Origin of the sequence: Bacteroides caccae (assembly GCF_002222615.2) — a bacterium.
Classification (GTDB): Bacteria; Bacteroidota; Bacteroidia; order Bacteroidales; family Bacteroidaceae; genus Bacteroides; species Bacteroides caccae.
Genome location: NZ_CP022412.2, coordinates 2,306,861 through 2,537,546, shown reverse-complemented (window position 1 = coordinate 2,537,546; position 230,686 = coordinate 2,306,861). Strand labels below are relative to the sequence as shown.

Genomic DNA, 230,686 nt, shown 5'->3' with positions numbered 1-230,686 from the left:
TCATTGTTGGCATTTCAGGTATCAGAACCTATTGTACAAATCACAAACTCAGGAATATTCAATATAGATCCGTTACAAACCTCCCAAATGGACGTCCACATCAGCGTACCTTTTACTAATAAATGGGATATAGAATGCGATTTAACCCACGATCAATCTCTGATTGAACAGTATAATTCAAACAATAAGGTTAATTTCACCTTACTACCGAGTGAATCGTACACAGCTCCGGATAAAATTTCTTTACCGGAAGGAGTTAATGAAACAACAGCCTCCTACCAACTCAAAGATAATCTACTTCCGGGTAACTATATATTGCCCATAACTATTGGAAGCATTGAAGCGACACAGAACGGCACTCCGAATAATTCATTAGTTATAGACAAGGAAAGTAGCACTTTATTCCGTATCGTTAAAGAAGGGAAGAAAATAGATAAGTCAAAATGGGAAATTATTGCTTGCAATTCCGAAGCAGCAGCCAATCCGGTGAAAAACCTAATTGACGACGATGAAACGACTTTCTGGCACTGTAAAACTAAGTCTGAAGCCAATTGGTGCGAACCTCCTTATGAAATTACCATTGATATGAAAGACCCGGTCACAATTGCTCAAATTGATTTAGTAAACCGTGGAGAAGCTAGTAGAGCTAATAATATCAAATGGGTGGAATTTTATGCCAGCAACAATAATAGTAATTGGGAAAAAATCGGTGCTTCTGACTTCAATGATGAATTTATTAGAGAAACATTTCGATACTATGTCAAATCGACCACAGCTCGTTATTTGAAACTAGTCATTCCTGAAGGCCATGGAAATGCGTGTCCCCCCGCAGCAATTCGTGAATTAACAGTCTTCGGGTATTGAGCTAAAAACTCCTACTAATTAAAAGAGACGACCTGAAAAAGAAATGTACCCCAAAAGTTTATCAAAAAACAATTGGGGTACACTTCAATTACTCCGAAATAGTTTTAGAATCCTGTCCAGTTTTTTATTTTAGATATCCTATAGGATGATTCATCATTGGTACCTGGCTTTCCTTCAATTTCAACACCTTCTTCAATTGATTGATATCCATCGAAGCGCGAGGTACAGTAGCCAACCTTGCAGCGGAACAAAAGATTGAAATATTCTGGGAAACGATTCCTGCATCCATAGCACCCATCAACTGAGTATGTGCATTCTTAGTATCTCCAAAACGAGAAAGATCACTAACCAAAACTAAAGATACCGGAGCTGATATTACAAATGCCTGTCCACCTGCCACTGCTCCACGATAATCGCCTTCAGCTATCAGATTCAACTGATGATTTTTTGCATCATATAAATAGCTACCTTCCGGCAATACCACATATACATCCACATCCTGCTTATTCAAAGCCGACGGAGCAGTCCGTTTTCCAGAATCGCTCCGATTAATACCGTTAGCAGCCCACAACAAATCCGACAAATCAGATAAATTCAATGCTTTCGAAGCAAATTCACGAGTAGAATGACGTTCGGACAATGCTTTCATCACCGTACCAGTACGGTTCAAATTAGGTTTTGGTAACTTAATCACTTTATCAGCAGCAAATGCAGCTACCGAGAATACTAAACAAGCTAACAACAGTTGTACTTTTCTCATAATTGTGATATTTAAAAGTTGATGAACAAATATAGACAAAAAAGGTCTGCATTCATTTTTGAATACAGACCTTTTAAGAGTTATTATGAGGTTTGATTATTTATCGCCGAAATAACGGTTATACAGACCTTCAAAACCTTTACCGTGACGAGCTTCGTCCTTGCACATTTCATGTACAGTGTCATGGATAGCATCCAAATTTAAAGCTTTTGCACGAGTTGCGATACGTTTTTTGTCTTCGCATGCACCTTGTTCAGCATCTTTACGTTTCTGCAGGTTTGTTTTGGTATCCCAAACACAGTCACCCAGCAATTCAGCAAATTTAGCGGCATGTTCAGCTTCTTCCCAAGCGTAACGTTTGAAAGCTTCAGCTACTTCAGGATAACCTTCGCGGTCTGCCTGACGACTCATAGCCAAATACATTCCAACCTCAGTACATTCGCCCATGAAGTGATTGTTCAGGTCCTTAATCATTTCTTCGTCGCAACCTTTTGCAACACCGATAACGTGCTCATCAGCAAAAGTCAATGCGCCACCTTCTACTTCAACAACTTCTACAAACTTGCTGGCAGGAGCTTTACACAAAGGACATTTCTCAGGAGCTGCGTCACCTTCATAAACGTAACCGCAAACAGTACATCTAAATTTTTTCATTTTCTTCTCAATTTTAAATTAATTAGTCAATACGTGTTTCTTTATCTTTTATCAAGCAATTCTTACATATACCTTTATAATAATAATGCACTTCCGACACCTGATGTCCGTCCATTTCCAGACTCTCTACTTTTTTCACCGCTTCCGGACATTGCAGGTCATAAATGTGTCCGCAACGTTTACAAAGAAAATGGGAATGAACGGAAGTATCTGCATCAAAATTAGTATTTTTCTCATCAATTGTAAGCATTTGAGCCGCTCCTTGCTCCGAAAACAGTTTCAAGGTATTGTAAACTGTAGTCTTTGAAAGCGTAGGCATCGAAGGAGATAATGCTGTATAAATATCATCAGCTGACGGATGAATAGGATGCTCCATCAAATATTGCATAATTGCAATACGTTGCATCGAAGGCTTTATATTATGGTCTAATAATCGTTCGTATGGTTTCATCATTTATCCCTTTCTTTCCAAACTTGTATTCATTACAATTATAAATCCAATGCAAAGATAAAGAGTTATTTGGAATAAACAAATAAAATATGAGAAAAATCTAATGAAAAACATTACTTTTGTTGTACTATAATAAAAGAATAAGTTTAAACAACAGTATTATAGTACATAGAAAAGACCTCATTGAGAGGATTCACCATAGAAAAGATAAATATTCAAAACTATTTTCCTATTTTTGCACTCATTATATATAAAAAGGTATAAGATGAACTACGGATTCGTGAAAGTAGCAGCAGCCGTGCCACACGTGAAAGTGGCCGACTGTAAATTCAATGTAGAGAGAATAGAAAGCCTGATTGCAGTAGCCGAAGGAAAGGGAGTGCAAATCATCATTTTCCCGGAAATGAGTATTACTGGATATACTTGCGGCGATTTGTTCGGTCAACAGCTTTTGCTGGAAGAAGCAGAAATGGGATTAATGCAAATTCTGAATAACACGCGCCAATTGGACATTATTTCTATTGTTGGTATGCCGGTAGTTGTCAATTCGACGGTTATTAACAGCGCAGTAGTTATCCAGAAAGGAAAAGTACTAGGCGTTACCGCCAAAACTTATCTCCCTAACTATAAAGAGTTCTATGAGCAACGTTGGTTCACCTCCGCGATTCAACTAACAACAGACAATGTACGCCTATGCGGACAAATTGTTCCCATAGGAGCTAATTTGCTTTTTGAAACTTCAGATACTACTTTCGGAATTGAAATTTGTGAAGATCTATGGTCCACGATTCCTCCCAGCTCATCGCTAGCTTTACAAGGGGCGGAAATCCTATTCAATATGTCGGCAGACAATGAAGGTATCGGAAAACACAATTATCTGTGTTCTCTCATCAGTCAACAGTCTGCACGCTGTATCGCAGGATATGTCTTTTCATCTTGCGGTTTCGGAGAGTCTACTACTGATGTAGTCTTTGCCGGAAATGGATTGATTTACGAAAATGGAAGTCTGCTTGCACGCAGTGAGCGATTCAGCATGGAAGAACAGCTTATTATCAGCGAGATTGATGTAGAACGTATACGCGCAGAACGTAGAATCAACACAACTTTCGCGGCTAATCAAGCTAAATTAAGAGACAAGAGAGCAGTCTCTGTTGCCACAGAATTTGTAAACAGTAAAGAACTAACCCTCACCCGAAGTTTCCATCCACATCCATTTGTACCACAAGGGAAAGAACTAAACGAACACTGTGAAGACATTTTCGCTATTCAGGTAGCGGGATTGGCACAACGGCTTGTCCACACAGGAGCCAAGACTGCCGTAGTAGGAATTTCCGGTGGATTGGATTCAACGCTTGCACTACTTGTCTGCGTGAAAACGTTTGATAAACTAGGATTATCCAGAAAAGGAATTCTTGGAATCACAATGCCCGGTTTCGGAACGACTGACCGCACCTACCATAATGCTATCAACCTGATGAAATCATTAGGAATATCTATTCGTGAAATTAGTATTAAAGACGCTTGTATTCAACATTTCAAGGATATAGACCATGATATAAATGTGCATGATGTCACTTACGAAAATTCACAGGCACGCGAACGTACACAAATCTTAATGGACGTGGCCAATCAAACCTGGGGAATGGTAATAGGTACAGGAGATTTATCAGAACTTGCTTTAGGATGGGCAACATATAATGGCGATCACATGTCTATGTATGGCGTTAACGCAAGCGTCCCCAAAACACTCGTAAAATATCTGGTACAGTGGGTGGCAGAAAATGGTGTGGACGAAGATTCAAAAACCACATTGCTTGATATAGTGGATACTCCTATCAGTCCGGAACTGATTCCGGCAGACGAAAACGGAGAAATCAAACAAAAGACGGAAGACCTAGTCGGTCCTTACGAACTACACGACTTCTTCCTTTATTATTTCCTACGTTTCGGTTTCCGCCCTTCAAAGATTTATTATCTGGCAAACATCGCATTCAAAGGTAATTATGATGAAGAGACAATCAAGAAATGGCTGGCTATCTTTTTCCGCCGCTTCTTCAATCAACAATTCAAACGTTCCTGCTTGCCTGATGGCCCTAAAGTAGGCAGTATTTCTATCAGTCCGAGAGGGGATTGGCGAATGCCGAGCGACGCAAATTCAGCCATGTGGCTTAAAGAAATAGAAGGTTTATAGGCATCCTATCAATAGGCTTGTGCCACCCCATTGGCACAACTGTGCCAACGGCATGGCATAGTTGTGCCAATGCGATGGCACGGTTGTGACAGCACGGTAGTACAAACAGGGTACTAGTACGATCCTCCAACAGTCATCACTTCTCTTTTTATTCGTTCAATATCAGCTTCCCTGATTCTTCTAATAATGTTTTTATAAATACGATGAAAGCCAAAGCCTCCGTCAGTCATTTCACGAATTGCATCTTCTTTAGAGACATTCTGGAATATAATACGGTAAAGAGCACACACGACTCCTGTACGGTCAGAGCCATGATGACAATGAATGACAATGGGCGATTTACGATTCTTTATGATGCGCAATGCAGTTATCAGCTGTTCCTCATCTACCGAGTGCGCTTTCATCTTTACTCGATGAAGTTTCACAGTCGTTCCTGTTGCCTCATCATTGTCACTATGTCTATTACGAAGATTAAGAGACTCTCCAATACCATATTTTTCGAGAGCTTTAAAGTCCGAGTGTGAAGGTTGTTCGGAACGATATACACCTGAATCTATCTTATATAAATTATTCAGTTTACTATCGGGAAGAGTAATCTTCTCTGCTTTCAGGTTTTGACTAAAAAGAGAAAGAGAAAAGATTACTCCCCAAAGTAGGCTTAACAGGATTCGTTTCTGCATAAGTCTGTGTATTTAAGAAATCAGAGTACCCCTTTGCTGGAAGGAAGTTCAAAATGATAGATATCTCTCTTAATTGCCATTTTCAAGGCACGTGCAAGGGCTTTAAAAATTCCCTCTATTTTATGATGCTCATTCTGCCCTTCTGCTTTGACATTCAGATTCATTTTTGCAGCGTCGCTCAATGACTTGAAAAAATGAAGAAACATTTCCGTTGGCATCTCTCCTATTTTCTCGCGCTTAAACTCAGCATCCCATACTAACCAAGGGCGACCACCGAAGTCCAGACAAACTTGACAAAGACAATCATCCATAGGCAGTGCATAGCCATAGCGCTCAATCCCACGCTTACTACCTAAAGCCTGATTAATACACTCCCCTAAAGCAATAGCAGTATCTTCGATAGTATGATGTTCGTCTACCTCCAAATCTCCTTTTACACGAATCGTTAAATCCATACCGGAGTGTTTTCCAATCTGTTCGAGCATGTGATCGAAAAAGCCAAGCCCGGTGGAAATATCGCAAATGCCGCTTCCATCAAGGTTCAAGGCAACATAAATATCCGTTTCTTTCGTTGTACGACGAACCTCTGCTTTTCGTTCACCGGCAAAAAGGAACTCGGCTATCTGATCCCAGTCTGTTGTTGCAAGAGCACAAACATTTTCCAGTCCTTTTTCTTTCAAGCTTTCTGTTGAGTCCTGCAAATAAATGGCACGACATCCCAAATTCTTGGCAAGTTCCACGTCAGTGGGACGGTCACCAATCACAAAACTTCCGGCAAGATCGTAGTCAGGATTATCAATATACTTTGTCAGCATTCCGGTACGCGGTTTACGGGTCGGTGCATTATCCTCGGGAAAACTACGGTCAATCAAAATATCATCAAACGCAATCCCCTCTCCTGCCAATGTTTTCAACATCAAATTATGAGCAGGCCAAAATGTTTCTTCCGGGAAAGATGAAGTGCCCAGTCCATCCTGATTAGTAACCATTACAAACTCGAAATCGAGTTTACTGCGGACAAAGCCCAGATTACGGAATACTTTCGGGTAAAATTCTAGTTTTTCCAACGAATCGAGCTGATAATCAACAGGCGGTTCAATGACCAATGTACCATCTCTATCTATAAATAATACTTTCTTCTTCGTGTCCATTATCCTTCATATTTTCTAAGAGCAGCCAATAACGTATTGTTCTCTATCCGAGTGCCCACTGTTACACGCAAACAGTTACAGCAAAGTGAAACCGAATGGCGATTGCGCACGATGATACCTTCACCTACAAGATAATTGTATATTTTCACCGCATCCGTCACTTTAACCAGAAAAAAGTTCGCATCAGACGGGAACAGTTTGATGGTACAAGGTAATTTCTCAAATTCTTCTTCCAGATAATCACGTTCTTCCTTCAACGTTTTAACCCAACGTTCTATTTCATAATGTTTATGCAACATAGAAATAGCTTGTTGCTGGGTCAGTTGATTGACATTATAGGGATATTTGATTTTGCTCAGGATACCGATTATTTCGACTGACGCAAATGCCATTCCCAAACGAATGGCAGCACATCCCCATGCTTTGGAGAATGTCTGGAATACAACAAGATTCGGGTACTTATCCAATTCTTCCAAAAAAGAAGGTGCATCGGAGAAATCACTATATGCCTCATCCAGTATTACCAATCCTTCAAACTCGCGAAGGAGTGTTTCTATTTCAGACCGAATCAAATCATTTCCTGTCGGATTATTCGGTGAACAAAGGAAAATCAGCTTGGTATGTTCATCGGCAGCTGCCAATAATTTATTTGCCGAAAACTGAAAGTTATCATCCAACAGCACTTTCCGGTATTCCACATCGTTCACATCGGCACACACCTGATACATTCCGTAAGTAGGGTCGATAGCGACCACATTATCTTTACCCGGTTCGCAGAATGCACGAAATACCAAATCAATAGCCTCATCACTGCCATTTCCCAGAAAAATATGTTCGGGAGACACTTTCTTTATTTTCGACAGCAGTGTTTTCAGTTCACACTGCATAGGGTCCGGATAACGGTTATGAGGTGTATTGTACGGATTCTCGTTTGCATCCAAAAAGACAGAAGCCGTATAACCTTTATATTCATCACGAGCCGAAGAGTAAGGTTTCAACTTCCAAATGTTCGGGCGGGTTAGTTCTTGTAACGTTTTCATCAGCAATACTCTTTTAGTTTTCAGTTATTACTTATTAATTGCTTTAAGGCGGATAGTGACGGCATTCTTATGTGCGTCCAAATGTTCATTGGCGGCCATTTCTTCGATAGCCGGACCGATGGTCTTTATCCCTTCCGGAAGGATTTCCTGGAATGTAATCTTGCGGATAAAGCTATCCAGACTTACACCGCTATATGCTTTCGCGTATCCATTAGTCGGCAAGGTATGATTGGTGCCGGAAGCATAATCGCCCGCACTTTCAGGAGTCAAAGCACCTAAGAAGACAGAACCGGCATTAGTGACCCGTTCGGCTACTTCCATATAGTTTTCCGTTTCCACAATCAAGTGTTCGGGAGCATAAGCATTCGTGAGTTCCAATGCTTCATCGATATTTCTAACCAGAATTAGTTTACTGTTTTCCAACGATCTGGAGGCAATTTCACGACGAGGCAATTCAGCTAATTGACGTTCTACTTCAGCCATAACTTCCGTTTGCAGTTTCTCGGAAGTTGTAATCAGCATAGCCTGGCTATCCACTCCATGTTCTGCCTGAGACAATAAATCCGCAGCTACAAAAGCCGGATTTGCCGATGCATCAGCCAAAACCTCTACTTCCGATGGACCCGCAGGCATATCAATAGCTACATCACTCAAGCTGACCAATTGTTTGGCAGCTGTCACATATTGGTTTCCGGGACCGAAGATCTTATATACTTTAGGTACGCTTTCTGTTCCATAGGCCATAGCAGCGATAGCTTGCACACCACCTGCTTTGAAAATCTTGCTCACTCCCGCCAGTTGGGCAGCAAAAAGAATAGCCGGGTGAATATTTCCTTCTTTATCAGGAGGAGTACAAAGTACGATCTCTTTGCATCCTGCAATTTTTGCGGGAACAGCCAACATCAATACGGTTGAGAAAAGCGGGGCAGTTCCCCCCGGGATATAAAGCCCGACTTTCTCAATCCCCACTGCTTTCTGCCAACAGGTTACACCGTTCATCGTTTCCACCTTCTTTCCGACAAAGCGTTGAGCTGAGTGAAATGTTTCGATATTCTGTTTAGCCAAAGAGATAGCGGCTTTCAATTTATCACTCACCAATGTTTCGGCTACCCGTATTTCTTCAGGAGTAACAGCAAGTGAGGACAAGGTTACTTTATCAAAGGTTGCTTCATATTCGAGTACAGCTTTATCACCTTCTGCCCTTACCTTGTCTATAATGGAACGAACTGTGTCAAACAGACTTTCCGTATTCAGTGCCGGACGTTTCAAGAGTTCCGTCCACTGGTCTTTTGTAGGGTATTTAATTAATTTCATTCTTCAGCATAGATTATTTATTTCCACGTATTTTACACGATCATCTTTTCAATCGGCAATACCAGAATACCTTCTGCGCCCAAAGCTTTCAACTTTCCGATAATCTCCCAAAAACGTTTCTCGTCCAATACTGTATGAACCGAACACCAGCCTTCCTGCGCTAATGGCATGACAGTAGGACTTTTCATACCCGGCAAGACGGCAATAATTTCTTCCAGTTTATCCTTCGGAGCATTCATCAATACGTATTTCTTATCTTCTGCTGTTTTCACCGCATTCATGCGGAACAGTAATTCATTCAACACTTCTTTCTTCTCATCGCTCATATTCTTGTTACCAATCAGTAGAGCTTCAGATTTCATGACCACCTCCACTTCTTTCAAACGGTTGCTGACCAAAGTAGAGCCGGAACTTACAATATCAAAAATAGCATCAGCCAGTCCAATGCCCGGAGATACCTCTACGGAACCGGTAATAACGTGAATTTCTGCATTCACGCCCTTTTCCTTCAGGAAATTACGAAGAATAACAGGATAAGAAGTGGCAATTTTCTTTCCATTAAACCATGATAATCCCGGATATTCCAAATCTTTCGGCATAGCTAGTGACAAACGGCATTTGCTGAATCCCAAGCGTTTAATGATTTCAGCATCTTCTTCTTTTTCCATAAATTCATTTTCACCGACAACACCCAAATCGGCTACACCGGTAGCTACTGTTTGTGGAATATCATCATCACGAAGGAATAATACTTCAATAGGAAAATTGGAAGACTGCACCAACAAGGTACGTTTAGTAGTACTCAACTTGATATCCGACTCTTCTAAAAGTGCCATTGTCTCTTCAAAAAGACGTCCTTTGGCCTGTACTGCAATTCTTAACATGATCTTATTTAATTATTTATTATTAATTACTATTCGAATTAAGGGAATAAAAAAAAGGCTTACCGTATTCGGCAAGCCTTTGTTATCGTTATATAGAGTATACACAATATCATCTATGCCCACCGAGTTATTCGTTAGGAAAATGATGATGATGATGTGTAGCTGTATATTTCATATTTCTTTTATTAACTGCGACAAAAGTAAAGCATTTGTTTCATACTTCCAAACATTTATCACAAAAACTTGAGTTTTTATTTCAAATTAAAGGTAGAATTTCTTCCGGCTCTACATCACAGTGCAAAAAATGCATTTCGCTTTTCGCCTTTTCCTGTGAGAAAGTAAAGTAGGTACAAACTGCCTCCGTACATACTTCATTATCCTTATTATATAGCTTAGCTTCGATGATAACAATGTTTCTTTTTATTTCCTTGATAGCAGCCCGCAGTACAACGTGAGAATCTTTCGTATCGACAGACTTCCGGTAACGAGTTTCCATTTTAGAAGTTACTCCTGTTGTCTGCAATTTACGCAACACAACCCAAGCACAAATTTCATCTAATAAAACAGCTTGAATACCGCCGTGCAAAGTGTCAATCCAACCCTGATATTCAGGACGCGGTTTCCAGATACTCACGATTTCGTCACCGTCTTCATAAAATTCCATTCTTACTCCGGCTTCGTTATTGGGAGCACAACCAAAACAATTGTATCCTTCCAAACCTTTCCAAGGATTTATTATCTTCTTCATAATTCTCTCCATTATTTAGTTTTACTTCCCAAATATAGGCAAAATATGAAAAAGACGAATCATTTCCATAGATTTACTTTCGGATACAGCGGATAGAAAAAGCCTTTCTTTCAACAGCTGATGTGGCCGTTTCCATAGTATTTGCATTGCTTTTCAAAAAAAAGACAGATTCAGCCATTTCCGTATTTGTATCATCCAGTGTCCAATATCCTAAAAACTTGCCTTCTAAAACACTTAGATCCGGATAAGAATACATTCCTACAGGAAGTCCGTTAAAACCTGAATCATTGTTAACGGGCAACACTTCTGCCCCGTCTATAGATACCCATTCACCCGATTTCAATAAAGAAACATCCCCTTTCAGGTAAGAATTTAAGATATTCCAGTCCTCCCAATTTGGAATATTCCAATGGAGTGGCAAGAAATCAGGAGATAATGCTACACTAGCGGTATAAAGGTAATTATTTGTACAGGATAGCAAATACCCGACAGCATTTTCAGTAACTTCATTCAATTTCGGAATTTCATCACCATTCGCAAACAAAGCTGCTTCCAGATTATTCCGCATCCAATACTGTGTTCCGATTTTCACCAACGGATAATTATGAATTACTCCTCCACGTACATCACGAGCCACATCATCTAATGCTAATACCTGTAACACATCATCTGCCTCTGTTATTGACAAAGTAACTTTTCCGTTTGCCAATACATAAATATTATTATAAACAGGCAAAGTCCCGGCAATATAAGTCAACGAATGCTCATCTATATTCCACGACACTTTACCACCATGCACCTTACCAGCTTGCCCTAGAAGTTGAACTACCACTCCTTGAGATAAATCAGCAGTAGCATCATTCTTCATCGGATAAGCAACTATTGCCTGAGAAGAAAAGTACGGAGTCACCAGATATTCCTTACATATTTCAGCCACCTGTTTTCCTGCGTTCAAGACTTTATATACATTCGATTTTGCAAACGTCAATTTCGACACATCTATATATTTATGAAGATTTTCCGATTCGGCATGATCAGTTTCATCACCTTTCCAATCGCTAATTTCTCCACTAACTTTGTTCATCAAAATATCCTCAGCAGCTACAAAAGTTATTTCCAGCTCTCTTTGTTTGCCTTCCTGCAAATTCAGAGTTGAAGGTAACAAGCTAATATACTGTTTGCCTTCAACTTCCAGCGTCACATACTGATATCCGGCCATAACCTCTTGCGGTATCAAGATAAGTTCTTTCCCTATCAACTTCTTTTCAGCCTCTATCTGCCATACTCCGGCCGGGATAATAACATTTTCTTCCAAATAATCGGAATAAGACTGCTTCTGAAAATCATATATTGCTTTTGTATAAAAGCCACTAACCGAAAGGTGGGGATCAGCTGCCAATAAATCTTCCACATTGCCACCTTCACCCGGCACGATCGCTATCTTCAGACGAAAAAACTTATGATTATAAGTCAAAGGAATGGCATCTATGCTTGCAGAAACACCGTCTCGGATAGCAACCAAAAAATCTGAACGAGAATAATCAGCAGCAACCTCTTGATTTGTTTCTACTGACACCGACATCGTGCTCTCTCCTATCGCCACTCCCTCTTGCCGATAAGGATAATAGCTCACTAAATTAAGGGTCACTCCGTCATCCGGATAATATACCAACTCATCCGACAGAAACTCGCCTCCGGAAGAACGAACAAAATGAAGATTATCTACATAGCGTTCCTCCTGCATTGTAGTGGAACCCGCAAGTGCGAATAAACCGACTCCTTCTCCTTCTTCAAAACTATTACCGACAATACGAGTATTAATCAATTCATGTATGTCAGTTACAAACTTCAATGGAATATTTCCATCAGCAATTATCGCTTCATTTTCTTCCGAAATGTGGTTCACACAAGCAGTCAGCAAGATAGAGAAAATAGCAAAAGAACCTATGTTCTTGGGTAAATAATGAAATACTTTCATCTTATTTTTTTATTAATTTCCCATTAGAAATCTCTGATAGAACAGAAAGAATGACATAAGAGAAAGTATTTGCTCGCGGTTATGAGATACTATACAACACATCTGTTGCAACTGTAGAATCTTGATTCCAGCACTTCATTTTGAAATGCAAGGGACGAAAGTATACATTATAATTCAGATAGAGAATATTTTTATTTGGAAAGTTTTATATTTTTATTTAAATACTAAATAATCAATAACTTACAAAAAACTGATATATATCAGAGATTTCCTACTTCACCTTATTATATTAGCAATCTGATGATTCTCAAAAAGAATAACCGACCTCTACCCCTGCAATATGCTTACCTCGCGAAGATTCATATTGATAACAATAAAAAGCATCAAGAGACCAGCGCTTAGTTAAATCAATCTCTATTCCGGGACGATACCTTAAACGAGCTGTCCGCCAAAAAGGTGCATCATCCAAACTTTGATAAATTTCAATAGAGAAATAAGGTGAAACAATTCCTTTTTGGGGAGCATATCCCAACTTCAGCCGGGAACGTAAACGAGTTTCTGATTCTCCACGATCAAAAGTCTGCTGAAACCTTTCCCGCAAAGACATTTTGAGCCATTGATAACGAAAACTGGCCGTAGCTCCAATACGATAACGGTGTCTGAACTTCCACCCTATTTCACCTAAGTTCCGATAATGCGTTTCATAACCAATCTCAAATTTCAAAAACGAAAAGGCACGGTAATCACCTCCGACAGAAATTCCCCAACGGTCAATCGCACTCATATCATCTTCCGTTCTCAATTCCAAATTACCGGAAACAGCAAAGCGGGAGTCAATCTTATGATTTACTTTGAATTTAGTCCAGGTTGTGAAATCATTATCTTGTGCGATCATGGCAGAAGTTGTACCAACAACCAACAACACAAACAATAAAACTCTAATAATTATAAATTTGCTACTCATTGATTTTCGGGTTAAAGTTGCAAAGATAACAAATTATCCTCGGCAAAGAAAAACCATGATACTGAAATAATCCTGAAATAGCATTAGAATGTTCTTTTCAAATATACCATGTCCGTCAACAGTTTGCCTTCTTCATAAATCGGATGGTCGTAATTGTCGGTAAAGAAATTCTCTACACGGTGGGAAATGGTAAAACCGCAATGTTCGTAGAAAGATATGGTAGAAGACACATCTCCTGTACCAACCAACATTTCAGTACACTTGTCCAGATAATGCTCGAATAGAAATTCAATTAAACGTTTCCCGTATCCCTGACGTTGAAAAAAAGGAACAGTAGCAATATTCTTGATTTCATAAATGCCTTCCCCTTCACGGGTTACTACACAGGCTGCTTTCAATCCGTTGTCATACAGAACGAACATATCGCCACGTTCCAAATACCGGTCTACCATACTTTCTTGTTCATCAGCCAAGAGTAACAATTCGAGGAATTCTTTCTTATCTGAAATTACTTTCTTTATCTCCATGTTTTTAAATATTGAATAGCTCTCCTCGCAAAGATATAAAAATATCACAGTGCAAACAAAAACACCATATAAATAAGTATATCTTTACAATATGAAAAATCAAAAGCAAAAACAACCTTGTACTATGTGAAAAATACCATTAAATAAGAGTACCGAAAAATTACGGAATGGAATTTTTTACGATGCATAATGACAGATGAGGAGTTTACAAATACATTAGGTATGAGTGTACAGGGAATATTCATACAACCGCCTATTATTAATCATTTTTTCTATGTTCCAAAATCGTATTCATATTCTCCAAGGCCCACCCTACTAATCCTTCAATATGAGGAATCAGAGTCCCTCCCGTATCCGTCAAGTTATACTCTACACGAGGAGGTACTTCCGCATACACTTTCCGCTCCACCAATCCATCGGATTCGAGTGTACGAAGAGTGACCGTCAACATTCTCTGAGAAACATCTCCTATTGTCTTATGAATGTCGCTAAAACGCATAGTACCATTGGCATTCAAAGTGATAAGCACCAGCATCGACCACTTATCTCCCAAGCGGCTGAGCACATCTCTAACTGGACAATTTCCTGTCGGGTGGAAGTTTTTCATCTTTTAACGTTTTGTATTTAACTGAATTACAACAATAGTTACTTCCATGTAACTTCCTTATTCAGAGGTGCGTTCTTGCTTTTCTCAACAAAGGAAGATACATTTGCATCACAAAAGTAATAAACTTACTAATAATAACTATTGTTTCATTTAAATAATTATGATTATGGCAAAGAAAGTAGCAGTTTTAGCAGTAAATCCGGTAAATGGTTGTGGATTATTCCAATACCTGGAAGCATTTTTTGAAAATGGCATTTCATATAAAGTATTTGCCGTATCGGATACGAAGGAGATTAAAACAAATTCAGGAATCAGTCTGACAACAGATGATGTGATTGCTAATTTGAAAGGACATGAGGATGAGTTTGACGCATTTGTTTTCTCATGCGGAGACGCTGTACCTGTATTTCAGCAGAATGCAGACAAACCTTATAATATAGATCTAATGGAAGTTATCAAAACTTTCGGAGATAAGGGCAAAATAATGATCGGACATTGTGCCGGTGCAATGATGTTTGACTTCACAGGGATAACGAAAGGTAAGAAAGTGGCTGTTCATCCGTTAGCCAAACCGGCTATCCAAAACGGAATAGCTACCGATGAAAAATCAGAGATTGACGGTAACTTCTTTACTGCACAGGATGAAAATACTATTTGGACAATGTTACCACAAGTTATTGAAGCACTGAAATAAAGCCAAATGACAGGAATATATAACAATAAATGTAAACAAACAAATTAACTCAACGCAGTCTGTTTATAGAGAAGCGCGTTCCTTTAAAAGAAACAATGCATTTCTCGGTGTGCAACAGGTCGTTCCTTTTAAAGGAATGACCTGTTGATTTAAAAAGCAAAAACGCTTCATATACGATGCTATAAATCAATAAGATAGAATTATCCGTGACCGATACAGGAATGGGCATTGCTCCTGATAAAGTTAACCAAGTGTTCGACCGTTTTGTAAAGCTGAATACTTTCTCGAAAGGCACAGGCTTAAAGCTGTCTATTTGCAGAAGTATCATCGAGCATCTTGGCGGTACTATCGGAGTGGAATCCGAACAGGGAAAAGGTTCGCGTTTTTGGTTTACGCACCCCATACAAAGCAAAGTCCCATATTCAATAATTCAAAATGCTGTTAGAAGCCTGCGTCTAAACATATTAATCTTACGTACTTAGACACAAGGAAACAGTTAAAAGTTCCGAATATATAATCATTTTGCCATTTTCAGATTAGGAAGTAGGTATTTTCAGATTGTTTTTACTACTTTTGTCCTTGCAAGATCAATCTATAAATAACAATATCACAAACAAGACTTTTTTTCATGGATATAAAAAAACGCTTATTGTTGCTACTTTTATGTTTCATATCTATTGTACCCAGTATAGCACAAAGAGATCATATTGACATTTCAAATTATATCTTATGTATTAACTCTTATGCAGAATCTTCCCCTTGGAGTAACCGCATGATTTCTACGGTAACGGAATATGTACAGAAAGACCCGCAACTGGCTTTATATGCGGAACACATGAATATGTTAATGATTGAAAATGACTCCACACTGGCAGAATTCAAACTGTCGATTTCTCAAAAATATAAAAGACACCGTCCCCGTTTACTTATTTTGTTGGGAAATCCCGCCTTATTGATGCGCGATGAATACAGAGAACTGTGGGGAGACATTCCTATCGTATTATGCTCGGAAGAAAACTATCTGGGTCCGCAGGAGACTTACACCAAGAAACAAGCCATTGCAACAGCCGACCGCACTCCTCTCACTCAATTGGCCGACCCATATAATATGGTTCTCTTATATTCAAATCTTTATCTGGATGAGAATATACAACTAATATGCCATATCGTTCCCGAAATAAAGAAATTCATATTTATCGGTGACGCGCGGCAAATTAACCAAACCAACAATTTAGATATCCGCAATAAACTGAAAAAAACGCATCCGAATGTAGAGTATCAGTTTATAACCCCACAAGACATGACAACGAACCAACTATTGGATTCATTGTATTTCGTTGATCCAAAAACAACAGGAGTTTTATTTTCTTCCTGGTTCTATAAAACGACATTTGCAGGCAACACCTCGTTAGTCTCCAATGCCCACAAACTGATAGGGACAACAGCCGCCCCCATATTCACTCTCAATATGGCGGACATCACCGAAGAAAACGGCGGAATGATAGGTGGCTATACCTACAATCAAAAGCACTTCAACCAACAATTAATCCATACCATTGCTGAAATACTCGCAGGCAAACAAGCACGCGATATTCCATTTTACATACCGACAGACGGCGCCCCTATTATCAATTATAAAATCTTACTCCGTAAGGGATTTTCTCCTTCCATGTGTCCACCGGATACACATTTCCTGAACAAGCCACTATCATTTTGGAAACAAAATGAGTACTTTATTATAGGGACACTATGTTTTGTTGTATTACTAGCATTTCTACTATTTTACCGTATTCACAGCCTGAACATAATAAAGAACGCACAACGAAAAGAAATAGACGCCATGACGGATTTTAAGAATCTGATAAATAATATGCCTATTCTTTATATGCAGGAAGAATTAATCACCGATGAAAAAGGGACTCCCGTAGAACTGATTTACCGAAATGTAAATAGCCATTTTGAGAAGAACTTCTATCGCAAGGAAGAAGTGATAGGTAAGAAAGCAAGTGAGATATTCCCTGAATCCATGCCCGAGTTTTTGCATTTCATCCAAATAGCATTAGCAGAAAACAAAGCAATAACATTCCCTTATTATTTCAGGAAAATAGATGCCTTTTACGATATAGTACTCCGGGGAAATCCGCATAACAAAATGATAGACGTCTTTTGCCTGGACAGTACCGAACTACACAGAGCACAACAAAAATTAAGTACGATTAACAACAAACTTGCCATGTCACTCGATGTAGCCAATATCGTGCCGTGGAAATGGGACTTAACGAGCCGAACAATTCTTTGTGATATCAATAAACCGATAGAACTCAGTACCCAGGGAAAGGGTATAGCCGAGGAGCAACTGGCAGTGCCCGATATTCAATATTTCTCTAAAATATTTAAAGAAGACCGGAAACGGGTGGAACAAGCCTACAAAGATTTGATAGAGGGACGTTCAGAAAAAGTAAAAGAAGAATATCGCGTAATCAACACTCACAAAGGCTTTCACAGGATAGAATGGGTGGAAGCACAAGCTGCTGTCGAAACCCGGGATGAAAACGGCAAGCCACTGACCTTGGTGGGGTCTTCACTCATCATCACCGAACGAAAGAAAATGGAACAGGAGCTGATCAACGCCAAAAACCGTGCTGAAGAATCCAACCGCCTGAAATCCGCTTTTCTTGCAAATATGAGCCACGAAATCCGTACTCCTCTGAATGCCATAGTCGGCTTCTCCGGAATATTGGCCTCGACCGAAGAGGAAGAAGAAAAACAAGAATATGTGAGTATCATTGAAAACAATAATACTTTATTACTGCAACTCATTAGCGACATCCTTGATTTGTCAAAAATAGAAGCAGGCACATTGGATTTACATTACTCCAATGTCGAAATCAATGACTTAATGAGAGAGTTGGAAAACAGTTGCCAGTTGAAATTAAAGTCAGACAACGTAAAACTGGAATTTGTAGCTCCCGAAGAACCTTGTTTTGCAAACATAGAGAAGAACAGGTTATCGCAGTTAATTATCAACTTCGTCACAAATGCTATTAAGTTCACTAGCCAAGGCAGTATCCGATTTGGCTATGAACGGCAAAACAATGAACTTTATTTCTATGTGACCGACACCGGCTGTGGTATTCCCCAAGATAAGCTGGATAGCATCTTCGGACGTTTTGTCAAACTAAATTCTTTTGCACAAGGCACAGGATTAGGACTTTCAATCTGCCGTACACTCATCAACCACATGGGTGGAAAAATCGGTGTAGAATCCGAAGAAGGAAAGGGGTCTACATTTTGGTTCACATTACCCTATAAGCAGATAGAAGCCATAGAAAAAGCTCCTCAAAAAAAAATTCAAAGTATTACAATCGCAAAAGATAAACTAATAATTCTAATTGCAGAAGACAATGAAAGTAATTACAAACTGTTCGAGTCGATACTAAAATATGATTACCACTTAATACATGCCTGGGACGGACAAGAAGCCGTAAATATGTTCAAGGAATACGATCCGCAAATTGTATTAATGGATATCAATATGCCTGTCATGGACGGCTACGAAGCAACCAAAGAAATACGTAAATATTCGGCCAAGGTACCGATTATTGCCATTACAGCCTTTGCATATGCTTCGGACGAACAACGGGTAATGGCAAGCGGATTTGACGGCTATATGCCCAAACCTATCAATGCACGGTTGCTTAAGGCACAGCTTATGGATATCATGCAGAAACGCATTATCTTATTGTAAAAGCAAGGCTTAATAATTCAGCCACACCTTGAAAGCCGCTATCTTGTCTTTGCTGACTATGATTTTATCTTTAAATGGTGGCAGGACGTGTACAACCGCCTTACCTAAAAAATAGGGTTCGATACGCTGAATGGCATCTACCGAAACAAGTGTCTGACGATTGGTCCGAAAGAAGACATCAGGATTCAATTGTTCGCAGAGTTTATCCAAAGCAAAGTCCAGAACATATTCTCTATTATTCTTGGTAACTACAAAAGTGAGCTTGTTCTCCGAATAGAAATAGGCAACATCACTTACCGCCAAAGTAAAAAGTTTATTACCGGAAGAAATAAGAAATCGGGTGCGATATTTTTTATTCTCTACCACCGGAAGCTTCTGCGTATCAGACAAACTGTCCAACACCTCCAGTATACGGCTCTCCCGATTAAAATCACGGATATATTTCTCTGTGAGACTCTCGAAACGTTCGATAGTCTGCAATAAACGTTCCTGATGAATCGGTTTCAGCAAATAGTCAATGCTATTCACCGCAAAAGCACGGACAGCGTACTCGTCATAAGCGGTGGTAAAAACAATCATACTATCCGGCCGAGCTTGTTCAATCAACATAAATGAATTGCCGTCCGTCAACTGAATATCCAAAAATAAAAGTTCCGGATGAGGATTCACATGAAACCATTCAACGGATTCTTCGATAGTACCGGGCAGAATCATCACCTCCCAATCCGGGCGAAGCGACTGTATCATCTCATGTAGCAAACGTGCCGCCGGCACTTCATCTTCTATTATTGCAGCTTTTATCTTATTCATGAAAGCAAGGGAATTTTTACGGTAAATTTATCAGATTCATTTTCTATCACAATATCCTGATTACAAAGGAGCTTATAACGGGCGGAAAGATTTTTCAGCCCCATTCCCGAAACGACTCCGCATTTTTTGGGCCGAATCGGATTACAGATTATCAGAGTCGGAGGTTCTTCTACATTACACAGCTCGATAACCATTGGTTTCCCCGAATGGATCACATTATGCTTGATTACATTTTCGACCAATAGCTGAAGCGTCAAAGGCGGCATCTTCATCTCTTTCCACTCATCCGGCACATTGTTGTGGACATAAATGCAATCACCCAAACGAACTTGATGAAGAAAAATATATGAATCAAGAAAACCAAGCTCATCCTGCAACGTCACCAATCGCTGATTCTGACACTGGAGAGTATAACGATATACGTCGGAAAGATGTTGTGTGAAGAGTTCTGCATTTTTAGGATTATATCTGATTTCTGAAATCAACGTATTCAAACTATTAAACAGAAAATGGGGGTTTAGCTGGTTTTGAAGAGCTGTATAGCGTGCTATGTTATTTTCTTCCTGCAAAGCAGCCGCCTGTTTCTGCAATTTGAGGGTATGCTGCATAGAACGGTTGGCAAGCAGCAAACCTAAAATCACCAGTTCCACCAACCAAACTAATATCAAGATACGCCACCCGCCATTAGGAAAAACAAAAGGATGTGAAGCACCGACCAAGAATTTGGCAGTTACCAACAATCCATAATTGAGCAGAAAAAACATCAACATCACCATTGTATAAATAAAAATCAGTTTCCAACGACGATGAATATTCACCGAATACTGATTATCTACCCACGTAGTCAGCCGAATAGTAGAATATCCGAGCAAATTGAACGCAAGAATAAAAAACAGAAACATTCCTACCGAATATAACGCATCCGATACTCTATCGGAAAGTTCCGCATAGTTGGCTAGCAGGAAAAAAGAGAAAACGCCTAGCCCTGAAAACAGCGCACTATATGATATACGGTTCAATTTTATATTCATACGATTCTTTTCACACAAAGTTACTGCTTTTTAGCGATAATCATAACTATGGAGCGCTTTTATTAATTCCGAATAATGTCCTTGTGCAGCAGCTTTTGCCTGTACATAGTTCACCTGCGAAGTCTGCCGATAGGTTTGCGCATCAATCACTTCCACCACCGAAACTTTTCCTTCATTGTAGCGTTCTACTGCTTTTGCCTCATTTTCTTCTGCTTTAGCCAGCGAACTTTCACTCAAACGAACACGTTCAATAGCCTGTGACAATGCCTTACGCGCTACACTCACTTCTAATTCCACCCGGTCTACGACTTTATTTAGATTATCTTCCGCCATTCCGATACGAAAGGAAGAAACACGCTTCTCGCTTCTCCGTTTTCCCCATTCAAAAATAGGAACGGACACTTTAGCATAAACAGCGTAGTTTGGGTCTAAATCTTTCTTGAAATTGTATCCGGGAGATGAATAGCTACCTTCTACTCCCACATAGAATTGAGGTTTGAATTGCGAATCATTCAGTTTTTTTGTGCTCTCAGCAATACGAATTTTGTCATAAGCCATTTGTATTTCCGGACGTCCCATCCCGGTAGATAACCACAGAGAATCGCTGACAACTACTATCGGTATCTGCGCATCCAACTCCGTAGGCTGTTCCAGCCGGACACCAATCATTGAGTTTAATGCCATTCTGCCTGTTTCAAAATTACTTTGCGCCTGAAGTAATTGATATTCCGCTTCATTTAACTTCACTTCTGCCATTAACAGGTCCTGTGGGTCAACGAGTCCTACTTCTACCCTTTCTTTTATTGTTTTAACCAAGGCTGCTATCGAATTACGAAAGTCTTCGGCGACATCAACAATTTCCTGCCGAGCAACGGCACTCCAATACTGAATATCCGTTTGGTAACAAACAGCATCATTCAGTGCTTTCGCCTGATTACCGGCCAAGGCCTGCTGATGTTGCGCCATACGGATGGACTCCAGTACACGCCCTCCCGTATAAACCGGTTGTAAAATAGACAGAGAACCTCCATAGTTTAAATTCTTTCCTTCCACTGTTTTCGACAACCCTATGGAAGGAATATCCAAAGTTAGTTCCATAGGATTTCCGGTGTATTGAAAACTGGCAGCACCGGAAAGTTTCGGTTTCAAATCGGCACGTGCAGATTTCTCTACTTCCATACTGGCAGCGATATTCTTTTCCGCTGCTTTCAAATCGTGATTATAGTCCAATGCCATAGTCCGATATTTCTCCAGCAATGTGCTTTGTTGTGCAAGAACCGGCAAAGACAAAAAGACGAAAGTACAAAACAACAGGCTAAATATTCCTTTTCTCATCTTCATTTTCCTTTTACTTTATAAAACATGGAATATAAGGCGGGGGTGACAAAAAGCGTTAATCCCGTAGCAAATGTCAATCCGAAAATTATAGTAACAGCCATTCCCCCGAAAGCAACATCAAACAACAATGGCACCATACCGAAAATCGTTGTTGTAGCAGCCATTAACACAGGACGGGTTCGGGAAACAGTAGCCTCAACAATGGATGTATATAAATCAATTCCACTCCGATGTTGAACATTTATCTCATCAATCAGCACAATTACATTTTTGATTATCATCCCAAGCAAACCTAACCAGCCGGCTATCGGAAAGAATCCAAAATCAAACCCTGTCAGCAACATACCAACAGCAATTCCTATCAAAGACAAAGGCAGAATGCAAAGAATGATAACCGGCTCGCGGAAATTGCCGAACAAGGCCACCAAAATGACTATCAATGCAAGAAATGCCAACGGAAAATATTTCGCAATAGCCTGCATCGCCTCCCCTTGATCTTTATATTGAGAATCCCAAAAGAAGGTGTATCCTTCCGGTAAGTGGATTTTCTCTATTTCTTTCCGTATTTCTCCATGTACCTCGGACATGGTGTAGCCCGGTTTCACCCCACACATGGCAGCCATTGAAAGTTGCCGGTTATATGTCCGTACCTGAGGAAATTCCCAACCTCTTTCTATTCGTTCCGTGACCTGCGAAAGCGGAGCCGATCTTTCTCCATTCCAAATTGAGAAATCTCCCAATGCATTGACATCAGTAATATCCACATCACCTGATTTCAACAAAACAGGTACCTTTTTCTCATCATCCCGGTAGATACCAACAGGCAGACCGTCATTGATTGATTTCACTGACTGCATCATCGAAGCCTTGGTGATACCTAATGCACCCGCCTTCACAGGATCATAAACCGGGCGAATTACCAACGACATATTTCCCCATTCATTACGTGCATCCGCTACTTTGGGATTTCGTCGCATCACTTCAATAGCTTGTCCCACCAATGAATCAAGTACAGCAGGGTCCGGGCCAAGAAAACGGGCTTCAATGACGGCCTCCGTCAAAGGACTCAATTCAAACTTATTCACTTTAATCAGAGGTTCGGGATATTTCAGCGAAATCGAATCTTGTAACCGGGTATGCAACTGACGGGAAAGTTCTGACGTTTTACATTTTACCAATATTTGTGCATAATTGGACTGAGGTCCAAAAGATACATTAGACAAGTAATAACGTGGCGGAGTTCTTCCTATATAAGTAGATACTATTTCCGTTTCCTCCTGCCCACGGATATATTCCGACATTTCCATTATCTGACGGTCCGTTTCTTCTATTTTTGTCCCTTCGGGTAACCATACATCCAATGTGAAGTACTGTTTATCCAACGCCGGCATAAACACCTTGGGAATAAACTTGAAACTCCAAGCCGCTAGCAACATCATCACAACCATGCATCCTATTGTTGCATACCGATGACAAATCACCCACCTCAATGCTGCACGAAACTTATCATAATATTTACCTTCAAAAAGAGCATCCTTTAGTTCGTCGGGTCTTGGCCGACGAACAAACTCCTGAATGAAGAAAGGAGTCTGCGTCAGCGCAAAGACCCAACTGAACATCAGCGAAACGCCGATAACTACAACTAAGGATGACAACAACTCACCGGTTATATGCGGTGAATAATATATAGGTAAAAAAGTTAAAATTGCGATAATTGTTGCCGCTAATAACGGTAATGCAGTTGAGGAACAAGCTCGCATTATGGCCACTCGCTTGCGCATCCCCCGTTGCATATTGACTAATGCCGAATCGGATACTACAATGGCATTATCCACCAGCATTCCCATTGCAATAATAATTGCAGCCAGTGACATACGCTGCAAAGCTATCCCTTGAGCCAACATCACAATCAGCGTTGCAAAAATGGAAAAGACCAGACCACTACCTATCAGGATACCATTTTTGAATCCGATAAAAAACAACAGAATGGCAACTACCGTCACAACGGAAATTATCAAATTCCAGATAAAACCTTGATTTGCCACAGCCGACTCGTAACCTTGGTCGTAAATTGTCTGTAACTCAAAGCCTTCGGGCATTGTCTCCGAAAATTGCTCAATTTTACCTTTTACAGCTTCCGCCATATTTACGACATTCCCAGTCGGTACGGTAGATATGGCAATACCCACCGCGGGACTCCCATTAATCCGCATTTTATTGCTCGGAGGCGTCTGATAACTTTCCTTAATCTCTGCAATATCCGCCAATCGAAAATGCTCTCCCGTACGTGATACGATAGTCAAATTCCGGATATCATCCAAAGAATAAAAATTTCCGGTAGATTCAATCCGTATTCTGTTTACACCCGCATCAATACCTCCTGCATCTACTACTCTGTTTTGGGCCTCGAAAGCACGGGAAATATCCGAAGGAGTAATACCGCTTCGCGCCATGACGGAAGGGGTGAGAATAACATCAATCGTCGGAGGTTGTACACCATAAATTTCGACCTTGGCTACGTCCTTTACTTTCAACAGTTCGTTTTTAATGAGTTTTGCCTGATCTTCCAGTTCCCGATACGAATATCCTTCACCAGTCAACCCATAAAAGACACCCAACACATCGCCAAAGTCATCGTTTACTACGGACGGACCTGCGTCAGCCGGTAGCTTAGATTGTACATCATTAACCTTCCGACGGAGTTTATCCCACAGTTGCTGCATTTCATCCGCACGAATTTCCTTCTTCACATAAACCGTTATCTTGGAAAGTCCTGCCCGGTTTTCTGTTTTAAGATAATACAATTCACCTAAAGACTGTATAGATTCTTCCAGCACATCAGTCACTTGTGATTGTACCTCGGAAGGAGAAGCACCCGGATATGGAGTTAATACCAATGCCTGTTTTATAGTGAACGGAGCATCTTCCAGCTTTCCCATTTTGACATAGGAAAGTAGTCCTCCTCCTAAGACTAATAGTAAGAGCAGAATAGTCACCGACCTTTTCTGCAAGAAATATTTCACAAACTTCATACTTCCAAATTTACTTTTGAGCAGTGACCGGCATTCCTTGTTTCTGAGCCATGATTTCTACAGATGTTCCTTCTGAAAGGAAACGCAATTTACTGACAGCTACCGTTTCTCCAGCCTGTAATCCACCTTTCACTTCCACTTTCCCATTCGGAAGTAATTCACCTAAAACAATCTTTCTTTTCGAGACTTTTCCGGCAGCATTATCTACCGTCCAGACATAATCTCCTTCAGTAGGACGATGATTGAGAGCAGTTTGCGGTATGGTTATCATGGATGTCGTTGAAGAAGAAGGAAGATCAAGCAAAACCTTTCCGGAAACGCCCGCCGGCCATTCACCCTGTTTATTGGGTAATAATGCCGTCATCAGGAAAGACAGGTTATTCCGGGTAGTACTTTTGGAAATTTCTACCACTTTCGCCGGATATACAACATCAGAACCTATATCAAAGCGCACACTTACTTCTTTGATTTCTCCGGCCTGAAGTGCAATATCCTGTGTGACATAAGCTTCTATCTTTAATTGAGTAATATCAATAAAGGAGATGACAGGTTGAGTCGCTTTCACATCCTGATATTTCTCGATATACACTTCCCCGACATATCCGTCAAAAGGTGCAATCAACTGCGTATCATGTAACTCATTTGTCGCTGTCTCAAAAGCAGTCTTAGCAGAAGTATAATCCGCACGTGCTTTTTCATAAGCGCTGGCAGATAAATTATTTTTCTCATACAACACTCTTATCCGTTCAAATTCCGCTTTTGCCTGATTATAGATAGCCTCTGCACGTTCTTTACGGATACGGAAATCACGAGAGTCTATTTCAGCAATGATATCCCCACGCTGATAATAGTTACCGGCATATACCTCAAAACGGTCAATAGGACCGCCTACCCGAAAAGATAGTTCCGTCTCCTTGAATGGTTTCGAAATAAACGAAAACTCACGTTCCGAGGAAGGAACCGACATTTCTACTTCTGCCACTTTTATCCGTATTGATTCATCAGTCCTCTTTTCTCCTGTTCCGCACGATGCAAACAGGCAGATAAAAAGCATACACATTGAATAATTAGTCGTTGTCATTCTATTCTACATTAGTTATATTATCAACGGTACGAAAATAGAGGAAACAAAGAAAAGCGCCCAACTTTAAATTTCCGAAACCGAAAAAGGAAAGGCTCAAACGGAAAAAGAAAAGATGAAAATCTGAGCCTTTTATACTACTTATGTGTTTCCTTACTATCTTTGCAGCTCAAACAAATATTACTAATCTCATTTATGACCGAAGAAAAAATACATAACGACCGTTCCGGTAGCTGGTGGGCATTAAGTCCATTGTTCGTGTTCCTCTGCCTCTATCTGGTAACTTCCATTCTCGTCAACGACTTCTACAAGGTACCTATCACTGTCGCTTTTCTTGTTTCTTCCTGCTACGCGATTGCTATCACGCGCGGCTTGAAACTGGACCAGCGGATTTACCAATTCTCCGTAGGAGCTGCCAATAAGAATATCCTCCTGATGATATGGATATTCATTCTCGCCGGTGCCTTTGCGCAAAGTGCCAAACAAATGGGTGCTATTGATGCCACCGTCAACCTGACTCTGCATATTCTTCCCGACAATCTGCTGCTAGCAGGAATATTTATAGCCGCCTGCTTCATCTCCCTATCCATAGGAACCAGTGTAGGAACAATCGTTGCCCTCACTCCTGTTGCCGTAGGACTAGCCGAAAAGACAGAGATTGCTCTCCCATTCATGGTGGCAGTTGTTGTCGGAGGGTCTTTTTTCGGAGATAATTTATCGTTTATCTCCGACACTACAATCGCCTCAACAAAAACTCAGGAATGTGTGATGCGTGATAAGTTCAGGGTAAATTCCCTGATTGTCGTCCCGGCAGCTATTATCGTGCTGGGTATTTATATTTTCCAGGGATTGTCCATCACTGCTCCCACCCAAGTACAGACTATCGAATGGATAAAAGTTATACCTTATATAATAGTATTGGGAACAGCCGTTGCCGGAATGAACGTTATGCTCGTATTAATCATAGGTATCCTGACAAGTGGTATTATCGGTATTACTACCGGAAGTTTTGATGTGTTCGACTGGTTCGGAGCTATGGGAACAGGCATTACGGGCATGGGCGAACTGATAATCATTACTTTACTGGCCGGAGGAATGCTTGAAACAATCCGCTACAATGGTGGTATTAACTTTATTATCCGGAAACTAACCCTCCACGTCAACGGAAAGCGGGGAGCGGAACTAAGTATTGCCGCTTTAGTAAGTATCGCCAACTTATGTACCGCCAACAACACAATAGCCATCATTACAACAGGACCGATAGCCAAAGACATTGCGCAGAAATTCCACCTTGACCGGCGAAAGACTGCAAGTATCCTCGACACTTTCTCCTGTCTGATACAAGGAATTATCCCATACGGGGCACAAATGCTGATTGCTGCCGGATTAGCCAATATCTCTCCTATCAGTATCATCGGCAATCTTTATTATCCGTTTACAATGGGAGCTTGCGCCCTGCTCGCTATCTTATTCCGTTATCCGAAACGGTATTCATAAAGAAAAAGAACAGAAATATTTGTCAATCAAAAGAAAAGCCGTATCTTTGCGCCCGCTATTACGAGTTAGTAGCATAATTCAAATCATTAATTAAAAACAATTATTAAAAATGGCAACTAGAATCAGATTGCAGAGACACGGACGTAAAAGTTACGCGTTCTATTCAATTGTAATTGCAGACAGCAGAGCACCACGTGATGGTAAATTTATTGAGAAGATTGGTACTTACAACCCTAACACCAATCCTGCTACAGTAGATTTGAATTTCGACGCTGCATTGGCTTGGGTACTGAAAGGTGCACAACCAAGTGACACTGTACGTAACATCCTTTCTCGCGAAGGTGTATACATGAAGAAACATCTTCTTGGCGGTGTAGCAAAAGGTGCATTTGGAGAAGCAGAAGCAGAAGCTAAATTCGAAGCTTGGAAAAGCAACAAACAGTCAGGTCTGGCTACTTTGAAAGCTAAACAAGATGAAGCTAAGAAAGCTGAAGCCAAAGCACGCCTGGAAGCAGAAAAGAAAATCAACGAAGTGAAAGCAAAAGCACTCGCTGAAAAGAAAGCTGCTGAAGCTGCTGAAAAAGCTGCTGCTGAAGCACCTGTAGAAGAAACTGCTGCTCCGGCAGAAGAAGCTCCTGCAACAGAAGCTGCTGCTGAATAAATTCGGCAGATTCCGAACAAGAAACAAGGAAAAGCTATAAATCCTCTCCGGTTCGCCGGAGGGGATTTTTTTGTTCCAACACGAGAGAAACTGAGGTTTTATACAGAGACCTGATAATCTACAAATAGCAAATTCTATGTTACGTCATGTGAAATTATCCTCTTTATGCTATAAAACATAGTAAATTATTTCTCCTATTTAGAATAAAATTCCTTTCTTTGCATCAGCATAGTTCAGCACAGTTATCAATAATTAATAAGGATGAGACGAACTGATAAGAAAGCAACATTCGGCCAACACTCGAGCAAAGTCACACAATTGGCAGACACGCTCAGCCAGGCAATCTCCATGAAAGAATTTCGTGAGGGAGATTCCTTGCCTTCTATCAATCAGTTAAGTGCACAATATGGAGTATCACGGGATACTGTTTTTAAGGCCTTTCTGGATTTACGCGAACGGGGTCTGATAGACTCTACACCGGGAAAAGGATACTATGTGACCAGTCAGGTAACCAATATTCTATTATTACTTGACGAATATACTCCTTTCAAAGAGGCCTTATACAATAGTTTCATAAAACATTTGCCTATCAACTATAAAGTAGACTTGTTATTCCACCAATACAATGAACGGCTTTTCAATACTATCATCCGTGAATCCATAGGGAAGTATAAAAAATATATAGTGATGAACTTCGATAACGAAAAGTTCAGCACAGCTCTGAATAAAATCAATCCTTCCAGGTTATTACTCCTTGATTTCGGAAAATTTGAGAAAGATAAATACTCGTATATCTGTCAGGATTTCGATGATTCATTCTATCTAGCATTATTTACACTAAAAGAAAGAATGCAGAAATATCTTCAAATCGTTTTCCTGTTTTCTAAAGGTTTGAAACACCCTCAGAGTAGTAAGGAGTATTTCACACGTTTCTGTGAAAAAGAAGGCTTCTTGCATGAAATACAGGAAGATATCGAGAACCTGACGGTCCGCAAAGGGACTGTATACATTGCTATCAAACAGCAAGATGTAGTAAAGGTAGTAAAACAAGGAAGATTGGCAGGACTGAAATGCGGAAAAGATTTCGGTCTGTTAGCATATAATGATATTCCTTCATACGAGGTCATCGACGAAGGAATTACTTCATTAAGTATTGACTGGGAAATGGTGGGAAATGAAGCGGCAAACTTCGTACTCAACAATGTCCCGATACAAAAGTACATGCCTACTGAAGTGCGACTTCGAAAGTCACTCTGATTTTTTTTGCCGCACAATCAGCACAGCTCAGCACAGATGTTATTTACTAAATAAAAAAATTAAGAAACCATGAAAAAGTATCCGAAAATCGGGATTCGTCCCACTATCGACGGTCGCCAGGGTGGCGTTCGTGAAAGCCTTGAAGAAAAGACAATGAACTTGGCTAAAGCAGTAGCCGAATTAATTAGCAGTAATCTGAAAAACGGTGACGGAAGCCCTGTGGAATGCGTGATTGCCGATAGCACTATCGGCCGTGTTGCTGAAAGTGCAGCCTGTGCTGAAAAGTTCGAAAGAGAAGGTGTAGGTTCTACTATTACCGTAACTTCTTGCTGGTGCTACGGTGCGGAAACTATGGATATGAACCCTCATTACCCGAAAGCTGTATGGGGATTCAATGGAACAGAGCGTCCGGGAGCAGTATATCTTGCAGCAGTATTGGCAGGACACGCACAAAAAGGACTTCCTGCATTCGGCATTTATGGACATGACGTACAGGATTTGGACGATAACAGCATTCCCGAAGATGTAGCGGAAAAAATTCTTCGTTTTGCACGCGCCGCACAGGCAGTAGCTACAATGAGAGGAAAATCTTACCTGTCAATGGGTAGCGTATCTATGGGTATTGCCGGTTCTATCGTTAATCCTGATTTCTTCCAGGAATACCTGGGAATGCGTAATGAGTCTGTCGACCTGACAGAAATCATCCGCCGCATGGAAGAAGGTATCTATGACCACGAAGAATATGAAAAAGCAATGGCATGGACAGAAAAGCATTGCAAAGTAAACGAAGGCGATGACTTCAAAAATCGTCCCGAAAAACGTAAAAACCGCGAAGAGAAAGATAAAGACTGGGAATTTATCGTGAAGATGATGATTATCATGCGCGACCTGATGACCGGTAATCCTAAACTGAAAGAAATGGGCTTCAAAGAAGAAGCATTAGGCCACAATGCTATTGCAGCCGGTTTCCAAGGACAACGCCAATGGACTGACTTCTATCCTAATGGCGACTATCCCGAAGCTCTGCTGAATACTTCCTTCGACTGGAACGGTATCCGCGAAGCATTCGTGGTAGCTACCGAGAACGATGCCTGCAACGGTGTGGCAATGCTGTTCGGACACTTACTGACCAACCGTGCTCAAATATTCTCTGATGTACGTACTTACTGGAGCCCCGAAGCTGTGAAACGTGTAACCGGCAAAGAACTGACAGGGCTGGCCGCCAACGGTATTATCCACCTTATCAACTCCGGAGCAACAACGCTAGACGGTTCGGGACAATCATTGGATGCAGAAGGAAATCCGGTAATGAAAGAACCTTGGAACCTGACTGACGCAGATGTAGAAAACTGCCTTAAAGCAACGACCTGGTATCCGGCAGACCGTGATTACTTCCGTGGCGGCGGTTTTTCATCTAATTTCTTGTCAAAAGGTGGTATGCCTGTAACTATGATGCGTCTGAACCTAATTAAAGGCCTCGGTCCCGTTCTTCAAATTGCAGAAGGTTGGACTGTCGAGATCGACCCGGAAATCCACCAAAAACTGAATATGCGTACAGATCCTACATGGCCTACTACTTGGTTTGTTCCCCGTTTATGCGACAAACCGGCTTTCAAGGATGTGTATTCTGTAATGAATAACTGGGGAGCCAACCATGGAGCAATCAGCTACGGTCACATTGGTCAAGACCTGATTACTCTTGCTTCGATGCTTCGAATTCCGGTATGCATGCACAATGTAGAAGAAGACGAAATGTTCCGCCCGGCTGCATGGAATGCCTTCGGTATGGATAAAGAAGGAGCAGACTATAGAGCTTGTGCAACCTACGGTCCTATCTACAAATAATTTTCAGGCACGGATTACGCTGTTGCTTTCATATTTCTAAAAGTCGTGTAATCCGTGCCCGCAATGACAATCCCCTGCAAGGAAACCTTACCGGGGGAGTATGTCCCTAAATACCCATTTTTCTAACCTATTTTGAGTTACTATTATTAATAAATAATTTATCTTTGCAATCATGATAACTAACGAACATATCGAACAGTTCATTGAACAAGCACATCGCTACGGTGATGCAAAACTTATGCTTTGCAGTAGCGGAAACCTTTCCTGGCGGATTGGTGAAGAAGCACTAATTTCCGGTACAGGTTCTTGGGTTCCTACCCTTGGCAAGGAAAAAGTCTCTATCTGCAATATAGCAAGCGGAACACCGACTAATGGTGTAAAACCTTCTATGGAAAGTACTTTCCATTTGGGTATTCTCCGCGAACGCCCGGATGTAAATGTGGTACTTCACTTCCAGTCGGAGTATGCCACGGCTATCTCCTGCATGAAAAACAAGCCGACTAATTTTAATGTAACAGCAGAAATTCCCTGCCATGTAGGTTCAGAAATACCTGTGATTCCATATTATCGTCCCGGCTCACCCGAACTGGCCAAAGCAGTAGTTGAAGCCATGTTGGAACACAACTCCGTCTTATTGACCAACCACGGACAAGTTGTCTGCGGAAAAGACTTTAATCAAGTGTACGAACGAGCTACCTTCTTCGAAATGGCTTGCCGTATTATTGTTCAGTCCGGAGGCGATTATTCAGTATTGACACCGGCAGAAATAGAAGATTTGGAAATCTATGTATTAGGAAAGAAAACAAAATAGTATCCGTACATACCATACCATGAAAGACAACATTAAAAACACATACTTAGCAGCAGACTTTGGAGGAGGTAGCGGACGAATTATCGCCGGCTCCCTTCTCCATGGAAAGCTGGAACTGGAAGAAGTTCACCGCTTCTCCAACCGTCAGGTAAAATTAGGAAATCATGTCTACTGGGATTTTCCTGCCCTATTCGAAGACATGAAAACCGGCCTGAAGCTGGCTGCCCAAAAAGGATATACCGTCAAGGGAATTGGTATCGACACGTGGGGCGTAGATTTCGGATTGATTGATAAAAATGGAAATTTGCTAAGTAACCCTATCTGTTACCGGGATGCAAGAACAGACGGAATGCCGGCAAAGGTATTCAAGGTTCTGGATGAACAGCAACACTATACTACTACTGGAATACAGGTCATGGCTATCAACACGCTATTCCAACTTTATAGTATGAAACAGAACCGGGATCCCCAATTAGAGATTGCCCACCAACTTCTGTTCATGCCCGACCTTTTCAGTTACTTCCTGACCGGAATAGCCAATAATGAATATTGCATCGCTTCCACTTCGGAATTACTTGACGCAAAACGACGAAACTGGTCACAAGAAACAATTCGTGCATTAGAACTTCCCGAGCATCTGTTTGGTGAAATTATCCAACCGGGAACTATCAGAGGAACTTTAAAAGAGGATATTGCACGGGAAACCGGACTGGGTGCAGTAGATGTAATAGCCGTAGGTTCTCATGACACAGCCAGTGCCGTTGCAGCCGTTCCGGCGACAGAAACTCCTATCGCTTTTCTAAGTTCCGGTACGTGGTCGCTTTTGGGCGTTGAAGTCAATGAACCGATATTGACAGAAGAAGCACGGAAAGCCGAATTCACCAATGAAGGAGGTGTTGGAGGCCGCATCCGCTTCCTGCAAAACATCACAGGACTATGGATTCTACAACGCTTGATGAGTGAATGGAAAGCACGTGGAGAAGAACAACATTATGATACAATCATACCACAAGCTGCCGAAGTGGAAACTGATACAATCATCCCTGTTGACGCTCCGGAATTCATGAATCCGGAAAATATGGAGACAGCTCTTATGAATTATTGCCGGGATCACTCTCTGCACATTCCTCAAAGCAAAGCGGAAACCGTTAAATGTGTACTCCAATCATTAGCATTCAAATACCAACAGGCAGTAGAAAAGCTTAACCATTGTCTCCCCTCCCCGATCCGCCAATTAAACATCATTGGAGGAGGTTCGCAGAATAAATTACTCAACCAGCTTACAGCCGATGCACTCAATATCCCTGTTTACGCTGGTCCTGTCGAGGCTACTGCCATAGGTAATATTCTGACACAAGCAATGGCTAAGGGAGAAATTTCCGACCTCCGGGAATTAAGAGAGATTGTAAGCCGAAGTGTCACACCTCAAGTATATTATCCTAAAAAATAAAAAGTATATGGAAACACCTAAAACCGGTTATCAGGTCCAATCTTACAGCGTCCCAGTCAAAAGATATTGTCAGACTCTTGACTTACGCGATTCTCCGGAATTGATTGCCGAATATCGGAAAAGACATAGTCAAGCGGAGGCATGGCCTGAAATCCTTGCAGGTATCCGGGAAGTAGGCATCCTCGAAATGGAAATCTATATTCTTGGCACACGCTTGTTTATGATTGTCGAAACTCCCGTTGACTTCGACTGGGACACAGCAATGGCACGCCTGAATACTCTTCCCCGCCAACAGGAATGGGAGGAATACATGGCTATCTTCCAACAAGCCGCTCCCGGAATGAGTTCCGCGGAAAAATGGAAACCAATGGAGAGAATGTTCCATTTATATAATACCTAAAAATATCCCAAAAGAACCATGAAACACATCAAACAGTCCATCCTGTCAAAAGATGGCATCAATTATCTTATCCCTTTTATTCTCATCACTTCTTGTTTTGCGTTATGGGGATTTGCAAACGATATCACCAACCCAATGGTAAAGGCATTTTCCAAAATCTTCCGGATGAGTGCTACCGACGGAGCGTTAGTACAAGTCGCTTTTTATGGAGGCTACTTTGCCATGGCTTTTCCGGCTGCCATGTTCATCCGCAAATATTCTTATAAAGCAGGTGTTCTGCTAGGTCTTGGTCTGTATGCTTTTGGAGCATTCCTATTCTTCCCTGCTAAAATGACAGGAGAATATTACCCGTTTCTGATAGCTTACTTTATCTTGACTTGCGGACTCTCATTTCTGGAGACAAGCTGTAATCCATACATTCTTTCTATGGGAACAGAAGATACTGCCACAAGACGTTTGAATCTTGCCCAATCTTTCAACCCAATGGGTTCATTGCTCGGAATGTATGTAGCCATGCAATTCATTCAAGCCAAATTACATCCAATGGGTACTGAAGAACGTGCTTTACTCAATGAGAGTGAATTTCAGGCAATCAAAGAGAGCGATCTTGCAGTGCTAATCGCCCCTTATCTTATCATCGGTCTGATTATCGTAGCTATGCTTCTCTTGATACGATTCGTAAAAATGCCAAAGAACGGAGATCAGAACCATAAAATAGACTTCTTCCCGACATTAAAACGTATTTTCACCCAAACACGTTATCGCGAAGGTGTGATTGCTCAGTTTTTTTATGTAGGTGCACAAATCATGTGCTGGACTTTTATAATCCAATATGGTACCCGCCTGTTTATGTCACCGGAATTCGGCATGGACGAAAAGAGTGCGGAAGTGCTTTCGCAGCAATACAATATCATAGCAATGATTATTTTCTGTATCAGCCGTTTCATTTGTACTTTCATTCTGCGTTATCTGAATGCAGGAAAATTATTAATGATTCTGGCTATTTTCGGAGGAATTTTCACCTTAGGTACTATCTTCCTTCAAAATATTTATGGACTCTATTGCCTGGTAGCCGTATCCGCCTGCATGTCTCTAATGTTCCCCACTATTTACGGTATTGCCTTAAAAGGTCTTGGAGATGACGCAAAATTCGGAGCAGCCGGACTTATTATGGCTATTCTCGGAGGTTCTATTCTTCCTCCATTGCAAGCAAGCATTATTGATATGAAAGAAATCGGTTGGTTGCCGGCAGTCAACGTTTCATTCATTCTACCTTTTATCTGTTTCCTTGTGATTATCGGTTACGGCTATCGTACAGTGAAAAGAAACTGGTAGAAAACATACTCGACAATAGTGAGGCTACCTCAAAAAGAATGAACTGCCTCCAATAGTTTTGTGTCTAACTATTGGGGGCAGTTCACTTACACATTCACCTACCACCTCCCCCTACGGGGACTCCTCCTTCCCGAAGGAGGAGAATGGAGGATACTATCGACTATAAGCTAGCAAATCATTATTTTACTAATTCACCTTACCAACAAATTTGAAGAAGAACCTTTAAGAAGGAGATTATCTCTCCTTCTTGTAATTTTCCAATCCAGTTTGCAGAAACTCGATATACTTGGGAATATCTTCATCATAAGCATACGACTTGTTCAACGGTTTTCCCTGATTATCCAGCAATACGTAGAAAGGCTGTGCATTGGCACCGAACTTCACACGTTGCAGATAACTCCATTTGTCACCGACAGTACGCAAGGTACGTTCTGTTCCGTTCTCGACAATCTTCACAGGTTCGGTCAGCGGAGTTTTATTATCTACATAGAGAGTTATCAATACATAATCGTTATTAATTAAGTCGCTCACCTTCGGGTCAGTCCAAACAGCAGCCTCCATTTTACGACAATTGACACAACCGTATCCGGTAAAGTCGAGCATTACAGGCTTACCATTCAAACGTGCATACTCCATTCCTAAATCATAATCGTCAAATTTGGCATGTACTTCATTCTTATACAAATTGAAATCCTGCGTCTGCATAGGCGGAGCAAACGCACTGACAGCTTTCAACGGTGCTCCCCATAGACCAGGAACCATATATACCGCAAATGCCAAAGAAACAAGTGCCATGAAGAAGCGGGTAACACCTACCTTATTATCATCATCATCATGCGGGAACTTGATCTTACCCAACAGATAAAATCCAAGTAAAGCAAAAATAACAATCCATAAAGCAAGGAAAGTTTCACGATCAAGCAGTCTCCAGCCATAAGCCAAATCGGCAACCGATAAGAATTTAAGTGCAAATGCAAGTTCAAGGAAGCCCAGTGTTACCTTGATCACATTCATCCAACCTCCCGATTTCGGCATAGATTTCAGCCACGATGGAAATAAAGCGAAAAGAGTAAACGGCAACGCCAAAGCAATGGCGAATCCCAGCATTCCAATTGCCGGAGCTACTATACTTCCCGTTGTGGAAACCTGTACCAACAAAAATCCGATAATCGGACCTGTACAAGAGAAAGACACCAACGAAAGTGTAAATGCCATTAGGAAAATACTCAGTAATCCCGTAGTCGATTCCGCTTTACTATCTACCGCATTACTCCACTTCGAAGGCAATGTAATCTCAAATGCTCCGAAGAACGAAGCGGCAAACACTACCAACATCAGGAAGAAGAGAATATTGAAAATTGCATTAGTAGATAAGGCATTCAAGGCACTGGCACCGAAGATCAATGTTATAGCCAAGCCTAATGCCACATAAATCACAACAATAGACGCACCATAAGTCCACGCATCACGAATCCCTTTCTTCTTGTCCTTACTACGTTTCAGGAAGAAGCTGACCGTCATAGGAATAATCGGCCATACACACGGAGTAAACAAAGCTAATAGTCCGCCTAAGAAACCTGTCACAAAAATATAAATCCAGGACATATCTCCCTGCGTATGTTCTTCACCTAACGCTTGCAGTTCACTAATGACCGGTTTCCAGAGCTCACCGGATGCAACGGCAGGTTGAATCCCCGTAGATGCATCTGTTGTAGTGGCAGGAACCAGTTCCATCATAGCTACAGTATCCTTAGAAACAACAGGAGCCGCCTCTTCTTTTTTCTCAACTTCCTTTTTTTCCGGTTGTTCCGCTTTAGCTGCAGCAGCATTAGCTGTCTTCGCTACTCCGGAAAACTTAAACGGCACTTCAGTAGGAGGAAGACAACTTTCATCGTCACAAGCTCCATACTCCAGATAACCTTCTATTTCATAAGCTCCACCTGTGAGCTTCACCTTCTGAATGAATTTAGCCGTATTCTCAAAATAACGCACCTTCATTTCAAACAACTTGTCGAAAGTGGCGACCTCTTTGCCAACCGGTTTCAGTTTTCCCAGTAGCTCTATGCCAGACGTTTTATCAACATTAAACGTTGCAGAAATAGGTCCGCCATCTCCAAGTTCGGTAGAATACACATGCCACCCTTTATCAATGGCAGCGGTAAATACAATCTCCGCTTCCGTGTCAGAAAGAGTATTGAACTCAGTCTTGAACTTTACCGGATCTTTGATCTGCGCTTGCAAAACACATACAACAAAGCTTAAAAGCAGTGAAGAAATTAACTTTTTCATTTTCAATAATTAGGGGATTATAATTCATAATCTACACACGCACGGCTTTCCTTTGTCTCAGCCAAAATCCTTCCGGCTGCCACATGGTCGGGATGCGTCGCATAGTACTTCACATCTTCCAGCGTATCAAATTCACTATACAGCGCTATGTTCCACGTTTCTCCGGGATTCATATTCAATCCGACTTCGACCTTACGGATCACCGGAATTTTAGCCGGAAGCGCTTCTATTGCCTCCTTAAATTTATTCATGACTACAAGTTTCTCCTCTGCTGAAACTTCGTCTTTTAACTTAAATAATACAATGTGTTTTACCATTACGTTGTTATTTTAATGAATTGTTTCTATATTTGCCTGGTCAATGCACTGCATAAACAATGCAAATTTACTCTATTTGGTTTAAATATACACTTAAAGAGATGTTAATTATAGGAATAGCAGGCGGAACAGGCTCCGGAAAAACCACCGTCGTACGAAAAATTGTAGAAAGCCTTCCTGCAGGGGAGGTAGTATTGTTACCTCAGGATTCATACTACAAAGACAGTAGTCACGTCCCGGTGGAAGAACGCCAGAACATTAACTTCGATCATCCGGATGCCTTTGAGTGGAGTTTGCTCTCCAAACATGTCATGATGCTGAAAGAAGGAAAAAGCATCGAACAACCAACCTATTCCTATCTGACTTGTACCCGCCAGCCCGAAACAATTCATATTGAACCTCGCGAAGTAGTTATCATTGAAGGGATTCTTGCTTTATGCGATAAGAAACTACGCAACATAATGGATCTCAAAATATTTGTAGATGCCGACCCGGATGAACGCCTGATACGTGTTATTCAAAGAGACGTTATCGAACGGGGACGTACAGCAGAAGCTGTAATGGAACGTTACACACGCGTTCTCAAGCCCATGCACCTGCAATTTATCGAACCTTGCAAGCGCTATGCCGATCTTATCGTACCCGAAGGCGGAAGCAATAAAGTAGCCATTGATATACTGACAATGTACATCAAGAAGCACTTAAGGGGTTGAGAATGGTAAGTTGAAAATGAAAAGTAAAACGTCAAATATGAACGCCAAAAACCTGATTATCCCTCTACTCCTTGTGTTGTTCTGCTGCATGTTAGGTTGCCGAAATAAACAACATAACAAGGTGAATGAAAATGTACGCGATCTTTCGCAGATAAAAGATAGCGGAGAATTGGTTGTATTGACGCTTTACAGTTCAACTTCATATTTCAACTATCGTGGACAGGAAATGGGTTTTCAATATGAACTTAGTGAGCAATTCGCCAAAAGTATGGGATTGAAGCTCAGGATTGAAGTTGCCAACAGTGTGGATGAATTAATCCGCAAGTTATTGGCTGGCGAAGGAGATATGATTGCCTACAACCTGCCTATCACAAAAGAATGGAAAGACAGTATCCTCTATTGCGGGGAAGATATCATTACTCATCAAGTGATTGTGCAACAGGGAAAAAGCAAGTCTCTGAAAGATGTAACCGAGCTGGTAGGAAAAGACATATATGTTAAACCGGGGAAATATTACGACCGGCTTGTCAATCTGAATAATGAACTGGGAGGAGGTATTCATATCCACAAAGTTACCAGTGACAGTATTACTGTGGAAGACCTGATCACGCAAGTAGCACAAGGTAAAATTCCCTATACGGTAGCCGACAATGACTTAGCGAAACTGAACAAGACCTACTATCCTAATCTGAATATCGATTTGTCCGTCAGTTTCGACCAACGTTCTTCATGGGCTGTACGAAAAGACAGTCCCGAACTGGCAGCCGCAGCTACAAAATGGCATCAGGAGAACATGACTTCTCCGGCTTATACAGCAAGTATGAAACGTTATTTTGAAAACAGTAAAATGATGCCCCACTCTCCTATCCTTTCCTTAAAAGAAGGAAAAATATCCCATTATGACGATTTGTTCAGAAAATACTCCAAAGAAATCGGCTGGGATTGGCGTATGCTTGCATCATTAGCTTATACGGAATCCAATTTTGACACAACAGCTGTTTCATGGGCAGGAGCCAAAGGCTTAATGCAACTAATGCCTGCCACCGCCCGGGCTATGGGAGTACCTCCGGGAAAGGAACAGAATCCGGAAGAAAGCGTAAAGGCAGCTATCAAGTATATTGCCGCTACCGACCGCAGTTTCAGTATGATTCCCGATAAAGAAGAACGCCTCAATTTTATCCTCGCTTCTTACAATGCCGGTTTAGGACATATCTATGACGCCATGGCATTGGCAGAGAAATACGGAAAGAACAAACTGGTGTGGAAAGATAATGTAGAAAATTTCATCCTGCTTAAAAGCAATGAAGAATACTTCACTGATCCTGTCTGTAAAAACGGGTATTTCCGTGGTATAGAAACTTATAACTTCGTTCGTGACATTGTGTCACGGTACGAATCTTATAAGAAGAAAATTAAAGCCTAATACTTTTTGTAAGTCAACAGACTGATTCCGACAATAGCCAGGACTGATAAAGGTAATGCAAACAATATCGGGTCAATCACCGGGAACGGATATGTTTCTATCAGTACATCCCGTCCGAACAACGCCTTGCAGATACCCAATGCAGCCGATTCTTTCTGATGTAGAAATACCAGAGCAAAAAGACTTCCAAGAGTTCCTACCCAAAGACTCGCTATTACCCCTTGTTTCGTCGCCCGCTTCCAATAGAGCGCACAGAAATAGGCAGGGAGGAAAGCTGCCGCACAGATTCCCATAAAAATAGAAGTTCCACGGGCAATAATATCATGGGGCAACATATAGCAAATAATATAGCTGACCAAGATAGAGAATAACACTCCCAAACGAATCACATTCGTGAGTTTGCCACGGGAGCGAGGCTTATACGTACCATAAATATCCGAGCCGACCGACGCACCCATTGTATGAAACTGTGAACTCAACGTCGACATACTTGCCGAAAGGATGCACAGCATAAATAGTGCGGCAAACCAATCGGGCATTGCCTTATTAATAAAATATGGAATAATCTTATCAATATCCTGTACGACTTCCGTAGCAATCGCCCCTTCTGTTTTCAGAAAGAAAAGATTACTCAATGCTCCGGCATGATAAATAGCACCTACGGTTATAATCAAAAAGAAACAACCGATAAACACACCACGGTTCAACTGCTTGCTACTTTCCACCGTCATGAAACGGACTACTAGCTGCGGTTGCGCCAGACATCCGATTCCAACACCCAGAATAAGAGAAGTAACCAACGAATACCATTGTGGAGAACCCGTGACAGGCATCGCAGTCCACCCCTGATGTCCCAATGCCTTAAACTTTTCCGGAACCAGAGGAGCAATAGCAGTCAGTTCCTTATTAGCCTCCGTAAAGTTCATATCAAGCACCTGATACAAAGAGAAAAGCAGGAACAACATACAAGCAAACATAATGACTGCCTGCAAAGCGTCCGTATACATCACTCCCTTCATTCCTCCGGCAATCACATAAGCGGCAATCACCAGCGTGAAGATCAATAAAGAGATATTGAAGTCAATCTGAAAGATCTGTTCGATAAATACGGCTCCGCCCTTCATCACAACTGCGGCATAAAGCGGCATCCCTATAAAAATCACAGCAGCAATAAAGACTTGGATATTACGTGAGCGAAAATGACGTCCTAACAATTGCGGGAAAGTACTGACATTCAGTTTAGCCCCCATACGCCGGGTGCGCAAACCAAAAAAGATAAAAGCAATAACAACCCCGATAAACATATTGAGGAAACAGAGCCACTGGATACCCATACCAAAAGCGGCAGCCACTCCCCCGAAGCCCACAATAGCAGATGCGGAAATAAACGTGGCACCATAAGAAAGTGCCATAACGATAGGATTCATCTGACGCCCGCCTACCAGATAGTCACTGGTACTCGTTGTCTTTTTATACCCTAAAAAACCAAGATAAGCAAGTGATAGCAGATAGCCTATCACAATCAAACTGAGTGTAAATGTATTCATCGTGTTTCGTCTTTTTCGTCGTCCTTATTCCAGTATTTCAGCCCGAACCAGGCAGCAAAAATCACACATACTACCGAAAGCAGGTAAGGCAGAATTATAAAAGGGTCGTCTATTCCAAACATTTGCGTATCAGATTTTAATTAATTCAGACGCAAATGTAAGGAAATTATTGAAAAGACAAAACTTTTGTTTACTAATACTGATTATAATGTATCTTTTTCTCGTCAAATTTCTGTTTCGGATTCTCTTTGGTAGCGGGATAACCGAACGGAATGACACAAAGCGGAAGGATATTCTCAGGCAGACCGGTATATTTACGCACCACCTGCATACGGTCTTCATAAGGATAAGCGGCTGTCCACACAGCACCAAGTCCCAGACTTTCGGCAGCCAAAAGGATGTTTTGGGCAGCAGCAGAGCAGTCCAGATACCAATAGGAAGATTTCACGGAATCACCGCAAACAATAATTGCATTACGAGCCTGCGTCAACATCTTGGCATACGGAAGTGCGGCAGCCATTGAATCCAGTTTGGCACGGTCGGACACAACGACAAATTCCCACGGACGGACGTCTTTACCCGAAGGGGCAGCCATTCCGGCACGAAGCAACAAATCAATCTTCTCTTTCTCCACTCCCTTATTCAGATAAGTGCGTACGCTTTTACGCTCAAAGATATTATCCAATGCAGCATTTCCGGTTCCGGACGTTCCTTTTTCTTCTTTTGCAGAAGAACATGAGCTCATTGCAACTATTGCCATGAAGAGGCATAAGAAAGAGAAAATCTTTTTCATTGTGACACTGTTTTAAAATAGGTTTAACTTATTTTTCTGTGCTTCTTCCAGTGAAACGGTTTCACGGCGCAGTAATCCGCTCTTTTCACGAAGTGCCTCATATTCCGCCTCCAGTTCATTTACCAATTCAGCCTTTAATTGCGGATTCAATAAACGGGAAGCGACACTTGCATTCTGGGAAGCATCTTTAAGGTGCACCACCGGAGCGTGATAGACCGGAGCAATTTTCAGCGCCGTGTGCATCTTAGACGTAGTAGCTCCACCAATCAGAAGAGGTATATCCAGTCCGGCTTTCTCCAGTTCGATAGCTACATGGGCCATTTCCTCCAGAGACGGAGTAATCAGGCCACTAAGACCTATCATGTCTACTTTTTCCTCAATAGCGCGCTGAACGATAGTCTCTGCGGGAACCATTACTCCCAAGTCGACAATCTCATAGCCATTGCAAGCCATTACCACGGCAACAATATTCTTACCGATATCGTGTACATCACCTTTCACTGTGGCAAGCAATACCTTTCCGGCAGAAGTCGTTCCTTCTACTTTTTCCGACTCGATAATCGGTTGCAGAATAGCAACAGCCTTCTTCATTGTACGGGCAGTCTTCACCACTTGAGGCAGGAACATCTTTCCTGCACCGAAAAGCTCGCCTACATAATTCATTCCGTCCATCAACGGACCTTCAATCACATTGACTGCTTTATCATAGAGTGGCAATGCTTCTGCCAAGTCTTGTTCGAGATAATCTCCGATACCTTTCATCAAAGCATATTTCAGACGTTCCTGAACGGATTCATCCCTCCATGCATCATGCTTCACAGCCTGTTGTCCGGCAGCTTCGCCAGAAGTTGCCTTTAAAGCTTCCGCCAGTTCAATCAGGCGTTCGGCAGCGTCGGGGCGACGATTCAAGACAACATCCTCTATCTTTTCAAGAATATCTACCGGTATATCACTATAAAGTACAGAAGTTCCCGGATTCACAATCCCCATATCCATTCCTTGCTGTATGGCATGGTAAAGGAACACAGCGTGCATGGCTTCACGGATATAATTGTTACCACGGAAAGAGAAAGAAAGGTTACTTACTCCCCCGCTGACATGCGCTCCAGGAAGGTTTTTCTTAATCCAACCGGTAGCTTCGATGAAGTCCACCGCATAGTTGTTATGCTCTTCGATACCCGTAGCTACGGCAAGCACATTCGGATCGAAAATAATATCGTGAGGGTTAAAACCTATTTCATCAACCAAAAGACGATAAGCACGCTCGCAAACTTCTATTTTACGCGCAGCAGTGTCAGCCTGTCCTTTTTCATCAAAAGCCATTACTACGGCCGCAGCTCCATATTGCTTGATAATCCGGGCGTGTTCAAGGAATTTGTCTTCGCCTTCTTTCAGAGAAATAGAGTTAACGATCGATTTCCCCTGAAGGCATTTTAATCCGGCTTCGATAACTTCCCATTTAGAGGAATCGATCATCACAGGTACACGTGCAATCTCCGGCTCGGACATGATAAGATTGAGGAACGTTGTCATCTCTGCCTTAGCGTCCAGCAATCCATCATCCATATTGACGTCAATCACCAAAGCTCCGTCTTCTACCTGTTGACGGGCAATAGACAACGCTTCATCATATTTCTTTTCATTTATCAGACGAAGGAATTTACGCGAACCGGCCACATTACAGCGTTCTCCGACATTTACAAAGTTTATTTCCGGTTTCACTTCCAACAGCTCAAGGCCGGAAAGCCACATACAATCAGGTTTAGGAGCCGGTATATGCGGTCGGGCACCTTCTACCAGAGCCGGATATTCGGCAATATACGCATCCGTTGTTCCACAACAACCACCGATAATATTGATTAATCCTTCCTGGATATATTCTTTCACCTCATGGGCCATATCCGCAGGAGTTTGATCATACTTGCCGAGACTGTTCGGCAAACCCGCATTTGGATAAGCACTTATATAATAAGGTGCGCGGACAGCCAACTGTTCAAGGAAAGGCTTTAACTGTCGGGCCCCGAACGAGCAGTTCAAACCGACAGAAAAGATATTGGCGTGTTGCACAGAAGCAAGAAATGCATCCAGCGTCTGACCGGACAATGTTCTTCCGCCTACATCAGACACGGTAACAGATAACATGACCGGCACCTCAACACCTGTTACTTTCATTGCTTGTTCTGCAGCAAAAATAGCGGTCTTGGCATTCAACGTATCAAATATCGTCTCAATCAGAATGGCATCCACTCCACCTTCAAGCATAGCTTCCATTTGCTGTTGGTAAGCTGCCGCCAGTTCATCATAAGTCAAGGCACGATAAGCCGGGTTGTTCACATCCGGACTCATAGAGCAGGTCTTATTGGTAGGTCCAACGGAACCGGCTACAAAACGCGGTTTATCAGGATTCTTTGCAGTATATTCATCAGCCAGTTCACGCGCCAGTTTTACAGCTGCAAGATTTATTTCACGCACATATTCTTCCACGTGATAATCTGCCATAGAAACCGTAGTCGAACTGAATGTATTGGTTTCAATAATATCCGCACCTGCTTCCAGATACTTACGATGAATATCTTGAATTACATCGGGACGTGTCAGACACAATAAATCATTATTTCCTTTCAACTGTCCGGGAATATGCGCAAAACGCTCGCCACGAAAATCTTCTTCTGTGAGATTATATTGTTGGATCATTGTACCCATTGCCCCGTCCAAAATAAGAATGCGGTCGGATACAATCTGAGAAATTGTCTTTTTCATTACCCTATCATCATCTTTTAAACATACGAGCCATATCTCTACGGTCGTCTTTTTCTTTTATGGATTCCCGCTTATCATACTCCTTCTTACCTTTCGCCAAAGCAACGACCAGTTTCGCCAAACCTTTTTCGTTGATAAAAAGACGCACGGGCACAATTGTAAACCCGGGATTCTTCATTTCCCGTTGAAGTTTCTCCAGTTCTTTCCTACTAAGCAACAGCTTCCTGTCCCTGCGTGCCGTATGATTATTGTACGATCCGTAAAAGTACTCGGCGATATGCATATTCTTTACCCATAATTCGCCTTTCACAAAATAGCAAAACGTATCTACCAGACTCGCTTTTCCCAAACGAATGGATTTGATTTCCGTACCGGTCAATACGATACCTGCCGTATAGGTATCTATCAGTTCATAGTCGAACGTAGCACGTTTATTCTTAATATTTACAGGAGGTTGTTTCATTTTCACTTATTAATTAAGTATGGCCGTCAACTTATTAAACACAAATTGAATCACCGTCGGACATAGTATTAACAAAACGGACGATAAAAGGGTGTATTTCAACCGTTGTTTTTCTTCTACCTTCATCATTATAGGAGCACCTTCCCATACTACATAGACAATGTAGAACTGCAACAGCCAAGCAATAATTCTAAAATCAGGTAATAGTCCGGTGACAATCTGAAGCAGAAACGGTACAACAAGTGCATATCCTGCAAATTGTTGCACTAACGGCATATTAGCATGCATGCCAAACATCTTGATTCCCATTTCATTTATGGCATAAGCTGCCAAAAAGTATCCTCCGAACAGGGCCACAGCTACGGCACAACAATTGGTCATAGCTATCTGAAAACTTTGCGGACCGCCCCAACCATTGGTCAATAGTGACCCGATAAAGACGGACAAGCCGCATAAACCAATCATAGGATAGACAAAAGCCATAAAAACTTTTCGCCTATCCTCTTCCATAGAAATTTCCTCCCAGGCCTTGGCCGGAGAGGAAATCAATTTCATTGCTATGTTAAATAGTTCCTTGTAGTTCAATGTTATTCTCTAAAAGTATAAGTCACAGGAGTTGTAGTTGTTGTCTTGGGGACATCATTATTGCTTGAATTCGCTTCTGATACAATCGTAATATTACTTGGATATCTTTCTTCATTTGCATTCTTATAAGCCTCTATAGCACTTCTTATATCAAAGACTCTATACGAAAAAGCTCTATAAGTTTCTTTAGCCTTTTCTTCTGTAGAAGTATGACGTAAAAACAGTTTTAAATCTGTTTTACCTTTAAGCTCTTTTTCATCACTATAATATACCATAAAAAAAGTATGACTGGCTATTTTCTCAAAAGCAAAATATTGAATAGGAACAAGCAAGTTATAGTTATCAATCATAGCCGGAGTCAAATCCGTAATACTTATGACACCTCTATCTGAAACATAAGAAGGATGCTCTCCTTCATCTTCTGCTTTTGTCGTACTATGTACAGCATTACCCGAGATTTTTTCAGTAGATCCGATTGTTGCATTGATAGTGTTTGTTGTATAATCTATATCCACCTCTGTATCATAGCTACACGTTGCAACAATAAAATCACCTGGCATAAAGTTAGTTGTACCTTCAACCGTATTCTTTGATTTAAAAGTAAATCCATCCAATGAAGTGAAAGTTAACCCCAAAAAGCTATCTTTTACTTTACCTAGAACAGGAAGGTCATTTACCTGTGTATTATCATCCCCATTCATACAAGAAGTAACCGACATTCCCATTACTACAGCCATCAAAGCCACCAAGAAAAATTTCATTTGTTTCATAAACATATTTTTTAGATTTTGCAAAGATATAAATTCTAATTCACAATTGATAAATGCAGATACTTAAAAAATACTGCATCCCTTACTTTATTATTTTCGCAAAAAGTTCCAAATGTTCGTCTACATAGCTTGCAATCAAAGCCGTAACCTGTTCTTCCATTTCCAAATAAACCTCTTCCAGCTCATCAAAAGCCTCGTATTGCTCATACATAGCCATAAATTCGTCATCAGTCCGCTCCTTCTCCAAGTCCTTACGATTGGCATCAAATATTTTCTTGGCTTTATAGATCAATTTCGAGAATTCATCCGCCCCCCACAAACGCATCACCTTCGCAAACGGATTATCAAAAATATATCCTCCGTATCCATTCTGGATCAATTGACAGAATCCGCCAACCATAATTTCATCACGGAAAATCTGGTAAGCCAACAAAGAATGCTGCTCACCTGTCAGTAATGGCATCGTATCAGCAGTCAATTCACCACCAATCACTTCCTTATATTTATCGGTAAACACTTGGATAAATTCATCCATTCCTTCGCCCGCAGCCTTTTGTAAAGCAGATTCTATAACTTCAATCATAATTCTTTCTTAATAAATTATGCAGCAAAGCTACGAATTTTATTCTACATCTCAATAACTCATACTACAAATAAGGATGCAAATCATTATCTTCTACACAAGGAAAAAATGCAATTTTCTCTTTCACCTATCACCGCAGAGCGTCAAAGTGGTTATTCATCGTGGTTTCACATACGGTGACAGGTTAATTGCAACCTATCACCAACCTATCAACCTATCACCGTCTTTCCCCTTGATTAATACCCTAAAGAAGCAAGCATACTTCTTCTATCCCCCTTTCATAGTTCATATTTAGTGCTGATATTGTTAGGTCACCACGGCCGTGAAGAGAAGTTACCACAGCTGTGGTAGGATATCTCCACGTCCATGATAAGATCTTACCACGGCCGTGGTGACCTAACAATACCGGCATCCTTTCCCTATTTTAGCTACTACTTTTGAGTACTTTCCCTATGGGATATACCATTATTCTCTATTTGTCCGGAGACTAATTCTATGGATGTAAGCGCATTCCCATATACACACCTATTAAATAAGGTATAAGCCAAATACACCAAACGACAATGCTGAAACGGTTAAAATGCTTTTTAGCTTTTGCCGAACCTTTCACATAAGTCCATATCGCCCACAAAGCATGCACAAACATTAAAAGAATGGCAATAGTCCCCGTCACCGTATGAATCTCATCATGCAGGTGAGTCAGTTCGGCGATATGCTCCATTAAACTGGTACCAACCGTATCAGCTATCAATCCGATTAAAAAGAAAGCTATATGCCAGAACTTCAGCTTCTTTTGGAGTCGCTCGCCCCAGACACCGATCGAATAAAAAACGAGTGCAGAGGAAATGACACAAATTGCCGCAATTAAATAATGTATATCTATTTGATCCAGTTCCATACTTTTTTGTTTTTCAATAACAACAAAGATATGAATAGATAGTTCTACAACCTTCAAACTTTCACAAATGCAATCCCGACTTTACAAACGACGGAGAAAGGTAAACCGATTTGTCTCTTTTCACAAAAAAGTAATAAAAGGCGATTTGCAGAAACAAATAAATCGACTACCTTTGTGGGCGATTTAGAGAATCGTGACTACGTATTTTTAATTATATCACTTAAAAAAAGAGCTAATTATGACTTATTCACACGAAGTGGAACACATGTGTGTTGTAAAGAAGGGTCCTAACCACGGACCGGCTCCCATACCCGAAGAAGGCAAATGGGTAAAATCAAAAGAAATCGTTGATATTTCAGGTTTGACACACGGTATCGGTTGGTGTGCTCCTCAACAGGGTGCTTGCAAACTGACACTGAACGTTAAAGAAGGCGTTATCCAGGAAGCTTTGGTGGAGACTATCGGATGTTCCGGTATGACTCACTCTGCTGCTATGGCTGCCGAAATTCTTCCGGGAAAAACGATCCTCGAAGCATTGAACACTGACCTTGTTTGCGACGCAATCAACACTGCTATGCGCGAACTCTTCCTGCAAATCGTTTACGGACGTACTCAGTCTGCTTTCTCTGAAGGTGGTTTGATCATCGGTGCAGGTCTGGAAGATTTAGGTAAAGGTCTGCGTAGCCAGGTAGGTACTCTTTATGGTACTTTGGCTAAGGGTCCCCGTTACCTTGAAATGGCTGAAGGTTACATCAAAAACATCTTCTTGGATAAGAATGACGAAATCTGTGGATACGAATTCGTTCACATGGGTAAGTTCATGGATGAAATCAAGAAGGGAACAGATGCAAACGAAGCATTGAAGAAAGTTACAGGTACTTACGGACGTGTAACAGCAGAACAGGGAGCAGTTAAACATATTGATCCACGTCACGAATAATATAAGGAGGAAAGAAACTATGATTAGAGAAGTAAAATTCGAAAGCCAAGACCGTCGTATCAAAGGTATCATCGAAGCCTTGAACGCTAACGGCATCAAAGACATCGAAGAAGCTAACGCTATCTGCGAAGCTGCCGGACTTGATCCTTATAAAACGTGTGAAGAAACTCAGCCTATCTGTTTTGAAAACGCAAAATGGGCTTATGTGGTAGGTACTGCAATCGCTCTTAAGAAAAACTGCACAAACGCTGCTGAAGCTGCAGAAGCTATCGGTATCGGTTTGCAGGCATTCTGTATTCCGGGTTCTGTTGCTGACGACCGTAAGGTTGGTATCGGCCACGGTAACCTCGCTGCTATGTTGCTGCGCGAAGAAACTAAATGTTTCGCTTTCCTTGCAGGTCACGAATCTTTCGCTGCTGCTGAAGGTGCTATCAAAATCGCTGCAAAAGCAGACAAAGTACGTAAAGAACCGTTGCGTTGCATCCTGAACGGTCTTGGAAAAGACGCTGCTCAGATCATCTCTCGTATCAACGGCTTTACTTACGTTCAGACTCAATTCGATTACTTTACCGGTGAACTGAAAGTTGTTCGCGAAATCGCTTACTCTGACGGTCCTCGTGCAAAAGTAAAATGCTACGGTGCTGACGACGTTCGTGAAGGTGTAGCTATCATGTGGAAAGAAGGCGTAGACGTTTCTATCACAGGTAACTCTACTAACCCGACTCGTTTCCAACATCCGGTTGCAGGTACTTACAAGAAAGAACGTGTTCTTGCCGGTAAACCCTATTTCTCAGTAGCTTCAGGTGGTGGTACAGGTCGTACTCTTCACCCGGACAACATGGCTGCCGGTCCTGCTTCATACGGTATGACAGACACAATGGGTCGTATGCACTCAGATGCTCAGTTCGCTGGTTCTTCATCAGTTCCTGCTCACGTAGAAATGATGGGATTCCTGGGAATTGGTAACAACCCGATGGTAGGTTGTACAGTAGCTTGTGCTGTTGACGTAGCTCAGGCTTTGAGCAAGTAATTATAACAATTACAACATATTAAATCCCTGTAACTGATAAGGTTATGGGGATTTTTATTCTCTATACCAGAAGAAAAAGCAAAATAAGAAGGTTCTTCTTCAAATTTAGTAGTAATTTACAAGTCGGTGGTATCTCTATTCTCCTCCTTCGGGAAGGAGGAGTACCCGTAGGGGGAGGTGGTAGGTAAATGCACAAGCATAATATATGCACAGATAGGCACACCTACCACCCCGACTTTTAGCCACCCCTCCTTATTCATATAATTATGAGTTTATGCAAATATTGCCAATCTATTTGAATCCGACAATAACAACATTCCATCCTTATTGATCATTTACAGGAGTTTAGGGCGAAGGTAGAAGTAAAAGCCTATGGTAACTGTAACAAAATTTGTTATAATCACTAAATTAGTTATCTTTACCGTACAAACCCATTTGGGAAATAAAAAAAATATTACCATTAAATTCTAATAAAAGGATATTGGAATTTTGATACGGTTGATCTAATCGTGAACTCACATAAAACTATATTTACGATATGAATAAACTCTATTTAATTGCAACCGGAGCATTGCTTTCCGGTATTATTACGGTCCAGGCTCAAGAATGGAAGCCGCAACAATGGCCTGTATTAAAGAAATATGACAAGGAACATCTTTACCAAATTGCGTTACCTTTAGGAGGTATCGGAACTGGTACAGTATCGCTCGGAGGGCGTGGAGAACTACGCGACTGGGAAATAATGAATGTCCCGGCAAAGAAATACAGCACAGTAACCACAGGGAACAATGCTCCTTTCTTTGCAATCTATGCCAAACCGCAAAACCAGAAAGCGACTACCACATTGCTGGCAGGACCTTTATATTCGCATGAATATTTGCATTATGAAGGACGTCCTGTCAATCATCATGGTCTTCCGCGTTTTGAACAAGCTTCATTCGAGGCGGCATACCCTTTCGGACAAGTTTCTTTATCGGACAGCAATCTGCCTGTAAAAGTCAAGGTAAAGGGTTTTAACCCGTTTATTCCTGGCGATGCCGATGCCAGCGGATTGCCTGTGGCCGTACTCTCGTATGAAGTTACAAACACTACCGACCAACCGATGAATGTATCAATCTGTGGTTCGATACGCAACTTTATAGGTAAGGACGGAAGTAAATTCCGTACAGACTGGAAAGGTGATTACATTCCTACAGGAGCAAAGAACAACAAGAACAAGTATGTTGAAAGCAACAATATAAAAGGAATATACCTTTATTCGGATGGTGTAGATAAGGATGATTCGGCATGGGGAACTGTTGCGCTTACCACTCAGGCAGTTAATGGCGTGACTTACCGTACTTCGTCAAAAGCCGATAACTGGAACAATAGCATTCTCAACTTTTGGGATGATTTTAGTGCGGATGGTATGCTGACCGAACGAAGTAAGCAGGAAGATGAAGATCCTATGGCTTCATTGTCTGTAAATAAGACAATAGCTCCACAAAGTACTGAAACATTTACATTTTATATCACATGGAGTTTCCCGAACAGGAAAGCTTGGTCTTCTGTTGTAGTAGGCAACTATTATAGCAATCAATATCCTGATGCTTGGAAAGCAGCGGAAACTATCATCCCACAAATACCCGAATTAGAAAATAAGACATTGTCTTTCATTAATGCACTGCTCGGCACTTCTTATCCGGAGGTGGTGAAAGAGGCGGCTTTGTTCAATCTAGCTACATTGCGCTCTCAAACAGTATTTCGTTTGCCAAGCGGTCACATGATGGGATGGGAAGGTGTGATGGACCGTTTCGGTTCGTGTGAAGGTTCTTGTACCCATGTATGGAACTACGAAACTGCCACTCCTTATCTTTTCGGGGAACTGGCAAAAACCATGCGTGACGTAGAGTTCAACTATGCCACAAAGGAAAACGGTTTGATGAATTTCAGGGCATCTCTCCCACTTTCTGAAGCAAGCAAAGGGAACAATCCGGCTGCAGACGGGCAAATGGGATGTATAATGAAAATATATCGCGAATGGCAACTCTCCGGAGATAATGATTTTCTGAAAAATAACTGGGAACAGGTGAAGAAAGTCCTTTCATACGCTTGGATAGAAAAAGGCTGGGATGGTAATCAGGATGGAGTAATGGAAGGTTCGCAACATAATACCATGGATGTAAACTACTTTGGACCTAATCCTCAAATGGGCTTTTGGTATATGGGAGCTTTAAAGGCTGCCGAAAAGATGTCAATAGCAATGAAAGATAAAAACTTTGCGAAGAAATGCCGTACACTGTTTGAGAAAGGAAGCGAATGGATGGACGAAAATCTGTTCAACGGAGAGTACTATGAACATAAGATTACAGATCCGAAGACATTTGAATTTCTTGACATGAACGACCCTGATGTTAAGATTCCGGGATTCCAGTTAGGACAAGGTTGTCTTGTCGACCAGCTTGTTGGACAATATATGGCTCACTTGTGCGGATTAGGTTATCTGGGTGATAAGAAGAATATACAAACAACAATGAAGAGTATCATGAAATATAACTTCGTGGAAGACTTCAGCCGTCATTTTAACAATATGCGTTCTTACGTAATGGGCGATGAAGCAGGTTTACTTATGGCTTCTTGGCCGAAAGGACGTCTGGAAGTTCCATTCCCATACTTTTCCGAAGTCATGACAGGATTTGAATATTGTGCTGCCGTTGGAATGCTTTATGAAGGCATGGAAGAAGATGCTCTTACTTGTATCAATGCCATCCGGCGCCGTCATGATGGTGCAAAACGTAATCCTTTCAGTGAATCGGAATGCGGACACCATTACGCTCGCTCCATGGCAAGCTGGTCTGCTATCATAGCTTTGAGCGAGTTCCAATATTCGGGTGTTGATAAAAGCATGAAGATAACAGACCGTCCAGGCAACTATTTCTGGAGCAACGGCTATTCATGGGGTACGGTTCAAGTAACAGAAGATGATGTTACCATAGAAGTGATTAATGGTACCCTCTCGTTGAAGTCGCTTACGGTAGGTAGCCGGAAAGGTATGAAACTGAAGCATTTTGATTTTAAAGAAGGAGATGTCCGAAACATCAAACTTCATAAATAATTATTATTAAACATGGGTACACGGAGATACGGATTTGTTCTGGTAAGGAACTTTTATATCCGTATTTCCGCGTTTTAATATTTAATTTAGTATAAAAATGAAAAGCTAATATTATTATCTTACCTGTTTGTCCACTTTATTCCAAGTGGCTGTTTACCAAGAGAGAGAGAAAGCAATCTGAAGGGTTACTTTCTTGTTTCTAAGCAACTCCCAACAGTTCTACCTCAAACACCAATGTTGAGTAAGCAGGAATAGAATCAACTGATTTATTGCCGTATCCCATTGTATAAGGGATATAAATTATCCATTTATCCCCAACGTGCATTTTCTGAAGCGCCACCTGCCAGCCTTCTATTACGTCACTGAGACGTAAAGCATCGGGACAACTGCGTTCATAAGAATTATCAAACTCCCGACCGTCAATCAGACTTCCTTTGTAATGCACGGTAACAATGCTCCGTGCACCCGGAGAAACCGTACCTTCACCGGTCTCCAGTATTTTATAATAGATGCCACACGGCAATGCAAAAACACCTTCCTGAAAAGACAGGTTTTTCAGGAATCGCCGATTGGCTTCTTTATATTCTTTCTTCTTTCCCATAAACTATCTTATTAGAGTTCACAAAAATAAGTAGAATTGAGAAGAATCTATCATAAAAACAGTATATTTGTTTGTTGAATTATAAAACCTCTTCGCTATGGGACAAATGAAAACTAAATGTAGCAGTAGTGCTACCGGACTATTCTTTCTACTTTTGATGATCGTGAGTTTTTCATCATGCACACGCACGCAAAAAGACATCATTCCTTCTGCCGAATATGCTCCGTATATAAATGCCTATACGGGAGGAGTTATTTCACAGAACTCTACCATACGTATTGAACTGACACACGAGCAACCAATGGTAGACTTAAATAATGAGTTAAAGGAAAATCCGTTTAGTTTTTCACCTTCACTGAAAGGGAAGGCATATTGGGTGAGTAATAATACCATTGAATTTGTACCCGAAGAAGGTACACTGAAGCCGGGATCACTTTATGAGTGTACGTTCCAACTTGGCAAATTCGTCGAAGTGGACAAGAAATTAAAGGAGTTCAACTTCTCCTTCCGGGTACAGGAACGCAATTTCACACTTTCCATAGAACCACTACCTATCACAGATGCCCAACCGGATGAAATAAATATCAAGGGGGAAATATGTTTCAGCGACATCGTAAAAAAGGAAGAGGTGGAAAAGATATTGACCGTCAAGGACGGGAATAACAAAAGCTATCCGGTAGAAATTATACCAACAGATAATCTTACCCGATACCAATTCTGTATCAACCAGGTTCCAAGAGATACGGAGGATTACCAACTGACCATCACCGCCAATGGCAGTCCCGCACGTATCGATCAAACTCAAAGTGAAGAGGTTCTGATTCCAGCGAAAGATAGTTTCCGCTTTCTGTCCGCCACACGCATCGACGAACCGGAAAATGGAATTGAGGTTGTGTTCTCCGCCCCTTTATCCGATACACAGGACCTGAAAGGGTTGATTGAGATTCCGGAGCTTTCTTCTTCCGTTTTCCAGATCAAAGAAAACAGGGTATTCATCTACTTCGAAGCAAACCAGCTAAGCAAATTGACGCTCAACATCCATGAAGGAGTAAAAAGTAGTCAGGGCAAAACGTTGGGAACTTCACATTCGATCTCATTCAGCGAAATAAATCTGAAACCGCAGGTAGAGATGTTGACAACCGCCGCTATCCTGCCCGATTCAAAAAGCCTGATTATCCCATTCCGGGCTGTAAACCTGTATGCTGTGGACTTAAGCGTGATTCGTATCTTTGAAAATAATGTGCTGATGTTTATGCAAACCAATTCGCTAGCTTCTGCTAATGAATTACGCCGTTCGGGACGGTTGGTATACAAGAAAACATTATGGCTGGGCAAAGATACCTCAAAAGATATTCATAACTGGGAAAACTATTCGATAGACCTTGCCGGATTGATTCGTCAGGAACCGGGAGCCATTTACCGGGTGATACTCTCTTTCCGCCAGGAATACTCTGCTTATCCATGCGGCGGAGTCGACAATCAGGAGATTAAGTTCGCTGACAATAATACGCCGGACGGTTTGATGAAAGTAAGCGGAAGTGCCTTGTCCGAAGCGGATGAAGCGGTTTGGGATACGCCCGAAGCCTATTATTACTATAACGGCGGAACAATGGACTGGAGTGTATACCGATGGAAAGAACGGGATAATCCCTGTCACCCTTCCTATTATATGAATTCGGATCGGGCTGCCGCCTGCAACGTTTTTGCCTCTAATCGGGGAATGATCGTGAAACGTAATTCTCTGAATAAACTATGGATTGCCGTAAGTAACATATTGGATACAAATCCGGTAGGAAAAGCACAGGTAACGGTTTACAACTTCCAATTGCAACCCATAGGAAAAGGGGAAACGAATGGAGAGGGTTTTGTTGAAATCAGCTCAAAAGGAACACCCTTCATCGTTGTGGCAGAAGCGGAGAAACAAAAGGCTTATGTTCGCGTAGTAGACGGTGAAGAACAGTCTGTCAGCCGGTTCGATGTAGGAGGAAAAGAGATTCAGAAAGGACTGAAAGGATTCATCTATGGTGAAAGAGGTGTATGGCGACCGGGAGATACACTACACATCTCCTTCATATTGGAAGACCGGGAAAAGAGGATACCGGACAAACATCCCGTAGCACTCGAAATCTATAATCCGAAAGGGCAGTTCTATACCAAAATGATTTCCACACAAGGTATGAACGGATTCTACACGTTTGATGTTCCTACGCAAGCCGGTGACCCGACCGGTCTTTGGAATGCATATATAAAGGTAGGAGGAACTACTTTCCACAAAGGCCTGCGTATTGAAACGATAAAGCCCAACCGACTGAAAATCAATCTGACGCTACCGAAGATTCTTCAATCAACAGACAAAAATGTCACTGTTCCGCTCGCTTCTGCGTGGCTGACGGGAGCCACTGCCTCCAAATTGAAAGCTAAAGTGGAAATGTCTTTGTCCAAAGTAAACACGCAATTCAAGAACTACGGACAATATATATTCAACGATCCTGCTACGGATTTCACAACCATTAAAACGGATGTGTTCGATGGCATACTTAATGCGGAAGGAAAAGCAGGAGTCACGTTGAAAGTTCCGGCAGCAACAAATGCACCGGGTATGCTGAATGCGACCTTCACCACCCGGGTATTCGAACCGGGAGGAGACGCCAGCATCTATACACAAAGCATTCCGTTCTCCCCATTTGTATCTTACGTAGGAATCAATCTGAATCAACCGAAAGGAAAATATATCGAAACGGATAAAGACCACGTCTTTGATGTCGTGACCGTTAATTCGCAAGGACAGCCGGTGAACCGTTCCAACCTGGAATATAAGATATACCGCATCAGTTGGAGCTGGTGGTGGGAAAACAGCGACGAGTCTTTCGGCACTTACATCAACAATAGTTCCATTACCCCCGTAGCCAGTGGTAAATTGCAGACCAGCGGAGGAAAAACAACATTTAAATTCCGTGTCGATTATCCGTCTTGGGGACGCTATCTCGTATATGTAAAAGACAAAGATAGTGGCCACGCCACCGGAGGAACCATCTATGTAGACTGGCCGGAATCACGGGGACGTTCGAACAAGACCGATCCCAGCGGTATCAAGATGCTTACTTTCTCGCTGGATAAAGAATCTTACGAGATAGGAGAAACAGCTACGGCAATTATTCCTGCGGCTGCCGGAGGGCGTGCGTTGGTATCCATAGAAAACGGTTCGTCCGTATTACACCGGGAATGGATAGAGGTAACCAACGAGGGAGACACGAAATATACATTTGAGATTACTCCGGAAATGGCTCCGAACGTATATCTGCATATCAGTCTGCTACAACCTCATGCACAGACAATAAATGATTTACCGATCCGTATGTATGGCATTGCTCCGGTATTTGTCACCAACCGCCAGACTGTTCTGCAACCTCAGATACAGATGCCGGAAGTATTGCGACCGGAGACAGACTTCAACGTCACAGTCAGCGAAAAAAGTGGGAAGCCGATGACTTACACATTAGCTATTGTTGATGACGGATTATTGGATCTAACCAATTTCAAGACACCTGATCCCTGGAATGAATTCTATTCACGCGAGGCACTCGGTATCCGCACTTGGGATATGTACGACAATGTATTGGGAGCTTCTGCCGGAGCTTACAGTTCACTTTTCAGCGTTGGTGGAGATGCAACGCTCAAACCGGCCGACGCAAAAGCGAACCGGTTCAAACCCGTAGTGAAGTTTATAGGGCCATTCTATTTGGAAAAGGGCAGGCAGCAGACGCATACATTGAAACTTCCGATGTATGTGGGTTCGGTACGTGCCATGGTAGTGGCAGGACAGGACGGAGCTTACGGGAATGCAGAAAAGACTGCATTTGTACGGACACCATTAATGTTACTCTCCACTTTGCCGCGCGTACTTAGTATTCAGGAAGAAATCACTGTTCCGGTCAATGTCTTCGCTATGGAAAAACAAGTGAAGAATGTGACCGTATCGCTTCAGGCGTCCGGTGGTGGAGTTCAGATAGAAGGTTCCCATCAACAGTCGCTCACCTTCAACCGGCCCGGCGACCAACTTGTGTTCTTTACTTTAAAGACCGGCAACAAAACCGGAAAGGCAACCATCAAACTGACGGCAAGCGGTGGCGGACAACAAACCAAAGAAACCATTGAAATAGAAGTACGGAATCCGAATCCGATAGTTACATTACGCAGCAGCGAATGGATAGAAACGGGACAGAACAAAGAATTATCCTATCAGTTAGGAAGTTTGTCTGCAAACAACCAGATAAAACTGGAAGTATCGCGCATTCCATCAGTAGACATCAGCCGTCGGTTCGACTTCTTATATAACTATCAACACCACTGCACGGAACAGTTGACTTCAAAAGCACTGCCACTCCTGTTTATCGCTCAATTCAAAACAATAGATACCCGGGAGGCAGAGAAGATAAAAGCAAATGTACAAGAAGCGATCCGTCAGATTTACGCCCGCCAACTCCCCAACGGAGGATTTGTCTACTGGCCGGGAAATGCCGTTGCTGACGAATGGATCAGTTCTTACACAGGAATGTTCTTAACACTGGCGCAGGAGAAAGGCTATGCCGTCCATGCAAATGTATTGAACAAGTGGAAACGCTTCCAACGTGCTGCCGCACAAAATTGGCGTATGCCTCAAGAGGCAAACAACTGGCAACAATGGCAGTCAGAACTGCAACAGGCTTTCCGCCTCTATACCCTGGCTCTGGCCGGTGCACCAGAATATGGCGCCATGAACCGGATGAAAGAACAACCGGGATTATCTATCCAAGCTAAATGGAGACTGGCAGCTGCCTACGCACTGACGGGCAAGATGAAGCCTGCCGAAGAACTAGTGTACAATGCAGAGACAACAGTCATCCCCTACTCTTCCATGAATCAGATTTACGGTTCGTCCGACCGGGATGAAGCGATGATCTTGGAAACATTACTTCTGATGAACCGGGAACGGGATGCTTTACAGCAAGCGAAAGTCGTTTCAAAGAATCTGTCACAAGAGAACTGGTTCAGTACACAGTCCACCGCTTTCGCCCTTATGGCAATGGGACGTCTGGCGGAGAAGTTGTCCGGCTCGTTAGACTTCACCTGGACATGGAACGGCAAACAACAGCCTGCCGTAAAATCGGCCAAAGCCGTCTTCGAGAAAGAGATTTCCACTTCTCCCAAATCAGGAACGGTTGCCGTAAAGAATCAAGGCAAGGGAGCACTAAGCGTAGACCTTATTACACGTACACAGTTGTTGAATGATACGTTGCCGGCTATTTCCGACAATCTTCGTATGGATATCAGGTATGCAAGTATGGATGGTAAACCGATGTCTGTCAACGATATCCGGCAGGGAACGGACTTCACGGCTATTGCTTCGATATCCAACACAAGCGGGACCACCGATTACACCAACTTGGCATTGACTCACATCATCCCGTCCGGCTGGGAAGTGTATAACGAGAGAATGACGGTTCCCGAAGCAGAGCCACAAGAGACAACCGACTCGTCCGGTAATGTGAGCGGCCAATATACTTATCAGGATATCCGCGACGATCGTGTATTGACTTATTTCAATCTGCGCCGGGGCGAAACGAAGATATTTACAATCAGGCTGCAAGCTACCTATGCGGGTAACTTTATCCTTCCGGCTGTTCAGTGTGAAGCGATGTATGACGTCAATGTACAGGCACGAAGCAAAGCGGGAAGAACCACAGTCAGCCGCTAATGTAGATTCTGTGCATGGAACAAACTCGGTTCATGGGAGACAAGATATTGAATTTCTTCAAACATTTATCCGTCATTAAAAGAGTATTGCTCGGCATTATTACTCTTTTAGTGATAGGATATATCTTTTGTCTTCCCCGGCAACTGTTTCATGTTCCCTACTCTACCGTTGTGACAGACAGAAATGGAGAGTTATTAGGAGCACGTATCGCTTCCGACGGTCAATGGAGATTTCCTCCACGAAAGACGACACCCGAGAAAATCAGGCAATGCCTCATTACTTTCGAAGACAAGAATTTCTATTATCATTGGGGAGTAGACCCGTTATCCATAGGGAGAGCTACTTATCAGAATCTAAAAAACAAACGTATCGTCAGCGGAGGCAGTACCCTCACAATGCAGACGATCCGCCTGGCCCGCCATGAGTCACGAACTTTCGGAGAGAAAGTGATTGAAATGATTCTTGCCACCCGGTTGGAGTTTCGTGCTTCAAAAGAAGAAATCCTGTCGATGTATGTATCACACGCACCTTTCGGAGGAAATGTAGTAGGATTGGATGCAGCATCCTGGCGTTATTTCGGTCACTCCACCGAGGATTTATCATGGGCAGAATCCGCCATGCTCGCCGTCCTGCCCAATGCCCCCGCCATCATTCATTTGTCGAAAGGACGAAAAACACTACTTGCCAAACGAAACCGTCTCCTGAAACAACTTCTTGATAAAGAGATTATCGACTCATCGACCTATGAACTGGCTGTCAGCGAACCGCTGCCTGACGAACCTCATCCCTTACCTCAAATAGCGCCGCATCTGGTCAGCCGATTCTATCAGGAAAGAAACGGCCGGTATTCCCGCACGACTATCGACAAAGGAATGCAGACTCATATAGAGGATTTGGCCGAACGCTGGAGCAATGAATTCAATCGGAGTGATATTCGCAACCTGGCTATTCTTGTGATTGACATTCCTTCCAGTCAAGTAGTGGCTTACTGCGGGAATGTACATTTCGACCGGAAACAAGGAGGAAATCAGGTAGATGTGATCCAGGCTCCCAGAAGCACTGGCAGTATATTGAAACCTTTCTTATATTATGCCATGTTGCAGGAAGGAAGTATGTTGCCCGATATGCTATTGCCGGATGTGCCTGTCAACATCAACGGGTATACTCCACAGAACTTCAGTATGCAATATGAAGGAGCCGTACCCGCTTCAGAAGCATTAGCACGCTCATTGAATATCCCGGCAGTGACCATGCTGCAAAGATACGGAGTACCCAAGTTCCACAACTTCCTGCAACAAATAGGATTCAAAACGATCAGTCGCCCATCCTCCCATTATGGGTTATCATTGATTTTAGGAGGAGCGGAAGCTACGTTATGGGACGTGACGAACGCCTATGCGCAAATGGGGCGAAGCCTTGTCACCGGACATTCGGATTCAGAAACTCCCGTTTCCTCCAAAGAAGCGGAAGCGAGAATGATAGTAGAAGAAGATACTAAAAACAGGGCCGTACAGCATAAAAGTATCTGGGATAAAGGTGCCGTGTGGCAGACATTCAACGCTTTGAAAGAAGTCAACCGCCCCGAAGAAATTGACTGGAAAGCTATCCCTTCCATGCAGCCGGTTGCATGGAAAACCGGAACAAGCTATGGATTCCGTGACGCCTGGGCAGTGGGTGTAACTCCACGTTATGCAGTCGGCGTATGGGTAGGAAATGCAACCGGAGAGGGAAAGCCCGGATTAGTCGGCGCACAAACAGCAGGTCCCGTGTTATTCGACATATTCAATTATCTCCCTTCATCGTCATGGTTCGAACGCCCGACAGGAGTTTTCATTGATGCAGAAGTATGCCACCAGTCCGGCCACTTGAAAGGAAGATTTTGTGAAGATATAGATACATTGCTAGTTCTGCCCGCCGGACTGCGGACAGAAGCTTGCCCTTATCATCACCTTGTCACACTATCCGCCGATGAAAGCCGGCGTATTTATGAAAACTGTGCAAATACAGAGCCTACTATTCAGAAATCCTGGTTTGTCCTGCCACCCGTATGGGAATGGTATTACAAACAACATCACCCGGAATACAAGTCGCTTCCGCCTTTCAAACCCGGCTGTGGGGAAGACACCTTCCAAGCAATGCAATTTATTTATCCTCCGATGAACGCCCGTATCAAACTGCCCCGACAAATGGATGGCAGTAAAGGTTTTATAACGGTGGAACTGGCTCATAGCAATCCTGACGCAACGATCTTCTGGCACCTCGATGAAACTTATCAGACGCAAACGCAGGACTTCCACAAGATTTCCCTGCAACCTACTCCCGGTAAACATTCACTGACAGCAGTAGACGATGAGGGCAATACAGTTTCTACTACTTTCTTCGTCGAATAAACAGCTTATTTATTATCTTTGCGGCATGAAACAGCCATTAAAAGAAAACGGAGGACTACCGGCGTCTATCCTCTGGACACTTGCTATTGTGGCGGGTATTTCGGTAGCCAATATCTATTACGTCCAACCTCTGCTAAATATGATACGCCATGAACTTGGCATATCAGAGTTCCGAACTAACCTGATTGCCATGGTCACGCAGATAGGTTATGCGGCCGGACTATTGTTTATCACTCCCTTGGGTGATTTATACCAACGCAAGAAGATTATCCTTGCCAACTTCCTCGTCCTTATATTCTCACTATTGACGATTGCCCTGGCGCATAATATCCATGTGATACTTGTTGCCTCATTCCTTACGGGGGCCTGTTCTATGATTCCACAGATATTCATTCCCATGGCCGCCCAGTTTTCACGTCCGGAGCATAAAGGCAGAAATGTAGGAATCGTTTTATCGGGATTACTGACCGGCATCTTGGCTTCACGCGTCGTCAGCGGATTCGTCGGTGAACTGTTCGGGTGGCGGGAGATGTATTATATTGCCGCAGGTATGATGTTTGTCTGTGCGGTTGTCGTACTGAAAGTTCTTCCCAACATTCAGACCAACTTCCGGGGAAAGTACAGCGACCTGATGAAATCCCTGCTGGCTTTGGTGAAAGAGTTTCCGCAACTACGCATCTACTCTATCCGGGCCGCCCTGAACTTCGGTTCGCTCCTCGCCATGTGGTCCTGCCTCGCTTTCAAAATGGGACAAGCTCCATTCTTCGCCAATAGCGACGTGATTGGTATGCTGGGACTTTGCGGAGTAGCCGGAGCATTAACAGCTTCTTTTGTGGGAAGATATGTAAAACGGGTAGGCGTTCGCCGCTTCAACTTCATCGGCTGCGGATTGATTCTTTTGTCCTGGTTATTGTTCTTCGTCGGAGAAAACACTTACGCCGGAATCATCGCCGGCATTATCATGATTGATATAGGGATGCAATGCATCCAACTCAGTAACCAGACGAGTATCTTCGAACTGAATCCCCGCGCTTCGAACCGTATCAATACAATTTTCATGACTACCTACTTCATCGGTGGCTCCATGGGAACATTCCTTGCCGGAAGTTTCTGGCAACTGTATGGCTGGCACGGCGTTATCGGTATCGGAGTCCTTTTAACCGGTATTTCTCTATTAATTACGATTTTCTTTAAGAAGTGAGTCAACAAAATGGATGGTAAAACCGTTTAATACAAAAAATCAGTAAACTATGAAGTACGGAGTTAACAGACAAATCTTACTAATCATAGCCGGCACCGTCTGGATTATTGCGGGCGGAAACATCCTGCGGATAGGAATCGTCACCTGGATGAACAACTCACACGACTGGATGTTTAAGATAGGGGAAGCCACTATCGTTTTCCTGTTATTCTTCGTACTGATTTTTAAAAGACTCTACTACAAGCATACCCGCCGGATTGAACAGAAGAAAGAAACCCGCAACTGTCCTTTCTCTTTCTTCGATGTAAAAAGCTGGATAATCATGATATTCATGATTTCTCTCGGAATTACGATCCGAAGCTTCCATTTGCTACCCGAAAGTTTTATCTCTGTCTTCTACACCGGATTGTCCATTGCGCTGATTCTGACAGGAATACTTTTCATCCGCTATTGGTGGCTGAAACGTAAAACCATGCTCAACTAAAGGTTAGCTCTTTCTATATTCCAAGAAAATATAAACTTATAATAATTTTTATTGCCCGCTCCCATAATGCAAAAGATTTCCACCTTTTTGTTGTATCTTTGCAGCCAAAAATAAATATCAGCTAAACAACAAAAAAAGGATTAGAGAATTTAGCATGAAAAAAGCTCCTTCCCCACTCGTATCACTGATACCGATTATTGTACTTGTTCTATTATTATTCGCTACTATCCATACTTTCGGCAGCGACGCACTGAGTGGCGGCAGCCAAGTGTCACTGCTTACTACCACCGCAGTCTGTATCCTTATCGGCATGGCATTCTACAAAATTCCATGGAAAGACTACGAGCTGGCTATTACAAACAACGTAGCCGGAGTGACAACTGCTATCATTATCCTGCTGATTATTGGTGCGCTCAGCGGTATCTGGATGATTAGCGGTGTAGTGCCTACGCTGATTTATTATGGAATGCAGATTATCCACCCAAGTTTCTTCCTTGCATCCACCTGCATTATCTGCGTACTGATTTCAGTCATGACCGGAAGTTCGTGGACTACAATTGCCACTATCGGTATCGCATTAATGGGGATCGGTAAGGCGCAGGGATTTGAAGAAGGTTGGATTGCAGGAGCGATTATCTCCGGTGCCTATTTTGGCGACAAGGTATCTCCATTGTCGGAAACTACCATATTGGCAGCCTCCGTCACAGACACTCCCCTCTTCCGCCATATCCGCTACATGATGATAACCACGATTCCTTCTCTTGTCATTACCCTGATTATTTTCACCGTAGCGGGATTCTCACATGATGCCAACAATACGCAACATATCACGGAGGTGGCCGCCGCACTGAATGAGAAGTTCCATATCACACCATGGCTTCTGATTGTTCCGGTCGCCACGGGAATATTGATTGCACGTAAGGTACCTTCTATCATTACGCTGTTCCTGTCAACATTGCTGGCAGGCATCTTTGCCCTGATATTTCAACCGGATTTATTACAGGAGATTTCGGGAATGGCTGCCTCCGGCTTCGATTCGCTGTTCAAAGGACTGATGATGACCTTCTACGGAAGTACAAGTCTGCATACAGATAATGCCGTTTTGACAGATTTAATCGCTACACGTGGCATGTCCGGCATGATGAATACGATTTGGCTGATCTTATGTGCCATGTGCTTTGGCGGAGCGATGACAGCCAGCGGTATGTTGGGAAGTATCACTTCTATCTTTGTCCGTTTTATGAAGAAAACAGTCAGCGTGGTGGGAGCTACGGTTTGTTCCGGGTTGTTCCTCAATCTGGCAACTGCCGACCAATACATCAGTATCATTCTGACCGGAAATATGTTCCGCGACATTTATGCTAAAAAAGGTTACGAAAGTTGTTTGCTGAGCCGGACGACCGAGGATTCAGTAACCGTTACATCCGTGCTGATCCCCTGGAATACCTGCGGGATGACGCAGGCTACAATACTAAGCGTCCCCACATTGGTATATCTTCCCTATTGTTTTTTCAACATTATCAGCCCTTTAATGAGTATTGCCGTCGCAGCGATCGGATATAAAATTGCGCGACGCTCGTGAACAATCTGGCACAGACTTTGTTTTTGCAATAAACGGACAACGTATTAAACCTAAACAAAAAAAAGTTATGAAAAAGTTTATTGCATTATTAGCATTAGTATTAGTAAGTGCAAGCACGATGATGTATGCACAGGAAAGTAACGCAGCAGCACGCCGCGCAGAAAGAAAAACTCAAAGAGATGCGGAAAGAGCTAAACTCCGTGCCGAAGAACAGGTGCAGGACATGGCAGCTTATCAACAAGCCGTACAGGCTTTGAAGAATAAACAGTTCGTTCTGGAAGCCAATCAGGTAATATTCCGCAATGGCATGAGCGCTTTTGTTACTTCAAACACTAACTTCGTTCTGATGAACGGCAATAGAGCCACAGTACAGACTGCTTTCAACACTCCTTATCCCGGCCCTAACGGAATCGGTGGTGTCACAGTAGACGGTAATTCTTCGGACATGAAGATGAATGTCGACAAGAAAGGTAATGTGAACTGCTCATTCAGCGTTCAAGGTATCGGTATCTCCGCTCAAGTATTTATCACCATGAGCAACGGAGACAACAACGCTTCAGTTACAATCAGCCCTAACTTCAGCAACAATAACCTGACACTGAACGGAAATATCATTCCGCTCGACCAGTCCAACATCTTCAAAGGACGTTCCTGGTAATCGGGATACAAGAATCTTGGAACAACTCCGCTACAAATCGCGCAAAATGCGTACATTTGTAGCGGAGTTTTTTTAATTCATTAATTTCCTATGAGAGAATATATCATCGCAGACAATCAGGACATCAGTAAAGCGGGGATGATGTTTCTGCTAAGCAAACAGAAAGATGTTGCCACCCTCTTAGAAGCTGACAACAAGGCAGAACTGATTCAGCAGCTCCGGTTGTATCCGCAAGCGGTGGTAGTGCTGGATTATACGCTATTCGATTTTGCCGGGGCGGATGAGCTGATTGTCTTGCAGGAAAGATTCAAAGAGGTCGACTGGATTCTGTTCTCGGATGAGTTAAGTATTAATTTTCTCCGTCAGGTATTGTTCAGCAGTATGGCTTTCGGGGTAGTGATGAAAGATAATTCAAAAGAGGAAATCATGACTGCTATCCAATGTGCCGGCCGTAAACAACGGTATATCTGCAATCATGTCAGCAACCTGCTGCTTTCAGGCGCTGCTTCTCCTGTAGCCGGCACAATGACAGAAGACCATTTGCTGACGCAAACGGAAAAGAATATCCTGAAAGAAATTGCACTGGGGAAAACAACGAAAGAGATTGCAGCGGAAAAAAATCTAAGCTTCCATACTATTAACAGCCACCGCAAAAATATCTTCCGGAAACTGGGAGTGAATAATGTGCACGAAGCGACTAAATATGCGATGCGGGCAGGGATTGTGGATTTGGCGGAATATTATATCTAAAAATAATCTACTTCACGGCGTCAATCCCTGCAAGAAGCTCTTCATCCGATTTCCCCACTCCCCACGCAAACCTGCGCAGCCTCATCATAAACAACTCCGAACTGTCCGGGGGCAATACCCTGCAACTTTTCAGAAGACAAGATACGGAACTGCCTCTCTCCTTCCTGCACAAGTTTCCCTTTCGTAAATTCGGGAGTATGGCGAATCTTGAAAGTGATGTCTATCTCCTTTCCTGCTGACTGCCACGGATTATCCGTAATAAAATGGAAATCGTTGATGCGAAGTTCATTGCCGTATTGTGTTTTCACACCGTAACCACGGGACACATAGATAATATTCTCCTGAATATCTTTCTTTATCACAAACCAAGGACCACCACTTAATCCTAGCCCCTTGCGCTGACCGATCGTATGAAACCAATACCCCCGATGCGTACCCAGTTTCTTACCAGTCTCCAATTCGATAATCATCCCTTCCTTTTCTCCCAAAAAGCGGCGGACAAAATCATTGTAGTTTATCTTTCCGAGAAAGCAAATGCCCTGACTGTCTTTTCTCCGGGCACTCGGTAAGTCTGCATTCAACGCTATCTCACGCACTTCATGCTTCATCAGTCCGCCAATGGGAAACATCAGCTTGGAAACTTGCAGATAATCTATTTGTGCAAGGAAGTCCGTCTGGTCCTTTACAGGATCTTTCGCTGTCCCGAGCCACGTCTTACCGTTACGTTGCAAGGTAGTGGCGTAATGTCCGGTAGCCGTATAATCAAAGTCTTTTCCGATACGCTGTTCAAAGCAGCCAAACTTAATAAGTTTGTTGCACATCACATCCGGATTGGGTGTCAGCCCCTTCTTAATCTTATCAATGGCATAGGCCGCCACATTGTCCCAATACTCGCGATGTAAATCCACCACCTCCAAAGACAGACCGTATTTACGGGCAGTAGCGGTAGACAATTCAATATCTTCCTCTGCCGAACAATCCATATATTCCGCCCCGTCCATGCCGATCTTAATATAAAAAAGAGTCGGCTTGTATCCTTGCTCACAAAGGAGATGTACGACCACCGAACTGTCGACACCTCCCGATAATAATGCAGCTATATCCATCCAAAAATCCTATTAATACCTATTGATAACTTTGATATGGCAAAGATAAGGCCATATCCGCTAACAACCAATCACACATTGAAGGCATTTTTATACCATAAATGTGGTAGATAAGCAAAGTATTTCCTACATTTGCACAGTGAAAAGCTTTTTATAATGACAAAATTAAGAAAGATAATCCTTATACCTGCCCTGGTTATCGTATCTATCAGCGGCTTTTTCTCCTGCGGTGTCGACCGCTGGCCGGAGTATGCCCACATGACTGCATTGGACACATGGATGTACGATATCATGCAACAGAACTATCTGTGGTATCAAGACCTACCTTCCTACGATGATGCGAATCTGTTTCTGGAACCTGCCCAGTTCTTGTCAAAAGTAAAGTCGAAGAACGACAGTTATTCGTTCGTCGATTCTGTCATGGAGACTCCGCTGCCAAGCTATGGATTCGACTATTCATTGGTTCGCAACCCGGACATTGACACTGCTTACAACGCACTGATTACTTATGTCATTCCCGGTTCTCCGGCCGCGGCCGTACTGAAACGGGGCGACTGGATTGTGAAAGTAGACACCTCCTATATCAGCAAGAAATATGAAAGCCAACTACTGCAAGGTACGGAACCCTTGGAAGTTACTTTAGGAAAATATCAATTAGTTCCGCCCACAGAGCCACCGGTAGAAGGTGAAGAAGAAGAAATTTACCGGGTTGTTCCGGTAGGTGATCCGGTAAAGATTGGTGCAGCCGTACCATTGGTAGACAATCCGGTTCACTGTAAGAAAACACTGACACTGACCGATGGAAGTGAAGTCGGCTATCTGATGTACAACAGTTTTACGGCAGGCACCAAAGAGAGTCCGGAAAAATACAACGCCGAATTACGCGAATGGTCGGATGAGCTTGCTCAGAAGAATATTCACGAGGTAATACTCGACCTGCGATACAACAAAGGAGGAAGCATTGATTGCGTACAGTTGTTGAGTACGATGCTTGTGTCTTCTTATTATCTTGACCAGACAATGGGATTTCTGGAATATAATGACAAGAACACGGATAAAGATGTGACCCTGACATTTGACTCCAAACTTTTAAATACCTCCGGCGGCAAGAACCTGGACTTAACAACCCTTATCGTCCTGATTGGCGGAGAAACAGCAGGAGCACCGGAAATGCTAATGCACTGCCTGAACGGAAAGATTCAAAAATTAATAGCTATCGGCAGTTCAACAAAAGGACAAAATGTAGCCACGGAACAATTCATCAACGAAGAATTCCAATGGTCCGTCAATCCGGTTGTAGCTACTATCTATGACTCCGAGCATGATACTTACCCCGGATTCAAACCGACATACTCAGTCAATGCTTCAACAGATTACTTAACTTTCCTGCCTTTCGGTGATGAAAAGGAAACTTTGTTGAGTGTTGCCCTCGGAGTATTGAACGGAACTTATCCGCCTAAAGAAGAGGAAGAAGAAACTCCAAGCACACGAATCAAGATAGAGAAAAGTGTGAATAGTCCTTCGAGCCGGTTGTTCATAGGAGGAAGCGGATTAAGAATCAAATAATAGCCAGACTACAATTTCGGCATTCTTTTGTCAAGAGCAGATTTATGCATCATTAACAGAGAAAGCGGCATTACTCCGCTTTTTCAAAACGCACGCTCTAAATCTACTTAACAGAGCGTCTGTTTCCGGTAAACAGAGCGTCTGTTCCAACCTGACAGAGCGTGTAATTTGTCGTAGTCCGTCAGCTAAAGTGCTTTCATCCCCGAGCTTACGCCCGTTATGAGCCGGGGTCAAGTTCTCACACATCCGGCATACAATAAAAAAAGGAGAAAGCCAATGCTTTCTCCTTTTATCGTAGTTTAACCTCAATCTATTTTATGATTATGTATCCAAAGATACGACATCCAAAAGCTAAAGTCAAGCATTAGCCCTTTTATTTCTTGAAAAACTTATCAAAGAACAGAATCTGATAGTCAATGGAGTTATTCCAATACTTCCCGTTATGTCCGCCGGGACGAGTGATAAAGTCATGGTTAATCTTCCGGGCCAACAGACGGTTATGCAAATCCTTGTTCACATTCAGAAAGAAATCCGCTTCACCACAGTCGATAATGATAGCCAAATCCCCGTTTTCTATCTTGTCAATCTGATTGATAACCGTATGTTCATCCCATACCTTTTTATTGTATGCAAATTCGCCCAACTGTTTCGACATATCCCAGTTCAACGGGAACGGACGGATATCTACCCCGCCACTGGTACTTCCACCGGCACCAAACGTATCTTTATGACGGATAGCGTTCCACATAGCCCCATGTCCTCCCATGCTCAATCCTGTTATGGCACGTCCTTTCCTGTCAGCAATCGTCTTATAATGTCCGTCAATATACTTCACCAGTTCCGATGAAACAAAAGTTTCGTAACGGTAAGACGGATCTTTCGGACTGTCCCAGTACCAGCTATTCTTTCCGTCCGGACAAACAAAGATGATTCCTTTTTCATCCGCAATCTGCGGAAGATCTGGTTTCACCCCGATCCATGTTTTAGCATTTCCACCATAACCGTGCAACAGATAAATGACGGGACAAGCCACCGCTTTCTTGCCCAACGCAGCGTCCGGCGTAACGACCACCACCTGTACATCCTTATTCATGGAAGGGCTATTAACTAATAAAGTATCTACTTTGGCAGCAAAAGAGGGGGCCACCAATATCAATAATAAAGCAGCTAACAGAAGATTTCTCTTTTTCATTATACGTATATAGTTAGATTAAATTATTCTTCCTCCTTTTCCTCTGAAGAAGGGAACTTGGCAACAGGCACCTCAAAAGTCCGTTGGCACTGTCCGCAGGTATATTCCCAATGATTATCTCCCGGAGGGGCTGCCGCCAACATGGAAAGTATTGCCGCACCGACAGCACGCAGCCTCTGTCCTTTTTTTAACCTGAACTTAATATCCGACGACCCGCAATAAGGGCAAAGCGTCAATTCTTCCGGCCAACTCTGGTTATCTCTCAACACCTGAACGGCTTTCTCATAATCATCATCCGCCACCAGAATGTCCACTCCCGCTATGCTGCTCACACAACTCTTATATAAGGTAGAGAAGTTTTCATTGTGCAGAATAGATTCAATCCCTTCGTTCTCCAACGCTCCCTGAAGGATATGTGCCTTCATCGCGTCATTGCAAGTAATCAGTTTTACAGTCTTCATAAGGAATCTGTTTTTATATTTCCCACAAATATAGAACATATTCTTTTTTTATTCACTGAATATATCATTCTTTAATACTTTTTTCGTACTTTCGCAGCACTAAACTGCAACCGCATGAAAAGATTGTTGACACTTCTACTGTTTTTCAATACTATGCTCCTTCTGTTGCAAGCACAACCTATGCATCAGATAAAGGGAACGGTGATTGACAAGAATAGTCGTCAGCCATTGGAATTTATCAATGTGATGATTATTGGGCTGAATAAGGGCAGTGTCACCAATGCTGAAGGGCGTTTCACCATTGAACAAGTGCCGCCGGGCATTTACCGCCTGCAAGCATCGGCAATCGGATACAAGAGCGTTACGACCTCCGAATACATCTTATCTACCAAAAACCTGAACATCCCGATAGAAATGGAGGAGAACCTGACCGAACTCGAAGGAGTGACAATCACCGCCTCCCCTTTCCGGCGCGATGTGGAAAGTCCCGTCAGCCTGCGCATTATCGGAATACAGGAAATAGAAAAGAGTCCGGGAGCCAACCGGGATATTTCACGCATCGTGCAATCTTACCCCGGAGTCGCCTTTTCACCAATAGGATACCGCAACGACCTGATTGTGCGAGGCGGGGCGCCTTCCGAAAACCGCTTCTATCTTGACGGAGTGGAAATCCCCAACATCAACCACTTCAGTACGCAAGGCGCATCCGGCGGTCCGGTAGGAATCCTCAACGCCGACCTGATACGGGAAGTAAATTTCTATACCGGCGCTTTCCCAGCGGATAAGGGAAATGCACTTAGTTCCGTACTCGACTTCAAGTTGCGCGACGGAGATATGGAACGCAATTCATTGAAGGCTACACTGGGAGCTTCCGAAGTTTCTTTGGCTTCCAACGGACATATAGGCAAGAAGACTTCCTACTTGGTTTCCGTGCGCCAGTCTTATCTGCAATTCCTGTTTGATATGCTCGATTTGCCTTTCCTGCCAACCTTTACCGATGCACAATTCAAACTGAAAACCCGGTTTAACGAGCAGAATGAACTGACGGTATTAGGACTGGGCGGAATTGATAATATGCGGCTGAATACGAAAGCTGACAGTGAAGACAATGAATATATCCTGAGTTATCTGCCTAAGATAAAACAGGAGACATTTACTGTGGGGGCAGTCTATCGTCATTATGCAGGTGCACACGTGCAATCGGCAGTAGTCAGCCATAGCTATCTGAACAACCGTAATACGAAATATCGCCGGAACGATGAAAGCCATCCGGATAACTTAATGCTCCGCCTCCGTTCCACCGAACAGGAAACGAAACTCCGTCTCGAGAACAGCACTACTTTCCGTAATTGGAAAATCAATCTCGGCGTCAATCTGGATTACAGCCAATATACCAACACTACCTTTCAACGGGTGTACACTAACCAGCCGCAAACTTTTGATTATCACACGTATTTAGGTATCTTGCGCTGGGGACTTTTCGGAACGATCAATTACACTTCAATGGACGACCGCTTCACTGCCTCTCTAGGTCTGCGGGCCGACGCCAGTGATTATTCATCGACAATGAAGAACCTTTCCGACCAGCTTTCTCCCCGCCTGTCACTCTCCTATCAACTAGCCGATCATTGGTTTGCAAGCGGAAATGCGGGACTGTATTATCAACTCCCTGCCTACACGGCTCTCGGTTTTAAGAATAATAACGGGACTTTCGCTAATAAATACAACCTCCGTTACATGAAAGTGAGTGAAGGAAGTCTGGGAATCAGTTGGCGAAAGGGAGATACCTTCGAAGCATCCGTAGAAGGATTCTACAAAGATTATGATAAGATCCCTCTTTCCGTAGCGGACGGGATTCCTCTTAACTGCAAAGGAAATGATTATGGAGTAGTCGGTAATGAGTTACTTACTTCCACTGCACAAGGGCGCTCCTACGGTGCGGAGATTTTGGTGAAGTGGCTTATTGCCAAGAAACTGAATCTGGCTTCTTCCTTTACCTTGTTCAAGAGTGAATATCGCAACGATAAAGAAAGCGAATACATCGCCTCCGCGTGGGACAACCGCTATATATTCAATCTGCGGGGAACGTATAATCTTCCGCATCAATGGAGTTTCGGTATGAAGGTAAGCTGCATCGGCGGTGCTCCGTACACTCCTTATGACGAAACCAAGTCGTCTTTGGTATCAGCATGGGATGCACAGGGAAAAGCATATTACGATTACTCGAAATATAACAAAGAGCGTCTCCCCGCTTTTGCGCAGGTGGATGTACGCGTGGACAAAACGTTTTATCTGAAACATTGTATGCTGGGATTTTATCTCGATTTGCAGAACATCACAGTCAGCAAGCTGAAACAGCAGGATGTGCTTATGAGTACCGGCATCATCGAGAACCCGGAAGCTCCCGCCGCTGCGCAACGATACAGGATGAAGCGCATTAAACAATCAAGCGGAACATTACTTCCGACACTGGGAATCACATTTGAATATTAACCATAGTTTGAAACATTAATTGAAACGAGAATGAAAAGACAAATTGCTATGATTGCCCTGTTGTTTTTGGGTATGGGAATGACAGCTTCGGCACAATTCGGAAAGAAGTTTAATGTAGGGAAAGCCCTGCAAGCTGGAAAAGACGTAGTATCGGCAGTTACTTTATCAGACGCGGACATCGCCAACATGAGTAAGGAATACATGGTCTGGATGGATGCACACAATCCACTGACAAAACCTGACACTGAATACGGCAAACGTCTGGAGAAGCTGACCGGCCACATCAAAGAAATGGACGGGCTGAAACTGAACTTCGGCGTTTATGAAGTTGTAGACGTGAATGCTTTTGCCTGTGGAGACGGCAGTGTACGTATCTGCGCCGGACTAATGGATGTGATGACTGACGAAGAAGTAATGGCAGTAGTAGGACATGAAATCGGTCACGTTGTACACACTGACTCTAAAGACGCGATGAAAAATGCCTATCTTCGCTCGGCAGTGAAGAATGCAGCAGGTGCAGCCAGCAACAAAGTTGCCAAACTGACTGACTCTGAACTGGGAGCAATGGCAGAAGCTCTTGCCGGCGCACAGTATTCACAAAAGCAAGAAAACGAAGCAGACGAATACGGTGTTGAGTTCTGTGTAAAAAACAACATCGACCCTTATGCCATGGCCAATGCATTGACCAAACTGGCTGAACTGGCAAAAGACGCTCCGAAATCTTCTTATGTACAGAGAATGTTCTCCTCTCACCCGGATACCGCCAAACGCATCGAACGCGCCAAAGCCAAAGCAGACAGCTATAAAAAATAAGGAGTATCTCTCGCTTTATCTTATATAAGAAAGGGAATACAGAGGCGGCTTCGCCTCTGTATTCCCTTTCTCACTTCCAATATCCAAAAAGACAACACGATTATTAAATTTTCATTAATATATTACATAGATTTGCATAGTGTCGTGATTTCATGTAATTTCGAGGCTATAACCATTTTAATCCATTTATGGAATTTCTTATTATACTTTTCTTACTCGTACTGAATGGCATTTTTGCCATGTACGAAATCGCGCTGGTATCTTCCAGCAAAGCACGTCTTGAAACTCTTGTAGCCAAAGGTAACAAATCTGCCCGAGGAGTATTAAAGCAATTAGAAGAACCGGAAAAGTTTTTATCTACTATCCAAATCGGTATTACACTTATCGGTATTGTGTCCGGTGCTTATGGTGGAGTTGCCATTGCCGACGACCTTGTTCCTCTGTTCTCTCTTATTCCGGGAGCGGAAGCCTATGCGCGCAATCTGGCTATGATTACTACCGTGGCAGTGATCACTTATCTTTCTCTTATCATCGGGGAACTGGTACCTAAGTCCATAGCTCTCAGCAATCCGGAAAGATATGCAATCTTATTCAGCCCGATAATGATTCTGCTGACAAAAATCTCTTATCCTTTCGTATGGTTACTCAGTATCTCCACCCGCCTGCTGAATAAACTGATCGGACTGAAAAGCGAAGAACGCCCCATGACACAGGAGGAAATCAAAATGATTCTGCACCAAAGTTCGGAACAAGGGGTGATCGACAAGGAAGAGACGGAAATGATACGCGATGTATTCCGCTTCTCGGACAAACGTGCCAATGAATTGATGACGCACCGCAGAGATGTTGTGATACTTCATCCTGACGACACGCGGGAGAAGGTGATGAAGACTATCGAAGAAGAACATTACAGCAAGTATCTGTTGGTGGACGAACGGAAAGATGAGATAATCGGTGTGGTGTCCGTCAAAGATATTATCCTGACAATGGGCAATCAGAAGGAGTTCAACCTGCGTGAAATAGCCCGTCCGCCTCTCTTTATTCCGGAAAGTTTGTATGCAAATAAAGTTTTAGAGCTATTTAAGAAGAACAAAAACAAGTTCGGAGTTGTTGTTAACGAGTATGGTAGCACAGAAGGTATTATCACACTGCACGACCTGACCGAAAGTATCTTTGGAGACATCCTCGAAGAGGACGAAACGGAAGAAGAAGAAATCGTCACAAGGCAGGACGGTTCGATGTTGGTGGAAGCTTCAATGAACATCGACGACTTCATGGAGGAAATGGGAATCTTATCCTATGAAGACCTGGAATCGGAAGACTTCACCACGCTAGGCGGACTGGCAATGTTCTTGATAGGCCGTATCCCGAAAGCCGGAGACATCTTCACTTACAAGAATCTGCAATTCGAAGTAGTGGACATGGACCGCGGACGAGTAGACAAACTGCTGGTCATCAAACGGGACGAGGAGGAATAGATTTATGATAAAAACGAGCGATAGCTCACTATATTTATATTAACTTAAAGCACTTAACGATGAAAAAAGTAATTATGTTAGCAGCCGTCGTAGCTGCTTTGGCATCTTGCCAATCAAAAGCCAACAAAACCGCAGAGGCAGAAGCAGACAGTCTGGCCATTGCCATGACTCCGATTACCGAACTGACAGAAGTTTACGAAGGTACTCTTCCTGCTGCCGACGGTCCGGGTATTGACTATGTACTGACCCTGAACGCTGCAACCGACGGCGTAGATACTACGTATACACTGGATATGACTTACCTTGATGCTGAAGGTCAGGGCCAAAACAAGACGTTTACCTCAAACGGAAAACAGCAAACCGTACACAAGGTAGTGAACAAAAAACCTGTTACGGCTGTGAAGTTAACTCCGAAAAACGGTGAAGCTCCCATGTATTTTGTAATTGTGAACGACACCACCCTTCGTCTGGTAAACGATAGCTTACAGGAAGCTGTCAGCGATCTGAACTATGACATCATCAAGGTGAAACAATAATAAAAGAACCTAACCCTAACCAGTAAAAATGCTCTGCGAGAACTGAACGTTCTTTGCAGAGCATTTCTTTTCCTTGTAATATTAACGTGAACTCTAAGACTTATGCAAGCCTTAGAATTCACGTTATCATACAAATAAGAGTAAGCATAAAGATCCGCTCCCGCAAAAGCCAGTTCTTCTGTTGGTTGCAAATTCAGATCCGTGCCGTCGACTGCGGTTAATGTCATTGACTGTCCGAGGTTATGATAGAAGTAATCATGCATTTTATCCCCTCCCCGTTCTTTCCGGCTGCGGAAGACATCGGCATAATATCCTGTATCGGGGCCTGTTGTTACAATACTCATCATACGAGTCTAATCCGCCCGACTTTCCGGTTCACGGAAATAAACATAGCCAGACGGGATAACAACCACGTCGGTTGAACGTCCGTCAACCGGGTATATGCTTCCGTCCGCTCCTTCAGTTTATTGAATACATCTTCCGCCCACGCTTCGGTTTTAATCAGATTCCATGTTTCCCGCTTTCCCTCCGGCGTAGTCAGCACACGCGGATGTTCTTGCGGCATATTCTCCGGCAACGGGATTTCCTGTCCCGACGCAACATTCAGAAAGCATAAAAAATAGAGTCCCAGTAAAAATTGTCTCATACTTTAAATATCTTTTTTAGGTTTACTACCTATTAAATACGAAGATAGAGATTTATTTACCTAACCACATCGGAAAAGTCCACTTTTTATTTGCCTCAATCCACGCTTTTATTCCAAACAAAGACTTATATTTGCAAAAAACCGACTAACAATTCTAATACTTATGAAAATTCTATCTATCCATGATTTGGCTACAATCAGGAAGAAAGCGGAACACAACTTATTATTGCGCGAAGAAAGCAATGAGAAAGTTTCCGAAAAATGCTACGGACTATCCTCCGGTGCACAGCATCTTCAGATACTTATCTGCGGAGGTACAGGTTGTAAAGCATCTTCCAGTCAAGGTATTACGGACAATCTTCTGAAAGCTATCGAAAAGAACGGAATAACCGGTAAAGTGGAAGTCATCACCGTAGGTTGTTTCGGCTTTTGCGAGAAAGGTCCTATCGTGAAAATCATTCCCGACAATACTTTTTACACCCAAGTCACTCCCGAAGATGCGGAAGAAATCATCAACGAGCATATCATCGGAGGACGGAGAATCAAAAGACTGCTCTATGTAGACCCTAAAACGGAACATACCGTCAGCGACTCCAAACACATGGACTTCTACCGGAAGCAACTCCGTATCGCCTTGCGCAACTGCGGTTTTATCGATCCCGAAAATATCGAAGAATACATCGCCCGCAAAGGTTATTTCGCATTAGCCGATTGTCTTCTCAACAAACAACCACTAGATGTAATCGACATCATCAAACGTTCCGGACTCCGCGGACGAGGCGGAGGAGGTTTCCCGACAGGACTGAAATGGGAGTTTGCCCACAAACAGAAATCGGACATTAAATACGTTGTCTGTAATGCCGATGAAGGAGACCCCGGCGCATTCATGGACCGTTCTATTATGGAAGGAGACCCGCACTCTATCGTAGAAGCGATGTGCGTCTGCGGTTACTCTATCAGTTCTTCCAAAGGCTTAGTTTACATCCGCGCCGAATACCCGTTGGCTATCAACCGGCTGAGAATAGCTATCAACCAGGCACGCCAGTACGGTTTGTTGGGAGATCATATTTTAGGAACAGAATTCAGCTTCGATATAGAAATACGTTATGGGGCAGGCGCATTTGTCTGCGGTGAAGAAACCGCCCTGATTCACTCTATGGAAGGGAAACGAGGCGAACCGACTTTAAAACCGCCCTTCCCCGCCGAATCCGGTTATCTGGGTAAACCCACCAACGTAAATAATGTAGAAACGCTTGCCAACATTCCCATTATTCTGACCAAAGGTGCCGAGTGGTTTGCCGCAATCGGAACAGAACGTTCCAAAGGAACCAAAGTGTTCGCCCTCGCAGGAAAGATTAACAATGTCGGCCTGATCGAAGTACCTATGGGAACTACACTCCGAGAAGTTATCTATGAAATCGGCGGAGGTATCAAAGGGGGAAAGAAATTCAAAGCTGTACAGACGGGAGGTCCATCGGGTGGCTGCCTGACGGAAAAACATCTGGATACCCCGATTGATTTCGATAACCTGCTGGCCGCCGGTTCCATGATGGGTTCCGGAGGAATGATTGTCATGGACGAAGACGACTGCATGGTGTCCGTCTCCCGCTTCTATCTGGACTTCACTGTAGAAGAATCCTGCGGTAAATGTACTCCCTGCCGTATCGGCAACAAACGATTACTGGAACTGCTAAACAAAATAACAGAAGGACGAGGTACGGAAAAAGACCTGGATACCCTTGCCACACTGGGACAGGTGATAAAAGATACTGCCCTCTGCGGGTTAGGACAAACCTCCCCCAACCCGGTTTTGTCGACACTGGACAACTTCTATGATGAATATCTGGAACACGTCAGAGACAAGACCTGCCGTGCCAAACAATGCAAATCTCTGCTGACCTACACGATCAATCCGGAACATTGCATCGGCTGCCACTTATGTGCCAAGAACTGTCCGGCGGATGCAATCAGTGGTTTAGTACGCAAACCGCACGTCATCAACCCGGACAAATGTATCAAGTGTGGTATGTGCATGGCACGCTGCAAATTCAAAGCTATTCTAGTTTGCTAAAATCTATTGCTATGGAAGATAAACAAATAACCCTCCAGATAGACGGCCATTTTATCACCGTCCCCGAAGGAAGTACCATTCTTGAAGCCGCTACTAAAATCGGTATCAACATACCTACGCTGTGTCACATCGACCTGAAAGGAACCTGTATAAAAAATAATCCCGCTTCCTGCCGCATCTGTGTGGTCGAAGTCATAGGCCGCCGTAATCTGGCTCCCGCTTGTGCCACCCGCTGCACGGAAGGCATGGTAGTGAAAACCAGCACACTGCGTGTGATGAACGCCCGCAAAGTGGTAGCCGAGCTTATTCTCTCCGACCATCCCAACGATTGTCTCACTTGTCCCAAATGCGGCAACTGCGAGCTTCAGACACTGGCGTTACGCTTCAACATCCGTGAAATGCCTTTCAATGGCGGTGAACTTTCTCCTCGCAAACGGGAAATCACCGCTTCTATTGTCCGCAATATGGATAAATGTATTTTCTGCCGTCGTTGCGAAAGTGTCTGTAACGACGTACAGACGGTCGGTGCACTCAGCGCTATTCGCCGCGGATTTAACACGACAATAGCCCCCGCTTTCGACAGAATGATGACGGAAAGCGAATGTACCTATTGCGGACAATGTGTCGCCGTCTGCCCGGTAGGCGCATTGACCGAACGCGATTATACCAACCGCCTTCTCGACGATCTGGCCAATCCGGACAAAGTGGTGATTGTACAAACGGCTCCCGCCGTGCGTGCTGCTCTGGGAGAAGAATTCGGTTTCCCTCCCGGCACAGTGGTCACCGGGAAAATGGTCTATGCCCTGCGCGAATTGGGATTTGACTATGTGTTCGATACTGATTTCGCTGCCGACCTCACCATTATGGAAGAAGGCTCCGAAATTCTGAACCGACTGACGTGCTATCTCAACGGAGACAAATCCGTCCGGCTACCCATTCTGACTTCCTGTTGTCCGGCATGGGTAAACTTCTTCGAACATCACTTTCCAGATTTGTTGGACATCCCATCTACGGCCCGTTCCCCGCAGCAGATGTTCGGTTCTATCGCCAAATCATACTGGGCAAAGAAAATGGGAATCCCCAAAGAAAAGCTGGTAGTGGTTTCTATCATGCCCTGCCTGGCAAAGAAATATGAATGTGCCCGCGACGAGTTTAAGGTAAATGGAATCCCCGATGTGGACTACTCTATCTCCACCCGCGAGCTCGCCCGACTTATCAAACGGGCTAATATAGGTTTCCCGCTGGTGTTGGATAGCCCGTTCGACAACCCCATGGGAGAATCCACTGGTGCCGGCGTTATCTTCGGCACTACGGGCGGTGTTATGGAAGCTGCCCTCCGCTCCGTTTACGAAATATATACCGGAGAATCTCTGAAAAACGTAAATTTCGAGCAAGTACGCGGATTGAGTGGAGTACGTCGTGCTACTATCAATCTCAACGGATTTGAACTTAAAATAGGCATCGCACACGGACTAGGCAACGCCCGTCATCTACTGGAGGACATACGAAACGGGCATAATGAATATCATGTAATCGAAATTATGGCTTGCCCCGGAGGTTGCATCGGAGGCGGCGGACAGCCATTACATCACGGCAATTCGGAAGTATTGTATGCACGCGCCAACGCACTCTACCGCGAAGACGCCAACAAGCCACTGCGTAAATCGCACGAGAACCCATACATCAAGACCTTGTATGAAGAGTATCTCGGCAAACCGCTGGGTGAGAAATCAGAAACATTATTGCATACCCATTATTTCAACAAATCGATTGATTAACTGTAAACGAAAAGTATTATGTCAGATATAAAACTAGCCTGTGACGTAGCTGAACAAATCAAAACGATTTGCGACAAGCACGGAAATAATCCGGGCGAACTAATCAACATTCTGCATGAAGCACAACATCTCCAAGGTTACCTGCCGGAAGAAATACAACGTATCATCGCTTCCAAACTAGGAATCCCCGTATCGAAAGTGTATGGAGTAGTGACATTCTACACTTTCTTTACCATGACTCCCAAAGGAAAGCATCCTATCTCCGTCTGCATGGGGACAGCCTGCTATGTACGCGGTTCCGAAAAGTTGCTGGAAGAATTCAAACGAGTGCTGGGTATCGAAGTCGGTGAAACAACTCCGGACGGAAAATTCTCATTGGACTGCCTGCGCTGTGTGGGTGCCTGCGGACTGGCGCCGGTAGTGATGATCGGTGAAAAAGTGTATGGACGCCTACAACCTGTGGACGTGAAGAAGATTATTGAAGACTTGGAATAACAGCCCGGAAACGATACTAAAAAACGGCTACTTTGTTTAACCAAAGTAGTCGTTTCTACAAAAAACTAAACATTTTTACAAACAATGTGCGGAGAGAACGAGATTCGAACTCGTGATACCCTTTAGGAGTATACACGCTTTCCAGGCGTGCCTCTTCAACCACTCGAGCACCTCTCCTTCTTTCGGAGCGCAAAAGTAGAGGACGTTTTTGAAACTAACAAATATTTAGAGCGAATAATGTTCCAAAATTATTTGTTAAAGAACACTGATTTCCACAAAACGTCCATTTCAAGGACACATGTATAAACCAAAAACATCCAATTTTACATTTCTAAATGTAAAACCGGATGTTTTTGGTTACTTACAAATATTTTGCGGAGAGAAAGGCTCTCGAACCTACGCTTTCAGAAAATATCATAAAATTGCAAATCACTGATAATCATACACTATCCACGATGCAGAGTAAATCTAAATCTTTCTAAATGCCTTTTGCCATTTCAATTTTTGGGTGTATATTTGGGTGTAGAAATTTAAACGCACCCATTTATGAATATCAAACGTAACATCATTTTCGCATTGGAGAGCCGGAAGAAGAACGGTGTGCCAATCGTGGAGAACGTGCCTATCCGTATGCGTGTCATATACGCAAGCCAACGCATCGAGTTTACAACAGGCTACCGGATTGACGTAGCCAAATGGGATGCCGACAAACAACGGGTAAAGAACGGATGCACCAACAAGCTGAAACAAAGCGCATCCGAAATCAATGCGGACTTGCTGAAATACTATGCAGAAATGCAAAACGTGTTCAAAGAGTTTGAGGTACAAGAAACCATGCCCACCACCCAACAGCTAAAGGATGCGTTCAATTTGCGGATGAAAGACAACAGTGAAGAACAGCAGGAAGAAGCACAGATTAGTTTTTGGGAGGTGTTCGATGAGTTTGTAAAAGAGTGTGGCAACCAGAATAATTGGACGGCATCCACATACGAGAAATTTGCAGCGGTGAGAAATCACCTCAAAGAGTTCAAGGAAGATGTAACCTTTGAATACTTCAACGATTTCGGGCTGAACGAGTATGTCAATTTCTTGCGTGACAAAAAGGACATGAGAAACAGCACCATTGGTAAACAGATGGGATTCCTCAAATGGTTCCTGCGATGGAGTTTCAAAAAAGGACATCATCAGAACATTGCATACGACACATTCAAGCCCAAATTGAAAACAACCCCTAAAAAGGTAATATTCCTGACATGGGATGAACTGAACAAACTGAAAGATTATCAGATACCGCATGACAAACAGTATTTGGAACGTGTCAGGGATGTCTTTCTGTTCTGTTGCTTTACGAGCTTACGATATTCGGATGTCCGTAATCTTAAAAGAAGTGATATTAAGCCCGACCACATTGAAGTCACCACAGTCAAGACTGCGGACAGCCTGATAATCGAACTGAACGACCACAGCAAAGCCATTCTTGAAAAATACAAGGATGTTCATTTCGAGAACCACATGGCATTACCTGTCATCAGCAATCAGAAGATGAACGATTATCTGAAAGAACTGGGTGAACTGGCGGAAATCAACGAACCTGTACGGGAAACCTACTACAAGGGAAATGAGCGCATAGATGAAGTCACACCCAAATACGCATTGTTAAGTACCCATGCCGGAAGAAAGACTTTCATCTGTAATGCGTTGGCACTCGGAATTCCGGCACCGGTGGTTATGAAATGGACGGGACACAGCGACTATAAAGCCATGAAACCCTATATTGACATAGCGGATGACATCAGGGCAAATGCCATGAACAAGTTTAATCAACTATAAAAGTATCAATTAGTTTCATGGATTACCACCATTGAATTATATTTGTATTCTGAAAATATCACAAGATGAGCAACAACGGACATAACATAGAAAAGACGAACTTTGACGCATTTATAAATGCTGTCGGTTCGGAAATACAACAGGCGCAAGTCCGGCTGATTACCGCAGCCAATGCGCAAATGTTGTTCCATTACTGGAAAATGGGCAACTATATCCTCTATTATCAAAACTTATATGGATGGGGAAGTAAAATCATCAAGCAACTAGCAAAGGCTATCCGGTTCAATTATCCCGAAAAGAAAGGCTATTCGGAACGCAACCTTACCTATATGTGTCAGTTTGCAAAGGCATATCCTTTAAGGACATTACAGAATTTCATTGAAACAGACGCAAAGCTGATAGCCCCAAGCGTGGAGAAAATTGCAGACGAAGTACGCTACTTAAACGATGTGCAATTTACGCAAGAGCCTCTTGCGCAAATTCAATCCATTGATAACAAAGAAATTATAATCACGCAAGAACCTCTTGCACAAATTCATAATGTTGCCAAAACCGTATCTGACATTTACCGTATGGAAATTAAGGATATAGAAAACGTATTTATGGCATCACCTGTTGCAAGAACCAATTGGGCAAGCCATGTGATTATGCTTAACAGTTCGCTTCCATTGGGCGTAAGCTATTGGTACATGAAACAGTCCGTGGAAATGGGTTGGAGCAGCAATGTCCTTAAAATACAAATTGAGACCAACTTATATAGCAGACAAATCAGCAACAACAAGGTTAATAATTTCACAGCCACGCTTCCTGCACCTCAAAGCGACCTTGCCAATTACCTGTTGAAAGACCCGTACATCTTTGATTTGGCTGGAACGAAGGAAAAGGCAGACGAAAGGGACATAGAAGAGCAGCTGGTTAAGCACGTCACCCGTTACTTGCTGGAAATGGGCAATGGCTTTGCTTTCGTTGCCCGACAGAAGCATTTTCAAATTGGTAACAGCGATTTCTATGCCGACCTGATTCTGTATTCCATTCCCCTGCACGCATACATCGTAGTAGAATTAAAGGCTACTCCATTCAAACCAGAGTATGCGGGGCAACTGAACTTCTACATCAATGTGGTGGACGACAAACTGAGGGGAGAGAATGACAACAAGACTATCGGGTTGTTGCTGTGCAAGGGTAAAGACGAAGTTGTAGCGCAATACGCATTGACAGGCTACGACCAGCCGATAGGCATCAGCGATTACCAACTGAGCAAGGCTATACCTGAAAACTTAAAATCGGCTCTGCCAAGCATAGAAGAAGTGGAGGAAGAACTGACTTCCCTTCTTGATAAAGACAAGAATCCATAAACCAAGTGTATATGGCAGGAGAAATACAGATTATGATTCCCCAATACGGCGAACTCAATCGGATATACAGCGACTTTATAGTCAGCCATACTTTCTCTTTTGACAGGCAGAAATTCATCACGGACTTCTATAAGCAATACAATGACACAAAAGCTTTTGAAGCCGCCATCCTTGAACTGGTGCTTGACAAACCGAAAGAACAATATACTCTGATTCTCAACAGCCTGAGAACCGAGATAGAGAAAAACATACTGATTTACGAAAAACATCCATTGTTTGATGATGAGATAATTTCTCGTGTGTGCTACAACTTCGCTGGCAGATATGACGCTGATATAGAAGCACAGCTGAGAGTTACACAAAATTTAAGCAAGCCTTTGAATGAAGCGTATAACAAGTATGATTCCATTGGCTACAGGGAACATACGGCAGCAGAAGAAAAGCAAGCCGAGAAGGAGTATGAACGCTGCAAGGCTGAATATGAGAAGGAAAAAGAAGGACTGGACAGGCTTTATGAATTGGAACGGCTGGCAAGGAAGGAAGCTTTCCAATATATTGAAAACTGTTGCGGAGATATTTATAAACTGAGTTTCCATTTTATGGAAATACTGGCAAAATATATTCCCGTTGCAAAAGACAAGCCGGATGAGCCGAACAAGCAAGAGACACAACAGGATGTATCAAAGGAGCGACCCGAATATTTCAACACAGAATTACTTTCGCTTATTCATAAAGTCTGTGTGGGGGAACAATTTGAAGATATTGCAACGCAGGACTTCTATGCCAATATGAACCTGTCCCCCGGTGAAAAGGGACTAAAAATCAAGGCAAGGGAAAAGATACGGGTGTGCTACCTGATATTCCTGATGAGTGAAAGACTGCCCAAACAGGACAGGGATAAATGGAAAAACGAAATACTGAAACTGCTGGATATTGATGAGAACTACTACAAGTCAAAGTACAAGGAACCTGTTTCCGATTTTCCAAGTGACAGTAACCAGAATTTCGCTAAAGAAATGGACGCAATATTCCGATAATCCGTGATATGCCCTGACATTTTACGAAATTACCACTTTTACCACTCAAATTTATTTTTGAGTGGTATTTTTATTATCTGATATTCAGAGAAATAATAAAATATTCTATTTACGCTAACCACATCCTTACCACTCATGCCCCTATCTAATTTTGCATCGTTCGAGAACAGAGATAACAGCCAGTGCGCAGGGCTGATTGTTTAACGGCTAAATAGATTGAACGATGACAAATCTTCAAGAGTTATTATTAAAACCCGTCTGGCAGATGACAGGCGAAGAGTTCATATTCCTAAGCAAGCACGCTTCCGGTCAAGCGGAAGCGCAACCACGACCCATTACGGACACAGAAAGAAAGTATGTGTACGGAATACTGGGCATTGCCAAACTGTTCGGGTGCAGCCTGCCCACCGCCAACCGCATCAAGAAAAGCGGAAAGATAGACAAAGCCATTACGCAAATAGGGCGCAAGATTATCGTGGATGTGGAGCTTGCACTTGAACTGGCTGGAAAGAAAACCGGAGGACGGAAATAACGGGAGGCATGGCTATGGACTATATGAAAGAGTTTAAGGACATATCGGCAGAAGAAGCCGTAATCCTTTGGCAAGCATCACGTTTGAGCCTGTCGAAAAGTTATGAGAAAGCACCTGAAATCCTCAAAGTGCATGGTTCCGTCATAGGAACATTGGGCAATTTCAGCGCATCCATCGGCAAAGCCAAAAGTAAGAAGACATTCAATGTATCAGCTATCGTAGCCGCCGCATTGAAGAATGGCACAGTGTTGCGGTATATGGCGGAACTCTCCGACGGGAAGCGGAAAGTGCTTTATGTTGATACGGAGCAAAGTCCTTATCATTGTCTGAAAGTCATGAAACGTATTTTACGGATGGCTGGCTTGCCTGATGACAGGGACAATGAGAACCTTGAGTTTCTCGCCTTGAGAAAATACACACCTGAGCAGCGTATAAAGATTGTCGAACAGGCTATCTATAATACGCCCGGCATCGGTCTTGTAATCATAGATGGCATCCGTGACATGGTATATGACATCAACAGTCCCGGCGAATCCACACGCATCATATCCAAACTGATGCAGTGGACGGACGACAGGCAGATACATATCCATACGATACTGCATCAGAACAAAGGGGATGAGAATGCGAGAGGGCATATCGGCACGGAGTTGAACAATAAGGCGGAAACCGTATTGCTGGTGGAAAAGGACAAGGGTAACGGGGATATAAGCAACGTTTCAGCCATGCACATCCGGGCAATGGATTTCGAGCCTTTTGCCTTTCGTATCAATGACAGTGCCTTGCCCGAACTCATAGAGGGTTACAAACCCGAAGCGAAGAAACCGGGAAGACCGGAAGAGGAAAAGTTCGACCCTTACAGGCATATCACCGAGCAGCAGCACCGTATCGCATTGGAAGCCGTTTTCGGGCTAAAAGAGGAATACGGTTACAAGGAACTGGAAGATGCTTTAATCAAAAGCTATACGTCAATAGGGGTAAAACTGAACCATCAAAAGGCGGTACCGCTCATCACCATGCTTCGCAACAAACGGATGATAGTGCAAGAGAACGGCAGAAAATACACATTCATGCCCGACTTCCACTATTAGCCTATTGCTTGTAATCGCTTCACTTTATTCTGTGGGTCTATATATTAAGGATAAAGCGAAGTAATGCAAGGAATGGATAAACCGCTTCACTTTATTGCCGTACTCTATATATACGACAATTTAGTGAAGTGGTTATACAGACCGTACTTCTTAAAATGGTACGGGCGAAAAGAAAAATAAATCAATTCACCAACTACTAAAACAATCATTTTATGGATATACAGACAGCCAAGCAAATCAGGATTGCAGATTATCTGCACAGTTTGGGATATTCTCCCGTCAAGCAACAGGATATCAACCTATGGTATAAATCACCGTTAAGGGAAGAAGCCGAAGCCTCGTTCAAGGTAAATACCGAACGTAACCAATGGTATGATTTTGCACTCGGCAAAGGCGGCGGCATCATCGAACTGGCTTCACACTTATATGCTACCGACCATATACCTTATATATTGGAACGCATAGCGGAACAGACACCACATGTCCGTCCTGTTTCTTTTTCTTTTGGCAAGCAATCATTTTCCGAGCCAAGTTTTCAGCAACTGGAGATTGTACCGCTTTCTTCTCCTGCCCTGCTCTCCTATTTGCAGGAAAGGGGAATAAATACGGAACTGGCAAAAAGAGAATGCAGTGAAGCTCATTTCACCAACAACGGCAAGCGGTATTTCGCCATCGCCTTTCCCAACGTATCGGAAGGATATGAAATCCGCAACCGCTATTTCAAGGGCTGTATTGCCCCCAAGGAAATCTCCCACATCAAACAGCCAGGAAAAGCAAGGGAAACGTGTTATGTGTTCGAGGGATTTATGGACTATCTTTCATTTCTTACTTTGAGATTGGAAAATTGCCCGAAATTTCCCGAACTGGACAGACAAGATTATATGGTATTGAACTCCGTATCGAATGTAAGCAAGGCTCTCTATCCTTTGGGTAGCTACGAGCGCATACATTGTTTCTTTGACAATGACCGTGCAGGGATGGAAGCACTCCGGCAAATCCGTATGGAATACAGCAGGGATTTATACATCCGTGACGCTTCGCAGACCTACAGCGGATGCAAGGATTTGAACGAATACCTACAGAAACAGGCTGAAAGAAACAGGCAAGTCCAGTCCGTCAAAGGGATGCACAGCCAGTCACCGAAAAAGAAGAACGGCTTTTGGTTATAGCCCACTATAACTACACGCTCCGCTTTCGTAGTTGTGGGCTCTCCCGAGGGGATTAGGGCTTTGCCCTAATGACCCACTCAGGGCGTTTCACCCCTGAGAACCCAGAGCAAAGAGTGACCCTCTTTTTGCAATCTCCGCTTATGGGTTACCCCCTAAGAACCCCTTTACGAAAGCGGACAAGGTAATCTATTGTACAATGAAAACAGAATAATTATGGCAACAAAATCAAGCATACATATCAAGCCTTGCAAAGTCACATCCAGTGGACCTCATAACTGGAGAACTCCCGAGTATATGCGTAACATCGGAGAGTCCAGAATCTATGTTGTTTCTGAACTCTCCTCCGACAACGAGCAGTGGATAAACCCGGACTTCGGCAATCCGGACTTACAAACACATTACGACAACATCAAACGGATGGTGAAGGAGAAGACGGGGCGTGCCATGCAGGAAAAGGAGCGTGAACGCAAAGGAAAGAATGGAAAAATAATCAAGGTGGCAGGATGCTCCCCCATTCGTGAGGGTGTACTGCTCATCAGACCGGAAACCACACTGGCAGATGTTCGTGAATTTGGCGAAGAGTGCCAAAGATGCTGGGGCATCACGCCACTCCAAATCTTCCTGCATAAGGACGAAGGACATTGGCTGGGTGGAAAGCCTGACGCAGAAGACAAGGAGAGTTTCCAAGTGGGTGGAAAATGGTTCAAGCCGAATTATCATGCCCATATCGTATTCGACTGGATGAATCACGAAACCGGAAAGAGCCGCAAACTCAATGACGAGGATATGGCAGCAATGCAGACTTTAGCATCAGACATTCTAATGATGGAACGTGGGCAATCAAAAAATGTTACTGGCAAAGAACATTTGGAACGAAACGATTTCATCATTGAGAAACAGAAAGCTGAACTACAACGCATAGATGCTGCAAAGCGGCATAAAGAACAACAGGTGGGACTTGCCGAACAGGAACTCAAACAGGTAAAATCGGAGATACGCACCGACAAGCTCAAAAGTGTAGCCACCGATGCTGCCACAGCCATAGCAAGCGGAGTGGGTTCTCTTTTCGGCAGCGGAAAAGTGAAAGAGCTGGAGCATAGCAATGTGGAACTGCATCAGGAGATTGCCAAACGGAACAAAAGCATTGACGATTTAAAAGTTCAGATGCAACAGATGCAGGAACAGCATGGCAAACAGATTCGTAATCTTCAAGGAATACATAATCAAGAGATTGAAGCCAAAGACAAGGAAATATCACGATTGAATACCATTCTTAAAAAGGCGTTCAACTGGTTCCCATTGCTCAAAGAAATGTTGAGAATGGAAAGACTATGCTATGCCATCGGATTTACCAAAGATATGATAAACAGTCTTTTGACAAAAAAGGAAGCCATCAGATGCAATGGAAAAATCTATTCCGAAGAGCACAGACGAAAGTTTGACATCAAGAATGACATTTTTAAGGTTGAGAAAAGTTCGGTTGATGAGAATAAATTGGTGTTGACCGTAAACAGGCAACCAATCGGAGAATGGTTTAAGGAGCAATGGGAGAAACTTCGGCAAGGCTTACGACAATCAGCGGAAGAACCAAGAAAAAATAGGGGATTCAAGTTATAATTCCGTTCTATATAATGCGAAACATCAATAAAATAACTAATTTTACATTCGGATAGGGGCAACTCTTTCCAAGACATAAGAAAAAAGAAGCGTTATGCTCATCTTGTAACTTGAAAACCTGAGAGCCTTTCAAATTTGATGCAAGAGATAGCATAGTGGTTCTCACGCATATAGCGTGGGCTACTATTGTTACATCCGCATCAAAGGTTTCCTACGACCTTCACTTAGACGTGGCATAGTTGGCTCACGTTTTCTGTAATTATAATCCTTATTATTCACATGTAACTAAAAAAATATAAAGTATGGCAATTCTTTATCCTCCTATCGAAATAATAAGAAAACGAAAACCAGAAGCTACTCCGGGTGAAAGAACGTTATTGGCTTTCTTATTAAACGCTTATGATGATGAATATGAAATATTCTTCCAACCTTTTCTAAATGGAGATTTACCTGACATCATAGTGATGCACAAAGGAGGAGGAGTTATGATTTTTGAAGTTAAAGATTGGGATCTATCAAATTATCATGTGAATGAAAAAGGAAATTGGATTGTCAATTGTAATAACTCTGTATATAAAAACAGTCCCTTAAACCAAGTTTTGAAATATAAAAAGAACCTATATGATTTACATATTGATTCGTTATTAAGCTTACATTTGAAAGACTATAAATATTGGTATGTTGTCAAATGTGCTGTATATTTCCACTGCCATACAACCGAATATGCACAGAAATTCTGCGAAGGCGAGAAACCATCGGACAAGTATAAGACTTTCCTCAGCAAAAATTTCACAATAATCGGACACGATTCCTTGGGAAAAGAAAGTATGGATCGTATCTTTGAAAAACAATGGATAAGTAAAAAGAACAGTTATTTTACAGAAGAATTATATAATAGCTTTGCACGCATATTAAGGCCTTCTTACCACACAATAGAAGAAGGACTTGGTTACAAATTGTCGAAAGAACAGGATTTGTTGGCGAAAAGTGAAGAAGGGGCAAGAAAACGAATTAAAGGTGTGGCTGGTTCTGGTAAAACATTAGTTTTAGCGGAAAGAGCTGTAAACGCTCATAAAAGAACACATAACTGTGTGTTAATCTTAACTTACAACATAACACTCCGAAATTACATTCACGATAAGATTAGTACAGTTCGTCAAGAGTTTGCTTGGGAATTTTTCCATATAAGCAATTATCATGACTTTATTAATAATAATATGAATAACGTCGGACTTGAATTTGAGTTTCTTAAAGACGAAGAAGGAAATAGTACATATATGTCTTCTGAGGAATTTGGGAAATTGGCTGAAAAACATGTATATTCAAACATTCATCTTTTTGAAAATCATAAAGATGAATTACCAAAATACGAAGTTATATTAATAGACGAGACTCAAGACTATCAAGAAAATTGGATAAGAATTATCATGAAATATTTCGCCAGTGAAAATGCAGAAATTGTTGCTTTTGCTGACGAAAAGCAAAATATCTATTCAAGAGAGTTAGACAATGAAAAAATGCCGAGAATACCTGTACAAACAGGTGCTTGGGATAGGAAATTGAATAAAAGTTATCGTTTATCTCAAAAGATAGCTTTGTTGGTGACAGATTTTCAAAAACGTTTTTTTGCAGATAAATATGTGGTCGAACAACAAATTGAGACCAACACTATGATGTCTTTATTTGATGAGCCTTATATCGAATACCATTATTATCCTCTCGAAGAGAGTGTAAAAGAAGATAATGCTATTGCAACTTATATTTATCAACAGATAAAAGAACATAGATTCCACTCGAATGATGTAACGATTTTGTCTTCTCGAATTAGAATGTTACGTAAACTCGATTATATGTTGCGAACCGAAAGCAAAGAAAAAACAAACATCATGTTTGAAACCAGAGAAGAGTTTATGAAACTATGTCCCAATGCCCAAACGGGATTTGAAAACAATGCCGATATATTAAAAATAAGGAAGAATAGAAAAGCTAATTTCTGGATGAATAGAGGGACTATTAAGCTATCTACCATACATTCCTTTAAAGGTTGGGAAAGTCCTGTTTTATTTTTAGTTATAGAAGACAATCTAAAAGCAACGAAAAAGTTGGCCAATACACGCCCTTATGAATTTTCTGATGAACTCGTATATACAGGTATTACCCGTTGTCAAAACTACTTATTCATAATCAATACAGGAAACCAACAATATCACGAATACTTTGCCAATTGCAATTTAATCGATAAAAAGATAGGAGCGAATAGGAATGGGAAATAGTTTAATATTCTTTCTATTTCTTCAGATTACGATAACAATTTATGCCCCTTACCTTTTAAGATTCCCTTATTACTTTTCAACTTCAATCGGAATAGCAAAATAATACTAAAAACACCCGACTTTACATTATCGGGTGTAAAATCGGGTGTAATTTTCGTAAACCATTGATAATCAATATTTATCGCGGAGAGACAGGGATTCGAACCCCGGGTACCTCGCGGTACAACGGTTTTCAAGACCGCCGCAATCGACCACTCTGCCACCTCTCCAAAACTTCTTTTCAGAAGTGCTTTTTGTTAAAAGCGGTGCAAAGGTACGAAGATATTTTAAACATGCAAGAGTTTTCACGAAAAAAACAATCGAAGGTTTCCAAAAGATAGCAATATCCAGGTATTTTATGTTGAAAAGCATAAAATAGGGCATATTTATGCCGATTATATGAAAAATGATTGTAACTTTGTGCGCTCTAAAGAAAAGGATAACTACAACCTCTAATTTTATCATTTATGGAATTAAACAAGATCTTTAAAGACGGTCTTTGGAGCAACGAAATCAACGTCAGAGATTTCGTAAGTCATAACATCACTCCGTACTACGGAGATGCTTCTTTCCTTGAAGGACCTACCGAACGTACAAAAGCCGTATGGAACCGTTGCCTTGAAGCACTGGCAGAAGAAAGAAAAAACAACGGTGTCCGCTCGCTTGATAACGCTACTGTATCTACCATTTCATCACACAAAGCCGGATATATCGACAAAGAAAACGAACTAATCGTCGGTCTGCAAACAGACGAGCTTCTGAAACGTGCTATCAAACCTTTCGGAGGTATCAACGTAGTAAGCAAGGCTTGCCACGAAAACGGCGTGGAAGTGGACGACCGTGTGAAAGATATCTTCACCCACTACCGCAAGACACACAACGATGGAGTGTTCGACGTATATACCGAAGAAATCCGTTCGTTCCGTTCTCTGGGATTCCTCACCGGACTGCCCGACAACTACGCTCGCGGACGTATCATCGGTGACTACCGCCGTATGGCTCTCTACGGTATCGACCGACTGATTGAAGCTAAAAAAGAAGATCTGCGCAACCTCACCGGTCCGATGACTGACGCCCGTATCCGCTTGCGCGAAGAGGTGGCAGAACAAATCAAAGCCTTGAAAGAGATGAAAGTAATGGGGGAATACTATGGACTCGATTTGAGCCGTCCCGCATATACCGCCCAAGAAGCTGTTCAATGGGTATACATGGCTTATCTTGCTGCCGTAAAAGAGCAAGACGGTGCTGCAATGTCACTGGGTAACGTTTCTTCTTTTCTTGACATCTACATGGAATATGAATTGAGCAAGGGAACGATCACCGAATCTTTCGCACAGGAACTAATTGACCAGTTTGTTATCAAACTACGCATGGTACGCCATCTGCGTATGCAATCATACAACGATATCTTTGCCGGTGATCCTACTTGGGTAACCGAATCTCTGGGCGGACGCTTCAACGACGGACGTACCAAAGTGACAAAGACTTCTTTTCGTTTCCTGCAAACCTTGTACAACCTCGGCCCTTCACCAGAACCAAACTTGACCGTACTGTGGAGTCCCGAACTGCCGGAAGGATTCAAAGAGTTCTGTGCTAAAGTATCCATCGACACTTCTTCTATTCAGTACGAAAATGATGATCTGATGCGTGAAGTACGTCAATCTGACGACTACGGAATCGCCTGCTGTGTATCTTACCAAGAGATAGGCAAGCAAATCCAGTTCTTCGGTGCACGCTGTAATCTGGCAAAAGCTCTGTTGCTTGCTATCAACGGTGGACGTTGCGAAAACACAGGTACAGTCATGGTGAAGAATATTCCCGTACTGACCAGCGACACACTGAAATTTGAAGAAGTAATGGACAACTACAAGAAGGTTCTGATCGAAATTGCCCGCGTTTATAACGAAGCGATGAACATCATCCACTATATGCACGATAAGTATTACTACGAAAAGGCTCAAATGGCACTCGTAGATACTAACCCGCGCATTAACCTTGCCTACGGCGTAGCCGGACTTTCTATTGCGCTCGATTCATTGTCAGCTATCAAATACGCAAAGGTTACCGCCCGCCGCAACGATATAGGTCTGACAGAAGGTTTCGACATTGAAGGCGAATTCCCTTGTTTCGGAAACGATAACGACAAGGTAGACCACCTTGGCGTTGACCTCGTATATTTCTTCAGCGAAGAATTGAAGAAACTCCCGGTTTACAAGAATGCCCGTCCTACCCTCTCCCTGCTGACCATCACTTCCAACGTGATGTACGGAAAGAAGACAGGTGCTACTCCGGACGGACGTGCCAAAGGCGTTGCCTTCGCTCCGGGTGCTAACCCGATGCACGGACGAGATAAGAACGGTGCTATCGCTTCTTTGAGTTCCGTAGCAAAACTTCGTTACCGCGACTCACAAGACGGTATCAGTAACACCTTCTCTATCGTTCCGAAATCATTGGGAGCTACCGAAGAAGACCGCGTTGAAAATCTCGTTACAATGATGGACGGTTACTTCACCAAAGGCGCTCACCACCTGAACGTAAATGTTCTGAACCGCGAGATGCTTTATGATGCGATGGAACATCCCGAGAAATATCCGCAGCTTACAATCCGTGTTTCCGGCTATGCTGTAAACTTCGTGAAGTTGAGTCGTGAACACCAACTGGAAGTAATCAGCCGTAGCTTCCACGAACGTATGTAATCTTATCTACTCTTATATGACAATAAACGTACATTCATACGAAAGTATGGGAACATTCGACGGGCCGGGTTTACGGCTCGTCGTTTTTCTTCAAGGTTGCAATTTCCGCTGCCTGTATTGCGCCAATCCCGACACGATAGCCGGAAAAGGAGGTACACCTACTCCACCGGAAGAAATCATCCGCATGGCAATGAGTCAACGTCCCTTTTTCGGAAAACGCGGCGGTATCACTTTCTCCGGTGGAGAACCTACGTTCCAAGCAAAAGCGCTTGTTCCGTTGGTTCGCGAACTGAAAGAGAAAGGGATTCATGTATGTATAGACAGCAACGGCGGTCTTTGGAATGAAGACGTAGAGAAACTTTTCCAACTAACAGACCTCGTATTGCTGGATATTAAAGAATTCAATCCTGCCCGCCACCAGATGCTGACCGGAAGAAGCAACGAGCAGACAATCCGCACGGCAACCTGGTTGGAAGAGAACGGAAAACCTTTCTGGCTCCGCTATGTGCTAGTACCCGGATACAGCGATTTTGAAGAAGACATCCGACAATTGGGAGAAGCTCTCGGAAAGTATAAGATGATTCAACGGGTGGAGATCCTTCCTTATCATACTCTGGGCGTACACAAGTACGAAGCAATGGAACAGGAATACAAGCTGAAAGACGTAAAAGAAAATACCCCCGAACAACTTGAAAAAGCTACGGAGGTATTCAAAAAGTATTTCACTACGGTAGTAGTCAATTAATACGCTTTTTCATCCATTCAATAGATTTACGGTTGGTTTCCTCAAAACGCCAATGAGCGGAAACAGGAGTTACCACAATCGTTTTCGGGGCTGTAATTACATTCAACGCGGCCGTCACCGTGGTAGGCGGACAAGTGTTGTCATTATAGCCATACGAATAAAATCCCGGTACTTTAATCTTTTGAGCCAAATTAGCCACATCATAATAAGCCAGTGTCCGACAGGCAATGTCAATAGATACTGGCATTTTTTTCGTTCGGAAGCAGACAAAAGTCTCGGCCACCCTCCGGCACGTCCATGAAGAAATCCCGTCATATCACATAATGCGGGACAGAATGAATGCAGAAAGAAATGTAATACGTTCGTCAAAAGCAACAGTCACAAAACTCAGCGTCCCATCTCAACTTCCGCCCGAACTACGCTTATCTTTCCACTGGTCGGACCCACCCGAATAATAAAGACGACTTAGCGAGAGTAACCCAAGCAATATCCACCAATGTCGACAAGTTCATAGAAAAGTTTTTCATTAATATGTAAATCGGATACCTGCCTGTATATTGAAATTAAACGGATTTTCCTTGCGGATAGTCTGTACGCTCGAACCATCATCAAAGAAATAAGCAACACCGGGTTCCATGTAGATACCTATACGTTTCGTCGCATTTAACTGTACGCCGACTGCACCAGATACGGAGAATTGTAAAGGTTTAACAGTTTCCTTCTCGGAGCCTAGTTTTCCATACACACATTTTTCTATCATACCGCCGCCGGAAACGTAGAGAGTGACCAGTTTTTTATCCAAAAAGTTCCAGTTGGCACGCAACGGAATGCCGACATAATGTAGTTTCTGCTCCACTTCCTGATTGCCATCCGCCAGTTTTACATCCGAAGAAAGCAGTGTATAGGTCAATCCACTTTCAACAGAAAACCCTTTACCCAAGCTTTTACGAACAGACACTCCCACAGAAATAGGCTGATGATGCTTAATGTCAATCACCTGCTTTGCCTGGCGCAGATAAGGTATACCGTCTTCAAACACCAATGTCTTATCTTCCGGTATATTCATCAAGCCGTTAGAAACAGCAGCCATACTTACTCGAGACAGATATTGGGTACCTCCCCCTACCTCCGTCGAAGCACCTCCGGAATTTCCGACGGCAAACCCCATTGACCAAGTTCCCTTTTGAGAAGATTTCTTTTCTGTCGGGATATGATATTTATCTCTGCTCGAAGGACGGCGGGGTCTGTTGTTTCTAGGTTCTTCCGTTTCCAACGCTTGCTTTTTTTGACCAGCATTCGCGTCTTTCACTAGCTTTGTCTCCTCTTTTTCTCCATTATCAATCTTATCATCTGTTGCCGGAAACTCATCTTCATTCTGAATAACAGGTTGATCAGTATACGTATTTTGTTCGGAAATATTGTGTTCTGTTTTCGCCAGTCTATCTGTCTTTAGCATAGGACGCGACACAGGATCTGCCGTTGCACCTTGCGCATCCGGCTGTTGCACCGCAGGCAATGCGTCCAGTACGGAAGCCAATGCAGGGGTTTGCGTATGACGTATTTCGTCAGCGGCAGGCGTACCCAGAAAATACAGGCTTACAGAAGAAACCAAAGCCAGTAATATAACAGCCGCAGCCGCCATCATCCATTTCCGATAAGGATATATCTTCCTCTCCACAGGAGGCATAAGCTCTTTCTCCAGTTGTTCCCAACCGGAAGCCGGTATCGGCTCCGAATAATCTTCGAGCTTCTCCTTCAACTTATTCATCCATAATTCTTTCTCTTCCATATCTATCCATTATTCATTATCCATTCTTTTACTCTTTTTGCTAACACGCTTTTCGCACGAAACAGTTGCGAAGCCGACGATTTTTCATTAATGCCTAATACCTGAGCGATTTCTTTGTGTGATTTATCTTCAAACGTATAAAGGTTAAACACTGTACGATATCCTGCGGGAAGTTCTTCGATAAACTGCATCAATACTCTTTGTGGTATCGCTTCTACATCCGAAACATCCGGTTCTTCGTACTTCTCGGGCAATTCTTCCAAAGGCGCCGACTGATTCATTACATCATTTTTCCGAAGATATTGCAAAGCCGTATTGACTATTACCCGCTCCATCCAAGCTCGTAAGGAGCCTTCACCTCGCCAGGTGAACTTGTCGAAAGAATCGAATATCTTTATAAAGCCGTCGTGAAGCAGATCCTGGGCCGTATCACGGTCGCCGGTATAACGAAGACAGATGCCAAGCATGCGCCCCGCATACTGCTCATACAGTTCCTTGCGGGCCTGATTGTTTCCCAGCCTGCATTGTTCCGACAACTCTAATTCTTCCATTCTCTTATACACGTGTTTATCTTATAAATGCAGCAAAGATAGAAATACTGCATAGAGAGAACAACTCTTTTAGTACTTTTGTTTCTTTAACAGATTCGAATGCAATATTTTCTGCCTCCCCGCATTTTCAAAATAAAAAGCAATTATATTATTAAAATCCATAACCTATTATGTATATGAAGAAATTAAAATTCATTACCTTAACTTTAGCTATCATAATCACCTTACCGATGCTGCAATCGTGCCTGGACGACAATGATCATCAATCGCGTTCATTGGTTATCAGCACTATCAACCAAATCAGTGAGGATAGCAAAGAATTTTATTTCACTTTGGATAATGGAAAGACGATGTTCCCGAGTAATTCGCAGGCATGGGGAGGCGAGAAATTTGAAAACGGACAACGTGCCTTTGTTATATTCAACGAGCTGGAACAACCCGTAAACGGATATGACTACAATATCCAAGTGAGAGATATTACGAAAGTGTTAACAAAAGAGATCGTCACCATGGACGATGAAGAAAATACAGAAGAAAAGATCGGGGATGATAAAATAAACGCTACTTATATGTGGATTAGTAAAGATAAGAAGTATCTGACTATCGAATTCCAGTACTATAGTACCCATAGTGAAGACAAGAAGCATTTCCTGAATCTGGTTATCAACAATAAGGAAGCTGATTCCGCTGCCGAAAACGAAGATAATACCGATGACGAATATATCAATCTGGAATTCCGTCACAACAGTGAAAGAGATTCTCCCGACCATTTAGGCGAGGGATATGTATCTTTCAAACTGGATAAGATAGAAGAACAGATAGAGGGAAAGAAGGGACTGAATATCCGTGTCAGAACTTTATATGACGGAATAAAGAATTATAAAGTACAATTTCCCTGATTTATTAATTCTGCGTGAAAAACACTCTTTTTTAATATAATATATTAATTACGCAAAAAGAGGACGGTAGTTGTGAAACTGTCGCCCTCTTACTTTTATTATATAAACAAGTTATTTCTTATCTCCAAAATAATTCCACACCACCGCACTCAAAGCAGCTCCCACAAAAGGTGCAATGATAAACAACCACAACTGTGACAACGCTTCGCCGCCCTGGAACAATGCCGGAGCAATGCTACGTGCCGGATTTACAGAGGTTCCTGTGATAGGAATACATACGATATGTACCAATACGAGAGACAAACCAATAGCCAATCCGGCTAAATTGCCTGCCCCCTTCTTAGGATCGGTAGAACCCAGTACCACCAATACAAAAATAAAAGTAAACACAGCTTCTGCTATGAATGCCTGCAACATCTCTCCTTCGCCAAAACCGTTCGAACCCGTAGCCGTAGGTCCATCATGCGCACCGGTAGACACCAAAGCAAAAAGAACAGCCGAACCGATAATGGCTCCAATCACCTGGAAAATCATATACATTCCTGCATCTTTTCCGTTCATACGCCCGGTAAGGAACACTCCCAATGTGATGGCAGGATTAATGTGACATCCCGAAATTCCTCCGATAGCATACGCCATCGCTACCACTGAAAGACCGAATGCCAAAGCTACGCCGACCGTTCCCACGCCAGCACCTACTGTACCTGTTACACTACCGGCAAAAACAGCACTTCCGCATCCCATAAGAACGAGTACCATCGTTCCAATCATTTCTGCAATGTACTTTTTCATAACTATTATATAAATGGTTGATTTGCCAAATATAAAGAATTATCCCAAAGAAACAAAACGCATCTACCTAATTATTTGTATCTTTGCAGCATTTTTGAATAAAAGACTAGCAAATAAAATGAAGAAAGGACTTTTTTACGCCATATTGGCTTCTATCCTATGGGCTATTGTAAACCCGTTTATCAAACAAGGATTGAGCTATGACTTCACCCCTATGAACTTCGCCGGTATCCGCTTTACCACTGTTGGGATTATTCTTTTCGCTTATACCTGGCACAAGGGTATGTGGCGGGAAATCCGTCAACACAGCAAACTGTTCCTGAATCTGATTCTTATCAATATGTTTATGGGATATACTGCTTTTTACTTCGGTGTAGACTTTGTAAGCGGAGCTATCTCGTCCATTATTATGGGAATGACACCTTTGATTAATGTCCTGTTAGCGCACTTGCTCGCAAGTAATGACAGACTGAACACTCATAAGATTATCAGTCTTATTGTCAGCCTCATCGGCCTGTTCCTGATTATCGGAATGGGAAGCAACGGTGCACCACTCGACTGGAAAGGAATTACGGGAATCGTACTTTTACTGCTAAGTATTATCTTTCAAGGGTATTCTGCTATCTCCGTTTCAGAAGACAAAGGAAAGGTGAATCCTATTTTCCTGAATGCGGTGCAGATGTTCTTCGGAGGTCTGCTTATATATATGGTAGGCTTGGGCACGGAAGGTTATCATTCTTTTATCGGAAAACCCGGCGGATTTTATGCCAGCCTTGCGATACTGGTATTCATATCTGTATTCGCCTTCAGCTTCTGGTTTATCGCTTTACAAAGCAAAGGCGCCAAAGTCAGCGACATCAATATGTGCCGGTTGATCAATCCGATTCTGGGTGCAGTCCTTAGCTGGATCATGCTCCCTGACGAATATCCGACTTTTAGTACCGTTGCAGGAATGGTCGTGATCGTCAGCTCCTTGATTATCTATTTCAAAGGGACCGAAATAAGTGAATGGTTCAAGAAAACAAAAGCCGGAGCATAGAACAAACTCCGGCAAACATAATAGTCCGACAAATATCAGTATCAGCTCACAACAAACATTGAATAGATTGTAATGACAACATTTCTTTAGGAACTGCCGCCTTTATTTCTTCTTTCAAAACAGATAAAAGGCTGTGGCGAATAAAATCTTTATTTGTAGCCAGCACCACTTGCCTCGTAGGCCGAGGAATGGCAAACGGACGGACGAGTTGCCGTTGTTCCTCTGTCAACTGTGTCACTGCCAGTTCGGGAATAAAGGTAATCCCCTTCCCGCTTTCCACCATTCGCATAAACGTTTCCATACTTCCCAGCCGATAAGCCATTTGGCTGACTTTCACCGCTTCCATTTGGCAAAAACGAACAAGCTGGTCACGGAAACAATGCCCTTCATCCAAAAGCCAGAGACGTTCGCCCGTTATATCGGAAGTACGGATTACTTCATGCTTGAACGACGGTTCTTTGCGGGATACATAAGCATAGAATTGCTCATAAAAAAGAGTTTCTTCGGTCAGAAATGAGTCTTCCAATTTGCTGGCTATAATTCCCGCATCCAGATCTCCGGCGTGTAATGCCTGCTGAATATCCTGCGTTTTCATCTCTGTGACGCGAATATCCAGTTCGGGATATTTCTCCATTAATTGAGGAAAGAAACGCGGAAGTAGGTATGGAGCAATAGTAGGTAATACCCCCAAACGAAAGACACCTGACAACGACTGCTTATCTTCACTGATAATATCTTTCACTTGGGCCGCCTGCGCCAGAATCACACGAGCCTGGTCTATTACTTTCTGTCCGATAGTTGTCGGGCAAACAGGTTGCACTGTCCGGTCGAATAGCTTTACGCCCAGTTCATCTTCCAGCTTCTGAATCATTGCACTCAAAGTCGGTTGTGTCACACGGCAATATTCGGCTGCCCGTGCAAAATGTCTGAACTGATCAACAGCCAATATATACTCCAATTGTTGTATTGTCATCTATCAAATCATATTAAGTCATAGATTTCTTCTATGCAAAGATAGAAATTTTCAGTTTGACAACAAGCATTTTCCGCCTTATCTTTGCAATACAGAAAAAAGGAAACAAGTATAAATCATTAAAAATAAAAAGAATATGAAAACTTTAGAACTTATCAATTTGAATGAATCAGGAGCAAACAACGTAGTAGCATCTTTGCAACAACTCTTAGCTGACTTCCAAGTGTATTACACTAATCTCCGTGGTTTCCACTGGAACATCAAAGGACACGACTTCTTTGTTCTCCACAGCCAATTCGAAAAAATGTATGATGACACTGCTGAAAAAGTAGATGAAATAGCAGAACGTATCCTCATGCTGGGTGGCACTCCTGCCAATAAGTTCAGCGACTACCTGAAGGTTGCCAACATCAACGAAGTAGATAAAATAAGCAACGGCGAACAGGCACTAAACAACATCCTTCAGTCTATCAGCTATCTGATTGGTGAAGAACGAAAAATTCTTTCTATTGCATCACAATCCGGAGACGAAGTTACCGTTTCGATGATGAGCGATTATCTGAAAGAACAGGAAAAATTAGTTTGGATGTTGACGGCTTATAATAGCAAGTAACTTGATAATAAGGATTTAAGTTTTAGGTAAGAAAGAGAGAAAACCTCCATAACAAGAGGCATTCTCCCTTTCTTTATTATAAGAAATATTCAAATAAAAACACACGCAGAGATCGCAGAAGGTATAAATCTCAGCGTGAAATCTATCAACCGGTACAAACAAAAAACTATGGAACTTTTGCGAAATGAACTGAAAGACTACTTACCGTTGTTCCTCCTGTTGTTATTACGTGCATGATTTCTCCTCACTCCAGATATATGCTTATCTTCTGAGAAACACCCGCATCTGATATGTATTATCCCTATTGTTTATACGACTTTGACTAACAGTTAGCAAAGGCTCACTAATGTAAGCAAATAGGCTAACATCTATGAATAAATTAATTCACGGCTGTAAACAATCTTATTCACTAATGTGAACCTTTACAAAACAAGAAGTACTTGCCTAAGAATCCCTAAGTATTTGCATATTATATACAAAAGGAAACAGGGCAATCCCACCGGAATCTGGACGAAGTACTATGAGGGTAAATATATACTCTCAGGCAGCTATCAGCAGTTACCCTCATAGCTACAAGTAGGATAAATAAAGAGATTGTGCCAATTAGTGAGGGTATGAGGGTAAAAACGTCACTAACTTTTTTCTGGCTAAGTCGGAACATTCCGCGCGATTGACCTTTCCGTTTCCCGTTTGCGGTATGCAATCCGTTGTCAGAATATACTTGGGACGATAATAGGGTGTCAATATTGTCTGTAACCTGTTTTCTATTTCTTCAGTATCCGCCCGTCCTTCTATCAATAAGGTCACAGCCTGTCCCAATCGTTGGTCGGGCACTGAAGTAATGACAAACGGTACGGAAATAAAAGGACGGAGCAGCTTCTCTACTTCTTCCGCCTGGATTTTTATTCCGCCACTATTGATAACATTATCCTTGCGCCCCAGGATAATGAAACCTTTATCGGGATAGATTCGTGCGATATCATTCGTCTGTAATACTCCGTCACAAACTAAAGGGGCGTCAATCACCAACGTGTTTTCAGGAGATAAAGACAGATTTACCGAAGAAAACGGGTAATAACGTTCGGAAGCAGCTGTTCCGTTGAGACGACGGAGGGCGATATGAGACAAGGTTTCGGTCATGCCATAAGTAGAATAGACAGCTCCCGGAAGTGACTTTATTTCTGTTTCCAAAGCCTCATCGATCGCTCCACCACCTATGATCAGAATCTCCGTTTGCTTGAGTCGTTCTTTTTCTTCAGGAGTCTGAAGAGTATTATAAACTTGCAAGGGAACCATTGCTGCAAATCTCAAAGGCTGTTTCACATCCGACAGCGGATGACCGGAAGCGGGACGCACAATGAGATCCAGTCCCGTAACCAAAGCACGCACCACCAACATCATCGCGCCGATATACCGGAGATTCATACATAACAATGCCGATTCTCCTTGCTTTAAGTTCAGAAATTCACAAGTCAAGCGTGCACTTTGCATCATTTGGTCTTTACGTACAATCAGTTCTTTGGGCGTACCTGTGGAACCGGAAGTATGAACTGTTATGACCGGAGAATCATTAAACCACTCATTCAGGAAAAGGTATAAATCCCATAAAGCAGAAGGAGTATTTTCTGCTCCTTCTGCTATAAACCGGGCTATATCTTCAGGAGTATATTCTTTTCCTTCCAATAGCAAATGTTGTTGTTGTCGGTCGAATATCATCGGATATTATTAAATAGCATCATTACAAAACCACAGGCAATCTTTTCTTATTTCAAGAGGCATTTCTACATTATCCGTAAAAAGCAATCCTGTTCCCAAGCCCTGCGGTAACGGATTATCAAACGTAGCACACCACTGGGCGATAGCGTTCAGCCCGATATTCGACTCCAGAGCGGAAGTAATCCACCAGCCAATCTGCCGTTTCTCCGCCTCGGATATCCATTCGTTTCCTCCGCATACTCCTCCATGAAGGGAAGGTTTGAGGATAATGTATTGCGGACGAATTGCTGAAAGCAGTTTTTGTTTTCCTTCCAGTGTATTGCATCCTATGAGTTCCTCGTCCAAAGCAATCGGTAAGGGAGATTCGGAAGTGAGGCGTGCCATTTCTTCCCATTGCCCGGCACGGATAGGTTGTTCGATAGAATGTAAGTCAAGTTCGGACAGGCGTTTCAGCTTTTCCATTGCATCCACCGGAGAGAAAGCACCGTTGGCATCGACACGCAGTTCGATTTCTTTAGAGGAAAAGCGGGTACGGATATGACGAAGCAATGCCAGTTCTTCTTCAAAGTTGATAGCACCGATCTTTAGTTTGATACAACGGAATCCGGCCTCCATTTTCTTCTCTATCTGGGAAAGCATTTTATCAAAGTCTCCCATCCAGATAAGCCCGTTTATCGGAATCCCTGCCTCACCACGTGAGAAAGCCGTATCGCATAATGCCCAACTTCCTGCAAAGAAGTGCCGGATAGCCGTTTCCAAACCAAACAGGATAGAGGGATAATCACACAAAGAGTCTACATCCAGCCTTCCCTGCCGTTCTTCCAACCGACGACAGGCTTTAGCCAGGATAACTTCATAATCGGGAAGGTCGTCACAACTCAATGCGGGCAAAGGCGCGCACTCTCCTATCCCTACCCTACCCGGAAAATCAGGAGACGTCAGATGAAGATACCAGACTTTACGTATCGTATATGTGCCTCGGGAAGTTCCTGCCGGTTGCCTGAAATGAAGCAACCGGGGAATAATTTCTACTTTACAGTCCATTATGAATGTCAGGGGAACTTAGGATATTGTTTAAAGTTCGGTTTGCGTTTTTCCAGAAACGCATTCTTTCCTTCCTGAGCTTCATCCGTCAGATAATAAAGCAGTGTGGCGTCACCTGCCAGTTCCTGAATACCAGACTGGCCATCCAGTTCGGCATTCAGTCCCGCTTTAATCATGCGCAAAGCCAACGGGCTGAGCAACATCATTTCTTCCGCCCACTGCACATATTCATCTTCCAGTTGTTCCAACGGGACTACTTTATTGACCAGTCCCATATCCAGAGCCTCCTGTGCAGTATACTTCCGGCAAAGGAACCAGATCTCACGCGCTTTTTTCTGTCCTACCACCCGCGCCAGGTAAGAGGCTCCGAATCCTGCGTCAAAGCTGCCTACACGGGGACCGGTCTGTCCGAAGATGGCATTTTCCGAAGCAATGGACAAGTCGCAAACCACGTGAAGCACATGGCCACCACCGATAGCAAATCCGTTTACGGCGGCAATCACCGGTTTCGGGATACTGCGAATTTGTTTCTGTACGTCCAATACGCTCAGACGGGGAATACCGTCTTTACCAATGTACCCGCCACGTCCTTTCACATTCTGGTCGCCTCCCGAACAAAATGCTTTATCTCCGGCTCCGGTAATTACAATCACATCAATGTCCGCTTCTTCCCGACAGATACGCAGTGCGTCGCTCATTTCAGCAGTTGTGGTCGGAGTGAAAGCGTTCCGATAACGTTCACGGTTGATAGTGATACGTGCAATCCCATTATAGTAATCAAAAAGAATATCCTCGTATTCTCTAATGGTAGTCCATTTTCTTGGTGTAGACATAATCTATTTTTGTTTTAGTTGATGATAATAATTTTTCAGCATGCGGGCATCTTTGTTTTTGTTGGTAAACACTTCCAGCAGCAGAGGACGTTCCTTTTCTTCCGGTTGGGTGAAGATTTGCATGGTTTCTGCCAGTTCCACCTCATTCTCTGCTTGCAGATAAAGAAATCCGCGTTCTTCCGCCCAGCCTTTGGCAGAGGTTTTATGAACAGCAGCAATGAATTTATGGGATGTCCCCGACATATCCAATCCCCGCAACGTATGGAAGATTTCCCCTCCTCCGTTATTCAGCAAAAGGATGCGCAGATTGGGACGGACATTCACATTCCACAAAGCATTCATGTCATAGAAGAAGCTCAAATCCCCGATAGCTATAAAATTCAGCTTGTCGGAAGCAGCCGCATAACCGACAGCAGTAGAAAGCGATCCTTCGATACCACTCGTCCCCCGGTTACAACAGATTTCGACAGTGGAAGGAACGGAATACAACTGTGCATAGCGGATCACGGAACTGTTCGCCAGATGAAGCGCACATGATTCCGGCAGGCCTTTTATCAATGCACCGACAGCCGCCATTTCCGAATACGCAAAATCGGGTTCGGGGATAATCTTACAATAGTTTTCCCACACACGGGGATATTCCGGTGTACGGTTGTCCATCAAGCTTGCTATTTTCTCCAGAAACTCAAACGGGTCCATTTCAATGACTGTTGTCAATGCTCCGTAGAGGTCGACTATCTCACCGTCAGGAGAGATGTGCCAATGTTCTTTGGGCGGATGTTGACGAAGGAAGTTCTTCAGTCGTTTGGAAACAACGTGCCCGCCATAGGTAATCAGTAGTTCGGGAGTCATCTGGTCTATCTTCTCCTCAGGCATTGCGTAAATCGCCGCATCGAAGTTTTTCACCGGAATGCCGGGTACGGTTTGATTACCGATATGTTCCGTCAACCAGGCAAAGTGTTTATATAATAATTTGGTATGTTTCTTCTCGAACAGATAGATAAGATTCATCTGACCGACAATAATCATTCGTTTCTGATATTTATTCATCCGGTCAATGAGGTCATTATAATCGCGGTCATACACGTTCAACCCCTGATAACGGGTGATTACACGCACTTCCGGCAATGCGTCCGACGTAAACTGAAACAGAGGTTCGGAAATAGGAACGTTGATATGTACCGGTCCTTTCCCATGATGTTTCGTTTCCAACAGGGCTTCGTTCACCAGACGATTGCAATACCATTCATCTTCTTCCGTATGAATCTCCGGGAGGTTGACCGACTTCTTGACCAGATTCTGAAAAACACCGGGTTGCGGCAAGGTCTGTCCATCCATTTGTCCGATCCAGGCAGCAGGACGGTCGGCAGAAATAACCACCAGAGGAACATTCTGATAAAATGCTTCCGCCACAGCCGGATGAAGATTGAGCAACGCCGTGCCGGAAGTACAACAGACGGCAGCAGGTTTGCCGCCATTCAAAGCCAGCCCAATGGCAAAATAGCCCGCACTCCGTTCATCCGTCACCGGATAACAGGTAAAGTTCGGATGATTGGACAAGGTATGCACGAGAGGGATATTACGACTACCCGGACATAACACGACTTTCGTTATTCCATGTGCTTCGAGAAGCGCAACCAGTTGGAGTATGTTTTTCTTGTCTGTATACATAGTGCAGTGATAAGTTGTAAAGTTATATATTATGAGGTGATAGGCTGTGGGTCGTGCAGAGAGGCAGGTACAATAATCCGTCTCATGGTTTGCAACTTCTTTTCCGTTTCCAGCCACTCATCGTTCAGCTCCGAGGAGGCCAACAGTCCGCCACCGGCATAGAGAGTGAGTTGTTCTTCTTCGATGTGCATACAACGAAGATTGACGTATAAGTCCGTACGCCCATCCGGGTCGAGCCAGCCGATAAAACCGGAATAATAACGGCGGTCGTAGCCCTCATTTTCCAGAATAAACCGATAGGCTGTATCCTTCGGCAGTCCGCATACGGCGGGCGTAGGATGCAACACTTTCAGGAGGTCACCCAGACCTTTATTGTCTTGCAGAGAGAATCGGAAATCCGTTTTCAGATGCGACAAGGCGCCGGCATAAGCAGGATAGGGGCCGTTCTCCGTCGAATGAATCCCTAATGAAAGGAGTTGGCCACGGATGTAAGAGGAGACGTATTCCTGTTCTTTCCGATTCTTCTCATCCCAGACTTGCGGCAGTTTGCCGTCTTGCAGAGGTTGGGTTCCGGCCAATGCTACCGTATGCCAGTCGTCCTTTTCGCCCGACAAGATGATTTCGGGCGTACTTCCCAACCAGATACCTGTTTGGGGAGTATAACATAAGTATATATAGGAATGGATATAGCGTTGGCAAGCCGCGCGAAAGGCTAATGAAGGAGAAAATGCCGATGGTTTTCCGATAGTAAGTTTACGGGAAAGCACCAGCTTTTCAAAAGTCTTATCACGTAAGGCACTGATAAATGTACGAAAACACTCCGCATATTCCTCGGAACAGGAGGGATAGTCGGTTGACGGAATATCCCGCGGAACGGCGTCCGCATCATCTGCAAGAAGCAAAGGTTGCCCCGGCCCATTCGATTGAATCAGCAAAATGGGGCAAGTCTCGTTAGGTCGGAACGGAGCAATCACAAATCCTCTCTGCCCGTTTAGTTCCTGCAAATCGTATATCAGACGGACTGCCCCCTCCTCCTGTGTCACCAGGCACGGAATTTTCTCCCCGGGAATACGATAAACGGCAAACGGTTGCTTCCGTTCTATAAATGCATCAATAGTTGTCAAGTTACTTATTTCTTCGTCGGTTATCTTTTTTTCATCACACTGTTGACTACCCGTATGGAAGACACCAGTTTGTTGGTTGAAGTAAATACGTCCACATTCCATACATGGGACGAACGTCCCTTATGCACGATTGTTGCTACCGCACGCACCGTGTCTCCTTCGTGTGCAGAAGATATGTGGTTTCCGCTCACCTGCATTCCCACGACAATCTCATCGGGCTGGCAAAGAATCATCGAACCTAGTCCGGCAACTGTCTCCGCCAATGCAAGACTGGCTCCGCCATGCAGAATGCCGAACGGCTGACGGGTACGGTGATCTACCGGCATCGTCGCTTCCACACGATCTTCAGCGGCATACGTATATTGGATTCCTAAATTTCCCATTAAAGCGTGACGCGCCTGTGCATTCAGTTGGTCGAGAGGTATCTCCGCCGCACGCACTTCAGCTATAATTGCCTTTTCAACGGCAATTGCCACTCCGTCTTCTTCATTGGAAGCAGTCACATAGTCAGCACAAATCTTCACGGAATCCTGCGAGTGTCCCATAGCTACGCCGAGTCCGGCCAGTTGGATCATTGTCACATCACATACTCCGTCGCCGATAGCAATCACTTCTTCCCGCTTCACGTCCAGTTCTTCCAACAAAGCTCCCAAAGAGTTGGCCTTATCTATGGCACAAGGAACGACTTCCAGAAAATATGGCTCGGAACGGAAAACATCCAATGCTCCGTTCAGTCTTCTTTTCCAATGATCTTCCAGACCGATCAACGCTTCTTCATTATCGCTGACCAACATACACTTACAGGGTGCAAAATCAACAGCGGCAGAAAATTCCGTTTCCTCGATTATCCGCAGATTATTCAGCCGGGCTTCATTTTGAATATGTTCATTTTCAGGAGAGTCCGTAATAATCGTATCATCATGATAAGTGAATAAGGCAAAACCGTTTTTCCGAGCTTTCTTTTCCAGATACGGCAACATCTCCGGATTAATCCGCCGTTCGAACAGAATTTCCCCGTTCTGCGCATTTATAATCTGGCAACCATTATATGAAAGAATAAAGCCTCCATAGTTTCCAAGTTCGAGTGATTTGGCCAGTGGCATTAATCCATAGGTAGGTCTGCCGGATGCCAATACAATACGCACTCCCATTTGCTGAACTTTCAACAAAGCCGCTAATGTACGCTTACTAATTTCTTTCGCGTCATTAAGGAGTGTTCCGTCTACATCAAGAACCAATAATTTATACTTCATGATTACACGATTTTGATTTAGATTACAAAGGTAGGAAATTGAGTGAACGACAGAAAGAGTAAACAGATAAAAATTACTTTAATTTCACTCTTTCAGATGCATTTCCAGATAATCCCGAAGTATCCGGGCATGATTATAGACAGGTTCTTTAGACGCATACAGCAGTGTGACCACTGGATGAGGTTTGATAAGAATCAGGAAATCAGCCATTGCGGGAGATGCGGCCAGTTCTTTTTGATATTGCATGACAAAGTCGTTCCAATGCCCGGGAATATCTTCGTGAAACCATTTGCGCAAACTAGCGGAAGGTGCTATATCTTTCGCCCAGTAATCGTATTTCAGCCATTCTTTCTTCATTCCTCGCGGCCATAGTTTATCTACCAGCACCCGATATCCATCTGTTTCTGAAAAATCTTCGTAAACTCGTTTTATCCTAACCTGTATCATTCTTAGTTTATTTAGTTACTCATAATAATAAACCGAGAAAGACGAAAATTGTTTAACCGAAGGATGTCAATAAAGTTTTTTAAAGCGACTCTTGCGCTTTTTTAAATTCATAAGGAGTCATTCCCGTTTTCTTCTTAAAAAGACTGTATAATATCGGAGCACTATTAAACCCAGCTTCATCTGCTATCGCGCGTATCGTATAGTGCGGATGTGTTTTTAGCAGTTGAATAGCATAATCAATACGCAACTCGTTGATATATCCGTTAAAATTAGTTCCGGTACATTCTTTTATCATCCGGGCAAAACGCGCGTTGTTCAAATGAACGATTTGCGCCAAGTCTTCTCTCGACAGTTCAGGAGAAAGATACAAACGATCTTGAACAACGATGCGATTCAATTCTTTAAAAATCTGTCTATTCTCGTCTTTTTCCCCGCTTGCTACTTCTGTGTCATCTTCGTCCGAAGATTCACACTGTTCTTCTTGTTCCTTCTCGAGCAATCTGTCTTCCAGTTCTATTTCTGATGATATAGCGAATTGCTCATATTCCTCCGACTGCTGATCCCTTTTTTCCTTATCGGCAAGTTTCTCATTGATCAACTTAGCCAACATTCTGTTTTTATATTTAATCGTTTTATTGAAACGCCACAGACGCCATAAGATAAACAAGGTCAGCAGAACGATACAGACCATGAAAGCAAGTGAGATATTCTTTATTCTTAATTGGAAAGCTTGTTGGGCAATGTATTCTTCTTTCTCAGAAGCACCGTACATCGCGTTCAACTCCAATGCCGCATTGTTTCTATCTCTACGATTAATGCTGTCTGTTATAGCTAAGATAGTCCCACGGGTCGCTGCAGCCTCTTTATAGTGGTGCATACCCAGATAAGCTTTCACCTCATGTTGAAGAACAGTCAGATATTGTTCATTCAAAGTATCTTGTTGAGTTCTCATCCATTCCTTGAAACCCTTACATTTCTCAAGAGCTTTCTCATACTGTTTGGAAATCATTAAATAAGGAACAGAGTACATTTTCCCATCCGGGGTATGAGATTCTTTCTTCGACAAGTATTTTTGATAATATTGTTCCGCCTGTGCATTCTTTTTTTCTACATAATAAATATAGGCAAGTTTTGCATACAAATAACTATATTGTCCGTCCACATAACCTTCGGGTATTTGAGGTAATGCCTCCAGCCGCTTTATAAGCTTTTCACGCTCAAAAGCAAGTTCCAAAGCCTCTTTAACACGTGAATCGTTCATTAAAAAGCTCATTTCTGCTCCATAATAGTAAGAAAGCAACATCATCTCCCGCATTTTATTTGAACCGCGCAATAATTTAATAGTACGGTCAAAATAATCATATGCTTTATCTTTAAAAGACAATCTCCAGTTATTCTCACCTATGCAGAAAAATAATCTGGCTTTGGCTTCTCGATCTTCCAACTCCTGTGCCAGTTTAATCCCACTGTATGCATAACGCATACTTTCATTATACTTGCTCATCATGGCCGAAAATTCCGCTAGATGAACTGTCATTTTCAACAGATGCTTCGGATCTTTTTGAGATATGGAATCAAGCAAATAAGCTTTTCTTGCATACATAAACGCCAGTTTATTCATATACATATTGCTATATGACAAACTACGCAACTCATTGATAATCCGCAAAGGAATTGCTTTTCTATTTTCTGCCTCATCCAATAATTGCAAAGCACGTTTAGGCTGTGCAATATAGATACTATTTATATACCCGGCGGTATATAGCGAATCGTCACTTACTGTTTCGTCAGCTCTCAGAATTTGGTTATGCACAAATAAAAATATGCAGATACATACCCCTAAATGTATATATTTCATATTATGTCTAATCATTTACAATTCAAAGGTAAATGATAATTTCATAAAATACAAAAGTGGATTCTATTTTAAGAAATAAAAATAAGAAACATTAGCATTATGCATCCGCCAAAGGCAGATAAACCGAAAAGCAACTACCTTCCCCGACTTCCGAACTTACTCCCAAACGTCCCGACAATTTTTCAACAATGATCTTGCAGATAGGAAGTCCTAAGCCACTCTCCTGTTCAAACTCATCACTCTTGTAAAAACGATCAAATATAGGTTCTATTCTCTGCTTCCTAAACTCCTGTTTTATCAGTTCTTCGAATTTTCCATGACCTATTTCGTCTTCAGAGAATGAATAGACAAGAGAAATATATTTTTTCGTCTATGATTTGAGCCGTACAATTGTTTTAGGTGATAGCCACTAAAAAAGGCAACTAACAAGCAAAGAGATGCAAAAATATACTTATATTTCAGGTTAACAGCTTTCATGTTTTATTTGTATGTCATGCAAAAAAAACATTATTTCCATAAAACAAACTCATTTTGTTAATAATATATTCAACTAATTTTCATTACCTAAAACTTCCAAACCAATATCCTACTACTTTTCGTCCCCTGATGCATCCGTATAACCTTGTACTCCGACACCTCGACAGCTTTCAACTTGGCATATAGCTTATCCAGATTCTTCTCTTTGGAAACCAAACTAGTGAACCACCCGCAATTTTTCCGGTATTTCCGGCTTTCGACAATCATATTCAGCAGGAAACGCAATTCGCCACCTTCACACCAAAGTTCATTCGCATTCCCTCCAAAGTTTAGCTTCGCCTTTTTTACTATCTCCCCTTTCAAACTACTCAATTTGCGCAACGTTCCCTCTTCCGCTTCCTCTTTCGAACGATGAAACGGAGGGTTACAAATTGTCACATCAAAATATTCATCGGGAGCAATGATGCCTTCAAAAATCTTTCTGCTATCTTTCTGAAGCCGTAACTCTATTTTATGAGCCAGCACCGGATTACAAGTAACTATCTTTCGTGCATTTTCTATTGATATGGGGTCAATATCTGAACCTACAAACATCCAACCATATTCTACATGCCCAATAATCGGATAAATGCAGTTTGCACCTACTCCAATATCCAGACATCTGTATGCAGATTTCCGTATCTCTCCATTTTCCACTTTCACATCTTTGCTTACAGCTTCCGAACCAATCAAATCTGCGATGTAATGAATATAATCCGCTCGTCCGGGAATAGGCGGACACAAATAGTTCTTCGGAATATCCCAATATCGAATGCCGTAGTAGCTTATCAACAACGCTTTATTCAACGCCTTCACCGCTTGCGGATTGAAGAAGTTAATTGTTTGCGTACCATAGGGATTGAGTTGTACAAACTTCTTTAAAGGCGGATAATTCTCCGTCAATAGAGAAAAGTCGTATTGCCCGTTGTGTTTATTTCTTGTATGTAGTTCGCTTCTTTCTGACATGGCGGCAAAGATACAGAGAATCTTCCTGTCTGCAAATTCTTCCCTATATCTTTTCCCGCACTATAAGTTATATTGTTTACAGTAACCATTTTAATATAGGCCGGCTGACCGAATCACAATCTTTTCCAACAACTGCTGTGTCTTTCCAATGCTATAAAAGCTGATAAATAATCAGATACGAGGTGAAAGAGTGAAAGGATTTTTATTCCATATTAAAGCATCTTAGAGGGACCTCTCTGATTTATTTTTGTTAATCTATGACTTGTTATGTAGCTTGTATGAGAATAAAAGACTATTTTCGGGATTGAAAAATATAAAAGACTATCACAAAATGAAAATTACCCGTGATGAATTGCTGATAGCAGCGTTCAAGCTGTTTATGTCCGTAAACTATGAAAAAGCCAGTTTTGCAGAACTTGGAAAGATGCTCGGAATGTCGAAAGCCGGAATATTCAAATACTACAAGAACAAACAGGAATTATTCATTGCCGTAGTGGATAAGTTTTGTTTTAGCGCGCAAAACCCACGAAACAAATTCACTGAAACGAACGGTACGTTTGCCGAATTTATAGATGAATACGTGAAAGGCGTACAACGAACAATGGATATGCTGAGTAATCTGATAGGCCCAGGTAGTGATAAGGTGGTACAAGGAAAGTTTTCATATCATGCCCAATATTTTCATTTTCTGTTTCAACTTCTCCAATATGACCCTAACGCCAAAGAAAAGCTCCATAATCTTATAGTCGGTGATTATGCTTATTGGCGTACCGCCATACAGCGCGCGATAAATACCGGAGAATTGAGAAAAGATGTGGATGTAGAAGATGCAGTAGTTATGTTCCGACAAGTTTACATGGGGCTGTCCTTTGAAATGTCTTTTCTCGGTGGACTGGATACGGAACGTCTTGCCAAACATTTACGCGCCGTTTACTCCTTATTGAAATGTTAGATAGTGCCGTCCGGCACATATTCCTTACCTACTTGTCTGTTGGTGCAAAAAAATATAAAAAAGCGTACGTTTACTTTTTCGGAATAGTTTTAAAAAGGGATCAATGAATAACCCTGAGGGTTAAATATATAAATTGTTATCTTTGTCTCCAAATTAATAGCTTATGAAGTTAAATGGTTATCACCTTCTTCTTCCTGAAGGAACTTTGGATTACTTTGATCTTGTTGATGTGAAGGAAAGCATGAATGAAGTTATCATTTACCTTGAGGAGAAGAATCAGCTCCCCGAGAAGTATGCTGGTCAAGAAACAGAGGATCAACGTAAGAATCTGAGGGATTTTCATTTTATGCATATAATTTAGCGAGTCTATATAAAAAGAAAGCTTTATCTCTTACTCCTCTGAACTGTGCCCTGAACGCTTTGATTTTAGCATTAAATGATTCTGCTGCTGCATTGGTAGCCCTTCTTTCAAAGAAGTTTATTATATTCAGATAGTGCGTTTGTATCGAGCGCGCTACCCTTCCAAAGGTGAGAAACCCCGCTTTGTCTACTTCATCATACCACCTTGCAAGCCTTGTCAAAGCTATATCTTTAAACTTACACTGATGATAGATTGATCCTAACCGCATGGCCATATAATATCCTTTCTTTATATCGGGATATTCTTTAAATAGAATCTCGGCCCGTATCCTTTGAGACTGAGTCCATAGCGATTCTTTTTTGTAAAGCAGATAAATACTCCTTGCCAGCAACTGTTTTCTTGTATCTCCATTGGCGAAAACGGGCGCATGATACATCTTTCCGCAGGCCTTTGCGTAAGCTATCTGTATGGACTCTTCGTCCAAAGCCTCCCAGCGAGCTTTCACCCGCATCTCCTGAACCGCTTCATACGCTAATTTCTGTACATGGAAACGATCCGTAACCCGTTTGGCAGCAGGGAAGCAAGTCCGGGCAATCTGTTCCATATTGGGAGCCATATCCAATGTTATCTCACGCACCTGGTAGCGGCGACGACGCGAAAGTTTAAGCAGGACAGAGGTAACCGTGCAAACATCCGTACCTTTAATGATACCAATAATACTGCCTTTACCACCGTGAGTCTCTTTATTAATCAACACAGTATAGAGTTCTCCACGGGAAAGAGCCACTTCGTCAATACAGACGTAGGCACCAATGTTCTTCTCAAACAGGAGCCAGTTCTCTGCGTGAGCAAGCTGATCCCAGTGTAGGTAATTACTTAAATGGTTGCGGTATTGACGTTCCAACAAATCCCCGTCAACGCCATATAAAGTACCCAATAACTTGCAACTGATCGGATAATTATCAATATAGTTCTTTTAAAAAAGACGCAAAGTCTTGCGTCAAACGAGTACCCTCAGCCACCATACGCCAATTGCGGGAAATATACTCATTGCTGCTTTTCAAAATCCAACGGCGACGACGGAGGTTCAAAAAGACTTTCTTGCCACGAAGAGGAAAGTCTTGAACAACAACAGGCTCATAAAACCCTTTACTCTCTGTTTCCGTCCAGCAGTAAATAGGGAGGATCTACTATACATCGAAATAGTAGAGGAAATTGGGCAGAAACTAGGAAGACAAATAGCCGGATTGATCAGTATATTCAATCCCGAATTGGTAATTATTGGAGGCACACTGTCATCAACTGGAGATTATATAATCAGCCTATCAAAACTGTAATACGAAAATACTCCCTGAATTTAGTCAATAAAGATGCTACCATCACAATTTCCAAGCTAAAGGATAAGGCAGGTGTGGTGGGTGCTTGTATGCTTGCACGCAGCAGAATGTTTGAGAATTAGAAAATGAATAACAACTATTCCTTTTCATATTGGGAAATGCGAATAGCTATAAGAGCCAAGAACGTAAGCAAACTACATCATGCCATAAATTCCTTTATGTAATGGCGAACCCTAGGAAATGACTGTTGCTATAATAATCTTTATGACATATCTCGTCATAAGAAAAAGTTTCACAAATCACACTTCGCTAGTTTATAGAATTTTACAAAATATTCCTTCATGCTTTCTCAATCCGAATGGTACCAAGAATTTCAATAAGTTTATCTGCACATTTTAGATGTGAATAATATTATCTCTTTCTCAATTTCATTTTTTCCTTCAAAAATATGAAGTTTTAAAATAATTGAGTATCTTTGTGTATATTTTATGCTTTAGAACATCAATCAACACTTTAAGAGAATAATTCTCACTTGAAATATAAGAACTTTTACTAATCTTGAATTGATAAAAATGCCATGAAACGCTTTTATCTTCTGTTCTTAATGCTTTACTGTTGTGCTCTCCAACAGCTATTCGCTATCTATTTCACCCGCATAGGAATTCAAGATGGCCTTCCTCAAATTTCTGTTTTATCTATCTGTCAAGACGCATTGGGTAGAATGTGGTTCAGTACAGAAGAAGGCGTATGTTATTACGACGGTGTAAAAATCACCGTACTGAAGTATCTGAAAGAAACAGAGGCTGATTCTATTCAAATTGGTAACAAAACACAATTCATATCGACCGATGAAATAGGAAATGTATTTTTTATTTCAGACGATCAACTCATCGGATACAACGTATATACTCAACAATTTAGTACACTTTTCAAACAGAATGTCCGTTCGATGACAACCAAAGGACAAGAGATATGGATCAGTAGCAACGACTCGATTCTGACCTATCACAGTGAAAACCATGCAATAACCTTCAAATGCAAATTACCTACTACGCGTCATTATGCCAATGCTATTTTAGTAGACAAAAGCGCACGATGCTGGATAGGAACCCCCAAAGGACTTTATCTATATGAAGAGACTAAACCGCTGCAAGAAGTACTTACCAATATCCATATCCAATCACTCTATCAAGACTCTAAACGTAACGTATGGATATCAACTCGTGGGAGCGGTTTATTTAAGATTGACCCGAAAAATCACATTTCATTGTTCGAACATCACCCTGGCAATCCAAACACTCTATCAAGCAATTTGGTTCGCGGCATTACCGAGGACAATTATGGGAATATTTGGATTGGCACTTTTAACGGATTAAACAAATATAACCCTAACAACGACCTGTTCACATGCTACCAGCAAGGGCCTTACCAAGGAAATCTTTCGCATTCTTCAGTGTTTCCACTATACAAAGACCGGCAGGGTACGATTTGGATTGGAACATATTACGGTGGAGTAAATTACTTTAACCCGGAAATGAATCTTTTCTCCGTGTATGAGGCAAGAAACGGTGGGCTAAGTTATCCATTTGTAGGAAAAATGGTAGAAGACAAGACTGGCAATGTGTGGATTTGTACAGAAGGAGGTGGTCTAAACTACTTCAACCGTACAACCAAACAACTCAGCAATTTCCAATCTAGCCACGGGAGTAACAGTATAGCTCATAACAATCTGAAAGCCATAGCTTATTCACCAGAACGGGACAAGCTTTACATCGGAACCTATACAGGTGGACTATGTATCTACGATATTAAGAATAATCGGTTCGAAAATCTGCTTTTCAATAATTCACGATATGAGCGTTTAGTGGGTGACAAAATCAACAATATAGGTATTTATAAAGATCTACTTATCTTCACCTCACCCAATGGAATTTTTTCCATGAATCTTGATTCAAAAAAAATCGCACGATTAGTACCCATTGATACTTTCTTCGGTAATGGTAGTTTTTTTATTGACTCGAAAAACCGTTTATGGTTGTCATATAATAACCGAATCTTTTTGACTGATTTACAACATACAGATCAATATATAGAATTTAAGCCTAATGAAAAAGGATTGAAAAGCAGTATCATCACACAAATTATCGAAGATCGTGACCACAGAATATTCATTACAACCCGTGGTGACGGACTATTTTTATATGAGGAAGAGAAAAAACAATTCAAGAATTACAATAGCCATAACAGTGGCATCGCAAGTAACTACTGTTATGAGATAGCAATCTCCACCTTGGGAGATCTTATCATTTCAGGAAACAAAGGAATCTCCTTTTTCTCTCCTGAACATGAAGACTTCAGAGTGATTGACCTAAAGAGCATTCCATTAACAGCAATTAACATAGGATGTGGTCTTCTGGTTACAAAAGATGGTGAAATTTTTGTAGGAGGAACCAACGGATTTGCAACATTTTATGAGCAACAACTTTATCAATCCCCCAAAATCTACAATCTCTATTTTACCCAGCTCTATGTCAACAACGAGTTAGTCATTCCACGCAAAGAAAATAGTATTCTACATTACAATCTTGCCTTGACTCGTAATATAGAATTAAGTCATCACCAAAACAATCTGATCATAAATTTTGCATCTAATAATTATGTGAGCTCCCTCAATGAAATTCAATATGAATATCGTCTTGAAGGTTTTGATGACAAATGGCTGTCTTGCAATAATTTCGAGATAAGCTATACCAACCTAAATCCCGGGAAATACACACTAGTCATTCGCGAAGCCGAAGTAAACCAATCCGGTTGGAAACCACAAAAGATTATGCTCAATATCCAAATACATGCTCCATGGTATGCCACATGGTGGGCTAGTATTTTCTATCTCGTCACCATCATTGGTTTGTTGTCCAGTTATTATAAATTTCAGAAATCGCAATATATGCTCAAGGCTTCTCTTGAACTTGAACGTAAAGAAAAAGAAAATTTAGAAAAAATAAATCAAGCCAAACTGCAATTCTTCTCTAATATCTCGCATGAGTTCCGAACTCCACTTACTTTAATCATTTCACAATCGGAAGTATTGATGAAAAGCAGAATCAGTTCGATTTCCCTATCAAACAAAATACTTGATATCTATCGAAACTCACAACTATTGATGAACCTCATTAGTGAATTACTCGATTTTAGAAAACTGGAACAAGGACAGATGCAACTAAAAGTTTCCAAGCAGGATATCGTTTCATTTGTTAACGAGATATTTTTGTCGTTCAAGGAGTATGCTTCTAACAAACAGATCGAGTATCAATTCAGTAGCAATGAACCAAAAGTATATTGTTGGTTTGATGCAAAACAACTGCAAAAAGTTTTTTTCAATTTGCTCTCCAATGCATTCAAATATACTAAGAAGAATGATCGTGTGATAGTCCAGATAGAAAATGAGTCTCAAATTATAAAAATAAAGGTTATTGATACTGGAATAGGTATTGACCGTGAATATCTGGAACATATCTTTGAACGATTTTATCAAGTTTCCTCCATTACACGAACACCAAGCACCGGAATCGGGCTTGCTTTAAGCAAGGCAATAGTTGAGATGCATCATGGTATAATCGAGGTCGATAGTACTCCGGGCAATGGAAGTACATTCATCGTAACATTACAAAAGGACAAAAAACTATTTGCTACCAATGAATATGTGGCATCTTCCGAAGAGTATATCCAAGAATTCGTTTTAGGAAAAGATATTTTCCATGAATCAAACATTTCAATTAACGTAATTAACGATGAGGAAAAATCTGTCATAGATCCTCATGCAGATAAAAAAAGCAATGCAATAGAAAAGCGGAAAGTATTATTAGTCGAAGACAACCACGAACTGTTGAATGTTCTTTCCAATTTGTTTTCTTCAACCTATGAAGTAGTTATGGCACACAACGGTAAAGAAGGTCTTGACAAAGCCCATGAGGAATTTCCCGACATTATTGTCAGTGATATAATGATGCCGGAAATGACTGGGATTGAATTATGTGAAACCATTAAAAGTGATTTCAACCTTTGCCATATTCCTATTGTATTACTGACCGCACTTGCATCCACACAGCAAAACATAGAAGGATTGACAAAAGGAGCTGATGACTACATTACTAAACCCTTCAATACTAGTATATTGCTAGTACGTTGCAATAATCTAGTTCATAATCGACTTATGCTACAGAAAAAATTCCAACAACAAGGATATACAGATACTGAAGTTATAGCCAACAATCCCATTGATCAGCATTTCCTAGATGCATTAAATAGTGTTATAGAGAATCATATAGATGACACAGAGTTTAATATTGACCACCTTGCTTGTGCATTAGGACTCAGCCGCAGTTCGTTATATGCTAAGTTCAAGTCTCTGACAGGTATTACTCCCAATGATTACATACTAAGTAAAAAAATCAAACGTGCAGCACATCTGCTTCAGTCCACTCAACTTCAAATTACAGAAATATCCGATATGCTCGGATTTGGCTCATCTCGTTATTTCACCCGCTGCTTCAAAAAAAGTTTTGGAATTGCACCATCCGAATATAGAAAAAAGGAGAATAGTGCGGAAAAATTGTCTGAATAGCTCTACAACCAGGTTTTTCCACCTTTTTTAGATAATAGGTGCTATTATTTCGGATGATTTTTTCCCCTATTTCCTTTCTATCTTCCCTACATTTGTCACCACTATAGATCACCGCCCCCAGTCTTCTTCAAGGTTGACTTTCGCATGCTAAGACCTAATCGAAGAAAATGAGGAAGTAATTTATAATGAAAAACATGTTCTACTAATAATTTTACTATGATGACTTATTACAAAAAATGCCGAATTTATGGAGTAGTATCTGTTGCATTCAGTGTACTATTTGCCTTTTCCGAATTTGCGGTAGCTGAACCATTATCCGTATTCAATGGCAAGACAGTGGTTGGTGTACAACAGACAAAACGTACAATCAGCGGAATCGTGAAAGATGCAACAGGAGCCATTATCGGCGCCACAGTCATGGAAAAAGGCTCAAATAACGGAGCTGTGACAAATATTAACGGAGAGTTTACTTTAAATGTCTCACCGGGGGCTACACTAGTTATCTCTTACATCGGATATAAAGATCATGTCATAACTGTTGATAACCAAGATTTCATCACCATATCTATGGTTGAAGATACGCAAAAATTAAACGAAGTTGTTGTGGTAGGATATGGTACCCAGAAAAAAGTAAATCTTTCGGGAGCAGTATCTTCCATCGCAGTAGACAAAATTACCGAAGGACGTCCCATCAATAATATTTCAAATGCACTTGCGGGTATGGCTGCAGGAGTCCAAGTGATGTCCTCAAGTAATCAACCTGGTGAGGATAATGCCTATATCCGTGTAAGAGGACAAGGTACACTAAATTCAGCCGCGCCCTTGGTACTTATTGATGGGGTTGAGGCATCTATCAATTCCGTAAATCCCCAGGATGTTGCCACTATCTCAGTATTGAAAGATGCTGCTTCTGCTGCTATTTATGGATCACGTGCTGCAAATGGGGTCATCTTAATAACCACAAAACAAGGTAAAGCAGGTAGCATAAAAATCAACTATAATGGATATGTTGCCTTCGAATCAATCCGTAGCACATTAACCCCGATATCAAACTATGCCGACTATATGGAACTCATCAATGAAGGTCTGTTGAACTCCAATCAACAAGAGCCTTTCTCGCAGCCTATGATCGATGCTTGGAAAAATGATGCAGGGAAAAATCCATTGCTTTATCCGAACACAAACTGGGTTAAAGAAACATTCCGTCCTTCCACCGCAACCACTCATACGCTTTCGGTGAGTGGAGGAACAGATAAGATTCGTTTTTATACCTCTTTCGGATATAACAACGATCCCGGTGTAATGGAGAATACAGGCCACAAATCTTATAATGCGCGTATCAATATAGATGCCAATGTAAAGAAATGGATCAAAATTGGTTTGCAGGCCAGCGGATGGATCTCTGATTCGGGAGTATCATCAGTCAGCGATGTATTCAAAACAGCAGTAGCTACTACACCGGGTATGGTATTCCGTGCTCCTGACGGACGTTATGGTGCCATGAATAATGTAGAAGACAACGCTCAGTCTGCAGGAAATAATCCGCTCAGGAAGCTCAACAGCCTGGAAGGGAACAAACGCAGCAACAGATACAAGGCAAGGTTCTATGGGACTATAACCCCGTTCAAAGGTTTCTCAGTTACAGCCTCCTACAGTGCTGAGTTTGTACATTCGCTCACAGAAAAAAAGCCTATTTTTGTGAATGGATGGAACTTCCAACTTGATTCAGAAACGTATACGCCAAAAGGGAAAACAAGTATTTCCAATTCACAAAGTAATATCGAACGTAATTTCGGAGATATTGTTGCCCGTTACGAAGCTCAGCTATTCAACCAACAGTTTACAATCAAGGCACTCGTCGGTGCCAGTCAAGATCAATACACTTCTAAAAGCTTTTCTGCAAACAAACAGGACCTTCTTGACATCAGCCTCAATGTACTCAACGCGGCAACAGGTGACGCTTCTGCTTCAGGATCAATAAGTTCTTGGGCAATGCGTTCTTTCTTCGGACGTATCAACCTGGGTTGGAAGGATAAATACCTTGCTGAACTCAATTTGCGCACTGATGGTTCTTCACGTTTTGCAAGAAAGAAGCGTTGGGGATATTTCCCATCCTTATCAGCAGCATGGCGTCTGGATCAAGAAGCATTTATGGAGAATATTGTAAGCAAAGGTCTTAATAACTTAAAACTTAGAGTTTCGTATGGTTCATTGGGAAACAACTCAATCGGTAATTATGATGCAATCTCTTTATATGGAAAAACAGTTTATGTATTCAACAATAAACCGGCAATCGGTATGGCTCAATCAGCGATTTCCAATGCCTCTGTCACTTGGGAGTCTACCTATGTCACAGATATAGGATTAGATTTCGGTCTCTTCAACAATCGTCTATCGGGAACCATTGATTGGTTCAATAAACGAACTGTCGACATCTTGATAAATCTCCCTACACCTGCCGTGCACGGTTCTACATCTATACCAAAACAGAACAGTGCCACAGTAACCAATAAGGGAATTGAACTTTCATTGGGATGGCAAGATCAAGTAAGTGATTTCAGTTATTACATTAACGGTAACTTCACCTATGTTAAAAACGAAGTAAACAAATACAAAGGTACAGGAGTCGACGGTCGTGAAATCAACGGTGCGAAGGTCTTATGGGAAGGTTACCCAATCAATGCCGGATACATGCTTCTAGTTGACCGAATCATTCAAACAGATGAAGACTTACAATTGGTACAAAATATGATTGACAATGCTCCGTTGGATAAGAATGGCAAAAAAATCAATCCATTCGCCACTTATGGAAAACCCGAAAAAGGAGACTTACTCTACAAGGATACAAATAACGATGGAATCATTGATAAAGACGATCGTCAAATTGTAAGTGACGGTCCGAATCCAAAGTTCTTCTATGGATTAAATGCCGGAGTTACCTACAAAGGTATCGACTTTTCAACCATATTTCAAGGTATCGGTGGAGTAAAGGTTTATTGGCAACAAGAAGGCTACAATACTCCAACCGTACGCCATGGCTATCAAATCAACAAAGAGATTGCCGATGGGCGTTGGTATGAAGGACGAACAGATGCAACATATCCTCGCTTATTGAATTATACAGATAAACGTAATACTCAGATTTCTGATTTTTATCTTGAGAACAAGGCTTTCCTCAAGATAAAAAACATTCAGTTAGGCTACTCATTGCCCAAAACTTTTGTAGCTCGTTTCGGAGTTGAGAAGTTCAGAATTTACGGAAGTTTGGAGAATTTCTTCACATTTACCAAATACAAAGGCTTTGACCCAGAAGTGAGTGGGATGAACTATCCGACCATGAAAAAAGCCGTTATAGGAATTGATTTAACATTTTAATCTATACGAATATGAAAAAATATATATCAATTTTATTAGTTATCGTCGCAATTCTTTCGGTATGTGCTTGCTATGACCTTGACAGATATCCAGAGGACAAGATAAATACCAATACGTTTTGGAAAACACAGCAACATGCAGAACAGGGAATCAATGCCATCTATGCCATGTTTCAGAATTATTATATTTTCGGAAGTTATTTCTCACTCGATTGTCTGGGAGAGGTAGGTACCGGATACGGGGAACACGGCAATGAGAATATTTCACGCGGAACCTATAACAGTCTCGATAATCGCATCCTAAACAGATGGACTTATCTGTATGAAGGCGTTGCCAGGGCAAATTTAGCAATTCAAAACATACCGAAGATACATGCTACAGACAGTGAAATCGCAACGCTTATGGGTGAGGCCAAATTTTTACGCAGCTTATTCTACTTCTATTTAACAGACTTTTTTGGCGGGGTACCCATTTATGATGAAAAAACAATTGTCTCAGAAGATTTTGCCAATATGTTGAATCCTCGTTCTTCTATCGATGAGGTAAGAAAATTCATTCTTAAAGATTTGGATGACGCCATCGCAACCCTCCCTACCGACAGAAGCAGTGATGCGAAAGGCCGCGTCACACAGAATGGCGCCTATGCACTCAAGGGTAAGGTTCTTCTCTATGCCAAACGATATGCCGAGGCAGCTACAGTGTTTGAAGAAGTTATCAACAGTAAAAAGCATACCTTATATTCAAGTTACGAGAATTTATTTAAACCTGGTGGTGACGAAAGTTCGGAAATGATTTTTGCCGTTCAAAACCTGGGAGGTCTAGGCCAAGATATAGGTATACCTAGCACTTTCTATATGGGTACCCGTGCATCATTTGGAGGATGTTGGAACAATGTTATGGCTTCAACTTCGTTGGTCGATTCGTACGAATGGAAAGATGGACGCGCGTTTAATTGGGAAGAAGTCATTCCAGATTTTACCGTCGACAAAAAAATAAAGGATAAAACTTTTAGAGCCACCTTATCAAGCGATAAAAAGAAAGTAACGAAATATCCGTCTACCAAGCAGATACTGCTTGACATGTACGAACAACGTGATCCCCGAATGAAAATGAGTATTATTCTGCCTTACACTACTTACAAAGGATGGGTATCCAATGCAAACAAAATTTGTGAGTTTGTGGTTGCGAAAGGTGCCCACGAATCCAACGGGATGATCCGCCACAACGGCAGCATGACCGACTCTTATTTGTTCCGCAAGTTTGTAGCAGAAGGAGATATGAACGGGGCCATAAACAACCGTGAAGATACGCCTATCAATTTCCCAATTATTCGATATGCCGATGTATTACTAATGCTTGCCGAATGTTACAACGAAATCAATCGACAAGATGAAGCCGTTACATTGATTAACCAAGTACGCAAACGCGTAAAGATGCCAGGAATTAACAGCGGTCCCGAATGGCTAAAAGCAGATAACAAGGAGGAAATCTTTAAGAGAATACGCCATGAGCGTATGGTAGAATTCGCTGCCGAGGGACTCAACTTCAGCGATATGAAAAGATGGGGAGTACTTGAAGAACTCAACAATAAGCAGGAAACCGGATTTACCGGTGTAGTGTATTATACACGAAAAGTATCCGAAAGAGATTATCTTTGGCCTATTCCGGCTACAGAAATAGATAAGAATCCAAATTTAAAACAAAACCCCGGTTGGGGGAATTAATTATCTAAAACAGAAACATATCGGACCGATGTCATTTTCAAGCATCTGTCCGATAAAAAAACATTCATTATGACAACAAGATTTTTACTGATTTTATCCTTCTTTCTTTTTCCGCTATTCTCATCGTGTGGAAAATCTGACTCTCCAGTAGGAAACGAAAAAGAAGATATAGATGACAAAGATCCTTTCTTAGCAGAACACCCCCGACTGCTATTTTCTGCTGCAGAGGAAGAAAGGGTACGTGAATTGATGGTTACAGATCCATTAATGAAAGAACTGTCCGTCTATCTACGTGAGGAAGCTCAAAAACTGATTGGAGCCGACCAATATCCTTATAAGACAGGGACTAGTGCCTTGCTTACTGCCGCACGTGATTATGTCTATCGCCTAATTACACTTTCATTGGCCTATAGAATGTTTGAAGAACAATCTTTTCTCAAAGAATCAGAAACCATCCTAGAATGGATCTGTAAATATCCCGATTGGAATAAAGTTCATTTTCTCGATACGGCAGAAATGACAATTGCAGTATCAATTGCTTATGATTGGCTGTACCATGACCTTTCACCGGAGATTCGGCAAAAAGCAAAAAACTGTATTCTTCAACATGCTCTTCTAATAGCCTTAAAAGAGTATAAAAACGGGGACGAAGGAAGCTGGGCTAAACGCGAAACAAATTGGAATGTAGTATGTAACACAGGTATGTCCTTTGGCGCTTTGGCCATCAGTGAAGATTACCCTGATTTAGCCAAAGAAATCATAGACAATGCCGTGAAATATATACCCAATTGCCTAAAACATTTCCAACCTGATGGAGTTTGCTATGAAGGACCTAGTTATTGGGAATATACCACAATGCATCTTGCCATGTTCTTAAAATTACTTAATGATAATTTCAAAACCGACTACGGATTGGGAGAACTCCCCGGTATAAGTAAAACTGCACGCTATTATGTTAATACTGTCAGTCCGTCCGACCAAGTTTTCAATTTTGCCGATTCGCCTGAAGACTACCCAGTCTACAAATCACCTGTTTTTTTCTTTTATAGTAAATATTACAACCAACCAGAAGTAGCATCATGGTATAGAGCCCTCATTCAGAAGCATGTAATAAATAAGAAGGAAAATCCTAAATGGCATTTCTTCCTTTGCATTCCTTGGTACGACAATGCTCCTTCAACCGTTGTTACTCCCAACAAGTTACAAGTTTTCTATGGAGTAAATGATATTTTTGTGTTTAACGGCGATACAGCAGCTGGTTCCCTCTTTCTTGTTGGTAAAGGTGCCGATCCCGACATGGCTCATCAACACTTGGACGGAGGCTCGTTTATGATCGAATCGGAGGGCGTGCGCTGGACTGATGAAACAGGAGCAGAGAAGTATAATCTTCCCGGTTTTTGGGATTATTCTGCAAGCGGATTACGGTGGTCTTATTTTCGAAACACCAATCAGGCACATAACACAGTAACTATCAATGATGAGATCCAATATCCGCTAGGACGTGCTTTTATAAAAGAAGCGGATATCCAATCTGAAGAGCCCCAAGTTGTTCTCGAAATGACTACACTCTATCCAAATACAAACAAATTCACCCGCACATTTAAGCAACAAGATGCCAATACCATCGTGTTAACCGATGACATTACCCTACTCTCTACCTCCGATATTATCAGATGGTCGATTGTGACAAAAAAAACGGTTAAAACAGATGAGAACAGGGCTATACTGACATCGGGTGATAAGAAGCTTTATCTTACTATACTTGAACCGCAAGGAGCCAAGTTTTTTACAAAAGAAGCTGAAACAAACTCAGCAAATGAGAAACCTATCCATGGATTCACCTTATTACAATTTGAACATAGCGGTGAACGCATAAATACCCTAAAGGTAAAAATGAGTTCCATAAATGATTAACTAACAACAGAAAAATAATATGATTTGCTTTCGCATACTATACTTGACCAGTCTGTTACTGTTCGGAATCAATATCTCTTTGTGGGGATACGAAAAACGCGAACTTTTGCAAAAAGAGGTAACGTTGGATGAACTAAAATCAACCCTCGTCACCGAACAGAAGTGGGTTATCTATCCACCCTATTCCGACCGTAAGCAATGGAATGCTCTTTTAGGAGATTATAAAGATCATCTTATCCGGCAAGGAGAGCAATTTCTAAAATACAATTGGCAGGTCATCAAAGCCTCTGATTTTCTTGCTTATGAACGTATCGGCAGCCGTAACCGGATGCAGGGACCTCATAATAAAAATAATATGGCCCTTTCTGCCTTAATTCTGGCTGAGCTGGCCGAAGGAAAGGGACGATTTTTAGAACAAATAGTTGACGGAATCTTTTTTAATTGTGAGAAAACAACGTGGGCTGTCTCAGCTCATTTGACAGCCATGCAGAAATCAGGAAGGGCATTGCCAGAACTTGATGATCCTATTATTGACTTAAGCAGCGGTGAAATAGCTGCATTAATGTCATGGGCTCACTATTTTTTTCAAAAAGAGTTTGATGCCATCTCACCACAAATCAATGTACGTTTGGAACGTGAAATCCATCGTCAGATTTTTAAACCATACATGAATGTGAGCCGTTTCCGTTGGCAAGCAATCAACTATAAACCAGGATTACTAGTTAACAATTGGACACCTTGGTGTAATTTCAATGTCTTACAGTGTTATCTGCTTTGGGAAAACGATCGTAACAAACTGGCTGAAGCAATCTATCGCACAATATGTTCAGTCGACCAATTCATTAATTACGCTCACTCTGATGGAGCTTGCGAAGAGGGTCCCGGGTATTGGGGACATGCAGCCGGAAAGCTCTACGACTATCTCGAATTGCTCTCTATAGGAACAAGTAAAAAAGTAGATATCTTTCACCATCCGATTATTCGTAACATGGGTGAATACATCGTACGTTCCTATGCCGGCAAAGGATGGGTCGTGAACTTCGCAGATGCCTCAGCCCGTGGAGAAGCGAAACCTTCGCTTCTCTATGCTTATGGCAAAGGCGTAGACAGCAAGCTTATGAAGGAGTTTTCTTCCTACCTTCTTCTTCAAATGAAAGAAGAACAAAGACGGATTGCGCTCACCCAAATCGGCACGGATATTTATCGAGGATTACGGGCATTTTCTTGCCTGCCTGAAATATTAAAGATATCCCCCAAGTTCGAAATCCCTTCCTACTCTTTTTATCCAGAAACACAGTTCTGCTACATGTATCATAAGAACAGTTTCTTCGTTGCATGCAAGGGAGGATATAACAATGAAAGCCATAACCACAATGATGTAGGCAGTTTCATTCTCTATTCTGATTCGATACCAGTCTTTATCGATGTAGGGGTTGGCACCTATACCCGGCAAACCTTTAGCAAGGAACGTTATAAAATCTGGACCATGCAAAGCGATTATCATAATTTACCCCAGATAAACGGTTTTTCTCAGCAGTATGGCAACACCTACAAAGCAGATAACTTTGAATTCGATATCAGACGAATGTCGCTTTCTATGAACATCGCTCCGGCCTATTCTCGTGAGGCGCAGATCCAGAAATGGATCCGTACCTACCAGTTAAAAAAGAGCGAACTTATTATCAAAGAAAAATTTCAGTTGAATGCGGCCCATTTGCCCAACCGAATTCATTTCCTCACCTGGAACGACGTAGACGATTCAACGCCAGGAAAGCTCACCGTCCAAGTGAAACAAAATGAAAAAGTATGCCTTTCCTACAACCCCCGGCTATTTTGTTGTGAAGTAGAAAAGATTACACTTCAAGATCCGCGTTTGTCGAATATATGGGGCGAGCGTCTGTACCGTATTTCATTAAAAGCCATAAATAAAGAATTGAATGGACATTACGTATATAAAATTTTTAAAATAAAATAATATGAAATTGATTTATTTATTTTCAGTTCTAGGACTATTGTATGCATGCAATACAACGCATAAATTAAACGACAATGTGATTGATGAAAATATTGAATTTGCCTACAAACAAATCGGAAATGAGATTCAAGCTATTGAGAAAAGCGGCAAATTTATGAATCCAGTCACCTTAGGAAAAGACGGCCGTACGTACTATTGTAAATACACCGACTGGAGAAGTGGCTTTTTCCCAGGTTCGATATGGTATCTCTACGAACTCAGTGGTGATCCAAAGTTACTTCCAGTTGCCCAAAAATATACCCAAGCGCTAAAAGAGGCTCAGTACTTGACGTGGCATCATGATATAGGGTTCATAATCAACAACAGTTATGGAAATGGTTATCGCCTCACCGGTGACACAACCTACCGTTCAGTAATTCTACAGGCAGCCAAATCCCTACAAACACGGTTCAGACCGGTTGCCGGAATCATCCAATCTTGGGATACAAAATTTGGTTGGCAAGCAGAACGGGGATGGGATTGCCCAGTAATTATTGACAATATGATGAACCTAGAGTTACTTTTCGAAGCCACCCGACTTTCGGGTGATTCCGTATTCCACAAAATTGCTGTATCGCATGCTGATCGAACTTTGAAAGAGCAGTTCAAAGCAGATGGAAGTTGCTACCATGTCGTTGATTATGCTACCGGAACCGGTCAAGTAAGAAGCCGACAAACTGCACAGGGTTATTCCGATGAATCCGTTTGGAGCCGTGGACAAGCGTGGGCCGTCTACGGCTACACTCTCTGTTATCGCTACACCCATGATTCCCGATACCTCCACCAAGCAATGAACACTTTCCGAATGATGAAAAATCATCCTTCGATGCCCCAGGATCTGATCCCCTATTGGGATATGGACGCTCCGGACATTCCAAATGAACCTCGTGATGTTTCGGCGGCTTCATGTATGGCCTCTGCACTTTACGAACTTAGCACCATAAAAGAGCTACCTGACGCACATTTTTGTATGGAATATGCCGACCGAATCATGATAACACTCTCATCCAAACAATATCGTGCCGCACTCGGTACCAACGGAAACTTTCTACTTATGCATTCAGTAGGCAGCATACCCCATCAGTCCGAAATCGATGTGCCGCTCAACTATGCCGACTACTACTTTTTAGAAGCATTGAAACGGAAACGTGATCTTATGAAATAAAAAATAAAATTACTCACTTACCCACTTATATTATGAAATATCTTTTTATAATGCTTCTGTTAGGATGGACAGTTTATGCCTCAGCCCAACAGACCAAGAAATACCCGTTAGAACAATATGAGGAACTAACCGATAACAAGCCACACGATAGTTCCAAGATATGGAGTCAAGTAGTCCAACCCCGATTCGCATGGGGCTCTATTGATGTCCGATACCCGAAAAAGAGTGTGCCCAAAAAATTACTCCATTCGACAAAACAGGTACTGAGAGGATGGAAAGGAGAGCGTGTTCATGCTCAAGCTGTACTTTACACAGCTAACGATCTCCATCAAGTACAACTTGAAACCAGTGCCTTGACAAACGGCAACCACACCATCCCAGCTACTGCAATCTCCACGTATTTTGTACGCTACGTAATGACTGACGAACTTAACAAAGATGGGAAAGGAGGCTGTGGAAAACGTCCTTTTACCACAGAATGGGATTCTTCGCTAGTGGCAGATGTCCTTGACATTACCAAACAAATAGAAGTGAAAGCTTGTACTACCCAACCGATATGGCTTAAGATCAGGATTCCTTCAGACATTAAAGCCGGAATTTACAAAGGCCATCTGACAGTGAGAGGAAACAACCTATCTCCACAAACACTCGCCTACCAGATAGAAATAGTCGATCGACTTTTACCTCCTCCGCCACAGTGGACTATTCACCTCGATCTCTGGCAAAACCCTTATTCAGTCGCTCGTTACCATGAGGTAGAGCTATGGAGCAAAGCCCATTTCGATGCCATGCGTCCCATCATGAAGATGCTAGCTGATGCAGGCCAGAAAGTGATTACGACAAGTATCATGCACAAACCCTGGGCCGGCCAGACACAAGACCATTTCGACAGTATGATTACGCGCATCAAAAAGGTTGATGGCAGTTGGTTTTACGACTATGCCGTATTCGACAAATGGGTTGAGTTTATGATGAATGAAATTGGAATAAGAAAACAAATCAACTGTTATACCATAATTCCCTGGAATTTACAATTCGACTACTATGATGAAGCCACCAATCGGATACTTTTTATCAATACCAAACCTGGTGATTCGGCCTATAACGATTATTGGGGGGCATTCCTGAAAGACTTCTCGAAACATCTTCGTAAAAAAGGGTGGTTCGAAAAAACAACGATTGCCATGGACGAACGTCCAATGGAAGCCATGCAAGAGGCTATCAGTGTAATAAAGCAAGCCGATCCGGCATTCAAGATTTCGCTAGCGGGAAAATATCACGATGAATTAGAAGCCGATCTATACGACCTCTGCATTCCTTATACATACAAGTTCCCAGACAAAGTAAAAGCCGAACGTAGGCGCCAAGGAAAGGTTAGTACCTTCTATACCTGTTGTAAAGAGGCATTCCCAAACACATTCACCTTTTCACAGCCCGTCGAAGCAACATGGACACTTATTCACACGGCAGCAGCCGACTACGACGGTTACTTGCGTTGGTCATTCAATAGTTGGACGGAACAACCTCTACAAGATTCGCGCTTCCGCTCTTGGGCTGCAGGCGACTGTTACAGCATCTATCCCGGTCCACGAAGCAGCATCCGTTTCGAGCGCCTTGTAGAAGGTGTACAAGCTTTCGAAAAGATTCGTATTTTAAAAACAGAGTTTTGCATAAAAAATGCCCACAAGAAACAAAAACAACTCGAACGATTACTTAGCGGTTTTATGCCGGGTAAAAAAGTTAACTATCAGAAGATTGCTCCACAAATGGTCAAAGAGTTGCACGATTTTTTAAATCAGCGATAATTTTTTAATTCGCAGCATTACTATTCTAAATTAGTTGCCGAGGCATAGCCAAACCACAATTAATTCTGAGATAATATCATATGAGGATGTACCCTGGGCGCATCCTCTTTGTTCATATATGTAGTGAAATATTTTTATAAAATATTTAAACCTTATCGGCTACTATTCGCGATCACGATACACTTGTGCCGGATTTCAATGCTAAAATCAAAGCATTTAGAGCACAGTTCAGAGGAGTAAGAGATAAAGCTTTCTTTTTATATAGACTCGTTAAATTATATGCATAAAATGAAAATCCCTCAGGTTTTTACGTTGACCCACATTCAGGCCTTCACCTTGTTGGGGCGCAAAAATAAAAAAGCACCGTAATCAGCTGATATACGGTGCTTTGAATGACTTTTTGAAGGCTTTTGTAAAGTCCTTCGTTCTTGTTTCAGCGGAGAGACAGGTTCTATCACCTATCATTTCAAACAATATCACAAACTCGTAATATCTTGTTAATTACCAAGTTATTACAAAGCAAACAGAAAATAAAATATCTCTTAATATCTTTGCATATCTCACTTTTTGGGTGTATTTTTGGGTGTCAATTTTCAAACACACCCAATTATGAATATCAAAAGAAACATCATTTTCGCACTGGAAAGCCGGAAGAAAAACGGTGTGCCAATCACAGAGAATGTGCCTATCCGTATGCGTGTGATATTCGCAAGCCAGCGTATAGAGTTTACAACGGGCTACCGCATTGACGCTACCAAATGGGATACGGACAAACAAAGGGTAAAGAACGGATGCACAAACAAACTGAAGCTAAGCGCATCCGAAATCAATGCAGACCTGCTAAGACAGTATACGGAGATACAGAACATCTTCAAAGAGTTTGAAGTACAGAACGTACTACCCACACCCGCACAGATAAAGGACAGCTTCAATGCAAGGATGAAGGATGCACCAGTCACAGAGCAGGAAACAGCCGAAGGACCTAAAATCAGCTTTTGGGAGGCGTTCGAGGAGTTTGTAAGGGAATGCGGGAAACAGAACGACTGGACAGACGCAACCTACGAAAAATTCGCTGCGGTAAAGAACCACCTGAAAGAGTTCAGGGATGAACTTTCCTTTGATACGTTCACCGAGAACGGTCTGAATGACTATGTGGACTTCCTGCGTAACAAGAAAGATATGCGTAACAGCACCATAGGCAAGCAGATAGCCTTCCTGAAATGGTTCCTGCGGTGGAGTTTCAAGAAAGGGTACAATCAGAACATGGCTTATGACAGCTTCAAGCCCAAGCTGAAAAACACACCCAAAAAAGTGATATTCCTCACATGGGAGGAACTGAACAGACTGAAAGACTACAAGATACCCCAAACCAAGCAGTATCTCGAACGGGTAAGGGACGTTTTTCTGTTCTGCTGTTTCAGCGGGCTGCGCTATTCGGACGTGTACAACCTCAAACGGAGCGACATCAAGCCCGACCATATAGAAGTGACCACCGTAAAGACAGCGGACAGCCTTATCATAGAGTTAAACAACCACAGCAAGGCGATACTGGAAAAATACAAAAGCGTACACTTTGAAGATCACAAGGCACTTCCGGTCATCAGCAACCAAAAGATGAACGATTATTTGAAAGAACTGGGGGAACTTGCGGAAATCAACGACCCGGTAAGGGAAACTTACTACAAGGGAAATGAACGTATAGACACCGTCACACCCAAATACGCCCTGCTGGGAACCCATGCCGGAAGACGGACATTCATCTGCAACGCTTTGGCATTGGGTATTCCCGCACAAGTGGTGATGAAGTGGACGGGACACAGCGACTACAAGGCGATGAAACCATACATAGACGTTGCCGATGACATCAAGGCCAATGCGATGAACAAATTCAACCAACTGTAAACACAACAATAGCATGGAAGAAAGAATAACCTCAATGATACCCCGCTACGGGAAACTCAACAAGACATATACGGAAATAACATCCGGTGACGGCCTCTCTTTTGAGAAGCAGAAGTTCATTCATGACTTTTACAAAGAGTATGAAGACACACAGACCTTTGAAAAGGCACTTATCAGCCTCATGCTTGAAACGGAGGGTACGCACTTTTCCATATTGCTGAACAGCCTGAAACGGGAGATTGAAAACAATATCTCAATGTATAATACCTGCAAGGAGTTTTTCGACCGTCTCGATATTGAACATATCTGCCGGCAGCATGAAAGATGTCATGACCGGGACATCGAAAGACAAATGCAAATCACAAACGAATATTACCGGGAACTTATGGAAGCTAACGGATCTTTGGAGGCAGTCGGTTTCAGGGAACATGATCGTCAGGAAGAGGAAAGGTTGGAAAAAAGATACGGGCAGTGCAAACGGGAATACGACAGGGAGAAAGCCAAGCTGGATGAACTATATGCACAGAAGGAACAGGCAAGGCGGGAAGCCCTACAATACCTGAAAAACCGCTGCGGAGACATATACAGGCTGGACGGATCGCTGCTGGCAATCCTCGAAAAATACATGACCGGCCAAAAGAAAAAGGAAGGGGAAGAAAAAGAGGCCGCCACACCGACACCCTCACCCACCTATTTTCCCATGAAACTCTTGTCAGCCGTTTACGAAAAATGTAACGGTGAACAGTTCGAAGCCATTTCCGAACTGGACTTTTACGCCAGCATGAACCTGCAACCGTGCGAAGGCAAACTGATAATAAGACCGAGGGAAAAGGCTCGTGTATGTTATCTTATTTTCCTTATGGGTGAAACACTGCACAAACCAGACAGAGAAAAATGGAGAAAGGACATCATGAACCTGCTGGGAATAGACGACACATACTATAAATCAAAATACAAAGAACCCGTTTCCGATTTTCCCAGTGACAGCAATCAGATATTTGCGAAGGAAATGCAGTCAATATTCCGATAGTCAGCGATACGCCACGACATTCCACGAAACAACCACTTTTACCACCCGAAATATTTTTCACCACTCTTTATTATCTTCTGATATTTAGTGAGATAGCGTGATACCCCATTCACGCTATCCACATCCTTACCACCCGTATTCGGGATTAACTTTGCACTGTTCGAACGAAACAAAAAAGCCCGTGCGCAGGGCTTACAGTACAAACGTTAAATTCATTCCAACATGGAAATCAGAGAACTTTTATCAAAGCCCGTATGGCAGATGACGGGAGAGGAATTTATATTACTGAACCGACGCCCTGCAGGAAAGGGAAGCGAGAGCAGCACAGCCCGCAGCCGATACGGAAAAGAAATACGTGTACGGGATAGGCGGCATAGCACGCCTGTTCGGGTGCAGTATGCCCACAGCAAACCGCATCAAGAAAAGTGGGAAGATAGACAGAGCCATTACGCAGATAGGACGCAAAATCATCGTAGATGCGGACATGGCACTCGAACTGGCAGGACACAAAAGCGGGGGACGCAGATAAGGAGGTACGGACATGGAGTACAGAGAAAGAAAAGAAGTCACGCCCGAAGCGGCGGTGATACTGTGGCAAGCCTCACGGCTCGACCTTTCGGAAGACTACGAGAGGGCACCCGAAATACTGAAAGTACACGGTTCCGTCATAGGCACGCTGGGGAACTTCAGCGCATCAATCGGAAAAGCAAAGAGCAAGAAAACGTTCAATGTTTCCGCAATCGTGGCGGCTGCACTGAAAAACGGGACAGTGCTAAGCTACACGGCGGAACTGCCCGAAAACAGGAGGAAAATACTCTATGTGGATACCGAACAAAGTTCCTACCACTGTGCGAAAGTGGCAAAAAGAATATTGCGCATGGCGGGACTGCCGACAGGCAGGAACCATAAAGACCTTGAATTCCTTGTCCTAAGGAAGTACACGCCCGAGGAACGAATAGCAATCGTGAGGGAGGCCATTTACCGCACCGAAAATGTAGGGCTGGTAGTCATTGACGGAATACGGGATATGGTGTACGACATCAACAGCCCCAGCGAGTCCACGAAGGTAATCTCCCTGCTGATGACATGGACGGGGGAAAGACACATACACATACACACCATACTGCATCAGAACAAGGGGGACGAGAACGCAAGGGGACACATCGGAACGGAGCTTAGCAACAAGGCCGAAACAGTGCTGCAAGTGGAGAAGGACGAGAAGGACCCCGACATCAGTACGGTCAAGGCAGCACATATCAGGGCGATGAACTTCGAACCGTTCGCATTCCGCATCAACGGGGAAGCATTGCCCGAACTGCTGGACGAATACCTGTTCAAACACAAGGATCCGGGAAAAGGGAAAAAGGAGAAGTTCGACCCCTACAAGGACATCACAGAGAAGCAGCACCGCATCGCACTGGAAGCGGCATTCACACTCAAAGATGAATACGGCTACAAGGAGCTTGCGGAAGAATTGAGGAAAACCTACGCCTCTGTCGGTGTCATGCTTGGGGGAAACAGGCTGACAGACCTCATTACAGTACTGAAAAACAAACGGATGATAGTACAGGAGAACGGCAGGAAATACACCTTCAAACCCGATTTTCACTATTAGCGGTATTGTATGGGAACCACTTTACTTTAGTCCCGTACCATATATATACGGAAGTAAAGTAAAGTGGATATAGCCCGTAATATACAAAAAGATACGGGCGAAAAGAAAAAATAATATTCACACTTGACAAGAACAACGGTATGACAGTACGGAAAAGGGTATGGTCTCATACCAGGCCTCCACCATGACGGCACAGACCGGAAACCGCTTTACTTTAGTCTGGGGGCATATATATAGCAAAGTAAAGTAAAGCGGATGCAGCCCGTAACACATGAAAGGGTACGGGCGAAAAACCCAAAAACAATATCTACTTAAAACAGAAATATGATGAATATGAATGAAGCGAAGCAGATACGCATAGAGGAATATCTGCACAGTCTTGGATACAGTCCGGTAAGGCAACAGGGTGGTAGTCTATGGTACAACTCACCGTTCAGGGACGAACAGGAACCCTCCTTCAAGGTGAACACCGAACGCAACCTATGGTATGATTTTGGCGCAGGCAAAGGTGGTAATATCATCGCACTGGCACAGGAGCTATACGCATCCGACAGTCTGCCCTACCTCTTGGAAAGGATAAGGGAGCAGGCACAAAACGTGCGCCCGGTCTCTTTCTCTTTTGGCAAGCAACCCTTATCAAAGCCGAGTTTCCGGCAGTTGGAGGTAGTACCGCTCTCCTCTCCCGCCCTGTATACCTACCTGCGGCAAAGGGGAATAAATACGGAACTGGCAAAAAGAGAATGCAGGGAGGTCCGCTATCTGACCGGGGAAACCCCATACTATGCTATAGGCTTCCCCAACCGTTCGGGAGGATACGAGATACGCAACAAGCATTTCAAGGGATGCATAGCACCGAAGGACATCACCCATATACGACAATCGGAGTCGAAGGAGGCATGCTACATCTTCGAGGGATTCATGGACTACCTCTCTTTCCTCACCCTGCGGCTGGAAAGGTGTCCCGACCGTCCCGAACTTGACGGACAGGACTACATCGTACTGAACTCGACTTCCGACCTTTCCAAAGCAATCCGACCGTTGGGCGGTTATGAAAGCATCCATTGTTTCCTTGACAACGACAAGGCGGGAATCGAGGCCGTTCAGGAGTTGCAAAAAGAGTACGGGCTACGCATACGGGACGCATCGCACATATACGAAGGGTACAACGATCTGAACGACTTCCTGCGGGATAAAAGGTCAGGACAGGCGCAACGGCAGCAAGAGAAACCGGAAGCGGAAAAAAGGCAACGGCAGACAGAGCAGCCGAAGAAGAAAGGCAAAGGGATCAGGATGTAGCCGCACAGCCACCGGAAGGCTTTGAAAAAAGCCATAGCTCATTAGGGCTTTTTCTTAACGCAATGCACACATTGCTAAAAAAGCCCCAACGAGCCATAGGGGCGCCGCCCCTTTGGAAACCCCGTCTGCCATGCGGCATAAAAGCAAGGCAGGGGAAGTATTAACCTGAAATTATTGACAGTTATGGGATATGCAGTTTTGCATCTGGAAAAGGCAAAAGGGACGGACAGCAGGATGTCCGCACACATAGAGCGCACCGTTCACCCGAAGAATGCGGACAGAACGCGCACACACCTGAACCGGGAGCTCGTACAGTTTCCCGAAGGGGTGAGGAACCGCACGCAGGCGATAGCCCAACGGATAGAAACGGCAGGCATCAGACGCAAGGTGAGCGCCAATCAGGTGAAGGCAATCCGGATACTCCTTACCGGAAGCAACAAGGACATGAAGCAAATGGAAGCGGAAGGACGGATTGAAGACTGGTGTAACGACAGTCTGAAATGGATCCGGGAAACATACGGGGAGCAGAACCTCGTATCGGCAGTACTGCACATGGACGAGAAGACACCACACATACACGCCACAGTCATACCGATAGTGACCGGAGAGCGAAGGAAAGCCGGACAGGAAGAACAGAACGGGAAGAAAAAGTACAGAAAGAAGAACCCGCAGGACGTGAGACTCTGCGCAGATGATGTAATGGCGAGGCACAGGCTAAAACACTATCAGGACACTTATGCCCAAGCCATGAACAAGTACGGCTTGCAGAGAGGCGTGGACGGCTCATTGGCAAAGCATATTTCCACCATGCAATACTACAAGCAGTTGGTGGAGCAGCAGGACAGCCTGCAAGAGAACATAGAAAACCTGCTGGGGCTGGAAGAGGAAGCAATGAAAAAGCTGAAGCAGGTAAAGGGGGAAATCAACGTGCAGAAAATGAAGGGGGCGGCGGTGAACGCCACCACAGCCATAGCGGACGGGGTGAGCTCACTTTTCGGCGGCAGCAAAGTTAAGAAGCTGGAAGCGGAGAATGAAAATTTGAAACGGAACATTGTGAATCTGCAAAAGCAGGTGCAAGCCGAACAGAGGGAGCAGACAAAAATGGAAAACCGTCACAGCAGCGAGATAAACAAAGTTGACCGGAGCTACCGGCAGAAAATCGCAGAATACGACAATCGGCTGGAACTGATAGACACCTACTTTCCTATTGTAAAGGAACTGATACCCATAGCAGAACAATGCCGGGAAGTGGGCTTCACCGAAGAACTGACAAGACGAATTGTCAGCCTGCAACCCGTGGAATTCAAGGGAAGGCTCTATTCAAAGGAGTACAAGGAGAAGTTCAGGACGGAGCACTCAACGGCAACAGTGGAGAGGAACCCGCAGGAGAAAGGAAAATTCAGGCTGTGCATTGACGGAATACCCATACTCGATTGGTTCAGGAAGAAATATCAGGAAATTAAAGAAAAGTTAGGGCTAAACACACCTGTTGAAAACAAGCAACGAAAAGGATTGAAAATATAATCACTTAATAGCAGAGAGGGGCTATTAATTATTAGTGCTCTAAAAAACTAACGGGAAGAATAAAAAACATATTCTTCCCGTCAAGTAATATCATAACTATATTTTCCAACAGACCATATTAATATTCAGCATATTATAAGTGAATCAACAAATCTTTTATAAACATATCTCTGTTCTCACAGCTTAAGAGGTAATTCTTTTTTTCTGTTAATATAAAAATTTGTTGATTGGGATTCTTTACATAGGAATAATATTTCCCATAATGGGTACTGCCCATTACACCTATATACCCCAAAAAGCCATTACTTCCGAAATAACGGACATCATTTTGAACACCGTCATAAACAAAAACGTTCTTAATACAAGAATACGGAATACATTTCTTACCAAACACTCTTTTTATAACGAGTTGATCCTTTTCCAAACAAATAAATGAAGGAATCACTATCAGCATGTATATGTATATAGATACAAGAATGGTACCCAATAACAGGCTTGCGATTTGATCCTGCAAAGATTGTAGCATAAAAGTTCTTAATAGAAACATAAGTCCAGTAGTTAATAAGACAATCTTTAACACCAGAGACCAGCGCTCCATTATCGGCTGAAACTTTGATTTATATACGCTCATTATATTGCTATCTTTACTGTTGACTATATTACACGTATGTTATGAAATGATTGGTTTCCTTTTGCATCTCCCCTTGAAGATTTAAAGTTTTCCACAACTGCATCAAAGACATTTCCAACTCGTTCTATGGGTAGGTTTAAAATCGAAACCTCTTTTCCATAAGGACAAAAGACTGTATTCTTATAATTAAACTTTGAGCTTTTCATTGTTAACATAGCCGAATAACCGGCCTTAACACTCTTTTTCCAAAAAAGTTGTTTCTTTTTAGTTTTAAATTCCACAGCAAAAGAATTACCATTAACGATACGCCCAATAGTCATTGTGCTTTTATATTTTCCATTCTTGATTGTTAATGAAGCATCTTTAAATCCCTTAAAACCTGGCTCAATCGGAGTTGGCTCTGCTGCCTGTGTAGCTGAAACAACTTCATCCAAATCATAAGTAGGATAATCATATTTAGGCCCTCTTAGACTATTACCGATTACAACGTAACCTTTTATATTACCGAGTAAGGACAAATCATTATCAGTGAATGTAAAATAAGGGGTAACGTCGAATAAGTCAACTGTATTAAAAGAAAAAATATCTGAATATTTATCCTTGTACGTATTTATCATCTCTTGTATTAAGTGAGAATCATCACTTTCCATATCAAATATTTTATCGAGCTCCCTATCTGCCTGCTCCCATAAAATATACGCCCCTTCAAAGCCCAACTGCTGAAAATAAGTAAATCTTTCATTTTCTGTCATGTTTTTAAGCTGCCGGAGTGTCTCGCTATACACCTGTTCATCTTTAAAATGAAGAACTGGCATATTCAAGTACTCACTAACACTTCTCGTTTCTTTTACCCACATATCCATTGTCGAAACCTCAACATCCGGTATGGTTTCTTGTGCAGAACCGATAAATTCATTTTCGCTATTGCAAGATAACAAGCTTACAATCATGCATGCACTCAAAATACAACCAAAAATCTTTTCAATTTTCATAGTGTATGATTTTGTATTAAACAATTATTTTATTTAAAAGGCTTTACCTTAACAGTAACCTTTTCCGTTTTATTAGCATGGTTATAAAACACATTACTACAACTTTGAAAGATGATCAAACATCCGAACAATACAAATACTATTTTCTTCATAAATGATACTTTTTATTTAAACAATCCATATATTATTTCTTGTAAAAATCCACCAAAATCCATTTCCACTTTATGCTTTTTAAATTTATAGTAAGGCATTAAGATAGGAGTAACTCCCCCACGTTCAAAAGGATATTCACGATAACCCCTTATACCTAATTCCGTTCCAAAAGAATCCGTTATATCGAAAGCAACACTGCCTCCGTAGTCATTACGGCTGAATGAAGTAACAGGAGTAAATAAAAAACCGCCAAATACATGCAAACTCATTCGGGAATTAAAGGAATAAGAAAGTTTACCCGATATACCAAATGTTTCATCCACATGGCGAGGGGTACTCAACTTCATTGCATGCAATGCAACATCAGCAAATAAATTATCTGACAATGATTTGTTATATCCAATAGCAGCATAGTTAAAAACACCAATACCAATTAAATTCATTTGGCGTCCCATGCCGTAAACGTGACCATTCCACAATGGGGCTATTACCCCCGACACATTATATTCCCCTTTATGTAAAGGACTTTGGTCTGTGTAAAAAAACGGTCCACCCTTCTTGAATTGAAGAGTAACACCGGAATTTGCAAAAATAACAGAATTTTGATATTCCCAAATAGGATATTTAACCGAATCAACTGCAAAATCTTTGTGAAAACGCAAATACCGTTTTCTCACAGGATTCATACCAACCCACTTCGATTCTTGACCATACATCCCAAGAGGACACATGATGATCCAAAACAAAACAAATGCTGCAAAACTAATTAATGTAGTCACCTTTCTATACATATTGATTTTCATCATTATGCCCAAAGCATGAAAATAAAAGCATCACACACAAGGGCTGTAAATAAATCCACTGTCAATTTACATTTCTGCGATATTTATTTAAATGAACAATCAGGATTTTTGCACGATTTTCTTACATAATCCTTTAACAGATAGTATAAACAGAAAAACTATTACGAAGCATTTTGTATAATATTCCTGTTCGAATAAATCAACAAGCAGTGGGATTATAATGAATGTTGATAGACAAAAGATCATTATCAGAGTGCTTTTTTTCATGTTTTAGCAAAAAGTAGCAACTCCTACTAAGGCGCCGCTCCACCCACCTAAAGCGGTTCCCGATACTGTACCGATAACAGGTAGTGTGACAGTACCAACTCCTGCACCACCAACCGCACCTAATCCCGCGGATCCTGCAGTTCCTGCAACACATTTCACTACTTTCCATGCCGTCCCCCAAAATCCTCTCGTTGTAGCTTTAGGAGCTTCTAACTCCATAACATAATAAATAGCTTCAACAGCTATATCTACAGAATTCATTAGAATATTGTATTCTTGGGAGTTTGGAGATAGAGTACTATTTTGCACAATTTTTTTGAGCTGAAGCCTTAGAGTTTCAGGGGAAGCCTCTGTATCAACTTTTATGTTTTTCATACTCTCTATTACTTCCATTACTTCAGGGGATATCCTCTCAACATAATCGTCTTCATTGATAGCTCTGGAGATAGGTTTAATATCCTGTATCAAACTATTTGCATAAGCAGCAGCTTCTTCTACTGATTTAAACCCCTTACTTTCAAAGGCACTTTTTATTTGAGAGATTTCGTTAACTTCATCCAATTCCTTTTTGAAATCATTTATCACTTCTTCTGGATCATTACTGCAACCAACAACAATCAACAGCAAGAAAAAAGAAAAAACATACTGTAAAATCTTCATAAGGCTTTTCTTTTTGATTAAACATGTACTAAAAAACACAATTATTATTCTTTTATAATTCTAATATTATCTGGTGTAGGTTCTTCCTCTTGTTCTATTTTAACTAAAATAGAATCATCGAATGTAAGACTTGTTGTTAAGATATATTCGTATCGAGCTACAACCATAGGTTCTTTATAATAAAGAACTTCTAATGTTTTGTTTCCATTATTATATGAATTAATTTTAAAAGGAGGACCATATTTCTTTAAAACCAATTCTTTTGGAGAGCCAATTTTCACAGGATCAGTGGTGAAACGACTAACCCTATATCCGGCACAAGAGCCACAGAATAAAACTATTAAAAATAAAAGGGATATTTTCATGTTATTGAATTTTTATGGGCATTCTTGAATTCAGCATATTTTTGAAATAAATCAACAAGCAGTGGGATTAGTATCATCGGAACATGAAATTAAAAACATAATTGGCAAAATCAATAAATACACATACTGTTTCATTATTAATATAATTAAGTTAATACCGAATATGTTAAAAATCAAAAGTACCATGTTTATAAGAGGACCGAGAAGGTTTATAATAATCCTCACCCGGGGTCTGGGGTTGTATGAAATCCTGTCTGAATATTTCCGTAGGATTATCTGTAATTAAATTTGCATCATGGGTATATATGTTAAAATAGCACTCTGGATCTGTTTTTTGGTTATATGGTCCTTCTCCCACAAAAGTGAATTTGTAAAAACCGATTTTTTCCCCGTCTTTTCTGACCGTAAGAAACCAGACATTACCAGTACTTATCGTTTTAAATCTCAATCCATTTAATGATGAATAAGTTTCCTCTATAAACTGATCATTCAAATATGTTTGCTTTTTACAAATAAAAGGCAATTCAAATTTCCCACCTTCAACTGGTAGAACAAAAGGATTCTGTTCCGAATGGATTTTATACACAAATGTCAACTTCCCTTTATCTATAATTAGGGGAATTTTTTCTACTTTTATACCATTAATAGTAGAGTAAGAAATCTGTAGATCAACATTCAAAATTTTATCTTCCTTATTAATATTTGAGGTTATATTTAATACAACCTGATCACCCTTTATTTTTGTCTCTATATCAGAAAAAAGAGTTTTATCAAATTCTATCGAAACATCCTTGGGAATAATCGGAACCTCTGAATCTAAAATATCATCTATCAATGTTTTTTGAATAATTGTAAAAGTAATAGTACGTTTCTCCCCCAAACAACTAAATGGTTTAGATACATTCTCACTTGGCAGCAACTGATATTCAAAAATTTTATTATCTTCTTCTTTTTCACAGGAAAATAATGCTAAGGAAACGAACAGAAGAATGAATATTTTTTTCATATTAATACTATTTAGTTTTTGCAAATTAAAGGATTTTTCCTGTACAATAAAATACCAATTAATTGGTATTTTATCACAAATAACCATTCAATTTCATTATTATGCCCAAAGCATGAAAATAAAAGTATAACATACAAGAGCTGTAAACAAATCCACTATCAAAACAATAAAATAAATCGTTTTTGCATCTTTGCGATATGCATTTATGCAAAATCATACAAATTTCTTTATCAGTAAAATACCCATTAATTAGTATTTCATTGACAAAATGAAATGTACTTTAAAAGCCCAAAGTTATATTCAATTCATAACCTAAATGCCTATCCAATATAAAAATAATGCGTTTAGCACCAAGATACAAACAGAATAACACAAAATCAAGCTCTAAAGGAATGTATTACTATTATAAAAGACAGAATTATTCGGGAGATTCCCTACTCTAAAAAAGTTAAAGAAAGAAAATGATTCAAATAAATATTAGTGTAACAATATCACCAACAACACAATATCCCCTTTTCAAATTATACAATAAATAATAGTTAAGCAACCAAAGACAGTGCAAAGCCAAATAAGTAATAAAAGAACAAAGTATTAAATAAAGCAAAAACACCCAATTTTACTTTTTAGGGTGTAAAATTGGGTGTTTTTCTTGTAAATCACTGATTTTCAGCATTTATTGCGGAGAGACAGGGATTCGAACCCCGGGTACCTCGCGGTACAACGGTTTTCAAGACCGCCGCAATCGACCACTCTGCCACCTCTCCAAAACTCCTTTATCAGAAGTGCTTTCCGTTGAAAGCGGTGCAAAGGTACGAATCATTTTTAAATCTGCAAACAATCTGACACTTTTTTCGTGAATTAATCGTATTTTTGTGCCCAGTTATAAGGAATAAAGATATGATATACCCTCAAAATTTTGAGCAAAAGATAGGATTCGACCAGATAAGGCAGTTACTGAAAGACAAGTGTCTTAGCACTTTAGGCGAAGAAAAAGTTTCAGACATGGGCTTTTCCGAACAATATGAAGTAGTAGAAGAGAATTTAAACCAGGTAACCGAGTTTGTTCGCATCATTCAAGAAGAGGACGGATTTCCCGACCAATTTTTTTTCGATGTCCGCCCTTCACTGAAACGGGTACGGATAGAAGGGATGTATCTGGACGAACAGGAATTATTCGACTTGCGCCGTTCACTAGAGACCATTCGTGATATCGTCCGTTTCCTGCATCGGAACAATGAAGACGAAGAAGAAAGTGATAGCCCCTACCCCAGTCTGAAACGACTGGCGGGAGACATTGCCGTATTCCCCCAATTGATTGGAAAAATAGACGGTATCCTCAATAAATATGGAAAGATAAAAGATAATGCTTCTACAGAACTGGCTCGTATCCGCAGGGAATTAGCCAATACAATGGGAAGTATTTCCCGCTCGTTGAACAGCATTCTGCGCAGCGCGCAATCCGAAGGATATGTAGATAAGGACGTAGCCCCTACCATGCGCGACGGTCGCCTGGTTATCCCTGTCGCTCCGGGACTCAAACGTAAGATTAAAGGAATCGTCCACGATGAATCGGCAAGCGGAAAAACCGTATTTATCGAACCGGCGGAGGTTGTAGAAGCAAACAACCGCGTCCGCGAACTCGAAGGAGACGAAAGACGGGAAATTATCCGTATCCTGACGGAATTCTCCAATGTGTTGCGCCCGTCTATTCCGGAGATACTCCAGTCGTATGAATTTTTGGCAGAAATTGATTTTATCCGTGCGAAAAGTTATTTCGCCATACAGACCAACAGTCTGAAACCCGCCATAGAAAATGAACAGTTACTGGACTGGACTATGGCCGTACATCCCTTGTTACAACTGTCGCTAGCCAAGCATGGGAAAAAGGTCGTACCTTTGGACATAGAATTAAACAAGAAACAGCGTATTCTCATTATCTCCGGTCCGAATGCCGGAGGTAAATCAGTCTGTCTGAAAACGGTAGGCTTATTGCAATATATGTTACAATGCGGCATGTTGATTCCGATGCACGAACGCAGTCATGCAGGTATATTCAGCAGCATTTTCATAGATATCGGTGATGAACAGTCTATCGAAGACGATTTGAGTACCTACTCCTCTCACCTCACCAATATGAAGATAATGATGAAAAGTTGCAATGAACGTAGCCTCATCCTGATTGATGAGTTCGGAGGAGGTACGGAGCCGCAGATTGGAGGTGCCATTGCCGAAGCTGTACTGAAACGTTTCAACCAGAAAAGGACTTTCGGAGTGATTACCACCCACTACCAGAATCTGAAGCATTTTGCAGAAGACCATGAAGGCGTAGTCAACGGCGCCATGCTTTACGACCGCCATTTAATGCAGGCACTCTTCCAATTGCAGATCGGTAACCCGGGAAGCTCCTTTGCTGTAGAGATCGCACGGAAAATCGGATTGCCGGAAGATGTAATCGCTGACGCCTCGGAAATTGTAGGGAGCGAGTACATCAATGCCGACAAATATCTTCAGGATATCGTACGCGACAAACGTTACTGGGAAGGGAAACGCCAAACGATCCGCCAACGGGAGAAGCACATGGAAGAAACGATCGCCCGCTATCAGACTGAAATGGAAGAACTGCAAAAATCACGGAAAGAGATTATCCGGCAGGCTAAAGAGGAAGCGGAACGAATGTTACAGGAATCGAATGCCCGTATTGAAAATACGATCCGTACCATTAAAGAGGCACAGGCAGAAAAAGAAAAGACCCGCATGGCCCGTCAGGAGCTGACTGACTTTCGTACTTCTTTGGATGCATTGGCTTCCAAGGAACAAGAAGAAAAAATGGCTCGGAAAATGGAGAAACTGAAAGAGAAACAGGAACGGAAGAAGAATAAAAAGAACGAGCAGAAAGCGGCAAGTTCCTCAACAACCGCTACTCCTAAAGTGGCTCCTATCTCCGTTGGCGAAAATGTAAAAATTAAAGGTCAGACCAGCGTCGGGCAGGTAATGGAAATCAGTGGCAAGAATGCAATCGTCGCCTTCGGAAGTATCAAGACAACCGTCAAGTTGGACCGTCTCGAACGCTCCAACGCGGCCCCCAAGACGGAAAGCATGGCCAAAAGTACCTTTGTCAGCAGCCAGACACATGACCAGATGTACGAAAAGAAACTTAGTTTCAAACAAGATATCGATGTGCGTGGGATGCGCGGAGACGAAGCATTGCAAGCAGTCACTTATTTTATTGACGATGCTATATTGGTCGGCATGGACCGTGTACGTATTCTTCACGGAACAGGAACAGGAATCCTTCGTACACTCATCCGCCAATATCTGTCCACCGTACCGAGTATCCGCCATTATGCCGACGAGCATGTGCAGTTCGGAGGTGCCGGAATCACAGTAGTAGATTTTGATTGACCCGGATATAAGACATATTGTAAACAAAACGTCGCAAGAACTTGTTCTCATTTAGAAAACCACTACCTTTGTTGCGGTGGTTTTCTAAAACGAGAATAAAGCATGAAAAATAACCTATTAAGCGAAAAGCTCATTTACACAGGGGACAGCCTTACTCCTACCCACATTCATCTCTGCACCTACAATGCCACTGAGATGCAGGAAAGCTCCGGCGACACCTTCCAATCCGTCAAAGCAACATTAGACAGTGCGCGAATCAACTGGTTGCAAGTGCACGGTTTAAAAGATACGGAAACAATCCGCGAGATTTGCGCTCATTTTGAAATAGACTTCCTTGTTTTGCAGGATATCCTGAACGCAGACCACCCGACTAAAATCGAAGAACATGATAAATATATCGTTCTCATCCTGAAATTATTCTATCCCAACACCCATAAGGAGGAAAACGAACTGGACGAACTGCTCCAACAGCAAGTCTGTGTCATTCTGGGAAGCAACTATGTGCTGACCTTTCTCGAACAGGAAACCGACTTCTTCGATGATATTAACGCTGCCTTACGCAATGATGTACTGAAAATACGTAGCCGTCAGACGGATTATTTGCTCAGTGTACTGCTGAACAGTATAATGACCAATTACATCTCAACAATTTCTTCTATCGACGATGCCCTCGAAGATCTTGAAGAGGAGTTGCTGACTATCACCGACGAAAATGATATAGGTATCCAGATCCAGTCACTCCGGCGTCAATATATGCTGATGAAGAAATCCATTCTCCCCCTAAAGGAACAATACGTAAAACTGTTACGGGCGGAAAACCTGCTTATCCATAAAGTAAACCGTGCGTTCTTCAATGACGTGAATGACCATTTACAATTCGTTCTCCAGACTATTGAAATCTGCCGTGAAACGCTTTCTTCATTAGTCGATCTATATATATCGAACAATGACTTACGCATGAACGACATCATGAAACGTCTGACCATTGTATCCACTATCTTCATCCCTCTCACCTTTTTAGTCGGAGTATGGGGAATGAATTACAAATGGATGCCGGAGCTTGATTGGCGATACGGATATTTATTTGCATGGATTTTAATGGGAGTTATCGGTATTGTTGTATATTTGTATTTTAGAAAAAAGAAATGGTATTAATTAAGCACACATAACTCATGAAATCAATTAAAGAGCTATATCGAATCGGTACTGGTCCTTCCAGTAGTCACACAATGGGTCCACGCAAAGCTGCAGAAATGTTCGTAGAACGTCATCCGGATGCAGCCTCTTTCAAAGTAACACTCTATGGAAGTCTCGCCGCTACCGGAAAAGGGCACATGACGGATGTAGCCATTATAGACACACTCAAAACTACCGCCCCGGTAGAAATCATCTGGCAACCGAAAGTCTTTCTTCCTTTCCACCCGAACGGAATGACATTTGCCGCTTTCGACGCTAACAACAAGATTCAGGAGAATTGGACAGTTTATAGTATCGGCGGAGGCGCACTAGCTGAAAACAACAGCAATCCGACAATTGAAAGTCCTGAAGTATATGGGATGAACAGTATGACGGAAATTCTGGAATGGTGCGAACGTACCGGAAAGAGTTACTGGGAATATGTGAAAGAGTGCGAGAATGAAGATATCTGGGATTACCTCGCTGAAGTATGGGATACAATGAAAGAAGCCATTCACCGCGGACTGGAAGCGGAAGGAGTGCTCCCCGGCCCATTGAACCTGCGACGGAAAGCTTCTACCTATTATATACGTGCTACCGGATACAAACAGTCCCTTCAATCGAGAGGACTCGTATTCTCTTATGCACTGGCGGTAAGCGAGGAGAACGCTTCGGGGGGAAAGATAGTAACTGCCCCCACCTGTGGTTCCTGCGGTGTCATGCCTGCCGTACTTTATCACCTGCAAAAGAGCCGTGATTTTAGTGATATGCGTATTTTGCGTGCATTGGCTACTGCCGGACTGATCGGAAACATCGTCAAATTCAATGCGTCTATCTCCGGTGCGGAAGTAGGTTGCCAAGGTGAAGTAGGCGTTGCCTGTGCCATGGCATCGGCAGCAGCCAACCAATTATTCGGAGGTAGTCCGGCACAAATTGAATATGCAGCAGAAATGGGATTGGAACATCACTTGGGTATGACTTGCGACCCTGTATGCGGATTGGTACAGATTCCCTGCATCGAACGGAATGCCTACGCTGCCGCCCGCGCACTTGACGCAAATCTTTATTCCGCCTTTACGGACGGTATGCATCGTGTCTCTTTCGACAAGGTAGTGCAAGTGATGAAACAAACCGGACATGACCTTCCCTCACTCTACAAAGAGACGAGTGAAGGAGGATTGGCCAAAGATTACCAGCAAATGTAAACCTACAATTATAGTGACGCTATCTTATCGGAAGACCGTCACTATACTAACAAAAGAGTGACGCTATCCTGACAAGATACCGTCACTCTTTCCATTTCAGTTAAATGGATAAGAAATTATTCTGCCGGAGGCCAAATCGTATCATCCCCGTTACTGATATCCTTTTCGTGCAGCAATCCACCATCCTGCGAGAAAACCAGTGAATAGCGCCGGCTTCCCTGCTTCACCTGAATGACAGATTCCGTAGGATTCTGCGGATAAACGAGTACATAGACATCGGTCACCACCCAAGAACTATATTTGGTATTATTGAAAGCAGTATATACAGCCGGAACTAAACTATCTATACTTTCCAGTTCATTTTCTGTCATCAGCCAATTCGCATTCCCGTCAAACCAGACTTCCAGTTCGTCATCGGCCACCCAGCAATCGGCCACATAATACACATCTTTCATTTCCCATTCTATATTCTGAGCTGCCGGATATAATTGTTTCAAGGCTTCCGTAATATTGGAAGGCGGATTGAAAGCCGGATCATCATCTTCATCGGAACAGGCGCCGAATGAAAGGGCAGCCAACATCAGAACCACCGCCCAGGCGCCAAACTTAAATCTCAACATAGTTACTTTTTTGGTTCAGGTTTATTATTATACTATCACTTATACTTAATCGTCCGCTTTAACAAACTTCCCTTTCTTGTCAAACTTGAAAGAGACGCCTGTGGACAATTCAACTTCATATCCCTTACGGTCACGCTCCACTTTCGTCACTCCTTCAGCAGCAAAATTATGTGCTTTCAGATAATCAACGGCAAAGTTCGGAACAATACTTGCAGGAATCACCTGTCCTTTTCGGGCACTTACTTCTTCCCAGTTTCCCTTGCTGTCGAATTCTATTTCCGTACCGTCTGTCAGTAACACCTCATATTTGGTAGCCTCCAGCATTTCCTTATCAATCTTGATATGAGACACTTCGGGTTTAGTAAAATGACGGTTAATAAAATTGCGTGCCGGAAGCGGTAACTGATTCATGTCTTTAGTTATCACATCAGCAGCCCATGAAAACTGTACGGCAACAATAGCCAACACGAGTAAAGATAGAATTTTCTTCATAATCATTATTTTTTTAACGTTAATACTATACTTTATTTTATACTGCAAATAACGATACAGATTTAGGAAAGATTTGGGAATAACCGGAGAACAGTCTTTTTTTTGTGTTCTTTAACTTTCAGTCCTCGGTATACAAATAAAAACAGGACAACAAATTTATCAACGGTACAAAAATATGAAAGGCAACCTTTTTCGGTTGCCTTTCGTTTGTCTCAAATGCTTTCACATTTGTGCTATTCTACTAAAAAGCCTGTTCACAGGCTTAATCGGGTGTTTCTTCTTCATACGCGTCTTCCAGCATATCAACTTTCTGAATACTCATCTTTCCGTCGGCGGTTATCGTTATGGAAAGCGGGACATACAAATCCGTCTGCGGATAGCAAACACTCGCTGCATATACAATGCCTTGCGGAGTTGTTTTATCATATACGATTCCTTCGAGCACGGACTTTGCCAGGAAGTCGGCATCCACTACCGAAGAAAAATCATTCTTGGTGAAGGTCTTGTTGAACACTGATTCACCACCGCGCGTCAGACGCAGCACGATTTTATTATCCATATACGTATCCCCCATTTCATTGGTAACATGAGGCAGGCTCTCGTCCGGTGTACGGGAAACGAAAGAACGATAATCCTTCCCTTTGAATTTGATGTCTATTTCACTTTTAGAAGTCTGCATCCGTTGTATTCCACGGGCGTCTACGCTATCCTGCGTTGCCAATACCGACTCCTTTTTCGAGTTTACTTTACCGCCACAAGCAGTCACAGCCACAACCAGCGGCAACAAAAGCAGATAAATAAGCTTTTTCATCCTGAAGTTTTCTGTTTATAAATAGACGACAAAGGAACAAAAAGACGGTGAGATTTACAAGAGTAACCGGCATTTTTCCTACATTTGCAATAAAGAACAAAGTTATTTGCAATAATTACTGATTTAAAAACCTGCAAACCTGACAATATGTGCCAACGAATGATAACGATTCTTTTTCTTGTCTGTGCATTCTGTATAGGCGGCAGTGCATACGGGCAGAAAGTGAATTATCAACAATTCGAGAATATCTACCTCGGTGCCGAAGCATCGGTCATCAGTTGCTTCCTGCAAGACAGCGAAGGGTTGATATGGATAGGTTCCAACAAAGGGTTATTCAGTTACGACGGATATTCCACACAGCAGCACTTCACTTATGGAGAACGCAATAACACGCGCATTTACTGCGGAATAATAGCAGACAATACTTATTTATATTTAGGGACAGATAACGGAATCCTCGTCTACAACTACCGGACGGACAAATACGAGCAACCGGAAACGGATTTCCCGACAGATGTACGGACAATGGCGCTTCAAGGAGACACCTTATGGATAGGTTCGTTGAACGGTCTGTATACGTATCAACTCAACACAAAGAAACTGGCTTCACTCGACAGTAAGAGCAACGGACTTCCCCATCACACTATTTATTCTATCATCCGCACAACGGACAATCAGATATATGTAGGCACCTACAATGGTTTATGCCGATATATAGAGGAAAGCGGAAAGTTTGAAAATATCCCGTTGCCCGTCAACCGGAGCGTGAGCAATCTCTTTGTCAACTCTTTGTTGGAAGATACGTCCCGCCAATGTATCTGGATCGGAATGGAAGGATCTCTTTTCCAATATACTCCGGCCACGGGACTAATGAAACCGATAGATGCCTTCCACAACAATTCCATTAAATCACTGGCTTTGGACGGGGATGGAAATTTATTAGCGGGTACCGATAACGGACTTTATGTTTACCAGAACGATAATGGGACACTGCAACACATCGTACACGACTCCCGCAATATCCAGTCGCTAACCAACAATATTATCTGGAATATATTTGCCGATCAGGAACAGAACATCTGGCTGGGAACGGATTACGGCATCTCCCTTTCACGCTACAACAGTGCATTGCAATTCATTCCTATCTCGCAAATCACGGGTACAGGAGACGGAAACCAGTTTTATTCCCTGTTCCGGGATTCCAAAGGGTTCTACTGGTTCGGAGGAACTAACGGAGTCATCCGTTTTACCAACCCCACCGGTAACAAGCACGACGCTGTCTGGTACAGAATGGGAGATAAGCACCATCCGTTGTCCCACAACCGTATCCGACACATCTACGAAGACAGAGAACAACAACTCTGGATAGCCACGGACGGCAGTATTAACCGTTACGACTACAAGACTCACCAATTTGTACACTACAACATCGTAGACAGCACAGGAACAAACAACACCAACTGGGCTTATTACCTGTTTGAAGACACCGACGGAAAACTCTGGATAGCAACCTGCCTCGGAGGTATTTTTGTAGTAGACAAACAAAAACTGGTACAATCTTCCGGCGGAACCTACATAGCCGAGCAGAACTATTCCACTCGCAACGGCCTGTCAGGAATGTTCATCAACCAAATTGTTCCCGATGCGGAAGGTAATGTATGGGTATTGCTCTACAACAGCAAAGGAATAGACAAAATCAATCCGCGCACGCAGCAAGTAACCAAATTGTTTGCCGAAGAGTTGAGCGGTGAAAAGAGCCCGAATTATCTCCTACGAGATGAGGACGGTATGCTCTGGGTAGGATTTCACGGTGGGGTCATGCGCATCAATCCCCAAGATTCCGGTCAGCAAAGTATTACCTTCGGCAGCTTCAGTAACAATGAAATTCTGTCTATGACTTCCGTAAAAGAGCATATCTGGATTTCTACAACCAACGGGCTTTGGATTGTCGACCGGAAAACAATGGATGCACGCCAACAGAACATGACAGACAAGCGTTTCACAAGTCTTTTCTTTGACCCGAAAGACGAAAACATCTATTTGGGAGGTGCGGACGGATTCGGTATTTCCCGGCCGGACATACAGGCTATGAATCAACCGGAACGCCCGATCCTGCTGACTGCTTTATATATCAACAACCAGTTGATGTCTCCGCACACCGGAGAAAGCATACCTAATATCCGTTATACGAACTCTATCGAACTGGCATATAACCAGAATAATCTGGCTTTCGAGCTTTCCGACCTCCCCTATTCGCTAGAGGAAAAGCATGAATTTGTCTATCAGCTGGAGGGAATGGACAAAGAATGGAATTTCCTGAAATCGAATACAAACCGCATTACATACAGCAATCTCAACTACGGAGATTATCAATTAATTATCAGTAAGGTGGAAAAGAGTGGCCACCCGTCCGAACATCCTTATATTTTGAATATCAAGATCCTGCCTCCGTGGTATTATACGGTTTGGGCAAAGGTGATTTATGTTCTTTTGTTCCTCAGCCTCATCATCTGGACAATCAATTTCTTCCGCGTCAAGAACCGGTTGAAAATGGAACGTATGGAGAAAGAGAAGATTCTGGAACAGTCACGCCAGAAAATGGCTTTCTTCAGCAACCTGTCCAATGAGCTAAAGACACCGCTTAGCCGGATTATTGCACCCGTGAGTCAGCTGCTCCCTGCGACGGAGGAAGCGCACGAGAAACAGACATTGGAAGAAGTGCAACGCAATGCGATGAAGATTAATTCGCTGATTCATCAGGTGCTCAACTTCAACCGTATAGAAGATAACGAAGATTCACTACTAATACTGTCACGTATCGAACTTGTGTCATTCAGCCACAGTCTGTTCTCCGTCTACGAAGAAGACAAGCGGCTGACTTTCCTTTTCGAGACAAACAAAGCGAAAATTTATGCCGATATGGACGCTATCAAACTGGGAGTGATACTAGACAGTCTGCTTTCAAATGCAGTGAAATTCACTCCGGACGGCGGCAGTATCCGGTTGTCTCTTTTCTATCGCGAAGAAACCGGCTTAGTGGATATCTGTGTATCGGACACAGGATCGGGAATCCCGCCGCGGGACATTCCTTACATCTTCCAACGTTTTTTCCAATCCCCCCACTCCGGCAATAAGGAAGGTACGGGTATCGGGCTTTATCTGGTAAAAACTTACACAGAACTGCACGGCGGACACATCACCGGCGTCACCTCCGAAGAAGGAAAAGGGACTTCCGTCGGATTGAATATTCCCGTCATAGCAGTGGAGGAAGAGGAAATCCCCGCGACACAGGAGAAGAAGCGACTGGAATCGTTGCCTGTACTCAAACCGATTGAAGCGGAATCGCAGGACGAGAAGTTCCTGTCGAATATAATTCGCCTGATTGAAGACCATCTTTCGGAGTCGGAACTGAATGTGAATGCTCTTTGTGAATTATCCGGTATCAGTAACAAACAGATTTACCGGAAAATTAAGCAATTGACCGGAATGTCTCCCGTAGAATACATCAAGTCAATCCGGATGAAAAAGGCTGCCATGTTATTGCAGCAAAAGAAGTTCACCGTTGCCGAAGTAATGTATATGGTGGGCTTCTCCAACCATTCTTATTTTTCCAAATGTTTTCAGGCTGAGTTCGGAAAAACGCCGAAGCAATATATGCAGCCTGCTGTTGACGAAGAAAATCACAATAAATAAAGCACTTGCGGGTGAGGATGAGGCATTAATTGCTGTGTTTTTACCTTTCATCATGTAGCGCTTTGTCCATTGCAACCTATTATCTTTCTTCCGGTCTATCGTTAGATAAATCCTGTTGCATTAGAAGTTAACTTTTTCCGGTCTAACGGTTAAGTTGTTTTTGATAGTATATAAACTATAAACGCAAGTTCTAATTATATAAACGCAAGCTTCATTTTTATAAATACAACTTGCATTTATAAAAATGAAGCTTGCGTTTATAGTTTACAGCAGACGGAAAGAAAATTTGCCGTTAGACCGGAGAAAATTTGTAAAGGAGGGAAAGAAATTTATCTATAAGTAGATTGCATGGAAGAACGGTAACAACCAGTTCATATTCTACGGTTATTCTGTGCAAGAGGTGAAATAGACGAACCTCATAAAAGCATATATTGGAACTAATTATGACCTAATCGCGGCTGAAAAGCACCTTTCGTCCTATTTTTATCCTTATATGTCCAATCTGTGCTTTCATCAAATCAGCACCTATCTTATCTTTGCCGGTATAAATAACCCGCCAAATTTGATAGCATGAAAAGACAGTTTATTCTTACCTTTATTTGTCTGTTGTTTACCTTCACCGGTATGCAGGGGAAAGTAACTACACCTATAATATATATAGATGGAAACGGAGTGATGCGCTGGAGCGACACCCACGAAGAGGCCTCTTTCTTCGGGGTAAACTACACCCTGCCTTTTGCCCATGCCTACCGCGCACTCGGCTATTTGGGACTCGACCGCAAAGCTGCCATAGATAAAGATGTATATCATCTCTCCCGCTTGGGACTGAATGCTTACCGTATTCATCTATGGGACGTGGAGCTGACCGACGGGCAAGGTAATCTCCTTGAAAACGAGCATATTGACCTCATGGATTATCTAATTGCCAAACTTAAGGAGCGCAATATCCATATTGTCATCACCGCACAGACTAACTTCGGAAACGGATACCCCGAACGGAATATACAAACCGGCGGTTTCTCTTATAAATATGATAAATGCGATATGCATTCTAATCCGGAAGCGATTGCCGCACAGGAAACTTATCTCCGCGACTTGGTGAAACATACTAATCCTTATACAGGACTAGCTTATAAAGACGACCCTTCTATCGTAGGTTTTGAGATCAATAACGAACCCTGCCATTCCGGTACGAAAGAAGAAGTAAAAGCCTACATCAACCGTATGCTGAAATCAATGAGCAAGGCGGGAAACCGTAAACCAGTATTTTATAATGTAAGTCACAACGGATATGTGGCAGAAGCCTATTATGAAACGACTGTTCAGGGAACTACCTATCAATGGTATCCTATCGGGCTCGTATCCAGACAAACACAACAAGGGAATTTCCTTCCTTACGTAGACCGTTATGACATTCCTTTCGCCGGAAAAGTGAAAGAATTCAATAAGAAAGCACGGATGATTTATGAATTCGATCCGGCGGATATTATGTACTCTTATATGTATCCGGCCATGGTAAGGACTTTCCGCACGGCCGGTTTCCAATGGATTACGCAGTTTGCTTATGACCCGATAGACCTTGCGTTCGCCAATACGGAGTATCAGACTCATTTTCTGAATCTTGCCTATACCCCGAATAAGGCTATCAGCATGAAAATTGCCGCCGAAGCTGCACGGAGTTTGAAAAGAGGAGAATCGTATGGGAGTTATCCTCAGGATACCATATTCGGTAATGGCTTTCGCGTCAGCTATGCGGAAGATTTAAGCGAGTTGAATAATGGAGAGAAGTTTTATTACTCCAATCAGACAAATACACCACCCAAAGATGCATCAAAGCTGGTTTCAATCGCCGGATGCGGAAGCTCGCCGATAGTGGACTATGAAGGTACGGGAGCTTATTTCATTGATTGCCTTGAATCAGGAGTATGGCGACTCGAAGTAATGCCGGATGCGGTAGTAGTCAATGACCCTTTTGCCAAGCCGTCACTCAAAAAAGAAGTAGTCAGCATTATCTACGGTACTTGGGATATGGCATTACGAATTCCGGATTTGGGCAAAGCGTTTACTCTCACAGCTCTCGACAAGAAGAACGACCGGAAAGAAGAAACAGTGACGAATGGAGTGATTTGCGACCTTCGTCCGGGGGTTTACCTGTTGAAACGAAACGGTTGTACCCCGCAACAGAACTGGAAAGCTGATTCACGTTGGAATTCGATTCGTATCGGAGAGTTTGTAGCTCCCACTCCCCGTACTATGGATTATAAGGTCACTCATACTCCGGCAAGCATTGCCGAAGCAGGCAAAGCATTGACTATTAATGCGCAAGTAGCAGGAAGCGTTTTTCCGGATTCTGTCATTATATACACGGATAAGGTGTCTTTTTGGAACGAGCATAACCCGTATATAAAGATGAAACGTACAAGCGGCTATACATATCAGGCTATCCTGCCCGCTGCAGATATAAAGGAAGATTGTTTCAAGTATAACATCATCGTCTGCCGGGGCGACAGCACCCATACTTATCCCGCCGGAAATTCCGTCACCGGAAGTTCCTCGGGAATCCAAGGAAGTCCATTGGACTGGAACTATACTTCCGATTTCTACTGGACTACACGTGTTGTCGCTTCTGGTAGTGCGATACAACTACTGAAAGTAACGGATACAGATAGCCGGATAGAAGCATATACACTTCCTGAATGGAACGACCTGCAACGTACCTTACTTGATTCTTCTCCGACTGAGAAGCCGTTGCTCCGGTTCTGTTTCACACCGAAAGGAAAAAATCCGCAACACTTCCTCCGCGCATTCGTAAAAGATGAAATCGAAGGAAGAAAAGATAAAATGAAAAGCTGCACTACGCTCTGTATTCGTGTAAATAGAGACAAACCTCTTCCGCAAGGACTCAGCGCAGGTTTTGTCACTTCGGACGGATATACCTACAAAAGTCTCTGCCCTGCTCCGTCAGCAGAAGGCATTGTACGGATTCCTCTGAAAGAACTGCGTCTAACGGATACCGCATTGTTACCCATAGCTTATCCGACATTCCTGAAACAGTATTTCCACCCGGAGACGGTAATTCCTTTCCGACCGGAGAAGATAGAGAAACTGGAACTGTCAATGCCTGGAACCGGCAAACCAACCGTAGAGATTGAACTTGGAGACGTGTGGCTGGAATAGCCGGATATGTTCACCCAGCGTCCCAAACAATAATAATACAATAAATCTATTATCAATAACACATTAATTATGAACAGGAATATCTTAAATCTACGCCAACTGACTGTACTCCTTATATTGTGTACAGCCTTTTTAGGAGGTATCATTCCTGCCTTTGCCCAACAGGGCGGCAAGAAAATCACCGGACAAGTGATTGATGAGAACAAAGAACCGATGATCGGAGTAAGTATCCTCATCGTGGGCACTTCTACCGGTACGGTTACCGACTTTGACGGTAACTACACATTGAACGTACCGCAGGGCAACAAAGAGTTGCAATTCTCTTATGTGGGATATGAGACTAAAATAGTTGCCCTTCCTACAAGCGGCTCTGTACTGAACGTACAGATGAAAAGTGATTCACAGGTATTGAGTGATGTAGTTGTTATCGGATATGGAACGCAACGAAAAAGCGACCTGACCGGTTCGGTAACAAACGTCAGCAGCAAAGACTTCAATATGGGACTGGTCAGCTCTCCCGAGCAACTGATTAACGGAAAAATCTCCGGCGTGCAGATTATGTCCAATAGTGGTTCGCCTACGGCGGGAAGTACCATCCGTGTGCGTGGCGGTGCCTCACTGAATGCCAGCAACGACCCGTTGATTGTTTTGGACGGTGTTCCTTTGGAACAGGGTGGTATCAGCGGGAACGACGGAAACTTTCTGAGCCTCATCAACCCGAACGACATTGAAAGTATGACCATTCTGAAAGATGCTTCTTCCACCGCTATCTACGGTTCGCGTGCATCCAACGGGGTAATCCTTATCACTACCAAGAAAGGGACTTCGGACAAACTGCAAATCACATTCAGCACTACCAACTCCATTCAGACACGCACCAAACTGGCGGATATGTTAAGCTACGACCAATTTGTCAACACGATTCGGACACAAGGAACTTCTGCCCAGCAAGCTCTGTTGGGAACAGCCCGCACGAACTGGAACGATGAGATCTATCAGAATGCTTTCGGTACGGATAATAATCTGAGCGTCTCCGGAAAGATTGCCAAGAACTGGCCGTTCCGTGTGTCGGTAGGTTATTATAACCAAAGCGGTCTGCTACGCACTGATAATGCGGAACGCTATACGGGAAGCATTATGCTGACTCCCTCTTTCTTCAAAGACCACCTGAAGCTGAATATTAACGCCAAGGGTTCTATCAACAACAATACATTCGGCAATACAGACGCTATCTGGGCAGCCGCTACCATGAACCCGACCATTCCCGTTTATTCAGGACTGGATACCTTCGGCGGATACACGGAAGCGACAGACAACACAGGCGCCCCTGTCAACGGCGCCGTAATGAATCCCGTAGGACTTATCAAGATGAATGATTCTCAAAGTAACGTAAGGCGTTTTATCGGAAATGTCGATGCGGATTACCGTGTTCACTTCTTCCCCGATCTGAAACTGCACGCTACACTAGGCTATGACTACGCACAAGGTAAAGGTAGCGTATATGTTCCGGCAGAAGCGGCACAGAACTACAATACTTCCGGTCTGGATTACAGCTACGGCCCCGAAAAGAAAGAGAACCGTCTGCTTACCTTATATGCCAATTACAACAAGCTCGTCGAATCTATCAAGAGTAGCTTTGACGTGACAGCCGGTTACGACTATCAGTACTGGAAATCGACTACACCGCTTTATAGTGAAATGAACACGTTGGGAGAGATACAAAAGACATCCAAAGCGAAGGATGAGCGCCACGTGTTGCTCTCCTACTACGGCCGTCTGAATTATTCTTTCGATTCACGCTATATGCTGACTACGACTATCCGCCGGGACGCCACTTCCCGTTTCGCCAAGAATGTACGTTGGGGTACTTTCCCTTCGGTAGCTTTAGGCTGGAGAGTGACAGAAGAATCTTTCCTGAAAGACAATAAAGTATTGAGTAACTTGAAGCTCCGTGCCAGCTATGGTGTGACCGGACAGCAAGACGGTATCGGCAATTATAATTACCTGCCTATTTACACTCAAAGCCAAAACGGTGCGGAAGCCAGCATGGGTAACGGATACATTCATACCTACCGTCCCAGTTCCTATGTGCCCGATTTGAAATGGGAAACAACTACTTCCTGGAACGTCGGATTCGACTTCGGCTTCCTGAAAGACCGCATTACAGGTAGCTTCGACTACTACACCCGCCAAACAAAGGACTTGATTGCCACGATTCCCGCCGCAGCCGGGACGACCTTCGATCGTAATATCACTACAAACGTAGGAAATGTAGACAGTCAGGGTATCGAATTCAGCATAAACGCAACCCCTGTTCAAACTAAAGACTGGAACTGGGATATCAGTTTCAATATGACATGGCAAAAGATGAAAGTAAAGAACCTGTCTCTCGTAGCCGGTGCTGCCGCAACTAATACTTCGGTCGGCCCTTATATTGACAGCTATCAGGTACAGACGTTGACCGAAGGATATGCCCCCTATATGTTCTACGTCTATCACCAGCTCTATGACGAAAAAACCGGGAAGCCCGTAGAAGGCGCTTATGTAGACCTTAACGGAGACGGAGAAATCAATACGGAAGATTTATACCGTTACCACTCTCCCGCTCCTGACTATATCCTCGGTTTCAGCACTTCCCTACGCTGGAAGAAATGGACGTTGAGCACCAGCCTGCGTGCCAATATCGGTAACTATGTTTACAATGCTATGGCTATGAATGCCGGAGCCTGGGAAACAGTGAGCTACAACTCTTATCAGTTGAACAACCTGTCGAGTAGTTATCTGAAAACCGGCTTCAAGTCCCGCCAATACTTGTCCGATTACTATGTGGAGAATGCTTCTTTCCTGAAAATGGATAATCTGTCATTGAACTATAACTTCGGGCAGATTTGTAAAGGATGCAGCTTGAATGTCAGTGCAATGGTTCAGAATGTATTCTGTATCACGAAATACAGTGGTGTAGACCCGGAAGTCCCCAACGGAGTGGATAATTCCTTCTACCCCCGCCCACGTACATTCTCACTTAACGTAGGTTTCAACTTCTAATTACTTTTAAAAACAAGCGAATCATGAAAAAGATATTATATACAGCTTTCTATTTTTGCAGCGCATTGTTGTTGAGTTCCTGTATAGGCGATTTGGACCAATATCCGCATGAAGACGAAACATCTTCCACGATCTACACAAGTGCCGATAACTATAAAGCCGTTTTAGGGAAAATATACGCTGCTATGGTAACCACCGGTCAGGAAAAGGGCGGTGATCCGGATTTGAGCAGTAACAGCGGTCAGGATTATATGCGTTGCTTCTTCAATCTACAAGAATGTGGAACAGATGAAGTAGCTTCTACCTGGCTGTCGGGTGATAACGTTACCGGTCTGACTTACTTGAGCTGGGACGCCAATGACCCTTGGGTATCGGATATGTACTATCGTATTTATTACAACATTGCATTATGTAACGAATTTCTTCGTAATGCTACGGATGAGAGCATTGCCCGGTTTACGGAACAGGAACAGACTGAAATTCGCCATTACCGTGCCGAAGCCCGTTTCATGCGTGCCTTGTTCTATTATCATGCAATGGATTTGTTCCGCAACATCCCGTTTGTAACAGAGAACGACCCGACTGTCGGCTATCTGCCACCACGCTACACGGCTGCACAAGTTTTCAGCTATATTGAATCGGAACTGACAAGTATCACAAGCGATATGCTCGACAGAGCCAACTGTCCTTACGGACGGGCTTCCCGGGGAGCTGCTTATACCTTATTGGCCAAGCTGTATCTGAACGCGGAAGTTTACATCAATACACCGAAATATACCGAATGTATCAGTGCTTGTAAAGAGGTTATCAAGCAAGGGTATTCATTGGAAGATGATTACAGCAAGTTATTCAACGCTGATAACGATAAACGTACTGCTAACGAAATCATCTTCACTTTGCCGGTAGACGCTACGCATACCGTTTCGTGGGGCTCTTCCACTTATATTGTCTGTGGTGCGGTTAGTAATACTTCGGATTTGCAGAAGCCGGAAGATTACGGAGTGAAAAGCGGTTGGGGTATGTTCCGTGTACGCGGAGAAATCCCCTCCCTGTTTACCGGAGAAGAAGATAAACGGGCCATGTTTTTCACTGATGGGCAAACACTGAACCTGGATAAGATTGACGACCAAAGTAACGGTTACTTTGTAGAGAAATGGACGAACCTGACGGATGCAGGAGAAACAGCTTCCAATACCGCAGACGGTGGCGTAAACACGGATTATCCTTTGTTCCGCCTGGCAGATGTATATCTGATGATAGCAGAAGCCTTTGTACGAGGTGGAAGCGGAACAACAGCAACGGAAGTTGTCGGTTATATCAACCAAATCCAAGAAAGAGCATACGGTGACGACAGCAATAATAAAAACGCAAGCCAAATCAATCTATCGTTTATTTTGGACGAACGCGCCCGCGAACTTTATTGGGAAGGACATCGCCGTACCGATTTAATCCGCTACGGAGTATTCACTACCAATGGTTACTTATGGCAATGGAAAGGCGGAGTAAAAGAAGGAACAGCGGTAAACAGCCGGTACAATATTTACCCGATACCGACTACCGAGTTAACCGCCAACCCGAACCTATACAATGAAAACTATTAATCATGCTTATTCGATACAACAATATGAAAAAAATAAATACCCTGTTGGCTTTACTCTCCGCACTCCTTTTATTAGGAGCGTGTGAGAAAGACGGAGAGAAATTCTATCTCTCCAGCCCGGTGGAGAGTGACTTAATCGCTTCTACCAATGCCGTTGTACTGACGGAAGCTACTGCCAAGCTTTACGCATTATCCCTTGCCTGGAGCGACCAGACATTGCAAATCAGCGACCCGAGATATCAAGCGACCAGCGGCATTCAAACTACCGTACAAGTATCCCGGTCTGAAGATTTTTCGGGCAGCATTATCGAATCTACGGAAAACGGAGTATCCAAAAGTTATACAGTCGCCGCTCTGAACATCATTGCTTACAAACTAAATGCACCGGCTGAAGAAGCCGCTCCTCTTTATTTCCGACTGGCAGGAAGCAATGGCAGCAACATCGCTCCTGTATATAGCAATACAGTGGCAGTCACAGTGACTCCTTATCCTATTGATATGCATTACGCCAGCATTATCAACAAGGGTAGCGGTCAAGATTCCGGTCAGGATTTCTATTCGGCAAATGCTGACGGACAATATAGCGGATTCTTCGGGGCAGCGGCTTGGGAAGGCATTTACGTACAGGAAGCAGACGGAACAACCTGGCATACAGCCCAATCCGGTGGAGTAGGAACTCCATTCTTGTTGACAACAGACGCAGCGGAAGGAACATGGGATATGTGGTTCCCCGGTCAGTCGGGATGTTATTTCGTGAATGTAAATACCGCTCAGAAACAATGGAACGCCTTACTGATACCCGAACTGAATGTAAGCGGCATAGAAGGTATCAATATGCAATACAGCCGTACAGATAACCAATGGAAAGGTGTATTTACGGGTACGGAAGGTACGAATATCAACATTCAACTTCAAGGAACAGGTAAGTTTTACAACAATACCAGTGTCAGCGGTTCCGATAATGCCATTGACGATACAAAAGCCAAAGATACCCCATTTGCTTTCGGTGGAACTGCCGGACAACTGACATTCAGTACAGGTGAGACTGCAACAGCCGGAAATATAACGGTAAGTGTTCCGGCTACGGGAGAATGTACGCTGGTTATTGACCTTAATAATCCCGAACAATGGACTGTTAGCGTTACGGAAGGTGGAAGTAGTGAACCTACTTATCCTTCTTATCTGGAAATGCAGGGTGTAGGAAACATGGATGGAAAGGGTTGGTTAGCTACATTAAACCCTGTTTACGACAATAGCGGCGAACATCACGGAAGTTATCAAGGTGTTTACCAAATGACTAATGGTTGGGATAATTTTAAGATTGTAGACCAAACAGCCGGTATCTGGTATGGATGCGACTCCAACGATGAATACAAACTGGCGGACGGCGGACAGAATATCTGGTTCCACCAGGAAGAATGTCGTACTTTCATTGTCACAGCCAGTCTGGCCGACATGACTTGGGGAGCAACAGAAATAACCCAAATCAATGTCTGTGGTGAGTTTAACAATTGGGATTTAAACAAAGATTTGATGACATACGATGAAACAAACAAAGTTTGGAAAGCCACCGTTATCATTGATAATCTGGGCAATAACTACGGTTTCTACTTCCTGCTTAATAATGCAGAAAACGGTTTGGTATGGAACTGGGCATTAAAGGGAAATAAAGAGAAACTATACTTGACCGACAGTAATGGAAGCGGAAGTATTGTTCCTGCTGAAACCGGTACTTATGCAATTACCCTTGACATTGCTTCCCTAACATTTACTATGGATAAACAATAATCAACAGAACATTATGAAACGATTTAAACAGATTCTATTCATAGCTTCCGCCCTACTTGGCGGAAGCCTTTTCACCGCTTGCAGCGATGACAATGACACACCGGTCTTCCCGGAAAAGGAAGAAGTAACTTATGATATGTCAGGTTTCGCCAGAGGAGCCGATGTCAGCTGGTTAACGGAAATGGAAAGTTCCGGATATAAGTTCTATACTGCCGAAGAAAAAGAACAGGAATGTATGTCCCTATTGCGTGATTTAGGTATGAATGCCATTCGCCTGCGTGTATGGGTAAATCCGGAGAATGACACTGATGATGTGAGAGGTTGGTGTAACAAAGGAGATGTATTGCTCAAAGCATGGAGAGCCCATAACTTGGGCTACCGTATCATGATTGACTTTCATTACAGCGACCGTTGGGCTGATCCTTCACAGCAAGCTAAACCCCAAGCATGGGCAGATTACTCCGTAGAGCAATTGAAGCAAGCTATTGCCGACCATACGAAAGATGTACTCAGTGCATTGAAAGAGAAAGGTATTGACGTGGAATGGGTACAAGTGGGTAACGAAACACATCAAGGAATGTTGTTCCCTACCGGACAAACTACAAGTGAAGAAGGAAGGGTTAATTTCGCATCATTTGTCACAGCGGGTTACGATGCTGTAAAAGAAGTCTATCCGGAAGCCAAAGTTATTGTTCATCTTGACCAAGGAAATAATGCCAGCCTGTACAATAGGATCTTCGGCTACTTACACGAAAACAATGCCAAATGGGACATCATCGGTATGTCACTTTATCCGGACATATCAACCGAAGACGCACACACACCGGACGACTGGGAAGCGATGAATAATGATTGTATCGCCAATATGAAAGCGTTAATAGCCAAATACAATACTCCGGTAATGATGTGTGAAATCGGTATTAGTTGGGATTACGAAGAAGCGGAAGCCTTCTATACAGACTTCGTTACCAAAGCCAAACAAGTAGACCAATGTCTGGGAGTATTTACCTGGGAACCTCAATGTTACGGTAACTGGAAAGGTTATAGTAAAGGGATGTTCGATGACAGTGGCAAACCCACCAATTCATTTAATGCTTTTAAGAGATAAATGAACATGAAACACCAAAAACAGTTAGCAACTGCACTTTTGTTGGCAGCTGCTTGCAGCCTGCAAGCACAGCGTAGCGAGACATTGCTCGAAAAGAACTGGAAATTCAGCAAAGGAGATATCAAAGAGGCCAGTCAGCCGGAGTTTAATGACACCCAATGGGAATCAGTCGTCCTTCCACATGACTGGGCTATCTTTGGTCCTTTCGATATGAACAATGATCTTCAGAATGTGGCCATCACACAAAATTTTGAGGAAAAGGCGTCTTTGAAAACAGGACGCACAGGGGGACTGCCTTATGTAGGTTCCGGCTGGTACCGTACTAGTTTTGATACTCCCGCCGACAAAGAAGTGACTCTGCTCTTTGACGGTGCTATGAGTGAAGCCCGCGTTTATGTGAATGGTAAGGAGGCTTGTTTCTGGCCCTTCGGTTACAATTCTTTCCATTGCAATGTCACTCCTTTCCTGAACAAAAACGGAAAGAGTAATACACTGGCCGTACGGCTGGAAAACCGTCCGCAATCTTCACGCTGGTATCCGGGAGCGGGCTTGTACCGCAATGTACACCTGATTGTTACTGATAAAATCCACGTGCCTGTATGGGGAACACAGATTACGACTCCTCATGTCAGTAAAGAATTTGCAGCCGTACGCCTGCAAACGAGGATAGACAATGCCGGTGAAAAAACACAAATCCGCATGGAGACGGAAATTCTTTCCCCAGACGGAAAAGTGGTTACCCGCAAAGAAAATACCGGCCGTATCAATCACGGACAGCCGTTTGAACAGAACTTCATCGTAAATGCACCTGAACTCTGGTCGCCGGAAAACCCGTCGCTCTACAAAGCGGTTTCTAAAATCTATGCAAATAATAAGTTGGTAGATACCTATACGACCCGCTTCGGTATCCGCAGTATTGAATTTATCGCCGATAAAGGTTTCTACCTGAACGGAGAACACCGGAAATTCCAGGGTGTATGTAATCATCATGATTTAGGTCCGTTGGGAGCAGCTATCAATGTAGCGGCACTCCGCCATCAACTTACTCTTTTGAAGGATATGGGTTGTGATGCTATCCGTACATCGCATAATATGCCGGCTCCGGAACTCGTTGAATTATGTGATGAAATGGGATTTATGATGATGATTGAACCGTTTGACGAATGGGATATTGCCAAATGCGACAACGGTTATCACCGTTATTTCAACGAATGGGCAGAACGCGATATGATAAATATGCTTCATAATTACCGCAACAATCCTTGTGTAGTGATGTGGAGTATCGGTAATGAAGTACCTACTCAATGCAGTCCTGTCGGTTATAAAGTGGCCAAGTTCTTGCAGGATATCTGCCACCGTGAAGACCCTACCCGTCCCGTGACTTGCGGTATGGATCAAGTGTCTTGTGTGCTTGCCAACGGCTTTGCAGCCATGATTGACATTCCGGGACTTAATTATCGCACACAGCGTTATAAAGAATCTTACGACCAGCTTCCGCAGAACTTGATTCTTGGTAGCGAGACGGCTTCCACTGTCAGTTCACGCGGAGTCTACAAATTTCCGGTAGAAGAAAAGAAAGGTGCCAAATATGAAGACCACCAATGTTCTTCGTATGACGTGGAAGCATGTCCGTGGTCGAATATCCCAGATGAAGATTTCGCCTTAGCCGATGATAACCACTGGACTATCGGACAATTCGTATGGACAGGATTCGATTATTTGGGCGAACCTTCACCATATGATGTCAATTCATGGCCGAATCATAGTTCTATGTTTGGTATTATCGACCTTGCCAGTATCCCTAAGGACCGCTATTATCTCTACCGTAGCGTATGGAACAAAAATGCAGAAACGCTACATATCCTTCCTCATTGGACTTGGCCGGGACGCGAAGGTGAAGTGACCCCGGTATTCGTATATACCAACTATCCTACTGCCGAACTGTTTATCAACGGAAAAAGCTACGGTAAACAAAGCAAGAATAACAGTTCTTTAAAGAGCCGTTACCGCTTAATGTGGATGGATGCCGTATACGAACCGGGCGAAGTAAAAGTTGTAGCCTACAATAAGGACGGAAAAGCAGTAGCGGAAAAGACAGTACGCACTGCCGGAAAGACTCATCATATCGAACTGGTCAGCAACCGCAACGAACTGACAGCCGATGGAAAAGACCTCGCCTACGTCACTGTGAAAGTGGTAGACAAAGATAGTAACCTCTGTCCTACCGATAGCCGCCTGATTCACTTCTCCGTAAAAGGAGCCGGTAAGTTCCGGGCTGTTGCTAACGGCGACCCTACCAATCTGGAACAATTCCACCTTCCGAAGATGCACGCTTTCCATGGAATGTTGACAGCGATTGTACAGGCAGGAGAGATTGCCGGAGATCTTGTACTGACTGCCAAGGCAAGTGGAGTGAAAACCGGAACAGTCCATCTTCAGGCAAAATAAAAGGGTAAAATTATAAGAAATAGAGAAATCCATCCTACCCTATACTATTATTTAGGCACAGATTACCCTGTTGCTTTATGCAATCATAGTTCTAAAACCGTGTAATCTGTGCCTAAAATATTAAAGTCGATTATTTACAGATAAATGTCACTAGCAATCCCTTATGGTCTGTCGGCCACACATCAAGCGGTACTATGAATTCATCTTTTGATGTTTCCTCTACACGTTGAGAGCGGACAATAGATTCTTTCGGACCAAACAAAACGGCTTTCTTTGCTTTCAATCCTTTTCCTTTATAGAAGATAAAATCAATACGATCCCGTTCGTCCGCTTTAGGAGCCCATGTTATCTTTTCCGGAGTTTTTGCCAAGTTATCCGAAGGATAGGTAAATCCCGGATGCGTCAGAGGATTGGGATAAATCTTACGGTAGCTGTCAATAAAGCCAGCTTCTTCCAACAAAGTGGTAACTGTCCAGGGTACAACAAAGCCGTTGTGGTCGTACAAGTTCTTATTTTTCTCAATCCAATCGCGATGGGAAGGTTCGTTGAAGTCTCCTCCCACGATCACCCGATAGCCGTTTGCAAGGTCTTTCTCAGCCTGGGCGATAAACATACGAATCGCATCATCCCGCTGAGAGGCTACATTGACTTTCATAATTTCATCTACTGACGCCGGCAGTGGAATTTCTTTCCAGGTAGAGCCGTCATAGCCACGGGCGTTATAATATGCACAGTCCAGATAATCCAGGTGGGCAGTATAAACCGCTACCTTCTTTCCGTTCACGGAACTTGTTAGACGATAAATACTTCCATGGTCATTCTTTTCCGGAAAAACCGTCAAAGAGTCCGTGATAGGATGCTTGCTTAGTAAACCGGTATCATAAGTATAAAAAGAATAATACTTCAGTCCCTTTTCCTGAAGTGAAGCGCACACACGTGCCGTGAAATTCGTTTTATTGTAATTCCTCACCTCACTGAAAGTCACAAAGTCAGGCTTCAGACGGACTATCTCATTGATAATAGCATCATATCCGCCTGGTATCATGGTACCTTCCTGCCATACATTCCATTGCAACACTGTAAATTCATTACTCTTTTGTGCCTTCACAAAAACAGAAACCAGCAACAAAATAGCCGGTAATAGTAGTCTTTTTAATCGCATTTTTTTATATTTAAAGATGAATAATAATCAAATAGCTTTCCAAAAGGATTGGAAGTCACGATATTTACCGTAGCACACCAATTCATCCCCTTCTTCTACTTTCTCGTCCCCCGGAAGTTCATTCTTCACATGAAGCTCCATTAAAGAAATACCCAGACAATTAGTTACTTTATCCGCCCGCTTCAATCCGATTAGTTTTAAGTGAAATTCTTCGTCCAGATTCAACTCATTGACAAAGTATCCTACAAACTTTTTCGGGACTGTAAACTTGACGACATAATATTCCGAATCGACACGGAAAGCTTCCACGCTTGTTCCAAAATCCAGCAGTTGCACCAGACTGCGGGCCGCATCTTCTTCCGGTGTCAATATCTTCTCCAAGCTGAATGCTTCAAGCACGGCTTTATGCACCATATCAATGGCACGGGCATAGATATGAGCAACCTTCTTTTGTTTCAGCAAAGCAACCACACGCACCGATGCGCCGAAATTCTCACCTATGGCGACAATCACTATATCGACACTGTTCAGAGGAAGCACGGACAAAGCCTGTTCATCCGTTGCATCAATCACAAATGCAGTAGCAACCTTATCTTTTATACTATCTACGCGGCTTTCACTAATATCCGCACCAATAATCTCGTGTCCCAGTGCCGATAACTCTTCAGCCAACACACGACCGTAGTTTCCTAAACCGATAATAATGTACTTCATATCTTTAGTTTATGATAATGTTATCACTCGGATAACGGTATTTTGTATTCTTTTTCTGTTTGATAATTCCCAGCATTAACGTTATCAAGCCCACACGCCCGATAAACATCAACAACGCCACTAACAATTTACTTGCATCACATAAATTAGGTGTCAGATTCAGACTAGAACCTACCGTACTAAGTGCCGACACACATTCGAAAGTCAATGCCATTAGAGAGGCTTGCGGTTCCAGTATACTTAATATAAAGATAAAAAGAAACAGTACGCCCAACGACATAACCACTGTCGCATTAGAACGACGGATAGAATCATGAGAAAGTTCCCTTCCGAATACCTCCACCCGTTCCGAGCCACGCAACACGGCCACAAGATTCAGGACAACCACTGCAAAAGCATTCACTTTCACCCCACCGGCAGTAGATTGAGCACCACCACCAATCCACATCAGCACTAAATAGACCAACAAAGTCTGTACACTCAAAGAAGCTAAATCAACACTGCTGAAACCAGCCGTCCTCGGACAAGTAGCATTGAAGAAAGCCTGCGTCCACTTATCTGCAACAGGCATACCGGCAAACGAAGCATTCCACTCAAAAGCGGCAATCGCCAATGTACCGGTTACCAAAAGCAGAAATGTCATAATCAACACAATCCTCGTATTCAGATTATACAAATGCGACACCTTATGCCTTTCTAACTTGCGCGTACGTACAAACTTCCAGAAATGACGCAAATGATACAGTACAATATCTTTGAAATTAACCAGAATAGGAAAACCGATACCTCCCAGAATAATCAGAAAAGAGACGGAAATAAACAGCCAGTTATGGTTGGTCATTACCATAGAGTTTCCCAAATTACCGGAAAGTGTAGAGAAACCTGCATTACAAAAAGCGGAAATAGAATGGAAAGCAGCAAAAGCCAGTTCGCCTTCCAAAGTCATTCCAAGTGTTCCGTGGATGCTGAACCAGATAGAAATCATGCCGATACCTTCAATCACCAATGTAAATCCCAAGATATATAATAACGTGGACAATAAGGAGCCCAGCGAATTGGAGCTAACCATATCACGTACCACTAACTGATTGTAAAGAGAAGTATTTCCCATAAAGAACATAGCGAAGAAACTGGTCAATGTCATTACACCTAATCCTCCTACCTGGATCAGCAGGATGATAACAACAAGTCCGCCGGTAGTAAATGTAGTCGATACGTCAACGGGCACCAGCCCCGTCACACATACCGCACTGGTAGCCGTAAACAATGAATCCACCCAGGTAATGCCATTCACCGTGCATCGTGGCAACATCAATAACCCCGTACCAATCAGAATGATAGCCAAAAAGCTGACTGCCAATATCAGAGAAGGATTAGTGCGACGCCCCAACAAACGGACCAGTCCGTTGGACAAATTCAGAAAAGAAAAAATTAGTAATAAGACAAGATGATAAAACTTCCCGTCCAGAAACTCCCAAAATTGCAGGATTGCCCCTTCTTCTTCCGGACGATGAAAAATGACCGGTATCAAAGTCAGATACAGCAAACCGCTCAAAATCCAGGCCAACCGCCGGTATTGTTTCTTTGTACTTCTATATTCAAGTGAGATATGAAGAGTCACATCAACCAGAAAAATAATCCATACAGCCTTATACAGGACCTGAATTTTCGCCACTTCATCAACCGATAGCGGAAAGCCATGTTCGTAAATCACTCCGACGATCAACAACAAAGACGCCAGATAAGTAAGTGCTTCTACTAAACCCAATAAGATACGTACATAAGGTTTCAGTAGTTTGTTCTGATACAACAAAAACTTATGATAAATCTTCATATCGCATTTTTTATATAATGCCGTGCAAACTTAACTAAAATAACAATCGAATCCGATTCTTTGTTGACAAAAACATCCGAATATTAAAAATTTTGTCTACATTTGGCAGCGGAAAACTAAAAAACCACAATATTATGAGTGACAAAAGAAAACGGTATATCCTGCCGGAAGAAGAAATCCCACACTACTGGTACAATATTCAGGCTGACATGGTCAATAAGCCAATGCCTCCTTTGCACCCGGGAACAAAACAGCCGCTGAAAGCGGAAGACCTGTATCCTATTTTCGCTAAAGAACTGTGTCATCAGGAACTTAACCAGACCGATGCATGGATTGAAATCCCGGAAGAAGTCCGTGAAATGTACAAATACTACCGCAGTACTCCGCTTGTTCGTGCTTACGGACTGGAAAAAGCGCTCGGTACTCCGGCACACATTTATTTTAAAAATGAAAGTGTAAGCCCTATCGGCTCTCATAAGTTGAACTCCGCTTTGGCACAAGCTTATTACTGTAAAGAAGAAGGCGTTACCAACGTGACTACCGAAACCGGTGCCGGACAATGGGGTGCCGCTCTTTCTTATGCAGCCAAAGTTTTCGGACTCGAAGCTGCCGTTTATCAGGTGAAAATCAGCTACGAACAGAAGCCTTACCGCCGTAGTATCATGCAGACTTTCGGAGCACAGGTTACTCCTTCTCCGTCCATGTCTACCCGCGCCGGAAAAGATATCCTGACTGCACACCCTACTTATCAGGGTTCACTCGGAACAGCTATTTCCGAAGCTATCGAACTTGCTCAAATGACTCCTAACTGCAAATATACACTCGGTTCCGTACTTAGCCATGTTACCCTTCATCAGACAATTATCGGTCTGGAAGCGGAAAAACAGATGGAAATGGCCGGTGAATACCCGGATGTAGTAATCGGATGTTTCGGAGGCGGTTCCAACTTTGGTGGTATTTCCTTCCCTTTCATGCGTCATAACATACTGGAAGGCAAGAAAACCCGTTTCGTTGCCGCCGAGCCCGCTTCTTGCCCGAAATTGACACGCGGCAAGTTCCAGTATGATTTTGGTGATGAAGCCGGATACACCCCATTACTCCCGATGTTTACATTAGGACACAACTTTGCTCCGGCTCATATCCATGCAGGCGGCCTTCGTTATCATGGTGCAGGTGTCATCGTTTCACAATTACTCAAAGATAATCTCATGGAAGCGGTAGATATCCAGCAACTGGAATCGTTCGAAGCCGGTTGCCTGTTTGCACAAATGGAAGGTATTATCCCTGCTCCGGAGTCCTGCCATGCTATCGCAGCAGCCGTTCGCGAAGCCAATAAGTGCAAAGAAACAGGAGAAGAAAAAGTAATCCTGTTCAACCTTTCTGGGCATGGGTTGATTGACATGGCTTCTTACGACAAATATCTGGCAGGTGATTTGGTGAACTACTCATTAACCGACGAAGATATTCAAAAGAACTTGGATGAGATAGGCGATTTAGCTAAATAGTCTTCTGATTTCAACATCCGAACAATAAAATAAGCCCGGCATAAGATACCGGGCTTATTTACTTTTCATTACCATATCTCTGAAAAAGAAAGTTGTCCAAATAAGATTTCATGCTAAAAAATGATTTATCGGCTAAAAGATGTCCTTTCCTAAAGATTTTCGCCAATATCGGAAGGATTTCATCTGAATTAATTTCCTATTCTTAACAGAAATCCGTACTTTTGCGCAGCATTCAATCAAACAAAAGCCATACAAATATGACACGCTACTTAAAAAACATGGAAAAAGAAATTATCATTGATAATCAGTTGGATGAAGTTGCAAGAATTGCTCTATTTATCGAAGAATTAGGAATGTCATTACAATTACCGGCAAGTATCACAATGAGCCTCAACCTCGCTATTGAAGAAGCGGTTACCAATATTATCCGTTACGGCTACCCTTCCAATAAAGAAAGTGAAATCATCCTTCGAACATCTGTTGCTCCCGGAATGCTGGTTACACAAATTATAGACGACGGAATTTCCTTCGATCCTACTGCCAAAGAAACATCTGACAATGTACAATCTCTCGACCAACAACTGACACAAGGCCTGGGACTTTTCCTGATCCGGCGTACAATGGACAAAGTAGAATATCATTCCACAGATAATCATAACGAATTAATTCTTACCAAGAATATAGATATGGACTTCAAGCCTGAAGCTACTTTGAAAACCAATCTATGCCAAATAGAAGAAGTGACGATTCTCACTATTGAAGGGCGTTTGGATACAGCAAATGCCAATACATTCAATACAGTATTACAACCTCTTTTAGCTAGTAAAACTCCAAATATAATTGTGAATTGCGAAGGCTTATCATACATTAGCAGTTCCGGTTTGCGAAGCCTGATTACACTGCAAAAGAGTGTCATGCAACATGGAGGTCAACTTGTCCTGGAGGCGATGAAACCAGAAATACGTAAAATATTCGATATGACCGGATGCTCCGGACTTTTTACAGTACGCTAACTCATACTGTATGAAAGTAATCCGCATCATAGCCTACATCCTGCTACTATCTGTATTTTCATTAATAAACGTAGTTCATGCACAGTCTGTTACACTTATCCCCAAATGGACGGCACAGGCACAATTTGCAGGCTACTATGTAGCGGAGAAAATGGGCTTCTACAAAGAAGAAGGACTTGATGTACACGTGAAACATCCGTCTCATTCGGAAAACTCATTCCAGTATCTTAAAGAAGGAGAGCCGCAGGCAGTTATCACCAATCTATCACAAGCGTTAATGGAATACTTTGCAGGAAAACGAATTGTAAACATCCTGCAAACTTCACAGGAAAACAGTTTGATGCTAGTCAGCCACTCACCATTAAAAGGAATTCCGTCATTACAACACAGAGAAATTGCAGTATGGAATCATATAAGTCTTTGATTTCATCATTCGAGCGGACTAGGGGTAGTGTCACGTCAAACCGCCCTGTGGCAATTTCACGAGCGGATTCCGAGAATTTCTCTAATGGACGGACTAAACGCCGGATAATACTGTATACAATAAGTAGTAGTATCAGTATACCGCCCAGAAAAGTATAAATGATTTTTCGGGAAGTATTGTCCAGCTCCTGAAGAATAATACGGCTCGGACATACCGTGCATACTGACCAACCGATTTGGGGAATAGTAGTATAGAATGCGTATGAATCATTTCCTTGGTTGTCGAAGCGTATAGTACCTGTATGACCGGCCAGCATTTCACGTCCTATCTGTTCCTGTGAATGATTTTCTGTGGCAAAGGCTTCGGAAAATATGGTCTCATTCATTATTTTATCCCGGTCTGCATGAGTCAGAAAACTTCCGTTGCGGCTGATTAAGTAAGTATAACTGGAGGGATATGGTTTCAGGAGACTGATCGTATCGGTGAATTGCGTCAGGGATATACTGGCGATAAAGACAGCGAACAGTTCGCCACGGTTGTCATACAAAGGCTTTGAGTAAGTACTCATAATGATATTTCCGCCTCCGTCGTCATAATAAGGTTCACTCCAGTAGGCTTGTTTCTGCATTTTAGGGATAAGATACCAGTCCATACAAGGATAATCATAATTCTGACTGCCTAATACCTGATAGGTTACATGATTTGTTTTGTTATTGAGCGAAGCATAAGGCATAAAATACTTGCCTTTTTCTTTATAGTAGTTTGGGGTGAAAGCTATGCCGCTTTTGACAATAAGTGGATTATTCTTTACGACTGATTCGATGATAAGATGCAATGAATCCGGCAGGTTTATGTTTCTTTCCAATACCCATGTAGATTGATTGATAGTTGTTTCTACCGACATTAGCTGGCTGCTGATTTCTGTTGCTATGTTACTCAATAATCCGTGAGTACGTTCAATGGCGTAACTCGTTACCTTTTCATGGTTATAATTGTAGAACAATGCCATGATAGTAGCAAAGACGATCAACGTGAATGAGAAAACGTAGATACTTAACCGGGTTGCAAAAGAATGGGAAAATATGTGTTTCATGTCGTGAATTGGTTATTTTACAAAGTCTTCGTAACGAATACTTTTTTTCTTTGGGATGTCTGGTGGCAGTAAAATATCAATTGCCAGATCGAAACCTTCACGACTTAGCCGATAAGGGCGTTGCCCTGTTTTGTCTGTTTGCAATCGCAGTATTTCTTCCAGCATTTTACGCTGGTGATATCGGTTGGTTCCTATATTGTAATGATGTACCTGCTCCATTACAATGTCAAGAGTCTCTTCCGGGTGCTCGTTCGCCCAGTTCCAGCCACGGATACAGGCTCTGACTAGTTTCTGTATCGTTTCGGGATGCTTTTGATAAAATTCTTCAGTAACGTAAAGTCCATCTTCGGGCAAGTTATATCCATAATCGGCAAAACGCATGATATGAGTAGAATCTATCTGCATTCCACATTCGGCAAGTTGTGGAAACTCGTTATAACTTCCTATCATACAAATATCTACTGCTTTTGATAGAAATAGATTGATACCACTGTTAAACCGTATCCATTCTACTTCAATTTGGTATTTGTTCGCGATTCGGTCGAGTAGTTCCTGAGTAAGATGATTCATTAGTCTACATGCAAAAATCATTGTCGACTTACGTGAATGAACTGAAAGAGACTACTGCAAGCAAAGAACGTATTGAAAGCGAGCTTTCCATAGCACGGGAAATACAAATGGGCATGCTCCCTAAAATATTTCCTCCTTATCCGGATCGTAATGATGTGGATTTGCATGCCATACTGCATCCCGCCAAAGAGGTGGGTGGCGACCTTTATGATTTCTATATGGACGACAATCATCTCTATTTCCTGATTGGGGATGTATCGGGAAAGGGAGTACCCGCCTCACTATTTATGGCTATCACCCGTAGCTTATTCCGGACGTTATCCCAGCATGTACTTTCACCTGCCAAAATAGTTACGGAAATGAACAATTCTATTTCCGACAATAATGAATCCAATATGTTTGTCACCCTCATTGTCGGCATACTCGATCTGGAAACAGGCATACTGAAACTTTGCAATGCCGGTCACAATCCTCCCATACTCATTTATCCTGATGGACAGGTTTCATATTTGGAATTCAAAACTCAAATATTTGTAGGAGTCGTCGAAGATTTTAAATACAGTGATGAAGAAGTTGTATTGGAAAAAGAAAGCAAATTATTCCTTTATACCGACGGAGTGACAGAAGCTGAAAATATAAATAAAGAACTATATGGAGAAGAAAAGTTATTGGAAATGTTATCAGATAATGCCTCGTCGGATGTGCGTACTACAGTCAACGTTGTTGTAGACTCCATTGCAAGCCATGTCAAAGAAGCCGAAGCAAGTGATGACCTCACCATCTTACTAATTCAATATGAACCCGGAACAGCAAACAGTTAAGTTATTATCAGTATGGAAAAAGAAATTAGAATCTCAAACAATTTGAACGAGATAGTAGTTTTAGCCAATTTTATAGAAGAACTGGGCGAGGAACTTTCCCTGCCGGCAGAAACGGTTATGAATATCAATTTGGCACTGGAAGAAGCTGTAGCCAATATTATCATGTACGCTTACCCTCCCAAAGAGCAACATATTATCTTACTGAAAGTTACTTCAACCGAAAAACAACTGATTTTCCTTCTCACAGATAAAGGAGCTTATTTCGATCCCACGCAAGTAGAGGAAGTAGATATCACACTTCCGATTGAGGAACGTCCTATCGGTGGGCTTGGCATTTTCCTGATTCGCAGCATCATGAATGAAATATCCTATCAACGCATCGATAACGAAAATCGACTAATAATGAAAAAAGACATTTAACATAAGGACGAGAAGATATTCCAAACGTGGGAACTCCGGTTCCAAGGCTGGAAACTGGAGTTTCTAACTAAGGAAACCTCAAGAAACTCATGGCTTGCTTTTGAAGAAGAACAATCTTAATTGTTCATTCAAACATTCGTTCCTCTAAAAATGTTATATTTGCAGATTATAATCAAAAAAGAACAAAATATGAAATATATCGGAGCACACGTAAGTGCATCCGGCGGCGTAGAATTCGCCCCCATAAATGCGCATGAAATAGGAGCAAATGCTTTTGCACTGTTCACTAAAAATCAACGCCAATGGATTAGCAAACCATTGAGCGAAGAAAGTATCCGGCTTTTCAAAGAGAATTGTGATAAGTACGGTTTTCAGCCTGAGTATATCCTACCTCACGATAGTTATCTTATTAATTTAGGGCATCCTGAGGAAGAAGGACTGAATAAAAGCCGTGCCGCTTTCTTGGACGAAATGCAACGCTGCGAGCAACTGGGCTTGAGACTTCTGAATTTTCACCCCGGCAGCTCTCTTAATAAAATAGCAACAGAAGATTGCCTGTCACTTATTGCAGAAAGCATTAATATCACTCTGGAAAAGACAAAAGGAGTAACAGCCGTTATTGAAAATACTGCCGGACAAGGCAGTAATTTGGGAAGCGAGTTTTGGCAATTAAAATATATTATTGACCGGGTAGATGATAAAAGCCGGGTAGGTGTTTGCCTTGATACTTGCCATACATATACAGCAGGTTACGATATTGTGAACGATTACGATAAAGTATTTGAAGAATTCGACAAGGAAGTAGGATTCAATTATCTGCGTGGTATGCACTTGAATGATTCGAAGAAAGCACTGGGTACCCACGTCGACCGTCACGACAGTATCGGCGAGGGACTAATTGGAAAAGCATTCTTTGAAAGATTAATGCAAGATTCAAGATTTGATAATATACCTTTGGTACTCGAAACTCCTGATGAAAGTAAGTGGGCAGAAGAAATAGCCTGGTTAAGAAGTGTTGAGTAAAAGACAGATAACAAAAGACATTGATATACAAAAATAGCTGGCAGACAGGATCTATCAGCTATTTATATATAACGAACAGCTAATAAATATTCGCCATACTGACTAAAGGTTCATACAGTTTTTCTATATCCTGTGAATCCATTTCGATTTGTACCTGATCGCCGGGCATTAGTTTCTGCCCTTTAGGAGTCCAGTCCTTCCGGTCGCGATGAACATTAATAATAATACAACGCTCCGGCAGACGAAGCTCATCCACAATCTTTCCGTCCAGATAAGAACCGCTCATGACCTCAACCGATAATGTGTAGCGTGCTTCTTCTTTGAATGCAGGTGAATGAATCATGTCTTCGTATAAAGTCACATTGAGAGGTTTTATTTGAAGCATTTCAGTGAAATAATAAGTTAATCCCCCAACTACGATCGAAGGATAGAATACCTCTAAATGTCCCGTTATCTCGGTTATCAGCACGATAGCCGTTAATGGAGTGCGAACTACTGCCACAAGAAAAGCGGACATACAAATCAACATGATATAACTGATATTCTCGTATGCAATAAGTCCCTGTCGCACCATAATCAATGCTACGATTTGTCCGAGAAGCCCTCCTGTCACCAATGTAGGAATAAAATTTCCACCCGGCAAGCCCGAGGAAAAAGAAAATATGCTAAAAACCAAATGTAATAGCATCATACCGACAATCCAAAGAATATGTGTATCCGGATGCATGGCCTGGGAAAGCAAGAATTGCTCTCCTCCACCGGTCAAATTGAACTCCGCCATAGAGATAAGAAAAGCAATAAAGAGCAGGTACAGCATTTTCACGTATTCCGGATGTTTAATGGCAGGATAGATACGTTTGACCTGAAGTGTGGTAATAGAAAAGAGTTTTCCGAAAATGGAAATTACGGCGGCCAATAGAAGAAACAGTTTCACCTGCCCCCCAAAAGTCATTCCCGGCACAATGGCATCTATATGAAAATAAGGATTCATAGGGAAAATCCAACTGGCGACCCCACCGGCAACCACTCCTGCCAGTAGCGTAGTAATAGCCGTTTTAGGCGCATCGAACCGTTCAATGGATTCTATAACCAGCAACGACGAAGCCAATGGCGCAGCAAAAGCAGCCGCTAATCCGGCACCTGCACCGGCAGCTAATAACTGCTTCCGTTCGCCGCTAAGCACCCGCCCCCATTTGGATACCAAGTATCCCACATATGAACCTATCTGTACGGAAGGTCCTTCACGTCCCAAAGACAGTCCGGTACTTAATGCGAGTATTCCACCTACAAACTTAGCCATCAATTCCCGAAAAGGATGTTTGTAATCAACCCGTCCGTTAATGACTCCACGTGTCTGTGGAATCCCTCCACCCGTAATGAGAGGCATTTTTTTTACGAGCAAGGAAACAAATAGAAGAATTCCCCACATCAGCAGGAAAAGAGGAATATACCAATACCACTTTAAATGGGCATCAAAGAAATCGTGACGAAGATTGAAGAAAAACTGCAATAGATAATGGTAGGGCACTGCAACAAGCCCCGTCAGCAGCCCCACAAAGATACTAACAAAGTAAAGCCGCGCGTCAATCAACTTCAGTTTAAAGATTCGCCAACGGCCCTTATCCTTCAATTTATTGACAAAATCAAACATTCGGCAAGGTTTTCATTGTTTTCACGTACGACAACAACAATCAAAACCCTGCTGTGGTTTTCGGATAAATAGAAATTTAATTCTCAATTATCGCCCCATCATATTCAAACGAAGAATAGCATGCACCATGAAATAGGAACCCAGCGCATTGTAATCAGTATCACGAATAGCAGTGGCAGTAATCGTACGTATCATCGAAACGTCCTGATGAAGAATATCATATATTTTGAAACGGAGCAGTAGTTGTTTCCGTTTCAGAAAGGCTTTCGACAACTGACAATTCCACATCAGGTTTTCGCGGGCATTGCCACTATATCCATAGCCGGAACGTTGAAAACAGGTAAGGTCGCTGAACAGTTCTATCCCCCATGGGAAATAATATTGTACTTCCGTGCCAAAGCGGTAATCGTAAGTTTCGGTACGTGTCTCTTTCACATTATTATGGGAATTGTTGTACAGCAATTCTGCACGGGCACTGATTTCCATTTGCTTCGTGCGGTATGTTAATTGCAAGCGTTGGCGGGCTGTGAGATGTTTCACTGTACTTTTTACAGGAGCTTCTTTATTTATAGTGCTATACCCGTTCTGGTTTCTGTATTGCAGATATGAATATGTACGGAATCGCCAACTACGATTCTTGAAAGGAGTATTGAGAGAAAAAGAGCCCATAGCACGCCAGTTACCGTTCAGATTAAGAGGAGTGGTAGTTCGCACACCGGATTCGCTATCATAGGTCACTTGGTTGGTTATACTATTAATGGTATTCTCCGCCAAGACGGAAGCAACCATATTCCGTTGGTGTTTGGCATTATAGGAGTTGAAATTTAATGTGAAAGTATTCGTATACGAAGGCTTCAGCGAAGGATTACCGACACGGATATTCAACGGGTTGGTGCGGTCCGTCACCGGTTGAAGGTCGCGTATATTCGGCTGACGGCTTTTTCCCCGATATACAATCTGCAAACGGGTACGTTTGGAGAACTTATAACGGAAATTGACGGTAGGAGAAATATTAAAAACAGACTTTCGCAACGGTTCTTCTGCCGGAGTTGCCTTTTCCAGAAGAGAACGGCTGACAGACTTTTGAGGTTCAAAGTCAGCACCGATATTATAATTATATTTCTTACGAGAAGTACGGACCGCAAGATTAAACAGGTGATTACTATACTGATTCTCAAAACAATTGCTTGCGTCCTCGTCATAATCAGGAGCAAATTCTTCCAGTTCCTTGTTCCAGTTGTAGACAAAACGGTCGGAGTTGTTCACCCGATACTGGTAACTGTAACGGAACTGAAGAAAATGAAACCAGGGCAAAGGTTCTACATAAACTAATTGTAACCGATAGTTATACCCCTCCATTCTATCTTCAATCTTTTGATTCTTTACATTCTTAGCATTGTTTTTGAAGTAATGGGTAGTGGAAAGGCTGGTTCTGTCGGTGGAAGATTCATTTGTACCATAATCAACTTTCAAGGCTATATTTCTTCCCATTCGGCTAAGTTTCCGACTAAGTTGCAGCATCATGGTCAGATTATAGGATGAACTATGAGTTGTTCCTGATGATTCCCGCTCATTCAGTAGCACATCATTGCCCCACCCTTGCTGAAAACCGTTACTACTTCTATCATTGGCAGCCGTACGGTATTGAGGGCGAAAAATCAATGTTGTAACAGAATCCATTTTCCACTCCAAGAAAGCATTCGCTACCAAGTTATCGTTTCCCTGTCGATTGTGTCCGGTACTTTCGGTGATAGATTTGTCTTTACGAAGATAATTGTCTACCGTAGTACGACTGTCCTCCAGACGGTCAGTGCCCATATATTGAATGTTCGACCGAAATTTGACGCGCTTCCAGTCATGAGTGGCATTCACTCCCAAAGAACGGGAAGTAGTCAGCCCTTTTTGAGTACGAAGATTACCGGAAGAACTGGCAGACTCCCCCTGCATTTCAGAAAAACCTTGGTTGTTGGTGTTATTCAGATTCCCGATAACAGTCAATTGGGAGTTATCCCGGAAACGGTTTAAAGTATTGGCCAGTTCATAACGGTCTTTACTTCCATAACCACCCATAAAATTTTCCATCCACCCTCGTTTCATATTCTTCTTGACCGACAGGTCGAGAATCATTTCTTCTTCACCATCGTCAATACCGGTAAGACGGGCAAGATCGGACTGGCGTTCGTATGCTTTCAGCTTTTCTATCATCTCTACCGGAAGATTTTTAAGAGCTGCTTTCGGGTCGTCGGAAAAGAATTCTTTTCCGTCCACCAAAATCTTTTTCACTTCCTTTCCATGAATCAGCAGTTTGCCGTCCTCATCTATTTCTCCACCGGGAAGTTGTTTCACCAGTTCTTCCAGCATGGAGCCTTCGGGAGTACGATAAGCCGAAGCGTTAAAGACGGTAGTATCTCCTTCGGTCACCGCCATAGGTGCTTGTCCCACAACAACGGTTTCGTTTAATGAAATACTCTCCGGACTCAAAGATATATTACCCAAAGTGGGTGTCTTATTATTTGCTGAAACAGATATAGTCCGATAAACAGAGGTATATCCGATATAAGAGATATGCAATAGAATAGACTTGCTTTTCGGAATAGTAACAGCTAACTGAAATTTACCTTGTATATCCGTAGCTCCTCCCACTAATAAGATGCTATCCGGTAAAGCCAAAAGCCGGACCGTAGCAAACGGTACCGGCTGATTGGTTTCAGTATCAACAACACGCCCGACAAAACGCTCTTTGCCGGACTGTGCATAAACAGCCAAACTTATCAGTAACAGGACATAACAACTGATCAAACGGTACTGAAAAGAATAAATACGTCTGTCTATGCTCAAGTTGTGTTGATTTAGTAAAACAGAAACTTATAATATAACCTAATCCCTATTGTTATCCTTGGCGCGGAGCACGAGGTCTTTGTCCCTGATGATGTCCCTGTCCCGGTTTCTGACCTTTTCTGCGGTCAAACTCTTTCCTGAATTTATTCATATTACTCTTTTCCTGCTGATAGATTTTCATAATTTGCTTTTGAGAAAGTATCTTGCTGAATTCATTATAATACTTCTCACGAATATCAAGCATCTTACGGCTTTGAGCAAACTGGTTTCTCAACATGGTAGCAATCTGTTCGTCAGTCATTACCGGTCGCGGAGCATCCTTTTTATCGGTAGCCGATGTTCCTTGAGCTTTTTCGGCTCTTGGTTTATGGTTCATCATGCGGCACTCGCGCAGTTCTTTCAGATATTTCTCGTAAACCGGTGTAAACTTGGCGGCTGTCGCATCATCCAGCATCAAGGTTTTAACAATCTGATTCGTCTGCATCTGCATCATCTGCTCTTGTGTGGGACGTTGTTTCTTCTCCTTATTATCTCTATTTTGAGCTGAAAGGGTCATCTGGCTTCCCAACAAGAGAGCAGCCAAAACTACATAAATAAATTTCATCTTCATAATCTTTACATTTTTAATCATTGATTGAGTTACTTAATTCAAAAATATATCGTTTTCAGAGAAGCTGACGAGCTCTTCCAACTCCTCATCCGACAATTCTTTAATCCATTTGTCTACCGGATCCGTACCATTACTTCTGTCGACAGCCAATGTGTTCGAAGAAGACGATTTGACCTCATCCATTTGACGCAAGGACGGAACGAATAAAATTCCAGCTAATACTGCCGCTATGGCAACTACCGTAGAAATAATCAGCTTCATGTGAGACTTCCGCTGTTGTTTCACCCCGGTACGTTCCATTACCTTTCGTTGCACATCCTCGAAGAATCCGTCGGGGGTAGTGTAAGGGGTCCGTTTACCAATATCGTCAAAATCAAAATCCTTTTTCATCGTTCTACCTATTTAGTATATATTCCTTTATTTTTTCTTTTGCATAGTGGTAATTCACTTTCAGCGTATCCACCTTACTATCCAGCACCCGCGCAATTTCGTCATACTCAAGTTCATCGTAATAACGTAAGTTGAATACAAGCCGTTGCTTCTCCGGCAAACTCAAAATGGCTTCTTGAAACTTCACCGCCAGTTCGTTCTCATAATCTATATAATCAGAAGCCTTCAGTTTGCTCATCAATTCTTCCTGTACATCCTCCGCTGATACGACTCCTTCCTCTTTACGACTATTCAATAAGCGTAAACTTTCATTCGTCGCAATCCGGTAAATCCAGGTTGACAATGAACTTTCTTCGCGAAATTGATCGATATGTCGGAATATCCGGATAAAGACCTCCTGAAGCACATCTTCCGCATCTTCGTGAGACACGACCAGCCTACGGATATAATTATATATCGGTACCTGAAAAGAGTTCATCAGCATCTTGAATCCCCGTTCACGATCCGAGGAACAAGCTTCACGAATTTTATTCTCGTTTATCATCAATTCTATATCTGAGCTTTATTAGTTAGAACGCAGAAGAGTGTGGAAGTTAAATACAAGAATTCGTATTTTGCTTTTATTAACAAGGAAGAGGAGAAAAAGAAGTAGAATACAAGGAAAAGAAATTGCCTCCAAGACCTTTACAGAGGCTTTAGAGGCAATTCGAATACTTTATCTATAAATTGTAAATAAGAAGTCTGTTACCAGAACTTATTGTGTTCCGCACTATATTCAAAACCGACAGCTTTCAACTGATTCACTAATTCATCCTTATTTACGTCCATATCTTCACAAAGTTCGTCAAGTGAAGAATAGCAATCACGCAACTTCATATTGATAACGCTAAACAGCATCATCGGGTCTTTGGGTAATTCCATAACATACAATCTTTTTAAACCGGACGCAAAGTTACAGCAATCTCATTGAATGGCAAAACAAATCAATCTTAAAGGAAGCAGAAATTCGGGTATATCTTTTATAATATCCATTTGAGAACAAGGAAAATTGCAAAATAATAAATAAACAGTTATCCAACCAAGTGCTTTTCTACATTTCTCATACTGATGCTTCTTAAAGGTTAATAAATTACATTTCTACTAATAAGAGTGCTCAGACAGAAAAATGACTGTCCATTCATCCACATACGCCATTCATTTAGGATTTAAAAGATGAATGAGAAGCAATGTACTAACGGGATAACATATACTCCAATGAGATTTATGAGAGTAAATGCAGAAAACAGTTCCCGACAGCCGTAGATATAATTGTTAATTATACTTGTGAATATGTATTTCATATAAAAATAGTTTCTACATTTGTGGCCGTTATGATGAAGTACATATTCTGTATATTATTAGGTATATTTCTAAGTTGGGGATTCCAGTTGATTTCCGACGAAAGGCAAGAAGCATATCGGCCAGAAACCGGTAGTACCTATATACAAACTTGTGTTAATGCTTTTCATCCCGAAACTAAAACTATGATAAAACAACTAGGGAAAGAAAAGAAACTCGTCAAAGCAAAAGAAAATACAGGAAAGCAGGACTACAATGACAGTGACGGTGTCTTAAATCCATCCTCCTTCCGTTATTTCTCTCCTTCAAAGTTACTTAGATTCAATATTCATTCCGTTACTATCCGGATATTAAGTTCTTTAAAGATTCAACTTCCTAAGAATCAATGGACAGGTTTCTCATTCTATACTAATTTTATCAAATATTCCGATAGATATCACATCTATACATTAGGTCATATACTCATTTAGCCATTTTATACCTTTTATAGGCATAGAAAATTCATATTTTCTATGCCTTATTTGTTGTTCCTATCTTTTCCTTTTAATAACAATCAAAGTATATAAAATGGATTTTTTACTCAATTTTATACTCCATATTGACCAATATATGGCCATGATTGTGCGTGATTATCATGCATGGACCTATGCTATCTTATTCATCATAATCTTCTGTGAAACCGGATTAGTAGTCACTCCTTTCCTCCCGGGTGACTCTTTACTTTTCGTTGCCGGAGCGATCTCTGCGTTACCCGATATGCCTATCAGTATACACATACTCGTTATCATATTATTTGCTGCTGCCATATTAGGTGATTCATGCAATTATATGATTGGGCATTTCTTTGGTCGAAGGCTATTCAACAATCCTAAATCCAAGATATTCAAGCAAAGTCACTTGGAGAAAACGCACGAATTTTATAAGAAGTATGGTGGCAAAACCATTATCCTGGCACGCTTTATCCCCATAGTACGTACATTTGCCCCCTTCGTTGCAGGAATGGGGAAAATGAATTACTACTATTTTATGGTATATAATTTGGTTGGTGGAGCTGTCTGGGTAACTATATTCTGTTATGCAGGATATTTCTTCGGCGATCTCCCGTTTGTGCAGGAAAACCTAAAACTACTCATTGTAGCCATTATATTCATATCCATATTGCCTGCCGTAATTGAGGTCATACGCGCCAAGTTGAAATTTTAAACTGCCCAAACCATAGTCTGTATTCATTTGTTACTAATATAAATAAAGTAGAAAAAAACAATTTAAAGTTTTTACACTTATGAAAAATTCTTTTTTTAATCGGTTTACCCCAAAGGAACCGAAGTTTTTCCCGTTACTGAAACAATTATCAGAAGTACTTTCTGCCTCATCTGTTGCTTTAGTAGAAAGTCTGCAACATGACCAACCGACAGAACGCTCGGAGTACTACAAAAAGATCAAAGACCTCGAACGGGAAGGAGACAGACTGACACATCTGATTTTTGATGAATTAGGAACTACATTCATCACTCCCTTTGACCGTGAAGATATTCATGACTTAGCTTCTTGTATGGATGATGTCATCGACGGAATAAACAGTTGTGCCAAAAGGATTTCCATTTATAATCCTCGTCCTATTTCTGAAAGCGGAAAAGAACTGAGCCGTTTGATCCAAGAAGAAGCTATATATATTTGTAAAGCTATGGATGAACTCGAAACATTCCGCAAAAAGCCGACACTCCTCCGAGAATATTGCTCCAAACTGCATGAAATCGAAAACCAAGCGGATGATGTATATGAGTTCTTCATCACCAAACTCTTTGAAGAAGAAAAAGATTGTATCGAACTTATCAAGATTAAAGAAATCATGCACGAACTGGAAAAGACAACCGATGCTGCAGAGCATGTAGGTAAAATTCTGAAAAGCCTGATTGTAAAGTACGCATAAAAGAAGCCTGAACACATGGAATTATTAGTGACTATCATTATCCTAGCTCTGATATTCGACTATATCAACGGCTTTCACGATGCTGCAAACTCCATTGCCACTATCGTATCTACGAGAGTTCTTACCCCCTTCCAAGCTGTATTATGGGCTGCCTTCTTTAATTTCGTTGCTTTCTTTATCGCTAAATATATAATAGGCGGATTCGGAATTGCCAACACTGTATCCAAAACCGTAGTAGAGCAATATATTACTTTACCGATTATATTAGCAGGAGTTATTGCCGCTATCACTTGGAATCTGATTACTTGGTGGAAAGGTATCCCCTCCTCTTCTTCTCATACCCTTATCGGAGGATTTGCAGGAGCAGCTATCATGGCAAACGGATTTGAAGCTATTCAACTTAATATCATCCTAAAAATTGCAGCATTTATTTTTTTGGCTCCTTTTATTGGCATGGTCATTGCATTCGGATTCACTTTGTTCGTACTTTATATCTGCCGGCGAGCTCATCCTCATACCGCAGAGCAATGGTTCAAGAGATTACAACTTGTATCCTCCGCCCTTTTCAGTGTCGGACATGGTCTGAATGACTCTCAGAAAGTAATGGGTATCATAGCTGCCGCCATGATAGCCGCACATTCCATGGGATTGGGGATGGGCATAAATAGTATCAATGATCTGCCCGACTGGGTTGCCTTCTCCTGTTTTACGGCCATTTCACTCGGAACCATGTCCGGAGGTTGGAAGATAGTAAAAACAATGGGAACCAGAATCACCAAAGTAACTCCACTGGAAGGAGTGATTGCCGAAACAGCAGGTGCTTTCACTCTCTACATCACGGAAATGTTGAAAATTCCTGTAAGTACGACACATACTATCACAGGAGCAATCATCGGAGTAGGCGCAACAAAACGCCTTTCTGCTGTTCGTTGGGGAGTTACCAAAAGCCTGATGACGGCTTGGATTCTTACAATTCCGGTCAGCGGACTTTTAGCAGCCGGTGTTTATTTTATTGTTTCTTTATTTATATAATAAAACATATTCCAGCCATATAAAATAGCGTTTAGAAACACTTGATTCCCAAACGCTGTTTTATATCTATTTTTAGTCCTAAATATTTATATAAATCGCTTTAAGAAAAAACATCTATTCTTCTAACCTTCCTAATCAGTAAGTACATCATAACAAGCATATATCTCTCAAATAGAAAAAGAGCTGAAAGTCAATGATCTTCAGCTCTTTTTCTATATATTAAGCGTTTAGCAAATTCTTATTTGACTTCCTCAAAATCAGCATCTTGCACATTATCTCCATGCTTAGTTCCATTATCTTGCTGACCGGCACCGCCATTCATATCAGGCCCCGCCTGTGCGCCACCTTGTTGTGCACCACCTTGAGCATACATTTCAGCACTTGCAGCTTGGAAAGCAGTATTGATTTCTACCATAGCAGTATCAATAGCAGCCAAATCCTGAGCCTTATGAGCATCTTTCAGTTTCTGCAAAGCAGCTTCAATCGGAGCCTTCTTGTCAGCAGGCAACTTGTCACCTAATTCCTTCAACTGATTTTCAGTCTGGAATATTACGCTATCAGCCTGATTCAATTTATCAATCTTTTCACGTTCCTTCTTATCTGCTTCGGCGTTAGCTTCAGCTTCAGCTTTCATCTTTTCGATTTCTTCCTTGCTCAAACCACTGGAAGCCTCGATACGGATAGCTTGTTCCTTACCGGTTGCCTTATCTTTTGCAGATACCTTCAAGATACCGTTTGCATCAATATCAAATGTAACCTCAATCTGAGGAACACCACGACGAGCAGGAGCAATACCTGACAAGTTGAACTGACCGATTGATTTGTTCTGTGCAGCCATCGGACGTTCACCCTGCAATACATGGATCGTTACTTCACTCTGGTTATCGGCAGCAGTAGAGAATGTTTCACTCTTACGAGCCGGAATGGTAGTATTAGCATCAATCAGCTTAGTCATTACACCACCCAATGTTTCGATACCCATTGACAACGGAGTTACATCCAACAATACTACACCCTTGATTTCGTCTGTCAAAACAGCACCCTGTACAGCAGCACCGATAGCAACCACTTCATCTGGATTTACACCCTTAGAAGGAGCTTTTCCAAAGAAATCTTCCACCAATTTCTGTACAGCCGGAATACGTGAAGAACCACCTACAAGGATTACTTCGTCAATATCAGCATTGTTCAAGCCTGCATCACTCATCGCTTTCTTACATGGTTCAAGACAAGCCTGAATCAATCCGTGAGCCAAAGATTCGAATTTAGCACGAGTCAAAGTCTTAACCAAGTGCTTGGGCACACCGTTTACCGGCATGATATACGGCAAGTTAATTTCTGTACTTGTAGAAGAAGACAACTCGATCTTAGCTTTTTCAGCAGCTTCTTTCAAACGTTGCAAAGCCATTGGGTCCTGAGTCAAGTCAGCGCCTTCATCGTTCTTAAATTCCTCTACCAGCCAGTTGATGATTACCTGATCGAAGTCGTCACCACCAAGGTGAGTATCACCGTTTGTAGAAAGTACTTCGAATACACCACCACCAAATTCAAGAATAGATATATCGAATGTACCACCACCAAGGTCGAACACAGCAATCTTCATGTCTTTGTGAGCCTTGTCCAGACCATAAGCAAGAGCAGCGGCTGTCGGTTCGTTCACAATACGTTTTACTTCCAGACCGGCAATCTGTCCGGCTTCTTTCGTAGCCTGACGTTGAGAGTCAGAGAAATATGCAGGAACAGTGATTACTGCTTCCGTTACTTCCTGTCCAAGATAATCTTCAGCAGTTTTCTTCATTTTCTGAAGAATCATAGCAGAAATTTCCTGCGGAGTGTACAGACGTCCGTCGATGTCAACACGCGGAGTGTTGTTATCGCCTTTCACTACTTTATAAGGAACACGAGTAACTTCTTTCTGAACCTGGTCCCAATTTTCACCCATGAAACGTTTGATAGAGAAAATGGTACGTGTCGGGTTAGTAATAGCCTGACGTTTTGCAGGGTCGCCCACCTTACGTTCGCCACCATCTACGAAAGCGACAACAGAAGGAGTAGTACGTTTACCTTCACTGTTTGCAATTACTACCGGTTCGTTACCTTCAAATACAGCAACACAAGAGTTTGTAGTTCCTAAGTCAATACCAATAATTTTTCCCATGATCGTTATTTTTTTATTTATTATTATTCAATGATTTCTTTTTGTCCGGTTGTTTCTCCACTCCTGTTATGGAGCTTCGTCTCGAACGGACGCTTATTAAAAAGCAAACCGTGTGCCAAAAAGAAATTATACGAATGCATGACATAATATCTGCCAAAACGACAGTTTTTAATAAACTTCCTTGCCATGATAGCCATAAAGAAAGTTATTCAGTGACTGACACTAAAACAAATATTATCTATTCTGGTTCGATAAAGAGAATTAATTCTTAACTTTGCAATATTACACTATAAAACAACGAACTATTTATTAATATCGGAATTATACATAAAATCAATTAATGACATCTACATGAAAAATTTATTATGTTTACTTGCATTACTACTATGCACTACCGTATTTGCACAACCTCAACAAGTTGTCGTAGGAGTTTCCGGCAATGGCTATGTAACCCGGCAACAAGATGGTGCGCGAATAACACAAAGAGGAGTTACACATTGGACAAATCCTAAAAGTATCGTTAGTATTTACTTCTATTTGCATCAACCGACAACAGCCGATCTGTCACTGTATGCCAAAGGACATTCCGAAATCAAAGTCAGTTATGGAAAGAAGGGCTTCAAAGTCAATCTACAATCGAATGATTTCACTAAAGTTCCTGTTGGAAGTATCGATATACGACAGGCAGGGTATGTCCGTATCGACTTACAAGGAGTCTCTAAAAGTGGTGAGGGTTTCGGAGAAATTAAGCAGTTGATAGCAGACAATGTTACAGGTAAAAGTAATTATGTGAAAGACTTCTCTGACTATTGGGGACGCCGCGGTCCTTCCGTTCATTTGGGATATGCGCTACCTGAAGGTGATACTGAATGGTTCTACAATGAAATCACAGTGCCCAAAGAAGGCGAAACAATGCATAGCTACTACATGGCGGCCGGCTTCGGGGAAGGTTATTTCGGAATGCAATACAACTCCCCGACAGAACGCCGTATTCTTTTCTCGGTATGGAGTCCTTTTGATACACAAAACCCCAAAGAGATTCCGGATGACCAAAAGATTAAACTGTTACGCCAAGGCAAAGATGTACACATCGGAGAGTTTGGCAACGAAGGCTCAGGCGGACAAAGTTATTTGAAGTATCCCTGGAAAGCCGGTAATACATATAAATTTCTGATGCAAATCAGACCGGACGGGAATGGAAATACGACCTACACTGCCTATTTCTATGCAACAGATGAGAAAGAATGGAAATTAATAGCCAGTTTCTTACGCCCCAAAACCAACACATGGTATAAACGTCCTCACAGCTTCCTTGAGAATTTCAGTCCGGAACAAGGATATTTATCACGTGAAGTTTTCTTCGGCAACCAATGGGCACGTAGCAAAGAAGGTAAATGGTCCCGACTCACTGACGCTACCTTTACACACGATGCAACAGCGAGTGCCCAAGTCCGTCTCGACTATCAAGGTGGCAATACTAAAGACAATCGGTTTTATCTGAAAATGGGAGGCTTCTTTAACGAATCCGTTCCAATGGGAACTAAGTTCTATTGCAAGCCAACAGGCAAAGAACCGGAAATTGATTGGGAAGCATTGAAGCAATTGTAACAATCAGCTTCCACTATTAATTAGTTCATGAAACAAAAAACCGGCCTCACTGCAACAGATAGCAATGAGGCCGGTTTCATAAATATCAGGCTTTATTGATACAGCCTTTCCTATTTCTTATAATAATTACTTTTTCTCTAATACAATAACCAATGCATTATTGGCATCATACAGCCCAATGCCACCGCCTGCCAATACATCGAATGACTTTACTTCATTCAACGCTTTCAGGATCTTACCTTCTGTCTCCATGTCAGGACAAGCCATCATTGTACTTGCCACTCCCGGGAAGGAAATCGATTTGGCATTGCTCGTACTAGTTTCAAAACCTCCGTTAATCAGGTTGCATCCGGCATTACCATGAATAGACTTTTTCTTCACATCAAAAGCGATAAACGGTTGTTTCTCCATTCCTGAAGGAATCGCCTCACCATTTGCTTCTTTAATTTTCCATTCTCCATTCAACACTGAAAGTTTCACATCAGCCTCCTTCTTTTCAAGAACTACAACCGGACGATTGGAAGCATTGCAAAGATACATCTTCTCCTTACCTGCTTTCTTATATCCTTTCACTTGTGCAAGAGCACTCAATACATTCTTCTCGGTAGTCATATCCGGACACATCATCCGAGTACTGGCCATAGCACCTAACTCAAGGCTTCCCGGTTTCGCATTTACATCGAATGTACCCATCATACGGTTACATCCGCTATTACCGGACACACGACCGGTAGCCGTATCAAATGCAATAAACGGAAGGGTTCTACTTTCGCCCGGAGCAACTTTCGAGCCATTGACTTCTATAATATTCCACTCACCATTGATAGATGACACAGGAACTGCCTTCTCAACCGAACGGCATGAAGACATTGCAAGTGCTGCACCTGCAACGCAAATTGAAACAAAAACTTTCTTCATATTGTTATAACGTTTAAGTTAAATCGTGGACAAAGATACCAAAAAGATTGGGAAATAACACCCAATACAATATAAAATATATACATTTGCCATTGAATATACAACAAATGAACAATTTACATAGTTCACTTAAAGAAATAAATATGAGAACAATCGTCCTATCCGTGATTTTATTCTGTTGTGGTATGTCTCATGTTACCGCCCAAAGTGATTACATTGTCACTACCCCCTCCGCCCAGGAAATTCCTGCAAGTGAAGAAGAACAGTTTATCATAAAACACTTTCCTCTAAAACCTTTATGTAAATGGACTCCCGGAATGAAATTCATGTTTGCTCCTTCCGCACGGGAAATGTTTCTTCCTACCCTTTTAATATACAACACAGAAAAAGGAGTGGATAATAGCCTGATGAGACACAAAATACTCACTTTCACCGGAACCGAAGAGAAGGTTCAAAAAATAGCAGATGAAACAAACTACACCACTCGCTTCGTTTTCGAAGATGAAGGGGAAAAATATTATTATGACATAAAGAATATGCGGCTGGACGAGATATGCGAAAGAATGCCCCGTGCCTGCATCAACGGATTAGTTTACCTGCAAGATGTAGATACGGCAAAAGATCTGCTGATAGGAAAGACAATATACATACAATCCGAAACTGTCCGTGTGGATGATGCCAACAGCTATTCCGGCTATCGGGATATACCTATTTCCGTCAATACGGAAGCAACTGTCACGGCCGTCGGAGTGGGCAGCCAGGCATATCCCGTGAAAATCATATTCAAAGACACACAGGGACATTCCTATTATCTGGAAGTCGCCCTCTCACGGACAAACTCCGGTATGGACACGAGTGATTTTCAAGGTGAAAAGAGAATGAAATACTTTTCAAATTCGATCAGTTTTACGAATAAGAAGCTGGATAATATCGAAAGCCTGAAAAACAGGTACTTGGGGGCAACCGTTTATCCTAAAAAAACATTGTCTGCCAAAAGAGCTGTCTCTCTTGAAAACAAACAAATGGAGTCCCGCGTTCATCTTCCCCGGTACACTATCCTGACAATAAAAGAAGTTCGGATGCCCTCTCCCGGCAGTCTGGCTATTTTGACATTAAAAGACAAGAATGGAATTAGTTACGAAATGAAGGTTGACTTGAAGTATGACGTAATCACCAGAAACAACAATTATATTGAAGACCTTTTCGGGTTTGAAGATATACATAAAAAATATCCGGGCATTACCGAGAAACGTTGGCAAATCATTTCGCGGGGCGACCTCGAAGTAGGCATGAGTACGGATGAATGCCGGCTGTCTATCGGCGACCCGATAGAAATAGTACTGAAAAAGGATAACCGTTTTGAGAACTGGTTTTATAATGGCAAAACATTGGAATTCGAGAGTGGCACCTTGCAACGTTTCAAATAAAAAGGAGTATCGGCGAATGATTATCTGAAAATAATCACGTATATTTGCCAAGCTAACAATTCTAATATTCTTAATATTTAATTCGCAATTAACGAAATGGGTAGAGTTCTTATTATCGGTGCAGGCGGTGTTGGTACTGTCGTTGCACACAAAGTGGCACAAAATGCCGATGTATTTACAGATATCATGATTGCCAGCCGTACGAAAGAGAAATGCGACAAAATCGTCGAGGCAATAGGTAACCCTAATATAAAAACAGCAAAAGTAGACGCAGATAATGTGGACGAGTTGGTAGCCTTATTCAACAATTTCAAACCTGAAATGGTGATTAACGTTGCCCTCCCTTATCAGGACTTGACCATTATGGAAGCATGTCTGAAAGCCGGAGTTAACTATCTGGACACTGCCAACTACGAACCCAAAGATGAAGCTCATTTTGAATACAGTTGGCAATGGGCTTATCATGAACGTTTCAAAGAAGCTGGTCTGACAGCTATCCTCGGCTGTGGATTCGATCCGGGAGTGAGCGGTATCTATACCGCCTACGCCGCCAAGCATTATTTCGACGAAATCCAATATCTGGACATCGTAGACTGTAATGCCGGCAATCACCACAAAGCATTTGCAACCAACTTCAATCCGGAAATCAATATCCGCGAAATTACCCAGAACGGACGTTATTATGAAAACGGCCAATGGGTAACTACCGGTCCGCTGGAAATCCACAAAGACCTGACTTATCCGAATATCGGTCCCCGCGATTCATATCTCCTTTATCACGAAGAACTGGAATCATTGGTGAAACACTTCCCGACAATTAAACGCGCACGTTTCTGGATGACCTTCGGACAGGAATATCTGACCCACCTGCGTGTTATCCAGAACATCGGTATGGCTCGTATTGACGAAGTAGATTACAACGGAGTGAAGATCGTACCTCTGCAATTCTTGAAAGCCGTTCTGCCTAATCCACAGGATTTGGGCGAGAACTACGAAGGAGAAACCTCTATCGGTTGTCGCATCCGTGGTCTGAAAGATGGAAAAGAACGTACGTATTATGTTTACAATAATTGCATCCATCAGGAAGCCTATAAAGAAACAGGTATGCAAGGAGTAAGCTACACTACCGGAGTTCCGGCCATGATTGGCGCCATGATGTTCTTCAAAGGAGAATGGAAACGTCCGGGCGTAAACAATGTAGAAGAATTTAATCCGGATCCGTTCATGGAACAACTGAACAAGCAAGGTTTGCCTTGGCACGAAGTGTTCGATAAAGATTTGGAGTTGTAGGAGATCAGTCGTATATTAAAAAGAAAGTTATGATTAACGTAGGAGATAAAGCACCGGAAGTATTAGGCATCAATGAGAAAGGTGAAGAAATCCGTCTGAGTGCTTACAAGGGAAAAAAGATTGTGTTGTATTTCTATCCGAAAGACAGCACATCCGGTTGTACGGCACAAGCATGTAATCTGCGCGACAACTATTCAGAATTGCGTAAAGCCGGTTACGAAGTAATCGGTGTCAGCGTGGACAATGAAAAGTCGCACCAGAAGTTTATCGAAAAGAACAATCTTCCTTTTACGTTGATAGCCGACACTGACAAAAAGTTAGTGGAAGAATTCGGCGTATGGGGAGAAAAGAAACTGTACGGACGTGCTTATATGGGTACTTTCCGCACCACTTTCCTTATTAACGAAGAAGGAATTGTGGAACGGATTATCACTCCGAAAGAAGTAAAGACTAAAGAGCATGCCTCACAGATTTTAAATCAATAATTCCATTAATTATAAGGTATGGCAAAGAAAGACGAACTTAATTTTGAAACAGATAATAAAATGGCATCAAGCGAAAAACTAAAAGCCTTACAGGCTGCCATGGAAAAGATAGAAAAGAGCTTCGGTAAAGGTTCTATCATGAAAATGGGTGACGACAGTGTTGAACAAGTGGAAGTGATCCCGACAGGCTCTATCGCCTTGAACGTGGCACTAGGTGTAGGAGGTTACCCCAGAGGTAGAATCATCGAAATCTATGGCCCGGAATCTTCCGGTAAAACAACATTGGCTATCCACGCCATTGCCGAAGCACAAAAAGCCGGTGGTATCGCTGCTTTTATTGATGCCGAACACGCTTTCGACCGTTTCTATGCAGCCAAACTGGGAGTTAACATTGACGATTTGTATATTTCCCAACCGGATAACGGAGAGCAGGCATTGGAAATCGCCGAACAACTGATCCGCTCCTCCGCTATCGATATCATTGTTATCGACTCCGTAGCCGCATTGACCCCTAAAGCTGAAATCGAAGGCGATATGGGTGACAACAAAGTAGGTCTTCAGGCACGTTTGATGTCGCAGGCATTACGTAAACTGACAGCAGCCGTTAGTAAGACACGTACTACTTGCATCTTTATCAATCAGCTCCGCGAGAAAATCGGTGTTATGTTCGGTAACCCAGAAACAACAACCGGTGGTAACGCACTGAAGTTCTATGCTTCCGTTCGTTTGGATATTCGCGGTAGCCAAGCGATTAAAGACGGCGAAGAGGTACTCGGAAAGCTGACTAAAGTGAAAGTGGTGAAGAACAAGGTGGCACCTCCTTTCCGCAGAGCAGAATTCGACATAATGTTCGGTGAAGGTATCTCCCACTCCGGAGAAATCATCGACTTGGGCGCCGATCTGGGAATTATCAAGAAAAGCGGTTCATGGTATAGCTACAATGATACAAAGCTAGGTCAGGGACGTGATGCTGCAAAACAATGTATCGCTGACAATCCGGAGCTTGCAGAAGAACTGGAGGGCTTGATTTTTGAAGCACTAAAGAAAGTATAATTAGTTTTCACTTTTAGATGAAAAATGAATTAAAGTAACTGGGGGAATATTCGTATAAAAAACGATATTCCCCCAGTTTATAATATACTATTATAATTTCTATTCTTACAAAACAAAATGATTATGCCAAATTCAACATTTTTATATCTTTCATATTTAATCGATTTTCTTGAACAACAACTAAATTGAAAATAGATACTGTTGAATCACATGATGGTTTAGTTCTAAAATATTTTGGGTATATCTGCTCCCACTTCATCCGTTCACTTTGCATATCGGTATGAATAAATAGATGTTGAGTAATAGAAGTATTCCCTGTTACGTCCTTTCTTTCATTTTGCAAAAAGACTTCAGAATTAGTATCCATAAGTAATAACAATTGTGAAGGATCAGCATATTTAGGATCCAAATATGGATATACTTTTTCTCCCATTATATAGTTGTAGACTGTGAAACCATCTAAAGAAGCGAGAAGTTTGTCTATCAGTTGCTGTCTTATACCATTTTTATATTTTCTGATCGTATCTTCACTCAAATCATATCCTTCAAAATAGCAATATAATTTAATATCATCCACTATTGTTTTTTTTTCTCTTTCAAAATATGCATCAAGCACTTCATTTGATAACAAAGAGAGGAATGGAACTTCTGTAGCGACATTCATCTCCTTTATTTTCTTACTCTCCTCGTCATACCAAACAGAAAGATTACCTACATAGGATTTTAGCGATTGATAACGTTGCATAAATGTACTCTGAAGAGTAGCCAATCTATCTATTACCATTCCTGCAAGATACAACTCCAAGTGAAGAGTATCTTGCTGATTCTGTAATTTATGATGCTGATTAGCAATATTGATAACCTGTTCAGCCAATTCCTGTTCCAGTTTTCTGCGATAGTGCTTCCGGTAAGGAAAATAAAGAGAAAGAAGCCCTGACAGAAGCAGGCAGCTTACCAAAATCCCCCAATTAACCCCATCAGAAAACCATTCATCAAACTTGCTGAAATAAAAAGTACTTGCACAGAAGAGTAGCATTATTACTATTAATACTACAATCCATATTCCAAAAGTACGAGTCGTTTCGTCGTATGCGGTAAGAGCTTTTGTTCGATCTGTCTGTATGAACTGATTTTTCCGCGAATTCAACTGATTAACCTCATCATTCAGACGCTCAAGAGTCATATCATAAATACGTTCCCGGTTACTATTATTCCCCAAAGTCTGCATTAATGTATCATAAGCGATTCGACATTCAGCGTATGCACGTTGATAAGTATTCAATAAACGTTTCTCTTCATCAATAAGAATACGTATAATAGAACACCTGATATTATTGTCTGTTTTATTAAAAGAGGCAGTTGTTTTTTGAGCTATTCCCCCAACCTTGACTTCACTGCTTATCTGCGTTATAATACAAGCCATATTTGTCAATTCGGTATCTTCTATGTAAGAATATGGAATATAGCAGTATCCCTTATCACCAAAATCTTTTCCCCACGAATTACGTACAATGAAAATACGTTCATCATCACTATATCCGCAAACAATCATTGCATGATTTCCATATTCCTTACTCTTTATTTCTGCCTCTGTCGGGCGAAATATAAATCCTGAATTACTATTTCCAAAAGAATCATATATCCTCATTGATACAGCAATGGGATATCCGTCAGATAGAGCTGACTTAAAATCGTCTATTGTAAGATTTACATTTTTAGCTTCTTTTATAAGTCTTTGAAGCGCATCTTCATAGGCCTCAATTCCAGGCTTAGTTGTATAATTTTTCGGTTTATAGGGAAATAGCTTTTCCAAACAGATTCCCTGCTTAATGATACTGCTTATAACCTCATATAAAGAGCTCCCGGTATCTTCCATTACTTTATTGTTCTTTTCTCTTACATTATAGTATACGAAAGCTTCACTCAAATCATATTCAGTAAATGAATTTTTCTTCAGAATATATTCATAAATGGAAGATATGGAAAAAACGGAACAACTACCTTGACTGCCTTGATTCTTAACACTAGTAAATCCTAATCGAAGATCTACATTCTTTTCTGAAACGGCATGACTTTGATAAGTTTCTGTTAATGGTTTTTCTTCTATATCAAGCAGTTTGTAAACTGTACCTTCGTATATAAACCCGTTTTCAGTTAAACGCTTCTTACTCGTTTCTTCATTCTCCAATTGCTGAGAGAGAGAAGATAATTCTTTGCTTTTTTGTCGGATATAATTCGTTGATTCGCGCATCTTCACGCGCAATTCTTTAATTTCGCCCAGTGGAAGATAAATATCCTTATTGCCATCCTCTGGAGTAGTTAGTACAGCGGGAATAATCTGTTCCTTACCTTCTTCGTCCGTAAAACGTTTAATGAGTTTATTGTTTTCTCTAATAAAGATATTGGCAGCTTCACTGTCACAATCATCTATGGTCAATTGTTGCTTATTAAACAAATTTCCTTTGAGCAGATTATCATCCACCCCTAACAATTGAGCCATTGCTGCTTGTTTTTCGGGAAGCGTCAAGTCTTTATCGTAAATAAAGGACTGAAATTCTTTAGATAATTCCTCTATTTTTTCATCCAATTTGGGCGTAATAATTGTTATAATATCATCATGCTTCTTCCCTTCTTTCAATAAAGGTGCTACTTCCTGTTGGTAAAAATCGGAGACCAAATGCGTTTGGTTCTCCAAATGTTTTTGCACTATCTGTGACACCTTGTTAACGTCTACTTCTTTTTGCATAACCTTCTCTCGCTCCAAGACATATAGATAAGCTCTTCGTATTAGATAATGAACGAAGTAATATTTATCAAAATTTAGAACAGACAGCCCAAAAGTAATAATATTACGATCACTAAAATCCTCAGTGACAGGGAATAGAGTGGTATAATGCTCAATAGATAAGAGTGCCAATTCTCCTATAATCCGAATAAAAGCGTCATGATTAAGATTGAGTGCAATACCTTGAGAATTACAATTTTGCATGAGAATGAAATGAGCAAAGTTCCTTTCTTGCTCTTTCATTGCAACGATTTCTTCTACCACCTTCTTCGCTATTTGAAGATTAGTTTGTAGATTGTCCGCCTTTTCTGAAGGAAGAAACAAAAAAGCCATATCCGCTGCTATTCCTAATATATCTATTGTATATTGTTGCTGTATACCCCCATTCAATAATCTAACTATTCGTTGTACAATACTCCACAGTTGCTTATCATATAAAGGTAAGTAGATACAAAGATGTAGACTGTTACTATCACCCGGATTACTGATTGTTACGGTTTTATTATACAATTCAGAGAAAAAAAGTTTTATTTCTTCATCATTTATTACACATCTTTCTGCTTTTAATCTAATCTGGTAAAGATTCTCCAATCCTGAATAGAATATTTCGGTTTCATTGGATTCCTGAAGTTCTGCACTATCAATCTGTATAGAGTTGTCATTCTGCAAAGACCATATCAACGTAGTAAAATACGAAGAAGCGTTACCTTCTCCGTATTTTATAATATACTTCCTCAGATCAATTCCCGATTGTTCAAACTCAGATCCAAGCAACAGGTGAACAGTGTGTATCATAATTCTTTCTTTACGTATTCCAGTTCTTCAGTAATCAATTTACGGATACTCTCAAAACCTTTAGCTTTAATTTGCTCTTTTGTCAAACTGATTTGTGAGTACTTATCAAAATAATAAAGTTTAGCGTCATCAATTAAAGCTTGCATAGCCTCTGCTCCTTTAGTTTTCTGAAACTGTTCGAAGTATTGATTAAATTCCTTACGAACACTATTTTTACTTCTCTTAAAAGCATCAAAAGCTTCATCACGATATTTCAACAACTCCACCCAATTATCATCTAAAGGATCTCCATACTCTTCACTTTGATAATAGTATTTGTCATTTTCATTTTTAATAAGCCCAAAGATGAACCCTTTCACCCATAATTCAAGCGTATCGTCAATCGCTGCTTTCGGATAAAGATTGTATTCTTCGCGTAACATTTTGTTTCGAATAATGGCATCAAAATGACAGCAAGCATTACAGTTATTATATTTTTCTTCATACGAAGGTAATGGGGTTATGCAATATGCCGGTACTACACCGACTTGGCGATAGATGATAACTCTATCTTTAACCCCGATACTCGCGAAATCTAAATTGACACTTCCAGGAGGTAACAAATTTTTCAGTTTGTTATCTTCAACCAAACGAGAGTTTTTCTTATCCGGCACACCTATATAATAACTATCACATGGTTTTTCTTGTGGAGTATATCCACGATAATTATATCTGAACAACGGTGCCGACTTATTAATTGCCATCTTCAAAATATGCGTAAAGGATTCTTCATCCATTTTATTCATTATATCATCGACAGTAGTCTTAGCCCAGACACGTGCAGTAGACAGAGTGTGAGCATAATCAAGAAATATTTTTTCTATTTCAGTAGTACGCTTATCGCTGAACTCATATATTTTTTCCGGATAAATCAATGATTTCAGGAATTCTTCTACTTGAATCTCCTCTTCTTCAAGTACTACCTTATTTACAAATGATTGAGCAAGATCTATCTGGAAAGTTTGTGATGCTTTACCCACTCTATTTTGTATCTCAGCCAAACGATTAGTATAATTAGAGAATATTGCAACAAGCATATCTTTTATATTGGATATTCTTGTATAATATTCCAGCAATTCGGCTTGTAGTCCTGTATAAAAAGTAATTGCAGCTTTTCGCCGAATAATTTCACGCTCATTGATGACTAATTGAGTTGCAGCGTTTATCACATCTTCGCAATACTCCTCGGCTCTTGCTTTGTTTTTGAAAAGTTTAGAATCATAATCACTCAAATCTTTTACCGCCATTTTTACTGCTGCTTCCAAACCCGGCTTTCTGTTACTCAAATCATCCAATTCACTATTCATTTCTTTCATGAACACATTGATTTGTGCTTGTATTCCCAAAATAATACTTTCAGCAGCGCCAATACCACATTCTTGATTAATTTCTTTAACTATCAACTTGCGTAATTCATCAGATACACGTTCACTCAAGCTTTGTATTTTTCCATTAACTTCTCCTTCTTTAGGCATTGCACTATTGATAAACAAGTCGACTTCCGTTTGTGCATTCGCACGATTGTCAATCGCAGAAAATGGACTACGAGGAGATTTATTGAGTATGTAGTCTATCACATTGTCAAAACCATTATTCTCACGTATATTAACATCTTTCGAATCTATCCACTGGTTGACAATCGTATCTGCATCGACGCATGAATTAAGCAACAGTTCAATCAATCTTTTGGCCGACTTAATGGAATATATTTCGCTTAAATCACGTCCTCTGAATAGAATCTCACAAACTCCAAGGCCTGCTGCCCACGCTTTCTTATTTTCTATATCCATTGACCCCTCACGTATATTCTTTTCCAGGTTGTCACTGACACTGGCAGATGTAGTAGAGAGTTCTCCGGCGGAAGTAATCAAAGCCAAACTGATCATTTCAGCAATCTGATCAATATGAGTATATGTATCATTATTCGGATTTTTGTTATCTATAAAAATAAATGCATTGAAAGGTCTATCATTCGTTTCCTGAATATAGTTAATATAATCAAAAGCTATTTTATCACTTTTCATGTGAAGATGCATCAACCAATCAAGGTCTTGAATGGCTCCATAAGCATTCGGTTTGACTTTTGCCATACCAGCATTAGACATAGCCTCAAATACATCCGGAAGAACACCATACCCTGTCAATTTACAATTTGGAGCAAATTTTCTAAGGAGATAAGCCATATTAATAAATGTGCCACAGCCTGTTCCCCCACAAAGCGAAAATACAATATGCACCTCAATCTCATTGGCCAACAACTCATACTTTTCATTATTAGAAATATTAGCACGTGTAATGTCCGTCAATACTGAAACAATCTTATTTTCAACCTCAGTATGATTCACTGTAATTGCAAAACGGCCGTTACTACGAATTTGTCCGGCTCCCAAAGTCATCGATGTCAACGCATAAATATTCTCTTCCGGCAGCCATGCAAAATGTTCTTTATTAACTTCGTAAATAGGACGTGCCTCATCTACTCTAATGGGCAATTGCTCATTCGGTGTAAGTACGACATTTCCATACTTTGAATCAAGCTCTTTTTTATACTCACCCCCATCAGTATCTATGCCTAAGAAACCGATCATTGGAGGAACCTCTCCATATGTTTCAATAAACATTTTCTTTGTATGGAGCAGCGATTTCATACCTGTTCCGCCAAGGCCTATATATAGGCAACGTTTGATTTTAGTAGCCATAGTTGTGATTTTAATTTATTGTTATTTTTATCTGTTGATTAGTATCTATATTCTGAATTTCATATTCAGAATTTTTCTCCATTCTAGTAGTGAAAGGAGTTATCAGATATTTACCTTTCGTTGTTGGTCTCAATGCTTTCCTGCATGGCTCCAACTCCATTGTACTAGTCCATATTTCATTTACCTCACATACGACACGTCCAGTTAACATACGATTTAAAAAGCTTTGTTTTTGAAATTTATTAGTAAATATAACCTTTCGCGCCCCATGTATTTTCAGTGACTTGTAATATGGCTCAGTTATAGTAATACGCCCGAGTTTTATCCGTGGATATACCATAATCTTTATTGCGAAAAGCCATAAAATTAATAGAGTAATGAAAAGTATCACCAACCAAGATAACATTATTGCTAAAGGATTATGATCGATACTATATCCCGCACGAACAGATAACTGATATTGTTCTGTTGGAATCCTATTGATACGATCTGTCTCTTTTGCTTGTATTGGGTTAATTAGAAAATAACGTTTGCCTTGCCGGGCATTTTTATTGAATATAATGGATAAGATGCTATTATTTGTTTTTCCATCAAAAACAAACTCATTCTCCGGACAAGGTATTTCATTAATTAATATCTGATAGTCGTTTGCCCCGTCTGAGCTCGTAACTTTAAAACGTACACTTGAGGCATACTCAATAGCAGGTTGATTAAAACTTTCACTGAGATTACGACGGAGAGTATCCTGTTTTTTTTCTTTCCAAAAGAGAAATGTCGGATAATAAGAAGCTTTTCCCATATTAGTTTCTTCCTCATCTATCATTGTCAGTACTCGTTCAGGCTTATTCACGACATTAACTGTCAGATTAGAATTCAGAATATCTACTCCCTTAGCTTTCACTTCTATCTCAAAATCATATCTGTCTTTTCCATTAAGTATAGCTGCTATTTCTTGCTTAGGTTTTCTTGCATCTATCTTGAATACAGCCTTACCATCTGAAATCATATTGCTAACTAAAGAAACATCGAAAAGAGAATCTTTACAATTGACAGACGCGTCATACTTTCCTACTGTAGAGAACGGTAGTTTTATCTGTTTTTCCAGTTCCAATGTATTAGTAGTTAGTATTTCCTCTTCAAAAATTCCAAAGGGACTGATGTGCCCTTTCGGGTCAATAAGTCGGATAGTACTACAAATTCCAATAGCATCTGAAAGTTCTTTTTCATTTTTCTTGGCACTTTCTGTTAACATAACATAAAACGCATAACTATTCTTATATTTACCACACCATTCACGGATACGTTGACAAAGGGCTCCAATCCCTTTTACCGTATCCTCTCCATCCGTCAGTATATAGAAATAATTGTCTTTATTTACATCAATATATTGTACGCCTTTGTCCCAGGCAGAACAAATATTTGTATTCGTTTTATCTTTTATATATTTATTGAATTGTTCTTCAATCTTATTCCAATCAAAATTCCTGCATTCAAACTGAATAGTAGGGTGAGTAATCCCCTGGAATGGAACAATAGTTACTGTTGAAGAAGGAGATAATCTTTCAATATCTTCCCGCAAATATTTTTTAGTCGGTTCCCATATGTCTACTGTTTTCATTGATTGTGTACAATCAAATAAATAAATATAGTTTCGTTCGCGTTGGGCGTGCAATGGTACGCAAAATAGCATACAGAGAATAAAAAAGAAATTGTTCTTCATATATTATAGGTTTTACAATTCAATATGTGCAAAAATATCAAAAATAAATGAATAAAAGAATTCTTTCAGGTTATAAAATATATTTTTTCAATCATGCATCCATACTACTCTTAGTAAAATGCTCTTGCCCATTATCTTTCTTATAAATAACTGGAGAATCGTTTTGTTTATTATCGCTCAAATAATCAAACATTCTCCTCTCCCGACTTCATTAGTACATCACTTTAAAATTTCAAATAAGTACAAAGTTTTGTTTTTACTTCAAATAGAAGTTTTAAAAAGCAATTGGGGGAATATTCATATAAAGTAATACTCCCCCAATTACTTACATTATACATCGTATGTTTATACAAAATAGATATATGCCAACGTGCTCAAGCTAATCACTACCCAAAGCAAAACTCCCTGTAACAATGGCTTAATTCCGACTGCTTTTAGCACATCAAGAGAAAGAGAAGCGCCGATAAAGAACATGGTAATTGTCAATGTTTTACGGGCAATTCCGTTGATTGCAGCTCCCAACTGCGGCACTCCGTCAAGTAAATAAGTATTTACCACCATTGCCAACACAAAGAAGAAGATAAACCAGGGAATACTGATCTTCTGTCCTTTACTTTTAAAGATAAATGAAGTGGCAAAGGCCATAGGAATTATCCAGAGAGCGCGAGTCAGTTTGATAGTAGTGGCCACTTTCAAGGCTTCCTCTCCATAAGCAGCGCCTGCACCAACAACCGAACTTGTATCGTGAATAGCAATTGCCGCCCAAGTTCCGAACTGTTGCTGATCCATACTCAAAGCATGACCAATCATCGGGAAGATAAAAAGTGCAATCGCATTCAAAATAAAAATAGTACCCAGTGCAACAGACATTTCACTATCTTTCGCCCTCAACACCGGTCCTACGGCTGCAATGGCACTCCCACCGCAAATAGCAGTTCCTGAACTAATAAGATAGGCAGTGTTCCGGTCTATCTTAAACAACTTACGTCCGATGAACCAACCGATCACTAAAGTACCGATTACGGAAATAACTGTAAACTCCATACCTTCTTTACCGGAAGCTAGAGCCGAATGTAGATTCATTCCGAATCCCAGTCCGACAACAGAATATTGCAATAAATATTTAGATGTTTTCTTATTAAATTTCGGATGTGCCTGTCCGCAAGTCAACGCAAAAATAAGTCCAAGAAACAAAGCAACCGGAGGAGTCACCCATGCCGACCATGCCTCCAACCCCGGAATATAGTCTAAAAACAGAAAGAAAGTCAAAGTAGAAAGTAGTGCAACATAAATGGTTTTGTTGTTTCCCTGCAACGTTTTTGTAGCTGTTGAAATCATATATTTTATCTTTAATTGTTTTCGGGGTGCAAAGGTACAGGAAACAATCAAGACACACTAATAGTTTCTGATTATGTATTATAACTTTTAGTTATAGATAATCTGTTCAGAACTATCCTTACACAGTTATAATATCTTTTCCGAAAGGTGATAAAGCTAATGCCGCCAACTTAAAGTGCTGTAAACCAAAAGGAATACCAATAATAGTTATACACAACATCGCCCCAAAAAGCAAATGTGACAAACAAATCCAAATGCCACCCACGAATATCCATATCACGTTCATCAGTATATAAAGGCAACCACTAGAACGGCTTCCGTTTCTAACTTCCTTGCCAAAAGGCCATAAAGCAAGTCCTGCCAATTTCAACGTTTGCATCCCAAAAGGAATACCAATAATAGTAATCATCATTAATAAACTTGAGATAAGATATTCTACCGCCGTAAAAATTCCACCAAGCAACAGCCACAAAAGATTCATAAAACAGCCCATAATAGTAACATTTAATTATATATATAAATTCCTTTTAGTTATCTCGTCCGTCTCATTCTAATAAGTAAAAGCACGTTTATAATCGCCTTGTCGGACATCAAGAAATCATTGTAAATTATAATTTTCTATATCCATTATCCATTGATTTTTAATTCTTTAAGTATTCTATGAGTATCAGTCAAATAATCCAGAATAGAAATATTTCACCCATACTACATAAATATCTTGCGCCAAAAGGCAAGTATCAAGCAAATATCCGGGAGTAGACGCAAACTCTCTAAGTCCCCTATAATAAAACTGCTTATGCCGCTCGTTTATAATAAACGGAACTACGTCATGGCAAAGACACTCACGGAACATGATCAATCGTCCTACTCTACCATTTCCAGATATAAGCCCCCCTTTCGTTTAGCTTACTTTTCTTCCAGAAGATATATGGTGATCTTATCCATTAAGTTCTTGTATTTGATGATATAAGAACAAAGATAAAAAAGAAATATGAGATTTTATACAGAGTATGAGCAAACTTACCCAGAATCTCTGGAATAAACGAATAAAATGGGAGAAATGGCATTGAATGGCTTATGAATAAAGCGTTTATGATGCCAAACGAAGCCAACGGAGAAAAAGGGAAAATGCAAAGCACCCCTGCTTGATGGAAATAAAGGGACTAATATGTAGGAGGCAATATAACCGTAGTTTATATGTTAAGTCGGTAGATGACATATCTTTCGCAACCGGCATCATTGTATTTTCTTTCCTTCATCCGCATTGTTGCACTCTAGTAAACAGATCGGTGCACTCGGGTAGATAGCCCTATTCACTCCAGTGCACAAGCCTGTTTACTGGAGTGCAACGATAGGAATTTCTTATTGAAAATCTATTGATTTCAGTAGGATATTCTTTGATTGTCAGTTAGTTATAACGAAGATGAACAATAGTTTTGCTACAGCTTATTAAGTGTTGATGATTGGATGATGAGAATAACGTTTGCAATAGTATGAGAAATACCAATGATAGTATGAGAAATGCGGTATTTTAAGCGTGTTTTCTTGAATAAATTATGAGAAATACATGTAAACATTTTAATTCTCATAATTTATATGATTAGTAATCAGAAGGATAACTTTTTATATGAGAATATGAGAAATGAAATTGAAAAATCTTTTCTGGTGCCACACATTACTAAAAACCAAGACCAACTTCCCGCCATTTTGTTGCATCGTAACGCATTGAAATGCTGGGAAGTTACTCTGTATGTAAAAGTAACGGAAAAGCCGATTACAGACTTTTACTATGATGTCCCGCAAACCGCATAAAGACTTGGGATAATCCCCCCTCCTGCCCTTGCAGTTGCACAAAGTTAAATTCACGCTGCATAGGCATTCCCTTTATCTCAATTACACGCAGATTACCTGCAACGAGTTCTTTATGTACGGAACGGATAGAGACAATCCCCATACAATCAGTATGTTCGAGGAAAAGTTTAATGCTTTCCGTACTGCCGAGATACATCATTACATTTAAAGAAGACAGTTTCAGATTATGCTGCGACAAAGCACGTTCGAAGACATCCAGCGTCCCGGAACCTCTTTCACGCAGAACTAATGGAATATTCGGCAAGTCTTCCGGAGTAATCTCATCCTGAATATCCAGCTTGGTATGCGCGTGCACCACTGCTACAAGTTCGTCCTGCAAGAATGAAGTATACTTTAAGTTAGGCAGACGAAAGATTCCTTCCACCAAACCTAAATCTATCCGATGTTCCTGTAAGGCTGTTTCCACTCCCCGGGAATTTCCATTGATTAGAGAAAGATTGACCTGCGGAAACTTAGCTATGAAATTTCCCAATAAAGGAGGAAGGACATATTGGGCAATCGTTGTACTGGCACCCAGTCTCAATTCACCAATATACTCGTTATGCAACAAATGCATCTCATATTCCAGTTGCTTGTAATCATCCAGAATCTTCTCACTATGCTTCAACAGCAATTCCCCCGCATCGGTCAGCGAAATTTTACTTCCCTGACGCTCGAACAAACGAGCCTGATAATAAGTCTCTAACTCCTGGATATGCTTAGTGATAGCAGGCTGGCTTACAAACAGTTCTTGCGAAGCTTTCGTAAAACTCAGGTTCTTCGCTACACTTTGGAATACTTTTAAACGAAAATCAGACACAGGGCTAAATTTTAAGTATTAAATATATAGGTATAGTCAGCAAATATAGGAACTGATATTATTGTAGTTCGTCAGCTTTGATCCCCAATGCCTGCATCACAGGAAAAGCCAACATTTCCCATTTATACTTCACCGGAGCATCCGGTTCGTTCATGCGGAACTGAATCACTTCCTTATCTTTTATTTCATTCAGCGCATCAGCCACTTTCTTCCCGTATTCTTCATTAAAGGAAATCACAATCATTCTTTTCACATCAGCCGAATCGGCAACAATAGACAGCAAATCCAAGAATAAATCTTCCCTTGTCACCATTCCCTCCGAAGGGACACTGGCAAATGAATATTCTCCATAAGGGCTTTGAAAAGCAACCCCGTTCAGTTCTTTCTCCAGATCGGAAGGCCGGCAATGTACAAGCCGCCCAGACTCCTTATCGTAAACAAAAAGAAATTGGACTTCATTTTTCCCTTCCGTAATCCCGGCGTCCAAAGTAAGATAGGTAGTCAGTATCGAAAGGTCTATCTCTTGTAAAGAACGTTGCAAAGTATCTTCAAAGTATCCTTTCATATCTGTAATTACAAAGTTCAGAAAAGCTGCATCAATCAGCACTACTGTTTCAGACAGTTTTATTTGAGGTTTATCGTTCATATCTTATTTACAATAACATTACAGCCGATAAAGATACTACAATACTTTTATTTATCCTCCTCATTTCGCAGCAAATTCGTCAGTCATACACTGGAAAAAGAAGCCATTTTGTCCTGTAAGCTCCTTATAATCATGCTATTTTGTCACATTTTTCTACTTGGCAAATCTTTTGCGCCCTTTTAAGTGTTATTAGAAACATGAAAAAGAAAGGAGAACAACGATATGAACTTTAACAATTTTACAATCAAATCCCAAGAAGCGATACAGGAGGCTGTAAATCTGGTGAAAAGCCGGGGGCAACAAGCCATAGAACCCGTTCACATCATGCAGGGGGTGATGAAGGTAGGCGAAAACGTTACGAACTTCATCTTCCAAAAGTTAGGTATGAATGGACAGCAAGTAGCGGTTGTTGTTGACAAACAGATTGATTCGCTGCCTAAAGTTTCCGGTGGTGAGCCGTATCTGAGCCGTGAAGCAAATGATGTATTGCAGAAAGCAACCCAGTATTCAAAGGAAATGGGCGACGAGTTTGTTTCTTTGGAACATATACTGTTAGCGTTGCTCACTGTAAAAAGCACTGTATCCACCATTCTGAAAGATGCCGGAATGACGGAAAAGGAGTTGCGTAACGCTATCAGCGAATTAAGGAAAGGAGAAAAAGTAACGTCACAATCCAGTGAGGACACTTATCAATCATTGGAAAAATATGCCATTAACCTGAATGAAGCTGCTCGTAGCGGTAAACTCGATCCGGTAATCGGACGTGACGAAGAAATTCGACGGGTACTTCAGATATTAAGCCGGAGAACTAAGAACAATCCGATTCTGATTGGTGAACCGGGTACGGGTAAAACAGCTATTGTCGAAGGATTAGCGCATCGTATCCTACGGGGAGACGTACCCGAGAACCTGAAGAACAAACAGGTTTATTCGTTGGATATGGGTGCACTCGTTGCCGGTGCAAAGTACAAAGGTGAGTTTGAGGAACGTCTGAAATCGGTAGTCAATGAAGTGAAGAAGTCGGAAGGTGATATTATCTTATTTATTGATGAAATCCATACATTGGTAGGTGCTGGGAAAGGCGAAGGTGCCATGGACGCCGCAAATATTCTAAAACCGGCTCTGGCCCGTGGCGAACTGCGCTCTATCGGTGCAACCACCCTTGACGAATATCAGAAATACTTCGAAAAGGATAAAGCATTGGAACGCCGTTTCCAAATCGTACAAGTAGACGAACCGGATAACCTGAGCACGATTTCTATCCTCCGCGGACTGAAAGAACGTTACGAAAATCACCATCATGTGCGTATCAAAGACGACGCAATTATTGCAGCCGTGGAGCTAAGTAGCCGCTACATCACCGACCGTTTCTTGCCGGATAAGGCTATTGATCTTATGGACGAAGCTGCCGCCAAATTACGAATGGAAGTAGATTCCGTACCGGAAGAACTGGACGAGATCTCCCGTAAAATCAAGCAACTGGAGATTGAGCGAGAAGCTATCAAACGTGAAAACGACAAACCGAAACTGGAGATTATCGGTAAGGAACTCGCTGAATTGAAAGAATTGGAAAAATCTTTCAAAGCTAAATGGCAAAGCGAAAAGACGTTAATGGATAAGATTCAACAGAACAAAGTAGAGATAGAGAATCTGAAATTCGAAGCCGAGAAAGCTGAACGCGAAGGAGATTATGGCAAAGTAGCCGAAATCCGTTACGGAAAACTTCAGGCATTGGATAAAGAAATTGAGGATACTCAAAAGAAGCTGCGCGATATGCAGGGAGACAAGGCAATGATAAAAGAGGAAGTAGATGCCGAAGATATTGCTGATGTTGTTTCTCGTTGGACAGGTATTCCGGTTAGCAAAATGCTGCAAAGCGAGAAAGATAAATTGTTGCATTTGGAAGAAGAACTTCACCAACGTGTAATCGGCCAAGATGAAGCAATTGAAGCAGTTGCCGATGCAGTGCGCCGTAGCCGGGCAGGATTACAAGATCCAAAACGTCCGATTGGTTCGTTTATCTTCCTCGGAACAACGGGGGTGGGTAAGACAGAATTGGCGAAAGCACTGGCAGAATTCCTATTTGATGATGAAACGATGATGACCCGTATAGACATGAGTGAGTATCAGGAAAAGCATAGTGTTTCACGTCTGGTCGGAGCACCTCCGGGATATGTAGGATATGACGAAGGTGGTCAGTTGACAGAAGCTATTCGGCGGAAACCTTACTCTGTTGTGTTGTTTGATGAAATAGAGAAAGCGCATCCGGATGTTTTTAATATTCTGTTGCAAGTATTGGACGACGGAAGATTGACAGACAATAAAGGAAGGGTAGTTAACTTCAAGAATACGATCATTATCATGACTTCAAATATGGGAAGTTCCTATATACAAAGTCAAATGGAGAAACTGAACGGTTCTAATAAGGAAGAGGTAATCGAAGAAACGAAGAAGGAAGTGATGAATATGTTGAAGAAAACGATTCGTCCGGAATTTCTGAATCGTATTGACGAAACAATTATGTTCTTGCCGCTGACAGAAAATGAAATCAGGCAAATTGTCCTCTTACAAATCAAGAGCGTACAGAAAATGCTTGCTGAAAACGGTGTGGAATTGGAAATGACAGATGCTGCATTAAACTTCTTGTCACAAGTAGGTTATGATCCTGAATTCGGAGCGCGTCCGGTGAAAAGAGCTATTCAACGCTATTTGCTGAACGACCTGTCTAAGAAACTGCTAGCTCAGGAAGTAGATCGAAGTAAAGCGATCATTGTCGATGCTGGCGGAGACGGATTAGTATTCAGAAATTAAACACAATACAAAAAATAAGAAGTCGGTAGGTTTGCCAAGAAACTTACCGACTTCTTTTTATATCCCTGTATAGATAATCCTCCGAACTTCAGGCTGACAGTTCGGATGACTCATCACTAAAACATAAGTACCCTGTTTAGAAATTGTTATGGTAAGCAAAGGTAAAGCAAATTGGTGTTTTTCCCTTAATTCTCCTTGAGAATCATATAAAAATACCATTGTACCTGATAACAAATTAGTCAAGCATAACTCCCCTGATTCATTATCCAAACAGATATTCACTCCTTTATTCGTTATTGTCTCCATTCCCTATATAAAGCCTCCTGTTCCCTGGAAGGTGATTAATTATAAAAAAGCGTGAGAACTACACAATTTATCATACTTGAGGTCACTGGATAACTCAAGCATCGAATAATATCTTTAAACGCTTTTGTTGTCCATTTTCATTTTAACTGCCATAGACATCGTGAAAAATAGAGAACAGCGACAAAGATACATAAAAAGCACCATTATTTACAATATAAGTAGAAGATATTTATTTTAATAAAAGATTACCCAAATTATACTAATTTTTTTCTGAATTTACAAACATCTCTATAAAAAAAACATGATAACCACATTAAATGCGATTATCATGTTCTTTAGTCTCATTTAGACAAATGACATTAATTATTATTCTGCCACTACCTCTTCTTCCCCAACTTCCGCTTCTGGTTTAAATTCAGTAAGTCCATTAGATATCAACGTATTATACCAGGAAATCAATTTCTTGATATCTCCTACATGCACACGATCACGATCGAAATTAGGCAACACTTCAGCCAAGTATTCACGGAGTTGTTCCGGACTAGCCTTCTTCGGATCAAGAGAAGCAATTGCCGAATTTTCTTTCTTTTTCATCGCTTCCAACACATCATACAAAGGAACTTCCGCATCATCTGTGTACATTGCGATATCTGCCAAAGAGATAATTTTTTCATTACCATAAGCGGGGAAACGCTTCTTATCAGCATTGATTGATTCAACAATCAACATATTTTTTCCTTGCGAAATAAGTTTGTACAATCCCGGTTTTCCGGAGATAGACAAGATAGTCTTCAACATAGTATATATTCTTTTATTTATTAATTATTTTTTAGCGTCGCAAAGGTAATGATTATTTTTAGATAGCAAAGAAATAAGCTCCAAAACCTGCGGAATTAACGGTGTTTCATTGTCATTTACTATCACAAAATCGGCTTGTTCCCGCTTGGCCTCATCACTCATCTGTGCCTCAATACGCTTCAAGACCAACTCCCTTGATGAACAGTCACGTTTCATAGCCCGCTCTACTCTCACTTCCAACGGTGCATAAACCATTACAAGGAAATCAACTTCTTCTCTAAAACCGGATTCAATAAGGATAGCGGATTCCATACCAACCAGTCCGTTATTCCCGAAACGGACTGTCCATTGGCGGAAATCATCTTTTACCCGTGGATGAATAATAGCATTCACTTCTTTCACGTGTTCCGGATACCCGAACATATACTCCGCCAATAAAGTCCGGTTCAATTCTCCCCCCTGAAATACTTCCTGACCGACCAAAGCACAAAGTTCCCGGCGAATCACTGTATCGGTACAAGTAATACGTTTCGCTTCTGTATCCGCTATATAAACAGGAATACCCATTATCTCCAGCAACCGGGAAACAACGCTTTTCCCGCTACCGATACCACCAGTTATACCAACCTTAATCAACATCGGAAAAAGAAGATACTTGTTCTATCAAAAAGTCTACTTGTTCGGGTACAATACGGATTTGATTTATCCCATTCGGAAATGATTTCAATTTAACCGTATATTTATCAGAACCAAGCTTCAACAGTTCTTCATAAGAGACATTTATCACAAAATCATCGGCTTTAATACTACGAAAACGCTTCAATCCTACCTGAAAAGTTATCTGAACTTTAGAAGGAAATGCACGTAGGGCCTTATCCGCCGGAAAATTAATTCCATGTAACGGTACTTCGACTGTTTTCTCCGTATAAATATCTACCGGAAATGTCGCCTCAACCGAACTTGGAACGAACTTTACTCCTCTTAACGGAGCCAGAGATATTCGTTGCCGAGTGGTATCCGAAATATTCTCCAGATTTATTTTTTGGGTATAAGCAGTAGTAATCGTATCCAAAATCCCTTCGGGCGCATACACCAACACAGAATCCGGATTACAAATTGTATCCGAAACATAATATTGAAGCCCGGCAGTTACCTTCCCCTGAAGACGGACGGGTACTAACTTGGATTTTCCCTCGGAATAGATGTATTCTAATGTATCCGGCTTTATCGAGAGTATTTTAGAAGAGACATTCAACTGACTTAGTATCTTTTTCTCAAAATCGGATGCATAAATCTTCACATGATTATTTTTCCCTTTATAATCGAGAAAACTTAAATTGACTGGAAAAAAACTTTTTCCCAACATATAATTAAGCAGCACAGTCCCCTTATCCTTCACCCGAACCCGAAGTTCAGAAGGAGGTTCCGAAGTCAGCACTACATTATTGGGAAGGTCTTTTACCCGTACCGGAATAGAAAATTCCGCTTCATAATCATTATTTAACGTTTGGAGTAACCAGAATCCACCGGCTATCAGAAAAAAAAACAAAAAAATTAAGAACTCCCTGCTCTTATCGCTAAGCAGGAAGTCCTTAATTTTCTTGGATAGTTTTAAATATGTGTACCTTATTTTCCTACGATCAAGCATAGGCATTGTTTACCATTTACTTAGATTGATTACTAGCAGCCGAAGCGTCAGCGAAAATAGAGTTTTTATCTATCTTTATCTTTACGTTAGAAGCAATTTCAAGTACGATATAATCGTCAGTAATCTCCTTGATTGTTCCGTGGATACCACCAGCAGTAATAACCGATTGATTAACCTGAAGAGATTTACGGAAATTTGCTATTTCTTTCTGCTTCTTATTTTGAGGACGGATCATAAAGAAATACATGATAACAAACATTGCTATCAGCATGATCCACATCATACTTCCACCTCCGGCAGCACCAGCAGGAGCTTGCAATAATACAGTCAATACATTCATAAAAAATCAGTTTTAGTTTCTACTATATGGACAAAGGTATTAGTTTTTAGTCAACTTACCTTCTTTTTTCAATTGATTAACTATTCCATCTAATGTTCCGTTAATAAAGCTACCGCTTTTGGATGTGCTATACAACTTCGCAATTTCCACATACTCATTTAACGAAACACTGACCGGAATGTTCGGGAAACTTAAAATTTCGGCTAAAGCAGTTTGCATAATGATTACATCCATAAATGCAATACGATCCAGTTCCCAGTTCTTTGTATTTTCGCTAACAAGATGGCGATAATAGTCGGAATTTAAAATAGTACGGCGGAACAGACGGCGTGCGAATTCCTGGTCTTCGTCATCCTTAAATTCAGGAAGTAATTCCTGATTGGCACCCTTCTTTTCATCGAAACGCTTAATGGTCTTCAATACGAATGTATCTACAATTTCCTTATCATCGTTCCAATACAGACTCTGGTCCTCCAATACCTGGTCGAGAGAATCATTATTAAAGATATATGTCTTATAGATTTTTCTCCATAATTCGCGATCAGCTTCATATGAGTTATCATCAGAGGCCATATAATCCTTATATATATCAGTTTCTACAATCTTCTCATATAGTTCCTTCACGAAGTCCTGATCGTTTGCCCAAGTCCTTTTTTGATTGGCAATAAACTCGGACAGCTGCTTATTGACTTCCAATTGGGCAATAAACTTATTTTCCACAAACTTTTTGTTGGGATACAATTCTTCTTTCGTGGGTGCCAATTTAGCTTTTGCCGCATCAATACGCTTTTGCGCATACTCTGTCAATGCTATCATCAGCATTAGCAAATAGTTGTAAAGGTCATACGCCTTTGAAAGACTAAAGAATAACTCTTTCTCCGCTGAGTCTAGATTTTTGCTGCCATTCTGATAATAGGCATATACTATCTGTATAATCTTAAGACGAATAAGAACTCTGTTGATCATAAATTCAATTTATACTATTGTTATCGAACTGCAAAAGTAGATATTTTTAATGAGTTTCCACAAATAAATCACATTTTTTAATGCAGTATTTGATTCTCTGCGCTTTTTCTTTTGACAGTTTAAAAAAAATATCCAATTTTGAAGCCGATTATAAACGGACCGAAATATATGGAAGATTTAAAAAAGAAAATGAGCGCAGACATGAATGATAAGGAGATCGTATTCTCCAAGTCCATTAAAGCAGGTAAACGCATCTATTACCTCGATGTAAAAAAGAACCGTAAAGATGAAATGTTCCTTGCTATTACAGAGAGCAAAAAGGTGATAATGGGAGAAGGCGATGATTCTCAGGTGAGTTTCGAAAAACACAAGATTTTCTTATATAGAGAAGATTTTCAGAAATTCATGGCAGGATTGACAGAAGCTATCGATTTCATTGATCGCAATGACATGAACGACTATATCAGCCGTTTAACCCAGGAAGCAGATATGGAAAAAGAGCAAGCTGCTATTGAAGAAGAAGCAAAAGAGGAAAAATTGGGGAGTGAAATCAAGATTGACATTGATTTTTAAGAAGAAAGCTCTTTGATATATCAAAAAAAGACCGTACCTTTGCACCGCTTTTTTGCGACATCGTGTGATAATCCACATCGTGTAATGGTGAATTAAGCAAACTAACTTAATTTAGAGTAACACAATTTTTTAAAGAAATGAAATCAATTGAAGTAAAAGGAACTGCAAGAACAATTGCAGAACGCTCTTCAGAACAAGCAAGAGCTTTGAAAGAAATTCGTAAAAACGGTGGTGTACCTTGCGTACTTTATGGAGGTAATGAAGTAGTTCACTTTACAGTGCCTAACGAAGGTCTTCGTAATTTGGTTTATACTCCGCATATCTATGTAGTAGACTTGATTATCGACGGCAAAAAAGTAAACGCTATCCTGAAAGATATTCAATTCCATCCTGTAAAAGATACTATCCTACACGTAGACTTCTATCAGATCGATGAAGCTAAACCTATCGTAATGGAAGTTCCTGTACAGTTGGAAGGTCTTGCAGAAGGTGTGAAAGCCGGTGGTAAGTTGGCTTTGCAGATGCGTAAGATTAAAGTGAAAGCTTTGTATAACGTTATTCCTGAAAAACTGACAGTGAACGTTTCTCACCTCGGTTTAGGTAAGACTGTAAAAGTTGGCGAATTGAGCTTCGAAGGCCTTGAATTGATGAGTGCTAAAGAAGCTGTGGTATGTGCCGTTAAGTTGACTCGTGCAGCAAGAGGTGCAGCAGCTGCAGCCGGCAAGTAATTTGAGACTATTCCTGTAAAGAGATTTACTTTAAACGCAGATTAATGCAGATGAAAGCAGATGTTAAGTCTGTACTAGTTTGTATTAATCTGCGTTTCTTTTTCTATATTAATGAACTGTTTTACGGATAAGTAATGATAAAATATTTAATTGTCGGACTGGGAAACATTGGCCCTGAATATCATGAAACCCGGCACAATATCGGATTTATGACGGTAGAAGCATTGGCAAGAATCAATAATGCTCCTCCTTTTATTGACGGACGTTACGGATTCACAACCAGCTTTTCAGTCAAAGGGCGCCAGTTAATCCTGCTGAAACCTTCCACCTTCATGAACCTAAGCGGTTTCGCTGTCCGCTACTGGATGCAAAAAGAAAACATCCCATTAGAAAATGTGCTGATAGTGGTAGATGACTTGGCACTTCCTTTCGGTACTTTACGTTTAAAAGGAAAAGGGAGTGACGCTGGACATAATGGATTGAAGCATATTGCCTCAACCTTAGGAACACAAAATTATGCCCGTCTGCGATTTGGTATCGGTAATGATTTCCCACGTGGCGGGCAGATTGATTATGTACTGGGACATTTCACAGATGAAGACTGGAAGACAATGGAGGAAAGGCTGGCAACGGCAGGTGAGATTATTAAAAGTTTCTGTCTTGCCGGAATTGATATCACTATGAACCAGTTCAATAAAAAATAAAGATAATAACTAAAATGGCTGAAGCAAGAATAGACAAATGGATGTGGGCTGTACGTATCTTCAAAACACGTACGATAGCAGCAGAAGCTTGTAAAAAAGGCCGTGTCACCATAAATGGAGCACTCGTCAAGGCCGCACGTATGGTAAAGCCGGGAGATGTAATTCAGGTTAAAAAGCCGCCTATCACATATTCATTCAAAGTGCTGCAAGCAATTGAAAAACGTATAGGAGCCAAACTCGTCCCCGAAATGATGGAGAACGTCACAACTCCTGACCAATATGAACTATTGGAAATGAGTAAGATCAGCGGCTTCATTGACCGAGCACGAGGAACCGGACGTCCTACCAAAAAAGATCGACGAAATCTGGAAGAGTTTACAACACCAGAATTTATGGACGACTTTGATTTTGAATTTGATTTCGATAGCGAAGACTAACCGAATTAACGCCTAAGCAAGGTTTCCTTTGTTACATATTGTCATTTTAGGCACGAATTACAGAATGCTCGTTTTATAAAAAAACGGTCACACAAAACAACAGGATAATCCGTGCCTGAAATTACTACTTACAGATTTGCCCTTACTGCATCAATCAATTCCTGATACTCAGCATCCGTCAAATAAACCTTTCCCGGATTCATCTGGAATATACCACCATAGTCAGGACCATCCACATATTTCGGAGCCAAATGAAAATGTAAATGAGATAATTTATCCGAATAAGCACCATAATTTATCTTTTCCGGTTGAAATGCTTTCTGCATGGCGCGGGTAACTCGTGTCACATCTGCCATAAAAGCATTACGATCTTCATCGCTCAATTCATTCAAATCGTTTGCGTGATCCTTGTAGGCAACAAGGCAACGTCCTCGATAAGTTTGTTCCTTAAACAGGAATACACGTGATACACTCAACTGCGCAATCTCAATCATCAGATTATGCAGCGTTTCATTGTTCTGACAATACAGACATTCTTTAGGATCGCTTTTCATGATACAATTATTTTATATTTTAACGAAACAAAAATAGGTGTTCTATTTTTATCCGACCTGTACTTTTTCGCTTTTTTGATCGATTAATTGGTACACATCCTCTTTCTCACCTACCACCCACACTACATCCCCTTCTACAAGCGGCACATTTACATCCGGTACCATCAACGCACCGTCCTCATTTTCAATGCCCGCTATCATACAGTGATACTTGTCACGAATACCCGATTCACGAATTGTCTTACCTAGAAAGACAGAATCTGCATCTATGATAAACTGCCTCAAAGCCATTTCACTCTTTTCATATACATCCCAGTCGATCTTTGCGCCATTTTGCATAGCCTCATTAAAAACACTCAATTGCTCATCCGTTCCTATCACTTGTATCTTATCCATTGGGAACAAACGGACGGAGCCTCCGGGAATGTTAATCCTTCTCTTTCCACGAAGAATAGAAGCTACATGTACACCGAACTTCTTTCCCAAATTCAGTTCCAGCAATGTTTTACCAGCCCAAGAAGATTCTCCGGGAATTTCCATATCGGCAAGATGTAAATCATGAGACAACAAACGTCCGGCATATTCCGGTTTCTTTTCTCCCAGATATTCTGCACGCACATCTCTTGAACGAAGATTCTGAAAGAAACGTCGCTCAATTAATATTGACTGTTTTTTCAAACGGCGTGACCATACCATAAGCAACACGACAAGCACAGCAACCCCTATTATTAAGCCGATAGATGCTTTGAACAATCCCGATATTACAAAAATAACGAACAGTGCCGCTATCATAATCCGGATAACGATAGTAGAAACTAAGGGAGCACGATTCGTACGGCTATCATGCCACAAAGTCACAAACTCGACCGAATGATTTTTCTTCACCATAATAGCACGCAAAAAAGGAGCAATACATAGAATCACAAAGACCGCTCCCAACAGTGACGCCCAGAAATGGGGTAAGTTCTCCTTAAAGAACGGTACCACAAAGCGGAAAGAAAGAGCAATGATAGATATGCTGACTATCGAATAAACAACTGTAATACGCACCATTGCTATCAATAACTTTTTCCACAGATTTTCGTGATTTAGTGCGGTTTGCGATCCTGAAGAATAACGCATCAAGAACTTTCTCCAGGATTCCGGCAAGTGAGCATCAACAAAAGTGGAAGCGGGTTCCGCCAGACGAATCATATAGGGAGTTAGAAAAGTGGTAATAACGGAAACTGCCACCACTATCGGATACAGGAAATCACTCGTCACATGCAAAGATACTCCCAACGAGGCTATAATAAATGCAAACTCACCGATTTGTGTCAAACTAAAGCCACATTGCATAGCTGTTTTCAAGGGCTTTCCGGAAAGAATTACTCCAAATGTTCCGAAAATTGCCTGTCCCAAAATTACTGCCAGAGTAATTACTATGATAGGTATGGCATACTCCACAATCATTGCCGGATCTACCATCATACCCACCGATACGAAAAAGATAGCTCCGAAAAGATCTTTGACCGGTTTCACTAATCGATCTATGGATTCCGCTTCGATGGTCTCGGCTAAGATAGACCCCATAATGAACGCACCGAATGCGGCGGAGAATCCCGTATTGGCAGCCATTACCACCATACCGAAACATAATGCCAGGGATACGATAAGTAAAGTCTCCTCTCCCATTAGTTTCCTGCAACGTTTCAGAAATTCAGGAATTAAATAAATACCCACTACAAACCATAAAATAAGGAAGAACAATAACTTTCCGATACTTTCCAACATCTCCGTACCTTCAAAATTATGACTTACTGCCATAGTGGAAAGCATCACCATTAAAACGATAGCCAATATATCTTCCAGAATCAAGATACTTAACACAAGCCCTGTGAACTGTTTTTTTCTCAATCCCAGATCATCAAATGCTTTATAAATAATAGTAGTAGAGGACATTGCAATCATACCGCCCAGGAACAGACTATCCATTCGGTGCCATCCGAAACTCATACCGACTCCTATCCCCAACAAAATCATACAAAAGATAATGGTACAAGCAGCTATGATAGCGGAACCACCCACTTTTACAATCTTTTTAAAACTAAATTCAAGCCCGAGAGCGAACAATAAAAAGATAACACCGATATCCGCCCATGTCTTAATGTTGGCACTATCCATTACTGAAGGCGTAAACGGCATATGAGGACTTGCCAAAAATCCGGCAACGACATACCCCAGCACTAGAGGCTGCTTCAACTTCTTGAATAACAGAGTCATGATACCGGCACAGATCAATATCAGTGCGAGATCAGCTATAAGAGTAGGTAATTGAGACATTAGTTCATCGTATTTGATGACAAAATTATAATATTTCTATGGCATAAACAACATATTAACGGATATGTTTCATAGTAACCGTCATAAAATCAATTAGCCCCGGAAAACGTTGACATATTTCCGAGGCTAACCTATAAAATAGAGTTTAATCTTTATTTTCTAAAAGGTGGTTTCACCACTACTGCTTTCAGTTTACGTCCGCGCATATCAATGCAAATTTCAGTACCGATTTTACTATATTCCGGTTTCACATACCCCATACCAATACCAATTTTACGGGTAGGCGACATAGTACCGGATGTAACCACTCCAATCTTCTCTCCTTCCTGGTTCACTAGTTCATAACCGTGACGAGGAATCCCCCGGTCAATCATTTCAAAGCCGACTAATTTACGAGTTGTTCCTTCCGCTTTCTGCTTCTCTAACATAGGACGGTTGATAAAGTTTTTGCCTTCTACAAATTTCGTGATCCAGCCCAAACCGGCTTCTATAGGTGAAGTCGTATCATCCAAATCATTGCCATAGAGACAGAAGCCCATTTCCAGTCGGAGTGTATCACGCGCTCCCAACCCCACCGGTTTAATACCAAATTCTTCACCAGCTTCGAAAATAGCTGTCCAAATTGTATCGGCAGCACTCGGATAGAAATAGAGTTCAAAACCTCCTGCACCCGTATAACCTGTATTAGAGATTATCACATTGTCCTCGCCTGCAAACTTTCCAACTTTAAAAGTATAATATGGAATAGATGATAAATCAACATCCGTCAGTTTTTGCAAAGCAAGAATTGCTTTCGGACCTTGCACAGCAAGCTGACCTATATTATCAGAGGAATTTTCCAACTCCGCCCCCTCTGTATTATGAGACACACACCAATCCCAATCTTTATCCATATTGGCAGCATTAACCACCAACAAATATTTTTCCGGTTCATAATGATAAACCAGTAAATCGTCTACAATACCACCATCTTCATTAGGGAAGCAGGTATATTGTATCTTACCGGGAGTTAATGCCGCCACATTATTGGAAGTCACTTTCTGTAGAAAAGCCAATGCATTCGGACCTTTCACCCAAAATTCTCCCATGTGGGATACATCAAACACACCGACTGAATTGCAAACAGTCAGATGTTCATCAATGATGCCGGAGTATTCTATCGGCATATTATAACCGGCAAACTCGTGCATTTTAGCACCTAGTGCTATATGTTTCTCTGTAAACGGAGTGGTTTTCATGAATCTCAGTTTTTAAGTATTAAGTATTAAGTTTATATATCAGGTATATCCGTAATTGAAAATCATCTGGAAGCTACCAGCTCGGCGATCTTCACAATAACGTTCATCGCCTTTTCCATATTCTGAATAGGAACAAACTCATAACGTCCGTGAAAATTCAGACCACCGGCAAAGATATTCGGACATGGCAGACCTTTGAAAGAAAGCTGCGCACCGTCCGTACCTCCACGAATTGGCTTCACATTCGGTTTCACGCCTACGGCTTCCATAGCAGCAAAAGCGATGTCAATAATGTGCATTACCGGTTCTATCTTTTCACGCATATTATAATATTGGTCGCGCAATTCAAGAGTTACAGTGCCTTCACCATATTCAGTATTCATCCGGGCAACCAGGCGTTCTATCTCTTTCTTACGTTCTTCGAATTTAGCCCGGTCATGGTCACGAATAATATAAGAAACAGTGCATTGCTCCACTTCGCCCTGAATACCGATCAAATGATAGAATCCCTCGTAGCCTGTCGTATGTTCCGGTCTTTCTATAGAAGGCAACAGAGTGATAAACTGATTGGCAAGATAGATCGAGTTAATCATCTTATTTTTGGCGTACCCCGGATGTACATTGCGTCCCTTAAAAAGAATCTTGGCAGCAGCAGCATTAAAGTTTTCAAACTCTAACTCTCCTACTTCACCTCCGTCCATTGTATATCCCCATTCACAACCGAACTTCTCCACATCAAATTTATGAGCGCCTTCACCAATTTCTTCGTCCGGATTAAAGCCGATGCGAATCTTCCCGTGTTTGATCTCAGGATGTTCTTTCAAGTAAACAACAGCCGATACTATTTCGGCGATCCCAGCTTTATCATCTGCACCCAACAATGTTTTTCCGTTGGTAACAATCAGGTCCTCTCCTTTATGATCAAGCAATTCGGGAAATTGAACGGGAGAAAGAATTATATTATCTTCGGCACAAAGCATGATATCCGAACCATCGTACTTTTCTACAATACGCGGAGTCACATCTTTACCACTCATATCAGGACTTGTATCCATGTGGGCAATAAATCCGATTGTGGGTACATCCTTATCTATATTGGCAGGAAGCGTGGCAAAAAGATAGCCATGCTCATCCAGAGTAATATCCTCCAGGCCTAAAGATTCCAACTCTGTTTTCAAATATTCAGCAAATACCATTTGCTTCGGAGTACTGGGGGTAATCCCTGTCGATTCATCAGATTGTGTATCGAAGCTTACGTACTTTAAGAATCTGTCTACTAAAGTCATGTTATTTAATTACAAGTTATTAATTACAATTTACAATTTGATAGTTTATAGTGCCGTAAAGGTAAAAAAAGAGCCGTGAATTACAAAGCAATTCACGGCTCTTTTTTATCGTATAATATCTTTTAAAAGTGGCTACTACCATCAAAGCAGTGTGTACACACTTTACATTTCGGCAATCCGATAGCTTCAATCAATGTTTCGAGAGTATTAAATTTCAAAGAAGTCAGACCGAAGCGTTCGGCAATAATGCTAACCATCTTCTCATATTCAGGAGAGCCGGTGGTAGCATATTTCTCCAGATTCTTATCTTCGTCACCTTCCAATTCCTTTATAATACGGCGGGTAATCAACTCCAACGCATTCTTGGAAGCTGAGAATCCGACAAACGGACAAGCATAAATCAACGGAGGACAAGCAATACGCATATGTACCTCTTTTGCTCCATAATCATACAGAATCTTCACATTATCACGTAACTGAGTTCCACGAACGATTGAATCGTCACAAAACAACAAACGTTTGCCTTGGAGCATGGCACGATTCGGAATCAGTTTCATCTTCGCTACAAGAGAACGCATCTCCTGATTGCTCGGTGTAAAACTACGAGGCCATGTCGGTGTATATTTCGAAATAGCCCGATGATAAGGGACTCCTTTGCCTTCTGCATATCCTAATGCCATGCCGACTCCCGAATCAGGAATGCCACAAGCACAGTCTACTTCCGATTTATCCATTTGTCCCATTTTCAAGCCACTCGTGAAACGTACTTCCTCAACATTCTTCCCTTCATAACAGGAAGTCGGGAAACCATAATACACCCACAAGAACGAACAAATCTGCATACCTTCACCCGGCTTACGTAGTTGTACAACATGATCGCTGTACAGACGTACAATTTCGCCCGGACCCAGATATCGGTCAATCTCATAATCCAGATTCGGAAAACTGGACGATTCACTGGTTGCAGCATACGCACCCTCTTTCTTTCCGATCACTACGGGAGTACGTCCCCACTGGTCACGGGCAGCAATAATACTTCCGTCTTCCGTCAACAGAAGCATGGAACAAGAACCTTTGATATGCTTGAATACATTTTCGATACCCTCGACAAAAGTTTTGCCTTGTATGATAAGTAATGCAATAAGTTCCGTCTGATTGGTGTTGCTTGAACTAAGTTCGGCGAAATGCATATTCTGCGAGAGAAGCTCATCTTCCAATTCTTTAATATTGGTGATTTTTGCGACAGTAACAATGGCAAAGCGTCCGAGGTGAGAATTAATAATAATAGGCTGCGCGTCTGTATCACTAATAATACCGATTCCGGCATTTCCTTTGAACTTATCCAGTTCATCTTCAAATTTAGTACGGAAATAAGTACTTTCCAGATTGTGGATTGATCGGATGAAACCTCGCTCTTCACTATAGGTAGCAAGTCCACCCCGTTTCGTCCCCAAATGTGAATTATAATCTGTACCGTAGAATAAATCAGTCACGCAGCTCACTTGTGAGACTGTTCCGAAAAAACCTCCCATGTCGTTCTCTTTATTGATGATGTTTTTAAAAAAGATGCGCAAAAGTACAAAAAAGAATCCGTCTAATAAAAAAAGAGCTCCGCAAAGTTTTAGTTTTCTTTGCGGAGTAACAACTAATATTTATTAAAATATGGAGATTAAAAAAACAATCTTTTCACCTGAATGTTTTAAATCACTATTTTGTTACTTTCTTATCAACCGATGTACTGCAATAATGTTCTCCATAATATATATCCAATCACATAAAACACTAATTACAAAACGAATAATGAAAGTAAAGAGAAAAAAGCACAGTAGCTATGCCGAATAAAACAGATTGACTACACACGTATATTACACATTCTTCCTATATTTGCACACAATTATTTTATTTTTCCAAAGAGTTACACCAACTCTGATACAAATATCTAAAATCAAATGAGTAAAGAAATTATCTATATTTTTCTTGGTGGCGGCACCGGTAGCGCATTGCGTTATTGCATACAGCTACTTATGCACGAACGGATTGTTCCCTACAATTTTCCGTGGGCTACTTTCACGGTCAATATCTTCGGTAGTTTTCTCATCGGACTATTTTACGCTCTTTCCGAACGGTTCCACCTTCCTTTCGAAGTTCGCCTTTTTCTGACAACAGGATTATGCGGAGGATTTACCACCTTCTCTACTTTCTCCAGTGACGGCATAGGGCTGTTAAAAGGAGAATTTTACGGTACATTCATTACCTACACCCTATTAAGTATAGCAATAGGACTGACAGCTGTAGTGGCAGGCGGTTATTTAGGAAAACAATTATAAAAAAGGAACCTTTGCAACATGACAAAAAGAAATACAACTAAACCCGTCCGTGTAGTTTCTCCAATAATGGAAGAACAAGAAACCAGTGCAAGCACTTTACAAGAATGGCTTGACAAGGAAGAAACAGTCTCCGATCTTTTATTTAGCAAAGGAAAAGAAGAAGGAATCAACAAGTCCTATAAAAGTTTCAAGAACTGTACTTTCCAAAATCAGATATTCAGCGAATGCAAATTCCATTCATCCCAACTGACAGATGTCCGGTTCGAGAACTGCGACCTATCCAATATCTCTTTTGCAGAAAGCTCTTTGTACCGAGTAGAATTTATTTCCTGTAAGTTGCTGGGAACTAATTTTTCGGAAACCACTTTGAATCATATTCTGCTACACGAGTGCAATGCCGGATACATCAATCTGGCAATGAGTAAAATGAACCAGGTACGTTTTGCGCACTGCCTGTTCAGAAACGGGAGTTTCAATGACTGCCGCTTTTCTTCCGTCGCTTTTGATAGTTGCGATTTGGTGGAAGCCGACTTCTCACACGCCCCACTCCGGGGAATAGACCTACGCACCTCCCGTATCAGCGGTATAACACTTAATACCAGTGACCTAAAAGGAGCTATTATCACGTCCTTACAAGCTATGGATTTACTTCCTTTGCTGGGTGTTATTATCGAAGACTAAAATCCTTCAAATTTCATTCGCCTGCATTCAAACAAAAAACATCGTCCCGTTGTTATATTATAAGATCGGACTAACGACATATAGGGAATAGGGCCAAAAAGAATACCTATTTATAGTGATTTCTCACTCTCTGTCAAGTCCGTACTTTTGCAGAAATCTTATTCAAAAACAATAGAAACGATGAAAATTGAAAGAATTGTAGCTCGAGAAATTCTCGATTCAAGAGGTAACCCCACAGTAGAAGTTGACGTAGTATTGGAATCAGGCATTATGGGACGCGCATCCGTGCCGTCGGGTGCTTCCACAGGTGAACACGAAGCATTGGAACTTCGTGACGGTGACAAACAACGTTACGGTGGAAAAGGAGTACAAAAAG

Annotated in this window: 183 protein-coding genes, 3 tRNA genes and 9 pseudogenes (2 of these 195 cut by a window edge); 97 read left to right on the top strand and 98 right to left on the bottom strand. The window is 41.8% G+C overall.

The features are described 5' to 3' along the window. A protein-coding gene (locus tag CGC64_RS09955) for a BT_3987 domain-containing protein (RefSeq protein WP_005677775.1) crosses the window boundary here: on the top strand, nt 1-864 show its 3' portion. 462 nt of this gene lie to the left of the window's left edge; 864 of the gene's 1,326 nt are visible here — the last part of the coding sequence; its start codon lies off the left edge, out of view; it ends in the stop codon at nt 862-864. Between the two features lie 124 nt (nt 865-988). Here the strand turns inward: CGC64_RS09955 and CGC64_RS09950 are convergent, their stop codons facing one another. The 3 genes from CGC64_RS09950 to CGC64_RS09940 all read right to left on the bottom strand — a co-directional run bounded on the left by CGC64_RS09950 (nt 989) and on the right by CGC64_RS09940 (nt 2,729). Next, nucleotides 989-1,624: a SagB/ThcOx family dehydrogenase gene (locus CGC64_RS09950; protein ID WP_005677774.1), complete on the bottom strand. Its 636-nt coding sequence runs from the start codon at nt 1,622-1,624 to the stop codon at nt 989-991. 96 nt (nt 1,625-1,720) lie between these two features. Then, on the bottom strand, nt 1,721-2,278 hold the full coding sequence (locus tag CGC64_RS09945) for an NADH peroxidase (RefSeq protein WP_005677773.1): 558 nt from the start codon (nt 2,276-2,278) through the stop codon (nt 1,721-1,723). 22 nt (nt 2,279-2,300) lie between these two features. Next, entirely contained in the window at nt 2,301-2,729 is a 429-nt protein-coding gene (locus tag CGC64_RS09940; protein ID WP_032838033.1) for a Fur family transcriptional regulator, read from the bottom strand. A 265-nt stretch (nt 2,730-2,994) separates the two neighbouring features. On the opposite strand from CGC64_RS09940, the gene CGC64_RS09935 reads away from it, so the two are divergent. Further along, entirely contained in the window at nt 2,995-4,920 is a 1,926-nt protein-coding gene (locus tag CGC64_RS09935; protein ID WP_005677771.1) for an NAD(+) synthase, read from the top strand. Between the two features lie 113 nt (nt 4,921-5,033). On the opposite strand, the gene CGC64_RS09930 is transcribed toward CGC64_RS09935, so the two are convergent. The 10 genes from CGC64_RS09930 to CGC64_RS09885 all read right to left on the bottom strand — a co-directional run bounded on the left by CGC64_RS09930 (nt 5,034) and on the right by CGC64_RS09885 (nt 14,813). After that, nucleotides 5,034-5,600: a dual specificity protein phosphatase family protein gene (locus CGC64_RS09930; RefSeq protein ID WP_005677770.1), complete on the bottom strand. Its 567-nt coding sequence runs from the start codon at nt 5,598-5,600 to the stop codon at nt 5,034-5,036. Nucleotides 5,601-5,620: 20 nt separating this feature from the next. Beyond that, a complete protein-coding gene (gene hisB, locus CGC64_RS09925) occupies nt 5,621-6,751 on the bottom strand; it encodes a bifunctional histidinol-phosphatase/imidazoleglycerol-phosphate dehydratase HisB (protein WP_005677769.1) in 1,131 nt (376 codons plus the stop codon). Then, nucleotides 6,751-7,791 (bottom strand): histidinol-phosphate transaminase, encoded by a 1,041-nt coding sequence (hisC, locus tag CGC64_RS09920; protein ID WP_005677767.1) that lies wholly within the window; start codon nt 7,789-7,791, stop codon nt 6,751-6,753. The genes hisB and hisC overlap by 1 nt, the downstream gene beginning before the upstream one ends. Nucleotides 7,792-7,818: 27 nt before the next feature. Further along, nucleotides 7,819-9,105, bottom strand: coding sequence for a histidinol dehydrogenase (gene hisD, locus CGC64_RS09915; RefSeq protein ID WP_005677766.1), 1,287 nt, complete (start codon nt 9,103-9,105; stop codon nt 7,819-7,821). 32 nt (nt 9,106-9,137) lie between these two features. Beyond that, nucleotides 9,138-9,989 carry an ATP phosphoribosyltransferase gene (hisG, locus tag CGC64_RS09910; RefSeq protein WP_005677765.1) on the bottom strand — a complete coding sequence of 284 codons (852 nt, stop codon included), beginning with the start codon at nt 9,987-9,989 and terminating at the stop codon, nt 9,138-9,140. A gap of 256 nt (nt 9,990-10,245) precedes the next feature. Beyond that, complete coding sequence (locus CGC64_RS09905; RefSeq protein WP_005680538.1) at nt 10,246-10,737, bottom strand: PaaI family thioesterase; 492 nt, start codon at nt 10,735-10,737, stop codon at nt 10,246-10,248. Between the two features lie 73 nt (nt 10,738-10,810). After that, nucleotides 10,811-12,715, bottom strand: a complete 1,905-nt coding sequence (locus CGC64_RS09900; RefSeq protein WP_005677763.1) for a fimbrillin family protein — start codon at nt 12,713-12,715, stop codon at nt 10,811-10,813. Nucleotides 12,716-13,022: 307 nt separating this feature from the next. After that, nucleotides 13,023-13,679, bottom strand: a complete 657-nt coding sequence (locus tag CGC64_RS09895) for a DUF2490 domain-containing protein (protein WP_005677762.1) — start codon at nt 13,677-13,679, stop codon at nt 13,023-13,025. A gap of 83 nt (nt 13,680-13,762) precedes the next feature. After that, nucleotides 13,763-14,206, bottom strand: coding sequence for a GNAT family N-acetyltransferase (locus tag CGC64_RS09890; protein ID WP_005677761.1), 444 nt, complete (start codon nt 14,204-14,206; stop codon nt 13,763-13,765). Nucleotides 14,207-14,465: 259 nt separating this feature from the next. Beyond that, complete coding sequence (locus CGC64_RS09885) at nt 14,466-14,813, bottom strand: winged helix-turn-helix transcriptional regulator (RefSeq protein WP_005677760.1); 348 nt, start codon at nt 14,811-14,813, stop codon at nt 14,466-14,468. 166 nt (nt 14,814-14,979) lie between these two features. On the opposite strand from CGC64_RS09885, the gene CGC64_RS09880 reads away from it, so the two are divergent. The 3 genes and pseudogenes from CGC64_RS09880 to CGC64_RS09870 all read left to right on the top strand — a co-directional run bounded on the left by CGC64_RS09880 (nt 14,980) and on the right by CGC64_RS09870 (nt 19,255). Next, nucleotides 14,980-15,507, top strand: a complete 528-nt coding sequence (locus CGC64_RS09880) for a DJ-1/PfpI family protein (protein ID WP_005680532.1) — start codon at nt 14,980-14,982, stop codon at nt 15,505-15,507. Between the two features lie 188 nt (nt 15,508-15,695). Beyond that, nucleotides 15,696-15,989: pseudogene (locus CGC64_RS09875) on the top strand (sensor histidine kinase); the annotation flags it as partial. Between the two features lie 146 nt (nt 15,990-16,135). Further along, complete coding sequence (locus CGC64_RS09870; protein WP_032855171.1) at nt 16,136-19,255, top strand: ATP-binding protein; 3,120 nt, start codon at nt 16,136-16,138, stop codon at nt 19,253-19,255. A gap of 9 nt (nt 19,256-19,264) precedes the next feature. On the opposite strand, the gene CGC64_RS09865 is transcribed toward CGC64_RS09870, so the two are convergent. From CGC64_RS09865 to CGC64_RS09845, 5 genes are read right to left on the bottom strand one after another with little or no spacing between them, the layout of a single operon-like run. After that, nucleotides 19,265-20,065: a LytR/AlgR family response regulator transcription factor gene (locus CGC64_RS09865; protein ID WP_005677756.1), complete on the bottom strand. Its 801-nt coding sequence runs from the start codon at nt 20,063-20,065 to the stop codon at nt 19,265-19,267. Next, nucleotides 20,062-21,090: a sensor histidine kinase gene (locus tag CGC64_RS09860; protein ID WP_032838032.1), complete on the bottom strand. Its 1,029-nt coding sequence runs from the start codon at nt 21,088-21,090 to the stop codon at nt 20,062-20,064. The genes CGC64_RS09865 and CGC64_RS09860 overlap by 4 nt, the downstream gene beginning before the upstream one ends. Nucleotides 21,091-21,126: 36 nt before the next feature. Next, entirely contained in the window at nt 21,127-22,431 is a 1,305-nt protein-coding gene (locus tag CGC64_RS09855) for a TolC family protein (protein ID WP_050396681.1), read from the bottom strand. Nucleotides 22,432-22,433: 2 nt separating this feature from the next. Next, the gene (locus tag CGC64_RS09850) at nt 22,434-25,466 is read right to left on the bottom strand and encodes an efflux RND transporter permease subunit (protein WP_005677751.1); all 3,033 of its coding nucleotides are present in this window, start codon (nt 25,464-25,466) and stop codon (nt 22,434-22,436) included. Nucleotides 25,467-25,476: 10 nt separating this feature from the next. Then, nucleotides 25,477-26,547 carry an efflux RND transporter periplasmic adaptor subunit gene (locus tag CGC64_RS09845; RefSeq protein WP_005680529.1) on the bottom strand — a complete coding sequence of 357 codons (1,071 nt, stop codon included), beginning with the start codon at nt 26,545-26,547 and terminating at the stop codon, nt 25,477-25,479. 195 nt (nt 26,548-26,742) lie between these two features. On the opposite strand from CGC64_RS09845, the gene CGC64_RS09840 reads away from it, so the two are divergent. From CGC64_RS09840 to fucP, 8 genes are all read left to right on the top strand, one after another. After that, a complete protein-coding gene (locus tag CGC64_RS09840; protein WP_005677748.1) occupies nt 26,743-28,044 on the top strand; it encodes a Na+/H+ antiporter NhaC family protein in 1,302 nt (433 codons plus the stop codon). 109 nt (nt 28,045-28,153) lie between these two features. Further along, nucleotides 28,154-28,705, top strand: a complete 552-nt coding sequence (locus tag CGC64_RS09835) for a 30S ribosomal protein S16 (protein ID WP_005677747.1) — start codon at nt 28,154-28,156, stop codon at nt 28,703-28,705. Nucleotides 28,706-28,966: 261 nt separating this feature from the next. Continuing rightward, nucleotides 28,967-29,962 carry a GntR family transcriptional regulator gene (locus tag CGC64_RS09830; protein WP_005677746.1) on the top strand — a complete coding sequence of 332 codons (996 nt, stop codon included), beginning with the start codon at nt 28,967-28,969 and terminating at the stop codon, nt 29,960-29,962. 69 nt (nt 29,963-30,031) lie between these two features. Further along, the gene (gene fucI / locus CGC64_RS09825; protein WP_005677745.1) at nt 30,032-31,807 is read left to right on the top strand and encodes an L-fucose isomerase; all 1,776 of its coding nucleotides are present in this window, start codon (nt 30,032-30,034) and stop codon (nt 31,805-31,807) included. 172 nt (nt 31,808-31,979) lie between these two features. Further along, the gene (locus CGC64_RS09820; protein WP_005677744.1) at nt 31,980-32,618 is read left to right on the top strand and encodes a class II aldolase/adducin family protein; all 639 of its coding nucleotides are present in this window, start codon (nt 31,980-31,982) and stop codon (nt 32,616-32,618) included. 19 nt (nt 32,619-32,637) lie between these two features. Next, a complete protein-coding gene (locus tag CGC64_RS09815) occupies nt 32,638-34,068 on the top strand; it encodes a rhamnulokinase (protein ID WP_005677743.1) in 1,431 nt (476 codons plus the stop codon). Between the two features lie 7 nt (nt 34,069-34,075). Beyond that, the gene (locus tag CGC64_RS09810) at nt 34,076-34,468 is read left to right on the top strand and encodes an L-rhamnose mutarotase (protein WP_005677742.1); all 393 of its coding nucleotides are present in this window, start codon (nt 34,076-34,078) and stop codon (nt 34,466-34,468) included. 18 nt (nt 34,469-34,486) lie between these two features. After that, entirely contained in the window at nt 34,487-35,803 is a 1,317-nt protein-coding gene (fucP, locus tag CGC64_RS09805; RefSeq protein ID WP_005677740.1) for an L-fucose:H+ symporter permease, read from the top strand. A gap of 234 nt (nt 35,804-36,037) precedes the next feature. Here fucP and CGC64_RS09800 read toward each other — a convergent pair whose 3' ends face one another. Beyond that, the gene (locus tag CGC64_RS09800) at nt 36,038-38,092 is read right to left on the bottom strand and encodes a protein-disulfide reductase DsbD family protein (protein ID WP_005677738.1); all 2,055 of its coding nucleotides are present in this window, start codon (nt 38,090-38,092) and stop codon (nt 36,038-36,040) included. Nucleotides 38,093-38,109: 17 nt separating this feature from the next. Continuing rightward, nucleotides 38,110-38,409, bottom strand: a complete 300-nt coding sequence (locus tag CGC64_RS09795) for a Dabb family protein (protein ID WP_005677737.1) — start codon at nt 38,407-38,409, stop codon at nt 38,110-38,112. 101 nt (nt 38,410-38,510) lie between these two features. Here CGC64_RS09795 and udk point away from each other — a divergent pair, with 101 nt between their 5' ends. Both udk and CGC64_RS09785 read left to right on the top strand, forming a co-directional pair. Then, a complete protein-coding gene (gene udk, locus CGC64_RS09790; protein ID WP_032838031.1) occupies nt 38,511-39,122 on the top strand; it encodes a uridine kinase in 612 nt (203 codons plus the stop codon). Between the two features lie 37 nt (nt 39,123-39,159). Then, complete coding sequence (locus CGC64_RS09785; protein ID WP_005680524.1) at nt 39,160-40,545, top strand: MltF family protein; 1,386 nt, start codon at nt 39,160-39,162, stop codon at nt 40,543-40,545. Here CGC64_RS09785 and CGC64_RS09780 read toward each other — a convergent pair. The 9 genes from CGC64_RS09780 to CGC64_RS09745 form a co-directional block, all read right to left on the bottom strand. Next, nucleotides 40,542-42,092 (bottom strand): sodium:solute symporter family protein, encoded by a 1,551-nt coding sequence (locus tag CGC64_RS09780; protein WP_005677732.1) that lies wholly within the window; start codon nt 42,090-42,092, stop codon nt 40,542-40,544. The genes CGC64_RS09785 and CGC64_RS09780 overlap by 4 nt on opposite strands. Beyond that, entirely contained in the window at nt 42,089-42,214 is a 126-nt protein-coding gene (locus CGC64_RS19130) for a symporter small accessory protein (RefSeq protein ID WP_004296931.1), read from the bottom strand. The genes CGC64_RS09780 and CGC64_RS19130 overlap by 4 nt, the downstream gene beginning before the upstream one ends. A 71-nt stretch (nt 42,215-42,285) precedes the next feature. Further along, a complete protein-coding gene (locus CGC64_RS09775; protein WP_005677730.1) occupies nt 42,286-42,885 on the bottom strand; it encodes a nitroreductase family protein in 600 nt (199 codons plus the stop codon). A 12-nt stretch (nt 42,886-42,897) separates the two neighbouring features. Then, nucleotides 42,898-45,645, bottom strand: a complete 2,748-nt coding sequence (gene metH, locus CGC64_RS09770; protein ID WP_005677729.1) for a methionine synthase — start codon at nt 45,643-45,645, stop codon at nt 42,898-42,900. A 10-nt stretch (nt 45,646-45,655) separates the two neighbouring features. Further along, the gene (smpB, locus tag CGC64_RS09765; RefSeq protein WP_005677728.1) at nt 45,656-46,108 is read right to left on the bottom strand and encodes an SsrA-binding protein; all 453 of its coding nucleotides are present in this window, start codon (nt 46,106-46,108) and stop codon (nt 45,656-45,658) included. A 9-nt stretch (nt 46,109-46,117) separates the two neighbouring features. Then, entirely contained in the window at nt 46,118-46,663 is a 546-nt protein-coding gene (locus CGC64_RS09760) for a Yip1 family protein (protein WP_005677727.1), read from the bottom strand. A 32-nt stretch (nt 46,664-46,695) separates the two neighbouring features. Then, the gene (locus CGC64_RS09755) at nt 46,696-47,463 is read right to left on the bottom strand and encodes a hypothetical protein (RefSeq protein ID WP_005680522.1); all 768 of its coding nucleotides are present in this window, start codon (nt 47,461-47,463) and stop codon (nt 46,696-46,698) included. A gap of 82 nt (nt 47,464-47,545) precedes the next feature. After that, on the bottom strand, nt 47,546-48,046 hold the full coding sequence (locus CGC64_RS09750) for a DMP19 family protein (RefSeq protein ID WP_005677725.1): 501 nt from the start codon (nt 48,044-48,046) through the stop codon (nt 47,546-47,548). 493 nt (nt 48,047-48,539) lie between these two features. Further along, nucleotides 48,540-48,944 carry an HsmA family protein gene (locus CGC64_RS09745; RefSeq protein WP_005677724.1) on the bottom strand — a complete coding sequence of 135 codons (405 nt, stop codon included), beginning with the start codon at nt 48,942-48,944 and terminating at the stop codon, nt 48,540-48,542. A 238-nt stretch (nt 48,945-49,182) separates the two neighbouring features. On the opposite strand from CGC64_RS09745, the gene CGC64_RS09740 reads away from it, so the two are divergent. Together CGC64_RS09740 and CGC64_RS09735 are read left to right on the top strand one after the other, a co-directional pair. Beyond that, on the top strand, nt 49,183-49,884 hold the full coding sequence (locus CGC64_RS09740; protein WP_005677723.1) for an iron-sulfur cluster assembly scaffold protein: 702 nt from the start codon (nt 49,183-49,185) through the stop codon (nt 49,882-49,884). A gap of 19 nt (nt 49,885-49,903) precedes the next feature. Continuing rightward, nucleotides 49,904-50,914, top strand: a complete 1,011-nt coding sequence (locus CGC64_RS09735; RefSeq protein ID WP_005677721.1) for a GGGtGRT protein — start codon at nt 49,904-49,906, stop codon at nt 50,912-50,914. 116 nt (nt 50,915-51,030) lie between these two features. On the opposite strand, the gene CGC64_RS18810 is transcribed toward CGC64_RS09735, so the two are convergent. After that, complete coding sequence (locus CGC64_RS18810; RefSeq protein WP_153880748.1) at nt 51,031-51,174, bottom strand: hypothetical protein; 144 nt, start codon at nt 51,172-51,174, stop codon at nt 51,031-51,033. Between the two features lie 278 nt (nt 51,175-51,452). On the opposite strand from CGC64_RS18810, the gene CGC64_RS09730 reads away from it, so the two are divergent. Then, nucleotides 51,453-54,008, top strand: a complete 2,556-nt coding sequence (locus tag CGC64_RS09730; RefSeq protein WP_005677720.1) for a GH116 family glycosyl-hydrolase — start codon at nt 51,453-51,455, stop codon at nt 54,006-54,008. A 199-nt stretch (nt 54,009-54,207) separates the two neighbouring features. On the opposite strand, the gene CGC64_RS09725 is transcribed toward CGC64_RS09730, so the two are convergent. Continuing rightward, a complete protein-coding gene (locus CGC64_RS09725) occupies nt 54,208-54,609 on the bottom strand; it encodes an FKBP-type peptidyl-prolyl cis-trans isomerase (protein ID WP_005677719.1) in 402 nt (133 codons plus the stop codon). Between the two features lie 97 nt (nt 54,610-54,706). Here CGC64_RS09725 and CGC64_RS09720 point away from each other — a divergent pair, with 97 nt between their 5' ends. From CGC64_RS09720 to CGC64_RS09690, 7 genes are all read left to right on the top strand, one after another. Next, nucleotides 54,707-60,343 (top strand): alpha-2-macroglobulin family protein, encoded by a 5,637-nt coding sequence (locus tag CGC64_RS09720; protein WP_005677716.1) that lies wholly within the window; start codon nt 54,707-54,709, stop codon nt 60,341-60,343. A 32-nt stretch (nt 60,344-60,375) separates the two neighbouring features. Beyond that, entirely contained in the window at nt 60,376-62,733 is a 2,358-nt protein-coding gene (gene pbpC / locus CGC64_RS09715) for a penicillin-binding protein 1C (protein ID WP_032855202.1), read from the top strand. 25 nt (nt 62,734-62,758) lie between these two features. After that, on the top strand, nt 62,759-63,934 hold the full coding sequence (locus CGC64_RS09710; RefSeq protein WP_005680513.1) for an MFS transporter: 1,176 nt from the start codon (nt 62,759-62,761) through the stop codon (nt 63,932-63,934). Nucleotides 63,935-63,983: 49 nt separating this feature from the next. Then, nucleotides 63,984-64,418: a hypothetical protein gene (locus tag CGC64_RS09705; RefSeq protein WP_005677712.1), complete on the top strand. Its 435-nt coding sequence runs from the start codon at nt 63,984-63,986 to the stop codon at nt 64,416-64,418. A gap of 154 nt (nt 64,419-64,572) precedes the next feature. Continuing rightward, the gene (locus CGC64_RS09700) at nt 64,573-66,000 is read left to right on the top strand and encodes a Na+/H+ antiporter NhaC family protein (RefSeq protein WP_005677711.1); all 1,428 of its coding nucleotides are present in this window, start codon (nt 64,573-64,575) and stop codon (nt 65,998-66,000) included. A gap of 67 nt (nt 66,001-66,067) precedes the next feature. Beyond that, a complete protein-coding gene (locus CGC64_RS09695; RefSeq protein ID WP_005677710.1) occupies nt 66,068-66,658 on the top strand; it encodes a DUF4251 domain-containing protein in 591 nt (196 codons plus the stop codon). Nucleotides 66,659-66,748: 90 nt separating this feature from the next. After that, a complete protein-coding gene (locus CGC64_RS09690) occupies nt 66,749-67,408 on the top strand; it encodes a response regulator transcription factor (RefSeq protein WP_005677708.1) in 660 nt (219 codons plus the stop codon). Nucleotides 67,409-67,449: 41 nt separating this feature from the next. On the opposite strand, the gene mnmA is transcribed toward CGC64_RS09690, so the two are convergent. Continuing rightward, complete coding sequence (mnmA, locus tag CGC64_RS09685; protein WP_005677706.1) at nt 67,450-68,514, bottom strand: tRNA 2-thiouridine(34) synthase MnmA; 1,065 nt, start codon at nt 68,512-68,514, stop codon at nt 67,450-67,452. Nucleotides 68,515-68,670: 156 nt separating this feature from the next. Between mnmA and CGC64_RS09680 the strand changes: the two genes are divergently transcribed. After that, nucleotides 68,671-70,080, top strand: a complete 1,410-nt coding sequence (locus tag CGC64_RS09680) for a S41 family peptidase (RefSeq protein WP_005677704.1) — start codon at nt 68,671-68,673, stop codon at nt 70,078-70,080. 373 nt (nt 70,081-70,453) lie between these two features. Here the strand turns inward: CGC64_RS09680 and CGC64_RS09675 are convergent, their stop codons facing one another. Together CGC64_RS09675 and CGC64_RS09670 are read right to left on the bottom strand one after the other, a co-directional pair. After that, a complete protein-coding gene (locus CGC64_RS09675) occupies nt 70,454-71,272 on the bottom strand; it encodes an alpha/beta hydrolase (RefSeq protein WP_005677702.1) in 819 nt (272 codons plus the stop codon). A 23-nt stretch (nt 71,273-71,295) separates the two neighbouring features. Continuing rightward, a complete protein-coding gene (locus CGC64_RS09670) occupies nt 71,296-71,733 on the bottom strand; it encodes a putative signal transducing protein (RefSeq protein ID WP_022042940.1) in 438 nt (145 codons plus the stop codon). Between the two features lie 114 nt (nt 71,734-71,847). Here CGC64_RS09670 and CGC64_RS09665 point away from each other — a divergent pair, with 114 nt between their 5' ends. From CGC64_RS09665 to CGC64_RS09650, 4 genes are all read left to right on the top strand, one after another. Next, nucleotides 71,848-74,226, top strand: a complete 2,379-nt coding sequence (locus CGC64_RS09665; protein WP_005677699.1) for a TonB-dependent receptor — start codon at nt 71,848-71,850, stop codon at nt 74,224-74,226. Between the two features lie 30 nt (nt 74,227-74,256). Beyond that, nucleotides 74,257-75,039, top strand: a complete 783-nt coding sequence (locus CGC64_RS09660; protein WP_005677698.1) for a M48 family metallopeptidase — start codon at nt 74,257-74,259, stop codon at nt 75,037-75,039. A gap of 188 nt (nt 75,040-75,227) precedes the next feature. Further along, nucleotides 75,228-76,517, top strand: a complete 1,290-nt coding sequence (locus CGC64_RS09655) for a hemolysin family protein (RefSeq protein WP_005677697.1) — start codon at nt 75,228-75,230, stop codon at nt 76,515-76,517. Between the two features lie 59 nt (nt 76,518-76,576). Beyond that, the gene (locus CGC64_RS09650) at nt 76,577-77,053 is read left to right on the top strand and encodes a copper resistance protein NlpE (protein WP_005677696.1); all 477 of its coding nucleotides are present in this window, start codon (nt 76,577-76,579) and stop codon (nt 77,051-77,053) included. A gap of 125 nt (nt 77,054-77,178) precedes the next feature. On the opposite strand, the pseudogene CGC64_RS19125 reads toward CGC64_RS09650, so the two are convergent. Beyond that, a pseudogene (locus tag CGC64_RS19125) lies at nt 77,179-77,442 on the bottom strand (hypothetical protein); the annotation flags it as partial. Further along, a complete protein-coding gene (locus CGC64_RS09640; protein ID WP_005677694.1) occupies nt 77,397-77,699 on the bottom strand; it encodes a hypothetical protein in 303 nt (100 codons plus the stop codon). The gene CGC64_RS09640 and the pseudogene CGC64_RS19125, both read right to left, overlap by 46 nt. Before the next feature lie 163 nt (nt 77,700-77,862). On the opposite strand from CGC64_RS09640, the gene CGC64_RS09635 reads away from it, so the two are divergent. Genes CGC64_RS09635 through nuoE form a run of 3 tightly spaced genes read left to right on the top strand, consistent with a single transcriptional unit; the run spans nt 77,863 to nt 82,043 of the window. Further along, a complete protein-coding gene (locus CGC64_RS09635; protein ID WP_005677693.1) occupies nt 77,863-79,770 on the top strand; it encodes an NADH-quinone oxidoreductase subunit NuoF in 1,908 nt (635 codons plus the stop codon). An 11-nt stretch (nt 79,771-79,781) separates the two neighbouring features. Continuing rightward, nucleotides 79,782-81,548, top strand: a complete 1,767-nt coding sequence (locus tag CGC64_RS09630) for an NADH-dependent [FeFe] hydrogenase, group A6 (protein ID WP_005680505.1) — start codon at nt 79,782-79,784, stop codon at nt 81,546-81,548. A gap of 18 nt (nt 81,549-81,566) precedes the next feature. Then, nucleotides 81,567-82,043, top strand: a complete 477-nt coding sequence (gene nuoE / locus CGC64_RS09625; RefSeq protein ID WP_005677689.1) for an NADH-quinone oxidoreductase subunit NuoE — start codon at nt 81,567-81,569, stop codon at nt 82,041-82,043. 89 nt (nt 82,044-82,132) lie between these two features. Here the strand turns inward: nuoE and CGC64_RS09620 are convergent. Beyond that, nucleotides 82,133-82,220: transfer RNA gene (locus CGC64_RS09620), tRNA-Ser, on the bottom strand. 369 nt (nt 82,221-82,589) lie between these two features. On the opposite strand from CGC64_RS09620, the gene CGC64_RS09615 reads away from it, so the two are divergent. From CGC64_RS09615 to CGC64_RS09570, 8 genes are all read left to right on the top strand, one after another. Beyond that, nucleotides 82,590-83,873, top strand: a complete 1,284-nt coding sequence (locus tag CGC64_RS09615) for a site-specific integrase (protein ID WP_005677688.1) — start codon at nt 82,590-82,592, stop codon at nt 83,871-83,873. A 65-nt stretch (nt 83,874-83,938) separates the two neighbouring features. Then, nucleotides 83,939-85,228, top strand: a complete 1,290-nt coding sequence (locus CGC64_RS09610; protein WP_005677687.1) for a PDDEXK nuclease domain-containing protein — start codon at nt 83,939-83,941, stop codon at nt 85,226-85,228. 11 nt (nt 85,229-85,239) lie between these two features. Further along, nucleotides 85,240-86,265 carry a hypothetical protein gene (locus tag CGC64_RS09605; protein ID WP_005677686.1) on the top strand — a complete coding sequence of 342 codons (1,026 nt, stop codon included), beginning with the start codon at nt 85,240-85,242 and terminating at the stop codon, nt 86,263-86,265. A 223-nt stretch (nt 86,266-86,488) separates the two neighbouring features. Further along, nucleotides 86,489-86,797, top strand: coding sequence for a DUF3853 family protein (locus CGC64_RS09600; RefSeq protein WP_005677685.1), 309 nt, complete (start codon nt 86,489-86,491; stop codon nt 86,795-86,797). Nucleotides 86,798-86,811: 14 nt separating this feature from the next. Next, nucleotides 86,812-87,888, top strand: a complete 1,077-nt coding sequence (locus CGC64_RS09595) for an AAA family ATPase (protein ID WP_032838023.1) — start codon at nt 86,812-86,814, stop codon at nt 87,886-87,888. A gap of 212 nt (nt 87,889-88,100) precedes the next feature. Continuing rightward, nucleotides 88,101-89,057, top strand: a complete 957-nt coding sequence (locus CGC64_RS09590; RefSeq protein ID WP_005677683.1) for a toprim domain-containing protein — start codon at nt 88,101-88,103, stop codon at nt 89,055-89,057. Nucleotides 89,058-89,270: 213 nt separating this feature from the next. Further along, a complete protein-coding gene (locus CGC64_RS09585) occupies nt 89,271-90,674 on the top strand; it encodes a hypothetical protein (RefSeq protein WP_005680502.1) in 1,404 nt (467 codons plus the stop codon). Nucleotides 90,675-90,976: 302 nt separating this feature from the next. After that, the gene (locus CGC64_RS09570; protein WP_005677681.1) at nt 90,977-92,947 is read left to right on the top strand and encodes a nuclease-related domain-containing DEAD/DEAH box helicase; all 1,971 of its coding nucleotides are present in this window, start codon (nt 90,977-90,979) and stop codon (nt 92,945-92,947) included. Nucleotides 92,948-93,131: 184 nt separating this feature from the next. Here CGC64_RS09570 and CGC64_RS09565 read toward each other — a convergent pair. Continuing rightward, nucleotides 93,132-93,216, bottom strand: a tRNA-Ser gene (locus CGC64_RS09565). A 237-nt stretch (nt 93,217-93,453) separates the two neighbouring features. On the opposite strand from CGC64_RS09565, the gene pflB reads away from it, so the two are divergent. Both pflB and pflA read left to right on the top strand, forming a co-directional pair. Further along, a complete protein-coding gene (gene pflB, locus CGC64_RS09560; RefSeq protein ID WP_005677678.1) occupies nt 93,454-95,682 on the top strand; it encodes a formate C-acetyltransferase in 2,229 nt (742 codons plus the stop codon). Nucleotides 95,683-95,698: 16 nt separating this feature from the next. Continuing rightward, nucleotides 95,699-96,427 carry a pyruvate formate-lyase-activating protein gene (pflA, locus tag CGC64_RS09555; protein ID WP_032837624.1) on the top strand — a complete coding sequence of 243 codons (729 nt, stop codon included), beginning with the start codon at nt 95,699-95,701 and terminating at the stop codon, nt 96,425-96,427. On the opposite strand, the gene CGC64_RS09550 is transcribed toward pflA, so the two are convergent. The 3 genes from CGC64_RS09550 to CGC64_RS09540 form a co-directional block, all read right to left on the bottom strand. Next, nucleotides 96,420-96,674 carry an acetylxylan esterase gene (locus CGC64_RS09550; protein ID WP_005677676.1) on the bottom strand — a complete coding sequence of 85 codons (255 nt, stop codon included), beginning with the start codon at nt 96,672-96,674 and terminating at the stop codon, nt 96,420-96,422. The genes pflA and CGC64_RS09550 overlap by 8 nt on opposite strands. Nucleotides 96,675-96,953: 279 nt before the next feature. Further along, complete coding sequence (locus CGC64_RS09545) at nt 96,954-98,216, bottom strand: porin family protein (protein ID WP_005677675.1); 1,263 nt, start codon at nt 98,214-98,216, stop codon at nt 96,954-96,956. Nucleotides 98,217-98,218: 2 nt separating this feature from the next. After that, nucleotides 98,219-98,767, bottom strand: coding sequence for an RNA polymerase sigma factor (locus tag CGC64_RS09540; RefSeq protein ID WP_005677674.1), 549 nt, complete (start codon nt 98,765-98,767; stop codon nt 98,219-98,221). A gap of 176 nt (nt 98,768-98,943) precedes the next feature. Here CGC64_RS09540 and CGC64_RS09535 point away from each other — a divergent pair, with 176 nt between their 5' ends. Further along, nucleotides 98,944-99,666 (top strand): NigD1/NigD2 family lipoprotein, encoded by a 723-nt coding sequence (locus CGC64_RS09535; RefSeq protein WP_032855198.1) that lies wholly within the window; start codon nt 98,944-98,946, stop codon nt 99,664-99,666. Between the two features lie 111 nt (nt 99,667-99,777). On the opposite strand, the gene CGC64_RS09530 is transcribed toward CGC64_RS09535, so the two are convergent. Then, nucleotides 99,778-100,458 carry an MIP family channel protein gene (locus CGC64_RS09530; RefSeq protein ID WP_005677671.1) on the bottom strand — a complete coding sequence of 227 codons (681 nt, stop codon included), beginning with the start codon at nt 100,456-100,458 and terminating at the stop codon, nt 99,778-99,780. 118 nt (nt 100,459-100,576) lie between these two features. Here CGC64_RS09530 and CGC64_RS09525 point away from each other — a divergent pair, with 118 nt between their 5' ends. Further along, entirely contained in the window at nt 100,577-101,497 is a 921-nt protein-coding gene (locus CGC64_RS09525; RefSeq protein WP_032855196.1) for a DMT family transporter, read from the top strand. A gap of 46 nt (nt 101,498-101,543) precedes the next feature. On the opposite strand, the gene CGC64_RS09520 is transcribed toward CGC64_RS09525, so the two are convergent. Then, a complete protein-coding gene (locus tag CGC64_RS09520) occupies nt 101,544-102,470 on the bottom strand; it encodes a hydrogen peroxide-inducible genes activator (RefSeq protein ID WP_005677669.1) in 927 nt (308 codons plus the stop codon). Between the two features lie 136 nt (nt 102,471-102,606). On the opposite strand from CGC64_RS09520, the gene CGC64_RS09515 reads away from it, so the two are divergent. Further along, the gene (locus CGC64_RS09515; RefSeq protein ID WP_005677668.1) at nt 102,607-103,083 is read left to right on the top strand and encodes a Dps family protein; all 477 of its coding nucleotides are present in this window, start codon (nt 102,607-102,609) and stop codon (nt 103,081-103,083) included. A 96-nt stretch (nt 103,084-103,179) separates the two neighbouring features. Beyond that, nucleotides 103,180-103,320, top strand: a pseudogene (locus CGC64_RS19120) (RNA polymerase sigma-70 factor); the annotation flags it as partial. Nucleotides 103,321-103,686: 366 nt separating this feature from the next. Here CGC64_RS19120 and CGC64_RS09505 read toward each other — a convergent pair. The 10 genes from CGC64_RS09505 to rlmF form a co-directional block, all read right to left on the bottom strand. After that, a complete protein-coding gene (locus CGC64_RS09505; RefSeq protein WP_005677667.1) occupies nt 103,687-104,799 on the bottom strand; it encodes an AMP-binding protein in 1,113 nt (370 codons plus the stop codon). A 9-nt stretch (nt 104,800-104,808) separates the two neighbouring features. Next, complete coding sequence (locus CGC64_RS09500) at nt 104,809-105,843, bottom strand: o-succinylbenzoate synthase (protein ID WP_005677666.1); 1,035 nt, start codon at nt 105,841-105,843, stop codon at nt 104,809-104,811. 8 nt (nt 105,844-105,851) lie between these two features. After that, complete coding sequence (gene menB / locus CGC64_RS09495) at nt 105,852-106,676, bottom strand: 1,4-dihydroxy-2-naphthoyl-CoA synthase (RefSeq protein ID WP_005677664.1); 825 nt, start codon at nt 106,674-106,676, stop codon at nt 105,852-105,854. A 3-nt stretch (nt 106,677-106,679) separates the two neighbouring features. Continuing rightward, nucleotides 106,680-108,347, bottom strand: coding sequence for a 2-succinyl-5-enolpyruvyl-6-hydroxy-3-cyclohexene-1-carboxylic-acid synthase (gene menD / locus CGC64_RS09490; protein ID WP_005677662.1), 1,668 nt, complete (start codon nt 108,345-108,347; stop codon nt 106,680-106,682). Between the two features lie 29 nt (nt 108,348-108,376). Continuing rightward, on the bottom strand, nt 108,377-109,495 hold the full coding sequence (locus CGC64_RS09485; RefSeq protein ID WP_032838011.1) for an isochorismate synthase: 1,119 nt from the start codon (nt 109,493-109,495) through the stop codon (nt 108,377-108,379). Beyond that, complete coding sequence (locus CGC64_RS09480; protein ID WP_005677658.1) at nt 109,492-110,724, bottom strand: Cof-type HAD-IIB family hydrolase; 1,233 nt, start codon at nt 110,722-110,724, stop codon at nt 109,492-109,494. The genes CGC64_RS09485 and CGC64_RS09480 overlap by 4 nt, the downstream gene beginning before the upstream one ends. An 84-nt stretch (nt 110,725-110,808) precedes the next feature. Next, on the bottom strand, nt 110,809-111,171 hold the full coding sequence (locus tag CGC64_RS09475) for a DUF488 domain-containing protein (protein ID WP_005677657.1): 363 nt from the start codon (nt 111,169-111,171) through the stop codon (nt 110,809-110,811). A gap of 79 nt (nt 111,172-111,250) precedes the next feature. Continuing rightward, entirely contained in the window at nt 111,251-113,020 is a 1,770-nt protein-coding gene (locus CGC64_RS09470) for a helix-turn-helix domain-containing protein (RefSeq protein ID WP_085959253.1), read from the bottom strand. A gap of 106 nt (nt 113,021-113,126) precedes the next feature. Further along, nucleotides 113,127-113,354, bottom strand: a complete 228-nt coding sequence (locus tag CGC64_RS19115) for a sensor histidine kinase (RefSeq protein ID WP_373160994.1) — start codon at nt 113,352-113,354, stop codon at nt 113,127-113,129. Between the two features lie 239 nt (nt 113,355-113,593). Then, complete coding sequence (rlmF, locus tag CGC64_RS09460; protein WP_005677654.1) at nt 113,594-114,511, bottom strand: 23S rRNA (adenine(1618)-N(6))-methyltransferase RlmF; 918 nt, start codon at nt 114,509-114,511, stop codon at nt 113,594-113,596. Nucleotides 114,512-114,842: 331 nt separating this feature from the next. On the opposite strand from rlmF, the gene CGC64_RS09455 reads away from it, so the two are divergent. Together CGC64_RS09455 and CGC64_RS09450 are read left to right on the top strand one after the other, a co-directional pair. Further along, the gene (locus CGC64_RS09455; protein WP_005677653.1) at nt 114,843-115,463 is read left to right on the top strand and encodes a TetR/AcrR family transcriptional regulator; all 621 of its coding nucleotides are present in this window, start codon (nt 114,843-114,845) and stop codon (nt 115,461-115,463) included. A gap of 163 nt (nt 115,464-115,626) precedes the next feature. Continuing rightward, a pseudogene (locus CGC64_RS09450) lies at nt 115,627-115,782 on the top strand (ISAon1 family transposase N-terminal region protein); the annotation flags it as partial. A 25-nt stretch (nt 115,783-115,807) separates the two neighbouring features. On the opposite strand, the gene CGC64_RS09445 reads toward CGC64_RS09450, so the two are convergent. Then, nucleotides 115,808-116,761 carry an ISAon1 family transposase gene (locus tag CGC64_RS09445; protein WP_438264363.1) on the bottom strand — a complete coding sequence of 318 codons (954 nt, stop codon included), beginning with the start codon at nt 116,759-116,761 and terminating at the stop codon, nt 115,808-115,810. A gap of 25 nt (nt 116,762-116,786) precedes the next feature. After that, a pseudogene (locus tag CGC64_RS09440) lies at nt 116,787-116,999 on the bottom strand (ISAon1 family transposase N-terminal region protein); the annotation flags it as partial. Between CGC64_RS09440 and CGC64_RS09435 the strand changes: the two are divergent. The 15 genes and pseudogenes from CGC64_RS09435 to mobV form a co-directional block, all read left to right on the top strand. Next, nucleotides 116,994-117,283 (top strand): annotated as a pseudogene (locus CGC64_RS09435) (ROK family protein); the annotation flags it as partial. The pseudogenes CGC64_RS09440 and CGC64_RS09435 overlap by 6 nt on opposite strands. A 455-nt stretch (nt 117,284-117,738) precedes the next feature. Continuing rightward, on the top strand, nt 117,739-121,785 hold the full coding sequence (locus tag CGC64_RS09430) for a two-component regulator propeller domain-containing protein (protein WP_005677651.1): 4,047 nt from the start codon (nt 117,739-117,741) through the stop codon (nt 121,783-121,785). Nucleotides 121,786-122,001: 216 nt separating this feature from the next. Further along, on the top strand, nt 122,002-125,160 hold the full coding sequence (locus CGC64_RS09425; protein WP_005677650.1) for a SusC/RagA family TonB-linked outer membrane protein: 3,159 nt from the start codon (nt 122,002-122,004) through the stop codon (nt 125,158-125,160). A gap of 11 nt (nt 125,161-125,171) precedes the next feature. Next, the gene (locus tag CGC64_RS09420; RefSeq protein WP_005677649.1) at nt 125,172-126,884 is read left to right on the top strand and encodes a RagB/SusD family nutrient uptake outer membrane protein; all 1,713 of its coding nucleotides are present in this window, start codon (nt 125,172-125,174) and stop codon (nt 126,882-126,884) included. A 69-nt stretch (nt 126,885-126,953) separates the two neighbouring features. Then, nucleotides 126,954-128,798 carry a heparinase II/III domain-containing protein gene (locus CGC64_RS09415; RefSeq protein WP_005677648.1) on the top strand — a complete coding sequence of 615 codons (1,845 nt, stop codon included), beginning with the start codon at nt 126,954-126,956 and terminating at the stop codon, nt 128,796-128,798. A gap of 19 nt (nt 128,799-128,817) precedes the next feature. Continuing rightward, on the top strand, nt 128,818-130,773 hold the full coding sequence (locus tag CGC64_RS09410) for a heparinase II/III domain-containing protein (RefSeq protein WP_005677646.1): 1,956 nt from the start codon (nt 128,818-128,820) through the stop codon (nt 130,771-130,773). Nucleotide 130,774: 1 nt separating this feature from the next. Beyond that, nucleotides 130,775-131,977: a glycoside hydrolase family 88 protein gene (locus CGC64_RS09405; RefSeq protein WP_005677644.1), complete on the top strand. Its 1,203-nt coding sequence runs from the start codon at nt 130,775-130,777 to the stop codon at nt 131,975-131,977. Nucleotides 131,978-132,009: 32 nt separating this feature from the next. Further along, nucleotides 132,010-133,782: a DUF4091 domain-containing protein gene (locus tag CGC64_RS09400; RefSeq protein ID WP_005677643.1), complete on the top strand. Its 1,773-nt coding sequence runs from the start codon at nt 132,010-132,012 to the stop codon at nt 133,780-133,782. A gap of 191 nt (nt 133,783-133,973) precedes the next feature. Next, nucleotides 133,974-134,069: pseudogene (locus tag CGC64_RS19335) on the top strand (transposase); the annotation flags it as partial. A 322-nt stretch (nt 134,070-134,391) separates the two neighbouring features. Beyond that, nucleotides 134,392-135,684, top strand: coding sequence for a site-specific integrase (locus tag CGC64_RS09395; protein WP_005677642.1), 1,293 nt, complete (start codon nt 134,392-134,394; stop codon nt 135,682-135,684). 13 nt (nt 135,685-135,697) lie between these two features. After that, nucleotides 135,698-136,714: a hypothetical protein gene (locus tag CGC64_RS09390; RefSeq protein WP_005677641.1), complete on the top strand. Its 1,017-nt coding sequence runs from the start codon at nt 135,698-135,700 to the stop codon at nt 136,712-136,714. Between the two features lie 222 nt (nt 136,715-136,936). Then, nucleotides 136,937-137,243, top strand: a pseudogene (locus tag CGC64_RS09385) (DUF3853 family protein). A 12-nt stretch (nt 137,244-137,255) separates the two neighbouring features. Then, complete coding sequence (locus tag CGC64_RS09380) at nt 137,256-138,329, top strand: AAA family ATPase (protein ID WP_005677638.1); 1,074 nt, start codon at nt 137,256-137,258, stop codon at nt 138,327-138,329. A 327-nt stretch (nt 138,330-138,656) separates the two neighbouring features. Then, nucleotides 138,657-139,625 carry a toprim domain-containing protein gene (locus CGC64_RS09375; RefSeq protein WP_005816488.1) on the top strand — a complete coding sequence of 323 codons (969 nt, stop codon included), beginning with the start codon at nt 138,657-138,659 and terminating at the stop codon, nt 139,623-139,625. A 183-nt stretch (nt 139,626-139,808) separates the two neighbouring features. Then, the gene (mobV, locus tag CGC64_RS09370; RefSeq protein WP_005677636.1) at nt 139,809-141,149 is read left to right on the top strand and encodes a MobV family relaxase; all 1,341 of its coding nucleotides are present in this window, start codon (nt 139,809-139,811) and stop codon (nt 141,147-141,149) included. A gap of 133 nt (nt 141,150-141,282) precedes the next feature. Here mobV and CGC64_RS19110 read toward each other — a convergent pair whose 3' ends face one another. From CGC64_RS19110 to CGC64_RS09335, 7 genes are all read right to left on the bottom strand, one after another. Continuing rightward, nucleotides 141,283-141,603: a PH domain-containing protein gene (locus CGC64_RS19110; RefSeq protein ID WP_236588797.1), complete on the bottom strand. Its 321-nt coding sequence runs from the start codon at nt 141,601-141,603 to the stop codon at nt 141,283-141,285. A gap of 200 nt (nt 141,604-141,803) precedes the next feature. Beyond that, complete coding sequence (locus tag CGC64_RS09360) at nt 141,804-142,772, bottom strand: DUF4848 domain-containing protein (protein ID WP_005677634.1); 969 nt, start codon at nt 142,770-142,772, stop codon at nt 141,804-141,806. Nucleotides 142,773-142,936: 164 nt separating this feature from the next. Then, nucleotides 142,937-143,731 (bottom strand): hypothetical protein, encoded by a 795-nt coding sequence (locus CGC64_RS09355; protein WP_005677633.1) that lies wholly within the window; start codon nt 143,729-143,731, stop codon nt 142,937-142,939. A gap of 267 nt (nt 143,732-143,998) precedes the next feature. Then, on the bottom strand, nt 143,999-144,655 hold the full coding sequence (locus tag CGC64_RS09350; protein WP_005677632.1) for a hypothetical protein: 657 nt from the start codon (nt 144,653-144,655) through the stop codon (nt 143,999-144,001). A gap of 44 nt (nt 144,656-144,699) precedes the next feature. Then, complete coding sequence (locus tag CGC64_RS09345) at nt 144,700-145,020, bottom strand: hypothetical protein (RefSeq protein WP_005677631.1); 321 nt, start codon at nt 145,018-145,020, stop codon at nt 144,700-144,702. Nucleotides 145,021-145,186: 166 nt separating this feature from the next. Next, nucleotides 145,187-146,026, bottom strand: a complete 840-nt coding sequence (locus CGC64_RS09340; RefSeq protein WP_011965612.1) for a hypothetical protein — start codon at nt 146,024-146,026, stop codon at nt 145,187-145,189. 679 nt (nt 146,027-146,705) lie between these two features. Continuing rightward, nucleotides 146,706-146,790 (bottom strand) — tRNA-Ser (locus tag CGC64_RS09335). 133 nt (nt 146,791-146,923) lie between these two features. Here CGC64_RS09335 and CGC64_RS09330 point away from each other — a divergent pair. The 3 genes from CGC64_RS09330 to CGC64_RS09320 all read left to right on the top strand — a co-directional run bounded on the left by CGC64_RS09330 (nt 146,924) and on the right by CGC64_RS09320 (nt 151,809). Further along, nucleotides 146,924-149,428 carry an endonuclease MutS2 gene (locus tag CGC64_RS09330; RefSeq protein ID WP_005677628.1) on the top strand — a complete coding sequence of 835 codons (2,505 nt, stop codon included), beginning with the start codon at nt 146,924-146,926 and terminating at the stop codon, nt 149,426-149,428. A gap of 102 nt (nt 149,429-149,530) precedes the next feature. Then, the gene (corA, locus tag CGC64_RS09325) at nt 149,531-150,583 is read left to right on the top strand and encodes a magnesium/cobalt transporter CorA (protein WP_005677627.1); all 1,053 of its coding nucleotides are present in this window, start codon (nt 149,531-149,533) and stop codon (nt 150,581-150,583) included. A gap of 17 nt (nt 150,584-150,600) precedes the next feature. After that, nucleotides 150,601-151,809 carry an L-serine ammonia-lyase gene (locus tag CGC64_RS09320; protein WP_005677626.1) on the top strand — a complete coding sequence of 403 codons (1,209 nt, stop codon included), beginning with the start codon at nt 150,601-150,603 and terminating at the stop codon, nt 151,807-151,809. Between the two features lie 116 nt (nt 151,810-151,925). Here the strand turns inward: CGC64_RS09320 and CGC64_RS09315 are convergent, their stop codons facing one another. The 3 genes from CGC64_RS09315 to CGC64_RS09305 form a co-directional block, all read right to left on the bottom strand. Beyond that, nucleotides 151,926-152,429, bottom strand: coding sequence for a PepSY-like domain-containing protein (locus CGC64_RS09315; protein WP_005677625.1), 504 nt, complete (start codon nt 152,427-152,429; stop codon nt 151,926-151,928). Between the two features lie 45 nt (nt 152,430-152,474). After that, complete coding sequence (locus CGC64_RS09310; RefSeq protein WP_005680368.1) at nt 152,475-152,921, bottom strand: PepSY-like domain-containing protein; 447 nt, start codon at nt 152,919-152,921, stop codon at nt 152,475-152,477. Nucleotides 152,922-153,183: 262 nt separating this feature from the next. Further along, a complete protein-coding gene (locus CGC64_RS09305) occupies nt 153,184-153,732 on the bottom strand; it encodes a DUF4738 domain-containing protein (RefSeq protein ID WP_005677623.1) in 549 nt (182 codons plus the stop codon). Nucleotides 153,733-153,879: 147 nt separating this feature from the next. Between CGC64_RS09305 and CGC64_RS09295 the strand changes: the two genes are divergently transcribed. The 7 genes from CGC64_RS09295 to galB all read left to right on the top strand — a co-directional run bounded on the left by CGC64_RS09295 (nt 153,880) and on the right by galB (nt 170,591). Then, entirely contained in the window at nt 153,880-157,425 is a 3,546-nt protein-coding gene (locus CGC64_RS09295; protein WP_032855165.1) for a two-component regulator propeller domain-containing protein, read from the top strand. Between the two features lie 570 nt (nt 157,426-157,995). Then, a complete protein-coding gene (locus CGC64_RS09290) occupies nt 157,996-160,602 on the top strand; it encodes a glycoside hydrolase 5 family protein (RefSeq protein WP_005677621.1) in 2,607 nt (868 codons plus the stop codon). 69 nt (nt 160,603-160,671) lie between these two features. Next, entirely contained in the window at nt 160,672-163,647 is a 2,976-nt protein-coding gene (locus CGC64_RS09285; RefSeq protein WP_005677619.1) for a SusC/RagA family TonB-linked outer membrane protein, read from the top strand. A gap of 23 nt (nt 163,648-163,670) precedes the next feature. After that, on the top strand, nt 163,671-165,248 hold the full coding sequence (locus tag CGC64_RS09280) for a RagB/SusD family nutrient uptake outer membrane protein (RefSeq protein WP_005677618.1): 1,578 nt from the start codon (nt 163,671-163,673) through the stop codon (nt 165,246-165,248). Nucleotides 165,249-165,271: 23 nt separating this feature from the next. After that, nucleotides 165,272-167,035: a DUF5114 domain-containing protein gene (locus tag CGC64_RS09275; RefSeq protein WP_022042058.1), complete on the top strand. Its 1,764-nt coding sequence runs from the start codon at nt 165,272-165,274 to the stop codon at nt 167,033-167,035. A gap of 13 nt (nt 167,036-167,048) precedes the next feature. Next, nucleotides 167,049-168,143: a glycoside hydrolase family 53 protein gene (locus tag CGC64_RS09270; protein WP_005677615.1), complete on the top strand. Its 1,095-nt coding sequence runs from the start codon at nt 167,049-167,051 to the stop codon at nt 168,141-168,143. Beyond that, on the top strand, nt 168,144-170,591 hold the full coding sequence (gene galB, locus CGC64_RS09265; RefSeq protein WP_005677614.1) for a beta-galactosidase GalB: 2,448 nt from the start codon (nt 168,144-168,146) through the stop codon (nt 170,589-170,591). Between the two features lie 130 nt (nt 170,592-170,721). Here galB and CGC64_RS09260 read toward each other — a convergent pair whose 3' ends face one another. Genes CGC64_RS09260 through CGC64_RS09250 form a run of 3 tightly spaced genes read right to left on the bottom strand, consistent with a single transcriptional unit; the run spans nt 170,722 to nt 174,301 of the window. Next, nucleotides 170,722-171,753, bottom strand: a complete 1,032-nt coding sequence (locus CGC64_RS09260) for an endonuclease/exonuclease/phosphatase family protein (RefSeq protein ID WP_005677613.1) — start codon at nt 171,751-171,753, stop codon at nt 170,722-170,724. Nucleotides 171,754-171,780: 27 nt separating this feature from the next. Then, nucleotides 171,781-172,467, bottom strand: coding sequence for a potassium channel family protein (locus tag CGC64_RS09255; protein ID WP_005677612.1), 687 nt, complete (start codon nt 172,465-172,467; stop codon nt 171,781-171,783). 4 nt (nt 172,468-172,471) lie between these two features. Continuing rightward, nucleotides 172,472-174,301 (bottom strand): TrkH family potassium uptake protein, encoded by a 1,830-nt coding sequence (locus tag CGC64_RS09250; RefSeq protein WP_005677611.1) that lies wholly within the window; start codon nt 174,299-174,301, stop codon nt 172,472-172,474. A 134-nt stretch (nt 174,302-174,435) separates the two neighbouring features. Between CGC64_RS09250 and CGC64_RS09245 the strand changes: the two genes are divergently transcribed. From CGC64_RS09245 to CGC64_RS09235, 3 genes are all read left to right on the top strand, one after another. Further along, nucleotides 174,436-175,806 (top strand): TrpB-like pyridoxal phosphate-dependent enzyme, encoded by a 1,371-nt coding sequence (locus tag CGC64_RS09245; RefSeq protein WP_005677610.1) that lies wholly within the window; start codon nt 174,436-174,438, stop codon nt 175,804-175,806. A gap of 278 nt (nt 175,807-176,084) precedes the next feature. Further along, nucleotides 176,085-176,819 carry an anti-sigma factor antagonist gene (locus tag CGC64_RS09240; RefSeq protein ID WP_005677608.1) on the top strand — a complete coding sequence of 245 codons (735 nt, stop codon included), beginning with the start codon at nt 176,085-176,087 and terminating at the stop codon, nt 176,817-176,819. Nucleotides 176,820-176,829: 10 nt separating this feature from the next. Next, on the top strand, nt 176,830-177,243 hold the full coding sequence (locus tag CGC64_RS09235; RefSeq protein ID WP_005680360.1) for an ABC transporter substrate-binding protein: 414 nt from the start codon (nt 176,830-176,832) through the stop codon (nt 177,241-177,243). Here CGC64_RS09235 and CGC64_RS09230 read toward each other — a convergent pair. Together CGC64_RS09230 and CGC64_RS09225 are read right to left on the bottom strand one after the other, a co-directional pair. Continuing rightward, nucleotides 177,167-178,336 carry a PDC sensor domain-containing protein gene (locus CGC64_RS09230; protein ID WP_032855163.1) on the bottom strand — a complete coding sequence of 390 codons (1,170 nt, stop codon included), beginning with the start codon at nt 178,334-178,336 and terminating at the stop codon, nt 177,167-177,169. The two genes, CGC64_RS09235 and CGC64_RS09230, sit on opposite strands and share 77 nt — an antisense overlap. A 12-nt stretch (nt 178,337-178,348) precedes the next feature. Further along, nucleotides 178,349-178,906 carry an ABC transporter substrate-binding protein gene (locus tag CGC64_RS09225; RefSeq protein ID WP_229127093.1) on the bottom strand — a complete coding sequence of 186 codons (558 nt, stop codon included), beginning with the start codon at nt 178,904-178,906 and terminating at the stop codon, nt 178,349-178,351. Between the two features lie 8 nt (nt 178,907-178,914). On the opposite strand from CGC64_RS09225, the gene CGC64_RS09220 reads away from it, so the two are divergent. The 3 genes from CGC64_RS09220 to nfo all read left to right on the top strand — a co-directional run bounded on the left by CGC64_RS09220 (nt 178,915) and on the right by nfo (nt 181,170). Beyond that, nucleotides 178,915-179,727 carry a PP2C family protein-serine/threonine phosphatase gene (locus CGC64_RS09220; protein WP_005677606.1) on the top strand — a complete coding sequence of 271 codons (813 nt, stop codon included), beginning with the start codon at nt 178,915-178,917 and terminating at the stop codon, nt 179,725-179,727. Between the two features lie 12 nt (nt 179,728-179,739). After that, on the top strand, nt 179,740-180,147 hold the full coding sequence (locus CGC64_RS09215) for an ATP-binding protein (protein WP_005677603.1): 408 nt from the start codon (nt 179,740-179,742) through the stop codon (nt 180,145-180,147). 189 nt (nt 180,148-180,336) lie between these two features. Next, entirely contained in the window at nt 180,337-181,170 is an 834-nt protein-coding gene (gene nfo / locus CGC64_RS09210) for a deoxyribonuclease IV (protein ID WP_005680354.1), read from the top strand. Nucleotides 181,171-181,249: 79 nt separating this feature from the next. On the opposite strand, the gene CGC64_RS09205 is transcribed toward nfo, so the two are convergent. From CGC64_RS09205 to CGC64_RS09180, 6 genes are all read right to left on the bottom strand, one after another. Then, the gene (locus tag CGC64_RS09205; protein ID WP_005677601.1) at nt 181,250-182,821 is read right to left on the bottom strand and encodes a ClC family H(+)/Cl(-) exchange transporter; all 1,572 of its coding nucleotides are present in this window, start codon (nt 182,819-182,821) and stop codon (nt 181,250-181,252) included. Nucleotides 182,822-182,908: 87 nt separating this feature from the next. Then, nucleotides 182,909-185,659 carry a TonB-dependent receptor gene (locus CGC64_RS09200; protein ID WP_032855162.1) on the bottom strand — a complete coding sequence of 917 codons (2,751 nt, stop codon included), beginning with the start codon at nt 185,657-185,659 and terminating at the stop codon, nt 182,909-182,911. A gap of 52 nt (nt 185,660-185,711) precedes the next feature. After that, nucleotides 185,712-186,269: a hypothetical protein gene (locus tag CGC64_RS09195; RefSeq protein WP_032855188.1), complete on the bottom strand. Its 558-nt coding sequence runs from the start codon at nt 186,267-186,269 to the stop codon at nt 185,712-185,714. A gap of 33 nt (nt 186,270-186,302) precedes the next feature. Next, nucleotides 186,303-186,659: a hypothetical protein gene (locus CGC64_RS09190; protein ID WP_005677598.1), complete on the bottom strand. Its 357-nt coding sequence runs from the start codon at nt 186,657-186,659 to the stop codon at nt 186,303-186,305. Between the two features lie 4 nt (nt 186,660-186,663). Beyond that, a complete protein-coding gene (locus CGC64_RS09185; protein ID WP_005677596.1) occupies nt 186,664-187,203 on the bottom strand; it encodes an RNA polymerase sigma factor in 540 nt (179 codons plus the stop codon). 200 nt (nt 187,204-187,403) lie between these two features. After that, the gene (locus CGC64_RS09180) at nt 187,404-187,580 is read right to left on the bottom strand and encodes a DUF4250 domain-containing protein (protein ID WP_005677594.1); all 177 of its coding nucleotides are present in this window, start codon (nt 187,578-187,580) and stop codon (nt 187,404-187,406) included. 449 nt (nt 187,581-188,029) lie between these two features. Between CGC64_RS09180 and CGC64_RS09175 the strand changes: the two genes are divergently transcribed. The 4 genes from CGC64_RS09175 (at nt 188,030) to CGC64_RS09160 (ending at nt 190,959) form a co-directional block, all read left to right on the top strand. Next, on the top strand, nt 188,030-188,467 hold the full coding sequence (locus tag CGC64_RS09175; RefSeq protein WP_005677593.1) for a hypothetical protein: 438 nt from the start codon (nt 188,030-188,032) through the stop codon (nt 188,465-188,467). Between the two features lie 97 nt (nt 188,468-188,564). After that, nucleotides 188,565-189,200, top strand: a complete 636-nt coding sequence (locus CGC64_RS09170) for a DedA family protein (RefSeq protein WP_005677592.1) — start codon at nt 188,565-188,567, stop codon at nt 189,198-189,200. A gap of 79 nt (nt 189,201-189,279) precedes the next feature. After that, nucleotides 189,280-189,927 (top strand): DUF47 domain-containing protein, encoded by a 648-nt coding sequence (locus tag CGC64_RS09165; RefSeq protein WP_005677591.1) that lies wholly within the window; start codon nt 189,280-189,282, stop codon nt 189,925-189,927. A 15-nt stretch (nt 189,928-189,942) separates the two neighbouring features. Then, the gene (locus tag CGC64_RS09160) at nt 189,943-190,959 is read left to right on the top strand and encodes an inorganic phosphate transporter (protein ID WP_005677590.1); all 1,017 of its coding nucleotides are present in this window, start codon (nt 189,943-189,945) and stop codon (nt 190,957-190,959) included. A gap of 238 nt (nt 190,960-191,197) precedes the next feature. Here CGC64_RS09160 and dnaK read toward each other — a convergent pair whose 3' ends face one another. After that, entirely contained in the window at nt 191,198-193,117 is a 1,920-nt protein-coding gene (dnaK, locus tag CGC64_RS09155; protein ID WP_005677589.1) for a molecular chaperone DnaK, read from the bottom strand. A 23-nt stretch (nt 193,118-193,140) separates the two neighbouring features. Beyond that, nucleotides 193,141-193,314: a hypothetical protein gene (locus CGC64_RS18950; protein ID WP_005677588.1), complete on the bottom strand. Its 174-nt coding sequence runs from the start codon at nt 193,312-193,314 to the stop codon at nt 193,141-193,143. 154 nt (nt 193,315-193,468) lie between these two features. On the opposite strand from CGC64_RS18950, the gene CGC64_RS09150 reads away from it, so the two are divergent. Then, nucleotides 193,469-194,725 (top strand): DUF3472 domain-containing protein, encoded by a 1,257-nt coding sequence (locus CGC64_RS09150; RefSeq protein ID WP_005677586.1) that lies wholly within the window; start codon nt 193,469-193,471, stop codon nt 194,723-194,725. Between the two features lie 126 nt (nt 194,726-194,851). Here CGC64_RS09150 and CGC64_RS09145 read toward each other — a convergent pair whose 3' ends face one another. Next, nucleotides 194,852-195,643, bottom strand: coding sequence for an META domain-containing protein (locus tag CGC64_RS09145; RefSeq protein ID WP_005677584.1), 792 nt, complete (start codon nt 195,641-195,643; stop codon nt 194,852-194,854). Between the two features lie 143 nt (nt 195,644-195,786). On the opposite strand from CGC64_RS09145, the gene CGC64_RS09140 reads away from it, so the two are divergent. From CGC64_RS09140 to recA, 4 genes are all read left to right on the top strand, one after another. Beyond that, nucleotides 195,787-197,070, top strand: coding sequence for a hypothetical protein (locus CGC64_RS09140; RefSeq protein ID WP_032855186.1), 1,284 nt, complete (start codon nt 195,787-195,789; stop codon nt 197,068-197,070). A 96-nt stretch (nt 197,071-197,166) separates the two neighbouring features. Next, entirely contained in the window at nt 197,167-198,360 is a 1,194-nt protein-coding gene (locus CGC64_RS09135) for a saccharopine dehydrogenase family protein (protein WP_005677582.1), read from the top strand. A gap of 29 nt (nt 198,361-198,389) precedes the next feature. Beyond that, on the top strand, nt 198,390-198,845 hold the full coding sequence (gene bcp / locus CGC64_RS09130) for a thioredoxin-dependent thiol peroxidase (protein ID WP_004312515.1): 456 nt from the start codon (nt 198,390-198,392) through the stop codon (nt 198,843-198,845). 18 nt (nt 198,846-198,863) lie between these two features. Continuing rightward, nucleotides 198,864-199,898: a recombinase RecA gene (gene recA, locus CGC64_RS09125; protein WP_005677581.1), complete on the top strand. Its 1,035-nt coding sequence runs from the start codon at nt 198,864-198,866 to the stop codon at nt 199,896-199,898. A gap of 121 nt (nt 199,899-200,019) precedes the next feature. Here recA and CGC64_RS09120 read toward each other — a convergent pair whose 3' ends face one another. The 8 genes and pseudogenes from CGC64_RS09120 to CGC64_RS09085 all read right to left on the bottom strand — a co-directional run bounded on the left by CGC64_RS09120 (nt 200,020) and on the right by CGC64_RS09085 (nt 212,591). Then, a complete protein-coding gene (locus CGC64_RS09120; protein WP_005677580.1) occupies nt 200,020-203,478 on the bottom strand; it encodes a C1 family peptidase in 3,459 nt (1,152 codons plus the stop codon). Further along, complete coding sequence (locus tag CGC64_RS09115; RefSeq protein ID WP_005677579.1) at nt 203,475-206,216, bottom strand: tubulin-like doman-containing protein; 2,742 nt, start codon at nt 206,214-206,216, stop codon at nt 203,475-203,477. Before CGC64_RS09115 ends, CGC64_RS09120 begins: the two co-directional genes overlap by 4 nt. Nucleotides 206,217-206,226: 10 nt before the next feature. After that, on the bottom strand, nt 206,227-207,834 hold the full coding sequence (locus tag CGC64_RS09110; RefSeq protein ID WP_005677578.1) for a hypothetical protein: 1,608 nt from the start codon (nt 207,832-207,834) through the stop codon (nt 206,227-206,229). A gap of 447 nt (nt 207,835-208,281) precedes the next feature. Then, complete coding sequence (locus tag CGC64_RS09105) at nt 208,282-209,274, bottom strand: YeiH family protein (protein ID WP_005677575.1); 993 nt, start codon at nt 209,272-209,274, stop codon at nt 208,282-208,284. A gap of 118 nt (nt 209,275-209,392) precedes the next feature. Continuing rightward, complete coding sequence (locus tag CGC64_RS09100; RefSeq protein ID WP_005677574.1) at nt 209,393-209,767, bottom strand: YccF domain-containing protein; 375 nt, start codon at nt 209,765-209,767, stop codon at nt 209,393-209,395. A 174-nt stretch (nt 209,768-209,941) separates the two neighbouring features. Continuing rightward, nucleotides 209,942-210,154, bottom strand: a pseudogene (locus CGC64_RS19105) (Fic family protein); the annotation flags it as partial. 894 nt (nt 210,155-211,048) lie between these two features. After that, nucleotides 211,049-211,945: a LysR family transcriptional regulator gene (locus CGC64_RS09090; RefSeq protein ID WP_022041423.1), complete on the bottom strand. Its 897-nt coding sequence runs from the start codon at nt 211,943-211,945 to the stop codon at nt 211,049-211,051. A gap of 58 nt (nt 211,946-212,003) precedes the next feature. Further along, complete coding sequence (locus CGC64_RS09085; RefSeq protein ID WP_005677572.1) at nt 212,004-212,591, bottom strand: DUF6621 family protein; 588 nt, start codon at nt 212,589-212,591, stop codon at nt 212,004-212,006. A gap of 222 nt (nt 212,592-212,813) precedes the next feature. On the opposite strand from CGC64_RS09085, the gene clpB reads away from it, so the two are divergent. Beyond that, nucleotides 212,814-215,402 (top strand): ATP-dependent chaperone ClpB, encoded by a 2,589-nt coding sequence (gene clpB, locus CGC64_RS09080; RefSeq protein ID WP_005677571.1) that lies wholly within the window; start codon nt 212,814-212,816, stop codon nt 215,400-215,402. A gap of 57 nt (nt 215,403-215,459) precedes the next feature. Here clpB and CGC64_RS19295 read toward each other — a convergent pair whose 3' ends face one another. From CGC64_RS19295 to nusB, 6 genes are all read right to left on the bottom strand, one after another. Further along, on the bottom strand, nt 215,460-215,708 hold the full coding sequence (locus tag CGC64_RS19295) for a hypothetical protein (RefSeq protein ID WP_032837595.1): 249 nt from the start codon (nt 215,706-215,708) through the stop codon (nt 215,460-215,462). A 366-nt stretch (nt 215,709-216,074) separates the two neighbouring features. Continuing rightward, entirely contained in the window at nt 216,075-216,506 is a 432-nt protein-coding gene (locus tag CGC64_RS09070) for a DUF5606 family protein (RefSeq protein WP_005677570.1), read from the bottom strand. Nucleotides 216,507-216,530: 24 nt separating this feature from the next. Further along, nucleotides 216,531-217,145, bottom strand: a complete 615-nt coding sequence (coaE, locus tag CGC64_RS09065; protein ID WP_005677569.1) for a dephospho-CoA kinase — start codon at nt 217,143-217,145, stop codon at nt 216,531-216,533. Further along, nucleotides 217,135-218,154 carry a CdaR family protein gene (locus CGC64_RS09060; protein ID WP_005680328.1) on the bottom strand — a complete coding sequence of 340 codons (1,020 nt, stop codon included), beginning with the start codon at nt 218,152-218,154 and terminating at the stop codon, nt 217,135-217,137. Before CGC64_RS09060 ends, coaE begins: the two co-directional genes overlap by 11 nt. 16 nt (nt 218,155-218,170) lie before the next feature. After that, nucleotides 218,171-218,494: a preprotein translocase subunit YajC gene (gene yajC / locus CGC64_RS09055; RefSeq protein WP_005677565.1), complete on the bottom strand. Its 324-nt coding sequence runs from the start codon at nt 218,492-218,494 to the stop codon at nt 218,171-218,173. Between the two features lie 39 nt (nt 218,495-218,533). After that, entirely contained in the window at nt 218,534-219,460 is a 927-nt protein-coding gene (nusB, locus tag CGC64_RS09050) for a transcription antitermination factor NusB (protein ID WP_005677564.1), read from the bottom strand. 168 nt (nt 219,461-219,628) lie between these two features. On the opposite strand from nusB, the gene CGC64_RS09045 reads away from it, so the two are divergent. The 4 genes from CGC64_RS09045 to CGC64_RS09030 all read left to right on the top strand — a co-directional run bounded on the left by CGC64_RS09045 (nt 219,629) and on the right by CGC64_RS09030 (nt 221,902). Continuing rightward, nucleotides 219,629-220,033 (top strand): PUR family DNA/RNA-binding protein, encoded by a 405-nt coding sequence (locus CGC64_RS09045; protein WP_005677562.1) that lies wholly within the window; start codon nt 219,629-219,631, stop codon nt 220,031-220,033. Nucleotides 220,034-220,170: 137 nt separating this feature from the next. Further along, nucleotides 220,171-220,761: a 50S ribosomal protein L25/general stress protein Ctc gene (locus CGC64_RS09040; protein WP_005677561.1), complete on the top strand. Its 591-nt coding sequence runs from the start codon at nt 220,171-220,173 to the stop codon at nt 220,759-220,761. A 137-nt stretch (nt 220,762-220,898) separates the two neighbouring features. Then, nucleotides 220,899-221,465 (top strand): aminoacyl-tRNA hydrolase, encoded by a 567-nt coding sequence (pth, locus tag CGC64_RS09035; protein ID WP_032838006.1) that lies wholly within the window; start codon nt 220,899-220,901, stop codon nt 221,463-221,465. A 14-nt stretch (nt 221,466-221,479) separates the two neighbouring features. After that, a complete protein-coding gene (locus CGC64_RS09030) occupies nt 221,480-221,902 on the top strand; it encodes an RNA-binding S4 domain-containing protein (protein WP_005677559.1) in 423 nt (140 codons plus the stop codon). A 128-nt stretch (nt 221,903-222,030) separates the two neighbouring features. On the opposite strand, the gene CGC64_RS09025 is transcribed toward CGC64_RS09030, so the two are convergent. From CGC64_RS09025 to CGC64_RS09005, 5 genes are all read right to left on the bottom strand, one after another. Then, a complete protein-coding gene (locus CGC64_RS09025) occupies nt 222,031-222,456 on the bottom strand; it encodes an HIT family protein (protein WP_005677558.1) in 426 nt (141 codons plus the stop codon). 48 nt (nt 222,457-222,504) lie between these two features. After that, complete coding sequence (locus CGC64_RS09020; RefSeq protein ID WP_005677557.1) at nt 222,505-224,778, bottom strand: cation:proton antiporter; 2,274 nt, start codon at nt 224,776-224,778, stop codon at nt 222,505-222,507. A 152-nt stretch (nt 224,779-224,930) separates the two neighbouring features. Then, nucleotides 224,931-226,016, bottom strand: a complete 1,086-nt coding sequence (gene gcvT, locus CGC64_RS09015; protein WP_005677555.1) for a glycine cleavage system aminomethyltransferase GcvT — start codon at nt 226,014-226,016, stop codon at nt 224,931-224,933. A gap of 62 nt (nt 226,017-226,078) precedes the next feature. Beyond that, nucleotides 226,079-227,302 (bottom strand): peptidase T, encoded by a 1,224-nt coding sequence (pepT, locus tag CGC64_RS09010; protein ID WP_005677554.1) that lies wholly within the window; start codon nt 227,300-227,302, stop codon nt 226,079-226,081. Between the two features lie 122 nt (nt 227,303-227,424). Beyond that, on the bottom strand, nt 227,425-228,834 hold the full coding sequence (locus tag CGC64_RS09005) for an amidophosphoribosyltransferase (RefSeq protein ID WP_005677553.1): 1,410 nt from the start codon (nt 228,832-228,834) through the stop codon (nt 227,425-227,427). A gap of 417 nt (nt 228,835-229,251) precedes the next feature. On the opposite strand from CGC64_RS09005, the gene crcB reads away from it, so the two are divergent. The 3 genes from crcB to eno all read left to right on the top strand — a co-directional run. After that, on the top strand, nt 229,252-229,629 hold the full coding sequence (gene crcB / locus CGC64_RS09000; protein WP_005677552.1) for a fluoride efflux transporter CrcB: 378 nt from the start codon (nt 229,252-229,254) through the stop codon (nt 229,627-229,629). Nucleotides 229,630-229,647: 18 nt separating this feature from the next. Further along, entirely contained in the window at nt 229,648-230,310 is a 663-nt protein-coding gene (locus tag CGC64_RS08995; RefSeq protein ID WP_005677551.1) for a pentapeptide repeat-containing protein, read from the top strand. A gap of 180 nt (nt 230,311-230,490) precedes the next feature. Next, nucleotides 230,491-230,686, top strand: partial view of a phosphopyruvate hydratase gene (eno, locus tag CGC64_RS08990; protein ID WP_005677550.1) — the beginning only. Its footprint extends 1,085 nt past the window's final position; only the first 196 of its 1,281 coding nucleotides appear in the window; the start codon lies at nt 230,491-230,493; its stop codon lies beyond the right edge, outside the window.

Excerpts from the sequence above, each read along its gene's own strand:
- CGC64_RS09340 (WP_011965612.1), bottom strand. The coding sequence starts at position 146,026 with ATGAAAAAAATATTCATTCTTCTGTTCGTTTCCTTAGCATTATTTTCC.
- CGC64_RS09240 (WP_005677608.1), top strand. The coding sequence starts at position 176,085 with ATGGAAAAAGAAATTATCATTGATAATCAGTTGGATGAAGTTGCAAGA.
- CGC64_RS09195 (WP_032855188.1), bottom strand. The coding sequence starts at position 186,269 with ATGAAGATGAAATTTATTTATGTAGTTTTGGCTGCTCTCTTGTTGGGA.
- nuoE (WP_005677689.1), top strand. The coding sequence starts at position 81,567 with ATGTCAGATATAAAACTAGCCTGTGACGTAGCTGAACAAATCAAAACG.
- bcp (WP_004312515.1), top strand. The coding sequence starts at position 198,390 with ATGATTAACGTAGGAGATAAAGCACCGGAAGTATTAGGCATCAATGAG.
- CGC64_RS09145 (WP_005677584.1), bottom strand. The coding sequence starts at position 195,643 with ATGAAGAAAGTTTTTGTTTCAATTTGCGTTGCAGGTGCAGCACTTGCA.
- CGC64_RS09865 (WP_005677756.1), bottom strand. The coding sequence starts at position 20,065 with ATGAATAAGATAAAAGCTGCAATAATAGAAGATGAAGTGCCGGCGGCA.
- CGC64_RS09260 (WP_005677613.1), bottom strand. The coding sequence starts at position 171,753 with ATGCGATTAAAAAGACTACTATTACCGGCTATTTTGTTGCTGGTTTCT.
- CGC64_RS19110 (WP_236588797.1), bottom strand. The coding sequence starts at position 141,603 with ATGCTGATAGTGATTCCTTCATTTATTTGTTTGGAAAAGGATCAACTC.
- CGC64_RS09665 (WP_005677699.1), top strand. The coding sequence starts at position 71,848 with ATGAAAAGATTGTTGACACTTCTACTGTTTTTCAATACTATGCTCCTT.
- CGC64_RS09570 (WP_005677681.1), top strand. The coding sequence starts at position 90,977 with ATGGCAATTCTTTATCCTCCTATCGAAATAATAAGAAAACGAAAACCA.
- CGC64_RS09235 (WP_005680360.1), top strand. The coding sequence starts at position 176,830 with ATGAAAGTAATCCGCATCATAGCCTACATCCTGCTACTATCTGTATTT.
- CGC64_RS09740 (WP_005677723.1), top strand. The coding sequence starts at position 49,183 with ATGACTTATTCACACGAAGTGGAACACATGTGTGTTGTAAAGAAGGGT.
- CGC64_RS09635 (WP_005677693.1), top strand. The coding sequence starts at position 77,863 with ATGAAAATTCTATCTATCCATGATTTGGCTACAATCAGGAAGAAAGCG.
- CGC64_RS09295 (WP_032855165.1), top strand. The coding sequence starts at position 153,880 with ATGTGCCAACGAATGATAACGATTCTTTTTCTTGTCTGTGCATTCTGT.
- CGC64_RS09695 (WP_005677710.1), top strand. The coding sequence starts at position 66,068 with ATGAAAAAGTTTATTGCATTATTAGCATTAGTATTAGTAAGTGCAAGC.
- mnmA (WP_005677706.1), bottom strand. The coding sequence starts at position 68,514 with ATGGATATAGCTGCATTATTATCGGGAGGTGTCGACAGTTCGGTGGTC.
- CGC64_RS09085 (WP_005677572.1), bottom strand. The coding sequence starts at position 212,591 with ATGAACGATAAACCTCAAATAAAACTGTCTGAAACAGTAGTGCTGATT.
- pbpC (WP_032855202.1), top strand. The coding sequence starts at position 60,376 with ATGGGAGACAAGATATTGAATTTCTTCAAACATTTATCCGTCATTAAA.
- mobV (WP_005677636.1), top strand. The coding sequence starts at position 139,809 with ATGGGATATGCAGTTTTGCATCTGGAAAAGGCAAAAGGGACGGACAGC.
- hisB (WP_005677769.1), bottom strand. The coding sequence starts at position 6,751 with ATGGACACGAAGAAGAAAGTATTATTTATAGATAGAGATGGTACATTG.
- CGC64_RS09835 (WP_005677747.1), top strand. The coding sequence starts at position 28,154 with ATGGCAACTAGAATCAGATTGCAGAGACACGGACGTAAAAGTTACGCG.
- CGC64_RS09930 (WP_005677770.1), bottom strand. The coding sequence starts at position 5,600 with ATGCAGAAACGAATCCTGTTAAGCCTACTTTGGGGAGTAATCTTTTCT.
- CGC64_RS09030 (WP_005677559.1), top strand. The coding sequence starts at position 221,480 with ATGGCTGAAGCAAGAATAGACAAATGGATGTGGGCTGTACGTATCTTC.
- CGC64_RS09170 (WP_005677592.1), top strand. The coding sequence starts at position 188,565 with ATGGATTTTTTACTCAATTTTATACTCCATATTGACCAATATATGGCC.
- CGC64_RS09885 (WP_005677760.1), bottom strand. The coding sequence starts at position 14,813 with ATGAAAAACTTCCACCCGACAGGAAATTGTCCAGTTAGAGATGTGCTC.
- CGC64_RS09175 (WP_005677593.1), top strand. The coding sequence starts at position 188,030 with ATGATGAAGTACATATTCTGTATATTATTAGGTATATTTCTAAGTTGG.
- CGC64_RS09675 (WP_005677702.1), bottom strand. The coding sequence starts at position 71,272 with ATGAAAAAGAGAAATCTTCTGTTAGCTGCTTTATTATTGATATTGGTG.
- metH (WP_005677729.1), bottom strand. The coding sequence starts at position 45,645 with ATGAAAAAGACAATTTCTCAGATTGTATCCGACCGCATTCTTATTTTG.
- CGC64_RS09515 (WP_005677668.1), top strand. The coding sequence starts at position 102,607 with ATGAAAACTTTAGAACTTATCAATTTGAATGAATCAGGAGCAAACAAC.
- CGC64_RS09040 (WP_005677561.1), top strand. The coding sequence starts at position 220,171 with ATGAAATCAATTGAAGTAAAAGGAACTGCAAGAACAATTGCAGAACGC.
- CGC64_RS09455 (WP_005677653.1), top strand. The coding sequence starts at position 114,843 with ATGAAAATTACCCGTGATGAATTGCTGATAGCAGCGTTCAAGCTGTTT.
- CGC64_RS09020 (WP_005677557.1), bottom strand. The coding sequence starts at position 224,778 with ATGTCTCAATTACCTACTCTTATAGCTGATCTCGCACTGATATTGATC.
- CGC64_RS09890 (WP_005677761.1), bottom strand. The coding sequence starts at position 14,206 with ATGGAGATAAAGAAAGTAATTTCAGATAAGAAAGAATTCCTCGAATTG.
- CGC64_RS09535 (WP_032855198.1), top strand. The coding sequence starts at position 98,944 with ATGAAGAAATTAAAATTCATTACCTTAACTTTAGCTATCATAATCACC.
- yajC (WP_005677565.1), bottom strand. The coding sequence starts at position 218,494 with ATGAATGTATTGACTGTATTATTGCAAGCTCCTGCTGGTGCTGCCGGA.
- CGC64_RS09285 (WP_005677619.1), top strand. The coding sequence starts at position 160,672 with ATGAACAGGAATATCTTAAATCTACGCCAACTGACTGTACTCCTTATA.
- CGC64_RS09400 (WP_005677643.1), top strand. The coding sequence starts at position 132,010 with ATGAAATATCTTTTTATAATGCTTCTGTTAGGATGGACAGTTTATGCC.
- CGC64_RS09700 (WP_005677711.1), top strand. The coding sequence starts at position 64,573 with ATGAAAAAAGCTCCTTCCCCACTCGTATCACTGATACCGATTATTGTA.
- dnaK (WP_005677589.1), bottom strand. The coding sequence starts at position 193,117 with ATGGGAAAAATTATTGGTATTGACTTAGGAACTACAAACTCTTGTGTT.
- CGC64_RS09670 (WP_022042940.1), bottom strand. The coding sequence starts at position 71,733 with ATGAAGACTGTAAAACTGATTACTTGCAATGACGCGATGAAGGCACAT.
- CGC64_RS09360 (WP_005677634.1), bottom strand. The coding sequence starts at position 142,772 with ATGAAAATTGAAAAGATTTTTGGTTGTATTTTGAGTGCATGCATGATT.
- CGC64_RS09940 (WP_032838033.1), bottom strand. The coding sequence starts at position 2,729 with ATGAAACCATACGAACGATTATTAGACCATAATATAAAGCCTTCGATG.
- CGC64_RS09405 (WP_005677644.1), top strand. The coding sequence starts at position 130,775 with ATGAAATTGATTTATTTATTTTCAGTTCTAGGACTATTGTATGCATGC.
- CGC64_RS09820 (WP_005677744.1), top strand. The coding sequence starts at position 31,980 with ATGATAACTAACGAACATATCGAACAGTTCATTGAACAAGCACATCGC.
- hisD (WP_005677766.1), bottom strand. The coding sequence starts at position 9,105 with ATGAAATTAATTAAATACCCTACAAAAGACCAGTGGACGGAACTCTTG.
- CGC64_RS09895 (WP_005677762.1), bottom strand. The coding sequence starts at position 13,679 with ATGAGTAGCAAATTTATAATTATTAGAGTTTTATTGTTTGTGTTGTTG.
- CGC64_RS09725 (WP_005677719.1), bottom strand. The coding sequence starts at position 54,609 with ATGGGAAAGAAGAAAGAATATAAAGAAGCCAATCGGCGATTCCTGAAA.
- CGC64_RS09475 (WP_005677657.1), bottom strand. The coding sequence starts at position 111,171 with ATGATACAGGTTAGGATAAAACGAGTTTACGAAGATTTTTCAGAAACA.
- CGC64_RS09025 (WP_005677558.1), bottom strand. The coding sequence starts at position 222,456 with ATGAAAAGCGATCCTAAAGAATGTCTGTATTGTCAGAACAATGAAACG.
- CGC64_RS09005 (WP_005677553.1), bottom strand. The coding sequence starts at position 228,834 with ATGGGAGGTTTTTTCGGAACAGTCTCACAAGTGAGCTGCGTGACTGAT.
- CGC64_RS09375 (WP_005816488.1), top strand. The coding sequence starts at position 138,657 with ATGAATATGAATGAAGCGAAGCAGATACGCATAGAGGAATATCTGCAC.
- fucP (WP_005677740.1), top strand. The coding sequence starts at position 34,487 with ATGAAACACATCAAACAGTCCATCCTGTCAAAAGATGGCATCAATTAT.
- hisC (WP_005677767.1), bottom strand. The coding sequence starts at position 7,791 with ATGAAAACGTTACAAGAACTAACCCGCCCGAACATTTGGAAGTTGAAA.
- CGC64_RS09845 (WP_005680529.1), bottom strand. The coding sequence starts at position 26,547 with ATGACAACGACTAATTATTCAATGTGTATGCTTTTTATCTGCCTGTTT.
- CGC64_RS09600 (WP_005677685.1), top strand. The coding sequence starts at position 86,489 with ATGACAAATCTTCAAGAGTTATTATTAAAACCCGTCTGGCAGATGACA.
- CGC64_RS09705 (WP_005677712.1), top strand. The coding sequence starts at position 63,984 with ATGAAGTACGGAGTTAACAGACAAATCTTACTAATCATAGCCGGCACC.
- CGC64_RS09070 (WP_005677570.1), bottom strand. The coding sequence starts at position 216,506 with ATGTTGAAGACTATCTTGTCTATCTCCGGAAAACCGGGATTGTACAAA.
- CGC64_RS09115 (WP_005677579.1), bottom strand. The coding sequence starts at position 206,216 with ATGGCTACTAAAATCAAACGTTGCCTATATATAGGCCTTGGCGGAACA.
- CGC64_RS09350 (WP_005677632.1), bottom strand. The coding sequence starts at position 144,655 with ATGAAGATTTTACAGTATGTTTTTTCTTTTTTCTTGCTGTTGATTGTT.
- CGC64_RS09250 (WP_005677611.1), bottom strand. The coding sequence starts at position 174,301 with ATGAAGATTTATCATAAGTTTTTGTTGTATCAGAACAAACTACTGAAA.
- CGC64_RS09105 (WP_005677575.1), bottom strand. The coding sequence starts at position 209,274 with ATGATTTCAACAGCTACAAAAACGTTGCAGGGAAACAACAAAACCATT.
- CGC64_RS09785 (WP_005680524.1), top strand. The coding sequence starts at position 39,160 with ATGAACGCCAAAAACCTGATTATCCCTCTACTCCTTGTGTTGTTCTGC.
- CGC64_RS09680 (WP_005677704.1), top strand. The coding sequence starts at position 68,671 with ATGACAAAATTAAGAAAGATAATCCTTATACCTGCCCTGGTTATCGTA.
- recA (WP_005677581.1), top strand. The coding sequence starts at position 198,864 with ATGGCAAAGAAAGACGAACTTAATTTTGAAACAGATAATAAAATGGCA.
- CGC64_RS09270 (WP_005677615.1), top strand. The coding sequence starts at position 167,049 with ATGAAACGATTTAAACAGATTCTATTCATAGCTTCCGCCCTACTTGGC.
- CGC64_RS08995 (WP_005677551.1), top strand. The coding sequence starts at position 229,648 with ATGACAAAAAGAAATACAACTAAACCCGTCCGTGTAGTTTCTCCAATA.
- CGC64_RS09540 (WP_005677674.1), bottom strand. The coding sequence starts at position 98,767 with ATGGAAGAATTAGAGTTGTCGGAACAATGCAGGCTGGGAAACAATCAG.
- CGC64_RS09585 (WP_005680502.1), top strand. The coding sequence starts at position 89,271 with ATGGCAACAAAATCAAGCATACATATCAAGCCTTGCAAAGTCACATCC.
- CGC64_RS09390 (WP_005677641.1), top strand. The coding sequence starts at position 135,698 with ATGGAAGAAAGAATAACCTCAATGATACCCCGCTACGGGAAACTCAAC.
- CGC64_RS09425 (WP_005677650.1), top strand. The coding sequence starts at position 122,002 with ATGATGACTTATTACAAAAAATGCCGAATTTATGGAGTAGTATCTGTT.
- CGC64_RS09775 (WP_005677730.1), bottom strand. The coding sequence starts at position 42,885 with ATGAAAAAGATTTTCTCTTTCTTATGCCTCTTCATGGCAATAGTTGCA.
- gcvT (WP_005677555.1), bottom strand. The coding sequence starts at position 226,016 with ATGAAAACCACTCCGTTTACAGAGAAACATATAGCACTAGGTGCTAAA.
- pepT (WP_005677554.1), bottom strand. The coding sequence starts at position 227,302 with ATGACTTTAGTAGACAGATTCTTAAAGTACGTAAGCTTCGATACACAA.
- CGC64_RS09815 (WP_005677743.1), top strand. The coding sequence starts at position 32,638 with ATGAAAGACAACATTAAAAACACATACTTAGCAGCAGACTTTGGAGGA.
- CGC64_RS09480 (WP_005677658.1), bottom strand. The coding sequence starts at position 110,724 with ATGAAGTATAAATTATTGGTTCTTGATGTAGACGGAACACTCCTTAAT.
- CGC64_RS19295 (WP_032837595.1), bottom strand. The coding sequence starts at position 215,708 with ATGGAGACAATAACGAATAAAGGAGTGAATATCTGTTTGGATAATGAA.
- CGC64_RS09110 (WP_005677578.1), bottom strand. The coding sequence starts at position 207,834 with ATGAAAACAGTAGACATATGGGAACCGACTAAAAAATATTTGCGGGAA.
- CGC64_RS09905 (WP_005680538.1), bottom strand. The coding sequence starts at position 10,737 with ATGAAGAAGATAATAAATCCTTGGAAAGGTTTGGAAGGATACAATTGT.
- CGC64_RS09045 (WP_005677562.1), top strand. The coding sequence starts at position 219,629 with ATGGAAGATTTAAAAAAGAAAATGAGCGCAGACATGAATGATAAGGAG.
- coaE (WP_005677569.1), bottom strand. The coding sequence starts at position 217,145 with ATGTTGATTAAGGTTGGTATAACTGGTGGTATCGGTAGCGGGAAAAGC.
- CGC64_RS09810 (WP_005677742.1), top strand. The coding sequence starts at position 34,076 with ATGGAAACACCTAAAACCGGTTATCAGGTCCAATCTTACAGCGTCCCA.
- CGC64_RS09180 (WP_005677594.1), bottom strand. The coding sequence starts at position 187,580 with ATGGAATTACCCAAAGACCCGATGATGCTGTTTAGCGTTATCAATATG.
- CGC64_RS09945 (WP_005677773.1), bottom strand. The coding sequence starts at position 2,278 with ATGAAAAAATTTAGATGTACTGTTTGCGGTTACGTTTATGAAGGTGAC.
- nusB (WP_005677564.1), bottom strand. The coding sequence starts at position 219,460 with ATGATCAACAGAGTTCTTATTCGTCTTAAGATTATACAGATAGTATAT.
- CGC64_RS09380 (WP_005677638.1), top strand. The coding sequence starts at position 137,256 with ATGGAGTACAGAGAAAGAAAAGAAGTCACGCCCGAAGCGGCGGTGATA.
- CGC64_RS09420 (WP_005677649.1), top strand. The coding sequence starts at position 125,172 with ATGAAAAAATATATATCAATTTTATTAGTTATCGTCGCAATTCTTTCG.
- CGC64_RS09520 (WP_005677669.1), bottom strand. The coding sequence starts at position 102,470 with ATGACAATACAACAATTGGAGTATATATTGGCTGTTGATCAGTTCAGA.
- CGC64_RS09275 (WP_022042058.1), top strand. The coding sequence starts at position 165,272 with ATGAAAAAAATAAATACCCTGTTGGCTTTACTCTCCGCACTCCTTTTA.
- CGC64_RS09415 (WP_005677648.1), top strand. The coding sequence starts at position 126,954 with ATGACAACAAGATTTTTACTGATTTTATCCTTCTTTCTTTTTCCGCTA.
- CGC64_RS09595 (WP_032838023.1), top strand. The coding sequence starts at position 86,812 with ATGGACTATATGAAAGAGTTTAAGGACATATCGGCAGAAGAAGCCGTA.
- CGC64_RS09950 (WP_005677774.1), bottom strand. The coding sequence starts at position 1,624 with ATGAGAAAAGTACAACTGTTGTTAGCTTGTTTAGTATTCTCGGTAGCT.
- CGC64_RS09710 (WP_005680513.1), top strand. The coding sequence starts at position 62,759 with ATGAAACAGCCATTAAAAGAAAACGGAGGACTACCGGCGTCTATCCTC.
- CGC64_RS09690 (WP_005677708.1), top strand. The coding sequence starts at position 66,749 with ATGAGAGAATATATCATCGCAGACAATCAGGACATCAGTAAAGCGGGG.
- CGC64_RS09355 (WP_005677633.1), bottom strand. The coding sequence starts at position 143,731 with ATGATGAAAATCAATATGTATAGAAAGGTGACTACATTAATTAGTTTT.
- pflA (WP_032837624.1), top strand. The coding sequence starts at position 95,699 with ATGACAATAAACGTACATTCATACGAAAGTATGGGAACATTCGACGGG.
- CGC64_RS09935 (WP_005677771.1), top strand. The coding sequence starts at position 2,995 with ATGAACTACGGATTCGTGAAAGTAGCAGCAGCCGTGCCACACGTGAAA.
- CGC64_RS09430 (WP_005677651.1), top strand. The coding sequence starts at position 117,739 with ATGAAACGCTTTTATCTTCTGTTCTTAATGCTTTACTGTTGTGCTCTC.
- crcB (WP_005677552.1), top strand. The coding sequence starts at position 229,252 with ATGAGTAAAGAAATTATCTATATTTTTCTTGGTGGCGGCACCGGTAGC.
- CGC64_RS09745 (WP_005677724.1), bottom strand. The coding sequence starts at position 48,944 with ATGGAACTGGATCAAATAGATATACATTATTTAATTGCGGCAATTTGT.
- CGC64_RS09060 (WP_005680328.1), bottom strand. The coding sequence starts at position 218,154 with ATGCTTGATCGTAGGAAAATAAGGTACACATATTTAAAACTATCCAAG.
- pflB (WP_005677678.1), top strand. The coding sequence starts at position 93,454 with ATGGAATTAAACAAGATCTTTAAAGACGGTCTTTGGAGCAACGAAATC.
- CGC64_RS09590 (WP_005677683.1), top strand. The coding sequence starts at position 88,101 with ATGGATATACAGACAGCCAAGCAAATCAGGATTGCAGATTATCTGCAC.
- CGC64_RS09290 (WP_005677621.1), top strand. The coding sequence starts at position 157,996 with ATGAAAAGACAGTTTATTCTTACCTTTATTTGTCTGTTGTTTACCTTC.
- hisG (WP_005677765.1), bottom strand. The coding sequence starts at position 9,989 with ATGTTAAGAATTGCAGTACAGGCCAAAGGACGTCTTTTTGAAGAGACA.
- CGC64_RS09205 (WP_005677601.1), bottom strand. The coding sequence starts at position 182,821 with ATGTTTGATTTTGTCAATAAATTGAAGGATAAGGGCCGTTGGCGAATC.
- menB (WP_005677664.1), bottom strand. The coding sequence starts at position 106,676 with ATGTCTACACCAAGAAAATGGACTACCATTAGAGAATACGAGGATATT.
- CGC64_RS18810 (WP_153880748.1), bottom strand. The coding sequence starts at position 51,174 with ATGAATAAGGAGGGGTGGCTAAAAGTCGGGGTGGTAGGTGTGCCTATC.
- CGC64_RS18950 (WP_005677588.1), bottom strand. The coding sequence starts at position 193,314 with ATGGCTATCATGGCAAGGAAGTTTATTAAAAACTGTCGTTTTGGCAGA.
- CGC64_RS09605 (WP_005677686.1), top strand. The coding sequence starts at position 85,240 with ATGGCAGGAGAAATACAGATTATGATTCCCCAATACGGCGAACTCAAT.
- CGC64_RS09280 (WP_005677618.1), top strand. The coding sequence starts at position 163,671 with ATGAAAAAGATATTATATACAGCTTTCTATTTTTGCAGCGCATTGTTG.
- CGC64_RS09840 (WP_005677748.1), top strand. The coding sequence starts at position 26,743 with ATGACCGAAGAAAAAATACATAACGACCGTTCCGGTAGCTGGTGGGCA.
- CGC64_RS09750 (WP_005677725.1), bottom strand. The coding sequence starts at position 48,046 with ATGATTGAAGTTATAGAATCTGCTTTACAAAAGGCTGCGGGCGAAGGA.
- CGC64_RS09345 (WP_005677631.1), bottom strand. The coding sequence starts at position 145,020 with ATGAAAATATCCCTTTTATTTTTAATAGTTTTATTCTGTGGCTCTTGT.
- smpB (WP_005677728.1), bottom strand. The coding sequence starts at position 46,108 with ATGAAACAACCTCCTGTAAATATTAAGAATAAACGTGCTACGTTCGAC.
- CGC64_RS09795 (WP_005677737.1), bottom strand. The coding sequence starts at position 38,409 with ATGGTAAAACACATTGTATTATTTAAGTTAAAAGACGAAGTTTCAGCA.
- CGC64_RS09395 (WP_005677642.1), top strand. The coding sequence starts at position 134,392 with ATGAATATCAAAAGAAACATCATTTTCGCACTGGAAAGCCGGAAGAAA.
- CGC64_RS09855 (WP_050396681.1), bottom strand. The coding sequence starts at position 22,431 with ATGAGAAAAGGAATATTTAGCCTGTTGTTTTGTACTTTCGTCTTTTTG.
- CGC64_RS19130 (WP_004296931.1), bottom strand. The coding sequence starts at position 42,214 with ATGTTTGGAATAGACGACCCTTTTATAATTCTGCCTTACCTGCTTTCG.
- CGC64_RS09615 (WP_005677688.1), top strand. The coding sequence starts at position 82,590 with ATGAATATCAAACGTAACATCATTTTCGCATTGGAGAGCCGGAAGAAG.
- corA (WP_005677627.1), top strand. The coding sequence starts at position 149,531 with ATGAAAAATAACCTATTAAGCGAAAAGCTCATTTACACAGGGGACAGC.
- CGC64_RS09165 (WP_005677591.1), top strand. The coding sequence starts at position 189,280 with ATGAAAAATTCTTTTTTTAATCGGTTTACCCCAAAGGAACCGAAGTTT.
- CGC64_RS09410 (WP_005677646.1), top strand. The coding sequence starts at position 128,818 with ATGATTTGCTTTCGCATACTATACTTGACCAGTCTGTTACTGTTCGGA.
- CGC64_RS09630 (WP_005680505.1), top strand. The coding sequence starts at position 79,782 with ATGGAAGATAAACAAATAACCCTCCAGATAGACGGCCATTTTATCACC.
- CGC64_RS09315 (WP_005677625.1), bottom strand. The coding sequence starts at position 152,429 with ATGTTGAGATTTAAGTTTGGCGCCTGGGCGGTGGTTCTGATGTTGGCT.
- CGC64_RS09230 (WP_032855163.1), bottom strand. The coding sequence starts at position 178,336 with ATGAAACACATATTTTCCCATTCTTTTGCAACCCGGTTAAGTATCTAC.
- CGC64_RS09640 (WP_005677694.1), bottom strand. The coding sequence starts at position 77,699 with ATGAGACAATTTTTACTGGGACTCTATTTTTTATGCTTTCTGAATGTT.
- rlmF (WP_005677654.1), bottom strand. The coding sequence starts at position 114,511 with ATGTCAGAAAGAAGCGAACTACATACAAGAAATAAACACAACGGGCAA.
- CGC64_RS09880 (WP_005680532.1), top strand. The coding sequence starts at position 14,980 with ATGGCAAAGAAAGTAGCAGTTTTAGCAGTAAATCCGGTAAATGGTTGT.
- CGC64_RS09610 (WP_005677687.1), top strand. The coding sequence starts at position 83,939 with ATGAGCAACAACGGACATAACATAGAAAAGACGAACTTTGACGCATTT.
- CGC64_RS09190 (WP_005677598.1), bottom strand. The coding sequence starts at position 186,659 with ATGAAAAAGGATTTTGATTTTGACGATATTGGTAAACGGACCCCTTAC.
- CGC64_RS09140 (WP_032855186.1), top strand. The coding sequence starts at position 195,787 with ATGAGAACAATCGTCCTATCCGTGATTTTATTCTGTTGTGGTATGTCT.
- CGC64_RS09720 (WP_005677716.1), top strand. The coding sequence starts at position 54,707 with ATGGGACAAATGAAAACTAAATGTAGCAGTAGTGCTACCGGACTATTC.
- CGC64_RS09160 (WP_005677590.1), top strand. The coding sequence starts at position 189,943 with ATGGAATTATTAGTGACTATCATTATCCTAGCTCTGATATTCGACTAT.
- menD (WP_005677662.1), bottom strand. The coding sequence starts at position 108,347 with ATGTATACAGACAAGAAAAACATACTCCAACTGGTTGCGCTTCTCGAA.
- CGC64_RS09525 (WP_032855196.1), top strand. The coding sequence starts at position 100,577 with ATGAAGAAAGGACTTTTTTACGCCATATTGGCTTCTATCCTATGGGCT.
- CGC64_RS09225 (WP_229127093.1), bottom strand. The coding sequence starts at position 178,906 with ATGAATCATCTTACTCAGGAACTACTCGACCGAATCGCGAACAAATAC.
- CGC64_RS09505 (WP_005677667.1), bottom strand. The coding sequence starts at position 104,799 with ATGATATTCGACCGACAACAACAACATTTGCTATTGGAAGGAAAAGAA.
- CGC64_RS09320 (WP_005677626.1), top strand. The coding sequence starts at position 150,601 with ATGAAATCAATTAAAGAGCTATATCGAATCGGTACTGGTCCTTCCAGT.
- CGC64_RS09185 (WP_005677596.1), bottom strand. The coding sequence starts at position 187,203 with ATGATAAACGAGAATAAAATTCGTGAAGCTTGTTCCTCGGATCGTGAA.
- CGC64_RS09850 (WP_005677751.1), bottom strand. The coding sequence starts at position 25,466 with ATGAAGTTTGTGAAATATTTCTTGCAGAAAAGGTCGGTGACTATTCTG.
- CGC64_RS09310 (WP_005680368.1), bottom strand. The coding sequence starts at position 152,921 with ATGAAGAAAATTCTATCTTTACTCGTGTTGGCTATTGTTGCCGTACAG.
- CGC64_RS09120 (WP_005677580.1), bottom strand. The coding sequence starts at position 203,478 with ATGATACACACTGTTCACCTGTTGCTTGGATCTGAGTTTGAACAATCG.
- CGC64_RS09830 (WP_005677746.1), top strand. The coding sequence starts at position 28,967 with ATGAGACGAACTGATAAGAAAGCAACATTCGGCCAACACTCGAGCAAA.
- CGC64_RS09550 (WP_005677676.1), bottom strand. The coding sequence starts at position 96,674 with ATGCCAGTATCTATTGACATTGCCTGTCGGACACTGGCTTATTATGAT.
- fucI (WP_005677745.1), top strand. The coding sequence starts at position 30,032 with ATGAAAAAGTATCCGAAAATCGGGATTCGTCCCACTATCGACGGTCGC.
- CGC64_RS09530 (WP_005677671.1), bottom strand. The coding sequence starts at position 100,458 with ATGAAAAAGTACATTGCAGAAATGATTGGAACGATGGTACTCGTTCTT.
- CGC64_RS09870 (WP_032855171.1), top strand. The coding sequence starts at position 16,136 with ATGGATATAAAAAAACGCTTATTGTTGCTACTTTTATGTTTCATATCT.
- CGC64_RS09800 (WP_005677738.1), bottom strand. The coding sequence starts at position 38,092 with ATGAAAAAGTTAATTTCTTCACTGCTTTTAAGCTTTGTTGTATGTGTT.
- CGC64_RS09900 (WP_005677763.1), bottom strand. The coding sequence starts at position 12,715 with ATGAAAGTATTTCATTATTTACCCAAGAACATAGGTTCTTTTGCTATT.
- CGC64_RS09655 (WP_005677697.1), top strand. The coding sequence starts at position 75,228 with ATGGAATTTCTTATTATACTTTTCTTACTCGTACTGAATGGCATTTTT.
- galB (WP_005677614.1), top strand. The coding sequence starts at position 168,144 with ATGAACATGAAACACCAAAAACAGTTAGCAACTGCACTTTTGTTGGCA.
- nfo (WP_005680354.1), top strand. The coding sequence starts at position 180,337 with ATGAAATATATCGGAGCACACGTAAGTGCATCCGGCGGCGTAGAATTC.
- CGC64_RS09735 (WP_005677721.1), top strand. The coding sequence starts at position 49,904 with ATGATTAGAGAAGTAAAATTCGAAAGCCAAGACCGTCGTATCAAAGGT.
- CGC64_RS09650 (WP_005677696.1), top strand. The coding sequence starts at position 76,577 with ATGAAAAAAGTAATTATGTTAGCAGCCGTCGTAGCTGCTTTGGCATCT.
- CGC64_RS09660 (WP_005677698.1), top strand. The coding sequence starts at position 74,257 with ATGAAAAGACAAATTGCTATGATTGCCCTGTTGTTTTTGGGTATGGGA.
- CGC64_RS09220 (WP_005677606.1), top strand. The coding sequence starts at position 178,915 with ATGCAAAAATCATTGTCGACTTACGTGAATGAACTGAAAGAGACTACT.
- CGC64_RS09245 (WP_005677610.1), top strand. The coding sequence starts at position 174,436 with ATGAGTGACAAAAGAAAACGGTATATCCTGCCGGAAGAAGAAATCCCA.
- CGC64_RS09500 (WP_005677666.1), bottom strand. The coding sequence starts at position 105,843 with ATGGACTGTAAAGTAGAAATTATTCCCCGGTTGCTTCATTTCAGGCAA.
- CGC64_RS09730 (WP_005677720.1), top strand. The coding sequence starts at position 51,453 with ATGAATAAACTCTATTTAATTGCAACCGGAGCATTGCTTTCCGGTATT.
- CGC64_RS09780 (WP_005677732.1), bottom strand. The coding sequence starts at position 42,092 with ATGAATACATTTACACTCAGTTTGATTGTGATAGGCTATCTGCTATCA.
- CGC64_RS09215 (WP_005677603.1), top strand. The coding sequence starts at position 179,740 with ATGGAAAAAGAAATTAGAATCTCAAACAATTTGAACGAGATAGTAGTT.
- CGC64_RS09135 (WP_005677582.1), top strand. The coding sequence starts at position 197,167 with ATGGGTAGAGTTCTTATTATCGGTGCAGGCGGTGTTGGTACTGTCGTT.
- CGC64_RS09100 (WP_005677574.1), bottom strand. The coding sequence starts at position 209,767 with ATGGGCTGTTTTATGAATCTTTTGTGGCTGTTGCTTGGTGGAATTTTT.
- CGC64_RS09305 (WP_005677623.1), bottom strand. The coding sequence starts at position 153,732 with ATGAAAAAGCTTATTTATCTGCTTTTGTTGCCGCTGGTTGTGGCTGTG.
- CGC64_RS09150 (WP_005677586.1), top strand. The coding sequence starts at position 193,469 with ATGAAAAATTTATTATGTTTACTTGCATTACTACTATGCACTACCGTA.
- CGC64_RS09255 (WP_005677612.1), bottom strand. The coding sequence starts at position 172,467 with ATGAAGTACATTATTATCGGTTTAGGAAACTACGGTCGTGTGTTGGCT.
- clpB (WP_005677571.1), top strand. The coding sequence starts at position 212,814 with ATGAACTTTAACAATTTTACAATCAAATCCCAAGAAGCGATACAGGAG.
- CGC64_RS09755 (WP_005680522.1), bottom strand. The coding sequence starts at position 47,463 with ATGAAACAAATGAAATTTTTCTTGGTGGCTTTGATGGCTGTAGTAATG.
- CGC64_RS09330 (WP_005677628.1), top strand. The coding sequence starts at position 146,924 with ATGATATACCCTCAAAATTTTGAGCAAAAGATAGGATTCGACCAGATA.
- CGC64_RS09545 (WP_005677675.1), bottom strand. The coding sequence starts at position 98,216 with ATGGAAGAGAAAGAATTATGGATGAATAAGTTGAAGGAGAAGCTCGAA.
- udk (WP_032838031.1), top strand. The coding sequence starts at position 38,511 with ATGTTAATTATAGGAATAGCAGGCGGAACAGGCTCCGGAAAAACCACC.
- CGC64_RS09760 (WP_005677727.1), bottom strand. The coding sequence starts at position 46,663 with ATGAAATTGATTTCCTCTCCGGCCAAGGCCTGGGAGGAAATTTCTATG.